Raw genomic sequence first — 179313 nt, 5'->3', positions numbered from 1 at the left:
CGGCGGCCGCCGAGGCGATCGACTCCAGGCAGCCGCGCGCCCCGCAGCCGCAGGACGGCCCGCCCGGCCGGACGATGATGTGCCCGACCTCGCCGGCCGCGCCGTGCGCGCCGGAAAACGCCCGGCCGTCGACCACGTGGGCGGCCGCGATCCCGGTGCCGATCGCGATGAACAGCACGTGCCGCTGGTCGCGGCCCGCGCCGAGCCGCGCCTCGGCCAGCCCGCCGACGCGGACGTCGTGGCCGAGCACCGCGGGCAGCCCGAGCCGGCGCGCCACCAGATCCCGCAGCGGTACGTCCCGGAAGCCGATGTTGCTGGACCACACCGCGGTGCCGGACTCCTCGTCGACCACGCCGGGAACCGCCACACCCGCGGCGACGGGGTTCAGCCCGGCCGAACGGGCCCGCTCGGCCAGCCCGGTGGCGACGTCGAGAACGGTGGCCGTGACCGCCTCCGAGCCGCGCTGGGCCAGCGTCGGATGCCGCTCGGCGTGCTGCACCGTGCCGTCCGGGCGGACCAGGGCACACTTCATGCCGGTGCCGCCGACGTCCAGCGCCACGACGACGTCGCGCCCCGCGGTCATGTCCGGGCTGTCATACGAGCACCACCGAGCGGGTGAGGTTGCGCGGATGGTCCGGGTCCAGGCCCTGGCTGGTGGCGAGCAGCACCGCCACCCGCTGCGCCACGACGAGGTCGGCCATCGGGTCGAGCCCGGTGCGCCCGCCGCCGCGCCAGCTGCCGAGCGCCGCGTACCCGCCGTTGTAACGGCTGTGCACGAACGCCGCGCCGGTGCTCTCGACCTCCTCGCAGAGGTTCGGCGGGATCTCCCCGAATGCCCAGACCACCCGGCCGGGCGCGGCGATCGAGACCGGCCCGTGCCGGTAGTCCATCGCCGGGTACGCCTCGGCCCACCAGCCGGCGGCCTCACGGCACTTGAGGGCGGCCTCCTCCGCGAGGCCGACGGTCCAGCCCCGGCCCAGGAAGGTGATCTGCTTGGCGAGCGCCGGGTGCACCGGCAGCGGCAGCCGCACGGCGACCTCGGCGTCGGCCGCCACGGGTTCGATGTCGTAGTTCAGGTGGGCGCGCAGCAGCGCCAGCGTGCTGGTGGCGAAGCGGGTCTGCACCACCGACAGCTCGTCGGCGAAGTCGAGCACGATGGCCTCGTCGGCGGCCGCGGCGGCCGGCGACCCGCCGTCGGCGGTGATCACGGTGGTCCGGCTGCGGCGCCGGAGGGCGTCGAGGAGCCGGACGACCTCGGTGGTGGTGCCGGACCGGCTGATCGTGAGCACCCGGTCGTAGCGGCGGCCGAGCGGGAACTCCGAGGCCTGGAAGGCGTCCGTGTCGCCGTGGCCCTCGGCCTCGCGCATCGCCGCGTACGCCTTCGCCATGAACCAGGAGGTGCCGCAGCCCGCGACGGCCACCCGCTCGCCCGGCAGCGGCAGCCCGTCCGAGTCCGCCATCTTGGCCGCCTGCCGCCAGCAGTCCGGTTGACTGGCGATCTCCACCTTGACGTGACTCATGGCAGTTCCCCCATCGGGCCGTTGGGCTGCGCATAAGCGCTCGGTTTCCGGGTCTTTCGAGCGCTATTCTGCGTGGACTCTTGGTGGCAACGCAACCTCCGCGATGGGATCGCGCAGGTACGCTCTTTGCTAGGCGACGTTTCGCGCACTAATGTGCACACTCTTATCACGAAACGAGCAGCAGGGAGATCGGGTGGACCGGTACGCGCGGTGGAATGCCCTGCTGGAGTTACTGGCGGAGACCGGCCGCGTCACGGTGGAGGACGCGGCGGACCGACTGGACGTCTCCCAGGCCACGATCCGCCGCGACTTCGACCAGCTCGCCCAGCAGCAGATGATCACCCGTACCCGCGGCGGCGCGGTGGCGAACGGGGTCTCCTACGACCTGCCCCTGCGCTACAAGAGCGCGAAGCACTCGGCGGAGAAGCAGCGCATCGGCGAGGCGGCGGCCAACCTCGTGGTCCCCGGTACGGTCGTCGGCCTCAACGGCGGCACCACCATGACCGAGGTGGCCCGCGCCCTGGCCGTCCGCCCCGACCTCAACACCAGCGGCGAGGGTGCCCAGCTCACGGTGGTGACGAACGCCCTCAACATCGCCAACGAGCTGCTCGTCCGCTCCCGCATGAAGATCGTCGTCGCCGGCGGCGTGGTCCGCCCGCAGTCCTTCGAGCTCGTCGGCCCCCTCGGCGGCGCCCTCCTCAAGGAGGTCACCCTCGACATCGTGCTGCTCGGCGTGGACGCCCTGGACGTCGACCTCGGGGCGGCCGCCCACCACGAGGGCGAGGCGGCCATGAACAGCCTGATGGTGGCCCGGGCCAAGCGGGTGGTGGTGATCGCGGACTCGTCCAAGCTGGGCGGGCACGCCTTCGCCCGCATCTGCCCGATCGGCCAGGTCGAAACGCTGGTCACCGACTCCGGAGCCCCGCAGTCCGTGGTCCAGTCCTTCCGCGACGCCGGCGTCCACGTCGTCTGCGCGTAGCGCCGCCGGCCGGTTGTTCAGCCGGGCGGCCGGATGGCGTTCCAGCCGGTGATCTGGCATTGCCCGTGCTCGTTGCTTCCCGCGGCGACGACCGTTCCGTCCCCGCGTAGCCCGAGGGTGTGGGCGGACCCGGCCGCCACCGCGACGATCCCGCGCCAGCTCGCCACGTCGCATTGTCCGTGCTCGTTGCCGCCCGCGGCCCTGACCCGGCCGGCCGCGGTGACCCCGACGGTGTGGTGGCTCCCCGCCGCCACCGCCACGACGTCGCGCCAGGTGCCGACGTCACAGGCTCCCGCCGACCGATCGCCCGCCGCGACGACGCGTCCGTCGCGAGTGAGACCGACCGTGTGAAGGTAACCGGCGGCGACGGCCGCGATGTCACGCCACGCGTCCACCGCGCACTGCCCACGGCGATCGTTGCCCACCGCGACCGTGCTCCCGTCGGCTCGCAGGCCCACCGAATGCCAGTCACCGCAGGCCAGCTGGACGACCTCCCGCCATCGGCCCACGTCGCATGCGCCCTCACCGGGCCGTCCCGCCGCCAGCACGGTGCCGTCACGAACCAGCCCCAGGGTGCGGCGCCAGCCCGCAGCGACCAGGGTGACGTCGCGCCAGGACGCGACGTCACACTGACCGTCACCGTTCCAGCCCGTCGCCAGCACCGTGCCGTCCGCGCGCAGGCCCACGCTGTGCGACCGTCCGGTGTTCGGCGCGGTGTGCACGTTGCCCGCCGCCACGGCGACCACGTCGACCCAGTCGCCGACGCGGCACTCACCGGATGTCCCCGTGCCGACCGCAACCACCGTGCCGTCGGCACACAGCCCCACCGAGTGCCGCCGCCCAGCCGCGAGGACAGGCCTACTCGTCTGCACGGCAGCGTCCCGCTCCGGTCCGCAGCACGCTCATGAGGGCGTCATCCGGCGGAGTGGGTGGCCGCGTACGCCTCGAGCCAGGCCACCTGAGCCGGGTCGAGGGACGCGCGGACCCGTTCGCGGGCCGTCGCGACGTGGCCGGCGGTCACCGTCGTCGCCTCGAGGGACTCGCGCATGGCCGCGAGGGCCGCCTCGCGGATCAGGGCCGCGCAGTCCGCCGCCGAGAAGCCCGCCAGCTCCGCGCCGAGCGCGTCGAGGTCCACGGCGTCGTCCAGCGGCACCGACCTCGACGAGGCCCGCAGGATCGCCGCGCGGGCTTCGCCGTCCGGCGGGGGCACGAAGACGAGCCGTTCCAGGCGGCCGGGGCGCAGCAGGGCCGGGTCGATCAGGTCGGGGCGGTTCGTGGCGCCGATGACCACGACGTTGCGCAGCGACTCGACCCCGTCCAGCTCGGTCAGCAGGGCGGCGACGACGCGGTCCGTCGTGCCGCCGTCGGTCGCCTGGCCGCGGGTGGGCGCCAGGGCGTCCACCTCGTCGAGGAACACCAGGGTGGGCGCGGCCTCGCGGGCGCGGCGGAAGAGCTCACGCACCGCGCGTTCGCTGTCGCCGACCCACTTGCTCAGCAGCTCGGCGCCCTTGACCGACAGGACGTTGGCCCTGCCCGTACCCGCGATGGCCTTGACCAGATAGGTCTTGCCGCAGCCGGGCGGGCCGTAGAGCAGCACGCCGCGCGGCGGTTGAACGCCGAGGCGGGCGAACGTGTCCGGATAGGTCAGCGGCCACAGCACCGACTCGGTGAGCACCTGCTTGACGTCGGCCAGGTCGCCCACGTCGTCCAGGGTGACCTGGGCAACCTCGAGCGTCGACTCGGCCATCGAGGTCGGCCGGACCACGTCCAGCGCGGCCTCGAAGTCGGCCATGGCCACGGTGGGCGCCTCGGCGTCCTTCTGCCGCAGGGCCGCGCGCACCCCGGCCTCGCGGGCCAGGGCGCCCAGGTCGGCCGCGACGAATCCCGGGGTACGCCCGGCGACGTCGTCCAGCCGTACGTCCTCGGCCAGCGGCATCCCGCGGGTGAGCACGCGCAGCTGCTCGCGCCGCATGGCTTCGTCCGGCAGCGGCACCGCCAGTTGCACCGCCAGCAGGTCGGGGGCGCGCAGCGACGGGTCGACGGCCTCCGGCCGGCTCGTCGTGCAGACCACCGCCGCCCCGCCGCGGACCAGCTCGGACACCACCTGCCGGAAGACCGTGGCGAGCGGGCCGGCCTCGTCGCGGGGCGCGAGGGCCTCGACGTCGGCGACCAGCAGCACCGCCGGACCGCCGGACCGCAGGTCGCGCGCCAGCGCCCGCAGCCGGGTCGCGGCGGCGTCGTTCGTCAGCGCCGCCAGCTCCGGCGCCCACACCGGCAGCACGGTGGCCCCGACGCTCGCCGCGACGGCGCGGACCAGTGCCGACTTGCCCGAACCGGCCGGGCCGGACACCAGGACGCCGAGGGAGACGGTGGTGCCGAGCCGGCCCAGCACCTCGCGGTGGTGGAAGCCGAGGTCGAGCAGCTCGGTCAGCTCGTGCGCCTGGGCCCGCAGTCCAGGCAGGTCGTCCACGCTGGGCGGCGCCGCGTCGGGGTCGGTGGACGCCGGGTCGGTCGACGCCGGCTCGGTGCGGGCCGGCTCCGGCAGGGTGCCGGCCGGCGACGACGACGGTCCCTCCCGCCAGGCCACGACCGTGTCCATGGTGACCAGGGCGGCGTCCGCGTCCGCGACCTCGACCACCTGGAGCAGGGTGCTGGTCCAGGCGTAGCCGACCCGGTTGGCCAGGCTGCGCCGGGCCGCCTCGACCAGCGACCGGTGCGACGCCTCCGGCAGCACGTCCTGCGGCAGCAGGGACACGTCGTCGCCGGCGCTGACCACCTTGCCCAGCAGCGCCAGGCGCAGCATCTCGGGTGAGACGAGGGCCACGATCTCGGCCGTGCCGGAGAGGGTCACCCGGCGCGCGGCGACGACGGGCACGGGGGTCACGGTCACCTGAGCGCCGTCCCGCAGGCCCAGGTTGCCGATGGTGAGGTCGTCGGCGTAGAGCAGCGCCCGGCTGGCGCCCGCCTCGGCCCGGGCGGCGATGCCCGCGGTGGTGCGCCGGCCGGTCAGCCGCAGCGGGTCGCCCGGGTTGACGGCGAGCGCGGCCATCACCTCGGGATGCAGCCGCACGATGCCCCGGCGTGCATCGAGAGCCGCCGGCCGCTGGGTCACGGTCAGCGTGAGATCGTCTGGCACCGCGCGGCCTTCCGTCGGGACGAGGGGACTAGGTTGACACGCTATCGCCGTCAGTCGCCCCGGGGAGGGACCGCACCATGAGGCTCCGCGCCGCGAGGCACCGCCACGCCGCATCTTTGCTGGCCGCGTTGACCCTGCTCGGCGTCGCGGCCTGCGGCGACGACCCGGACGACGAGGGCACCCCGCCCCCGGTGCCGCCCGCCGTGTCCGCCGGCGCCTCCCCGGCCGCCGCTGCCGGCGGCGCACCCGCGGCATCCGGCAGCCCCGCACCGCGGGACGCCCCGACGGAGGGGACCTCCTCGCAGCGGCCGCCGCAGAAGGACGGCGGGGCCCTCCAGGGCCCGGTGGGCAGGGGCGTGGCGCCGCGCTGACGGCCGCGGAACCCGGTTCACAGCTCCCGCTCAGCGGCCCGCGGATAGCGTGAAGCCCATGCGTGCCCTGACCAAGCTGCGTCGCGCCCTGCCCCGCCCGACGCAGCGGCGGGTCGTCGGGGCCGCCGTGCTCGTCCTCCTGGTGGCCGCCCTGATCACCTGGGCGGTCCTGCCCGAGCGCCGGTCCTGGACGGCCAGCGACCAGCGGATCACCGTGCTCTCCGGCCCCTCGGGCAGCGAGCCGGTCGCCCTGGACACCCGGCTCTACCTGCCCAGGGACCGCGACGAGAAGGTGCCGGCGGTGCTGCTGGCGCACGGCTTCGGGGGTACGAAGAACTCCGTCAGCGACGACGCGGAGTCCCTGGCCGACCGGGGATACGCCGTGCTGACCTGGACGGCCCGCGGCTTCGGCGCCAGCGGCGGCCAGATCCACCTGGACAGCCCCGACCACGAGGTGCGGGACGCCCAGCGCCTGCTCGACTGGCTCGCCGCCCGCCCCGAGATCCGCACCGACGCGAGCGGCGATCCCCGGGTCGGCGTCGTCGGCGGCTCGTACGGCGGCGCGCTCGCCCTGCTCCTCGCCGGCCAGGACCCGCGCGTCGACGCGATCGTCCCGCTGATCACCTGGCACGACCTCGGCACGGCGTTCTTCCCCCAGTCGGCCTCCGGCGTCGACGACCCGGGAGTGTTCAAGAAGGCGTGGGCCGGCCTCTTCTTCGGCAATGCGGCGCCGACGCAGACCGGCTCGTCGCCGGGTTCGTCGGGTTCCTCGGGCTCGGGCTCGTCGCGGGCCACGTCGCCCTTGCCGAGCGTGCGGCCCGCCGAGGGCGGCGATCCGGCGTGCGGCCGGTTCGCCGCGGACGTCTGCGCGGCGTACCTGAAGATGGCCACCACCGGAACGCCGGACGCGGCCACCACCGCGCTGCTGCGCCGCTCCAGCCCGGCCGCGGTGCTGGACCGGATCAAGGCGCCGACGCTGCTGATCCAGGGCGCGGTCGACACCCTCTTCCCGCTTTCCGAGGCGGACGCCAACGCCCGCGGCATCGCCCGCACCGGCACGCCCGTCCGCGTCGCCTGGTTCACCGGCGGGCACGACGGCGGCGCCGGACCCCGGACGGACCAGGACCGGACCAAGTTCCTCACCGCGCAGTGGCTGGACCACTACGTCAAGGGTGAGGGTGCGGCGCCCGCCACGAGCTTCACCTACTCGCGGGTCGCCGGGTTCAGCGCCCTCGACCGCGGGCTGGTGACGAACGGATACTCCGACCCCGCCTATCCCGGCCTCGGCGGGACCGGCCGCACCGAGGTCACCGTCGCCGGCCCGGCGCAGCCGATCGCCAACCCGCCGAACGGCAACCCGGGCGCCCTGTCCTCGCTGCCGGGCGTCGGCGGGCAGGTCAGCACCTTCCTCGGCCGGTTCGCCGGCGACCTGCCCGGCCAGCACGCCCGGTTCGACTCCGCGCCGGTCGCCGAGGCCATCGAGGTGGTCGGCGCGCCCACCGTACGGTTGCGGATCGCCTCGCCGACCGGCGCCGCGACGGTCTTCGTCAAGCTCTTCGACGTCGACCCGAACGGCTCGGCGACGCTGAGCGGCGGGCTGGTCGCCCCGGTCCGGCTCACCGGCCTGCCGGCCGACATCGCGGCGGCCCGCCCGGTCACCGTGACGCTGCCGGCCATGGTGCGGCGCATCGACGCGGGCCATACCGTACGGGTCGTCGTCGCGACCTCGGACCAGGCCTTCCTCACCCCCGCCACCCCGGCGGTCCACACGGTCGTGGTGGAGCCGGCGGTGAGCCTGCCCACGGTGGTGGGCTCGCCGATCGCCAACCCGCAGGTCGTCTGGCGCTGGGTCCTGCTCGGCGTGCTGGGCGTGATCGTGCTCGGGCTCGCCGCGGTGCTCCTGCTGCGCCGCCGCCGGGAGACGCCGCCGGTCGCCGAGTTCGCGGACACCCCGCTGGTGGTCCGCGACCTGCGCAAGGCGTACGACGACGGGTTCGTCGCGGTCGAGCGGGTCGGCTTCCGGGTGGAGCGCGGTCAGGTCGTGGGCCTGCTGGGCCCCAACGGCGCGGGAAAGACCACCACGCTGCGGGTGCTCATGGGGCTGACGATGCCCACCTCGGGCGACGCGCTGGTGTTCGGGCGGCCACTCGTGCCGGGCTCGCCGATCCTCTCCCGGGTCGGCGCGCTGGTCGAGGGGCCGGGCTTCCTGCCGCACCTCAGCGGGTACGAGAACCTGCGGGCGTACTGGCGGGCGACCGGGCGGCCGCTCGAGGACGCGCATTTCGACGAGGCGCTGGAGATCGCCGGGCTGGGCGACTCGGTGCACCGGCGTACCAAGAACTACAGCCACGGCATGCGTCAGCGCCTGGCGATCGCCCAGGCCATGCTGGGGCTGCCCGAGCTGCTGGTGCTGGACGAGCCGACGGACGGGCTCGATCCGCCGCAGATCGCCGAGATGCGCCGCGTGCTGCGCCGCTACGCCACCGACGGACGGGCCGTCCTGGTGTCCAGCCATCTGCTGGCCGAGGTCGAGCAGACCTGCACCCACGCCGTGGTGGTGAACAAGGGGCGCATCGTCGCGGCCGGTCCGGTCGACGACATCGTCGGCGAATCGCCGTCGGTGCAGCTCACCGTCTCGGACGTGGCGGCGGCGACGACGGTGCTGGCGGGCCTGGACGTGCGCTCGGTGCAGCCGGACGGCGCCTCGGACCTGATCGTGGACATGAACGGCACGCCCCGTGAGGAGGTGGTGGCCTCCCTCGTGCACGCCGGCGTCGGCGTGGACCGGGTGGTGCCGCGCCGCCGCCTCGAGGACGCGTTCCTGGCCCTGGTGGGCGACAACTCGCGGGGAAGTGGGGACCGATGAGCAGCGCGGCCACCGGCTACAAGGCGTCGGCCACCCTGCCGCTGCGGGCCGAGATCAGGCGGCAGGCGACGCGGCGGCGTACCCATCTGGCCCTGGGCTTCATGGTCCTGCTGCCCCTGATCATCCTGCTCGCCTTCGAGTTCGGCGGGGGCGACGACGACGCCAACGGCGGCGGCTCGTTCGCCTCGCTGGTCGACCTCGCCACCTCGGGCGGGCTGAACTTCGCGCTGTTCAGCATCTTCGTGTCGGCGAGCTTCCTGCTGGTCGTGGTGGTGGCCCTCTTCTGCGGCGACACCGTGGCCTCGGAGGCGAGCTGGGGAAGCCTGCGCTACCTGCTCGCCATCCCGGTGCCCCGGGCCCGACTGCTCGGCGTCAAGCTGGTGGTGGCCCTGGGCTACTCGCTGACGGCCCTGCTCACCCTGGGCGCGACGGCCCTGCTGGTGGGCACGCTCCGGTACGGCTGGCACCCGCTCGGCAGCACGGTGGCGGCGGAGATCCCGGCCGGCGAGGGCGTCCTGCGCCTGCTGGCCATCCTGGGCTACCTCGCGGTGACCCTGCTCGGCGTGGCCGGGCTGGCCTTCCTGCTCTCGGTGCTCACCGACGCGGCCCTGGGCGCGGTCGGCGGCGCGGTCCTGCTCTGGATCCTGTCGAGCATCCTCGACCAGATCACCGCGCTGGGCTCGCTCCGTGACTTCCTGCCGACCCACTTCAGCGACGCCTGGCTGGGCCTGCTCTCGACACCCATGCAGACCGACGACGTGGTGAAGGGCGCGATCTCGGCGGTGTGTTACGCGACGCTGTTCTGGTCGATCGCCTTCTACCGCTTCACCCGCAAGGACGTGACGTCCTGAGCGTCGCCCTCGGGCCCTCGGTGGTCGAGGAGCTGCGCGAACCGGCCGGTCAGCGCCTTCTGGTGCGGGCGCGGGTGGAGCGGAGGCGGCGCAGCCGGCCGACCAGGACCGGGTCGTGCGCCAGGGCGGCGGGGTTGTCCAGCAGGCCGTTGAGGATCTGGTAGTAGCGGGTCGAGGACAGCTCGAAGGTGTCGCGGATCGCCTGCTCCTTGGAGCCGGCGTGCTTCCACCACTTCTGCTCGAAGGCGAGGATCTGCTGCTCGCGTTCGGTGAGGGCGGCCGGCGGCGGGGTGTCGGTGCCCGTGCCGGCCTCCTCGGCGTCGCGGGGGGCCGGCACGTGCTGCTGCTCGTTGAGGGCGGCGTCGGGCTGCATGGGTTACCTCAGGGTGGTGGAAGGCCGCGCGGAGGGGAACGCCACCATAGTGGCAGCCGGCGATGCCCGCCGCGCGCCTTCCGCCGAAGTTACCTCAGGTGATGTCTCGATTACGCATGGTCCACATTGCCGTGCCGAGCACCAGGGCCACCACGACGGCGAACACGCCGCCGGCCGCCGGCCAGGTGATGGTCATCGTCGGCGGCTCGCAGCCGTCCGGCGAGTTGACGCAGGGCGCGTTCCAGTCCTGCAGCTCGATGGACTTGTCCATCCAGGCGATCATCCAGGACGGGATCAGGTACGCCTCCATGAACCTGACCCTGGCCAGCGACAGCACCGTGCCCAGCCCGAACTGGAACAGCACGACCACGCCGATCGCGACACCCATGGCCACGGCCGTGTGCCGGCCGATGGACGCCAGCCCGAAACCGATCGCGCCGGCGGCGAGCACGAGTGCCAACCCGCGCAGCTCCATCAGCAGGATCGACTGCCACGCCCCCGGCGTCATGCTGTCCAGCGAGCCGCGCAGGCTCGCGATCGCCGCGAAGGCGCCGGTCCACACCGCGGAGAGCAGCACGGTCAGGCCGGTCAGCGTGACGAGCAGCGCGGCCAGCTTGGTGCCCAGCACCTGGAGCCGCCGCGGCCGCCACAGCAGCAGGTTCATCATGCCGCCGCTGTTCCACTCCGCGCCCACGAACGACGCGCCGAGGACGAACGCGGTCAGCGCCAGGAGCGCGGCGAGGGCCATCTCCATCGCCGGGAAATGGTCGCGGAAGTCGAAGGTGGGCGGCATGTAGTGCTCGGCCCGGTAATCCTCCTTGACCGGCGTCCACATGTCGGTGCACGTCGCGCCCGGTTGCGCCTGGCACTCCCTGCGCATGATCTCGGCCTGCGCCACATCCTGCTGGTACTGGCGGTCGGCGTCGGCCTGGGCCGCCGCGACGACCTCGGGGCTGGCCTTCTGGTTCGTGAAGAACATGCCGACCGCGATCGCCGCGAGCACGACGAGCAGACCGAGGACGAAGAAGCGGGTGAAGCGGCGCTTGGTGAACCGCCGGGTCTCTGCCGTGTACAGGCTCAATGTCCCCACCCACCCTGCGCCGGGCCCGCCGGGGCCATGACCGTCTGATCCACCTGCCGGTGCTCGCCCTCGACCGGCGCGGTGCCGGTGAGCTGGAGGAAGACGCTCTCCAGGTCGACCGAGACCGGGCTGAGCTCGGAGACGAAGAGGCCGTTGTGGGCGAGGACCCGGGTGATCGCGCTGGGCCGTTCGAGCCCGCTCACCATGAGGTGGTCGGTCTCGACGGTGACCTGGGCGCCCAGCTGACGCAGGAATCCGGCCGAGGCCGGGAGGTCGGCGGCAGACTCCAGGCGCACGCGTACGGACGAGGAGGCGTGCTGGGCCAGCACGTCGGCGACGGCGCCGGCCGCCACCCGCCGCCCGGCCGCGATGATCGTCACCGAGTCGCAGATGAGCTGGATCTCGGCGAGGATGTGGCTGGAGAGCACCACGGTCATGCCCGACTCGGCGAGGTTGCGCATCAGCGTGCGCATCTCGCGGATGCCGCCGGGGTCGAGGCCGTTCGCGGGCTCGTCGAGAATGAGCAGCTTGGGGTTCTTGAGCAGCGCGGACGCCACGGCGAGGCGCTGCTTCATGCCGAGCGAGTACGTCTTGACCCGGTCGGTCGCCCGCTCCCGGAGCCCGACCAGCTCCAGCACCTCGAACACCCGCGCCCGGTCGACGCCGCCGGCGTCGGCCAGCAGCGACAGCGTGTCCTGCGCGCTGAAGTTGGGGAAGAACTGCGGGCTCTCGACGATCGCGCCGACCGAGCCGGCTACCTCGGGCAGCGCGGCGGGCACCTCGCGGCCGAGGATCGCCATCCGGCCCCCGTTCGGCCGGATCAGGCCGAGCAGGGTCCGCAGTGTGGTGGTCTTGCCGGAGCCGTTGGGGCCGAGGAACCCGTGCACCTGGCCCGCCTCGACGACCATGTCGAAGCCGTCCAGCGCCCGGCGTACCCCCTTGCGGCTGCGGTAGGTCTTCTGCAGACCCTGGATCTCAAGGACGGCGGTCACGCCGCACCTCCCCGCTTCGTGGGAATGACGTTCGTCACCCTATGCACCCGGCGCCACCCCGGGTGCTCACACCCTGGGACGTTCCCTCTGACGCACCGAGGCGGCCACGTAAGGTGGCGGTAGCACAACTGAATACCTCATCCAGAGGGGCTGAGGGATACGGCCCGATGACGCCCCGGCAACCACCGCGCTCGACTCGACGACGAGGCCAGCGCGCGGCAGGTGCTAATTCCGTCCCGGCGCCGGGTCCGCCCGCGCCCGGGAAAGATGAGAAGGAGCCTCGCATGACGTCGACCGTCGACGCCCCCGCCACCAGCCCCGCCCGCGCCCTCGTCTGCCGCGGCTGCGGCACGGAGTTCCCCCTCGCCGCCCAGCACGCCTGTTACGAGTGCTTCGGACCGCTGGAAGTCGCGTACGACGACGCCGCCCTCGCCGCCGTCACCCGGGAGCACATCGAGGCGGGCCCGCAGAACATCTGGCGCTACGCCGCGCTGCTGCCCGCCGGCCAGGACCCCGCCACCCGGGTCACCCTCGACCCGGGGCTGACCCCGCTGGTCGAGGCGCCCGCCCTGGCCGCGGAGATCGGGCTGCGCGCCCCGCTGTGGGTCAAGGACGACTCGGCCAACCCGACCCACTCCTTCAAGGACCGGGTCGTCTCCGTCGCCCTCACCGCCGCCCGGGAGCTCGGCTTCACCCGCTTCGCCTGCGCGTCCACGGGCAACCTGGCCAACTCCGTCGCCGCGCACGCCGCCCGCGCCGGAGTGCCGAGCATCGTCTTCATCCCGGCCGACCTCGAGCCCGGCAAGGTCATCACCTCGGCGGTGTACGGCGGCGACCTGGTGGCCATCGAGGGCTCGTACGACGACGTGAACCGGCTCTGCGGCGAGCTCGTGGAGACCGACGAGTTCGAGGACACCGCCTTCGTCAACGTCAACGTGCGCCCGTTCTACGCCGAGGGCTCCAAGACCCTCGGGTACGAGGTGGCCGAGCAGCTCGGCTGGCGCATCCCCGCCCAGGTGGTCATCCCGATGGCGTCCGGGGAGCTGCTCACCAAGGTGGACAAGGCCTTCGCCGAGCTGGTCGAGATCGGCCTGGTGGAGGCGCCCGAGGGCGGCTGGACGGTCTTCGGCGCCCAGTCCGCCGGGTGCAACCCCATCGCCGCCGCCCTGCACGGCGGCACCGACCGGATCGTCCCGGTCAAGCCGACCGGCATCGCGAAGTCGCTGAACATCGGGGACCCGGCGGCGGGCGCGTACGCGATCGAGGCGGTCCGGCGCACCGGCGGCTGGATGGACTATGCGGACGACGACGAGATCCGCGAGGGCATCCGCCTGCTCGCCCGGACCACGGGCATCTTCGCGGAGACGGCCGGCGGCACGACCGTGGCGGTGCTGAAGAAGCTCGTGGAGAGCGGCCGGCTCGACCCCGAGAAGGAGACGGTCGTCTACAACACCGGCGAGGGTCTCAAGACCATCGACGCGGTCGCCGAGCTGGTCGGTCCGACCCACCGGATCAAGCCCTCGCTGCGCGGGGCGCGCGACGCCGGGCTGCTGGGATAACACTGTGTAGCGAGCTATCTGCCGTACGTCAGGAATTCCTTCCCGCGAGGTCTTGCGCAAGGATCTCGGTGTCGGCAGGATGCTCTACGCGGGAGGACGCGACGCCGTACGTGGCCCCACCTTCGAGCTTGGCGACAATCTCTCGGGGCCCAACGACCCAGTGCCGGAGGCGCTGTGCGCGCGTCCTCCCGACCAAATCTCAGCGCCCGCGCAGCATCCTGCGGATCCAGGGGCGCAGTGCCACCTCCGGGTAACCGCCCTTGCCGAGTCCGGCGTGCCGCTCGAAGACGTTGCGGCTGCCGTAACTTCCGGTAGCCACCCAGGAATAGCCGCAGGCCACCCAGTACGCGGGCCAGAACAGCGGGCCGAGGACGGCGTACTGGCCCACGTGCCGGCTCTCGTGGGCGAGCAGGTCGGCGCGGTCGGCGTGCAGCAGCCACTCCGCGGTCCGCCTCGTGATGATCACCGAACCGACGGTGAAGCAGGTCGCGGGCGGCAGCCTGCGCCGGTATCCCTCGGCGACCAGGAGGCCGTCGGGGCCGCGGCGGATCCTCGCACCGGTGAGGACGGCGACGGCCAGGCCGGCCGCCGTGGTGCCGTTGAGCGCCGTGAGCAGGGCCCGCGCCAGCGGCCACCGGCGCGACGGCCGCCCCGGTCCGCCCGGTGGCCGCGGCGCCGGGACCCCGGTGGTCATGCCCGGCGACGCATCTGGAGCTCCTGGAGCCCCGGGACGACCGGGTGCGGCACCCGCACGCCGGTGTCCTCGAAGCCGAGTCGCTCGTACGCCCGGACCGCCCGGTCGTTGCCGATCACGACCTCGAGCATGAGCTCCCGCCGCCCCACCGACAGCGACCACTCGGCCACCGCCTCCACGAGGGAGGCGAGCACTCCCCGGCCCCGGTGCGCCGGTGTGACGTAGACCGCGAAGACCACCGTCGCGGCCGGATCCTCGGGGAGCACGGTGCCGCCGGCGTGACCGATCAGCCGGTCGCCCGGCCCGGCGCCGCCGCCGGTCCGGTCGTCCGGCCCGGCGCCGCGTCGAGGTGCCGGGTCGGCGACGAACTGGGCGAGCTGCACGCCCGACGAGGCCTGCACGATCCGGCGCCGGTAGTCGGCGTGCGGACGGGCCGCCGCCTGCGCCAGCGTCTCGAGGAACGCCAGCGGGCTGTCGGCCAGCATCTCCAGCCGCAGGGCGCGCATCCGGGCCGCGTCGCCGGGGGTCACCCGGTGCACGGTGAGTGCCGGCGCCAACGTGCTGGTCATGCTGCCTGCCTACCCGGTGACGTCGAACCAGGCAACCCGGACGCGGATTCCCGGCGGATCAGGCGACCCCGCGAGGGGCCCCGCGGGTGGTCGTTGTCCTTGCACTCGACCCACGAGAGTGCTAAACAAGTCCTTGGCACTCGCGCCACGTGAGTGCCAGCAGGTCGGGACGGTGGGGTCGCGGCCACGGCGCCGCCATCGGTGCCGGGGCACGGGACCGGTCGTCGCGGGCTATCCGGCTCGACCTGAGGACGTCGCATCGCCAGGTGGCGACGTCCGCAGCGTTTCCTCAACGTGCGGAGGGCGGGGCCGAGCAGGCCCGGCACCGCGAATGTCCAGGAGGACACAGCCGTATGGCCAAGATCATCGCATTCGACGAGGAAGCTCGTCGCGGCCTCGAGCGGGGCATGAACCAGCTCGCCGACGCCGTCAAGGTGACGCTCGGCCCCAAGGGCCGCAACGTCGTGCTCGAGAAGAAGTGGGGCGCGCCCACCATCACCAACGATGGTGTGTCGATCGCCAAGGAGATCGAGCTCGAGGACTCCTACGAGAAGATCGGCGCCGAGCTGGTCAAGGAGGTCGCGAAGAAGACCGACGACGTCGCCGGTGACGGCACGACGACGGCGACCGTCCTCGCCCAGGCGCTGGTCCGTGAGGGTCTGCGCAACGTCGCGGCCGGCGCGAACCCGATGGCCCTGAAGCGGGGCATCGAGGCCGCCGTGGCCAGCGTCTCCGAGGGTCTCTCGCAGCTCGCCAAGGACGTGGAGACCAAGGAGCAGATCGCCTCCACCGCGTCCATCTCCGCCGGTGACTCCACGGTCGGCGAGATCATCGCCGAGGCCATGGACAAGGTCGGCAAGGAAGGCGTCATCACCGTCGAGGAGAGCAACACCTTCGGGCTCGAGCTGGAGCTCACCGAGGGTATGCGCTTCGACAAGGGCTACATCTCGGCGTACTTCATGACCGACGCCGAGCGGATGGAGGCCGTCTTCGACGACCCGTACATCCTCATCGCCAACAGCAAGATCTCCGCGGTCAAGGACCTGCTGCCCGTCCTCGAGAAGGTCATGCAGGGCGGCAAGCCGCTGATCATCATCGCCGAGGACGTCGAGGGCGAGGCCCTGGCGACCCTGGTCGTCAACAAGGTCCGTGGCACCTTCAAGTCCGTCGCCGTCAAGGCCCCGGGCTTCGGTGACCGCCGCAAGGCCATGCTCGACGACATCGCCATCCTCACCGGCGGCACGGTCATCAGCGAGGAGGTCGGCCTCAAGCTCGACGCCGCCGACCTGAGCCTGCTGGGCCAGGCCCGCAAGGTCGTCATCACCAAGGACGAGACGACGATCGTCGACGGTGCCGGCAACGCCGAGCAGATCCAGGGCCGGGTCAACCAGATCCGCGCCGAGATCGAGAAGTCGGACTCCGACTACGACCGTGAGAAGCTGCAGGAGCGCCTGGCCAAGCTGGCCGGCGGCGTCGCGGTCATCAAGGTCGGCGCGGCCACCGAGGTCGAGCTCAAGGAGCGCAAGCACCGCATCGAGGACGCCGTGCGCAACGCGAAGGCGGCCGTCGAGGAGGGCATCGTCCCGGGTGGTGGCGTCGCGCTGGTGCAGGCCGGCAAGACCGCGTTCGACAAGCTGGACCTGACCGGCGACGAGGCCACCGGTGCCAACATCGTCAAGGTCGCGCTCGACGCCCCGCTGCGTCAGATCGCCGTGAACGCCGGCCTCGAGGGCGGCGTCGTGGTGGAGAAGGTCCGCAACCTCGAGTCGGGTCACGGCCTCAACGCCGCGAACGGCGAGTACGTCGACCTGCTGGCCGCGGGCATCATCGACCCGGCCAAGGTCACCCGCTCGGCGCTGCAGAACGCCGCGTCGATCGCCGCGCTGTTCCTCACGACCGAGGCGGTCGTGGCGGACAAGCCCGAGAAGGCGGCGGCCCCGGCCGGCGCTCCGGGCGGCGGAGACATGGACTTCTGAGTCCACCAGCCACACCGCAGACGGGCCGTCCCTTCGGGGGCGGCCCGTTTGTCATCGGGTCAGTTCCGGTCTGGAACGGGCTATGCTGGATGGCGTGCGACGGGTCGATCTCGCGGACGCGGACTGCGGCATCGCGCAGGCGCTCGGCGTGCTCTCGGACTGGTGGACGTTCCTGATCGTGCGCGACATCGCCGGCGGCGTGACCCGCTTCGACGCGTTGCAGCGGGAGCTGGGCATGAGCCGTCGCGCGCTCACCGAGCGGCTCGGCGGCCTGGTCGAGCACGGCGTGCTGCGGCGGGTGCCGTATTGCGAGCATCCGCCCCGATACGACTACCTGCTGACGGCCAAGGGCGAGGGGTTGCTGCCCGTACTCATCGCCCTGCAGGACTGGGGCACCCGGCACGTCATGGGTGACGGCTCGCTGACGGCGACGGCCGCACCCACCTCCGCCGAGGCGCAGCGGGTGCACCGCCTGGTCGGTCACCGCATCGCGCACCTGGCGGTCGAGGCGCCCACGGTCCTGTACTTCTTCCCCGGCGCCTACGCTCCCGGGACTCAGGGATATCCGCCCGGCTGGGCGGACATTCCGGGCGCCGGTGGCTGCACCCTGGAATCGACCACGTATGCCGCGCGGGCCGCCGACTTCGCCGCGCACGGCGTCGGGATCCGCGGCGTCAGCACCCAGCGGCCGGACCAGCTCGACGCGTTCGCGGCGTACGCGAAGCTGCCCTTCCCGCTGGTGTCGGACTCCGACGGCAAGCTGGCCGCCGGCCTGCGCCTGCCGACCTTCCGGGCCGGCGGCACCGACCGGTTCAAGCGCCTGACGCTGCTCGTCGACGCCACCACGACGATCCGCGCGGTCCAGTTCCCGGTCACCGACCCCGCCGGATCCGTCGCCGAGATGCTCGACATCGTCAAAATGCGAGCTGAGAAACATCCCTCTCCGGTGTGACCGCGGACGGCGCTACGGTAAGACCGTGCGTTCTCCCTCCGTGTCCCGGTATTCGGCCGGGCGGCTCTCGCCGGTCCGCCGCGTCGCCGACCTCAAGCGCCTGCGCGACGAGCAGTTCGACGTGCTCGTCATCGGCGGCGGTGTCACCGGTGCCGGGGCCGCCCTGGACGCCGCCTCCCGCGGCCTGAGCGTGGCCCTCGTGGAGGCGCGCGACCTGGCCTCCGGCACGTCCAGCCGGTCCAGCAAGCTGATCCACGGCGGCCTGCGCTACCTCGAGCAGCTCGAACTGCACCTCGTGCACGAGGCGCTGACCGAGCGCGGCCTGCTCACCAGCCGCCTCGCCCCGCATCTCGTGCGGCCCGTGCCGATCCTCGTCCCGCTCGAACCGGCCTCACCGCCCGCCCGGGTGTGGCACCGCCTCTACTACGGGCTCGGCGTCGCGGCGTACGACGTGTTCGCCGGCGTGTTCGGCTCGGGCCGTGGCATGCCGCTGCACCGGCACCTGACCCGCGACGGAGCTCGGCACATCTTCCCCAGCCTGCGCGCGGACCGCATCACCGGCGCGATCCGCTACTACGACGGGCAGGTCGACGACGCCCGCCTGGTGGTCAACCTGGCCCGGACCGCCGCCAGCCTGGGCGCCGCCGTGGTGACCAGCGCCCGGGTCACCGGCTTCATCCGCGAGGCCCGCGAGGTCGTCGGCGTACGGGTACGCGACCTGGAGGCGCCCGGCTCGCCCGAGATCGAGGTGCGCGCCCGCACGGTCGTGGCCGCCACCGGGGTGTGGAGCGACGACATGTCGCGCATGCTCAGCGACGTCGGCGTCCGCCCCGGGCTGCGGGTCCGCGCCTCCAAGGGCGTGCACCTCGTCGTGCCGCGCTCGGCGATCACCGGCGACGCCGGGCTGATCCTGCGCACCCCGACCTCGGTCCTGTTCGTCATCCCGTGGGGCGGACACTGGATCATCGGCACCACCGACACCGACTGGCAGCTCGACAGGTCGCACCCGGCCGCGTCCGCCCGCGACATCGCCTACCTGCTCGACCAGGTCAACACGGTGCTGGACCGCCCGCTCACCACCGACGACATCGAGGGCGTCTACGCCGGCCTGCGGCCCCTGCTCTCCGGCGAGGCCGACTCCACCTCGAAGCTGTCGCGCGAGCACGCCGTGGTCGAACCCATGCTCGGGCTGCTGCTCGTCGCCGGCGGCAAGTACACGACCTACCGGGTGATGGCCGCCGACGTCATCGACCGGGCGGTCCGCCGGCTCGGCATCGACCGGCCGTCCCGCACCGACCAGCTCCCGTTGCTCGGCGCCGACGGCTACCAGGCGGCGTGGCGCGACCGGCAGGACATCGCCCGCCGGCACGGCGTCACGGCGGGGGTGGTCGAACACCTGCTGGAGCGCTACGGCACCCTCTCGGTCCACCTGCTCGCCATGATCGCGGCCGAGCCGGCTCTCGCCACGCCGCTCACCGGCGCCCCCGAATACCTGGCGGCCGAGATCGCGTACGCGGCCACCGCCGAGGGCGCCCTGCACCTCGACGACGTGCTCACCCGCCGTACCCGGATCTCCATCGAGACCCCGCACCGCGGCGCCGAGACGGCCCGGCACGCCGCCGAGGTCATGGGTGACGCGCTGGGCTGGGACGAGGCCGTGCGGGCCCGCGAGATCGAGCACTACCTCGCGCGGGTCGAGGCGGAACGGCAGTCGCAGAAGATGCCCGACGACCTCACGGCGGACGCGGCCCGGCTCGGCGTCCCGGACGTCCGCGGGTATGCCGCGGACCGCGGGACGGATCTGCTGCACGTCGACCGGTGATCCTCGTCGACGAGCCGCGCTGGCCGGCCCGGGGACGCCTCTGGTCGCACCTGGTCAGCGACGTCTCGTTCGCCGAGCTGCACGTCTTCGCCGAGCTGCTCGGCGCGCCCCGGCGCGGGTTCGACCGCGACCACTACGACATCCCGGAATCACGCTTCGCGATGGCGTTGTGGCTCGGCGCGACCCTGGTGTCGTCCCGCGAGCTGTCCGCCCGCCTGCGCGAGGCCGGCCTGCGCCGCCCGAAGCACCTCAGCCGTCCCGGCCCGCGTCGGCCCCGGCCGGCGCCCTGAGCGCCGCCGTGCCGGCCGCTGCGGGGAGCGGCCCGGCGCTGTGCGCTGCTCAGCCGGCCAGGGCCCGGAGCTCCTTCTCCAGGTTGGCCCGGGCGCGGGCCTCCCACGCCTCGTGCAGCGGGGCGTGCCGGTAGATCGCCGGTAGCTCCAGCAGCGACACGAGGACCTGAGCCCGGGCCGCCCGGAAGGTGTCGTCCGGCACGTGCGCGTACTCGCGGCGGATGGCCTCGGTGTAGGCCGCGTACCGGTCCGGCTCGGCGGCCAGGATGGCGAGATCCGCGTCGCAGAGCAGCTCGCCGTCCGGGTCGTTCTCCGCGGTCGCGTGGCCGGCGGTCAGCCCGACCAGGCGCGCCACCTCGGCCGCGACCTCCGGCGGGGTGCCCAGCGTGGTCAGCAGCCCCTCCGCGAACTCGGCGCTGTCGCGCTCGTTGGCGTCGCCGAGGGCCCGGGGGTCGTAGATCGCGTCGTGCATCCAGGCGGCGAGGCGTACCCGGTCCGCAGCGGCGGCCAGGTGCGCGTACTCGTCGACCACGTCCAGCACCGCGGTCAGGTGGCTCACGTCGTGGTACTGCCGCTGCGGCTCCGACCAGCGGCCGAGCAGGTAGCCGCCGGCGGCCTGGAGATCCGGCTCCGCGGCGGACGCTCCGGCGCCGCGGGCCGCGGCCACCCAGCGGTCGAGAAGAGTAGTCACGGCCGCCATCCTGGCACGTGGTCTTGATCCGTTGCGCGGCCGTGGGGCCGCCGGGGGCGGGACGGGGTGGCTACGCTGGCGGCATGGCCGATGAAGCTCCCGGAGGATCGCCCGACGCGGCGCCGCACCCGGCATTCGGGGCACATCCGGGCCCGGCGCAGCCGGTGACCGGTCCCGCCGCTCCCGCCGAAACGGCCCCGCTCGCCGCCGCCCGGCCGGCCCCGTCGGACGCCGCCCAGCCGGCCCCGCTCGCCGCCGCCCGGCCGGCTGCGTCGGATGCCGCCCGGCCGGGGCCGTCGGACGCCGCCCAGCCGGCCCTGCTCGCCGCGGCCCAGCCGGCCGCGTCGGACGCCGCCCAGCCGGAGCCGGGCGACCCGGGCCACCGGCCGCCGGATCTCGCGCACCTGCCGCCCATGCCGGGCCGCCCGGCCGGGTGGCGCCGCTGGCTGCCGCTCGTGGGCATCATCGGCTTCATCGCCGTCTGCGCGGTCGCGATGCTGGTCATCCTCGGCATCAGCAACGGCCCGGTCGGCCTGGTCGTCGGCCTGACCGCCGCCATCCTGCCGGTGCCGGTGCTGGTCAGCTGCTTCCTGTGGCTGGACCGCTACGAGCCGGAGCCGATCCGCTACCTGGTCTTCTGCTTCGCCTGGGGCTCGGCCGTCGCCACCCTGGTGGCCATCGGCGTCAACAGCGGGGCCGCGTGGGCCTTCGACAAGCTGGGCCTGCCCGAGGCGCTGGTCGCGGTTCTCGTGGCACCCTTCATCGAGGAGTCGATGAAGGCGCTCGGCCCCTTCCTGCTGTTCTGGCGCCGCCGCCGGGAGTGGTCCGGCATCACCGACGGGATCGTCTACTGTGGCCTCTCCGCCCTCGGGTTCGCGATGGTGGAGAACGTGCTCTACCTGGGCGGCCACGGCTACGCGGCGGGCGCGGACCAGTACGGACCGGCCACCGGCGTCCAGAACCTCTTCTTGATCTTCATCGTCCGCATCCTGTTCACCGGCTTCGCGCACCCGCTGTTCACGGCGATGTCCGGCATCGGCCTGGGCGTCGCGGCACGCTCGGCGGACCGCCGGGTGCGCTGGCTCGCGCCGATCGCCGGCCTGCTGCTCGCGATGATCCTGCACGGGCTGTTCAACCTGCTGCCCACGCTCTCGGTGGCGACCGGCGAGACCATGATCATGCTGTACGGGTACCTCGGCTTCATGGTCCCGTTCTTCTTCGCGGCGCTGGGCTTCGCGATCGCCTTGCGCGGCTACGAGGGGCGGCTCAGCGAGCGGATCCTGCCGTACTACGTGCGGGCCGGCTGGCTGTCCCCGCCGGAGGTGGCGACGCTGGGCAGCCTGGGCCGCCGGCATTCCGCCCGGCAGTGGGCGAAGCGGGTCGCCGGCGAGCCGGGCCTGCGGGCCATGCGCGGCTTCCAGTCGGCGTCCACGCAGCTCGCCCTGCTGCGCGACGGCATGCAGCGCGGCCTCCACCGCGGTCCCGACGAGCTGCGCCGGGCGCAGGACGAGGAGCGCAAGCTGCTCACGGACATCTCGGGCTACCGGTCGGTCTTCGTGGGCCGCGACCCGCGGATGCCGCACGCCTTCTGGGACGGGGCCAGCTACCAGATCGCGTTCCCGGACGGCGTGACCCGCACGGTCAGCCCGCCGGACGAGCCGGTCGTTCCGGTCCCGGTGCGCATGACACCCCCCACGCCGGTGTACGCCGGCTACGGCGCGCCACCAGGCTTCGGCGCACCGCCGCCCGGCTACAGCGCGCCGCCCGGCTACAGCGCGCCGCCCGGTTACGGCCCGCCGCCGGGCTACGGCCCGCCGCCCGGCTACGGCCCGCCGGGTTCCGGCCCCCCGCCCGGTTATGGGCCGCCGCCGGGCTATGGGCCGCCGGGTTCCGGCCCCCCGCCCGGTTATGGGCCGCCGCCGGGTTACGGCCCGCCGCCTGGGTATGGCGCGCCGCCCGGTTACTACAGGTAGAGGCCGGTCCCGTCGGACTCCACGCGGCTGGCCGCCACCGCGTGCACGTCCCGCTCGCGGAGCAGCACGTACTCCTTGCCGTGCAGCTCCACCTCCGCGCGGTCCTCGGGGTCGAACAGGACCCGGTCGCCGACGACGATGGACCGCACGTTCGGCCCCACGCCGACCGCCTTGGCCCAGGACAGGCGGCGGCCCATCGAGGCGGTGGCGGGAATGACGATTCCGGCGCTCGAACGACGTTCCCCTTCGCCGCCGTCGAGCCGCACGAGGACGCGGTCGTGCAGCATGCGGATGGGGAGGCCGGCCTCGGTCTGGGTGTCGGTGCTCACGGCAAGGACGGTACGCCCCGTGCCTGCCCGGAACGCGTGCCGGTCTCGACTACGGTGAACCGCGTGTCGACGGGCAAGGAGGTTGAGCGGTTGAGCCGCTTGCAGCGAGTACGGGCCAACCTTCGCAAGGCGTACGAGGCGGGCCGCGAATCCGTGCGGACGGCCCGGGTCGAGGCCGAGCGTCCGGCCGACGAGCCCGAGGCCGGGTACGAACCCCCGCCGCCGGTCGTCGAACACCACTCGACGACCAGCAAGGACGACGACGAGGTGCCGCACTCGCTGCGGATCGCCGCCGCCTGGTCGTGGCGGCTGATCGTGGTCGGCGTGGTGGGCTGGGTGCTGGTGCGCTTCATCGGCACGATCAGCATCGTGGTGGTGCCGCTGGCGATCGCCCTGCTCCTGTCCGCGCTGCTGGCCCCGGCCGTGGGCTGGCTGCTGAAGCTGCGGCTGCCGCCGTCGCTGGCCACCTTCCTGGTGCTGATCTGCGGGATCGGTGCGGTCGCCGGCACGCTGACCCTGGTGGTGAACCAGTTCGTCGACGGGGTGCCGCAGCTCACCGAGAACGCCAGCCAGGGCATCCAGCAGATCCAGGAGTGGGCCCGCAACGGGCCGCTGCACCTCAACGACGACCAGGTCACCCGGGCGATCGAGTCCGGCCGCGACTGGATCGACTCGCACACCTCCCAGCTCACGGCGACCGGCTTCGCGACCGCGGCCACCCTGGCGGAGGTCCTGACCGGGGCGCTGCTGGTGATCTTCGCGACCTTCTTCTTCCTGCGCGACGGCCGCAAGATCTGGCGCTTCCTGGTGCGGCTCTTCCCGGTCGCCGCCCGCTGGAGCCTGTCGGACGCCGGCGACGCCTCGTGGGCGACGCTCGGCTCCTACGTCCGGGCGACCGTGCTCGTGGCCTTCATCGACGCGGCGGGCATCGGCCTGGCGCTGGTGATCCTGGACGTGCCGTTCCCGTTCCCGCTCGCGGCGCTGGTGTTCCTCGGCGCCTTCATCCCGATCGTCGGCGCCAGCGTCTCCGGCGCGGTGGCGGTCCTGGTGGCGCTGGTCGACCAGGGCTGGATCGTCGCCCTGATCGTGCTCGGCGCGGTGATCGTGGTCCAGCAGGTGGAGGGCCACATCCTCCAGCCACTGATCATGGGCCGGGCGGTGGCCATCCACCCGCTCGTCGTGATCATCGGCATCGCGTCGGGGGTGGTGCTGGCGGGCATCGTCGGCGCGCTGGTCGCGGTGCCCCTGATCGCGGTGCTGAACACGGGCATCCGCCGGCTGGCCCGCCGCCGCCCGGAGATCCCCCCGGACGCGGTCGTGGTCACCGCCGGCGACGTGCACCCCTGACCGGAGACGGTCACCCCGCTGACCCGCCGCACCAGGGGTGACCGGCCGTCGGCGACTAGCGGTTGAGCAGGTCGTACGTCTTCTCGGGCGCGTCCCGGATCTCACCCTGCGGCTTGGTGGTCGGCTTGGCCGCGCCGTAGTCCTTCAGCTCGACGACGCGCCGGTGTGCCGGCGCGTCCGTGGTGGCGGGCAGGTCCACGGCCAACCGGGTCAGCCGGCGCCGGCCGTCGAGGGTCGCCTCGAACGGTACGGTCCTGGCGGCGCTCCCCATGGCGGTGATGTCCGACTGCAGCCAGGGCGTGTTGTGGAGCGGTACGGCCGACAGATCGACCGTTCCCTTGATCACATCGCCGGTCCGCTGCGCGGTCACCACCGTGCTGAGCATCGCCGACGCGCCGCTGATGTCGGGCTGGTCGAGCCGCATCCCGCGGCTGCGACTGTCCGGCTTGATCTTGGTGGTGTCCACCCGCATCCAGAACTTGCCGCTGAGCGCCTCGTACACGGAGCGGAAGTCCGGTGGCAGATCCGCGAGGTCGACCCGGTCTTCCTTGGGCGTCTTGACGAGGAGCAACCGGTACTGCTTTTCGTCGACGAGGCGCACCTCCATCCGGCTGTCGCCGTCCTCCTTGTCCGGGGACGTGACGACGAGGGAGGCGCTGCGGCTCGGGAGGTGCATGGTGCCGGTCGTCTTCTCCTCGTGCCCGGTGGCGGTGAAGACGAAGTTGCCCTTCTGCAGCTCGGCCGCCGCGGCGGCCAGGTCCGCCCGGGCGCCGTCGGCCGCGGCGGCGCCGCCCGCGACGCTGCCGCTCGCGGCCGGGGCGCCGGTGGCGCCGGCCGTCGTGGAGTCGCTTCCGGCGCAGCCGGTGAGTCCCAGGCTCAGGACGGCTATCGCCGCCATGGCGTGCAGTGGCCCCCGTGCAAGATTCATGTCTGTCGTGCTCCGTGCTCGTCCGGCGAGATGGCCGGTGGATTGGTCGCCGGACGATAGCCGGTTCTCCGGCGTCGAAGCCGAACAATATTCGCGGGCGTGACCTTGGCTACTCGCGCCGCGGCGCGGGCAGGTGGGCGGGCGGCCGGCGGGTCCTCGTGGTTATCCGCCGGCGAGGCGGCGGAGGGCGCCGAGGGCCACGTCGGGCCGGGTCGTATACCAGAACGGGGGCAGGGACTTGCGGAGGAAGGCGCCGTAGCCGCGTGCCGTCTCCAGCCGGGAGTCCAGGACCGCGACGACGCCCTTGTCCGCCGTCGACCGGATCAGGCGGCCGACGCCCTGGGCCAGGCGCACCGCCGCGATCGGCACGCTCACCGAGGCGAAGCCGGAGCCGCCCGACGCGTCGACCGCGGCGGCGCGGGCGGCGGCCAGTGGCTCGTCCGGGCGCGGGAACGGCAGGCGGTCGATGACGACGAGCTGGCACGCGTCGCCGGGCACGTCCACGCCCTGCCACAGCGACATCACGCCGAAGAGGCAGCTCTCGCGCTGCTCCTTGAACTTGCGGACCAGGATCGGCAGCGTCTCCTCGCCCTGGAGCAGGACCGGGAGATCGGTCTTCGCGCGCACCAGCTCGGCGGCCTGGGTCGCCGCGCGGCGGGACGAGAACAGGCCGAGCGTGCGGCCGCCGAGGGCCTCGATCAGCTTCAGCAGCTCCTCGCCCGCGAGCTCCGGAAGGCCGGAGGCGGCAGGGCGGGGTAGGTGCGCGGCCACGTAGAGGATGCCCTGCTTCGGATAGTCGAAGGGGGAGCCCACGTCGAGGGAGCTCCAGCCGTCGCCGGACGCCGGCGGCGCGTCCGGGCTCAGGCCGGCGCCGGACCGGGCGGCCGGAACCGGCCCGGCCGGCCCCTTGTCCTGAGCGCCCGCCGCGGGCGCGGGCAGCCCGAGAGTGCGGGCCACGGTGTCGAAGCGGCCACCCAGGGTGAGGGTCGCCGAGGTGGCGACCACCGTGCGGTCGTCGTACAGGCTGGTAGCCAGCGTGCCGGCGACCGAGAGGGGCGCGACCACCAGGGCGCGGCGGCCGTTGCCGAGGTCGTTCTTCTCGACCCAGGCGACGTCGAACTCGGACTCCTCCAGGAGGCGCTGGGCGGTGGTGGAGAGCTCGTCGAGCGTGGCCTTGGCCTGCTGCTTGCGGACCGGGTCGGGGTCGTCGGACTTGATGTCGCCGATGGCCTCGAGCGCCGCGCGGGTCGCCGCGTCCACCAGCAGCACGGCCTGGTGCAGCAGCGGGGGCAGGCCGGTGGTCAGCCGGCCCGGCGGGATGTCCGCCAGGCCCACGATCAGGGAGTCGGCCGCCGCCGCCAGGGACTCGCCGGCGGCCGGGGGGATCAGCGGGCGGGCGCGTTTCGCGGCGCGTTCGACGGCCTCCGGGGTCAGCTCTGCCTGGGCGGCGGAGGAGACCCGGTCGGCCAGCTCGTGCGCCTCGTCGACGATCAGCAGCTTGTGCGGCGGCACGATGTGGCGGTCGGCCAGCATGTCGACGGCGAGCAGGCTGTGGTTGGTCACCACGATGTCCGCCTCGCGGGCCCGGGCCCGGGACGCCTCGGCGAAGCACTCGGCACCGTACGGGCAGCGGGCGGCGCCGACGCAGTCGCGGGCCGGCATGGAGACCTGCCGCCAGGCCGTGTCGTCGACGCCCGGGTCGAGCTCGTCCCGGTCGCCGGTCGCCGTCTTCTCCGCCCAGTCCCGCACCCGCTGGATCTGCTTGCCGAGCCGGCCCGCCTCGCCCAGCCACTGGGTGGCGCGGGCGGGCGCGTCGTCGAAGAGCGTGTCGGCCGGCTCCTCCTCGTCGGCGTGCTCGAGCTTCGCCACGCAGAGGTAGTGGTGGCGGCCCTTGAGAACGGCGAACGTCGGGCGGCGGCCGAGGAGCGGCTCGACGGCGTCCGCCAGCCGCGGCAGGTCGTGCTCGACGAGCTGGTTCTGCAGCGCCAGCGTCGCCGTGGAGACCACCACCGGGCCGTCGACCAGCAGTGCGGGAGTCAGGTACGCGAGGCTCTTGCCGGTGCCCGTCCCGGCCTGCACGAGCAGGTGCTCGCGCTGCCGCACGGCCCGCTCGATCGCCGTGGCCATGCGCTCCTGACCAGGGCGGGAGGCGCCTCCGGGGACCGCGCCGACCGCGGCGGCGAGGAGGTCGGAGGCGGCGGCGGTGGTACGGCGGGACCTGGCGGGGGCAGTCACGTCGAAGACCGTACCCGCCACCACCGACGAAACCGGCGCACCGCTAGGGTCTTGTCATGCCGAGCGAGATGGTCCGGGTGGTCTACACCAAGTTCGACGGATCCGCCCATCGGGACTATCCGGCACGCCGGCTCAACGAGGACGACCTCGGCGTCTGGGTCGGCGTGACGCGGGGCACGGCGTCGGTCTACCACGGACAACCCTCGGTGGAGCAGATCCCGTTCGTGCTGCTCATCCCGCACAGCGCGTGGTGGACCGGGATGTTCAACCCGCCGCCGCGCACCAGCGAGGTCTACTGCGACATCACCACCCCGGCGCGCTGGGAGGATGACACGGTCCACATCGTGGACCTGGACCTCGACGTCTCGCGCCGGCGCGACTCGGGGCTGATCGAGCTGCGGGACGAGGACGAGTTCGAGGACCACCGGGTCCGCTTCGGCTATCCCGACGACCTCGTCGCCCAGGCGCATGCCGCCGCGCGGCGCCTGGTGGTGGCCCTCGGCGACGGCACCGAGCCGTTTGCTTCGGCGTACCGTAAATGGCTGTCAACGGTTCACGACTGAGCCGAGCTTCGCGGGGTTGAGCTGGTTGTAGAGGGCCGTGATGCGGCCGTCGGCGACGGCCACCGACAGCACCGAAAGCAGGTCGCGGCCGTCGGCGTAGCGGCCGGTGACCAGCACTCCCGCGTCCCCGTTGACCAGGACCGGCTCCGCCGTGGTGCCGGAGGCCTCGCGCATCAGCCGGCCGAAGATGCCGACCCAGAAACGTGCCACCTTGTCGCGGCCGAGGATGGCGTTGCGGCCGGCGCTCACCACGCCGCCGCCGTCGCCGACGGCCACGACGTCCGGCGCGAGCACCGCGGCGAGGGCCTGCATGTCGCCGCTGGCCGCCGCGGTCAGGAACGCCTCCAGGACCTTGCGCTGCTCGGCCAGGCCGGCGGTGTGCCGGGCCTGGCCGTCGGCGACCGCCCGGCGTCCCCGGGACGCGTGCTGGCGCGCGGCCGCCGGGCTGGTGTTGAGCACGGTCGCGATCTCCTCGAACGGCACCGCGAACGCGTCGTGCAGCACGACGGCGACGCGCTGCTCCGGGCTGAGCTTCTCCAGCACCACGAGCAGGGCGAGGCTGACCTCCTGCCGCTGGGTGACCCGCTCGGCCGGGTCGTCGAGCCGGGAGACGACCGGCTCGGGCAGCCACTGGCCGGGATAGGCCTCGCGGCGTACCCGTGCCGACCGGAGCACGTCCAGGCAGATCCGCCCGGTGATCGTGGTCAGCCAGCCGCGCAGGTCCCGGATGTCGTCGCCGGAGTCGCGCGCCCGGTGGTAACGCAGCCAGGCCTCCTGCACGGCATCCTCGGCCTCCGCGCGGCTGCCGAGCATCCGGTACGCCACCGCGAGCAAGTGCGGTCGTTCGGTTTCGAACTCGTCCACTACCGCCGGATCTCGTTTCGGTTTTCCGGGTCGGTCGAATGCGGACGGCATGGAGGAATTCTGCGCGACATTGCCCGGCCGCGGGTGTCACGTGTGACACAGTGGTTGGCACTATAGGGTCATTTGACCCGATTTGCTGGCCGAGGGACGGGGGTAGGACAGTGGCGGACAACGTGGCGACCCTCCTGGGCGGCCTGGCCGGCCTCGCCGGAGCCACCGGCGTGACGACCCTCGGGATCGCGGTGGCCCGCCGGCCCCGCCCGTACCTGCCGGCCGGGCACGCGCTCGCCGACGAGCGGGTCGCCGACCCGCTTCCGGACGTGCTGCGGCGCGGGCTCTCCGGGGTGTCGGTCCGGGTACGGCCCGGTCCGCACGGCGAGCTCTACCTCGGTCCGGGCGTGCCGCGGCCCGGGCGTACGCTGCGCCGGCTCGTGCTCAGCCCGCTGTTCGCCCGCGCCAAGGCCCGGGGTGGCCGGCTCTGCCGCGACCAGCGGGTGCCGTTCCGGTTGATCGTGGAGTTCACCGGACCTACCCGGGACGCGGAGACGCTGCTGCGGGCGTACCGGATGCTCGACCAGCAGCTGCGTGACCACGCGCCGCTGCTCAGCCGCTGCGTCGACGGCAAGCTGGACGCGGGCGCCGTCACCGTGACCGTGGCGGGCATCGTCGACGCCCGGGAGCTGCTCGCGACCGAGCGCGAACGGTACGCGTTCGCCGACGGCTCGTTCGACGACATCGGCTCCGTCGCGGCCCCGCCCACCCTGGTGCCGATGGTCAGCGAACAGTGGGCCCGGCGCTTCGGCTGGGACGGCTGTGAACCCATCCCGGCCGAGGAGCGGCACCTGCTGCACGCGCTGGTGCGCTCGGCGCACGAGGACGGCCGTACGGTGCGGATCTCGGGTCTGCCGTCCGGGTCGCGGCGGGCGCGGCAGGCGGTCTGGACCGAGCTGGGCGAGGCGGGGGTGGACGTCGTCGCCGACACCGATCACGCCGGCCTGGCCCGGCATCTGCGCCGTCATCCGGTGCGCCGGCCGCTGCCGGCGGTGCGCCGGCCGACGCCGCAACCGCGCCGGGATGTGGCACAGATCGTATAAAAGATCCACGAACTAGGCGGGCAAGGTTAACGCTAGATGAACGCGTACTGAACTGCTGCTGAGCAGGGGTAGGCGGGATCCGCCACAGCGGAGGCGTTACCTAGCATTCCCCGGGAATCCGCCAGACCCGTCCACCCCGTCAAACGAGGTTCGCGCCGTGAAGTTCTCCTTCCGCCCCACCGAGGGCGCCTTCTACGAGCTGTTCAGCCGGGCTGCTCAGAACCTCGTGCGGGGCACCGAGCTGCTGAACGAGCTGGCGCTGCCCGGCGTCGACGTGCAGTCGGTCAGCGACCGGCTGACCGACGTCGAGCACGACAGCGACCAGATCACCCACGATCTCTACAAGAAGATCAACTCCACCTTCATCACGCCGTTCGACCGCGAGGACATCTACTCGCTGGGCTCGCAGCTCGACGACGTCATGGACCACCTGGAGGCGGTCGGCAACCTGCTCTACCTGTACGGGCTCACGGAGCTGCCGTCCCTGCCCCGGGAGATGCACGAGCTGGTCACGGTGCTCGACCAGCAGGCCAAGATCACGGCCGACGCGATGCCGAAGCTCAAGACGATGAAGGGTCTCGAGGAGTACTGGATCGAGATCAACCGGCTGGAGAACGACGGCGACCGGGCGTACCGGATGCTGCTCGTACGCCTGTTCTCGGGCGAGTACGACGCGCTGACCGTGCTCAAGATGAAGGAGGTCGCCGACGAGCTCGAGGCCGCCTGCGACGCCTTCGAGCACGTCGCCAACACGGTCGAGACCATCACGGTCAAGGAGTCCTAGGCCTTGACCCCCGAGCTCGTAGCGGTCCTCGCGGTGATCCTCGCCGCGATGGCCTTCGACTACACCAACGGCTTCCACGACGCGGCGAACGCCATCGCGACCAGCGTCAGCACCCGGGCCCTGACCCCGCGGGTGGCCCTGGCCATGGCCGCGGTCGGCAACTTCGTCGGCGCCCACTTCGGCGCGGGCGTCGCCAAGACGGTCGGCGACGGCCTGGTCAAGCTGCCGATCGGCATCCCCAGCCTCGGCGTGGTCTTCGCCGGCGTGGTGGGCGCGATCGCCTGGAACCTCATCACCTGGTACTTCGGCCTGCCGTCGTCCTCGTCGCACGCCCTCTTCGGCGGCCTGGTCGGCGCGACCCTCTTCGCCACCCACGGCACGGTCGAGTGGGGCACCATCGTCGAGAAGGTGCTGATCCCGATGGTGGCCTCGCCCTTCGTCGGCTTCCTGCTGGGCTTCCTCGTGATGGTCGTCATCATGTGGACGTTCCGGCGCGGCCACCCCGGCAAGCTCAACCGCGGCTTCCGCGTCGCCCAGACCATCTCGGCGGGAGCCATGTCCATCGGCCACGGCATGCAGGACGCGGCGAAGACGATGGGCATCATCGTGCTCGCCCTCTACACCGGCGGCTTCCAGAGCGACGCCAAGCACATCCCGTGGTGGGTGTTCTGGACGTCGGCGGCGGTGCTCGCGGCGGGTACGTACGCCGGCGGCTGGCGCATCATCCGTACGCTGGGCCGCAAGATCATCGACCTCGGCCCGGCGGAGGGCTTCGCGGCCGAGACGGTCGCCAGCTCGGTCCTGTTCTTCAACGCCCTGGTCCTGAAGGCGCCGATCTCGACCACCCACACGATCACCTCCGCCATCATGGGCGTCGGCGCGACCAAGCGCCTCTCCGCGGTCCGCTGGAACGTGGCAGGCAACATCGTCATCGCCTGGATCACGACCTTCCCGGCGGCGGCGGCGATCGCCTGCATCGTCTACTTCTGCGTACGCCCGCTCTTCGGCTGAGCCGTCCGCGCGACGAGCCCCGCTCTCCTCTCGCGAGGAGGGCGGGGCTTTCGTCCCTGTGGTCCTTCGGCGTCCGCGGCAATCGATTTGACAACCGGCGGCTTGATGATCGACTCTGCGCTGCGATCGCGGGCCGGGAATCGGACGGGCCGGGCGCGTCTGCCGGGAGGAAATGCATGAGGATCAATACGGGTCGGCGTTGGCGTGCGGCGGTGCGGACACGGAGCCGCCGGGTGCTCACTGCCGTGGCTGCCGTCGTGGTCGCGCTGGCGGGCGCCGGCGTACCGGCGAGCCCGGCGCTCGCCGCGGAAGCGCCGTACACCCACGCCATCTTCACCAACCCGCTGGGCGACACCGCGGCGAAGGACAAGATCTTCACCCGCCTGCTGGAGCTGATCAACGGTGCCGAGACCGGCTCGACCATCCGGCTCGCCACCTACACGATGTACTCCCTGAACATCCCGAATGCGCTGGTGGCAGCGAAGCAGCGGGGCGTCAACGTGCAGGTGATCGCCGACTCGGACACCCTGGTCAACACGGCCAGTGTCGACGTGCTCACCAACGGCCTGGGCACCGACACCGCGAAGGCGTCGTTCTTCATGACCTGCCCGCCCAACCGGGGATGCATCGCGGACGCCGGCGACTGGTCGATCATGCACAACAAGTTCTCCCTGTTCACCCGGACCCTCGGGGTGGACAACGTGGTGGTGCAGACCTCCGTGAACCTGACCGGCGCGGGCTGGCGCGACGCCGGCATGGGCTGGAACGACGCGCTGGAGGTCGCCGGCAACAAGGCGCTCTTCGACTCGCTCGCCGGCTACTTCGGTGACCTCAAGGCCAAGCGGGTCGACAACAACTACTACGACACCCGCGACCCGCTGCAGGCGAGCACCGCCAAGGTCTTCTACTACCCGCGTGCCGGGGCCAGCCTGACCGGGGACCCGTCCGAGGACACCGTGATGACGATCCTCAACAACACGGAGTGCTTCGGCAACACGAGCGTCGGCACGTCCGGCGACCACCGTACGGTCATCCGGGTCACGATGACCGAGCTCGCCCTGTCGTACATCGCCGACAAGCTGGTCGCGCTCGACGCCGCGGGCTGCTACGTCCTGGTCAACCTGCGGTACGACCCGTCGAACGCCGGCCAGGGCACCGCTCTGGCCAAGCTGCTCAAGAAGACCACCAACGCCTACAACGGCGTCATTGTCCGGTACTACTGCGTAAGCGACCCGATCTGGATCCACTCGAAGAACTTCTCCATCGAGGGCAAGTACTACGGCAGGGGCGACCGGAAGATCGTGTGGACCGGCAGCCTGAACTGGAAGGGCGGCAGCCTGCGCGGCTCCGACGAGGTGATGCTGCAGCTGGAGGACCCCACGGTGCATGCCGCCTACGCACAGCAGTACAGCGCCGCGGCTGCGGCCGCCACGCACAAGCCGGCGAACACCGACGACGCCAAGCCGACCTGCTGAGCCGTCGGCGGGCCAGGCAACGGCGGCCACTGCGTGATCATCGACGGCTCGTGGAGCCGATCGGGAATCGTGCAGTGGCCGCCGGTCACCGCGCAGGCCGGGATCGGTGGCGGGTGGCGTCGGCCGAGGCGGCCGACCGGATCGCGGGCCGGTGCCGGTACTAGGCGAGCGTCTCGCAGAGGTTCTCCATCGTGCCGAGCCGCACCGGCACCTCGCGGCTGCCGTCCGGGTGCCTGATCACGACGAAGTCGCCGTGAGTGATGTAGTCGCCGCCGGGGAAGCCCACGTTGGACGCCTTGATCGGCAGGGCGTTGTGGCCGCGTAGCTGCGAGATCCGGGTGCCGTCCTCCAGGTAGTACACCCGGACGGAGCCGGTCGCGTCGCGGACGACCGACTTGTGGTTGCCGGTGTTGGTGTACCGGATCACCAGCACTCCCTCGAAGTCCTGCACCTTCGGCGAGCCGTCCGGGTAGGTCGCCGGCGTCCGCATCCGCTCGCGGTCACGGACGATGTCGCCCTTGACCTCGAAGGGGCACACGTCCCCGGCCGGGATGACGAACGGTGGCGTGCTCGTCGGCTCCCATCCGCCGCCGCCGCCGGTGCCGGATCCGGAGGCGGCAGCCGGCACCGCGGACACCGCCACCATCGCCGCCGCCAGAACAAATACCTTCGCCACGCGCATGTGTGGCCTCCCTCATGTCCGTTGCGCTGTCCCGGACATGGTGTGCTGATGCGCCGCGGCGGCTCCACGATTCGGCGCTCACCGAATGCTCGCGCCCGCACCGGCTCCCAGGAGGTCGGTGCCGAGTGCCGTGCGCTGGTAGAGCACCTGGCGACCGGCCCGGCGCGACCGGACCAGCCCCGACCGGCGCAGCACGGACAGGTGCTCGCTGACCGCCGCCACGCTCAGCCCGAGGTCCCGCGCGACCTGCGTGGTGGACAGCGGCAGGTCGAGCCGCGCCAGCAGCGCCGCCCGGCTGCGGCCGAGCAGATCGGCGACCGGCGGCGTCGCCGACCGGGCCGAGCCGTCCCAGACCTGGCCGACACCGCGCGGGCTGTAGACGAGCGTCGGGCACTGTGGATCGGTGTCGACCAGCAGTGAGGGCCAGGCGAACACGCACGGCACCAGCAGCACCCCGGCCCCGTCGAGCCGGCTCTGCGACTGCCAGGCCGGCCAGAGGATCCGCAACGCGTCGTCGGCGTATTCCAGCTCCGAGTGCAGGTTGCCCAGCAGCCGCACGATGCCGCCGGAGGTCAGCTGGTCGGCACGGTGGCCGATCTCGGCATCGAGCAGCCCGGCCAGCCGGGACCAGACCGGATCGATCGCCACCCGCCAGTAGGCCTGCATCTCGGCGGCCAGCCGGCCCAGGTGCCGCTCCGGATCCTCGTACAGCGGCAGCAACGCCTCCGGCAGCGCGCCGTCCCCGGCGAGCAGCTCCAGCTGCGCACGGACGGTCGCCTCCGGCGTGCTGCGCACCCGGGCCAGCTCGTCGGCGAACCTGGTGTCCATCCGGCCCGGCGGCGGCGTCAGGAAGTCGGGCACGTATCGCCGGCCGGCGAGCAGCGGCCGCAGCAGGTCGAGCCGCAGGGCGGACACGGCCCCGCGCACCGATCGCACCCACGGCTGGTGCATCCGGGTCCGATCGGTGTGACCGGCGATCCGCATGCTGCTCATGAGCTCTTGCACGGGTGAGCGCGCGAAGCGGATCCGAGCCAGGTCACCCGGCTCGAACAACAGCTCGATCACCCATGCAACGATACCGATGTCCTGCCGGGACGGCGGCTAGGCTTCTCTCTGACCGGACTTACCGAACACGCCTCAGGGGCGACGAAGCCGGTACCAGCGGGGCCTGGTCATGTTCATGGGCCAGCCCAGCCCCTCGGTCTGCGCGGGATCCACCGCGACCAGCGTCCAGCCCGGGAAGGCCGACGTCACCTCGTCCGGTGAGACCCCACCCGCCAGCGACCGGAACCGGCTCGGCCCGAAGGCCAGCATCAGCAGCGTGGCCCCGGGGTTCGCGAGCGCCGAGAGGCCCCGCCCGACCGCCTGCCGCTGAGCGGCCCCGAAACCCTGGAAGCAGCCGACGTCGAGGAAGAAGTCGAACGTTCCCAGGGAAGCCGCCGCCAGATCGGTCGCGTCCGCCACGACGTAGGTGACGTCGTCGCCCTTGCTCCGGGCCGCTTCGATCGCGGCCGGCACGTAGTCGATCCCTGTGGCCTGCCAGCCCCGGCGAGCCAGCTCAGGGGTGAACTGGCCGCGACCGCAGCCGACATCGAGCGCCCGGCCCGGCGGACGCGAACGCTCCGCCTCCTCCCGGTCCAGCAGGGCCGCGATGCTGCCGGCGGCGGCCTTCCCGTAACGCTCCCAGGGGGTGACCCCCCAGCGGTACATGCGCGCGTAGTTCGTCATCCGGCCCCGCCTCCTCGCGCCATCGAAGCACATCGACGCGACCCGCCGGCCGGAGCTCAGGTGTCGAACTCGCCATCCCGGACAGCGTCGATGAATGCGGCCCACTCCGCCCCGGGGAAGACCAGAACCGGTCCGGCCAGGATGCGGATAGAGACGTTCGACAACTCGGTCGCTTGGAGGAGATGCCACACCTGTCTGCGCATCGTCACTTCGGGCTTCGGCTCCGCCATCAGCACCGCCTCGCTGATGATTGCCTCGACCGAAGGCGGGGTGGGAAAGGCGCGGGTCAGTAACTGTTGCCGGGACTGCTTCAATTCGATGCGCTTCTCGACCTCGTTCCTCGCTGGGCTGCTGACCTTCAAGGCCAAGCAGGCCTGGTGCCCCACCTGTGGCAGGACACTCGCCTGCCCCGGGTCGGTCCAGCACATGGATGCATCACCGGAACGAGAGGGACGAGGTTCGGACGATGCCGCGTAACGACCTGATCATCAAGCTCAGTGAAGAGGACAACGACTGCGTCACCGTCGACGTCGACGGCATTCTGATCGATGTCGACTCGGTGGCCCGGGACCGGGGCAACATCGTGCTCGTTCTCGATCCCGACGAGTTGCAGGCGACGCTGCGGCAGCGGAGCGGTGGGGAAGCCAGCGGTGGCGGAGGTAGTTTCCGGCGGGGCGATGAGTTCGGCGGGGCTCGGGAGTCTGAGTAGGCGTCGGTACCTTCGAGCAAAGGACGAGCGCCATGACTGCCATCGAGACCGCGACCGAGTCCGTCGGGCGGGGACTGCACCGTACGCTCTGGGGGCTTCAGGTGTTCCTCGGGTTGTTCCTCGTCGTCGCGTCGGCGGGGCCCAAGTTGGTGGGGGAGGCGACCGCCGTGCAGACGTTCGAGGACATGGGGGCCGCGACCTGGTTCCGCTACTTCATCGGGCTGGTGGAGCTGGCCGGGGGTGTGGGACTGCTCGTGCCGCGGCTTGCCGGGCCGGCGGCGGTGGGGCTGGCGCTGCTCATGGTCGGTGCCGCCGTCACTCAGGCCGTCATCCTGCACGGCGGTGCGCTGGTGCTCACGCCCGTGGTGCTGTTCGGGCTCTTCGTGTTCATCGCCTGGGGGCGCCGGGATTCGATTCGGGAACTGGCCGGCCGATGAGCCGGGCGACGAGCGGTAATCCGGTCGCCGGGGTCGGGGGCGCGGGCTAGGGTCCGCCGCATGCGGCTGGAGAAGATCACCCCGGAGAACTACGAGGCGGCGCTCGCGGTCACGGTGCGGCCCGACCAGGAGGATCTGGTGGAGCCGGTGGTCAAGTCGCTGGCGGAGGCGTACGTGTTCGCCGAGTACGCGTGGCCGCGGCTGATCCACGACGGTGACAAGGTGGTCGGCTTCCTGATGGCCTTCCTCGACATTCCCTGGGACCCCGCCCGTGATCCCGGTGACCTGCGGTCCGGCGTGTGGCGGCTGAACATCGCGGCGCAGGCGCAGGGGCGCGGATACGGGCGGTTCGCCGTCGAGGCCGTCTGCGCCGAGATCCGGGCCCGCGGCGGCGCTCGGGCGTACGTGACCTGGGAGCCGCGGCCCGGCGGGCCGGAAGACTTCTATCGGAAACTCGGCTTCCGGCCGACCGGTGAACGCAGCGGCGGGCAGACCGTCGGCGTGCTGGACCTCTAGGCGGGGTAGACGACGCCGATCTCGGCGCGGACGGTGTCCAGCAGGGTCATGACCTCCAGCGTGGCCGTGTGCGGGACGAGCGGGCTCTCGAGCAGCCCCTCGGCGAGGCAGCGCTGCACCTCGGCCGCCTCGTACTGGTAGCCGTTGCCCTCGAAGGGGAAGCCGAAGGTCTCGGTGTCCTCGCGGTGCAGGACGAAGGACCTCGGCGCGTAGAAGCCTTCCGGCAGGTCGATCCTGCCGTGGGTGCCGGTGATCGTGGCGGCGTTGCGGGAGGCTCCGGCGATGCTGCAGGTCAGGGCCGCCACCGCGGCCCGGTCGTAGCCGAGCAGGATGCCGGTGGTCTCGTCGACGCCCTCCGGGGTGCGGCGCGCCCAGCTCTGCACCGTCGACGGGGTGCCCAGCAGCAGATGCGCCAGGTGCACCGGGTAGACGCCGAGGTCGAGCAGGGCCCCGCCGCCGAGGGCGGGGTCGCGCAGGCGGTGCGTGGCCGCGAACGGGCCACGCAGGCCCAGGTCGGCGTGGATGGTGACGACGTCGCCGATGGCGCCGTCGGCGACCAGGGCCGCGACCTTGCGGACCGCCGGGTTGCAGCGCATCCACATGGCCTCCATCAGGAACAGCCCGCGGCCGCGCGCCTCCTGGACGAGCTCCGCCGACGTGGCCCGGTCCAGGGTCATCGGCTTCTCGCAGAGCACCGCCTTGCCGCCGGCCAGGCAGGTCGCCGCCGCCTCGCGGTGGTGGGCGTGCGGGGTCGCCACGTAGACGACGTCGACCTGCGGGTCCGAGGCCAGGCCGGCCCAGGAGCCGTGGGAGCGGGCGAACCCGTGCCGGGCGGCGAACGCGGCGGCCGCCTCGGGGGTGCGCGAGCCCACCGCGGCGAGCGAAGCGCCGGGGACCTGCGCGAGGTCCGCCGCGAAGGTGGCGGCGATACCGCCGGTGCCCAGGATGCCCCAGCGCGTGGTGGTCATGGTCGCCACCGTATCGCCGTGGTGGTGGCCGGCAGCCTTTGATCGGGTGGTGGATGGTGGGTGGGGCGGTTGGATGGGGAAGGATCGGGGCGTGAGCCATGTGATCCCGCTGCCTGCCGCCATGGTCCAGAAGGCCCGCGACTTCCGCGGCACTCCCGCCGAGGCGCGCGCCGCGGCCACCGTCGTGCTCGTGCACCCGGAGACCCTCCAGGTGTACATCCTCAGGCGCGCCGCCACGATGGTCTTCGGCGGGGTCCACGCGTTCCCCGGCGGCCGCGTCGATCCCGGCGACCGTCCCGACACCGTGCGGCCGGACTGGGCGGAGCGGCTCGGCGTGCCCGGCGAGCAGGCGCGGGCCGTCGTCGGCGCCGCCGCGCGGGAGCTGTTCGAGGAGGCGGGCGTGCTGCTGGCCGGCCCGGTCGGCGAACCGGACCGCACGGTCGGCGACGTGACCGGCGAGGACTGGGAGGCGGACCGCCGCGCCGTGGCGGCCCGGGAGCTCACCATGACGGACCTGCTGGCGCGGCGCGGGCTGCGGCTGCGCGACGACCTGCTGTTCCCGTGGGCGCGCTGGATCACCCCGGAGTTCGAGCCCAAGCGCTTCGACACCTGGTTCTTCGTCGCCCTGCTGCCGGAGGCCCAGACGGCGCGGGACGTGTCCGGCGAGGCCGAGGCGACCGCCTGGATCCGCCCGGCGGCCGCCGACGGCCTGGCCATGCTGCCGCCGACGCGGGTGACACTGGACCAGCTGTCCGCGTACGGGAAGGTGGAGGATCTCGTGGCAGCGACCGCGACCAGAAACGCCGCCGTGCCGGTCATGCCCCAGGTGGAGCTGACCGGCGACGGCGGCGCGGTGGTGCGGATCCCGGACTGAGGACCTAGCCGAAGCGGCCGGTGATGTAGTCCTCGGTCTTGCGCTCGGACGGGTTGCTGAAGATCTTCTGGGTGTCGTCGTACTCGATCAGGCGGCCCGGCTCGCCGGTCTTGTCGATCGAGAAGAAGCCGGTCTTGTCGCTGACCCGGGCGGCCTGCTGCATGTTGTGCGTGACGATGATGATCGTGAAGCGGTCCTTCAGCTTGAACATCAGGTCCTCGATCGCCAGCGTCGAGATCGGGTCGAGCGCCGAGCAGGGCTCGTCCATGAGCACGACCTGCGGCTCTACCGCGATGGTCCGGGCGATGCACAGCCGCTGCTGCTGACCGCCGGAGAGGCCCGCGCCCGGACGGTTCAGCCGGTCCTTGACCTCGTCCCAGAGGTTCGCCGACGTCAGCGACCGCTCGGCGGCCTCGTCCAGCACCGACTTCTTCTTGACGCCGTTGAGCTTGAGGCCCGCGACCACGTTCTCGTAGATCGACATCGTGGGGAACGGATTGGGGCGCTGGAAGACCATGCCGATCATCCGGCGTACGGCGGTGACGTCGACGTCCGGGTCGTAGATGTTCTGGTCGTCGATGGTCAGCCGGCCCTCGATGCGGGCACCCGGCAGCACCTCGTGCATGCGGTTGATGGACCGCAGGAACGTCGACTTGCCGCAGCCGGACGGGCCGATCAGGGCGGTGATCGTCTTCGGCTCGACGGTCATCGAGATGTTGTCGATCGCCTTGAACGAGCCGTAGTAGGACGAGACGTTGCTCGCCGTGATGCGCTTGGCCATGGGGGACACCTTTACCTCAGGACAGCCGGTTGCGGCGGGCGAGCAGCTTCGCTGCGATGGTCAGGACGAGGACCAGGGCGACCAGCGTCAGCGCTGCCGTCCAGGCGCGGTCCGGCGCGTACTTCGAGGCGTCGCCGGCCTGCTGGTAGACGAAGAGCGACAGCGACGACTGGTTACCGCCGAACGGGTCGAAGTTGATCGCCGCGGCGCCGCCGGCGACGAGCAGCACCGGCGCGGTCTCGCCGGCCGCGCGGGCCACGGCGAGCATGATGCCGGTGACGATGCCGGGCAGCGCGGTGGGGAGGACGACCTTCACGATCGTCTTCCACTGGGGTACGCCCAGCGCGTACGCGCCTTCGCGCAGCGGCCCGGGCACGAGCCGCAGCATCTCCTCGGTGGACCGCACGATCGTGGGCAGCATCAGCACCGTCAGCGCCAGCGAGGCGGCGAAGCCGGAGAAGCGCGGCGTGCCGTTGTTGAACCACGGGCTGACGATGAGCACCCAGAACGCCAGCACGAACAGGCCGGCGACGATGGACGGGATGCCGGTCATGACGTCGACGAAGAAGCGGACCGTCAGGGCGAACCGGCCGCGGCCGTACTCGACCAGGTAGATGGCGCCGAGCACGCCGAGCGGCACCGCCATCACAGTGGCGAGGCCGACCTGCTCCAGCGTGCCGACGATGGCGTGGTAGGCGCCGCCGTTCGGGTCGCGGGCGCCGATGTTGTTCATCGACGTGCCGAAGAAGTTGGCGTCCAGCCGGGCGGCGCCCTTGGAGACCAGCGTCCAGACCACCGAGGCCAGCGGCAGGATCGCGAGGACGCAGGCGACGTAGATCGCGGCGCGCCACATGCGGTTGCGCGCGGAACGGCGGCCCTCGACGCGGCTCGCCCCGAAGTAGAGGCCGGCCAGGTAGAAGACGACGCCGAGGACGACGACGAGCACCCAGTTGCCGATGCCCAGGCCGAGGACGACCGCCGCGGACAGCGCCAGGGCCAGGCCCGCGATGCCGAGGTCGGCGGCGACCGGCAGCTTCTTCGAGCGGATGTTGTCCGGCGTCATGGCGACGCCGGGGGTTTCCCTTTCGAGCAGACTCATGCGGCACTGTCCCGGAACTCGCGGCGGCGGTAGATGATCGCTCGCGCGGCCATGTTGACCACCAGGGTGATGGCGAAGAGGACCAGGCCGGAGGCGATCAGTGCGCCGCGGCCGGTGCCGGTGGCCTCGCCGAAGGTGTTGGCGATGTTCGCGGCGATCGAGTTGCCGCCGCTCTCGATCAGGTTGACCGAGATGGTGAAGGTGGTCCCGAGGGTCAGCGCCAGGGCGATGGTCTCGCCGAGCGCGCGGCCCAGGCCCAGCATGACCGCCGCGATGACGCCGGGCTTGCCGTACGGCAGCACCGCGGTGCGGATCATCTCCCACTTGGTGGCGCCGAGCGCGAGGGCGGCTTCCTCGTTCATCCCGGGCGTCTGCTGGAAGACCTCCCGGGACAGGGACGTGACGATCGGCAGCACCATGATCGCCAGCACCAGGCCGCCCAGCAGGATCGAGCGGCCGAACGGGCCGTCGCCACCGAAGATGGGCAGCCAGCCGAAGTACTTGTTGAGCCAGACCGAGAGGTCGTGCACCGGCTGGGAGAAGACGTCGCGGCCCCACAGACCGAACACGACGCTCGGTACGGCCGCGAGCAGGTCGATGACGAAGCCGAGCGGCGTGGCCAGCCGCCTCGGCGCGTAGTGCGACAGGAACAGCGCGATGCCCAGGGCGATCGGCACGGCGACGACCAGCGCGATGACGGACGACAGCAGGGTGCCGAAGGCGAGCGCGGCGATGCCGAACCGCGGCTCGGTCTCGTTGGGGAACCAGGCCTTGTAGGTCAGGAAGTTCTCGGTGTTGGCGCTCAGCGCGGGCACCGCCTTGCTGACCAGGAAGATCGCGATGGCCACGATGATGACCAGCACCATCGCACCGGCGGCCGTGCTCAGGCCCCGGAAGCCGGTCTCCATGGAGAACCGCGCCTTGGTGGGCAGGGCATTCCCGCCGCCCAGCGGGGGCCGGCCGTCGGGAGAGATCGGCGCAACGCCGTTGCCGGCGAACCCGGTGTGACGCTCTGTCACACCCGGTCCGCCGGCGCTGGAGTCCGCCGAGCGGGAGGGATAGTCACCCATTCGCTCGCTCGCTGTCGTCTAGAAGGGGGATCTTCGCGGCAGGTCAGGAGATCTTGGCGACCGAGGCCTCGACCTTGCTGCGGACCGACTCCGGCAGCGGGGCGTAGCCGAGCTCGGCCAGCGCCGCCTGGCCGCCGGTGCTGGCGGTGTAGCTCAGGAAGCCCTTGATGGCGGCGGCCTTCGGGCTGCCCTTGCTGCAGGCGATCTCGTAGGTGACCAGGACGATCGGGTAGGCGCCGGCCTCCTTGGTGGCGTAGTCGATGTCGAGCTTGAGGTCGTCGCCGGTGCCGGCGATCTTGGCGCCCGCGATGGTCTTGCCGGCGCTCTCGCCGGTCAGCTCGGTGTACTCGCCCGCGCCGTTCTTGATCTTCGCCTTCTTCAGGTCGCTGTTCTCGGCGAAGGACAGCTCGACGTAGGAGATCGTGCCGGGGGTGCTCTTGACGAGCGACGCGACGCCGTCGGACTTGTTGGCGCCGGTGCCGCCCGGGGCCTTCCAGGCCTTGGCGTTGCCGAACGTCCAGTCGGCCTCGGCGCTCTTGCTCAGGTACTTGGTGAAGTTGTCGGTGGTGCCCGACTCGTCCGAGCGGTGCACCGCCTGGATCGCGGTGGCCGGGAGCTTCGCGCCGGAGTTCTCGGCGGCGATGGCCGGGTCGTTCCACTTGGTGATCTTGTTGCTGAAGATCTTGGCGAGGGTCGGGGCCGAGAGCTGGAGGTTCTCGACGCCCTCGACGTTGTAGACGACCGCGATGGGGCCGGTCACCATCGGCAGGTGCAGCGCCTGGCCGCCGGGGCACTTGGCGTCGGCCTGCGGCTGCTCCTCCGGCTTCAGGGCCGAGTCCGAGCCGACGAAGTCGGCGGTGCCGGCGATGAAGGCCTGGATGCCGGCGCCGGAGCCGGTGCTCTCGTAGCCGATCTTGGTCTCGGCGCCGCACTGGCCCTGGAAGGTCTTGATCCACTCGTCCATCGCGTTCTTCTGCGCGGACGAGCCCTGGGCCGTCAGCTGGCCCGGAGCGCAGTTGCTCTTGGCCGCGGAAGCGCCGGGCGCCGCGGACGAGTCGGTGTTGTCCGAACCGCACGCGGAGAGCGCGAGGGCGGTCGTCAAGGCGATGCCGGCAACGTAGTACCGCTGGAGCTTCACGGTGTTCCCTTCGAGTGAGCTTGCTCCGGGCTGCGCAGTCCCGGCCGGCCGAGGTCTCATCGGCACACCCGGAAAGGTAGGAGGGCCAGGTGACCGGCTTCCCGGGGCTAAATGAACGAAGGGTGAACGGTTGGACCCCGAATCGTTGCCTGTGGCTGATGAGCGGTTGTCCGTTACGTGAACGACGGGGCTGGGTGACCGAAATGCCCAACCATTTCCGTTAACCTGTCCCGCTTTCGAGTGGCACGCGCCACTGTTCGTCAGGAACGGTGGTATTGCACGTCGGTGGTGTGGATCTCGAAGCCGAGGCGGCGGTAGAGCGCGACCGCGGCCGGGTTCGACTCGTCGACGTAGAGCAGGACCTCGCCCAGGCCGCGCCCCGCCAGGTGGCGCAGGCCGGCCACGCTCAGGGCCGCGCCCAGCCCGCGCCGGTGACCGCCGGGGTCCACGCCGAGGATGTAGATCTCGCCCAGCGCCGGCTCGCCGGCCGTCGCCGGATGCACCTTGGTCCAGTGGAAGCCGAGCAGCCGATCCTCGGCGTCGACCGCGAGCAGGAAGCCCGCCGGGTCGAACCACGGCTCGGCGAACCGCAGCCGCAGGTCCTCCTGCGTCCAGCGGCCCTGCTCCGGGTGGTGCGCGAAGGCCCGGGCGTTGACGCCCAGCCAGGCGGTGTCGTCGGCGCCCGGCACGAAGGCGCGCACCCGTACGTCCGCGGGGAGGGGCACCTCGGGCAGGTCGGTGAGCGGGCGGCGCATCTGCCACAGGACCCGGGAGCGGGTGAAACCGGCCTTCTCGGCGAACGCGCGGGCGGCCGGCTCGTCGCCGTGCGCCCAGAACTGCCGTTCGCCCGGCCCGGCCGCGGCGAGCAGGGCGGTGCCGGCCCCGCGGAGCCGGTGCTTCGGGTGCACGACCAGCTCGCCCGCCGTTCCGGCGAGGTACGCGTACCCGGCGAGCCCCCCGTCCTCGGCGAGGGCGAGCAGGTGCCGGTGTGCCGTCCCACGAAGCCCGAGCACGCCCTCCTCGGAGAGCGGGCTCACGCCGTCGGCTTCCTCGGCCGCGGTGGCCAGCGCGAGCACGTCGGCCACCTCGGCGGGGGTGAGCCGGTTCGTGGACCGGACATCCGTCATGGTGCGCGAGCTTAGACCGGCAGCGACACAGGCTCGTTGTCGGGCAGCTGGCGGCCGGAGGGCGGCACCACGAACTTGTAGCCGACCTGGCGCACGGTGCCGATCATCGCCTCGTACTCCGAGCCGAGCTTGGCGCGCAGCCGCCGCACGTGCACGTCCACCGTGCGGGTGCCGCCGAAGTAGTCGTAGCCCCAGACCTCACGCAGCAGCTGGTCGCGGGTGAAGACCCGGCCGGGGTGCTGCGCCAGGAACTTGAGCAGCTCGAACTCCTTGTAGGTGAGGTCGAGCGGGCGGCCCTTGAGCTTCGCGGCGTACGTGTCCGGGTCGATGGTGAGCTCGCCGGCCCGGATCGAACCGCCACCGGCGGCGGTGGCGTTGTTCAGCCGGCCGACGCCCAGGCGCAGCCGGGCCTCGACCTCGGCCGGCCCGGCACCGGCCAGGATGACGTCGTCGACGCCCCAGTCCGCGTTCAGCGCGATCAGGCCCGCCTCGGTGACCACCGCGAACAGCGGCACACCGCTGCCGGTCGCGTGCAGCATCCGGCAGGTGGCGCGGGCCTCGGAGAGCTCCGTGCGCGCATCGATCAGCACGGCGTCGGGGCTGGGGCCCGACACCAGCGTGCGCACGTCGCGAGGCGCGGTACGCACGGAGTGGGGCAGCAGGTCCAGAGCGGGGAGCACGGCGGAGGGCTCACCCGCGCGGGCCGTCACCAACAGGAGGATTTCCACACTCACCTCGATCCTCGCGGCGGATGCCGCCTCGGGTGACCCGGTCTCGCAGCGGGAGGACGCGCGCGACCGGAAGGGTCTTCCCGGCGTCACCGACGGGTGGGCTGGGATCACCTTAACCGATCCGGGGCCTCCGGCCCGCTGTCCGAGCCGGGCGAATGATGTGACGAATGCCCTCGGTGACCCGGCCCGACCGGCCGCGATGGCGACGATCGGGCCCCGGTCTGGCACCATCGCAGGCGTGTTCCCCACCACTCCGCGCGGCAGCGACCCCTGGGACGACGACGTCTCCCGGGAGATCGCGCGGTCCGCGCCCGGCCGCTCCTCGTCCGGTTTCTATGCGGGCGCCCCGGAGCGCGAGCCGGAGTTCGGCAAGCGGGAGGAGCACGAGGACGAGGAGTTCGACGAGGAGATCCCGGTCGCTCCGGTGCGGCCGAAGCTGTCGGTGGCGATCGCGGGCTTCGCGGCCCTGCTCGGCGTGGGCCTGATCCTCGGCGCGCAGTCGTCGGGCCCGGACGCCCGGCTGTCGTACGCGATCGTGGTCTTCGGGGTGCAGCTGCTCTTCGTCCTGGCCTTCACCATGGCGGTCCGCCCGCCCGCCGCCGGCGTGGTGGCCGGCGTCTGCGCGGCGGCCGGTGGGCTCGCCGACTGGCTCGCGGTCACCACCGAGCCGGCGGGCATGCTGCCCCTGCTGTACGTGACCGCGGGCGCCTTCGTGGTCGCGCTGGGCGGGCAGGCGATCCGCGCCCGGGACCGGCTGCGGCTGCGCGATGCGCTCGGCGGCACCTTCCTCATCGTCTTCGGCGTGGTGTCGTTCGCGCTGCTCGTCGTGCTGACCCGCCGGCCGGTGGGCACCCAGGCGATCCTCGTCTGCCTCACCGCGGCGGGGGTCGCGCTGCTCGTCGCGCACCTCACCGACGCCGTCTGGCCCAAGCCGCGGATCGCCGCCCAGGTGCCGCGGGGAGCGGCGGGCATCGTGCTCGGTGCCATGCTCGGCACGCTGGCCGCCGCCGGGCTCGGCAGCGTGCTGGTGCTGCCCTTCACCCCCGGCAAGGGCGCGATGCTGGGCTTCGCCGTCGCGGGCATCGCGGGACTGGTGGACCTCGCCGTGAACTACGCCGAGGCCGGCCGCAGCATGGCCGGCGACGCGCCGACGTTCTGGGTGGCGCGGCACATGCAGGGCCCGCTGGGCGCGTTCGCGCTGTCGTTGCCGGCCACGTACGCGCTGACCTTCTTCTTCCTTTCCTAACCGACCCCCAGGAGGACCGGTGGCAGACGTGCACGAGTCGACACGGCCGCGCAAGCGCTGGGGGCGGCGGCTGTTGATCACCTTCCTGGTGCTGCTGGCCGTCGTCGCCGCGGCGGCGGCGGTGGCGGACCGGGTCGCGGCGTCGTACGCCGAGCGGGAGATCGCCGACCGCGTCGCCCGGCAGGTCGCCGACCGGGGGGCCAGGGCGGAGAAGCCGGACGTGACGGTGGCCGGGGTGCCGTTCCTGACCCAGGTGCTCGCGGGCGAGTACCAGGAGATCAAGATCCTGCTGAAGAACTACTCCGGCCCGGCGGGCAACGGCAAGACCGTCAAGATGCCGGTGCTCGACATCCGGGCGAAGGACGTCACCGCGCCGCTGGACACCATCCGCTCCGGCAAGGGCGACATCGTGGCGGGCACGGTCACCGGCACCGGCACGATCGGCTACACCGACCTCGCCGCGCTGATCGACCGGCCGGGGATCACGGTCGGCGAGAAGGACGGCAAGCTGGTCGGTACGGCGCCGGTCGAGGCGCTCGGCCGGACCTTCGACGTCTCGGGCACGGCGACGCTCGACGTCCGGGACGGCGTCGTCCAGGTGCGGTTCACCGACGTCACCGCGGAGGGGCTGCCCGACCTGCCGCTGGTGCGCAACCTCATCGACAACTACGCCAAGAATCTGGCGCTCGACCTCGAGGTTCCCGCCCTGCCGATGGGGCTTCAGGTGCAGAAGGTGGAACCCCGCCCCGAGGGCCTGGTGGTCACCACGGGCGCCAGCGACGTGCCGCTCAGCTCCGGCGGGCTGTGACCGCCGACTCCTTCCCGGATGGTGGTCGGAGGTGTTCCGGCCCCTGGAACCGCTGGTAGGGTCCATCCCCATGAGCCTGTTGCTCACCAAGAGGCGCGCGGTCGACCTGTGCCGCGTGGCCGCCTGCCTGTGTCGCCCCGTCCTCTGACGGGGCCACTCGCCTTTTCCCTCGCCCGGCAGTGGCGCCGTACGCAAACCGTGATCCGTTTCGTCGGGTCGGCGCGCGTGCGACCTCTTTTTCTCGCCTCCGCGCGCTGACTCACCCCCATCTCTCACCTGACAAGGGAGTAATGCGATGAGTCGCGACACCGCACTCGTCTCTGCCGACTGGGCCGAGAAGAACCTGGACACCCCGGGGGTGGTCTTCGTCGAGGTCGACGAGGACACCACCGCCTACGACGGCGGGCACATCCCCGGCGCCGTCAAGCTCGACTGGAAGAAGGACCTGCAGGACCCGGTGCGCCGGGACTTCGTGAACCAGGAGCAGTTCTCCGCGCTGCTCTCCGAGCGCGGCATCGCCAACGACGACACCGTCGTCCTCTACGGCGGCAACAACAACTGGTTCGCCGCGTACGCGTACTGGTACTTCAAGCTCTACGGGCACGGCGACGTGAAGCTGCTGGACGGCGGCCGCAAGAAGTGGGAGCTCGACGCCCGGCCGTACACCAAGGACGTGCCCCAGCGGCCCGCCACGCAGTACCGGGCGTCGGCGCCGGATCTCTCCATCCGCGCCTTCCGGGACGAGGTCGTGCAGGCCATCGGCGCGAAGAACCTGGTGGACGTGCGCAGCCCGGACGAGTTCGCCGGCCGCCTGCTCGCCCCGGCCCACCTGCCGCAGGAGCAGTCCCAGCGCGCCGGGCACATCCCCACGGCGATCAACGTGCCGTGGAGCAAGGCCGCCAACGAGGACGGCACCTTCAAGTCGGACGAGGAGCTAGCCCGGATCTACGGCGAGGCCGGGCTGGACGGCGGCAAGGACACGATCGCGTACTGCCGCATCGGCGAGCGCTCGTCGCACACCTGGTTCGTGCTGCGCGAGCTGCTCGGCCACGAGAACGTGAAGAACTACGACGGCTCCTGGACCGAGTACGGCTCGCTCATCGGCGTGCCGATCGCGCTCGGCGACGAGCCCGGAAAGGCGTGAGCGCATGACCACCTCGAACGTCGCGGACGGCTGCGCCGCGCCCGACCAGTCGGCGCCCCTTCCCGCCAGCGTCGACCTGCAGAAGGAAACCGTCATCACGGGCGTCCTCACCGACGCCGAGGGCGAGGCGGTGGGCGGCGCGTACGTCCGCCTGCTCGACTCCACCGGCGAGTTCACCGCGGAGGTGGTGACGTCGCCGGGCGGCGTCTTCCGCTTCTTCGCCGCCCCGGGCTCCTGGACGCTGCGCGCCCTCTCCCGCGCCGGCAACGGCGACCTCACCGTGGACGCCACCCGCGGGGTGAACGAGGTCGGCCTCCGCGTCGCCGCCTGACCCACGCTCTGTTGGCGGAAAGGCGGGACCTCCGGGTCCCGCCTTTCCGGCGTGGGAAGGCGTGCGAGCATGGCTTCCGTGACCGAGCCCGCCCCTGTTCCGCCTCCCGCCGCGCAACCGCGGAAGACGCGGTGGTGGCTGGTCGCGATCGTCGCGGCGTGGGCCGTCGGGCTCACCGGGGCCGCCCTCTGGTCGGTGCGCCACGATCCCCCGACCGTTGCCGAGCAGCGCGACATCGCCGGCGCCCTGCCGGCGCTGCGGCAGGCCAGCGGCGCGGTCGTCGCGGCCGCCGACGGTCCGGACCGGGCCGTCGAGATCGGACCGCTGCGCTTCGACGCCGAGTGCGCGCTGACCCCGGTGCGATCCGGGGTCGAGGCCCGCCAGGAGATCACCGTCCGGGTCCGGTCCGACCAGGCCCCCGGCGCGCTCGAATCGATCGCCCGGGCGCTGCCGGAGGAGTACGCCCCGGCGCTGCGGCACCTCGACGACAACAGCCGGCACGTGCTGCGCGCCGATGCCGGCGACTTCGTCGCCGTGGACGCCACGGCCGCGAGCGACGCACCGGTCTTCTCCCTGTGGATCTCGACCGGCTGCCGGCCCGCCGCGTCCGGCGTGGACCTCGCCCCGGCACCGCGCCCGGCCACGACCACACCGCCCGCCTTCGCGGCCGCGACGAAGGCCGTCGGCGCGACCGGCCCGGTCACGGCCGTGGAGGTGGCCTGCCCGAACGGGAAGACGGCGGGGACGGTGACGGCCACCGGGCCGGCGCTGCCGGGCGACCTCGGCCGGGCGCTGCGCGACGTCGTGGGCGGCGGGCTCGTGGTGCAGGCCGAGCCGCACGGGTGGGCCTACCGGGCCGGCGACGTGTCGGTGTTCGTCACCGCCGCCGACGGCGCGACGCGCGTCAGCGCCACCAGCGGTTGCCGCCAGGGCCTCCGCTAGTAGACGACGGCCTGGGCGCCCTCGCCCATGATCTCCTCGACGAAGACCGCGGCGCCCGCGATGCGGATGCCGGGCAGCACGGCGTCGGGGCCGATGTTCCGCCGCGCCGCGCACTGGGTGCACAACGTGACCGAGCCGGCCTCGAGCAGCAGGCCGAGCAGGTCGGGCAGCGGAGCGGCGTGCGGGAGCTCGAACTGCTCGGCGCGGCCGGGCAGGGCGAACCACGCCGACTCGCCGGTGAGCCAGAACGAGACCGGCACGCCGGCGGACGCCGCCGTGCTCGCCACGGTGAACGCCTGGGAGCAGCGTTCCGGGGCGTCCGCGCCGGCGGTGGTCTTGACGACGAGAAGGCGGGCCATGCCGGTCAGCATAGGATGGCTCCGTCATGGTTACGGAGATCGGGTACGTGAGCCTGCTGGTCGCCGGCATGGGCGGGCTGGCCGGCGGTTTGGGCTATCTGGCGATGCGCATTGCAAGGGGACGCTGGTGAGCAGTGAGACCGAGAACCCGCTGGGCCCACCGCCCTGGCTGAACGCCCCGCCGGTCGAGGAATACCCCTACGAGGACACCCACGACCTGCGACAGGGGCCGGATCTGCACCCCGCGCTGCTCGGGCTGCTGCCGTTCATCGGGCTGTGGCGGGGCCGCGGGCAGGGCGGATTCCCCCAGCCGGAGGACTACAACTTCGCGCAGGAGATCAGGATCAGCCACGACGGGCGGCCGTTCCTCGCGTACGAGTCGCGCATCTGGCTGCTGGACGACGAGTCGCAGCCGATCGGGCAGGCCCATCGCGAGGTGGGGTTCTGGCGTCCGGTGCTCAACGCGGAGGGTCGCCCCACCGACGAGATGGAAGCCACGTTGACCACCCAGCACGGCGTGATCGAGATCTACGAGGGCGAGGCCACCGGCACCCGGCTGGAGATGGCCACGGCCGGCGTCGGGCACACCGCCTCGGGCCTCGCGGTCACCGGCGGCCACCGGCTCTTCGGCATCGTGGAGGGCGCGCTGCTCTACGCCCACGAGATGTCGGCGAACGGCGAGAAGCTCAAGCCCCACCTGTCGGCCCGGCTGATCCGGGTCGGGGGCTGACGCCCGTCATTCCCGGCGGAAGCCCAGCAGATCGAGCAGGCGCGGCGTCCACGGCGACGCCGCGCGCGGCCGTCCGTCGAGGGTTCTCGCCTCGGCGAGCCCCCGCAGCGAGCTGGCCAGCCAGATGGCGTCGGCGCCGGGCAGCTCGGCGGCGGTGATCATCCGTTGCTCGGCGCGCAGGCCCACCTCCGCCGCCCGCCCGAGCAGATGGGCGGCCGTGGTGCCGGGCAGGATGCCGGTGCGGTCCGGAGCGACGGTGCACAGCGTGTCGCCGGCGAGCCAGACCAGGCTCGCCGTCGGTCCCTCCAGGGCATGGCCGTGACTGTCGAGCCAGAGCAGGTCGTCCGCGCCCTGGGCGACCGCCCAGCGTTTCGCCGCCAGATTCTCGGCGTAGGACAGCGTCTTGGCGCCCGCCAGCGACCAGGGCGGCCGCCGGGTGAGGCCCAGGTCGTGCGTGATCAACCGGATGCCGTCGCGGCGCTCGGCGCGGATCGTCGCCGGCACCTCGGCGAGGGTGGCGAACGCGGTCGACGGCGTCACCACCAGCCGGAGGGCGCCGTCGGGGTGGGTGATCCCGCTCACCCGCCCGGCGAGGCCGCGGGGCACCTCGATCCCCAGGGCCGCCGCGGAGCGGTCCAGGCGGGCCAGGTGCTCTTCGAGCAGCCAGGGGCCCGCCGGGCGGACGTGCACGGTCTCGAAGACTCCCTCGCCGTAGAGAAGGCCGCGATCCGTGTATGTCAGCTCGCCGGAGCCGGATATCACCAGGGGAGCGCTCACGTCGCGGAGGGTATCGCCACGGGAACTATGCTCGTAGCGTGCCCGCCCCCTCCCTCGCCGAGATGCTCCGGGAACGCGGCCTGCGACTGACCCCGCAGCGCCAGCTCATCCTGGAGGCGGTCCACGAGCTCGGCCACGCCACGCCGGAGCAGATCCACCAGGCGGTGCGCGAGCGTGCCGCCGGGGTCAACATCACGACCGTCTACCGCACCCTCGAGCTGCTCGAGGAGCTGGGCCTGGTCAGCCACACCCACCTCTCGCACGGCTCGCCGACCTACCACCGGGCGGGCGAGGACCAGCACGTGCACCTCGTCTGCCGGACCTGCGGCTCGGTCGACGAGGTCGACCCCGCGATCCTGGAGCCGGTCACCGGGCGGCTGCGCGAGGAGCGGAACTTCCGGGTCGACGTCGGCCACGTGTCGCTCTTCGGCGTCTGCGGCGAGTGCAAGGAGCGCGCATGACCACGGTTCTGATCGAGGAGCTGGAGCCGGGGTCGGCCGACGCCGGCGTCGCGGCGCACTACGGTGACCCGATGCGCGAGCAGCGCACCCTGGAGACGGCCGTCGGCCTCGTCGACCGCTCCCACCGCGACGTGATCGCCGTGCCCGGGGAGGAACGGGCGGGCTGGCTGCACACGCTCACCACCCAGCACCTCAGCGGCCTGCAAGCGGGGCAGGGCACCGAGCTGCTCGTGCTCTCCCCGCACGGCCACGTCGAGCACCACGCCCTCGTCGCCGAGGACGGCACCACGGCCTGGCTGGACACCGAGCCCGGCGCCGGCGCGGGGCTGCTGAAATACCTCGAGATGATGCGCTTCTTCACGCGCGTCGAGCCGCGGGACGCCACCGCGGAGACGGCCGTGCTGTCCCTGGTGGGCCCGGAGGCCGCCGCGACGGCTGCCCGGCTGCTCGGCACCGAGCTGGCCGAGCCCCGGATCCGGGAGGTGCCCGGGCCCAAGTTCGCCGCCGGGTCCGTGCCGCCCGAGCCCACCGCGCTCTACGACGTACGGGTCTTCGAGGGCGGGCTGGCCCGGCGGGTGCCGCTCGGCGTCGACCTGCTCGTGCCCCGGTCGGGCCTCGACGCGGTGGTCGCGCGGCTGGCGGGCGTACCCAAGGCGGGATTGTGGGCCTACGAGGCGGTGCGGGTCGCGCGGCGGATCCCGCGGCTCGGGTGGGAGACCGACCACCGGACCATTCCGGCCGAGGCGCGGTTCATCGGCCCGGCGGTGCACCTCGACAAGGGCTGCTACCGCGGTCAGGAGACGGTGGCGCGGGTGCACCACCTGGGTCGGCCGCCGCGGCGGCTCGTGCTCCTGCACCTCGACGGGGTGGCGACCGACCAGCCGCCGGCCCGGGGCACCGCGGTCACGCTGGACGGGCGCGACGTCGGCTTCGTCGGCACGGCCGTCCGCCACCACGAGCTCGGCATGGTCGCGCTGGCGGTGGTGAAGCGCAACGTGCCCGACGACGCGCGGCTCGGCGTCGGCGAGTCGGCCGCCGCCATCGACGCCGGCTGATCGGCCGGGCCGCGGATGGCCGTCGCTGCTCCCTGAGCGACTCCGCATGGCAGGATCTCGGTTATGACCGGGACTTTGATCACCGTCGCGCCCACCGGCGCGGAGAGCAGCAAGGCGGCCGTACCGGCGCTGCCTGTGACGATCGACGAGCTCGTGGCCACCGCCAAGGAGTGCGAGGCGCTGGGCGCGGCGATCATCCACGTCCACATCCGGGACGACGCCGCCGAGCCCACCCTCGACCAGGGCCGGCTGCGGGACACGGTGGCCGCGCTGCGGCAGTCCACCGGCCTGATCATCCAGCTCTCCTCGGGCGGGGCCGTCACCGATCCCGAGTCGGACCGGCTGGCCGTGCTCGACGCGGGCCCCGAGATGGCGTCCTGCACGATGGGTACGGTCAACTTCGGCGACGGCGTCTTCATGAACCGCGCGGAGTTCATCGTCGACCTGCACACCCGGATGCAGGAGCGGGGCATCGTCCCGGAGTACGAGATCTTCGACCTGGGCCAGCTCACCAGCCTGCAGCGCCTGCTCGACAAGCACGGCCTGCCGTTCGGCGGGCACGTGCACGTGGACCTCGTGATGGGCGTGCCGGGTGGCATGCCGGGCACCGCCGAGGCGCTGGTCGCCTGCCACCGGGCGATCCGGGACCTGCCCGAGGGCACGACGTTCTCCGCCACCGGCATCGGGCGCAGCACGATCCCGGTCATGCTCGCGTCGCTGTCGGCCGGCGGTCACCTGCGGGTGGGCATGGAGGACACCATCACGTACGCCAAGGGCCAGCCGGTCGAGTCGAACATGCAGCTCGTCGCGCGGGCGGTCGGGTTCGCCCAGCTCGCCCAGCGCCCGCCGCTGAGCACCGCGCAGGCGCGCGAGCTGCTCGGCGTGCCGGCTCGATGATCCTCGCGGAGGTCGTGCGCTCGGGCTTCGTGGAAGGCGTGCACCACGGCTCGGTGGTCGTGCTCGACGACTCCGGCGCGGTGGTCTCCTCGGCGGGCGACGTGACCGGCCCGATGTTCCCCCGCTCCTCGAACAAGCCGATGCAGACCGTGGGCATGCTGCGGGCGGGACTGCGCACCGACGACCCCGCCGATCTCGCCCTGATCAGCGGCAGCCACTCCGGCGAGCCGTTCCACGTCGACCGGGTGCGCGCGATCCTGCGGACGGCCGGCCTCACCGAGGACGCCCTGCTCTGCCCGGAGGACCTGCCGCTCGCCGAGAGCGCCCGGCACGCCGTGATCGGTGCGGGCGGTACGGCCCGGCGCGTCTACATGAACTGCTCCGGCAAGCACGCCGGCATGCTGGCCACCTGCATGGTCAACGGCTGGCCGCTGGACGACTACCGGGACGCCAAGCACCCGCTGCAGGGCGTCCTGGCCGAGGCCGTGACCGACCTGGCCGGCGAGCCGATCGCGGCGACGGGCATCGACGGCTGCGGCGCGCCGGTCTTCGGTTTCTCCCTGACCGCGCTCGCCCGGGCCTTCCACCGGCTGGCCGCGGCGGCGGACGGGCCCGAGCGCGCGGTGGCCGACGCCGTCCGGGCGCATCCCGAGCTGGTGGCCGGGACCGGGCAGGACGACACGCGGCTGATGCGCGGGGTGCCCGGCCTGCTGGCCAAGGGCGGCGCCGAGGGCGTGGTGGCCGTGGCGCTGCCGGGCGCCGGCGCGGTGGCCATCAAGATTGCGGACGGCGGAATGCGGGCGCGGACCCCGGTGCTGGTGTCGGCGCTGCGCCGGCTCGGCGTCGCCGCACCCGTCCTGGACGAGCTGGCCACCGTGCCGCTGCTGGGCGGCGGGGTGCAGGTCGGCGAGGTACGCGCCGCCTGGTGACCCGGTTCACGCTAACTGTTGCTAGCGTTTTGCTTGCAACAGTTAGCACCGGGGGCTACCGTCGAGGGCGTGGCCACACCCAAGGATCTGCCCCAGGACATCGGCTCGTTCATCCGTGACCTGCGGCAGACCGCGAAGATCTCGCTCCGGCAGCTCGCCGACAAGGCGGGCGTCAGCAACCCGTACCTGAGCCAGATCGAGCGGGGCCTGCGCAAGCCCAGCGCCGAGGTGCTGCAGCAACTGGCCAGCGCGCTGCGGGTGTCGACGCCCGTGATGTACCTGCGCGCCGGCCTGCTCGACGGAGAGGGCCAGCAGGGAGTGCTGGCCGCCATCGCGGTCGATCCGGATCTGACGATCGCGCAGAAGCAGTCGCTGTCACAGATCTACGAGACGTTCCGCAACGAGAACGCCCGCCACGCCCCCGCGGCCGACGCGGCCGGCGACCCGACGCCGGAGCAGGGCGAGGCGGAGGTGCCCGACGAGGACGAGGCGCTCCGGGCCGTCGTGCGCGACATCGCCGTCGCCGAGGCCGGCCGGGCACCTGCACCGAAGACCGCGAAACCCCCGACCACTCAGCCCGAGGAGTAGGACATGACCGAGCAGACCAAGACCCGCATCCCCGCGCCGCTCTACGCCGCCGCCGGCGCTGGCGACCTCGCCTGGCAGGAGCTGCGCAAGCTTCCCGCGGTGGTCAGCGAGCTGAGCGACCGCGCCGTCGCCTCGCTCAAGGTGGCGAACGACGCGGCCGGCAGCACCGCCACGTCGCTGAAGGACAAGGCCGCCACCACCGACTTCGACAAGCTCCGCAGCACCGCCACGGCCAGCGCGGTGCACTTCGCCCAGCTCGCGCAGGAGCGCGCCATCGCCGTCTACACCTCGCTGGTCGCGCGCGGCGAGCGGGTCGTCGGCACCGGTGTCGTCGAGGCCGCCGAGGTGGTCAACGCCGACATCGAGACCACCGAGGAGCCGAAGGCCGTCGAGGCCGCCAAGGCCGCCGACGCCGCCTCGGCCCCGGCGCCGAAGCCCCGCAAGAAGGCCGCCGCCCGTCCGGCCGGCAACTGACGCGCACCACGACATCCGAATGATCCGCGGGCCCCGGTGAAAGCCGGGGCCCGCGGCATAGACTGGCAATCATGGCTTACAGCGCGACCCCCATCTTCTACGACGACGTCGAGTTCCTGATCGCCTTCGTGGTCATGATCTTCTCGCTCGTGGTGCAGGCCGTCGCGCTCATCCACTGCGTCACCCAGCGCGGCGACGGCTTCCAGGCGATCGGCACCCTGCCCAAGGGCGCGTGGCTGGCCATCCTCGCCGTCTGCATCGTGCTCACCCTGCTGGGCGGATACCGGGGCGCCACCGGCCTGTTCAGCCTCATCGGCGTCGCGGCCGCCCTGATCTACCTGCTCGACGTCCGGCCCGGCCTGCGCGACCTCTCGGACGGCAAGGGCTTCTGGTGAGGCTCCGCCGGCCGCCCCCTCCGCAGGGCGGCCCGCGGACGCCCGGCCCGGGCCCGACGGCACCGCGCACGGGCCGCCCCACGCTGCCCGCCCCGCGCACCGAGCTCGTCGACACGCCCCACGGCGTGCGCCTGGAACAGCTCGTCACCGGCGTCGGCGACCCGGTCACCGTGTTCGCCCACGGCATCGCCGGTGACCTGACCGGCACCCGCCCGCTGGGCAGCGCAGTGACCGGCCGCCGGGTCTTCTTCCACTTCCGCGGCCACGGCCGTTCCGGCGCACCGCCCGGGCCGTGGAGCTTCGCCGACCTCGCCGACGACCTGCGTGCCGTCGCCGACCAGGCCGGGGCTAGCCGGGCGCTCGGGGTCAGCATGGGTGCCGCCGCGCTGTGCCGGCTGCTCGCCGCCGATCCCGGCCGGTTCGAGCGCGCCGTGTTCTACCTGCCCGCGCCGCTGGACGGTGTGCGCCCGCGGGCGGCCGAGGAGCGGCTCGGGCGCCTGCTCGCCGCGGTGGAGTCGGGCGAGGCCGCCGCGGTGGCGGAGGCCGTCGAGCCGGAACTGCCCCGAGCCGTGCGGGACACCCCGGCCGGCTGGAGCTATCTGCGCCAGCGGGTGGAGCAGTTGCTTCGCGACGGGTTGGCGCCCGAGCTGGAGTCGGTGTGGCGTGAGCCCGCCGTCGCCGACGAGGAGCCGCTGCGGGCGTGGCGAGGCAGGGCGCTGGTGATCGGCTGCCTCGGCGACCCGCTGCACCCGGCGGACTGGGCGCACCGCCTGGCCGGCCTCCTGCCCGGGGCCGGGCTGCACGTGTACGACAGCCCGGCGGTGCTGTGGACCCACCGCCGGGAGCTGCGGGAGCGGATCTCCGAGTTCCTGAACGCGGAGTGACCCGCTACTTCGTGAGCTTCTGCACCCGGTACTTCGGACCGTTGGCGTTCCCGGCGCGGTCCAGGGCCGTGTAGTCGACCTCGAGGTGGTAGCCCTTCGAGAGGCCGGCGACCTTGACCTTCCACACGCCCGCCGAGCTCACCGGGACCCACTTGATGGCCGCCGCCGGGATCCGCGTGACGCCCCCGGTGTACTTGACCCACTTGGACTTCGCGAAGTTGTAGTAGTACTCCGACGTGCCCTTCCACTTCCAGAGCTGGACGCCGACCGCGTCCATCCCGGTCTGGGAGTCCTTGGCGGTGCCCTGGACGGTCCGCCAGGAGGAGGCCCGCGTCGGGTTGGCCGGCACCTTCAGGGCGACGGTGGGCTTGGCCGTGTCCGCGCGCAGCGAGTACGTGCCGGCCGGCTTGGTGATGCTGCCCTGCGCGTTCTCCAGGGTGACGCTGGCGGTGTACGTCCCGAACGCGTAGTGGTGCTTGACCGACGTCCGCGTGCGCTGCACCAGGCTGGTGTCGCCGTCGCCCCAGTTCACCCAGACCCGGGTGGTGTCGGCGGGCACGCCCGAGAGCCGCAGGGTGGCCTCGTGGCCGCCGCCCGGCCAGGTCCAGTTCCACGCCGGGTCGAACCTGAACGTGCCGCCCGCGGTGCGGACGGTCACCACGGAGGTGGCGTTGGCGATCGTGCCCGGCACCGTGACGCCGTCGTCGGCCAGCGTCACCTTGACGGTGTAACTGCCGGCCGCCGGGTAGCTGTGGGTCGCCTTGCCGCCCGCGAACTCCGAGGACGTGGAGTCGCCCCAGTCGACCGTGATCCGCGGCGCCGTCTCCGGCGTGCCGTCGGAGACGGCGGTCTGGGTGAGCGTGACCTGCTGCCCGGCCCAGATGCTCGTGCCGTCCAGGCGGTAGGTGCCCGAGAGGGTGCCCTCCGCCCGGGCCGGCGAGCCCGGCACGCCGGCGCCGGCGACCGTGCCGGCGCCGAGGGCGAGGGTCAGCATCGCGGCGAGAACGCGCGGTCGTCCGGTGGTCATCTCTCTCCCAGGGAAGGTGCCCGCAATGGAGGCGAGCCGGTGGACCGTACCGGTTTCGGGCATTGGCGATCAAGCAGGCCGGGCGGCCCGTCGAGGATGAGAGGTCTCACGCCGTAACCTTTCCCGCCTCTCCACCGGTGTTCATGGCGTGCGGCTCTCCCCTAAATCCGTCTTTTTCGGCATCGTCGCGCTCGGCCTGCCGTTCTCGGTCGCCCTCGGCTGGACGCTCGGTACGCCCGACGCCGCGCCCCCGTCCGCGACCGCACCCGGGGGAGCGGGCGGCTTCGGCACCGCACCGGTGCAAGCCGCCTCCCCGGCGTCCGGTGCGGGCACGACGTGGGTGCCACGGGCGCCCCAGCCGGTGTCCGTCGTGGAGTCCGTCGCGCCGAGTGCGCCCACGAGCGTCGCGCCGAGCTCGGCCGTACCGTCGGCGGCGGCCTCCGGTTCCCCGGGCCCGACGCTGACGCTGCCGCCCGTGCCGACGCCCACCGCGATCCTGCAGCCGCCGTCGAGCCCCGTCGCGACGAGCGCCTCGCCCAGCGCCGAGCCGAGCGCCGAGTCCTTCCGGCGGAGGTGGCTGGCCGAGAGGTCCTAAGCTGACCCACTGTGAGTGACTCTTCGCTGCGTTCCACGGCCGCCCGCGGTGCGAGCGCGACCGGCGGTGCCCTGCCTGAGTTCCTCACCGGCGCCGGCCTGCTCGGCCGCGGCCTGGGCCTGGTGCTGAGCAGCCCGAGACTGCTCGGCCTGGGGCTGGTGCCGGCCGTGATCGCCGGCCTGCTGTACGGCGCCGCCCTGATCACCCTCGTCGCCTTCGTCGGCGACCTCTCCGCGGCGGTGACCTGGTTCGCCGACGACTGGTCCCGGCTCTGGCGCGACCTGATCCGGCTCCTCGCCGGCGTGGCCCTGCTGGGCGTCGGCGGCCTGCTCGGGGTGCTCACCTTCACCGCGGTGACGCTGCTGATCGGGGACCCGTTCTACGAGAAGATCTCCAGCCTGGTCGAGAACCGTTACGGCGGCGTCCCGGACGAGGTCGAGGTGCCGCTGTGGACCTCGCTCGGCCGCAGCCTGCGGGATTCGCTGCGGCTCATCGGCCTCTCCGTCCTGTTCGGCATTCCGCTGCTCGTGGCGGGCTTCGTCCCGGTGGTGGGCCAGACCGTGGTGCCCGTGATCGGTGGCGCGGTCGCCGGCTGGCTGCTCGCCGTCGAGCTCACCGGCGTGCCGTTCCAGCGGCGGGACAAGCGCCTGCGCGAGCGCAGGGCCGCGCTGCGGGCCCGCCGTCCGCTCGCGCTCGGCTTCGGCGTCGCCGTCTTCGTCTGTTTCCTGATCCCGCTGGGCGCGGTCCTGCTCATGCCGGCGGCCGTGGCGGGCGGGACGCTGCTGTCCCGCAAGGTGCTCGGCCTGCCGGCCGACACCGTCACGACGAAGGCGCTGTGATGGACGTCGAGCTGGTCCAGGGCGACATCACCGCCGAGCGGGTCGACGCGATCGTCAACGCGGCGAACTCGTCGCTGCTCGGCGGGGGCGGCGTCGACGGCGCGATCCACCGCCAGGGCGGTCCGGAGATCCTCGCCGAGTGCCGGGCGCTGCGTGCCGCCCGGTACGGCCGGGGCCTGCCGACCGGGCAGGCGGTGGCGACGACGGCGGGCCGGCTGCCCGCCCGCTGGGTGGTGCACACGGTGGGACCGGTGTTCGACCACATCGAGGACCGTTCGGCGCTGCTGCGTGCCTGCTACGAGAACTCGCTGCGGGTCGCGGACGAGCTGGGCGCCGCGTCGGTGGCGTTCCCGCTGATCTCGGCCGGGGTCTACCGGTGGCCGGTCGAGGACGCGGTGCGCCAGGCGCTGACCGTCCTGCGGGCGGCGGAACCGGCCGCGGTGCGTACCGTGCGGCTGGTCCTGTTCGGTGCCGGGACCGCCGAGACCGCGCGCCGGGTGGCGGCGGAGTTCTGAGCGGTCAGGCCGAGGCGCGGACGACCAGTTCCGTGGGGAGGACCACGGCGGTGGGGACGTCGGCGCGGCCGTCGACCAGGCCGAGCATCTGCCGGGCCATCGTGCGGCCCATGTCGACGATCGGCTGGCGTACGGTCGTCAGCGGCGGATCGCTGAGCCGGCTGATCTCGAAGTCGTCGAAGCCCACCACCGCCACGTCCGCGGGGATGCGCCGGCCCGCGTCCTTCAGCGCCTGGAGCGCGCCGTGCGCCATCATGTCCGAGGCCACGAAGACCGCGTCCAGGGCCGGGTCGTCGGCGAGCAGGCGGCGCATCGCCTGGATGCCCGACTCGCGGGTGAAGTCGCCGACCGCCACATGCTCGCTCAGGCCCGCCTCCGCCAGCGCCGTGCGGTAGCCGGTCAGCCGGTCTATCCCGGCGACCATGTCCTGCGGGCCGGCGATGGTGGCGATCCGGCGCCGGCCGAGGGCGCGCAGGTGGTGCACGGCCGCCACCACCCCGCCGATGTGGTCCACGTCGACGTACGGCACCGGCACCGCCGCCGGGTTCATCGGCCGGCCGCTGCACACCACCGGGATGCCGAGCCGGGCGAGCGTGCCCGGCAGCGGATCCGTGCCGTGCATCGAGGCGAACATGACGCCGTCGACGTGTCCCGCCATGGCGTAGCGCTCGACCCGGCCGTGGCCCGCCGTCGACCCCGCCATCATCAGCACGAGCTGCTTGTCGGCGGCTTCCAGCTCCATGCTGACGCCGCGGATCACCGCCGGGAAGAACAGGTCGTCGGAGAAGACCCGGGTGGCGGTCTCGGGCAGGATCAGCGCGATCGACTCCGTCCGCTGCGTCACCAGGCTGCGGGCCGCCTGGTTGGGGACGTACCCGAGCTCCTCGACCGCCCGGTGCACCGCGTCACGGATCGCGACCGCGACCGTCGTCGAGCCGTTCACGACGCGGGAGACGGTCGCGCGTGACACGCCGGCCCGTCTGGCCACCGCCTCGAGGGTCGGCCGGTCCCGCGTCACCATCGGCTCACTCCCCGATCGGCGCCCGGTCGCCGAGACCGTTGCGCCGGATCACCTCCCGATACCACTTGGCACTGTCCTTCGGCACCCGCCGCTGCGTGGTGTAGTCCACGTGCACGAGCCCGAAGCGCATCCGGTAGCCCTCGGCCCATTCGAAATTGTCCATCAGCGACCAGGCGAAGTATCCCCGGAGGTCGACGCCGTGCGAAATGGCGTCCAGGCACGCGCGCAGATGCCCGTCGAGATAGTCGATGCGATCGGCGTCGTGGACCTCGCCGTCGGCCGCCGGGCCGTCCGGGTACGCGGCGCCGTTCTCGGTGATCAGCAGCGGCACGCCGTAGTCGGCGTGCAGGCGGTCCAGCAGCTTGGTGAGCGCGGCGGGCTCGATCTGCCAACCGATGTCGGTGATCGGGCCGACCGGGGCGCGGAAGGCGATGCCCTCGGTGCCCGGGTTGTCCGCGGCGGCGGGCGTGCCGGACCGCGCCGACACGTACACCGGCGTGTAGAAGTTGACGCCGAGGACGTCGATCGGGGCGTTGATGACGGCCTCGTCGCCCTCGCGGATGTGGCTGAGGTCGGTGAAGCGGGCCATGTGCTCGCGCATGTCGTCGGGGTACGCGCCGCGCAGCAGCGGGTCCAGGAAGATCCGGTTGTGCAGCCCGTCGACGATCCGGGCGGCGTGCGCGTCGGCCTCGCTCGCGGGGTCCAGCGGGAAGACCGCCGCCGGGTTGAGCGTGATGCTGACGCTGCGGGCGCCGGCCGAGCGCAGCGCGCGGGCGGCGAGGCCGTGCCCGAGCAGCAGGTGGTGCACGGCCCGGAAGGCCGCGGCCGGGTCCTGGATGCCGGGTGCGTGCCGGCCGCTGGCGTAGCCCAGGTACGCCGAGCACCACGGCTCGTTCAGCGTGGTCCAGGTGCCGACGCGGTCGCCGAGGCGGGCGTGGACGATGGCGGCGTACTCGGCGAAGGCCTCGGCGGTGTCCCGGACCGTCCAGCCGCCGCGGTCCTGCAGCGCCTGCGGCAGGTCCCAGTGGTAGAGGGTGACCACGGGGTCGATGCCCTTGCCGATCAGCTCGTCGGTGAGCCGGTCGTAGAAGTCCAGGCCGCGGGTGTTGACCGGACCGGTGCCGTCGGGCTGCACCCGCGGCCAGGCGATGGAGTACCGGTACGCCCGGAGCCCGAGCTCCGCCATGAGCGCCACGTCCTCGACGTAGCGGTGGTAGTGGTCGCAGGCCACGTCCCCGGTGTGCCCGGCGTGCACCCGGCCCGGCGTACGGCTGAAGGTGTCCCAGATGGACGGGCCGCGCCCGTCCTCGCGCGCCGCGCCCTCGATCTGGTACGACGCCGTCGCCGCGCCCCAGACGAAGCCGTCCGGGAACCTGCCCCCCGTGGCCAGTGGTTCGCCGCCCGGTTCCACCTCGACGGTTGCCGTCATGCGCCTCACCGCTCCCTGCGTGCTGGCGGCCGCCTGCCGGACCGCGGCCGTTGCATACCTGACCGGTACAGCCTACGGCCGCGGGATCAACCCGCTCGGAGGGCGCTGAACAGGCGCGGGTCGCCGGTGATGGTCAGCACGTCCGGTGCCGAGCGGCCCATGAGCGTCAGGAGCAGGTCGCTGGCGTTGCCCCGGGCCTCGGCCCGCGGGTGGTGGTCGTCGGAGTCCAGGATCGTGCCGGTGTCGAGCAGCGCGAGCCCCGCGCCGCGCAGGCGGACGAACCACTCGTAGCTCGCGTCCGTGGCCACCAGGTGTACGACGCCGTGCAGGTCGGTGGGGCCCTGGCGGCGGCCGGCGGGCAGCCAGGTGTCGAGCACCTCGCTGACGCCGTCGGCCGCGAGCTTCGTCTCGATCGGGGTCGGGCGGCCGGCGGCCGTCTCGGCGTCCCAGCGGTGCACCGAGATCTCGTGGGCCATCCGCCGGTGCCAGAATCCGGCCTTCCTGGCCTGCGCCGGCCAGGTCCAGGCCGGGAGGTCGGGGTCGAGCGCGTCGAGCGTCTCGATCGTGCCGGTCATCTCCCGGCGGAGCCCGTCCAGCGCGTCCGGCCAGTCGGGGCGGGGCTCGGGGGTCACCCGATCGGCGGGCTGGTCGGTCACGCCGCGGGGCACCGACTCGCGTACCCACCGCAAGAGCACGGTGAGGTGCTCGGTGAGATCCGCGACCGTCCAGCCCGGGCACGCGGGCACGACGGCATCGGGGCCGGTCTCGGCGACGGCGTCCTGGAGCGCCGGCCCGTCGGCGCGCAGCGCCGCCAGCCAGAAGTCCTTCGTCGCGTTGAGCCTGTTCATCAGCTTCTCCCGCTCGAGGAGGACCACCTGTACGTTCCCCGGGACCCGTCGGCCTAGGGTGAACGTCGTGCCTGACGTTAGTGCTGATCCGCCCGCCACCGCATCTGCTGCGCATGCCAGTTCGCTGGCGGCGTACACGACGCTACGCCTCGGTGGCCCCGCGGGCACGCTGACCCCGGTCTCCGAAACGGACGAAGCGGTAGCAATCATGCGCTCGGCCGCTCGCCGGGGGGACCGGGTCCTGGTTCTCGCCGGTGGCAGCAACGTCGTGATCGGCGACGAGGGCTTTCCGGGACAGGTGATGCTCTTGCGCACCCGGGGGATGCGGGCGGTCGGCCGCGATACGCGGGGCGTGCTGATGCGGGTGGCCGCCGGAGAGCCGTGGGACGGGTTCGTGGCCGCGACGCTCGCCGAGGGCCTCTCGGGCCTCGAGGCGCTGTCGGGCATTCCCGGCTCCGCGGGCGCGACGCCGATCCAGAACGTCGGCGCGTACGGTCAGGAGGTCGCACAGACCGTCGAGGCGGTGCACGTCTACGACCGGGTGGACGACCAGGTCAAGACGCTGTCGCTGCCGGAGTGCCGGTTCGCGTACCGGTCCAGCCTCTTCAAGCACAGCGACCGGTGGCTGGTGCTGGAGGTCGACTTCCGGCTCGCCGTCGCCACGGACTCGGCCCCGATCCGGTACGCCGAGCTCGCCCGCAACCTGGGCGTCGAGGCCGGTGAGCGGGTGCCGGCGAAACAGGTGCGCGACACCGTGCTGAAGCTGCGGGCCGGCAAGGGCATGGTTCTGGACCCGGAGGACGCCGACACCCGGTCGGTCGGCTCGTTCTTCACCAACCCGGTGCTCTCCGCGCAGGAGTGGGCGGGGGTGCAGGACCGACTCGCGGACGCGGGCGAGCCGCCGAGCTGGCCGGCGCCGAACGGCACGGTCAAGGTGCCGGCCGCCTGGCTGATCGAGAAGGCGGGCTTCGCCAAGGGGTACGGCGGCCGCGGCGGCGTCGCCATCTCGTCGAAGCACACGCTGGCCCTGACCCACCGCGGCGGCGGTACCACGGCCGCGCTGCTGGACCTGGCTCGGGAGATCCGCGACGGCGTCCACGACCGGTTCGGGGTCGTCCTGCACCCCGAACCGGTGCTGGTGAACTGCGCCCTCTGACGGCTCAGCGCCAGCCGAAGACCTGCGTCCAGTAGAAGGTGCCGTCCGCGGAGCTGCGTACGCCCGCCCCGAAGGACTTGGCCTCGCAGTTGAGGATGTTCTCGCGGTGGGCGGGGCTGGCCATCCAGGCGTCCATCACCTCGGCGGCGGTGGTGAAGCCCCAGGCGATGTTCTCCGCGGCCACGTCGGGGTAGCCGGCGGCGCGCGAGCGGGTCTCGAACGTCGAGCGCCGCCAGCCGATGTGCCCGAAGTCGCCGGTGGCCGCCATGTAGTGGCTCTGGCGTACGGAGGCGACCATCAGCTCGTCGTCCACGGTCAGCGGGGCGCAGCCGGCGAGCACCCGCTCCTCGTTGGTCCGCACGATCACCTCGTCCATCAGCATCTCCGAGGTGGTGGGGCGCGCGGCGGCGACCGCGGCGGGCCCGCCCGTCTCGGCATGCGCGGGTGCCGCCGTGAGGGCCAGCAGGGCGGCCGGCGTGGCCGCGGCGAGGGCGATACGTCGTACGGATTCGAACACGGACTTTCCTCCCGGTCCACGGCCGGGCTCCTGTTCGCCCGGCAGTCCTATCGGACCGGATATTTGTGGTTACGTCCTATCTTTTGTCTTTTCTGGCGATCCGGTCAACGTGCCGTGTCACTCTGTGGGGATGGTCAGGGGTAGCCGGATCTCGGCTCCCGCTCCCGTCGCCGGATCGAAGGTGAGCTCGACCGAGCCGCCGTGCCGGGCCGCGATGGCGTCCGCGAGGAGCATCCAGAGGGCCGTGCTGCGGCGCCGGTGCGGCGGATCCGGGTCGGCCAGCATGCCGGCCATGAGGTGCTCGTCGGTGAGCCTCTCGGACTGCCGCGCGGTCACCGTGATCCGCCATCCGGCGGCACCGGCCTCCGTGCTCACCACGGCGGACCGGTCGGCGGCGCCGCTCGCGACGGTACCCACCACGGCGTAGAACAGGTCGCGCAGCAGGGCGGCGTCGGCGGACAGCGGCGGCCCGTCCGAGGTCTGCACGGTCGCGGCGGTGTACGGCTCCTGGCTGGCCAGCAGCTCGGCCACCTCGCGGATCACCGCGCCCGGGTCCACCGCCGTGGGCCACAACTCGAGATCGCCGGTCTGCAGCCGGCTGACCACCATGAGGTCCTCGACCAGCGCGAGCATCCGGTCGGTGTTGCGCCGTACGGCGGCCAGCGCCACCGACCGCTCGGCCGGGGCCAGGTCGTCGGTGTCCAGGCTCTCGGTGAACGACGCGATGGTGGTCAGCGGCGTCCGCAGCTCGTGCGAGACGACCGCGAGGAAGCGTGCCTGGAGCGCGAAGACGTTCGTGGGGGTTCGCACGCTGAACTATAACTTTCCGTATATGAACAGACACGTCACGCTATCGTGGTTTTGGACATTTCATCTTCGCCGCCCGCGTCCGCGGGGGGCGTGAGCAAGACGCTGACCCGGACCGAGCGCGTGCCGCGCCCGGCGGGCAGCCGCGTCTGGCGACGCGCCGGGGCGGAGGCGGAGGGCATGGTGACGAGCGCATGAGCAGACTGCTCGTGGTCGAGGACGACCCGGACATCGCCCTGGCCCTGCGGCTGCTCTTCAGCCGGGCCGGGTACGAGGTGGCGCACGCGGGCGACGGGCGCACCGGCCTGAAGGAGGCGTACGCGGAGCACCCCGACCTGGTGGTGCTCGACGTCGGTCTCCCGGAGATGGACGGCTGGCAGGTGCTCGAGCGGCTGCGGGACGTGTCCGACGTACCCGTGCTGGTGCTGACGGCGCACGGCCAGGAGGCCGAGAAGGTCCGCGGCCTGCGCGGCGGTGCCGACGACTACCTGACCAAACCGTTCGCGAACAACGAGCTGCTGGCCCGGGTGGAGGCCTTGCTGCGCCGCTCGTCCGGCGGGCAGAACAGCTGGGCCAGCCAGATCTACGACGACGGCCTGGTGCACCTGGACCCGACCAAGCGCCGGGTCTATGTCAAGGGCGACGAGAAGCGCCTCACGCCGACGGAATTCCGGCTGCTCAACGCCCTGGTCCGGCACGCCGGCGCGGTGCTGAGCCCCAACCAGCTCCTCACCCAGGCGTGGGACGACCCCACGGGCATCGGCCAGGAGCGCGTCAAGTTCGCCGTGCTCCGGCTGCGCCGCAAGCTCGGCTGGTCGGATCCCGACGAGTCCCCGATCGAGTCCGTACGCGGATTCGGCTACCGCTACCGGCGCCCGGGCGGTGACACCTGAGCCGCAACCGGTAGCGGTCCGGGTGTCCTCAGGTGGGGCTCCGGTGGGTCGATGAGGGATTTGGGATACGAGCAGGAGGTAGGGCGTTGGAAGACCTTGGCGAGATCGTCGGCGAATTCCTCATGGAGAGCCACGAGAACCTGGACCAGATCGACCGGGATCTCGTCGCGCTCGAGCAGAACCCGGCCTCGCGTGACCTGATCGCCCGCATCTTCCGGGCGATCCACACGATCAAGGGCACCAGTGGCTTCCTGGCCTTCACCCGGCTGGAGACGCTCGCGCACGCGGGCGAATCGCTGCTGTCGCGGCTGCGCGACGGCGTCCAGCCGGTCACGCCGACCACCATCACCACCCTGCTGGCCACGATCGACGGCGTCCGCTCGCTGCTGGAGGCCATCGAGCAGAACGGCAACGAGGGTGAGGTCGACGTCGACAACATCATCACCGCCGTGCACGCGCAGATGAACGCCCCCGGCGACGCGCCGGCGGCCGCACCGGCCGCCCCCGCCGCGGAGGCTGCCGCCCCTGCCGCCGCGGAGGCGGGCGCGCCTGCCGCCCCTGCCGCCGCGGCCCCGGCGGCGGGCGAAGCCCCGGCAGCGGCGGCCGAGCCGGCCGAGAAGCCGGAGCCGCTGGAGGAGAAGCCGGCCCGGCCCGCGCCCGAGACCGTCGAGGGTCAGCGCCGCCCGCTCGGCGAGATCCTCGTCGAGACCGGCGCGGCGCAGGCCGCGGACGTCGGCTCCGCGCTGCAGGCGCAGCTCGACGGCGACGAGCGCAAGCTCGGCACGATCCTGCTGGAGGAGGGCAAGACCCAGCCCGGCGCGGTCAACGAGGCGTTGCAGGCGCAGACGCCCAAGCGCAGCGTCGCCGACAGCGCGATCCGGGTGGACGTCGACCTGCTCGACACCCTGATGAACATGGTCGGCGAGCTCGTGCTCGCCCGTAACCAGCTGGTCCGCGGCGTGATGGAGACCGGCGACTCCGGCCTGGTCCGCAGCGCCCAGCGGCTCGGCATGATCACCTCCGAACTGCAGGAGGGGATCATGAAGACCCGGATGCAGCCCATCGAGCACATCTGGTCCAAGCTGCCCCGGGTCATCCGCGACCTGTCCAACTCGCTCGGCAAGAAGGTCGAGCTGGTCATGGAGGGCAAGGAGACCGAGCTCGACCGCAGCCTGCTCGAGGCCGTCAAGGACCCGCTGACCCACCTGGTGCGCAACGCCGTCGACCACGGCATCGAGGACGCCGACCGGCGGGCGGCCGCCGGCAAGAACCCCCAGGGCACGCTGACGCTGCGGGCGTACCACGAGGGCGGGCACGTCGCCGTCGAGGTCGCCGACGACGGCGCCGGCATGGACGTCGAGCGGATCGCGGCGAAGGCCGTGGAGAAGGGCCTGCTGCGTCCCGAGCAGATCCCCAACATGGACAAGCGCGAGATCATGGCGATGGTCTTCCAGCCCGGCTTCTCCACCGCGGCGAAGGTGACGAACGTGTCCGGCCGCGGCGTCGGCATGGACGTCGTCAAGACCAACATCGAGCGGATCGGCGGCGCGGTCAGCGTCGACTCGACCCTGGGACAGGGTACGGTCTGGCGCCTCACCATCCCGCTGACGCTGGCGATCATCCAGGCCCTGACCGTCGACTGCGGCGACCAGCGCTACGTCGTGCCGCAGGTCGCCGTCCTGGAGCTGGTCTTCATCGACGGCCAGTCCACGAAGATCGAGTACGCCTCCGGCGCGCCGGTCTACCGCCTGCGCGGCAAGCTCCTCCCGCTCGTCCGCCTCGACCGGGCCCTCGGCCTGGAACCCGGCGGCGACCAGGGGGTCTACATCATGGTGCTGCAGGCCGACGGGCGCCGTTTCGGCCTCGTCGTGGACCGCGTCCTCAACACCGAGGAGGTCGTGGTCAAGGCGCTCAACACCCGGTTCAAGGACATCGGCCTGTACGCCGGCGCCACGATCCTCGGCGACGGCAAGGTCGGTCTGATCCTCGACGTCTCCTCCCTGGCGCGCCGCTCGCACCTCGCGGTGGACTCCGAGCGGGAGAACCTCACCGGCACGTCCCGCGCGACCGGAGGCGGCGGCACCGGCGAACGTCTGCTGATCACCGCGGTCGGGGAGCGCCGGGTGGCGATCCCGCTCGACACGGTCACCCGCCTCGAGGAGTTCCCGCGGGACCGCATCGAGCACGCCGGCTCCCGCGAGGTGGTGCAGTACCGCGGCCAGATCCTGCCGCTGGTGCGGCTGTCGCACCTGCTGGGGGCGTACAGCGAGATGGAGGAGAGCGACACCGTGTCGGTGGTCGTCTACAGCGAGGGAGGCCGCAGCGTGGCGCTGGTCGTGGACCGGATCGTCGACATCGCCGAGAACTCGACCACCGCCCGCCGCGACGCGGAGGAGGACGGTCTCGTCGGTACGGCGGTGATCCAGCAGCGGGTGACCGAGCTGCTCGACGTGCGCCGCGCGATCCTCGCCGCCGACCCGAACTTCTACAACGAGATGTCCGACGAGATGCTGGTGGAGGCCTGAGATGGCGAGCCGGCAGTTCGCCACCTTCGAGGTGGCAGACCAGCTGTTCGGGGTCGAGGTCGACACCGTGCAGGAGGTGCTCTCGTACAACGAGTACACCCCCGTGCCGGGCGCGCCTCCGGCGGTCGGCGGGCTGTTCAACCTGCGCGGCCAGGTGATCGCGGCGGTCGACCTGCGGGTGCAGCTCGGCCTCGCGCGCCAGGCCCTGCAGGGACCGGTGATGAACGTGATCCTGCGCGGCGACGGCGAGCCGGTCAGCCTGCTCGTCGACCGCATCGGCGAGGTCGTCGACCTGGAGGACGAGGCGTTCGAACCGCCGCCGGACACGCTCAGCGGGCCCACCCGCGAGCTGGTGACCGGCACCTTCAAGATGGACGGCCGGCTGATGCTGGCCCTCGATGTCAACCAGGCCGTCGACACGTACCGAGCCACCACCTGATGTACAGCCTCGTCAGCGCCCCCGTCCTCGGCTTCGACCTGACCCGCCTCGGAGGCGGGTCGGCAACCGCCGAGGTGCTGTTGCGCGCCCTGCGCCTCAGCCTGGGGGACCTGCCGATCCTCGCGGAGAGGCTGCCCGACGAGGGGGTCCGGGGCCCGCTCTGGGTGGAGGTGGAGAGCGCCGCGCGCAAGCTGCCGACGCTCAAGGGTATGAAGGCGGACGATCCGGCCAGCTCGCTGGCCCTGGTCGAGCGGGCGCCGATCGGCTCGGTCGACGCCCTGCTGACCTGTCTGCGGTACGACGTCATGGCCTGGACCTGGCAGGGCAGCGGCCGGGACGCCAAGCAGAGCGAGACGGCCGCCGCGGCGACCGCCCTGCTCTGCGATGCCGCCGTGGCCAGCTACCTGCGCGAGGTCCTCGACGAGACGACCCGCCGGATGCTGGGCGCGGGCTGGGTGGCGGCGCTGCGCAAGCTGCCCGCCGGCAAGCCGATCGACCTGGGTCCGCACCACTACGCGGTGTCGGCCCTGCTCGACCGGCTGCGCTCGGTCACGGCGAACGACCTGGCCCGGCTGACCCAGTCGGCGGAGGACGCGCGCCGCAACGCCGGAGGCTGGTCGCCGGCGGTGCACTCGGCCTCCTGGGCGGCGTACCTGTCGGACCGGGTCCGGACGGCCGCGGCCGCGCAGATGCTGCTCGTGCAGGCGATCGACACGGCCGCCATTCCGCTCGCGGAACGGGCCGGTGGCGTCTGGAACATGCTCAGCGGCGCGGTCCAGGCGCTCGTCGTCCGGGACCTGCTGGACACCGCCACGGCGCATCGGCTGCTCGCGCCGGTCGTCGCGGCACTCGGCCCGGCATGGCTCGGATGAGAGGCGGAGGAAAGCGATGATCAGAGTTCTCGTCGTCGACGACTCCGTGGTGGTCCGCAGGCTCATCGTGGACTCGCTCACCGGCGCGGCGGGCATCGAGGTGGTCGGCACCGCGGCCAACGGCCTGCTGGCCCAGGCGAAGATCGACCAGCTCAAGCCGGACGCGATCACGATGGACATCGAGATGCCGCAGATGGACGGCATCGCCGCGGTGCGCGAGCTGCGTAAGCGGCACAAGCACATCCCGGTGATCATGTTCAGCACGCTGTCCGCGGCCGGGGCCAGCGCCACCCTCGAGGCGCTCGCCGCGGGCGCCACCGACTACGTGACGAAGCCGAGCAACGTCGGCTCGATCGCCCAGTCCATCGCGGCCGTCCGCGAGCAGCTCGTGCCGAAGATCCACGCGCTGGCCGGGCGCCGGGCGGGCGGCGCGGCCCGGCCCGGAGCGGGCCCGGCACCGGCCCGGCCCGGTCTCGCCCCGCCTCCGGGCCTGCGCCCCGGTGCGCCGGGACGACCCGGCGTGCTCGCGGGTCGTGCTCCCGCGCCGGCGAAGGCCGCCCCGGCCCGGCCGGTGCGGCGCGGCCCGCACGGTCGCGTCGACATCATCGCGATCGGGTCGTCGACCGGCGGCCCGGACGCGCTCACCAAGGTGCTGCAGGCACTGCCGACGGACCTGCCGGTGCCGATCGTGGTGACGCAGCACATGCCGCCGGTCTTCACCCGCATGTTCGCCGAGCGCCTCGACCGCAGCACGCCGTTGCACGTGGTCGAGGCCGGCGAGGGGATGGAGCTCGTCCCCGGCACGGTCTATATCGCTCCCGGCGACAAGCACCTGGTGCTGCAACGCCGGAACACCGCGACGCTGACCCAGCTCAGCGGCGCGCCGCCGGAGAACTCGTGCCGTCCGGCGGTCGACGTGATGTTCCGCTCCGTGGCCTCGCTCTTCGGGGCGTCGGCGTACGCGGCGGTGCTCACCGGCATGGGATACGACGGACGAGGTGGTGCGAAGGTGCTGCGTGACGCAGGCGCCGAGATTCTGGCGCAGGACGAGGCGAGTTCGGTGGTCTGGGGCATGCCCGGCGCCGTGGTCGGCGCGGGATTGGCCGACGAGGTGTCGCCGCTGGACAAGATCGCTTCGGCCTTGATCCAGCGGGTTCAGGTGGGTCGCGCGCCCCGGGCGACGGCGGTGACCCGATGACCCTCTCTCAGGCCGACTTCGCCTTCGTCTCGACGCTGGTCCGGCGCGAGGCGGCGATCGTACTGGCGCCCGGCAAGGAGTACCTGGTGGAGGCCCGGCTCATTCCGGTGGCCCGGCAGGTCGGTGCCGGCAGCGTCAGCGAGTTCCTGGCCAACCTCCAGCGCAAACCCAACCCGGCCGACCAGCGCCGGATCATCGACGCGCTGACCACGAACGAGACGTCGTGGTTCCGCGACCGGGAGCCCTTCACGGCGCTGACCGACGTCGTGCTTCCCGAGCTGGTCAAGAACCGCGGCTCGGCTCGCAAGCTGCGGCTGTGGTCCGCGGCGAGCTCGAGCGGGCAGGAGGCGTACAGCCTCGCGATCACCCTGCAGGAATCGCTGCCCGCAGGCTGGGGATACGAGATCATGGGCAGTGACATCTCCACCGAGATGGTCAAGCGCGCGGAGGCGGCCGAGTACAGCCAGGTGGAGGTCAACCGGGGTCTGCCGGCCACGCAACTGGTGCAGTACTTCGAGCGGGCCGGTGCGCACTGGCGGGTCGCGCCGCACCTGCGGCGCAACGTCACCTTCAAGCACATGAACCTGACGGCGCCGCTGCCCAACATGCCGCCGTTCGACGTGATCTTCCTGCGAAACGTGCTGATCTATTTCGACGTCGCGACGAAGAAGTCAGTGCTGCGCAACGTCGCCCGGCTGCTGCGGCCGGACGGCTGGCTCTTCCTCGGTGCGGCGGAGACGACCATCGGGATCGACGACAACTACGAACGGGTGGCGGCCGGCCGGACCTCTGCCTACCGAGTGCGAAGCGCGGTGCCGGCCGGCGCCGCAAGGAAGGGGTGAGCTGCGGTGCGCGCCATGGTGATCGACGACTCGCGGGCGATGCGGATGATTCTGAAGCGCATCGTCGCGAAACTGAACTTCGAGGCGATCGAGGCGGGTGACGGCCAGGAGGCCCTCGACCTGCTCTCGACCATGACCGAGGTGCCGGAGCTGGCCCTCATCGACTGGAACATGCCCAACATGAACGGGCTCGAGTTCGTGACCAAGGTCCGCGCGGAGCCGCGGCTGCGTGAGATGACGCTGGTCATGGTCACGACCGAGAGCGAACAGAGCCAGATCGTCCGGGCGCTCGCCGCGGGCGCACACGAATACGTGATCAAGCCCTTCACCGAGGGAGCCATGATCGAAAAGTTGGCCCTGCTGGGCCTGGTACCGACCGGAGCGAACTCATGAGCGTCGAAACCGTGGTGAGCGAGGACGATCTCGCGGAGATGGTGGAACAGGTCTGGGTGTCGTACCTGGACCCGGAGGGCGTCAATCCGCTGGTCCTGACGGGTGACGACAAGCAGACGACCGAGGTGCACTCGACGGTGTCGATCACCGGCACGTGGCACGGTCACCTCGTCTACGCCTGCTCGATGCAGGCCGCCAAGAAGTCCGCCGCGGGCTTCCTGGCGATGGAGATGGACGAGGTCAGCCAGGAGGACATCTCCGACGTCCTCGGCGAGCTGGCGAACATCGTCGGCGGCAACGTCAAGGCGATGCTGCCGGCCGGCTGCTTCCTGTCGCTGCCGACCGTGGTGCTGGCGCCCGACACCGCGTCGTACTACCCGTCTGCCGAGCAGATCACCGGCCTGTACGGCGTCTGGGACGGGGAGCCGATCTCGATCACCATGTGGCAGAGCATCAAGCAGCAGGAGGGTGCGGCATGAAGATCCTGATCGCGGATGACAGCCGGGTCATGCGTCAGATCGTGACCCGCACCCTGCGCCAGGCCGGCTTCGACGGACACGAGCTCGTGGAGGCGTCGGACGGCGCCCAGGCCATGGCGATGGCCGACTCGGAGAGCCCGGACCTGATCATCTCGGACTGGAACATGCCCGAGATGACCGGCATCGATGTGCTGCGCAAGCTGCGGGCGGCGGGGAACAACGTCAAGTTCGGCTTCGTGACGTCCGAGTGCACCGACGAGATGAAGAGCGCGGCGGAGAGCGCCGGGTCCGCGTTCTTCATCGTCAAGCCCTTCACTGCTGAGCAATTCGATGAGGTCTTCTCTCCTCTTTTGGGATGATATAGCCATGTCTGACACCTCGGTCGTTCCCGCCTCGCTCGCCGTCCGCAACCTCTTCGAGGACCTCCTCGGCCGGGACGTCAACGTCTCTCCCGGCGACCCGATGACCGCCGATGACCTGGCCACCGGCGCGATCGCCGTCTATACGGACTCGATGCAGCTGTACGCGGTCTGCGGCATGACGCTGAGCCTGGCGGCCAACGCGGGCGCCGCGCTCGGCTTGCTTCCCGCGGGTGCCGCCGAGGACAGCATCGAGGAGAAGCAGCTCTTCCCGAACCTCGCCGAGAACGTCTTCGAGCTCTACAACATCTTCACCAGCCTGCTCAACCGCGAGGGCGCTACGCACGTGAAGCTTTACCAAGTCATCTACCCCGGCCAGGAGATTCCCAACGACGCCCGGGCACAACTGCTGGCGCTGGGCAAGCGGCTCGACCTGCTGGTCGAGGTGTCGCGCTACGGCAAGGGCAAGTTCTCCCTCTCGATGGTCTGACGGGCACCGGCGTTCAGCGGTGGACCGGGACAGGTTCCCCGATCCACCGCTGAACGCCGTCGGGCGTCAGGACTGGGCGGTGTCGAGCCGGCGGTCCGCCGCGGGCGGGGCGGCCTGGCGGTGCACGACCGGGGCCGGCAGGTGGGCCAGATCGTCGCGACGCAGGCGGCTGGCCGCCCGGCTCAACCTCCGGCGGGCCGGCAGGAACCGCTGCGGCGCCGCCGTCCAGCCGTAGCGCAGCAGCTCGGCGGGCGCCGGGCGGACCGCACCCGTGACGTCGTAGCCGTGGGCCGCCAGGCGGCTGCCCAGCGCCGCCTCGCAGAGCGCGATCTCCGCCGGCGTCAGCCGGCTCTGCCAGCTCTGCACCCGCTGGGTCGTCACCGGCGAACGGGTGCGCGCGTGCCACGTCTTGAACGACGGCACGGCGACCTCGGCCACCGCGGACGGTTCGGCCATGGCCGGGTGGTAGTCCTCGCCGAGGTACGCGCACAGCTCGGTGAGCCGTCCCTGCGGGTCCGCGACGAGGTCCTCGTAGCGCAGCTCGTACCACTGCGCCGGGCCGAGCCGGCGCGCGGCGCGCCGGGCGTCGTCCACGGCGCGGGCCCAGGCGGCCACCGTCGCGTAGATGTCCTTGCGGTGCCAGGACATCTCCTTGAGCGACGCCACGCAGTCCCGGCCGTCGCGGACGATGTTGACGAACTGGGCGTCCGGGAAGAGCCGCAGCAGGATGTCCACGTTGTGCAGGTACGCCGGCCGCTTGTCGCCCCACCGCGGCTTGCCGAAGCGGGCCGCGTACTGCTGGAAGATCGTGCCCAGCACCGAGCCGAGCGTGCCCGGACCCTCGGTGATGCGCTCGACGACGGCCTCGGCGTCGAGGCCGAGGTCGCAGAAGCGGGTCTCGCGCCGGTCCACGATGCGGCGGGCGAGCGCGCGCCGGTTGGCGGCGACCCGCAGGTCGCCGAACTCCCGGCGCTCGCGGTAGGCGGCCAGCACGAACCGGGTCTCGGGCGGGATCGCGATCCGTGGATGGGCGTGCAGCATGAGCTGCAGCATCGTGGTGCCCGAACGCGGGCAACCGACGACGATGATCGGCCGGTCAGTGGGCACGGTGCACCTCCGGTGGGCAGTCGCTCACCAGAGGTAACATACGGCCAAAAGGGGCGATTGTTAACGAACTGTCAAGGCGTGTCGCGGGCTTACGACTCGGGGCGCGGCTCCGCCGGCTCCGGGTCCGGGGTGGGCCTGACCCGGGTGCCCGGCTCCTCCGCCCGGCCGTAGCCCGCCGTGACGAAGCGCAGCCCGGCGAGCAGTATCGCGGCGATCGGCACGGCGATGAGGAACCGGATCAGCACCTCGGTCACGTCGATCTCGTCGAGCACGTAGCGATACACCGCCGGTGCGCTCATGAGCAGCGCGAACAGCAGGACGGAGGGCCGGATCACGGCTCATCCCCGGCGGGCGGGCCGGCGGGGCAGGGCGGCCATCGGCACCACGTCCGCGGCGATCCGGGCGCAGAGCAGGGCGGCCCACGAGTGCGGGGTGGCGGGCTTGCCGTCCAGCGACACGATCGGCACGTCGAGACCGAGCACGGTGGCCGGGTCGGACGTGATGTCCACGTTGTGCACCACCAGCGCCTCCACGTCGCCGAGCGCGCGCAGGTGCCGGGCGGTGTCCGCGGTCTTACGGGTGGCGTCGACCACCGCCCACACCGCGGTCGCCTTGAGCGCGTCGCACATGTCGCTGATCCAGATCGGGTCCGTACGCCCCACCACCGCGTCGACCACCACGATCCACGCGTGATCCGCGTGGTGCAGCTTCTCGACCTTGGTCGCCGCGGTGGCCGGGTCGCCCAGGATCCGCGAGGAATGCATGCCGGTGCCCGCCGCGGACGGCCCGCCGAGCATCAGGTGTGCCTGGTCGAGGCCGGCCTGCTCGCAGAGCTTGCGACCGATCGGCACGGCGTGGTCGAGGTCGCCGGCCAGGACCAGGATCTCGCCCGGCGCGTCCGGCACGGCCGGCGCGGACGGGCGGGCGGCCAGGACGCCGAGCACGCCCGCGTACGTGTCCCCGCCGGTGATCTCCGCGGCCATCTCCGGCGGCATGCCGACCCGCATCAGGTTCTGCTGCACCGTGTCGAAGTGCTGCTGCGGCCGGATGGGCGCCGGCATCGTCGTGGTCACGTGCGCCGTCGTCGCCGGGATCGCGGAGGTGGGCCCGAGCCCCAGTCCGCCGAGATGCTCCGCCAGGGTGGCCGGGGCGGGCGCCGGCGAGGTCGGCGCCAGGCCGTACGCCTCGGCCGGCGTGCGCGGCGGCGCCGGGTTCTGCGCGGCCCGGTCGGCCGCCGGGTTCGGCGTGAAGGGCGGGTGGTCGTTGACGCCCAGCCCACCCATCAGCTCCGCGAGCGAGGGTACGGCCGGCATCGGCTTCGGCCCCGCGTTCGCGCCGCCGTTCACCGGAGAGCCGGTCGCCTGGGCGGGCCGGAAGGGCCGTACCGTCGGGCTCTCCGGCGGCGCCGGCTCGGGCTCCCGGGCCGGGATCGACGGCCGGTTGTACGCCTCCGCCCGGTCCAGGTTCGCCATCAGCTCGGCGAAGGCCGAACCCGGGTCGGACAGGCCCCGGCTCGGCGGCGTGTCGAGGGCCGGCCCGCGGCCGCCCACCGCCGCGTCGACGTCGCCGAAGCCGGCGTCCCGTCCCGCGGTGCGGTCGCCGGCCGTGGGGGCCGGGCCGGGCGTGATCCGGTCCCGCGACTCGGCCCGCGCCAGCAGCTGCTCCAGCGTCTGCGGACCCTCGTCGACAGGCGCCGGCGCCCGCCGGGGCGGGGCGTCGGTGCGCTCGCCGGGGTCGGGGACCTCGACGGACAGCTCGTAGTGTTGCTTGGCGAAGAACCCGCCGAAGCCCCCGGTCCGGACCTTGTCCGCCGAGATGATCCGCACCGAGGAGCCGTACTCGTCGCGCACCTGCGCCAGCAACGGCTCGATGGCCGGACCCTCAAGCAGCACCCGCGTAGGCACCGTTCACCACCCCCATGGTCTCGATCTGTGCGGTGGAACCTGAAATCTCCGAGTAGGACAGCACCTGCACCCGGCGGGAGCCGGCGCGCAGGAGACGCATGAGCGGCAGCCTCAGCTGCGGTGAGCAGGCCAGGACCGGCGTGATGCCGGACTGCTCCGCGGCCTCCACGAGCCGGCCGGCCTCGCTCACGATCGCCTCGGCCCGCATGCCGTCGATCGCCATGAAGGCGCCGGTCTCGCTGGGGCGCAGCGACTCGAGGAGGCTCTGCTCGAGCATCGGCTCGAGGGTGATGACCGTGAGCCGGCCGTTGGCGGCGTACTGGGCGGCGATCGCCGGCCCGAGCGCGGCGCGGGCGGCCTCGACCAGGCCGTCGTGGTCGACGGAGACCTTGGCGCGCAGGGAAAGGGCCTCGAAGATCCGGACCAGGTCGCGGATCGGCACGCCCTCGTCGAGCAGCGCCTGCAGCACCCGCTGGATCTGGCCGAGGCTCAGCAGGGTCGGGGTCAGCTCCTCGACCACCACCGGATGGGTGCGCTTGACCATCTCGGTCAGCGACCGGACGTCCTCGCGGCCCAGCAGCCGGCTGGCGTTCTGCCGGACGATCTCGGCGAGGTGCGTGATGATCACGGAGGCCCGGTCCACCACGGTCGCGCCGGAGAGCTCCGCCTGGTAGTGCAGCTCGGCCGGCACCCACTTGCCGGCGAGGCCGAAGACCGGCTCGATGCCGGCCCGGCCGGGCAGCGCCTGCAGGCCGTCGCCGATGGCCAGCACCGTGCCGGGCGGCGCCTGCCCGCTGCCGGCGTCGACGCCGGAGATGCGGATCGCGTACGACGACAGCGGCAGGTCGAGGTCGTCGCGGGTCCGCACCGGCGGCATGATGATGCCGAGCTCCAGGGCCATCTTGCGGCGCAGCGCCCGGACCCGGTCGAGCAGGTCGCCGCCGTTGGTGTCGACCAGGTCCACCAGGTCGGGCGAGAGTGCGAGCTCCAGCGGGTCGACCCGCATCTCGCCGAGCAGCGACTCGGGGGAGTCCGGCGCCGGCCGGTCGGCCTCCCCGGCGGCGGCCGCGGCGGCCGCGGCCTCGGCCTCGGGCTCCGGGTCCTTGACGCGCTGGGCGATCAGCAGCGTGGTGGCGCCGATGATGAGGAAGGGCACCTTGGGCAGGCCCGGGATGACGCAGAGCCCGAGCGCCGCGCCGCCGGCGATCCGCAGGGCGAGCTTGTTCTGTCCGAGCTGGGCGGTGACGCTGCTGCCCATGTCGCCGGAGGTCGCCGAGCGGGTCGTGATCAGACCGGTGGCGACGGAGAGCAGCAGCGCGGGGATCTGCGAGACCAGGCCGTCGCCGACGGTCAGCAGGCTGTACTGGTTCATCGCCTCGGCGGGCGCGAGCCCGTGCTGGAGGATGCCGACGCCGAACCCGCCGACCAGGTTGATCACCGTGATGATGATGGCGGCGATGGCGTCGCCCTTGACGAACTTGGAACCACCGTCCATGGCGCCGTAGAAGTCGGCCTCGGCGGCCACGTCGGCCCGGCGCTTCTTCGCCTCCGCCTCGTCGATCAGGCCGGCGTTCAGGTCGGCGTCGATCGCCATCTGCTTGCCCGGCATCGCGTCGAGCGTGAAGCGGGCGCCGACCTCGGCGACCCGCTCGGCACCCTTGGTGACCACGACCATCTGGACGATGATCAGGATCAGGAAGATCACCAGGCCGATGACCAGCGAGCCACCGACGACGAAGTCGCCGAACGCGTGGATGACCTTGCCGGCGTCGCCGTCGCGCAGCACGAGCCGGGTGGCGCTGATGTTGAGGGCGAGCCGGAACAGCGTCATGACCAGCAGCAGGGCCGGGAAGACGGAGAAGTCGAGGGGCCGCTGCACGAACATCGCGACCAGCAGGATCAGCAGGGCGCCCGTGATGTTGGTGGCGATCAGTAGATCGAGCAGGAAGGTCGGCAGGGGCACGACCATCATGACGATGATGCCGATGACCCCGATGGGTACGGCGAACTTACTGAGGCTGCGGTTCTTCACGGCCCCCCTTTCACCTGCTGATAGTCCCGCAGCGACGGCCGTGATGTGAGGAAATCTCCCAGATCATGACTATGCTGCCGTGGCCGTAGCGTTCGGGTTGCGGTGCACTCCTGCGGCCGACCCACGGGCCTTCATGCTCATCACGAACGCCAGGACCTTCGCCACCGCCCCGTAGAACTCGGCCGGGATCTCCTGCCCCACCTCCACGCCCTTTTCCAGCGCCCGGGCCAGCGCGACGTCCTGCACCAGCGGGATGCGGTGCTCGGAGGCGATCTCCCGGATCTTCTGCGCGACGGCGCCCTGGCCCTTCGCCAGCACCCGGGGCGCGCCCTTCTCCGGGTCGTAGCGCAGCGCGACCGCCACGTGCGTGGGGTTGATCAGCACCAGGTCGGCGGTCGGCACGTCGGCCATCTGCCGGCTGCGGGCCATCGCCATCTGCTTGGCCCGGATGTGACCCTTGAGGTGCGGGTCGCCCTCGGCGTTCTTGTTCTCCTGCTTGACCTCCTCCTTGGTCATCCGCAGTTGCTTGTTGGTGCGGCGGCGCACCACGAAGTAGTCCGCGGCGGCCATCACGATGCCGGCGACGGAGGCGGCCCGGATCAGCGACAGCGCGGCGTCGTTCACCACGCCGAGCAGCGAGACGACCTGCAGCCGCCCCGCCGTCATCAGCAGTGGCACGATGTCCTTCATCGTCGCGTAGAGCACGCCGGCCAGCACGCCGGTCTTGATCAACGCCTTGGTGCCCTCCCACATCGCCTGCGGGCCCAGCATCTTCTTGAGGCCGGGCCACGGGTTCAGCCGGTTGAACTTCGGGATGAACAGCTTCGTGGCCACCCGGATGCCGCCCTGCGCGCCGGCCGCCGCGATGCCGATGGCCATCATGGTCACCGCCAGCGGCAGCACCGCCCAGGCGGCACTCATCAGGCCGTCCTTGAGGATGCCGAGCGCGACCTGCGGATCGGGGTTCGCGACGACGTCCGGGATCTTGGCCATCAGCTCCCGGGAGTGGTCCATCGCCGACTTCATCGTGCGCGGCAGCATGATGCTGGCGGCCAGCATGCCGAACCAGGCGCCGACGTCCTGGCTGCGCCCGATCTGGCCCTCCTGCTTGGCCTTCTTGAGCTTCTGTGGTGTGGGTTTCTCGGTCTTCTCACCGGACACGGCTCACCCCCCGCCGCTGAGGTGGACGACCGCGCTGACCGCCTTGTCGATCAGGCCGTCCAGGGCCCGGGGCAGGATCGCGATCGCCGTGCCGGAGAGGGTGAGCACCAACAAGATCTTGGCCGGGAAGCCGAGCTGGAACGCGTTGAGCGCGGGCGCCACCCGGTTCAGCAGGCCGAACGCGACGTCGGTGAGGAACAGCACGGCGATCAGCGGCCCGGCGATCTGCACCGCCGCGACGAACATCTCGCCGATGCCCTCGGTCAGCAGCCGGCTGAACGTCTCCATCGAGAAGCTGGAGTCGAGCGGCAGCGTCTTGTACGACTCCAGGAACCCGCGGAGGATCAGCTGATGACCCTCGCTGGCGAACAGCAGGGTGGCCGCCACCAGGTTGTAGAAGCGGCCGAAGACCGAGCTCTGGTTCATCGAGAGCGGGTCGTAGGCGGACGCCAGCGCGAAGCCGCCGAAGACGTCGATCATGTCGCCGGCGGCCTGGATCGCGGAGAACAACAGGTACGTGATGAAGCCCAGCGCCGCCCCGACGAAGACCTGGAGCAGAGTGGCGGCGAGGATCGCCGAGGTCTCGATCGACGGCAGGGTCGCCTGCAGGTGGGGCGCCATCGGCAGCGCCAGGCCGATCGAGAGCAGCACCTTGATCTGGCCCGGGATCAGGCGCGAGTTGAACGGCGGGCAGAGCATCAGCCAGGCGCCCGCGCGGGCCGCTCCCAGGAAGATGGCCATGAGCTGCGCGATGGGCACGTCCCAGTTCATTTCGGATACGAGCCCACGAGTGCGGTGATGATCAGCCCCCAGCCGTTCACGAGCACGAACAGCAGCAGCTTGAACGGCATTGCCACGGTCACCGGGGGCAGCATCATCATGCCCAGCGACATCAGTGACGCGGAGACCACCATGTCGATGATGAGGAACGGGATGAAGATGACGAAGCCGATGATGAAGGCGGCCCGCAGCTCGGACAGGACGAACGCGGGGATGAGCGTGGTCAGCTCCACGTCGTCGGCGTTGGCCGGCTTCTCCTGACCGGAGACCTTGATCAGCAGGGCGAGCTCGTCCTCGCGCGTGTTCTTGAGCATGAACTGCCGCAGCGGCTGCACGCCGTCGCGGAACGCCACCGACTGCGACTTGTCCCCGGCGAGGTAGGGCTGCACGCCCTGCTCGTTCACCTGCGACAGGACCGGGCTCATGATGAAGAGGCTGATGAACAGCGCCAGACCGGCGAGAACCTGGTTGGGCGGCATGCTGGTCAGCCCGAGGGCGTTGCGGGTGATCCCGAGGACCATGAAGACCTTGGTGAACGCCGTGCACAGCAGCAGGACGGCCGGCGCCACCGAGAGCAGGGTCAGGCCCAGCACGATGACCAGGGATGTCGCCGGTTTGCTGCCGTCCGGGTTGGTGCCGTTGATGTTGACGCCGATCGAGCCGCCGCCGGTCGGCCGCACGGTCGGCGCCGCGGGCGGGGTCGGCGGCGCGGGCGCCTGCGGCGCCCGGTACTGCGCCACCACCGAGGCGGGCGCGGCCGCGGCGGCCTGCGTCGCGGCGGTGGGCGAGAAGGCGCCCAACGCCAGGAAGAGCCCTGCCAACCACCCCACCGCCACCCACGACAGGACTGAAGACTTCAGGCTCGCCCGCCGCCACATGTCAGTGCCTCGCCGTCCGGTCGCGCAGGAAGTCGAGGGTCGACGTCCATGTCCGCGGGGAGAGGATCGAGCCGTCCAGCTTGCCGCCGTGGTGCGGCAGCACCGTGGGATGCGCCGGCGACAGGACGTCGGCCGGCCCCACCGCCACCGCGTCACGCCTGCCGTCCGTCGCGGCCACGGCGTGCGGCTCGTGCGCGAAGGCCGCGAGCTCCGTCTCGCCCAGCAGGCTGACCTGGTTGTCCGTGACGCCCAGGATCAGCGCCTTGTCCGCCACCCGGACGACCGCCACCGAGGATCCGCGGCTCAGCGACTGCCGGTTGAGGACGGAGAGATTGCCGTGCCCGCGCCTGCCGATGCCGCCCCGGCGGGCGACCCGGGCCAGCCCCCACATCAGGCCGAAGACGACCAGCAGTGAGAAGGCGATGCGCAGGACGAGCTCGAACAACGTCTACTCCCCGCTGGAGGGGGCGAGGATCTCGGTGATCCGGATGCCGAAGTTCTCGTCGACGACCACGACCTCGCCGCGCGCGATCAGCCGGCCGTTGACCAGCAGGTCCGCGGGGCTGCCGGCGGCGCGGTCGAGCTCCACGATCGCGCCCGGGACCAGCGAGAGCAGCTCCCGTACGCTCATCCGGGTCCGGCCCAGCTCGGCGGAGACCTCCATCTCGACGTCGTGCAGCATGTCCAGGCCGCCGCGCATCACCGCGGCGTCGGAGCCGCCGCGCCGGGCCACCCCGCCGGCTCCCGGGTCGCCGGGCCAGGGGCTGAGCGACAACGCCAGCACGGCCCGGATCTCGCCACCGTCGAGCAGGGGAACGGCCACCGCGTCGGTCTTCGCGGCCACCGCGCTGAGCGCGACACCCGGTTCCATGAGCTGACCGGGGTCGAGCACGACGGGACCGAACGAGCGGGCGGCGGCCTCCAGGGCCGGGCGTACGGCGGCGGTCAGGTCCAGCTCGCCGAGCGGGCTCTCCTTGAGCGCGTCGGCCAGGTCCTGGCCCACCACGACGACGACCTCGCCGGTGGCCGCACCGCTGAACTTCGCGGTGATCGCCTGCCCGGAGGTCAGCATGTCGGCGGTCGCGGCCACCGGCGCGCCGACCGACAGCTCACGGCTGGTCGGCAGCACCGCCAGGGCCGCCTGCGCGGCGGTCCGGACCAGCGCGAGCTGCGGCTCGGTGATCGTGGGCGCGGTCATCTGCGTTCTTCCTCCCTGGGCGGCGACGGCACGACGAGACACGCGAGCCGGGCACCCTGGTTACCGGGGACTGCATGCGCGAAAACGGCCTCGTTGACGGTCACCTCGAGCGGCAGGCTGGTCGGGTGCCCCAGCGGCACGACGTCTCCGGGGCGTAGATCCACGATGTCATCGGTACGCATGCGGATGGGCTGGAATCGGACAGCTACGTCAATCGGCGCCGCGGAAAGTCCGGCCGTCAGGTTGCGTTGGGCGGTCTCGCGGGCGCTCCGCTCGGCCGGCGTGAGCTCGATCGTCTCCTGCTTCTCCAGCACCGGCAGGATGGTGTTGAACGGCAGGCAGATGCTGGCCATGCACTCCTCCGTGCCGACCTTCATCTCGAACGAGGCGATCACGACCGCGTCGCCCGGCTGGTGCGCACGCAGGAACTGGGCGTTGTACTCGATCTCGCGCAGCTTGGGCTGGATGTCGACCAGGGTCTCGAAGCTGTACCGCAGCTCGCCCAGCATGCGCTCCAGCAGCCCGCGCAGCAGGGGCATCTCGACCTCGGTCAGCGGGCGCTCCGGCTGGGGGCCGCCCGGGCCGCCCAGCATGTGGTCGATGGCGGTCATCACCGCGGAGCTGGCCATCTCCATCAGGACCGTGCCGGGCAGCGGGTCGAGCGCCACGACCGCGATCAGGGTGGGGTTGGCGAGGGTGGCCACGTACTCGTCGTAGGTCAGTTGCTCGATGGAGACCAGGGCGACGCTGCTGACCGTACGGAGGCGGGTGGTCAGCAGCGTGCCGCAGCTGCGGGCGTACGTCTCGAAGGCGATCTGCAGCGTCCGGACGTGGTCGCGGGACAGCTTGATCGGCCGGCGGAAGTCGTAGGAGGTGGGCCCCGCACTCCCGCGACGGGACATCTTTCCGGGGGATCGGGTCGGCGACGTGGTCACGTCGTCCTCATCGGCTCGGTTGCGCAGCCGCTGAGCCGTGGGGCGTGCTTTGAGGCGCTATACGAGCAATGGGCGGATCCGCACGTCGCGGACCCGCCCATCGGAATAGCTGAGTTACTGCGTGACGAACGAGGTGAAGTAGAGCCCCATGACGAGGTGCTTGTCGTCGACGTTGTAGGCCTTCTCGATCTTCTCGAGCAGTTCCTTCTTCGCCGCCTCGCGACCCTTGTCCGTCTCGAGCTCGCCGATCTCCATGCCGGTGTACTGGTCGATCGCCAGGTTGATCGCCTCGGCGGTGTTGATCTCCTCCTCGCCGGCCTCCTCGGTCATCTGCAGGGCGAAGCCCATCTTGAGGTAGTGGCCCTTGGCGAGGTTGATCGTCAGCGGGTTCTCCAGCATCACGACCGCGCCCTTCACGGGCTCCTCCTTGGCCTCGGCGGCGTCACCCTTGAGGAACAGGAAGTACGTGCCCGCACCGCCCGCGCCGAGCATCACGACGGCGAGCACAATGATCATCAGCAGCTTCTTGGACTTCTTGGGCGCCGCGGCGGCGTCCTTTTCCTCGTTTGCCATCGGAACTCCTCCTGTCGTGTCAGTCGTGGGATACGGCGGGGGTCGTGGACCCGGTGCTCGATTCGGTCGTGGCAGTGGCGGCCTTAGCCTTCGCGGCGGCTGCGGCCGAGGTCTCACCGGTGTGCAACTTGCCGGCGTCGCCGGCCGCGGCCGGCAGCAGCGCCGCCTGCTCGGCGTTGAGCGCGGTCAGCACGACCACGTCGACGCGGCGGTTCATCGTGATGGACCGCGGGTCCTTGGGGTCGACGAGCGGCTTGGTGTCGGAGAACCCGACCGCGCTCATCCGGTTCTTGGCCAGCCCGTGCTCGACCAGGTAGCGCACGGTCGTCGAGGCGCGGGCCGCGGACAGCTCCCAGCCGCTGGGGTAGTACGTGACCGTCGCCTTGAGCTGGTTGGTGTTGCCGTCGACCTCGATGTTGTTGGGCAGCTTGGCGAGCGTCGGCGCGATGGCGTCGAGGATCTTCCGGCCACCCTCCTTCAGCTCCGCGCGGTTGCCCGCGAAGACGACCTCGTTGGTCACGACGGTGATCACCAGGCCGCGCCGGTCGACGGAGAACTTGACGTGCTCGAGCAGCTTCGCCGCGGCCAGCGCGTCGGCGATCTTGTGCTCGATCTCCTTGAGGTTCTCCACCTCCTGCGCCGCCGCCTTGGCGTTCTCCGAGGCCTGCCTGCGGTCCTCCGCCTGGATCGCCCGGGCCACCGCGTCGGCCTGCTCCTTGCTCATGCCGCTGGTGCCGCTGCCGCCGTCGCCCGGGTTGACGCCGGGGTCGATGGCCACCACGTTGGTGGCCTCCCCGGCGCCCTCGAGCACCTGCGGACTGCCCTGGAAGGCCGCGCTGGATGCGCCGAAGCCCTGGGACAGGCCGGCCGCCAGCTCGGCGAACTTCGCCTTGTCGACGTTGCTCATGCTGAACAGCACGACGAACAACACGAACAACAGCGTGAGCATGTCGGCGTACGACACGAGCCAGCGCTCGTGGTTGACGTGCTCCTCGTGCTCCTCGTGCCCGCCCTTCTTACGGCGGGCCCCTCCCCCGGCGCTCATGACCGTCCTCGCTTCGCTCCGACGCCCATGAGGCACGAAACACTGAGCTCGATGATGTCTCCGCTACGCTCCGACATGATCAGGCAGCCTTCTTCGTCGCGGCGGCGGCCTCGGCGGCCTTGGCGGCGTCGGGCGGCAGCAGACTGCGGAGCTTCTGCGCGACCAGACGCGGGTTCGAGCCGGCCTGGATGGCCAGCACGCCGTCGATGACCAGCTCCATCTCGTCGACCTCGATGCCGGAGAGACGGGTCAGTCGGGCGGCCAGCGGCAGGAAGATGACGTTGGCGGAGAGCACGCCCCACAGGGTCGCGACGAACGCCGCGGCGATGGAGTGGCCCAGCGTCTCCGGCTTGTCCAGGTTCTCGAGCACGTGCACGAGGCCCATGACCGTACCGATGATGCCGACGGTCGGGGCGTAGCCGCCCATGTTCTCGAGGATCTTCATGCCGGCCTTGTCGGCCTTCTTCTTCGCGGCGATCTCGGCGTGGAGGATGTCGTGCAGCTCCTCCGGGTCCGTACCGTCGATCGCGAGCTGCAGGCCGCGCTTGAGGAACGGGTGCTCGACCGTCTTGACCGCGTCCTCGAGGGCCAGCAGGCCCTCGCGGCGGGCCCGCTCGGCCAGCTTCACGACGCTGTCGACCAGCTCGTTCGGCGGGGTGACCTTGGCGAGGAACGCCTTCTTGAGCAGGTTGCCGATGCCGAGGGCGTCCTTGAGGACACCGCCCGCCATGGCCGCGAAGAACGCGCCGCCGAACACCAGCAGCATGGCCGGCAGCAGCAGGATGGAGCCCGGCGTGCCGCCTTCCAGGATCTGCACGACGAAGACGATGATCAGGGCGACGACAACACCAATAATGGCGGCGAGGTCCATCAGCGGTCCTTCCGGTGCAGCGGCAGCACGGTCGCAGTGGCCTGCGGCGCCTGCTCGTCGACGGGCTGGGTCAAGGCGGGCTCACTCTCGACTCGACTCGCCTGGGCGATCAGCGAGGCGCGGTAGTGGCGCACCGAGTCGATGAACTCGGGCACGGACTCGGCGATGACGTACTTGGTACCGTCCACCAGCGTGATGACCGTGTCGGGCGTGCAGTCGGCACGCTCGACCAGGTCGGGGTTCAGGGCGAAAACGGTTCCGTTGAGGCGGGTTACGAGAATCACGACATCCGTCCTTGGGGCGTCTTAGCGGCTGGTGGGGCCGTCCGTGGCCGTTCACTTGACCATTCGGCGGAGCGCCGGTTGCTGATGAGCGCGCTCCGGTCTCTTTACGGGTGCGAGCTAGGCCGGATATGGAGAAGCCGGGGCGGGCCGTGGGCCCGTCCCGGCTTCCGCCGGCGTTATGCGGTTGTCAGCGCTTGAGGTTGACGAGTTCCTGGAGGATCTCGTCGGAGGTCGTGATGATCCGGCTGTTCGCCTGGAAACCACGCTGGGCGATCACCAGGTTGGTGAACTCCTGCGCCAGGTCGACGTTCGACATCTCCAGCGCGCCGTTGTTGATCAGGCCGAGCCCGGCGGAGCCGGCGGCGCCGACCTGGGCGAGACCCGAGTTCACGGTGCTGCGGAACATCGAGTCACCGATCTTCTCCAGACCGTTGACGTTGTTGAAGTTCGCCAGGGCCAGCTGGCCGAGGGTCTGCTTCAGGCCGTTCGAGAACACACCCACGATCTGGCCGGTGTTCGACACGGTGTACGAGCTCAGGATGCCCGCCCCCGCACCGTCCGAGGCGCTCACCCGGGCCTCGGTGTTACCGCTGTAGTGGGTGAGGTCGCGGACGTCGACGGTGTAGGCGCCCAGGGTCACCGTGGTGGCCGGCTGGGTCGGGTCCGCCGGGTCGACGGGCCGGCCCGCGGGGAAGTCGAGGGCCTGGCTGGTGCCGCCGTTGTAGGGGTCGTTCGGGTCTGCGACGCCGTCCGGCAGCTGCAGCGTCCACTGCGTGGCGCCGGTCTTCTGCAGGCGTACGTTCAGGGTGCTGGAGGCGCCGTTGGCGTCGATGACCGGCACCGGAATGACCTTGAAGTCGTTGAGCGCGGCCTCGTAGGACAGGTTGCCGGTGAAGGTCATGCTCTCGGTCGCCACCGGCTGGAGGCTGATGCCGATCGGCAGCTTGATCGGCTCCGGCGCGCCCGCCGAGTTGACCTCGCCGTCGGCGTTGGCGGACCAGCCCTGCACCATCTGCCCGTTGGGCGTGGTCAGGTTGCCGTTCGCGTCGAAGGTGAAGGAGCCGGCGCGGGTGTACAGCGTCTCGCCGCCACCGCGGACCATGAAGAAACCGTCACCCTGGATCATCATGTCGCCGGACTTACCGGTGGTCTGCGCGGCGCCCTGGCTGAAGTTCGCGTTGACGCTCGCGGTACGCACACCGAGACCGACCTGCGCGGGGTTGGTACCACCCGAGTCGTTCTGCGGTGCACCGGCGGCGTTGACCATCTGCGACAACGTGTCCTGGAAGACGGTCTGGCTGGACTTGTAACCGGTGGTGTTGACGTTCGAGATGTTGTTGCCGGTCACGTCCATCATCTGCTGGTGCGCGCGCAGGCCGCTGATGCCGGAGAAAAGAGAACGCAGCATAGGTCAGTTGTCCTTCGTGGTAGCGGAATCGGAGGCAATGTTCTGGGTAGCGGTCTGTCCAGCGGTGCCCGTCGTACCGGCGTCCGTGCCGGTGGTGGCCGCTGCCGTGCCGGCCGGAGCGGCCGGGGCCGCCGGGGCGGCGGGAGCGGTCGTGGCGGTGCCGGTCCTGCCGGAGGCGGTGCTCGCGGCGGTGCCGGTCGTGCCGGTCGGGCTGGTGGCGGCGGCCGCGGGCGGCGCGGCCGACGTCTGCTGGACTTCCGTGACCTTGGACAGCTGCACATCCATGTTCCCGACCACAAGCGTCGGTTCGCTGTCTCCGTTGAGCTTCGTCTTCGTGACGACGCCCGTCTGCGTGGCGCCGTTGGCGTCCTGGTACGTGACCGTGCGGCCGACCAGCGCGCTGGCGCCGATCAACTGCTGGGCCTGCATCATCTCGGCGATCTGGCCGAGCTTCTCGACCTGCGTGAACTGCGCGGTCTGCGCCAGGAACTGGGTGGAGTCCGCCGGGTTCGACGGGTCCTGGTACTTCAGCTGAGCCACCAGCAGCTTCAGGAACGTGTCCTGGTCGGCGATGTTCTTGCTTTTGCCGGCGTCGGTCGTCGTCTTGTTGGTGTAGAACGACGTCGAAGAGGCCTTTTTGTCGTCGTACGTGTTGCTGACGAACCCGTTGATCGGCGAAGTCATGCGGCCGGACCTCCTGAAGTCGCTCGGTGACCCTCGCACTCAGGTTCGGCGGGCACGGCGATTCGCTTAGCCCCAATTTTCTGGTCGGGCGAGCTTAAGCCTGCACGTCGAGACGGCTGTTGCCGGTGGGACGCGAGGGCGCCGGTGTGGCGGTCTCGGTGGCTTCCGGTGCCGTGGCTTCGCGCCCGTCCCCGGTGCGACCGTTGCCGCCGTTGGCGTTGTTCATGAAGGCGAAGTGCTGCCGCGCCTGCTCCTGGTTCGGGCCCTGGCGCAGGTCCAGCGTGGCGTTGCCGAAACCGGACTGCTGCAGCTCGCGGCGCAACTCGTCCATCGCGTCCCGCAGCGACTCGTGGCCGGCGTCCGTCGAGCTGGACAGCTGGAGGTTGATCTCGCCGTTGCGGATCTCCGCCACGATCTGGACCGGTCCCAGGTCGACCGGGTGCAGGTTGACCGTGAGCCGGTGCACGCCGTCGGCGTCCAGGCGCAGCGGCGTGATCCGGGTCGCCAGCTGCATCGCCACCGGACCCGGCAGCGGGGGCGCCGCCGCGGCCGGAGCGGTGGGTGCCATCGGGGCCGCCGGTGCCGACGGGGCGGTCGGTGCCACACCGGCGACGCCGGCGGGGTTCTCCTGACCGGGCAGGCCGAAGGCGGCCTGGCTCGTCGCAGGTGCGAAGGCACCCGGGGCGCCGGTTCCGGTTCCGGTCCCGCCGCCGGCGGTTCCGCCGGCGTTCGCGCCGCCCTGCTCGCTGCCCGAGCCGCCCGCGGCGCCGCCACCGGTTCCGGAGCGGTCCGCGGGCGCCGCACCCGGGGCCGGGACGGCGTCGGTGGTGGGGGCGCCGTTCGGATCCGGCAGCGCGGCGGCGGTCTCGGCCGTCACGGCCGCGGCGCCGGCCGCGCCGCCCACGAGTCCGGCCGGGGTGGCCGTGGCGGCGGCGGGAGCAGCTTGCGCCGCTGTGGCCTGCGGTGCATTCGGTACGGCGGTGGTCTGCGGACCGGTGGGGCCGGCGGCTTGGGCGGCTGTGCCGGTCGACGGCGTCGCGGCCGCGCCCGTCGCCGACGCCGCGAGCGGGTTCGTCACCGGTCCGGTCGGTGCCTGAGGCGTGGTCGCCGAGGGAGGAGTCCCCGCCGCGGCGCTCGCCGCCTGAGCGGCCGGCGGTGCGGCCGGGGTGCCCGGCAGAGCCGGTGCGCTCTGTGCGACAGCGTCGGCCGGCGTGGTAGCTGTCTGAGCTCCCTGGGCGGCCGACGGCGTCGTAGCGGGCAAGGGAACGCCGGGCTGCGCGACCGTCCGCGCGACGGACTGCGGGCCGGCTGTGGCAGCTTGGGCCGCCTCGGCGGTCGCCGCGGCCGACTGCGCTGCCGACGTGGCGGCCTGCGCCGCCTCCGCACCCGCTCCCGCGGCCGGCGGAGCCGTGGGCGCGGCGGTGGTCGCGGTGATGGCTCCGGGCTGGGCGGCGGTTGCCGGGGCCGGTGCGCTCGGCGAGGCGGTCGGGGCGGTCGGGGCGGTTGGTGTGGCAGTGGTGCCGGCCGCCAGCGCCATCGACGCGGCCTGTGCGGCCGCGGTCGCGGAAGCCTGCGCGGTGGTGGCCTCGTCCGTGGTCGTTTCCTCCGTCGTGGCGACGGTCGCCTCGGCGGGCGCGGCCGTCTCCTCCGGGCGAGCCTCGGCGGGCCGGTGGGCCTCGGACCGGAGATCGCCGTCGGGGCGGAGGTTGTCCGGACGGCCGCGGTCCGCGCGGGCGTCGTCCAGGCGGGCGTCGTCGGGGCGGGCGTTGTCGGGGCGGGCATGCTCCGGGCGGGTGGTCCGCGGCCGGGCGTCGTCCGGGCGGCCCGTCTCGGGCCGTTGTGCCGCCGCCCGCCTCGCGGCGGCCCGGTCCTGGGCCAGCTGCTGCTGGGCGACCCGGTCCTGGGCCGCGCGGAGCTGGAAGCCCTTGGCGACGGCCGCCTCGGCGGACCGCTCCGCGATGATCCGGTCCGCGGCGACGCGGGCCAGGGCGGACCGCGTCGCGGCGGCGCGCTCGGTGGCCCGCTCGTCGGCGGCGCGGTTCTGCAGGCGGGACTCGGCCGCGCGCTCGCGATCCTGTCCGGCGCGGGCGCGCTCGCGCAGCCGACCGGGATCGTCGTCGTCCGGGGTGCGGTCGAGCTCGGCGGAGAGGGCGGATCCGAACGCCTCGCCGCCGTCGCCCGGGCGTGCACCCGTACGGCTTCCGGTGTCGACCGCGGGTCTGCGGTCCGGACCGGTGACGGAGCTCGTCACGGGGTGCCTCCTCTCGTCGGGACCGACGCTCAGCCGAGGGCGGCCAGAGCCTTCTGCACCTTCGGGACGTACTTCTGCGTCTCGGCGAACGGCGGGATGCCGCCGTACTTGTGCACGCTGCCGCCGCCGGCGTTGTACGCAGCCAGTGCCAGCTCCACCGACTTGAATTCCTTCAGGTTGTTGCGCAGCAGCTTCGCGGCGCCGTTGATGGCCTGCTCCGGGTCGAACGAGTTCTTCACCCCGAGCCCGCGGGCGGTGCCCGGCATGAGCTGCATGAGGCCCTGCGCGCCGGCGGGGCTGACCGCCGTGGGGTTGTAGCCCGACTCGACCTTGGCCACGGCCGCCAGCAGCTTGGGGGAGACGCCGTACTTGGCGCCGGCCCTGACGAACATGTCCGCGTACGGGACGCCGGACAGCGACGCGGAGTTCTGCAGGCTCGCCGGGCGGATGGCGCCGGCGCCGGTGGCCGCCGAGGCGGCGGTGGCGTCGGCGGCGCCGAGCACGCGCCGGATGTGGGTGGGCTTCTCGTACACCGACTGGATCTTGACCTGGTCGCCGGGCTTGGGCGCCGCGATCATCTTGTTGTCGCCGATGTAGATCGCGATGTGGTCGACCGGCGAGTTGAACGCCAGGAGGTCGCCCGGCTTGGCCTGGGCGAGGCTGTCCACCTTCGTGCCGACCTTGGCCTGCTGAGCCGAGGTACGCGGCAGGTCGATGCCGAGATCCTTGTACGCCCGCTGCACCAGCGCGGAGCAGTCGAGGCCCTTGCTCGGGTCGGTGCTGCCGAACACGTACGGGGTGCCGAGGTACTTCTTGGCGGCGTCGACCACGGCCTGCCCGGTGACTCCGGTGCCGGCGGTGGCCGTGGTGCCGGTGGCGCTGGCGAGCGCGCCCGCGAACGATGTGCCGGAAGCGGCAACGGTGCCAGTGGCGGCCGGAGCGATCCCGAGGTGCGACTGCAGCTCGGAGATGCGGGACAGAACACCCTGAACACCCATCATGCGCGGCTCCCGTTGTCGTCGTCGGCGTTGCCTTCGTCTTCGTCTTCGGCGGGTTCCGGGGAGCGCTTAGCGGCAAGGTGCAACTGGCTGCGGGTCCGTTCGATCGCGACGCGCGCGTCGGAGAGGTCGATGACCGGGCGCTGGGCGGCCACCCCGTACGCCGTCTCGCGGGCGATCTCCTCCCGGGCGGCGGCCGCGGCGGCCCGGTCGGCGATCGAGCCGGCGCCGGTGCGCAGCGCGTTGGCACGCTGCTCGCTCGTCGCGTCGATGCCCCGGGCGGCGTTGCGCGCCTTCGAGGTCACCGCCATCTCGTCGATGTTGTTCTGCTCGACGGTGAGGTCGTGCCGGCGGACGGTCTCGGCGTGCCGCTCGGACAGCATCTCCACGGCGCGCCGGCGCTTGGCCGCGTCCGCCAGCTCGGCGACCTTCTCCTTGGTCCGTTCCTCCGCGTCGGCGACCATCCGGTGCGCGCCGGAGAGCGTGGCGGCCAGCGACTGCCGGGCCACCATCGAGGCGACCATGGCCCGCGCGGTGCCCTCGGTCGGCGCATCGGCCCCGGCGAGGTCGAGCTGCCGCCGCTTGACCAGCGCCTGGGCGTCCCGGATCTCCTGGCGTGACTGGATCAGCGCGCCACGGGCGGCGTCCTCCTGGGCCTTGCGAGCCCGCAGCACGGGGCCGAGCCGGAACAGGCGATTCACGAGACCTCCCAGAAAGAGCCGTACATGTTCCCGGTCGGCCTTTCCCGCAGAGCGCTGAGCCACTGCACCCGACCTGCTCCCGCTCTCCGCGCTCGACCACGACGCTCCGCCCGGCGCGGCGCAACGGCCTGGACCCGGGAGGGGATCGCCGGTGTGCCACGGGACGCTTCTGTGCCCGTACTTGTAAAAGATCAGGAAGACGCGATCAGCTGGCGGAGTTGCGCCCAGGCCTGCTCCGCGGAGACCTTCTCGTCCAGCCCCTGCCGCAGGAACGCGGTGATGTGCGGCCAGATCGCCGTGGCGCGGTCCGCGTCCGGGTTCGTGCCGGGCACGTAGGCGCCGATCTCGACCAGCTCGCGGACGTCGCGATGGGCGGCCATCAGCCGGCGCAGCTCGGTGGCGTCGCTCTTCTGCTCCGGGGTGGTGATCTTGTTGGCCACCCGGGAGATCGAGTCCAAAGCCTGGATGCTCGGGAAGTGCCCGGCCGTCGCCAGCTTGCGGTCCAGCACGATGTGCCCGTCCAGGATCGAGCGGGCCGCGTCGGCGATCGGCTCGTTGTGGTCGTCGCCCTCCACCAGCACCGTGTAGAGGCCGGTGATGCTGCCCCGCGCGCCCGGACCGGCCCGCTCCAGCAGCGACGCGAGCATGGCGAAGACCGAGGGCGGATAGCCGCGGGTGGCCGGCGGCTCGCCGACCGACAGACCGACCTCGCGCTGGGCCATCGCCGCGCGGGTGACGCTGTCCATCAGCATGAGGACGTCCTGACCCTCGTCGCGGAAGTACTCGGCGATCCGGGTCGCCACGATGGGGGCGCGCAGCCGCACCAGCGGCGGCGTGTCCGAGGTCGCGATCACCACCACCGAGCGGGCCAGCCCCTCCGGTCCGAGGTCGTGCTCGATGAACTCGCGCACCTCCCGTCCGCGCTCGCCGACCAGGGCGACGACGTTGAGCTCGGCCGTGGTGCCCCGCGTGATCATCGACATCAGCGTGGACTTGCCGACGCCGGAGCCGGCGAAGATGCCGATGCGCTGGCCCCGGCCGCACGGCACGAGGGTGTCGAGCACCCGCACGCCCAGCGGCATCGGGGCGTCGACGAGCTGGCGCTCCATCGCCGACGGCGGCGCGGCCTCGATGCTGACCATCTCGCCCTGCAGCGGCGGGCCGCCGTCCATCGGCCGGCCCAGCCCGTCCAGGATGCGCCCGCGCAGGTCGGGGCCGACCGCCACGCGCAGCGGGCCGCCGGTCGAGACCACGGGGCTGCCGGTGCCGATGCCGGCGATGGGCCCGAGGGGCAGACAGGACAGGCGCTCGCCGTCCAGGGCCGCGACCTCCGCGAGGATCATCTCGTCGCCCTCGCCGATCTGCAGCAGGTCGCCGACGCGGGCCTCGAGGCCGCTCACCGTGACCCGGAGCCCCACGGCGCCGGTCACCTTGCCACGGCTCAGCGGCCGCGCGGCGGTCAGGGCGGCGTTGATCCGGTTACGGAAGACGTCGGTCACAGGCGCAGGGCTTCCTTGGCTCTGGCGACGGCGGCGGCGATGGACGCGTCCACCGTGGTGGTTCCGGTCTCGGCCACGGCGTCGCCGGGGCTCAGGGCCGGGTCCGGGCGCAGGTGCACCGGCCGGCCCTCGTAGTTGTAGTCGGCGTCGGTTGCCGTGCCGACGAGATTGCGGAAATCATCGGGATGGAGGCTGACCACGATGTCGCCCTGCTCGGGCGCCGCGTTCATGGCCCGGCGCAGGGCGGCGGCGGCCCGCCCCTCGGCGTCGTCCATCGCCCGGCCGACGATCGCCTCGGCGAGCTCGAAGGCGTGTGCCAGCACGGCTTCCTGCAACTCGTGCAGGGTGGGCATGAGCTGGGTCTCCAGGCCGGTGACGGCCCGGCCGAGGGCGTTGATCGCCTGCGCGAGCGCGGCGGCCCGGCGCTGCTCGTGCGCGTGCTCGCGGGCCCGGGCCCGCTCGGCGGCGGTCTCGGCCTCCAGCGCGGCGGCCCGCTGGCCCTGCGCCCAGCCCTCGGCGTAGCCGGTGGTCCGGGCCTCCTGCTTCGCCCGCTCCACGGCGGCGCTGTCGACGGGTACCTCGCGGCGCAGGTCCACGCCGAAGCGGACGGCGGCGGCCGACTCGGCCACCGAACCGCGCAGCACCGGCCGGTCCTCAGACGACAAGCTCATCGGCCTCGCCACCACGCTGGATCTCGATCTGGCCGGAGTCCTCGAGCGAGCGGATCACCGAGACGATCTTCTGCTGCGACTCCTCGACCATCCGCACCTTGACCGGGCCCATGAGGTCCATCTCCTCGAGGAGGTTCTCCCGGCCGCGCTCGGACAGGTTCTTGGTGACCTTGTTGCGGACCTCCTCGTTGACGCCCTTGAGGGCGGTGGCGAGGTCGGAGGGCTCGACCTGGCGCAGCACCAGCTGCACGGACCGGTCGTCGAGGTTGACGATGTCCTCGAACATGAACATCCGCCGGCGGATCTCCTCGGCGATCTCCGGGCTGCGGGCCTCCAGCGCCTCCAGGATGAGTCGCTCGGTGGTGCGGTCGGCGCGGTTGATGATGTCGACCAGAGGCCCGAGTCCGCCGACCGTGGACAGCTCGTCGGGCTGCAGCACCGTGGAGAGCTTGCGCTGCAGGGCCATCTCGACCTGGCGGATCACGTCGGGAGAGGTGCGGTCCATGACGGCGATCCGGTGGGCCACGTCCGACTGCACCTCGGGTGCGAGGCCGGACAGGATCGAGGAGGCCAGCGCCGAGGGGATGTGCGCCAGCACCAGGGCGATGGTCTGCGGGTGCTCGTGCTGGACGTACGAGAGCAGCTGCCGGGGATCGGCGTGGCTGAGGAAGTTGAACGGCATGTCGGTCATCGACGCCTGGAGCCGGTCCAGGATGAGCGCGGCCCGCTCACTGCCGAGCGACGCCTCGAGGAGCTCGCGCGCGTAGGCCATGCCGCCCGCCCCGGCGTGCTTGGTCGTGGCCATGGCGTAGAACTCGTCGATGACGTCGCCGACCACCTCGGGCTCCAGCTTGCCGAGCCGGGCGATCTCGGCCGAGAGCTCCTCGACCTCCTGCTCCCGCATGTTGGCCAGGACCTTGGAGGAGTACTCCTTGCCCATGCGCACCAGCAGGATGGCTGCCTTGCGCAGACCGGTCATCGACGCCGTGCTCAGCGTGGGTGTGGTCAATGCGGTTCCTCCTTGAACCAGGGGGTGGATCCCGTCCGGTCAGTCAGCGACCGGCGCCCAGCCATCCGCGCAGCAGCGCGGCCATCTCCTCCGGCTGTTCCTGCACCATCTGCTCGATCTCGCGCTGGCGGCCCTCGAGCTCCTCGTGGTTGATGTTCGCGGCCTCGATCGCCGGCGACGGGATCGCCGCGTTCAGCTCGGCGAGGCGCTGGGCCTCCAGGGCGGCCTGCATGTCCTCGAGGTGCTTGAGCTCGGCCGGGGTCAGCGCCTTGCGCTTCTTCTGCTTCCGGCTCCAGCGCCAGGCGAGGAAGATCAGGAAGAGTACGACCAGCGCCATCGCCGCCGTCTTGATCAGCGAGCTCTGCTTGGCGCTCTGCTCGGCGGCGGCCGAGGCGGCCAGGGCGTCCTTGGCGGCCGTCGCGGCGCTGGTGTCGAACGCCATCGCGCTGACCGCGATCGTGTCGCCCCGGGTGGGGTCGATGCCGGCCGCGGCGCTGACCAGCTGCTGCACGTCCGCCTGGTTCACCGCGCCCGCGGTGGTGGCGTCCAGCAGCACGGCGACGTTGAGCCGCTTGATGCCGCCCGGGGCGCTGTTGCGGGCCTCGGTGGTCTTGTTGACGGCGTTGTTGCGGACCTGGTTGGTGTTCTCGTACTGGCCGGCGCCGCCGGCCGCGGCGGGCCCCTGGATGTTGTCCGGGCCGAGCACGCCGCCGGTGCCGGTGCCGTTGCCGTTGTACGCCTCGCGGCTGATGCTCTCCGACAGCGCGGCCACGTTCGGATCCGAGGTGTACGTCTCCGTGGTGGTCTGGGTCTGGTCGAAGTCCAGCTCGGCGGTGGTGGTGACCACGGCGTGGCCCGGTCCGACCACGGCGTCGAGCATGTTCTGCAACGACTGGTTCAGGCGGTTCTGGAAGGCGACGGTCTGCGAGTCGGCGCCGCTGTCCCCGCCGGTGGCCACGGCCTGACCGCCGCCGGTCGAGAGGATCTTGCCGTCCGCGCCGGCCACGGTGACGTTGGTCGGGTCGAGGCCCTCCACGCTCGAGGCGACGAGGTGCACGATCGCCTGCACGGTCTGGTTGGACAGCGGCTTGTTGGGCGACGACTGCACGAGCACCGAGGCGGTGGTCTTGTTCTGGTCGTCGGCGAAGACGTCCTTCTGCGGAATCACCAGATTGACGGTCGCCGCCTCGACGCCGTCGATCGCCTTGATGGTGTTGGCCAGCTCGCCCTGCAGGGCCCGCTGGTAGTTGGTGTGCTGCATGAAGTCGCTGGTGGTGATGCCCTGCTGGTCGAGCAGCGCGTAGCCCGTCTCCGACTCTCCGGGCAGGCCCTCGCCGGAGAGCTGCAGGCGCAGGTCGTACACCTGGTCCTGCGGCACCATGATGGTGGTGCCGCCGTTGGCCAGTTCGTACGGCGTGCTGGACTTCTGCAGCGACTCGACGATCGCGCTGGCGTCCTTGCTCGACAGGTTGCTGAACAGTGCGGAGTACGACGGCTTCGAGGCCCAGGTGGCGAAGAAGTAGCCGCCGATGGCGAGGGCGAGCACCGTCGCGATCGTCACGGCCTTCTGCCCCGGGGTGAAGGACTTGAAGGTGTCGCCGACCTTGCGTACGGGCGCGGGGAGACGGTCCGTCATGTTACGCCTGCATTCTCATGATTTCCTGGAAGGCCTCGACGGCCTTGTTCCGGATCGCCATGGTCAGCTGGAGGCCGAGGGCGGCCTCGGTGGAAGCCATGGTGTACTGCGCCGGGTCCTGGAGCGTGCCGTTGGCCACCTGCACGGCCAGGTCGCCCGCCTTGGTCTGGGCCGCCTGCACGCTCTCCAGACCCTTCGACAACATGCTGGCGAAGTCGGAGTTCGGTCCGCTGACCTGCTCGGTGCCGGCGAGCCCGCCGACACCGGACACCCCGCTCACGCCGCCGACCCCGCCGACGCCGGTCACGCCGCCGACGGCGCCGAGCGCACCGATGGGGGAGGTCATGATCAGGCCTTCCCGAGGTTGATCGCGGCCTGGTACGACTCCCGTGCCCGGTCGACGACCGACAGGTTCGCCTGGTACGAGCGCTGCGCCATGATCATCTGAGCCATCTGGCTGCCGAGGTCGATGTCCGGGCGGCGCACGTAGCCCTCGGTGTCCGCCAGCGGGTTGTCGGGCTCGTAGGAGAGCCGGCCCTCGGCGCTGCCCAGGGCGATGCCGCCGACCTGGGCGCCGTTGCCGTCCTGCGCCTCCTGGGCCACGACGTAGCGGGCCTGGAAGGCGTTCTCGGACGTCCGGCTGACGTTGTCGATGTTGGCGATGTTGTCCGACACGGCGTCGAGCCACTTGCGGTACACGGTCACGCCGGTTGCGGCCACACCGATCGCGTTGAAGGTGCTCATCTAGGTCAGGCCCCCTTGATGGCGTCGCGGATCAGGCTGTACTTGCCGTCGAGAGCGCGGATGGTGAGCTGGTAGCGCATCGTGGTGTCGATGTGCGAGAGCGTCTCCTGGTCCAGGTTGACGTTGCTGCCGTTGAGGCGCGTCGGCTCGAGCGAGTCGTGCACGCTCGGCGTGACCGTCGAGGGCGACTGGCCGTGCGCGACCGCGCTGCTGAGCGCCTCCTCGAACTTGACCTTACGAGCCTTGTAGCCGGGGGTCTCGATATTGGCGATGTTGTTGGCGATGGCGTTCTGCCGGGCGGACAGGCCGGCGACTGCGACGCGGAGCGAGGACGATGCGACGTCATCGAACACGGCGAGCGTTCCTTCCGAGTGGTGCGAGGGCGCCGGTCCTTGGCTTCCTTTACAAGCAGTCCTTTGCTCGTACCTTTCGCTTCGGCCCGGACCCGGATCCGCTGAGCGCCGAACGGTTGCTGACCGGTTGCACGGAAAAACCCGGCGTCCCTGACCGGGACACCGGGCTCCGGTGACGATGGTGCCGATGGTGCTGCTGCGTCACATGGCACAGTCGATATAGGTGGGCACCTGCTTGCCGGCGGTGCCGACCTCGACCCGTGAGGCGAAAGCGTTCTGCCGGCGGTTGGCGGTGATCGCCATGGCCGCCGCCTTCGCGGCCTCCAGCTGCCGGGTCAGGATGTAGTCGGCCCGTGGCCGTAGATCGAGCGGAAGGGGGCCTAGACCGGCAGGCGGCTCCCACGGCTTGGCCAACGGCAGTTCCTGGCTGCGGTGTTCGTCCGCGATCATCCGCTCGACGGCCTCGACGTCCGCCTCGAGCTCGTCGAGGGCGCTGATCCAGGCCTGCCGCCAGTCGTCGGCCATCACCGGTCACCCCTCGGCGGCTGCCGCGGCCAGCGCCGCCTCGCGCCAGGTGTCGCGCAGCGGCTCCATGAGCTCGCGGATCGCGGTCACCTTGGCCCCTTCGCCCTGGATGTTCGCGCTGATCAGCTCGGTCTCGACGAAGGCGTAGAGCGAGGCCAGGCCCTTGGCACCCTCCCACGCGTCCAGGTTCAGCGACACGTGCAACTCGGTGACGATGTCCTGGGCGTGCTTCAGGTGGCTGTTGGCCTCGGGCCGGTTGCCGTCGAGCAACGCCTGCTCGCCGCGGCTGAGGTCCAGGATCAGCCGGTCGAAGAGCATCAGCAGCAGCTTGGACGGCGAGGCGGTGGCGATGGAGTCGGCGAGATAGCGCTCGCGCATGGCCGGTGAAGGATTGGTCATGAAGTGCGCTCCGGTCAGCCGAGGCTGGCGAGCTGACCCGCCAGCCAGGAGGATTGTTGCTGCATCTTGCCCATTGCGGTCTCGAGGTTGGCGAACTGCCGCTCCAGTGCCGACTTGCGCAGGTCCAGCCGGACGTCCCAGGCGCTGACCTGGTCGTTGAGGGACCTGATGGACGCGTTACGGCGCTTGATGAGGCCTTCGATCGTGCCTTCCACGACCTTGTCCGCCGGGTCGGTGGGCAGCTTGATGCCGTCGCCCGCCTTCATGCCCACGGTCAGCAGCTTGTTGGCGATGCCCTGCGCCTGGTCCCAGCCCGGGTCGAACTTGGTGGCATTGGCCTTCGCGTGCGGCACCTCGGTGTAGGAGTCGAAGTACGCCTGCGTCTTGGCGGGGTCGGCGGCGTACGCCTTGGTGAAGTCCTCCTTGTTGAACTTCAGCTTGCCGCCGCGGTCCACCTCGATGCCGACCGACTTGAAGCTGCCCAGCGTCCCGGCACCGGTGGCTACGGTGCTCAGGATCTCCTGGCTCAGTGCGCGCATGGCGCTGTCGCCGGCCAGCGCCCCGGCCGCGGTGGTGCTGGTCTTGCCCTTGGTCTGGGTCGCGATCTCGCTGAGCGCCGCGTTGGCGGCCTCGACCAGGGTCTGCACCTTGGTGGCGAGAGCCTCGGGGTCGCTGGCGAGGCTGATGTTGACGGGGGCGTCGGAGGCGGCCTGCACCTTCGTGGCGGTGACGGTCACGCCCGGCTGCACCTCGGCGAAGGTGTTCGTCGCGGAGGTGATGGTCACGGCGTCGACCGTCGTGCCCATCTTGAGCTTGGCGTCGGCGCCCTGGCTGGTGAGCGTCGGGGCGCCCAGGTTCAGGCCGGTCACGGCGGCGCTGAGCGGCCGGGCGGCGGCGGGGTCGAGGGCCGGGTCGATGTCGTTGGAGAACGCGGCGGTCGCACCCGAGGTCTTCGCGGTGAGCTGCAGCGTGTACTGGCCCGGCGCGACCTGCACCGCCGCGGCCTTGAACGCGGAGTTGGCCTCGCCGTTGATCGCGGCGACCACCGAGTTCAGCGACTTGCTCGCCGGGGTGAGCGTCTTCGTGGAACCGTCCGCCAGCCTGATGTCGAAGGTGCTTCCGGCCATGACGGGCGCCAGCGTGCCGTCACTCGCCGAGGAGACGGTACCCCCGGTGAAGGTCGCCGTGTGCGTCGCCGCCAGCGCCTCGACCTTGAAGCTGAACGAGCCGGCGGACGCGCCGGGCAGGGCGGTGACGACGGCGGCATCCGAGCTCGACGTCGCCTTCACCCCGGTCCAGCTGCCCGGGTCGCTGAGCGCCTTGGCCGCGGTGACCAGGGCCGACATCTTGCCGTTCAGGTTCTGGAGCGCGGTCAGCGCCTTGTTCTGGGCGGTGACCTTGTTCTTGAGGGCGGTCTGCGGGAGTGCCTCGACCTGCATGAGCTGGGCAACCGTGGCCGAGGTGCTCATGCCGGTGACAAGTCCGTCGACACTAGCCATCGTGGCGCTCCTTTTCTTCGTCGATCCTGATACCCGACGGGCGGTCGGCGAGAATCGCCGGCCGCCCGTCTATTCGGTTGTCTGTTCAGTTTGCTGAGCGTGATGCAGCTATCAGCGCAGGAGGGACAGGACGCCCTGCTGCGACTGGTTCGCCTGCGCCAGCATGGCGGTGCCCGCCTGGGACAGGATCTGCGAGCGGGTGAAGCTCATCATCTCCTGCGCCATGTCGGTGTCGCGGATCCGGCTCTCGGACGCCGACAGGTTCTCGACCGTGGTGTTGAGGTTGTTGATGGTGTGCTCGAGCCGGTTCTGGGAAGCACCCAGGTTGGCCCGCTCGGTCGAGATGGCGGTGATCTGCGTGGTGAGGCCGTCGAGGGCGGTGTCCTGCGCCGTCACCCGAGCGGCACCGGCGGCCGTGAGGTTGGCGGTCGCGGCGGCGTCGAGCGAGTCCGCCGCACCCTCGAGGTCCAGGTTCGACAGGTCCACGGTCAGCTGGTCACCGGCGTTCGCGCCCACCTGGAAGCTGAGCGTGGCACCGGTACCCGAACCGGGGGTGGTCTCGAGCAGCTTCACACCGTTGAACTCGGTGCGCTTGCCGATGGCCCGGATCTCCTCGCCGAGCGCGGTCAGCTCGGAGTTGATCGCGGCGAGCGAGTCATCGTTGTTGCTGCCGTTGGCCGCCTGCACCTGCAGGTCACGACCGCGCTGCAGGATCGAGTGCACCTCGTTGAGCGCACCCTCAGCGGTCTGGACGACGCTGACGCCGTCCTGGGCGTTGCGCGTGGCGACCTTGAGGCCACCGACCTGGCTGCGCAGGCCCTCGCTGATCGCCAGACCCGCGGCGTCGTCGGCGGCCCGGTTGATCCGGAAACCCGACGACAGCTTCTCCAGCGACTTCGACATCTGGCTGTCGGAGGTCGAGAGGCTGCGGTAGGCGTTCTGGGCAGCGATGTTCTGGTTGATGCGAAGACCCATTTGAAGTTCCTCCTTGAGTGGGGTCCCTGACCGGCCCATCCGTGAGCCGTTGTGCTTACGCCATGACTGTTCGGCGGGGGCCCACCGGTCTTGAGGAGTATTTGAGATTTCTTCAGGACAGCCTTGAGGAGAGCGGTGCCGGAAGTCCGGAAACCCTGCGGCACCGGTTCGCAACCGAAGCGTGCTCAAGTCCTCAGAGACGCAGGAGGAGTGCCGACTTGTCCGGTGAGCGGAGGAAAGCAAGCCTCCCGCGGAAGACGGAGGACCCGGTGAGCCTGACCGATCTGTCCAGTGTCCTGTGGCGCGCACGCGAGCTGTTGGAGCTTCTCCTCTTCAAGCTCGAGGAGGAGCAGTTGCTGCTCGCCTCGAACCGGTCCCGCTGGCTCGCCCACGCCACCCGCGAGGTGGAGGTGGTGCTGGACCAGATCCGGCAGACCGAGGTGGCGCGGGCGGCCTACGCCCAGGGCGTCGCGACCGAGCTGGGACTGCACCCGGAGGCGTCGCTCGGCGAACTGGCGGACGCGGCCCCGGCCCCGTGGTCCGACCTTTTGCACCAGCACCGCCGGGCGTTCCTGACCCTGACGTCGGAGATCAGCGCCATGGCGGAGAGCAACCGGGAACTGCTCACGGCCGGCCAGCGGGCGGCTCGCGAAACGATGCTCGCGTTCGCCGGAACCGTGGAAACGTATGGCCGGCAAGGCAAAACCGTCACCGGCGGCGCGCGCCGCCCCAGCCTGGTGGATGAGGCGATCTGATGGCAAGCAGCTTCGGTGGCATCAACACCGCACTGAGCTCGCTCTACGCGCAACGGCGCGGACTGGACGTGACCGGGCAGAACATCGCGAACGCCAACACCGAGGGATACAGCCGGCAGCGCGTCCACATGCAGTCACAGGTGGGCGGGACGACCGCGACCATGTACGCGCGAACCGACGGCCTCGGCACCGGCGTCGCCGTGTCCGACGTCCAGCGTATGCGCGACGAGTTCCTGGAGAACCGGGGCCGGACCGAGCACGCCGCGAACGCGCTGCTGGCGAGCCAGAAGACGGCGTACGCCGCGATCGAGGACGCGTTCGCCGAGCCGGGCGACACCGCGCTGGCGGCGCAGCTGCGCGACATGTGGGGCAGCTGGAACGACGTGGCCAACAATCCGCAGCTGGCCGCCCCCCGGTCCGCCGTGATCCAGCAGAGCGCCACGGTTGCCGACCAGTTGAACGCCGCCCACGAGTCACTCGCCCGGCAGTGGAAGCAGAACGAAGTCCAGATGTCCGCCTATGTCGAGGAGGTCAACGGCACCGCCCGCTCGATCGCCCAGCTCAACGACAGCATCGTCAAGGCGAACGCCTCCGGGATCACGGTGAACGAGCTCGAGGATCAGCGCGACCTGCTGGCCATGAAGCTCGCCGAGCTCACCGGCGCGACCATCGGGAGGCGGGACAACGGCAGCATGGACGTCTTCATCGGCGGCTCGGGACTGGTCACGGGGACCACGGTCCGCGAGATCGACTTCGCCGGCGCCGACCGGCTCGCGGACCAGGCCGCCGACCCGGTGAGCCTGATCTGGAAGAACAGCGGGAACCCACCGCAGACGGCCGAGGCCGGCGGCACGATGGGCGGCATGGTCGACACCATGACCAGGATCATCCCGGGCCTGGCGGGCGAGCTCGAATCGATCGGCAACAACATGATCAACAAGGTGAACGCCCTGCACCGCACGGGTTACAGCACCGACGGAAGCACCGGCCTCGACTTCTTCGGGCGTCGCCTGGACGGTTCCATCGAGGTTCTGGTCACCGACCCGGACCAGGTGGCGATCGCCGCGACCGCCGGCACCTTCGACAACTCGATCGCCGACGCGATCGCCGACATCGGTGACTCGCCCGGCGGCCCGGACCGAGAGTACGAGGGGATGATCGGGCGCCTCGGTGTCGCCGCGCAGGGTACCGCCCGGCGCGCCGAGATCCAGTCCGTCGTGACGGAACAGGTCGACGCGGCACGCGAGGGCGAGGCCGGGGTCAACCTCGACGAAGAGATGACCAACCTGCTCACGTACCAGCGCGGGTACGAGGCCGCATCCCGGGTCCTGACCACGATCGATTCGATGCTCGACCAGCTCATCAACCGCACCGGCCTGGTCGGAAGGTAAGGAGTAAGTCATGATCGGCGGCGGCAGAGTCACCGAAGGCAGCATCCACACCCGAGTGCTGGCCAACCTGCAGCGCAACCTCGCCAAGGGCGGGCAGATCCAGGACCAGTTGTCGAGCGGCAAGCAGCTCAACCGGCCGTCGGATTCCCCGGCCGGCACGGTGTCCGCCCTGCAGCTGCGCTCCGAGGTACGCACAAGCGAGCAGTACCTGCGCAACGCCGAGGACGGCCTGGGCTGGCTGGGCACGGTGGAGGACACGCTGAACAGCGCCTCCGGTCTGGTCAACCGGGCCCGGGACCTCACCGTGCAGGGCCTCAACACCACGACCAACGGCGCCCTGGCCAGCGAGGCACTGTCCAAAGAGATCGATCAGATCCGCGACGCGCTGATCACCCATGCGAACGCCAGGTACCTGGACCGCCCCGTCTTCGGCGGCAACACCACGGACCCGGAAGCCTACGACCGGACCACCGGCAACTTCACCGGAAATCCGTACGACCCGCTGGATCCGACGAGGACGAGCATCTCGCGAACCGTCGGATCGAACGTGAAGATCCGGGTCGACATGACCGGCCCGGAGGCTTTCGGGGACAACACCACCGGACTCTTCAAAGTGCTGGATGACATTTCGTCCGCGCTCAAGTCCGGCGACAACGCCGCCTTGTCGGCCAGCCTGGGCGACCTCGATACGGCGGGGAAGAAGCTCAATTCCGCCATCTCCGAGGTCGGATCTCGATACAATCGAATCAACCAGATGAAAGAGTCCGCACAGGACCGGTTGTTGTCCGTGTCGACGCAGTTGTCCGACATCGAGGACATCGATCTGCCGAAGACCATCATGGAAATGCAGCTTCAGCAGACCTCGTACCAGGCGGCACTGGCCGCCTCGGCAAAGGTGATTCAGCCCTCGCTCATCGACTTCCTGAGGTGACCATGAGTACTCGCACCGCGTCCCGACCGATTGGGGCAACCATGACCGACACCGAGCTGGACATGCCGATCATCGACATGGCTGTCCCCATGCCCGGTTTCCCGGCCCACCGGCAGTTCGTGCTGGTGCGGCTGCACGAGGAAGGACTGCTCTACGCGTTCACGTCGCTGCAGAACCCGGAGCTCCGTTTCCTCGTCGCCCCTCCGGAGCCGTTCTTCCCGGACTACGCGCCGGAGATCGAGAACGACGTACTCGCCGCGCTGAACACCAAGGACCCCGACCGGCTGCTGGCGATGGTCGTCATCACGGCCGGCACCGAGGAGACGACGGCGAACCTGCTCGCCCCGATCATCATCGACCGTGACTCGCACCGCGCCATGCAGGTCGTTCTCACCGGCCAGAACCTGCCCGTGCGGGCGGTCATGCGCCGCGACTACTGACCGGCGGGCGCCGGTGTCCTGTCCACGGATGGAGTGAGGGGCGACCACGATGCTCGTGCTGACCAGGAAGGCCGGCGAGAGCGTGATGATCGGCGACGACGTCGTCGTCACGGTGCTGGAGGCACGCGGCGACGTCATCCGGATCGGCATCCAAGCGCCGCGCGACGTGCAGGTGCACCGCGAGGAGGTCTATCAGGAGCTCCGGAACGCGAACCGGGAGGCGGCCTCGCCGACCGATGCCGCGGTCCGTGCCCTGACCGAGATGTTCGACCGTCCCGCCCCGGCGAACCCGCCGGACGAATGACCCGCAGAGTTCTTCTCCATGACCGCCAGGGCCGATCCTCCCTCGAGGACCGGCCCTGCGGCGTTCGGCCACCGTCCGGCGGCTAGCTGATGGTCAGGCCCCGGGCCTGCATGAAGGCGATCGGGCTGAGCGCGTTCTCGCGGGTCGCCGGCACTCCGGCGTGCACCTCGAAGTGCAGGTGCGGGCCGGAGGACGAGCCCGAGGTGCCGACGTAGCCCAGGATCGTGCCGCGGGCGACGGTCTGCCCGAGGGCCACCGACGGGCGCCGGACCATGTGGCAGTAGCGGGTGACGATGGTGCCCGCGTGCAGCACCTCGACGTACCAGCCGCAACCCTTCAGGCTCGGGTTGCCGTCCACGTCGCAGCTGCCCTGGGAGACGTTGCAGACCACCCGGATGACCGTGCCGGAACTGGCCGCGCGGATCGGGGTGTTGCGCGTCGCGCCGAGGTCGACGCCGTCGTGCGCCGGGCGCTGCTGGGTGCGGAAGTCGCTCACCAGGCCGGCGGCCACGGGCAGCATCCACGCGCCCGCCACGGCGGGCAGCGGGGTGGTCGACGTGCACTTGGGGATCTCGGCGTCGCCGCGCTGGACGTACGCGTCGGAGATGAAGCTGTTGTCGCTCAGGCGGTCCCAGAAGCCGGTGTTCTTCACCGTGCCGCTGATGAACTGGCCGGCGGCCTTGCAGACGATCGAGACCGTCGTGCCGTTCGCGATGGTGCCAATCCGGAGGCTCGCGGCGGACGGGCCGCTGCGCGTGTTGAGCGCCATGCCGCCAGTGACCACCTTGCCCGTGGTGGCGATCCGCGACGCGGTCGTCCCGGCGGCCCGGGCGGTGACCGGGCTGACGGCGGCGGCCTTCAGGGTGACCGCCTCGGCCGCGTCGGCAGGGAACCGCACGGGTGACGCGGCGGCCGGGCTGCCGGCGAGCGCGGTGCCCCCGAGCGTGCCCGCGGCGAGCAGGGCCAGGGCGGTGCGCTGATGTCGGCGCTTCATTGACTTCCTCTCGGGAGGCGGACGCGCTTACCGGCACAGGCTGCCGAGCGGGAGCTGCCACCAGCGGTGCACCGGGGGTGCGGAACGGTTGCGGGGGCGCTCTGCACCGCCGCCGCACGGCAACATGGTGACCGGCGGACGGCGGCGACGAGCCCCGTTCGCCGCAGATCGCCCGCCGCCGGCCACGCACCCGGAATGCACCTGGCACGGCCCCGGTCCACAACACCGGGGCCGGAAAGTACTTCCCAGGACGAGAGGAGCTCGTCCGTACGCCAGTCGCGGGGAGACATCGTGGGTGCAGAGCGCGAATCGGTCATGGACGGCGTCACCATCGCCGCCGCCGCACTCGATCTGCGTGCCGACGCGCACGTGCACACCGGGTTCGCCGCGGGCCGGGACAGCGTGGGCGTCGTCGTGTCGGCGGCCGACCGCGCCGGGCTCACCGGGCTGACCTTCGCCGACCAGGCGGGGCCCGACACGGCGTGGCTGCCGGCGTACGCCGATGCGGTGCGCCGGGCGCGGCAGCGTACGGAGCTCACCCTGCGCGTCGCCGCCGAGGTCGAGGTCGTCCAGCCCGACGGATGGCTCGCCCTGCCGGCCGACTTCGGGCAGCTGGAGGCCGTCTCCGTGGCCGTCTCCCGGCTGCCGCTGCCGGACGGGCCGGTCGGTGCCCGCGAGGTCCGCTCGATGCTCGCCGCCGGCCTGCTCACCGCCGACCAGGTGGCCGAGACCGTCGTGACCGCCACGATCAAGGGTGTCGAGCGCGCCTCGCGCTACGCGCCGTCGCAGCTCGCCCGCCCGTTGAACCTGCTCGCCCAGGTCGGCATCGACGACGCCGCCGTCACCCCCGAGCTGCTCGCCGCGCTCGCCTCGGCCTGCCGGTCGAGCGGCACGGTGGTCGAGATCAGCGAGGCCTGGCGCAGCCCGTCGCCGCGCGTGGTGGCCATGCTGCGTGAGGCGGATGTGACGCTTGTGCCCGCGAGTGACGCACGGTACGCCGCCGAGGTCGGCAACTGGCAGTACCTGCGCCGGGTCTGATCGGAAACCGAACGCCATATGTAATCTCATACGTACTCTCTGTAATGCCAGCACTTCAGCATGGGAGAGATGCGATGAGTATGGTTCAGCAGGCCGTCGAGATCAGCGCACCGCTGCACACCGTGTACGAGCAGCTCGCGACGTTCGAGAACTACCCGCGCTTCATGACCGGCGTCGAACGGGTCACCCCGATCGGCAACGACCAGACGCACTGGGTCATGGACGTCGACGGGCAGCGCCGCGAGTTCGACGCGCAGATCACCGAGTGCTCCCTCGACGAGCGGGTGTCGTGGGCGTCCGTCGACGGCCCACGGCTCGCCGAGACCATCACCCTGCGGCCGATGGGCGAGACGCGCACGCAGATCGTCGCCCAGCTCGAGGCCGACGTCGCCGTCCTGCTGCCCAGCGACCGGCACGGGCAGGAGACGCTCAACCGGCGGCTGAAGGCCGACCTCAACGCGTTCAAGGGTCTGATCGAGGCCGGCAAGCTGGGCGACGCCGGGCACCTGGGCGGCGCCAGCTCCAAGAACATGGCGGGCAGCGCCTTCGCCTCGCCGGCGTCGGTCGCGGCCCGCGCGCGGGGCGGCCGGGCCCGGCCGGGTGCCGGCTGGGGCACGAGCGCCGGAGAGTTCAGCAACGCCCGCCCCGAGAACCTGGGCACGCTGCGCCCGAACGCCGCCACGGCGCCGCTGGGCACCCCGACCGCGGGGCCGGCCGTGGACATCACCTCGGCGCCCGGCATCGACGACCCGCACGACCTCGACGACATCCTCGCCCCCGGCCGCCGGATCGTCGGCTCCCCGACCGTGCGGGGCGGTGCGGCGGGCACCCGTTCCACCGTCCGCGGCGTGGCGGACACATCCGGGCAGGGCTCGGCCTCCGCGCACATGGGCGGCAAGGCCATGGGCACCCGCGACGTCCGCGGCGACGGGATGGTCCACGAAGAGGAACGCGGCAGCGCTCACGACTGGTGAGCCTCACACGGCGGCGGCCTCCCAGGTCACCACCAGACGCGCGCCCCGGGGCTCGGCCCGCTCGTAGCGGACCGAGCCCCCGTTCGCTTCCACCAGGTGGCGGACGATGAACAGGCCCAGACCCGCGCCGCGCATGAAGCGGTCGAAGAGGTTCGGCACGAGCTCCTCGGGGATGCCGCCGCCGCGGTCCTGCACGATCAGGACGACCGTCTCGCCGTCGCGGGAGGCGCGGACCTCGACCGGCTTCTCGCCGTAGCTGAGAGCGTTGCTCACCAGGTTCCGCACGACGTGCCAGACGTGCTGGCGGTCGGCGAGAGCGGCGACGTCGTCCTCGACCGCCACGTCGACGTCGTCGGTGTCCTCCAGCTCGTCGAGCACCGACGTGACGACCTCGCGCATCTGCACCGGCGTGCGCCGCGCGGTGACGGCGCCGGTGTCCAGCCGGAAGAGCAGCTGCAGGTCGTTCATCATCTTGATGAGCCGGTGGGTGTTCTTGTTGATCTTCGTGGCGAGCTCGAGCCGGATGTCGTCGGGCAGGTCCGCCCAGTCGGCGTGCAGCAGCTCGGCCAGGCTGGCGATCGAGCTGATCGGCTGGGCCACGTCGTGGGTGAGCATCGAGGTCAGGTCGTTCTTGAAGGCCAGGGCCGCCCCCAGCTTCGCGTTCGCCTCCCGGAGCCGGTCGTTGCTGCTCTCCAGCTCCGCGGCGTGGCTGCTCAGCTCGTCCTCGGCCCGCTTGCGGTCGGTGATGTCCACGTACGTGGCCACGTAGCCGCGTGGCTGTCCGGCGGCGTCCGGGATGGCCGCCATCGTGGCGAGCACGGGCACCTCGGTGCCGTCGGTGCGCCGGATCAGCCAGTCCTGGGTGCCGGCCGGGGGCAGGGACGGCGCCGGCGGCATGCCGTCCGGGTCGCGGTTGCCGGTCAGCTCCCGCCAGCGCCGGTTCACGTCGATCACCCGGTGGTTGGCGTCGAGCACCATCACCGCCTCGTTCATCGACTGCAGCAGCGTGTCGGCGAAGTCGCGCCGCTCGTGCAGTTCCGCGACCAGCTTCCGCTGCCGCTGGTCCGCACCCTCCAGGGACCGCACGAGGTAGCCCACCAGGGCCACGAGTGCCAGCGTGGCGAGGATCGCCCCGGTGCTGATCGCGGCCGCGGGCCGGCTGATCCCGGTGCGCACCGCGAGCGCGCTCACCAGGGCGGCGATGACCGGTACGGCGACCACGGCGGGCAGCATCCGGCGGATCTTCGTGCCCGGTCCGGCGGTCGCGTCCGTGCGCAGCGGCCCCGCCTCGGGCCGGGCCAGCACGATGCCGACGGCCAGGATGAACAGGCCGCCCGCGTGGTACGGCGACATCACGCTGTCCGGCCCGCCGCCCTCGGGGAAGGCCGGCGCGAACATCCGGGGCACCAGGGCCACGAGGGAGATGATCGCGCTGCCCGCCACGAGCGGATCGGCCACCCGGTACCGCACCGGGTCGCCCGCGCGGCGGTGCACGTACAGGTCGAGGCAGGTCAGCGCCAGCCCGGCGAGCAGCGTGGCGACCCCCGCGGCCGGATGTGCGGGGACGGCGGCGGCGCCGAGGCCGGTGGCGAGCAGGGCCGGCACGTAGGCGGCGATGCGCAGCGGCCGGCTCACGCGTGGCAGGGCGAGCAGGAACAGCGCGAGCCCGGCGGCCAGAAGTGCGGCCGCCGGGCTCTGCGTCAGTGTGTCGTCCGCTCCCGCGGGAGGCAGGACCAGGCTGAGGCCGCCGGAGATCGCCACGGCGACACCGGTGCTCCCGGCGGCGAGCCGGGACAGCCTGCCCACGTCGTGCGCCGCGAACTGCACCGATGAACCCCTCTAAATATGGGCGTTTCTGCCCAATAGTGAGGGAGTGATCATATCGCGGCGGATGGGATCAAGGGGTCACACGCTGTGAGACCGCCCGGCCCATGCGAAGCCGTCCTCGACCGCGGCCTTGGCGGCCATCGGCACGAGCCGGTCGGCGTAGCGGTTGGCGTGGTGGCCGCAGAACGCGAGGCTTCCGCCGCCGGCGAGGCTGAGCTCCAGCTTGGCGGCGGCGCCGCAGCGGTCGCAGCGCTCGGCCAGCGAGTCGACGACGACGATCTCGGGCGACAGCACGGTGGTCATAGCGCTCTCCTTGCTCGGTGGCGGTGCAGCGGTCCTGACAGCGGGTAGTTCGGCCCCGCTGAGGAGCGACTTAGCCGATGGAGCTCCGGACGATGCGGCTGCACCTCAGCGGCAACCTCCGAGGTCCCGGGGCGGCTCTGCCCCGTCTTCAGCATTTCCCCTCAGGTGCCACCGGCATGCCTGTCCACGTCAGGTGATGTCCGCCGCCGGTGGCAGAACACGGGGGGAAATCCAGCATGATCCGTCACGACGGCCGGCGCCGTGTCGCGCGCCTCGCGCTGACCGCCGGCATCGCCACCGCCGCGGTGGTGACCGGTACGGCCGGCACCGCCATCGCCGGCACGCCCGGCGCCCTGCCGCTCGGCACGGTCCGCACGGCCGCCTCCGGCGCCATCACCGACAGCTACATCGTGGTGCTGAAGGCCGCCTCCGCCGACGCCGCGGAGGTGCCGTCGGTCTCGCGGGCGCTCGCCCGGCGCTACGGCGGCGAGGTGCTCGCCAGCTACTCGACGGCCGTCCGCGGCTTCCAGGCCGACATGACGGCGCTCGAGGCCCGCCGCCTGGCGGCCAACCCCGCCGTCGAGTACGTGGAGCAGGACGCCAAGGTGCGCCTCGCCGACCTCGGCACGCAGCCGGACCCGGTCTGGGGGCTGGACCGGATCGACCAGCCGGCGCTGCCGCTGTCGAAGAGCTACACCTACCGGCCGGCGTCGAACGTGACGGCGTACGTGCTGGACACCGGCCTGCGGGTCGGGCACGCCGAGTTCGGCGGCCGGGCCAGCAACGGCCGGGACTTCATCGACAACGACGCGGTGGCGCAGGACTGCAACGGCCACGGCACCCACGTGGCCGGCACGATCGGCGGCAAGACCTACGGTGTCGCCAAGGACGTCAAGCTCGTCGGCGTCCGGGTGCTCAACTGCTCGGGCACCGGCTCCTACTCGGCGATCATCGCGGGCGTGGACTGGGTGACCCGCAACGCCGTCAAGCCGGCCGTGGCCAACATGAGCATCGGCGGATCGGCGAGCTCGGCCCTGAACTCGGCGGTCGCGAAGTCGATCGCGGCGGGCATCACCTACTCCGTGTCGGCCGGCAACGACAACAAGAACGCGTGCAGCTACTCGCCCGCGTCCGCGCCCGAGGCGATCACGGTCGGTGCCACGGACAGCGCCGACACCCGGGCCACGTTCTCCAACTACGGCTCGTGCCTGGACATCTTCGCCCCCGGCGTGCGTATCACCTCGGCCTCGTACTCGTCCGACACGGCCACCGCGATGATGAGTGGCACCTCGATGGCCGCGCCGCACGTGGCGGGCGCGGCGGCGCTGGTCGTCGCGGCGCACCCCGACTGGTCGCCGGCGCAGGTCCGGGCGGCGCTGGTGGAGCAGGCGAGCGCGGGCCGGGTGGTGAACCCGGGCAGCGGCTCGGTCAACAAGCTGCTGTACACCGGCTTCCTCAACACCGCGCCGGTTGCCGAGCCGGTCGCCGCGGCCGAGTGCGGGCCCTTCGTCATGGGTACGGACGTCCGGATCGGCCGGCTGTCCACGGCCACCAGCAGCAAGACGGTGACGACCTGCTCCGGCACCGCCTCGTCCACCTCGACCGTGGCCGTGACGGCGCGGCACGCGTACCGCGGGTCGCTCGTCGTCTCGCTGACCAGCCCGACCGGCGTGAAGTACACCCTCAAGGCGGCCGACAAGGCGGATAAAGCGGCAGACATCGTGCAGACGTACACGATCGACCTCTCGGGCGCCCCGCGCAACGGGAAGTGGTCGCTTCAGGTCAAGGACACCCTCGGCACCACCACCGGCATCCTGGACAAGTGGAAGCTCAGTCTCTGATTGCCGGAAAGCGCCACCCGGGCCGCTGACCCGCGGTTAGCGTGAACCGCACAAGGCTGCCTGGAGGCTCGCATGTCCGAAACCACGCAGGAGCGTCCGACCGTCCTCGTCGTCGACGACGAGGAGGATCTGCGCGACATCATGCGCCGGATGCTGGAGCGACGCGGCTTCGCCACCCTGGTCGCCGCCGACGCCGACCAGGCCCTGGCGGTCTGCCGGGACCACCCGGGCGACATCGACGTGCTCGTCACCGACCTCACCCTGCCCGACGTCCCGGGCGGCGACGTGGCCCGCGACTGCACGCAGATGCGGCCGGACCTCGGCGTCGTCTTCATCTCGGGCCTGCCCAAGGACATGGCCGTCGCCAAGGGCCTGATCGACGAGGAGGCGGTGCTCGTCAAGAAGCCGTTCACCTCCGATCTGCTGCTGGGCGCGCTGAAGTCGATGCTGGCCGAGAAGGCGCCCACCACGTAACGGGCGTACCAGCGAAACAGCGCCGCCGGACCTGAAGGTCCGGCGGCGCTTTCGTCTGTCCGGCCGCCGGTTTCCACCCGGAAAGCTCTTCATTCCGACGGCCGCCTGCCGCCTGCCCCCACCCGGCCGGACAGGCACCTGGGCTGCACCCGAACGCACTCCGCGGCGGCACCCGCCCGTTCCGAACCTGGATGTCAGACAGCGATTGATTGACATACGGGGGGACTTACGTGACTGCCAGGCGGGGGATCATCGGCATCGCCGTGACGGGCGTGGTTGCCGCAGGCGCGGGCCTCGGGCTGGCCGGTACGGCGAACGCCGCGACGACCACCGAGACCGTCAGCGTGTTCACCACCGACGACTCGTACACGTCGAGCACGCGCCGGAACACCAACTTCGGCCAGGCCGACAAGCTCGTCGTCGGCAGGTCCGCGGGGGAGACCCGGCTCTCGTACCTCAAGTTCGCGCCCAAGCTCACCACCGGTGTCACGGTGACCGGCGCGGAGCTGCGGCTTCCGGTGGACAGCAAGCCGATCGCGGCCACGCTGACCGTCCACGCGGTGTCGACGTCCTGGACCGAGAACCGCATCACCGCGGCGAACGCGCCCGCCCTCGGCAAGGCGATCGCCTCGATCAAGCCGAAGGTCACCGACACGACCCTGAGCTTCGATCTGTCCAACGTGGTCACCAGGTCGGGCACGTACGCGTTCGCCCTGAAGTCGGCCGCGACGACCGGCGTCACCCGGGTGCGCGCCCTGGAGTACGGCAGCGCCACCGGCGGCGGACCGGAGCTGCGGCTGACCGTCGCGAAGAAGACGACGGCGCCGACCACGGCCCCCACCACGGCCCCGACGACGGCGCCCACCACCGCCCCGACGCAGACGGCACCCTCGACCGCGCCCACCACGGTGCCCCCGGCCACGACCGCGCCGACCACCGCGCCGACCACGGCCGCGCCGGTCACCACCGCGCCGACCACCCCGGCGCCGACCACCCCGGCGCCGACCACCGCGCCGGCGACCGGCTGCACCACCGATGCGCTGCTGGTGCCCTCGTGCGGCGTGCTCTGGGGCGCCGCCGCCGGTGGCTTCACCGACACCCCGCGCGACCAGGCGCTGAAGGACTGGGAGGCGCTGACCGGGCGGACCGCGGCGATCTTCCACCAGTACCACAAGGGTGACGAGATGTTCCCGACCAAGGCGGAGATCGCGATGACCCGCGACCCGGCCAAGCCGCGGGTGCTGCTGCTCAACTGGAAGATCGCGTACAACACCACGTGGGCCAAGGTCGCCGCGGGCGGACAGGACGCGCGGATCGACAACTGGTCGGCGTACGTGAAGCAGAACTACGGCACGCAGAAGTTCTTCCTCGCCCTGCACCACGAGCCGGAGAACGACGTCAATCCGACCGCCGGCTCGGGCATGACCGCCAAGGACTACGCGAACATGTACCGCTACGTCATCAAGCGGCTGCGCGCCAACGGTGTCACCAACGCGATCAACGTCATCGCGTACATGGGCAACGAGAAGTGGATGGCGCAGTCGTGGTGGAAGGACCTGTACCCCGGTGACGACGTCGTGGACTGGATCGGTCTCGACTCGTACGTGAGCGTCGAGAAGGGCTACTACCACTACGGCGACATGGGCGACATCCTCGACCGCAAGCCCACCGGCGGCGGCCTCGGCTGGTACGACTGGGCCGTCACCAACCACCCGGCCAAGCCCATCATGGTCGCGGAGTGGGGCATGTACCACCGCACCTCGGTCAAGGTGGACAAGGCGCCGGCGTTCAGCACGGTGATCCCCGAGCTGAAGGCGCACCCGAAGGTCAAGGCGGTCGTCTACTTCGACACCGCGAAGGACGACGAGGGCGACCGCGACATCTCGGTGAACTCGACCGCCTCCGGCCTGGCCGCGTTCAAGACCGTCGCCGCCGACCCGATGTTCGACGTCACCATCACCCAGTAGGCATTGCCCGCCCCCCGATGAAACGGGCCGGTCTCCGCACGGAGGCCGGCCCGTTCGTCATGCCCCCGGCCAGGGGACGGTCAGCTCGCCCCGGCGCCACCGGGCGGGACCGTCCAGCACCGGCCACGACGACCGGAACCGCTCGACGGTCGCGAGCCAGCGCTGGCGTGCCCCGAACGGGGTGGCGCTCGCCTCCCACGCCGCACCCAGCGTCGCGACGAGACGGTGCACCGGGTGACCCGGCACGTTGTGGTGGATCAGGGCCTTCGGCAGCCGCTCGGCGAAGGTCGCCGGATGGTCCAGGCCGGACAGCCGGGCCGACAGGGTCAGGCTGTGCGGCACCCCCGCCTCGACGACCGCCCAGGTGGCGATCCGGCCCAGCTCGTCACAGGTCCCCTCGACCAGGAGAGCCCCGGTGGCGGTCATCGTGCGCCACGCGGCGGCGACCTCGTCCTCGGCGTACTGGCGCAGCACGTTGAACGCCCGCACCACGGTCGGGCGCAGGCCGGCGAGCTCGAAGCCGCCGCGGCGGAACTCGAGCCGGGGCGGGTCGGCGAACGGCTGCGCGGCCGCCACCCGTCCGGGATCGATCTCCAGGCCGACCACCGCGACGTCCGGGCGGACCGCCGCGGCCAGCCGGGCCCGCAGCTCGATCGCCGTGATCGGCGTCGCCCCGTAGCCCAGGTCGACCACCAAGGGCGAGGCCGCGGCCGCCAGCAGATCCCCGCACCGGTACGCGATGAAGTTGTCCACCCGGCGCAGCCGGTTGGGGTTCGTGGTGCCCCGGGTGACGGCCCCGAGCGGTCTGGTCGCCACCGCTACTCGCGGACGACCTTGTGCTGGGCGGCCTGGGCGATCGGGCGGACCACCAGCCGGTCGACGTTGACGTGCTGCGGCCGGGTGGCGGCCCAGGCGATGCAGTCCGCGATGTCGTCGGCGACGAGCGGCTCGCGCACCCCGGCGTAGACGGCGTCGGCCTTGGCCCGGTCGCCGAGGCGGTTCAGGGAGAACTCCTCGGTCCGCACCATGCCCGGGTCGATCTCGACGACCCGGACCGGCTTGCCCGCCAGCTCCAGCCGCAGGGTGCCGACCAGCGCCGTCTGGGCGTGCTTGGCGGCCGTGTATCCGCCGCCGCCCTCGTACACGACGAACGCCGCCGTGGAACCCACCGTGACCACCGTGCCGGCGCCGCTCGCCTCGAGGGCGGGCAGCAGCGCCTTGGTGACCCGCAGGGTGCCGAGCACGTTGACGTCGTACATCCACTGCCAGTCGGCGACCGAGCCCTCGGCGACCGGATCCACCCCGCGGGCGCCGCCGGCGTTGTTGACGAGCAGCGTGAGGTCCCCGTCGAGCCGGCCCACCGCGGCGGCCAGGTCGGCCACCGACTCGTCCGAGGTCACGTCGCAGGTCACCGCGGTGGCGCAGCCGGGGGCCAGCGCGCCGACGAGCTCCTTCAGCCGGTCGTCCCGGCGCGCCGCGGCCACCACGTGGAAGCCCTCCGCGGCCAGGCGGCGGGCGGTCGCCGCGCCGATGCCGCTGGACGCGCCGGTGACAACCGCGATCTTCTTCTGAACCATGCCTTCGATCCTGCCTCATGACCTGGGTCACCTCCGGCCGCCGGGAGTGACGTTCGGCACGTCGGGGCCGGGAAGATGAACGCCGTCGTAACAGTTGCCCGTTACGTTTGAGCCGCCTCCGTCCGCGGGCGCGGCTGCACTCCTGCGCCTGGAAGGGACACGACGTGGCTGATCCGCGGGACGCAGGTCGCGACTGGCCGACCCCCCGACGCATCGCCACCCTCTCGGTGCACACGTCCCCGCTGGCGCAGCCGGGCACGGGCGACGCGGGCGGCATGAACGTCTACATCGTCGAGGTGTCCAAGCGGCTCGCCGCCCTCGGCGTCGAGGTCGAGATCTTCACCCGGGCCACGTCGAGCGAGCTGCCGCCGGTCGTCGAGATGGCTCCCGGCGTCACCGTGCGGCACGTCACGGCCGGGCCGTTCGAGGGCCTGTCGAAGGAGGAGCTGCCGTCGCAGCTCTGCGCGTTCACCAACGGCGTGCTCCGGGCCGAGGCCGCCAACCCGCCCGGCCACTACGACCTGATCCACTCGCACTACTGGATGTCGGGCCAGGTCGGCTGGCTCGCCCGGGAGCGTTGGGGCGTGCCGCACGTGCACACCGCGCACACCCTCGCCAAGGTCAAGAACAGGTTCATCGCGGCCGGCGACCGGCCCGAGCCCAAGGCCCGGGTGATCGGCGAGGAGCAGGTCATCGCCGAGTCCGACCGGCTGGTGGCCAACACCCGCTTCGAGGCCCAGGACCTGGTGACCTGGTACGACGCCGAGCCCACCCGGCTCAGCGTGGTGCAGCCCGGCGTCGACCTGGGCCGGTTCCGCCCCGGCGACCAGGCGGCCGACCGCCGCCGCCTCGGCCTGAGCGAGCGCGGCCACGTGGTGGCCTTCGTCGGCCGCATCCAGCCGCTCAAGGGCCCCGACGTCCTCATCCGGGCGCTGGCCCAGCAACCGCTGCGCGACGAGCAGCTCACCGTGGTCATCTGCGGCGGGCCCAGCGGCAGCGGCCTCGACCGGCCGACGTCGCTCATCGAGCTGGCCGCCAGGCTCGGCGTCTCGCACAAGGTGCGCTTCCTGGCGCCGCAGACCGGGGAGGCGCTCGCCGCGCTCTACCGGTCGGCGGATCTGGTCGCGGTGCCGTCGCACAGCGAGTCGTTCGGCCTGGTCGCCCTGGAGGCGCAGGCCTGCGGCACACCCGTGGTCGCGGCGGCCGTCGGAGGCCTGGTCACCGCGGTCACCGACGGGGTCAGCGGCGTCCTCGTGGACGGCCACGAGCCGGCCGCCTGGGCAAGCGTGCTGGGCGGTCTGCTGCGCGAGCCCGCGCGGCGCCTGCGGCTGTCGGTGGGTGCGGTCCGGCACGCATCGAACTTCTCCTGGGAACGTACGGCGACCGGGCTCCTCCGGGTCTACCGCGAGGCCGTGGCGGAGCACCGTGCGCTGATCGCGGCCCGTCTGGCGGGCTCGCTTTCGTGGTGACCGTGTCCTGTGTGGCACGCTTTCACCTGTGGTGAACGAGATCGGGGCCCTCATCGAGCGTGTCTGCGCGGAGCGTGAGCTGCCGTGCGAGCCGACCGGCGACTCGTCGTGGGTCGTCACGATGCCGGGGACGCACAAGCTCAAGACCGCCTGCAACCTGATCGTGGGGGAGCACGCCCTGCGGATCGAGGCCTTCGTCATGCGGCACCCCGACGAGAACCACGAGCAGCTGTGGGCGTGGCTGCTGCGCCGCAACGCCCGGATGTACGGTGTCGCCTTCTCCATCGACCAGGCCGGCGACGTCTATCTGACCGGCCGGACGAGCCTGCACGGCCTCGACGAGGACGAACTCGACCGGTTGCTGGGCGCGGTGCTCACCTACGCGGACGAGTCGTTCGACTCGATGCTGGAGATCGGCTTCGGCACGGCCATCCGCCGGGAATGGGAGTGGCGCGTCAAGCGCGGTGAGTCGCTGGCCAATCTGCAGGCCTTCGCCCACTTCGCCGACCCGGACGCAAAAAAGGGCTAGCCGCGCTCGGGCCCGGCTTTCCGAGGACATTCCGGTGGCGGCGTCACACCCGGTTTTCGGGGCGCCGGGTCCCGGCTTCCGAAGCGCATTTCTGTGGCGCCGTGCTCGGGCTTCCGCGGGGGAAGCGCCGTCGTGGCGCCGGCCGGGTCTCGCGCGGGCGCTTCGGGCGCGCCGCCGGGTCTCGCCTGGGCGCTTCTGGCGCGCTGACCTGGGCTGCGCGGGCGCTTATGCCGCGCTGACCTGGGCTTTCGTGAGTGTGCGCGGGTGGCGCCGGCGGCGGCGGACGACACCCATCCCCATAGGCGTCGCCCGCACTAACCGCCGGTCTCGGGTCGCGCCGTCCCCCAACGGCTGATGCCACCCGTCCCCGGACGCCGCACCGCGGTGACCCCGAAAGGTCGACCCGTTCCCCGAACTGACGGTTCGGCGTCCATCGACCACGCTAGTTGGGCTCGGCAAGGCTCACAAGCGAGTTGGCGTTCCGCCATCTGTCGGGACGGTCACAGGCGGCAACTTCGCCCTCACGGATGATGGTCGACTCGCCCGGAAGGCCAATTGCTTACCACCCGGTTCAGCCGTCGGCCGCGACCCGGACCGCCTGGGGCGGGGTCACGTCCTCCGCGTGCGGTGTCTCCGTCGCGGCCGGCGAGAGGCCGGCGGGCGCGGGGCTCGTCGGCCGGTGCTCGCAGAGCCGGAGCTCCGCGGCGCGGCGTTCCCGGGCCGGGCCGGACAGGATCTGACCGGCGGCCACCAGGACGCCGATCACCGCGCAGCTCAGCCAGAGCACCGTGTCGCCCGCATGCTGCTGGACGAAGCCGCCGACCACCGGCGCCAGCGCGGAGCCCGCCGACCACGACAGCGAGTTGACGCCCTGGTAGCGCCCGCGGAGCAGGGACGGCGACAGCTCCGCGACCAGGGCGGAGTTCGACGGGCTCTGGAGCATCTCGCCGAGCGTCCAGATGACCACCGTGAGCACGTAGAAGGCGGGCGTGCCCGCGAACGCGGTGAGGCCGAACCCGACGCCCATGATGACCGTGGCGAGGGCCAGCACCCGCGAGCGGTTGTGGCCGTCGATCAGCTTCGGCACGAAGAGCTGGCCCGCGACGATCATGATGCCGTTCGCCGCGATCACCCAGCCGAACGTGGCGGGGCTCAGCCCGTCCGCGCTCATCGCGATCGGCAGCGCCGAGATGTGCTGCATGATCACCAGCACGACGACGAAGTTGAGCCCGAGGAAGATCAGGAAGACCCGGTCGCGGAACACCGTCCCCAGCCCCGGGCCGCCCCGGGCCCGGCGGGCGGCGGTGCGCGCCGGCCTGGTCTCGGCCAGGAAGATCAGGCTGATCAGGGCGGTGATCAGGGTGGTGCCCGCGTCCACCACGAAGAGCAGCAGGTAGTCCAACTGGGCGGCGAAGCCCGCAAGGATCGCCGCGCCGGCGAAGCCCAGGTTCACCGCCCAGTAGTTCAGCGAGTACGCCCGGATGCGGTCCTTGTCGGGCAGGACGTCGACCATCATCGCCTGGAACGCCGGGCGTACCCCCTCGGCGAACAGGCCCAGCAGCCAGGCGCCGGCCATGAGCTGCCAGAAGCCCTCGGCGAAGCCGAGCGCGAGCATGAGCGCGGCGGTGCCGAACTGGGCGGTCAGCATCGTGGGGCGCCGGCCCCAGCGGTCGGTGAGCACGCCGCCGGTCATGGTGCCGATCCCGCCGCCGACGCCGTACGCCCCCAGCACGAGCCCGGCCTGGCTCTGCGTGAAGTGTTGCTCCTGGGTGAGGTAGATGGCGAGGTAGATGACGGCGAAGGAGCCCAGCCGGTTGATCAGAGTGCCGGTCCAGAGGAACCAGAACTGCCGGGGCAGCCCACCCGCCGCTTCCCGTAACCACCCGCGCACGCCACGTACCCCCACGTAAGCACCGGTAACGAATTCCAGGACTTACAACCTAGTGATCTCGCGCGGGTCCCGCAGCCCGATTTCCACGTGGTGGTCGCCACTGAGGGTGGCGTCACATCGCCGCCCGGCCTGCGGCAGGATGGAGGGCATGACTGGGACCCTTGTGCTGCTGCGCCACGGCGAGAGCGAGTGGAACGCCAAGAACCTCTTCACCGGCTGGGTCGACGTCGACCTGAACGCCAAGGGTGAGACCGAGGCCCGCCGTGGCGGCGAGTTGCTGAAGGAGCACGGGCTGCTGCCCGACGTGGTGCACACCAGCGTGCTGCGCCGCGCGATCCGCACCAGCGAGATCGCCCTGCACACGGCGGACCGGCACTGGATCCCGGTGAAGCGCCACTGGCGGCTCAACGAGCGCCACTACGGCGCGCTCCAGGGCAAGGACAAGAAGCAGACCCTGGAGGCGTACGGCGAGGAGCAGTTCATGCTCTGGCGCCGGTCGTACGACGTCCCGCCGCCGCCGATCGCCGACGACGACGAGTACTCGCAGATCGGCGACGCGCGCTACGCGGCGCTGCCGCCGGAGCTGATGCCGCGCTCCGAATGCCTGAAGGACGTGCTCCTGCGCGCCCTGCCGTACTGGTACGACGCGATCGTCCCCGACCTGCGGGCGGGCAGGACGGTGCTCGTCGCGGCGCACGGCAACTCGCTGCGCGCCATCGTGAAGCACCTCGACCAGATCTCCGACGAGGCGATCGCCAAGCTCAACATCCCGACCGGCATCCCGCTGCGCTACGACCTGGACGACACGCTGCGCCCGGTGACGGCCGGCGGCGCGTACCTCGATCCCGACCTCGCCCGGGAAGCCGCGGCCGCGGTCGCCAACCAGGGCCGCTGAGCCGCGAACGGAGCGGCCGGGGCCCGCGCCCCGGCCGCTCCGGCGACGAGGTCAGTCCTGGGCTTGTTCGCCGGTGATCAGGTAGATCATGTGCTGGCCCGAGTTGACCGCGTGGTCGGCGTAGCGCTCGTAGAAGCGGCCGAGGAGGGCGCCGTCGATCGCCGTCTCCGCGCCGTAGGGCCAGTCGTCGTCGAGCAGGACCTTGAAGAGGTCGCGTTCCAGGTCGTCCATGGCGTCGTCGTCCTTCTCCAGCTCGGCCGCGAGGTCGGCGTCCGGGCTGGCCAGGACCTTGGTGATCTTGCCGGCCATGCGGTCGGCCACCTCGGCCATCTGCCGGAAGACCGGGCGCAGCTCCGCCGGTACGGCCGGCGAGGGGTGGCGGCGCAGCGCGGTCTTGGCCACGTGCTCGGCCAGGTCGCCCATGCGCTCGAGGTCGGCGGAGATGTGCAGGGCCGTGATCACCATGCGCAGGTCGGAGGCGACCGGGGCCTGCCGGGCGATGGTGTCGGCGACCTTCGTCTCGACCTGGCGGTAGATCTCGTCCACCTCGGCGTCGCGGGCCACCACGGACTCGGCGGCTTCGCGGTCGGCGGTCAGCAGGGCGGTGGTCGCCTTCCTCAGTGCCGCGCGTACGGCCTCCGCCATCGTCACCAGCAGGCGACTGACCTCGTGGAGGTCGGCCTGAAACTCCTCGCGCATGTTCCGTCCCGATGTTCGTGGGCTGCCTCGGCCTTGCCGGGCCGGGAGCCGGGGTGTGCAGGGCTTGCAGCGGCAACGCTAGGAGTGCATGGCGGCGCGGACATGAACGGCGGTGAACGACGCCGGGCCGGATGGTGAACATTCCTCGAAGCGCGCCGGATTTGTCCGATTGTACGCTCGGTCCAGGTAAACAATGACCCTACGATCGCTGCGTGGACCCGGTGAACGGCATCGCCCTCCTCCTGGCCGCGCTTGCCGGCGGCGGGGCGGCCGGGTGGCTGCTGTCCCGCGCCCACCGGCCCGGCCCGGCCGCGCCGGGGGCGGCCGACCGTCCGGCTGTCCCGACCAAGGGGGGACGAAAGATCGACACCGACGAGGAGCCGAGCGGCAAGCACGGCCTCAAGGGTCTCGGGCGCAAGAGCCTCGACTCGCTGCGGGTGGGCGTGGTGGTGCTGGATGCGGAGGACCACCCCGCGCTCGTCAACCCGGCGGCGCGGGCGATGGGGCTGCTCCGCTCCGGCGGCGCCCCCGGCACCCTCGCGGCGCACCCCATCCTGCGGACCCTGGCCGGCCAGGTGCGGCGCACGGGCGTACGCCGGGAGGTCGAGCTCGACCTGCCCCGGGGACGCGCCGGCGGCGCCCAGGCACCCCTGGGCCTGCACCTGCGCGCGGTGGCGCTCAACTCCACGCACGTCGCGATCGAGGCCGCCGACGTCACCGAGTCGCACCGCCTCGCCCGGGTCCGCCGCGACTTCGTCGCCAACGTGAGCCACGAGCTCAAGACGCCCATCGGTGCGCTGCAACTGCTCGCCGAGGCGCTGCTCGACGCGACCGCGATGCCGGAGGCCTCGCCCGAGGCGCAGTCCGAGGACCTGATCGCCGCCCGCCGGTTCGCCGAACGCATCCACCACGAGTCCGCCCGGATGGGCCGGCTCGTCAACGAGCTGCTCGAGCTCACCCGCCTGCAGGGCGCCGAGCCGCTGCCCACGCCGCAGCCGGTCGCCGTCGACTGGGTCATCGCCGAGGTCGTCGACCGGACCCGCACCACCGCGGCGGCGAAGCACATCGAGGTCGTCTACACCGGCCCCAAGGGCGCCACCGTGTACGGCAGCGACAGCCAGATCGCCACCGCCGTGACCAACCTCGTGGAGAACGCGATCGCGTACTCGGGGGAGAACACCCGCGTCGCGCTGAGCCTGCGCCAGGACGACGAGTGGATCGAGATCGACGTCGCCGACCAGGGCATCGGGATCGCCCCGCACGACGTCGACCGGATCTTCGAGCGGTTCTACCGTGCCGACCAGGCCCGGTCCCGGTCCACCGGCGGCACCGGCCTGGGTCTGGCCATCGTCAAACACATCGCCACCAACCACGGTGGCCGCGTCGACGTGTCCAGCACGCTCGGCGGTGGTTCGACGTTCACCTTGCGCCTACCGGCGCGACCCCCGGAATCCCCGCTGCCGTTACCGGCGGCGATTGAGATCGAGTCCGGCGCGGCCGGGCTCCCCTCGGCCTGACGGCCGGCTCTGGAAAGGAACCCCATTGGCTCGCGTGCTCGTGGTCGAGGATGAGGAGTCGTTCTCCGACGCCCTGTCGTACATGCTCCGCAAGGAGGGCTTCGAGGTCTCGGTCGCCGCGACCGGCACCTCGGCGCTGACGCAGTTCGACCGGACCGGCGCCGACATCGTCCTGCTCGACCTGATGTTGCCCGAGATGTCCGGCACGGAGGTCTGCCGGCAACTGCGGCAGCGCTCCGCCGTACCGATCATCATGGTGACCGCCCGGGACAGCGAGATCGACAAGGTGGTCGGGCTGGAGATCGGCGCCGACGACTACGTCACCAAGCCGTACTCGCCGCGCGAGCTGGTCGCCCGGATCCGCGCCGTGCTGCGCCGCCAGGGTGCCGAGGCGGCCGAGGTGACGACGCCGACGCTGGCGGCCGGGCCGGTCCGGATGGACGTCGAACGGCACGTGGTGACGGTCGACGGGGCCGGGGTTCAGCTGCCGCTGAAGGAGTTCGAGCTGCTGGAGCTGCTGCTGCGCAACGCCGGCCGGGTGCTGACCCGCGGGCAGCTCATCGACCGGGTCTGGGGCGCAGATTATGTCGGCGACACCAAGACGCTGGACGTGCACGTGAAGCGGCTGCGGTCGAAGGTGGAGCCGGAGCCGAGCGCGCCGCGGTACATCGTCACTGTGCGTGGTCTGGGGTACAAGTTCGAGCCGTGATCGGCTTGGGGGGTGGTCGCTGTGGGCTTCGGGGGAGGGGATGACCCACTCCGGGCGGTCAGGCTTGATCCCTGCGTGGGCCATCCCCTCCCCCGAAGCCGTTGTGGTCGCTCTCCGCGAGCCGGTGCGGCGCCGGTGCGCCACCCTGGTGACCCCGCGACCTAGGTAGCCGTCCCGGGGAGGCCGGGCATCATGTCGAGCCGTTCCAGGCTCGCCAGTGCCGCGATCTCCGTCCGGGCGGTCCCCGCCTGTGACCTGCGGCCGTGACCGGTTACTTCGGGGCGGTGGGGGGTGTTGCGGGTTCGCGGCCGCCGCGCTTCTTGGGTGTGTTGGTGGCTTGGGTGGTGGTGGCTTGCGCGGCGGTGGTGGCGGGGTGGGGGGCTACCAGGCGGGATGCCAGGCGGGCGTCGCAGAGGCGGGCTAGTTCGGCGTAGGCGTCCTGGCCGATGAGGGCGGCGAGTTCCGGGCCGTACGAGCGGTACATGGGTTCGGTGCCCACGTGGGCGTCCGGGGAGGAGGTGCACCACCAGTCGAGGTCGTGGCCGCCTGGGCCCCAGCCGCGGCGGTCGAACTCGGTCAGCGTGGAGAGCAGGTACTTTGTGCCGTCCGGGCGTTTGGTCCAGTCCTGTTCGCGGCGGACCGGGAGCTGCCAGCAGACGTCGGGCTTGTAGGTCAACGGGTGGACGCCGTCGCGCAGCGCCTGGGCGTGCAGGGCGCAACCGCCGCCGCCCGGGAAGTCGGCGTCGTTGAGGAAGACGCAGGGGCCGTCGTCGGGCTGGGTGGCCGTACGCCGGGCCGGCTTGGCGCCGTCGATCGTGTCCATCTCCGTGTAGTTCTTGAACCCGCGCCGGTAGTGCTGCCAGTTCTCGGGCGTCAGCTTGGCGGCCGCCTGCTTGGTCCGGTGCTCGTCGTCGGCGTCGGTGAAGAACGCGCCGTGCGAGCAGCAGCCGTCCTGCGGGCGCCCGGCGATGATGCCGTGGCAGGCGGAGCCGAACACGCACGTCCACCGGGACAGCAGCCAGGTCAGGTCGGCGCGGACGACGTGCTGCTCGTCGGCGGGATCGACGAACTCGATCCATTCGCGAGGGAAGTCCAGGTCGACCTCGCGGGCGCGGGCTGCTGCCGCGTCGTCCATCAGGATGCGGAGCTGGGTGCGGCGACTCACGGCGACAGCGTACGCGCGCCCGCCGGGCACCCGCGCTCAGCGGGCCGGGTTTGTCCTCATGTATACCGACCGAGGAACTGGCAGCCGTGCCGGACGGGTCTACCCTTGACGCGTGGCTTCCCATGTCCCGGTGATCCTTTCCAGCTCTTCGGTCTTCCCCGAGCCCACCGCGGCCACGTTCGAGATGGCGGCGACGGTGGGCTACGACGGCGTCGAGGTCATGGTCTGGACGGACGCCGTCAGCCAGGACGCCGGCGCTCTGCAGGGGCTGGCGAAGCACTACGGCGTGCCGGTCCTGTCGGTGCACGCGCCGTGCCTGCTGGTGACCCAGCGGGTGTGGAGCCCCGACCCGTGGGAGCGGCTCAGCCGCGCCGCCCAGCTCGCCGAGACGCTCGGCGCGCCGACCGTGGTGGTGCACCCGCCGTTCACCTGGCAGCGCGACTACGCCCGCAACTTCGCGCAGGGGCTGGCGAAGGTGCAGGCCCGGCATCCGGACACGACCTTCGCGATCGAGAACATGTATCCGGTGCGGATGGCGGGGCGCACCTTCGTCCCGTACGTGCCGGGGTGGGATCCGACCGAGGCCGGCTACGACGCGTACACGCTGGATCTTTCGCACTGCGCGGCGGCCCGGACCGACTCGCTGGAGATGGCGGACCGGATGGGCTCCGGGCTCAAGCACGTCCACCTGGGCGACGGCACCGGGGAGGGCCGGGACGAGCACCTGGTTCCCGGCCGGGGCAACCAGCCGTGCGCCGAGCTGCTGCGGTCGCTGTCGAGCCGCGGGTTCCGGGGTTCCGTCGCGCTGGAGGTGTCGACCCGCAAGGTGACCAGCCGCGAGGCACGGGTGCAGGACCTGCGGGAGTCGCTGGAGTTCGCCCGCCGTCACCTTGCCCCGGCAGGCTCGGCGGCCCCGGCGGTCACCTCGGCGTAGGCGTCGTGGGCCCGCTGCCGACGGCCGGACCGGGGAGGCGAGCGGCGGGTCGGACCGAAGTGTGCCGGCTCAGGTGGCGAGCGGGGATCAGGCCGGCGTGAGGGTAGCGGCGCGCTTGCGGGCGCGGTGGGCCGCCACGTGCGAGCGGGTCGCGCAGCGCTCCGAGCAGAAGCGGCGGCAGTTGTTCGACGACGTGTCGAGGTAGACGTTGCCGCAGCGCTCGTCGGCGCAGATGCCGAAGCGTGCGCTGCCGTACTCGCAGAGCCAGACCGACAGGCCCCAGACCGCGCCCGCCAGGAACTCGGCGCTCACCGACGCTCCCCGGCTGGTGACGTGCATGTGCCAGTCGCTGGCGTCGTGGCCGGAGATGCGCGGCTGCACCGGATAGGCCTCCAGGAGCGCGTTCAGCTCGGCGACGGCGTCCGTGTCGCGGCCGGAGGTGCCGTACTCGAAGACCTCGCGGAGCCGCCGCTGGGCGCGGCGGAATGCCGCGAGGTCCTTGTCGGTGACCTCGTCGCCCATCCAGGCGAGCTCGCCGCCGCCGAAGAGCGCCCGCAACCCGGCGAGGTCGTCGAGGCCCGCGTTGACCAGCTCCACCGCCGTGCGTGCGTACGCATCGAAGTTCACCCGACAACGGTAACCGCCCGGGTCCCGGACCGACATGGTCGGCGTGCCGGGCTGTGCACCATCGGCGGTGGCGGCTCCGCCGTATCCTGCTGGGACCCGGGCGATACGCTCGCCTCATGCTCCGATCCGTCTTCCTCGCCGCCGCCCGGTCATCCCGGATGGAGCGGCTCATCTCGACCGCCCCCGTCACCAAGGGGATCGTCACGCGGTTCGTCGCCGGCACGGGTGTCGACGACGCTCTGCGCGTCACTAGCACGCTGGCCGGCGACGGTCTGGCGATCACTCTGGACTATCTCGGCGAGGACACGCTGACGGCGGAGCAGGCGACGGCTACCAAGGATCAGTACCTCACCCTGCTCGAGGAGCTGAAGGACGCCGGGCTGACGCCGGCGGCCGAGGTCAGCCTGAAGCTCTCGGCCATGGGTCAGAAGATCGACGATCGGATGGCGTACGAGCACGCGCGCGCGATCTGCGCCGCGGCGGTCGAGGCGGGCACCACGGTGACCCTCGACATGGAGGACCACACCACCACGGACTCGACGCTGGAGATCCTCGCCGAGCTGCGCAAGGACTACCCGAGCACCGGCGCGGTCCTGCAGGCCTACCTGCGGCGTACCGAGGGCGACTGCCGGGAGCTGGCCACCGCCGGCTCGCGGGTGCGGCTCTGCAAGGGCGCGTACGCCGAGCCGGAGTCGGTCGCCTACCAGTCCACGCTCGACGTGGACAAGGCGTACGTGCGCTGCCTCAACATCCTGATGTCCGGCGAGGGCTACCCGATGATCGCCTCGCACGACCCGCGGATCATCGCCATCGCCGAGGACCGGGCCCGCTGGTTCGACCGGCGCCCCGACGAGTTCGAGTTCCAGATGCTCTACGGGATCCGCCCGGAGGAGCAGGCCCGGCTGGCGGCGGCCGGGCACACCGTGCGCGTCTACGTCCCGTACGGCGACGAGTGGTACGGCTACCTCATGCGCCGCATCGCCGAACGCCCGGCAAACCTGGCGTTCTTCGGCAAAGCACTCACCAGCAAGAAGTAGGTCACCTTTCGGGATAAAACCCGCGTGTCACCTTGACTTTTTGTAGGCATTTCACCGAACGCATCGCCCTGGTAACAGAGGTCTCGATACCGTACTGATGACACGCGCGCCCACCGCCGCGGCGCAAGGCCTTTCCGGCCGCGGCGGAGGCGCCTGCGAAAGGATCGGTGCGAGGAGATGACGGGTCCAGCAGCCCAGACCGAGGAGCGCCTCGCGGAGGTGCGCTTCCTGACCGTGGCCGAGGTTGCCGCGCTCATGCGGGTCTCCAAGATGACCGTCTACCGGCTGGTGCACGGTGGCGAGCTGAGCGCCGTGCGGGTGGGCCGCTCGTTCCGGGTGCCCGAGCACGCCGTGCACACGTATCTGCGAGGAGCCTTCTCCCAGACCGCGTGACGGACCGGAGATTGCGGCGGACCCGGTGACGGCCGGCTGTGGGCGTCCGGGCCGGGTGCGGTCGGGCTCTCACCCGAGGGCCCGGATCGGCGTTCACGCGAGGAACCCTGGCGGCGATGTCGCGAGGGGCCGTGTTGGTCCCCCGGAGCCCGGGCCGCTACGCTGAAGCGGTTCGCCCCGGGATACCCGTGTGCGTTTGGGCGCCGCGGCCGAGGGGCAAACCGCTGTCAGTCCGGTCGGCGCGCCAGTGCGTGCGCAGCGGCCGGCCCACATGGTTCGAGAGGCATGACGTATGGGCTCCGTGGTCAAGAAGCGCCGCAAGCGTATGGCGAAGAAGAAGCACCGTAAGCTGCTGCGCAAGACCCGCGTCCAGCGTCGCCGTCTCGGCAAGTGACGCCCGGCCGGGTCCTCGACCCGGCCCGCTCACCTGCCTTCCCCCCAAGCCGCACGTGAGAGGCGCGCCTGTGGTGTCGTCCGAAGCCGCGGCCCCACCGCGGGTCGTCGTGGTCACCGGGGTGAGCCGCTTCCTCGGCGCCCGGGTGGCGTCCCGCCTCGCCTCCGATCCGCGGATCGAGCGTGTCATCGGCCTGGATCCGCACGATCCGCCGCCGGCTCTCACGGGCCTGCTGACGGACGTCGAGCTGATCCGGGCCGACGCGCGTGCGGCCACCGGCGCCATCGCCGAGCTCGGCGCCGAGGCGGTCGTCCACCTCGCGATCACCAGCGCACCGGACCCGCACCACGGCGGTCGCGCGGCGATGAAAGAGCAGAACGTCATCGGGACGATGCAGCTCCTGGCCGCCGCCCAGGGCGCCGGCCGGCTGCGCAAGCTCGTGGTGCGCTCGTCCACGGCGGCGTACGGCGCCTCGTTCCGCGACCCCGCCGTCTTCACCGAGGACACCGAGCCTCGCGCCGTGCCCCGCGGCTCCTTCGCCCGTGACATCCTCGACATCGAGGGCTACGTCCGGGGCTTCCGCCGCCGTCGCCCCGGGGTGTCGGCGACCGTGCTGCGCTTCGCGCCGTTCCTCAGCGAGACCGCCGAGACGTCGCTGACCCGCTACTTCGCCCAGCCCGTGGTGCCCACCGTGCTGGGCCGCGACGCCCGGCTCCAGTTCGTGCACGTCGACGATGCGCTGGAGATCCTGCACCGCTCGGTCGTCGAGGACCATCCCGGCACCTTCAACGTGGCCGGGGCGGGCGTGCTGATGCTCTCGCAGGCCGTGCGCAGGGCCGGCCGGGTCGCGGTGCCGCTGCCGGAGGGCACGCTCTCCGCCGTCGCCGCCCTGGCGCGCAACGTGGGTGTCGGCGAGATCGGCCTGGACCAGATCGATCTCTTCGTGCACGGCCGGGTGGTGGACACCGCCCGGCTGGTCAAGGAGTTCGGGTTCACGCCGCGGAGCACGGCGGCCGCTTTCGACGACTTCATCAAGGGCCATCACAACGGTTCCTCGCTCACCGCGGCCCGGCTGGCCGCAGCCGAGCGCGCCATCCTGGACGGGATCCGCCGGGTCCGCTCCGCCGCGTCCGCGGAGCCTGCCGACGACCCGGGGGCCGCCGGCCGGCCGGGGGCCGCGGGCGGGCCGGTCGAGGGTCGCGCCGCCGCCGACCGCGCCGGAGCCGGTGCGCCGGTCGATCATCGTGAGGCCGTCACATCATGAGCCAGGACGAGTACCACGCGTCGCTGCCGGGCCACGCCGACTTCACGCTGCCGCAGGCGCCCCCGCCCAAGCCGGTGAACGGCAAGCGGCCCATCCCGATCCCGGACCCGCCGCCGGCGGCCCGCCGCCCTCGCCGCCGCCCCGCGGCCGCCGCGGCGGCGGAGAGGGCCGAGAAGCACGAGACCGCGGACCCGGCCGGCGACGACGGACAGGACGCCGCACCGAAGCCGCCACCCCGCAAGACACGCGGCGGCCGCGGCACGCCCGCCAGCAGCGGACGGGGCACGCCCGCCAGCGCCGGACGCGGCACGCCGGCCAGCGGCACGCCGGCCAGCGGCACGCCGGCCAACGGCACGCCGGCCAGCGGCACGCCGGCCAGCGGCACGCCGGCCAGCGGCACGCCGGCCAGCGGCACGCCGGCCAGCGGCACGCCCGCCAACGGCACGCCCGCCAGCGGCACGCCCGCCGGCGGCACGCCGGCCAGCGGCACGCCCGCCGGTGGTAAGCCCATGCGCCGCCCGGCGGTCAGACCGCCCAGGTCGCCGGTTTCTCCGGAGACGGCCCCCGGGGACAGCACCGCGCCGCCTTCCCGGGCAAGCGCTGTCCCGCCCGCGCCGGTCACCGCGGCTCCCCGGACCACGCCCGACGCCGGGGGGAGCGAGTCGCGGGCCGCGGTGGACGTGTGGGACCAGCGGATCGCCCGGGGGCTCTCGTTCCTGCGGCGGCGGCTGGCGGGTGCCTACGAGGTGGACGAGTTCGGGTTCGATCCCGAGCTGACCGATGCGGTCTTCCATCCGATGCTTCGCGTGCTCTACCGCGACTGGTTCCGCACCGAGGTCTTCGGCATCGAGAACGTTCCGGAGGCCGGTGGCGGTCTCGTGGTCGGCAACCACTCCGGCACCGTGGCGCTGGACGCCCTGATGCTCACGACGGCGCTGCGGGACAAGCATCCGGTGGTGCGGCACCTGCGGCTGCTCGGGGCGGACCTCGTGTTCCGGATGCCGCTGCTGTCCGAGCTGGCCCGCAAGGCCGGTGCGACCGTCGCCTGCAACCCGGACGCCGAGCGGTTGATGAGCAGCGGCGAGCTGGTCGGCGTCTTCCCCGAGGGCTTCAAGGGGATCGGCAAGCGCTATTCCGAGCGCTACAAGCTGCAGCGGTTCGGCAGGGGCGGGTTCGTGTCGGCGGCCCTGCGCACCGGCACCCCCATCGTGCCGGTGGCGATCGTCGGCGCCGAGGAGATCTATCCGATACTGGCCGACCTCAAGCCGCTGGCCCGGCTGCTCGGCGTGCCGTACTTCCCGGTGACGCCGACCTTCCCCTGGCTGGGTCCGCTGGGCCTGGTGCCGTTGCCGAGCAAGTGGATGATCGAGTTCTGCCCGCCCATCCCGACGGCGCATCTGACCGAGTACGCGGACGATCCGATGGTGGTCTACAACCTCGCCGACCAGGTGCGCGAGACCATCCAGGTGACGCTCTACTCGCTGCTGGAGAAGCGCCCGGACCCCTTCGGCCGGTGAAGCGCAAGCCCCGGGGAGCGGCTGAAGGCCGACAGAGAAACCGGACCGGCAGCGGCTACAGTACGCAGTGAGGGGCGGCCCCGACTTTCGAGTCGGCACCGCCCCTCGCCACGTGCGGAGAGCCTCGTGGCCCGGCGCTCAGTCGCTGTCGAAGATTCCGCCGAGCAGGTCGCCGAGCAGCCCCTTGTCCCCGGTGGGCGGGTTCAGCGGGTCCTCGGAGACCACCGGCGCCGGGTCGACCAGGACGCCGTTGCCGGACGGGGCGGACGGGTCACCGGCCGGCGTGCCGGCCTGGTCGCCGGATCCCGGCTCCGCCGGTGCCTCGCCGCCGGGCCGCTGCTTCCCCGACTTCTTGTCGCCGGAGTCCGGCGTCTTCTCGCCCTGGGCCTGACCCTGCCGGCGCTCGGCGGCCGAGGAGTCCGAGGCACCCGCCCGGCAGGACCGCAGCTTGGGGCCGAGCGCGTCGCTGCCCGCCTGGGTGACCGTGTCGCAGCCCAGCCCGTCGCGCAGGTTCTCGGTGCGCTGCTGCACCAGGTCGAGCAGGGTCAGCGACCGCGCGGCACGCTCGCGGTTGGCCGGGTTGAGCCGCCCCTGGACCGAGGTGAGGACCCGGCGCTGGCGGTCGACGAACGAATCGACGGAGGCCAGCCCCGAGGCGTCGCGGCGGGTGACCGCCGCCGAGTTGAGCAGCTTGACGCCCTGCTTGGTGTCGGCGTCCATGTCGTCCAGCGCGTCGCGGAACTTGGGGTCGTCGCCGTCCATCTCGGCCGCCTCGGTGAGGCGGTTGCGGGCGAACGTCAGCGAGAGCTGCCCGCGGGTGACGTCGGATCCGGCCATGGCGAGCTGGGCGCGTTCGGTCGAGCGCTTGACCCCGTACAGGGCGTCGCCCGGTGCGGCGTTCTCGCTCGCCGCGGAGATCCCGGAGACGGCCATCGCGCCGGCGGCGACGCCGATGACGATGGCGCCGCGGGCGCGGATCCGCCGACCGGCCAGGCCGAACAGCTTGCGGGCGGGCTCGGCCACGTCCGGCTCGGGGGTGGGCGCGGTGGCCGTCTCCCCGATGCCGTCGCGCTCGGCGGTGGCGACCAGCATCGCCCGCAGTCCCACCCGGAACTCGGGGTCGACCTGAGCGCCGGTCCGTGCCGCGGAGAGGCGGTGGCCGATGGCGACCAGCTCGGCGAGTTGCTCGTCGTCGACCTGGCCCCGGGCGTGGTGGCGACGGTGGGTCTCGTCGAGGAGCTCCGCGAAGCGCTCGGCGCTCCGGCGATCGAAGAAGTCGAACTTCATCGCGGGCACCTCCCTTCGCTCGTGAGTGACTCGCCGACGGTGGTGCCGGCGAGCGCGACGGAACCGGCGGACCGTTGGTCCACCACGGGTCGCACCCGGACAAACGCTCGACGGGCGGAGCCGGTTACGGGTGCGACCTGCGCCACAGCGCGGGGAGAGATCGACATAGGGGAAATTGCGGTCACCACTGGAAGCCTTCGGGCAGGAGCCGGGCGAGGGCCCGGACGGCCCGATACTGGAGGGCCTTGATGGCGCCCTCGTTCTTGCCCATGGTCCGGGCGGTCTCGGCGACGGAGAAGCCCTGCAGGAAGCGGAGCACGATGCATTCCTGCTGCTCCGGGTTGAGCTGCTTGACCGCGGTGAGCAGCGCGACGTTGGTGATGTGGTCCACCACGGCGGCCTCGGGGCTGCCCTCGGGGCCGCGGTCCTCGCGGTCGGCGTCGAGGACGTCGCCGGTGGTGACCTCGAGCCGGTAGCGGCCCGACTTGAAGTGGTCGGCGACCAGGTTGCGGGCGATCGTCACGAGCCAGGCGCCCAGGTCGCGGCCCTGCCAGGTGAAGCTGCCGATGCGCTTGAGGGCGCGCAGGAACGTGTCGGAGGTCAGATCCTCGGCGAGCTGGCGGTTGCCGACGCGGAAGTAGACGAAGCGGAAGACGGTGTCCACGTACCGGTCGTAGATCAGGCCGAAGGCGGCCGAGTCGCCACCCTGCGCGCGCTCGACCAGGGCCCAGACCTCGGCGGCGGCGTCGCCCGGGTCGGGGCGGGCCGGATACTTGGGCGGCTCGGACTCGCTGGGCGGTCCGGTGGTGCTCTGGGTCGGCACCACCACGGCCTGGTCGCCGTCCACCGCGCCGGTCCGGCGCTCCGGGCCGGCCTGCTGCGGAGCCTGCGGCCTGCCGGGTACGGCGACCCGGCCGCCCTTGATGTTCCCGGTCGGGGGAAGGTGCCGGCTCGGTGACTCGTTGATGTGCGGCCGGTTCCGGGTCCGCTTGGGTCCGTCGCCGCGGATCGCGTTGACGACGCCGTCGCGCAGAGCGTTGGCGACGCCGTCGCGCAGAGCGTTCAGGCCCCGTGGCACCTTTGCGTATGCCGCGAGGATGTCGCGGCCGTACGGGTCGCCGGCGTACACATGACTCACTGCGCCTCCTTGACCCGGCGGGCCGTCGATGAGTGGTCCCCGAAAGGCGATCCACAAGAAAACGGGGTGAAGCGGCCACCAGCGGAGTGGCCGACCTCACCCACGGATGTGGACTCCGTTACACAGATGGGAAGTATTGCGGAGTCGGCACACAGGGAGTCGCACACTGTGTGCGCCGCGCGAAATTATCCCGAAGTGGCGCAGAGGCGACATCGGGAACTTGTGCCACGATGTAGGGCATCTTTGAATCCCGCTCGGACAGGCTGTCCGGGCCCACCCGTTCGGGTGTCCTTTGTGCCAGACTCGGGCCTCGTGGGAGATCTCACCGAGAAGCCGGCCCCCGACCCGGTGCGCGACGCCGCGCGGCGCCGTCCCGGCGCTGCCGCCCTGATCGCCGGCGACACCATGCTGACCTGGTCCGACCTGGACCGCCGGGTCGAGCGGGCGGCGCGCCGGCTCGCCGCCGGCACCCGGGCGGGCGATCGGGTGGCGATCATCCTGGGCAACACGCCGGAATTCGCCGCCGCGTACTTCGGGACGCTGCGGGCGGGGCGGGTGGCGGTGCCGCTCAATCCCGGCTACACCCCGGACGAGGTGACGTTCGCGCTCGCCGACAGCGGGGCGGTGCGGGTGGTCGCCGACGACCAGGTGCTGGGCCGGTTGCGGTCGGGGGAGGGGGTGGCCGTACCGGCGCCGTCGCTGCTGGCCGACGACGGCCCGGAGGCCGCGGCAGATCCGCCGGCCGCGACGGACCTCGCGGTCCTGCTCTACACGTCCGGCACGAGTGGGCGGCCGAAGGGCGCCATGCTCACGCACCGTGCCCTCGCGGCCAACCACGACCAGTTGCAGCGGATCGATCCGCCGGTGCTCGGGGCCGACGACGTGGTGCTGCTGGCGATACCTTTCTTCCATGCGTACGGGCTCAACACCGGCCTGGGTGCCGTCGCCCACCACGGCGCCTGCGGCGTGCTCGTCGACCGGTTCGATCCCGCCGAGTCTCTCGCCTTGATCGCGAAACACCAGGTCACCGCCGTCCTCGGGGTGCCGTCGATGTATGCCGCCTGGTCGCTCGCCCAGGGGACCGGCTTCGGCTCGGTGCGCACCGCGGTGTGCGGCGCGGCGCCGCTGGACCCGGACACCGCCGCCCGCTTCGCCGCCGCCACCGGCCGGACGATCATGGTCGGGTACGGGCTGACCGAGACCGCTCCGGTGCTCACCACGACTGCGGTGAGTGACCGCGACAAGGTCGGCTCGATCGGTCGTCCGCTGCCCGGCATCTCGCTGCTCCTGCGGTCCGCGGACGGGACCGTGCTGTGGCGCGACGGCGCCCCGGCCGCGGCGCTCGCCGACGACCTCGAGATCGATCTGGACGAGGCCGACGGCACCGATCCGGGCGAGATCGTCGTGCGCGGGGACAACCTCTTCTCCGGATACTGGCCGGACGGGCACGGCGGCCCGGACGCCGACGGCTGGTGGGGCACCGGGGACGTCGCCTACGCCGACGCCGCCGGGGACCTGGTGCTGGTCGACCGGATCGGCGAGCTGATCCTGGTCAACGGCTTCAACGTCTATCCGGCGGAGATCGAGCGGGTGCTCGGCGCGCACCCCGGGGTCGCCGACGCGGCCGTGATCGCGGTGCCGGACCCGCAGACCGGCCAGGCGCCGTACGCGTTCGTGGTCCCCGCGCTGGATCCCCCGCCCACCCCGGCCGAGCTGCAGGTGTTCTGTGCCGCGCAGCTGGCCCGCTTCAAACTGCCGGCCGGCATCGAGCTGGTCGACGAGCTGCCGTACTCCGCGATCGGCAAGGTACGCAAGGGAGACCTCCGATGACCCGCCTGACGCTGATCAGCCGCACCGGCTGCCACCTGTGCGAGGAGGCCGAGCAGGTGCTGGACCGCATCGCCGCCGGCCAGTGGACGCGGGTGGAGGTCTCCGACTCGGTCGAGCTCGAGCGCGACTACGGCGACCGGGTGCCGGTGGTCATCCTCGACGGCAAGGAGCACGGTTACTGGCGGGTCGAGGAGGAGCGCCTGCTGCGGGATATGGCTCGACCGCCGGGGGCCCCTCGGCTGTAGCCTCTCGGCCGTGGCGCGTACTCATCTTGTCTGGGACTGGAACGGCACCCTTCTCGACGACCTCTCGCTCGTCGTCTCCTCCACGAATCACACGTTCGCCGCGGTCGGCGGGCGCAGCGTGGACTCCGACGAGCACCGGCGGCGCTTCCGGCGTCCGGTGTCGGATTTCTATGCCGAGATCCTGGAGCGGGCCATCACCGAGGAGGAGTTCGAGGAGCTCGACCGGATCTTCCACGAGGCGTACCGGATGGGCCTGACCACCATCCCGCTCGTCGCCGACGCCGAGGCCGCGATCAAGTCCTGGTCCGGCACCCAGTCGCTGCTGTCCATGTGGTTCCACGACGAGCTGATCCCGGCGGTGGAGTCGCGCGGCCTGGCCGGCGTCTTCGCCCGCATCGACGGCCGGCCCACCGAGATCGACGGCGGCCTGAAGGCCGGGCACCTGGCCCGCCACCTCGCCCAGCTCGGCATCCCCGGCGACCGGGCCGTGCTGATCGGCGACTCGATCGACGACGCCGACGCGGCCGCCTCGGTCGGCGCGCGCTGCGTGCTCTACACCGGGGGCTTCACCGATCCGGCCCGGCTCCGGGCCTCCGGTACGCCGGTCGCCGACACCCTGCTCGACGCGGTGGCGATCGCCAAGACCCTGTGATGCCCGTCGGGATCGCGACGGCGGTGGCCGGGAGGGGGTCGAAGCGGTAATACTCGGACAGGGGTCGGCGTGCGGATAACACGTTGACTCGATCTTTGTCCAGTTCCGCTATCAAGATCGCGATTTGTGCACGCCTTCACAAGCGCCTACTCTGTGACTCCGACGAGCCCCGCTATCACAGCCGGTCCATCCAGGCCACAGAGGGCTCACCGCAGGTTCGCCACCTCGTCGGCACGGAGTCAGATGAGTCAGCAGCGTCAAGGAAACCCGCCCGGCAACGCCGGTGCGGTGCCCGCCTTCCCGGACCTCCCGGAAGCGACGATCGCGCGGCTACCGGAATACCTTCGCGCCCTGCACCACCTCGCCGAGTCCGGCTCGGAGACGGTCTCGAGCGAGGGCCTCGCCGCCGCGGCCGGGGTCAACTCCGCCAAGCTCCGCAAGGACCTCTCCCACCTCGGCTCCTACGGCACCCGCGGGGTCGGCTACGACGTCGCCCTGCTGATCGACCAGATCGAGTACATCCTCGGCCTCGACCAGCGCCGGGCCGTCGCGCTGGTCGGTGTCGGTAACCTCGGTCACGCCCTCGCCGGGTACGACGGATTCGCCAGCCGGGGATTCCGCATCGTCGGCCTCTTCGACGCCGACGCCGAGCGGGTCGGCAAGACGATAAACGGCCTGCCGGTGCGCCACATCGACGAGCTCGGCCGGGCCGTCGTCGAGGAGGGCATCACCATCGGGGTCATCGCCACCCCGGCCGGCGCCGCCCAGGGTGTCGCCGACGAGCTCGTGGCCGCGGGGGTCACCAGCATCCTCAACTTCGCGCCCTGCGTGCTGTCCGTGCCGGCCGGCGTCGACGTCCGCAAGGTGGACCTCGCCATCGAGCTGCAGATCCTCTCCTTCCACGAGCACCGCAAGGCCTCCCTGACCGCGTTGCCCGGCGGGCGCGCCGACGACGCAGACGGCAACCAGGAGGCGGTCGGGTCGTGAATCTGCTCAGCGTCGGCGCGTCGTACCGCACCGCCGGGGTCGGCACCCTCGAGCGCCTCACCATCGCCGGCCCCGACATCCCCGCCGTGCTCCACAAGCTCGTCGCCCAGCCGTACATCGGCGAGGCGGTCGTCCTCTCCACCTGCAACCGCGTCGAGGTGTACGCGGCGGTCTCCGGTTTCCACGGCGGCCTCGGCGACGTCTGCAACGTGCTCGCCGAGCAGTCCGGCATCGGCGCCAACGATCTGGCCGGCCACCTGTACGTGCACTACGACGAGGCGGCCGTGCGTCACTCGTTCCGGGTGTCCTCGGGCCTCGACTCGATGGTCGTCGGCGAGGCGCAGATCCTCGGGCAGCTGCGTGACGCGTACCACGCCGCGACCGAGGCCGACTCGGCCGGCCGCCTGCTGCACGAGCTCATGCAGCAGGCGCTGCGGGTCGGCAAGCGCGCCCACGCGGAGACCGGCATCGACCGCGCCGGGCAGAGCGTGGTCACCGCCGCCCTCGACGTCGCGGCCGACGCGTTCGGCGGCGACCTGAGCGGACGGCCGGGCCTGGTGATCGGCGCCGGGGCGATGGGTGCCCTGTCCGTGGCCACCCTCACCCGGACCGGCGTGGGGCCGCTGCGCATCACCAACCGCGGCGCCGAGCGGGCCGCCCGGCTCGCCGAGGCGTACGGGGCCACCGCGGTCGACTTCGCCGACCTCGACGCCGCCCTGCGCGCCGCCGACGTGGTGGTGTGCGCCACCGCCTCCACCGAGCCGGTGCTCACCGCCGCCCGGCTGGCCGGCCGCGAGCGCCCGCTGGTCGTGCTCGACCTGGCCGTGCCGCGCGACGTCGCGCCGGACGTGGCCGCCCTGCCGAACGTCACGGTCGTCGACATCGACGGGCTGGCCACCAGCCGGCGCACCATGCCGGCCGCCGCGGAGACCGCCGCCGTCGAGCAGATCGTCGCCACCGAGGTGGAGAACTTCCTGGGCTGGCTGCGCGGCGCCGACATCGCTCCGACCGTCGCCGCCCTGCGTACCCGCGCCGACGACGTGGTCTCGGCCGAGCTGCGCAAACTCTCCGCACGGCGGCCGGAATTCACCGAGGAGCAGCGGGCGGACATTTCCCGTACTCTGCACCGGGTCGTGCAGCAACTGCTGCATTCGCCCACCGTACGGGTTCGTCAACTTGCGGCGGAGCCCGGCGGCGACCAGTATGCGGCCCTGTTGCGCGAACTCTTCGACCTCGACGTTCCGCACGCCACCCAGGCCGACGCCGTGCCCGAGATCGGAGGACAAGCGTGAGGAGCCCGCTGCGCCTCGGCACCCGTGGCAGCGCGCTGGCGCTCGCCCAGTCCCAGATGGTCGCTTCCTTGGTGACCGCGTCTTCCGGTGTGCCGGTCGAGCTCGTGCGCATCGTGACCCCGGGAGACCGATCGACCGCACCGGTCGCCCAGCTCGGCGTCGGGGTGTTCGTCTCCGCGCTCCGCGACGCTCTGCTGGCGGGCGAGATCGACTTCGCCGTGCATTCGTACAAGGACCTGCCGACGGATTCTCCTCCCGGGCTGCACATCGCCGCCGTGCCGGAACGGGAGGACCCGCGCGACGCGCTCGTCGCCCGGGACGGCAAGACCCTCGCGGAGCTGCCGCCGGGCGCCACGGTCGGCACGGGAGCGGTGCGCCGAATCGCGCAACTGCATGCCTTGGGCCTACAGTTGCAGGTCACGCCGATTCGCGGCAACGTCGACAGCCGCATCGCGCGAGTGCTCGGCCCCGAGGCCGACCTCGACGCGGTCGTCCTCGCGCGGGCCGGAGTGGTGCGTCTCGGCCGGGCCGCCGAGATCACGGAGACGCTGGACCCGATGCTCATGCTGCCCGCCCCGGCCCAGGGCGCGCTGGCGGTGGAGTGCCGGTCCGGCGACGCAGACCTGGTCGAGCTGCTGGGGGCACTCGATCATGCACCGTCCCGCGCCGCCGTCACGGCGGAACGGGCGATGCTCGCCACGCTCGAGGCCGGGTGCTCCGCCCCGGTCGCGGCACATGCCGAACTCGCCGAAGGCGAGGAAGGCGATGAGATCTACCTGCGCGGTGCGGTGATCAGCCCGGACGGGGCCCGAGCTGTCCGGCTGTCGCGCACCGGTACGCCCGCCGACGCGGCGGAGATCGGCAAAGCGCTCGCCGCCGATCTCCTCGAAGCCGGCGCCGACACCCTGATGGGGAGCACAGAATGACCACCCGCACCGCCCGCAAGAGCGCCGGACGCATCGCGTTCGTCGGCGCCGGACCCGGCGACCCGGGGCTGCTGACGCGCCGGGCCCACGACACCCTCGCCGACGCCGACCAGGTCGTCTACGACCGCGGCGTCCCCGAGTCGCTGCTTGCGGCGATCAAGGCGGAGGCCAAGGACGACACCCAGTTCAGCCCGGCCGAGGGCGCGCCCGGCGACGTCGCCAAGGTGCTGCTCTCCGCCGCCAAGTCCGGCCTGTCGGCCGTGCACCTGGTGGCCGGCGACCCGTTCGGGCACGAGGCCGTGGTCCGCGAGGTGCAGGCCGTGGCGCGCACGGCGGTGCACTTCGAGGTGGTGCCGGGTCTCGGCCAGGCGGAGGGCGTCGCCACGTACGCGGGCGTCCCGCTGCCCGGCGTCCGCACGGTGGCCGACATCGACGACGTGACGGCGGTGGACTTCGACGCGCTCGCCGGCGCGGCCAAGAAGGGCTCGTTCGCCGTGGCGGTCGACGCCGGCGACCTGGCCGCGGTCCGCGACGGCCTGCTGGCCGCGGGCGTCGAGCCGGGCACGGCCGTCGGCGTGACCGGCGACGGCACCGGTGAGACGCAGTACACCACCACGTCGACCGTCGACAGCTTCGTCGCGGCGGCGCTGGGCTTCACCGGGCGCGTCGTGCTCACGGTCGGCGCGGAGGTCGCCGAGCGCGACAAGCTGAGCTGGTGGGAGAACCGCCCGCTGTACGGCTGGAAGGTCCTCGTGCCGCGGACCAAGGAGCAGGCGGGGGCGATGAGCGCCCGGCTGCGGGCGTACGGGGCCATCCCGTGCGAGGTCCCCACCATCGCGGTCGAGCCCCCGCGCACCCCGGCCCAGATGGAGCGGGCGGTCAAGGGCCTGGTCGACGGCCGGTACGCCTGGGTGGTCTTCACCTCGGTCAACGCGGTCCGCGCGGTCTGGGAGAAGTTCGCCGAGCACGGCCTCGACGCCCGCCACTTCGGCGGCGTGAAGATCGCCTGCATCGGCGAGGCGACGGCCGACGCGGTCCGCGCGTTCGGCATCCAGCCCGAGCTGATCCCCGCGGGCGACCAGTCCAGCGAGGGCCTGCTGGCCGAGTTCTCGCCGCACGACGAGATCCTCGACCCGGTCGGCCGGGTGCTGCTGCCGCGCGCCGACATCGCCACGGAGACGCTGGCCGCCGGCCTCATCGAGCGCGGTTGGGAGGTGGACGACGTCACGGCCTACCGGACCGTCCGCGCCGCCCCGCCGCCGGCCGACATCCGCGACGCGATCAAGTCGGGTGGCTTCGACGCGGTGCTGTTCACGTCCTCCTCGACGGTCCGCAACCTGGTGGGCATCGCGGGCAAGCCGCACGCCCGCACGGTCGTCGCGGTGATCGGCCCCAAGACGGCCGAGACGGCGACGGAGTTCGGTCTGCGGGTCGACGTCCAGCCGCAGCACGCCTCGGTGCCGGACCTCGTCGAGGCGCTCGCGTCCTACGCGGTCGAGCTCCGGGAGAAGCTCGCCGCGATGCCCGCGAAGCAGCGGCGCGGCTCGAAGGTGCAGGGGCCGACGGCTCTGCGGTTCCGCTAGCAGGTCTCCGGGTTCCTTTCCGGTCTCTTCCGGGCCGGGCGCCGGACGGCAACCGGCCCGGAGCGCTTCCCGGTCCGGGTGCGGCACGGCGACCGGCCCGGAGAGCTTCCCGGGGTCGGGCGCGGCACAGCCGTCCCGGCTCCGAGTGTTTCCCGGGCCAGGCGCCTTCTGCGACCGCCCGGGTCGCCTTTCGGTCCGGGCGCTTGTGCGGCCGAGCCGGATCGTTGTGGGTTACCGTTCGCCTGGTTCTCGTTCGCCGGCCCGGTCGGGCCGGCCCGGCTCAGGGAGTGAGCATGGCGTACCCGGACATCCGCCCGCGGAGGTTGCGGCGCTCGGCCGCCATGCGCCGGCTGGTCGAGGAGACCAGGCCGGCGCCCGCCGAACTGGTGCTGCCCCTGTTCGTCAAGGAGGGGCTGACCGACCCCCGGCCGATCTCGTCGCTGCCGGGCGTGGTGCAGCACTCCCGGGAGTCGTTGCGCAAGGCCGCCCACGAGGCGGTCCGTGCCGGCGTCGGCGGGCTCATGCTCTTCGGCGTACCCACGAACGAGCACAAGGACGAGACCGGCTCCTTCGGCATCGATCCCGACGGCATCCTCAACGTCGCGATCCGGGACGTCATCGCCGAGGTCGGCGACGCGACGGTCGTCATGAGCGATCTGTGCCTGGACGAGTTCACCTCCCACGGTCACTGCGGCGTGCTCGCCGCCGACGGCACGGTGGACAACGACGCGACGCTCGACCTCTACGCGCGGATGGGCGTCGCCCAGGCCGAGGCCGGAGCGCACGTCGTCGGCCCGTCCGGAATGATGGACGGCCAGGTCGGCGTCATCCGCCGCGCCCTCGACCAGGCCGGGCACGCGGACGTCGCGGTCCTCGCGTACGCGGTCAAGTACGCCGGCGCCTTCTACGGCCCGTTCCGCGAGGCCGTGGAATCCACGCTGCAGGGCGACCGCCGCACCTACCAGCAGAGCCCCGGCAACATCCGCGAGGCGCTGCGCGAGGTGGACCTGGACGTCGCCGAGGGCGCGGACATGGTCATGGTGAAGCCGGCCCTGCCCTACCTCGACGTGGTGGCCGCGGTCCGTGAGCGCGTGAACGTCCCGGTCGCCGCCTACCAGGTCTCCGGCGAGTACGCGATGGTCGAGGCCGCCGCGGCCAACGGCTGGCTCGACCGGGAGGGCGTGATGCTGGAGAGCCTGACGTCGATCAAGCGTGCGGGCGCCCAGGTCATCCTGACCTACTGGGCGACCGAGGCCGCCCAGCTGCTGCGCGACCGGTACTGAACCCCGCGGGCTGCCCTGCGGCCCGGCTGCCTGCTCAGTCCGGTGGCTCGACGTTGACCGGGCCGGGTGCCTCCCCGCCCTGCTCCGGGCGCTCGCTGTAGCGCTGCTCGTCGGGACCCCACGGCTGGTCCACCGAGCCCTTGTTCTCCCGCTCGCCCGACGTCTCGGCGGGCTCCTCGACCTCGATCGGTTCGTCTGTCATGCGGCGAACCTACCCCGACTCCCGGCTCCCAACCGGGTTATCCACAATGCGTGCTTGTCCACAGGGCGGCCGCGCCCGGCGGCGGGTTTCCGGCACCCTGGCCGTGTGCTCTCAGCCGTACCGGAAATGGAAACCGCCGGGCCTGCGAAAGGCCGACCCGGCAGGCGCCGTGGTGCCGCTGTTGCCCTCGGCCGGGTTCGCGTCGGTGAGCGTCGGCGGCGCCTTCGACGGGGTGCGGGCCACCTGCGGGTCGTGGTCGCTCGCGTCCTTCGAGCCGTCGGCCTCCTCCTCGGCGTCCCGGTCCGCGTCGATGTGCGCGCTGCGCATCTCGATCAGGTCGCCGTGCAGCGCGTCGTCGAGGAAGAGGTGGTGCAGCGTCCGGGCCCGTCCGTCGAAGACGGAGGAGCAGGCCGACGCCAGCGCGTCCGATGCTCGCGCGGTGCGGGCGAAGCCTCCACAGCGGAGCCCGGCAGGGCGATACGCCGGCCGTGGAGCTCCAGGTCAGTCCGTAGGCTCCAGTCTCTGCACCAGTTGCGCGACGTCGGCACCGTATTCGTACCAATCCCGGTCAGGCTGGAAGCCCAGTTCGGCGTTGACCTTGAGCATCGACTCGTTGTGCTGCGCGTTCCACGTCTGGACCTCGCGCAGGCCGGGTTCCGCCTGGCGCAGTTCGAACAGCATCCGGGCCTTGATCGCCCGGTCGATGCCGTAGCCGCGATGCTCGCGGACGACGATGGTGTCGTACTGGTCGGCACGCTCGGGGTGCTGGGCCGGGACAACGACCTCGGTGAGGCCGGCGACCGCGCCCGTCGCCTCATGGATGGCCAGCACGATGTAGGGCTTGAGGCCGCGCCGGTGCAGCGTGTCGAGGCTGTCCCGCAGCCGCTGCGGATCGGACGAGCTCGGGCGCAGGTCCAGGTCGTTGTCGTCGCCGTCCTGGCCCTCGAGTTTCGCCTGCGCGTACGCCTCCAGCAGCTGCTCCGGCGGACCGCCCGGGTGGTACTCGACCCGGTAGCCCGCGCTGATGCCGTTCGCCATCGTGCCGAGCGCGCTCCAATCCACGCTGGACAGGGTCAGCACACTGCGGGTCTCCACATACTCCCGCTCGAAGCCGAGCGACTCGTAGAAGGCGATGGCGGGGGTGTCTCCGATCGCTTCCACACCGAGCGACGAGAAACCCTCGAGGTAGGCGCGGCGCGCGGCGACGGCGACGAGCTGCTCACCCAGGCCGCGACGGCGCAGACGGGGGTGGACGGACACTTCGAGCACGCCGATGTCACCGAGCAGCAGCAGCGTGACGTGACCGAAGACCGTGCTCTCGCCGTCGGGAAGCCGATCGTCCTCGGCGACCCAGCTGATCCGGCGCTCACCCGGCATGGTCTCGGCCAGATACTCCCTGACCTGCGTCTCCTGCCACGGTGGATCGTTCGGGAGGTCCGCGGCCAGCACCGCGTTCAGCGTCTCCACGAGCGATCGGATCTCCCCGTCCGACGCGGACCGGGGATCCCACTCACGCACCCTCACGCGTACAGCTTGCCGGTATCTCGACCTTCAGGGAAGCCTCGGGTGCACAAATGTATGCGACTCGTCACTGTGGGTTGTTGGTCAGGTGCGGCTGCGGACGCCGTACTCGTTGGCCGCGTCGAAGACCTTCTGCGCGTACGGGCGGACGGCGTTGTACGTGAGAACCGCGTCCCACCAGGCGTCCGGCTTGGACAGGTCGCGGCCGCCCTTGCACAGGTAGACGGCGGCCGCGAGGGCGGCGTCGTCGATGTCGTTCGGGTCCGACACCCCGTTGTTGTCGGCGTCCACCGCGTTGCCGACCGAGACCTCGTTCCAGGTCTGCGGGATGAACTGCAGCGGTCCCATCGCCCGGTCGTACTGCGTGTCCTTGTCGAGCACGCCCTGGTCGGTGTCGCGGATGAGCTGCCGCCCGCCCTTGCCGTCGAGCGGCAACCCGAAGATCGCCGGCGACACCGAGCCGTCCACGCCGAGCACCGCGCCGTTCGCGCTGCCGTGCGCCGACTCGACCTTCGCGATGGCGGCGATCGTGGTCCAGCTCAGATGGCAGGTCGGGGCCGTGCGGGCGACGACCAGCTCGGCATATCCGTACGCCTGCACGGCGACCACCGGGATACCGACGCGCGTGCCGGCCTGTTGCGCCCAGCCTGCGAGCACATCGGCGGGCCGGTTGCCGGGGACGCCGACGGGTGCGGTCGCGGGCAACCCGCCACCGACCGGCGGCGCGACGCTGGTGCCGGGCAGGCTCGGCGGCAGGCTGATGCTCGGCAGCGGCGCCACCGGCGCCCCGGAGTCGACGCCGAACGCGGGCGTCGCGCTGGGTGCCGGCCTGGCTTCCAGGGCCTGGGGAACGAGGTAGGCCCCGGCCGTCCCGGCCGCGCCGAGCAGCAGCACGGCGACGATCGCCGGGAGGACGACCCGGCCGGAGGGGCGCCGGGCCCATTCGGCGGTGCTGCGCGCCATCCGGGCCGGACTGGCCCTGCGGAGGACGCGGCCGGCGCGGCCGGTGCGACCGCGGGACCCGAGCGCCTCGGCGGTCGGCGACGGGGCGGGCATGCCGTCCGAGTCACCCGCCGCGGGGCCTGCCTCACTCTTGGCAGGCTTCTCGGCCGGTGTGGGCTTCTCGGCCTGGATCGCGGCCTCGGCGGACTTGTCGGCTTCAGCAGACTTGTCGGCTTCGGCGGGTTTCTCCGCCTCGACGGGTTTCTCCGCTCGGGGAGGCCTTGCGTCGGACGGCTGTGCCCCGGTGGCCGTGGTCGCCTCCTCGGGCGCCGCACCCGAGCCTTCGGGCGGGTCACCGAGGTGCGGTGCCGCCGGACGCTTCGAAGGTGTGTCCTGCCCGTCTACCACGCGCAAGAGATTACCGGGCGGGGACCACCGCCGAACCCATGTACCCGGGCCGATGGCACGTGCCACAACCACGCACCTGCGATGCAGCGAACCCCGCCGTGCTGGCCCTACCCTGTGCGGATGCCGCGATACGACTTCCGATGCCGCGCGTGCGGTGCCACGTTCGAACTGAACCGTCCGATGGCCGAGGCCTCGGCCCCGGCGACCTGCCCTCAGGGCCATGCGGACACCGTGAAGCTCCTCTCCACGGTCGCCTTCACCGGCCGCGGGGGCGCGACGCTTCCGGTGCCGCCCAGCGGCGCCGGCGGCGGCGGGTGCTGCGGCGGAGGGTGTGGCTGCTGATCGCCTGGGAGTGACGACGGGAGGCGGGACCGGTCGTGGCCGTGACCGTGGGCGAGGCGGAGCCGTTGGCCCACGGGAGGGTCGATGGCGGCCACGGGCGACATGACAGCATCCGCGTGGGCAGCGGCGCCGATTTCGGCCGGGGATCGGTGCGCGCCGCTGAGCGGGCGATGGTCCGTCGGCTGCGGGGCTACGGCGGCCGGCGACCGTCCGAAGAGGCATGTCGGAGCGTTCACCCGGGGAGTCGCACAACATGTCGCACACCGTGACTCTTGCGGGTACGCCCGTTCGGCTCGGTGGAATTGACCATTCACCGCGTGACCCGAACGTGAACCGCCTCGTTACGTCACGCGTAGCGCCGCGCGTAGACGTCAATGACTCCTCCGGGGGTCGCCCTTCCGGGGTCGGCCGTGGCGGGTGGACGGTTACCGACCGTTCCTACGATGTGCCACGTGATCGCGGTGCGGCAGCATGGATCGCGACTTCCCAAGGGGGCGGAGGTTCTCACCGTGTCGGGACGGACCAAGCTGCCGAGTGGGCTGGTGACCTTCGTCTTCACCGACATCGAAGGCTCGACGCGGTTGGCCCGCATGCTCGGCGAGACGTACCGCAGCGTGTTGAACGATCACCGTGAGGTGCTTCGTGGTGCGTTGCGTAATCACTCCGGCATCGAGCTATTTACAGAGGGTGATTCCTTCTTCGTTGCTTTCGGCGACGCCGCGGCCGCCGTCGCGGCGTGCGTGGCGTCACAGCGGGCACTTGCCGCACATTCGTGGCCCAGCCCGGACGCGGCCCCCCGGGTCCGGATGGGACTCCACACCGGATGGGCCACGCCGGTGGGCGGCGAGTACACCAGCACGGAGGTGCACCGGGCCGCCCGGGTGGCCGCCGCCGCCCATGGCGGTCAGATCTTGTGCTCCGAGGCGACCGCCCAGGCCACGACCCTCTGGCCGGACGTGCCCGAGGCCGGGGAAGCCGGAATGTTGCGGCCGGCGCCGGGCCCGCCGGTGGGCACGACGAGGCCGGGGCGGCGCGGAGAAGACGACGTCCCGGCCACCGTGGACGACACCCTGGCGGGTATCGGCCTGGTCGACCTGGGGCTGCACCGGCTCCGGGGGTTCGACGACGCGGAGCGGCTGTTCCAGATCGACGCGCCGGGCCTGGAGCGCTCCTTTCCCCCGCCGCGCACCGCGGCCGCTCCGGTGCACAACCTTCCCGCCCCGGTGACGCCCTTCGTCGGCAGGCAGAGCGAGGTCGCCGAGCTGCGGGAGCTGGTCGGCACCCATCGGATCGTCACCGTCGCCGGCTCCGGAGGGTGCGGCAAGACGCGGATCGCCCTCGCGGTCGCGGAGCATGTGCTGCCGTCGTACCCGGACGGGGTCTGGGCCGTCGACCTCGCCGAAGGTCGGCCGGAGGCGGCGCTGGCCGCCGCGATGGGCGTGCGCACCGAGCCCGGCCGGCCGATCCTGGAATCCATCGTCGACCGGTGCCGGCACGGTCGCATGCTGCTGCTCCTCGACACCTGCGACGCCCTTCCCGGCGAGGCCAAGCATTTCGTCCGGCGGTTGCTGACCGTGTGCCCGCGGCTGGAGGTGCTCGCGACGTCGCGGGCGCCGCTGGGGTTGCCGGGCGAGCTGGTCTGGCGGCTGCCTCCGATGGCGCCCGGCGATGCCTACGCCCTGCTCGCGGATCGGGTGGTCGCGGCGCGGGGCGGGCGGCCCGTCGCGGACGGTGAGGCCGCCGACCTCGGGCGGGTGGCGTCGAAACTGGACGGTCACCCGCTGGCCGTGGAGCTCGCCGCCGACCGGCTCCGACTCGTCTCGGCCGACCAGCTCGCCGAGCGGCTCGACGACCCGGTCGCCGCCCTCGACCCCGGCCGCGAAGCCGCCGGCGTGCAGGTGCCGGCCGTTGCGGCCCGGGGAGCACGGGTCGCCGAGGCGCGGGCCGCCGAGGCCTTGATCGAGGTCGCCCTGGCCAACCAGGTCATGGTCGACGGCGCCGCGGGAGGTGCCGGCAACCGCGCCCTGAGGGGTCAGGCCTGGGCCGGCCCGGGTGACGGAGCCGCCTCCGGCGGTGGCTTCGGCCTCGGCGGCCTCGAAGCCGCCGGTGCGCCGACGACGATCGTGACCCGCGGCTTCGCCGACCTGCTCGTGGACGGCTTCTCCGGCGAACTCGGCCTGGTTGCCGCCGGCTTCACGCCGGTCGACGCCCGGGAACGGCACAACAGCCTGACCCGCAATCTCGACTGGTCCTACCGCAGCCTCAGCCCGGCGGCCGCCGCCCTGCTGCGCCGCCTCGCCGTCTTCGCCGGCCCGGTGGAGCTGGCCACCGTCGAGTGGTCCGGCGACGACGCCTTCGGCGCGCTCTCCGAGCTTGCCGACCGGTCGCTCATCGACGTCGTGTCCGGGCCGCGATACCGGATGTCCGATCAGGTCAAGGCGTACGCCGCGCGCCGGCTCGCCGCCGCTGGGGAGGAGCGGCAGGCGCGGAACGGGCACGTCGACTGGTCGCTGTACACCCTGGACGGGGTCGCCGTGGACACCGACGGGCAGCCGCGCACGGTGTCGCTGACCGAGCTCTCCCCGTACGTGAAGGAGTGGCAGTCGGCGCTGCGCTGGTCCGTGTCCGGCGGCGATCCGCGCGCCGGGCTGCGGCTGGTCACCGCGCTCGACCCGTGGTGGCGCGAGCACGGCGGTGCCCGGGAGGGCCGGGAGCTGCTGTACCGGCTCTACCGCAGCCTCCAGTCCGTCCACGTGCTGCCCGCCGACCTGGCCTCCGCCTATCTGGTGCATGCCGGGATCTCCGCCGACCGGGACGAGCGGACGCGGTTCCTCGGGCGGGCGGAGCGGATCGCCCGGCAGGCCGATGATCCGTCCCTGCTGGTGCGCGCGCTCGCCGGGCACCGGGTGTCGTTGATCGAGTCCGGCCGCAACGGGGAGGCCGAGGAGATCTGCCGGGAGGTCATCGCCCGCGCGGAGCGCGACGGGGTGCCGGCCGCGGCCCTGTCCGCGGTCGTCGCGCTCGCGGAGCTGCTCTGGCACCGCGACGCCCTGGACGAGGCGGCCGAGCTGCTCGGCGGGGCGCGGCTCATCGAGGCGGGACGCCCGGACGAGCGGGGCCGCCGTACCGTCGACTGGCTTCTCGGGATGGTCGCGCTTCGCCGCGGCGACCTGGTCGCCGCGCACGACCACCTGGTGGTGGCCCTGCGGTCCCGGCTGCGGCACGGCTTTCGGGGCGCGGCCGCCGACGCCGTCGCGGCCATCGCCGTGCGCTGCGTGCAGGGCGACGATCCGATCACCGGGGCGTTGCTGTTCGGCGGTGCGGAGTCGGTGCGGGGAGCGCGGCGCGCCACGCAGTTCGGCGGTTTCTGGGCTGCTCAGCAGGCCGTTCTGCGCCGCCGGCTGGGCGACGCGACCTTCGACGCGGCCTACGCGGACGGCGCCGAGATGGGCTTCACCCGGGCCGTCGCGGCCGCGCTGGCCGTCGAGCACCCCGACCTCGAACACGGCTCGACCCGCTTCGCCCAGACGCTGACCTGACCGCCGGAGGCCGGGAAAACCGGCCCGAGTCGAGCGGCCCCGAACGGAAAGACCGACCCGGCCGTGATGTCCTGGAAAGGGCGGTGGGACCGGGCCGCTATGGTGTGAACGTGCAGGCGGACGTCCCGTGATTCATCTACCGCTGGTCCGGCAGGGACCGCTGCGTGCCCTCGCCGTCCGGATGGTGGCCGCGGTCGTCCTCGTGCTGCTCGCCGCCTTCGTGATCTACGCGGACCGGGACGGTTACCGGGACGTCAACGAGGACGGCCTGACGATGCTCGACTGCTTCTATTACGCGGTCGTGTCGCTGTCGACCACCGGCTACGGCGACATCACCCCGGTCACGCCGGACGCGCGCCTGGTCAACATCCTGTTCATCACCCCGGCACGGGTGCTCTTCCTGATCATCCTGGTCGGCACGACCCTCGAGGTGCTGACCGACCAGTACCGGAACAGCCTGCGGGTGAGCCGGTGGAGGCGAAAGTTGAAGGACCACGTCATCGTCTGCGGGTACGGCACCAAGGGCCGCGCGGCGATCAGCGCTCTGCTCGAGACCGGCTACGACAAGTCGCGCATCGTCGTGGTGGAGAACCGTGAGGCCGCCCTGCGGCAGGCCACGGCCAACGGCCTGGTCACCATCGAGGGCAACGCCACCCGCTCGGCGGTGCTGCTGCAGGCCGACGTCAAGAACTGCAAGTCGGTCATCATCGCCACCGACAGCGACGAGGCCTCCGTCCTGATCTCCCTGACCGTACGGCAGTTGACCGCCGGCCAGGTCCGCATCATCGCCGCGGTGCGGGAGCAGGAGAACGCGGCACTGCTCAAGCAGAGCGGCGCCCACCACGTGATCGTCTCCTCCTCGACCGCCGGGCGTCTGCTCGGCCTCACCACCACGACGCCGCCACTGATCGACGTGGTCGAGGACCTGCTCACGCCGGGGCAGGGCATGGCGCTGGCGATGCGGTCGGCGGAGCGCGGCGAGGTCGGCCGCAACCCGCGCGAGCTGCACACCCTCGTGGTCGCCCTGATCCGGCGCGGCAAGGTGGTGGCGCTCGGCGGCGAGCAGGCCGAGACGATCGAAACCGGCGACATGCTCATCTACATCCGCGACGAGAGCAACACCGTCGTGGTGCCCTGAGCGCGACCGGCGGTTACATGATCGTCCAGGTGTCCCCGGCGTTGAGCAGGTCGCCGAGCATCTCCTCGGGCGTACCGTCCGCCTGGCTCCGGGCGTCCTGCAGCTGCTTCTGGATGAGCTCGTCGTAGGACGGGCGCCGGACGTCGCGGAAGACCCCGATCGGGGTCGTGCCGAGATCCGATCCGGAGAGCCGGGTCAGGGCGAACGCGTACGCCGGGTCGTCCACGGTCGCGTCGTGCACGATCGGCACACCGCCCTCCTGCACCTGCAGGCCGAAGCTGCCCTCGGGGTGCACGACCGAGTAGCGGCCGTCCGGCCCGAAGGTGATCGGCTGCCCCTGCTCGAGGCGGATGAGGTGGTCGTCCCGGGTGGACGGGTCCTTGATCAGCTCGAACGCGCCGTCGTTGAAGATGTTGCAGTTCTGGTAGATCTCCACGAAGGCGGAACCCTCGTGCTCGGCCGCCGCGCGCAGCACCGACTGCAGGTGCTTGCGGTCGGAGTCGATGGTGCGGGCCACGAAGGTCGCCTCCGCACCCAGCGCCAGCGACAGCGGGTTGAACGGCGAGTCCGCCGAGCCCGCCGGCGTCGACTTCGTGATCTTGCCCAGCTCCGAGGTGGGGCTGTACTGACCCTTGGTCAGCCCGTAGATCCGGTTGTTGAAGAGCAGGATCTTCAGGTTGACGTTGCGCCGCAGCGCGTGGATCAGGTGGTTGCCGCCGATCGAGAGCGCGTCGCCGTCGCCGGTCACCACCCAGACCGACAGGTCGGGGCGGGAGGCGGACAGACCCGAGGCGATGGCCGGGGCGCGGCCGTGGATCGAGTGCATCCCGTACGTGTTCATGTAGTACGGGAAGCGCGACGAGCAGCCGATGCCGGAGACGAAGACGATGTTCTCCCGCGGGATGCCGAGCTCGGGCATGAAGCCCTGCACGGCCGCGAGGATCGCATAGTCACCGCAGCCCGGGCACCAGCGCACCTCCTGGTCGGACTTGAAGTCCTTCGCCGTCAGCTTCAGCGGGATCGTCGGGCTAGCCATTCTTGACCACGTCCTCGAGCATGTTCTCCAGCGTGGCGGCCGTGAACGGCAGGCCGCTGATCTGGTTGAAGGGAACGGCGTCGACCAGGTACCGGGCGCGGATCACGTGGGCCAGCTGGCCCAGGTTCATCTCCGGGACGATCACCTTGTCGTACGCCTTCAGCACCTCGCCGAGATTCGCCGGCAGCGGCGCCAGGTGCCGCAGGTGCGCCTGGGCGATCGGCAGACCGCGTTGGCGCAGGGCCCGGCAGGCGGCCCCGATCGGCCCGTACGTCGAACCCCAGCCCAGCACGAGCACGCGCGCGTTCTCGTCCGGGTCCTCGACATCGATGTCGGGGACGGGGATCGCCTCGATCCGCGCCGCGCGGGTGCGGACCATGAACTCGTGGTTGGCCGGGTCGTAGGAGATGTCACCGGTCTTGTCGGCCTTCTCCAGGCCGCCGATCCGGTGCTCCAGGCCCGGCGTGCCGGGCACCGCCCACGGGCGGGCCATCGTCTGCGGATCGCGCAGGTACGGCAGGAAGCGCCCGTCCTCGCCGTTGGGCGCGGTGGCGAAGTCGACCCGCAGGTCCGGCAGCTCGGAGACCTCGGGCAGCAGCCACGGCTCGGAGCCGTTCGCCACGTAGTTGTCCGAGAGCAGGATCACCGGCGTGCGGTAGGTCAGGGCGATCCGGGCCGCCTCGATCGCCGCGTGGAAGCAGTCCGACGGCGACTTCGGCGCGATGACGGCCAGGGGTGCCTCGCCGTGGCGCCCGTACAGCGCCATGTTGAGGTCGGCCTGCTCGGTCTTGGTCGGCATGCCCGTCGACGGGCCCGCGCGCTGCACGTCGACGATGACCAGAGGCAGCTCCAGCGCGATGGCCAGGGAGATCGTCTCGCCCTTGAGCGCCACGCCCGGGCCGGAGGTGGTGGTCACGCCGAGCGCGCCACCGTACGAGGCGCCGAGGGCGGCACCGATCGCGGCGATCTCGTCCTCGGCCTGCATGGTGGTGATGCCGAACCGCTTGTGCTTGCTCAGCTCGTGCAGGATGTCCGAGGCCGGGGTGATCGGGTACGCGCCCAGGAACACCGGCAGCTTGGCGCGCACACCGGCCGCCACCAGGCCCAGGGCGAGCGCGGCGTTGCCGGTGATGTTGCGGTAGGTGCCCGGGGTCATCTTCGCGGGCTTGACCTCGTAGCGGACCGAGAAGGTCTCGGTGGTCTCGCCGAAGTTCCACCCCGCCTGGAAGGCGGCCTTGTTCGCCGCCACCAGCTCGGGCCGCTTGGCGAACTTGCGCTCCAGGAAGCGCAGCGTCGACTGGTACGGCCGCGAGTACATCCAGCTCAGCAGGCCGAGGGCGAACATGTTCTTGGCGCGCTCGGCGTCTTTCTTGGGTACGCCGGAGTCCGCGAGCGCCGCCACGGTCATCGACGTCAGGGCCACCGGGTGCACCGACCACTCGTCCAGCGAGCCGTCCTCGAGCGGGCTCACCGCGTAACCGACCTTGGCCAGGTTGCGCTTGGAGAACTCGTCGGTGTTCACGATGATGTCCGCGCCGGCGGGCAGGTCGGCGAGGTTCGCCTTGAGGGCGGCCGGGTTCATCGCGACCAGCACGTTCGGCGCGTCGCCGGGCGTCAGGATGTCGTAGTCGGCGAAGTGCACCTGGAAGCTCGACACGCCCGGTAGGGTGCCCGCGGGCGCCCGGATCTCCGCCGGGAAGTTGGGTAGCGTCGAGATGTCGTTGCCGAGCTGAGCGGTCTCCGACGTGAACCGGTCGCCGGTGAGCTGCATACCGTCACCTGAGTCGCCGGCGAACCGGATGACCACGCGGTCCAGCTGCTCGACACGCTTCGCGGGAGCGGCCACGTTCCAACCTCCTGAGGGAGCCGGCCGGCGGGTACGCACGTCGATGAGCCGGCCCGCAATCGTCACTTCCAGCCTACGTCGGCGCCCCTTACCGCCGTCGGTTAGGGTTGCTGTCCGATCACAGACCGACGACCACAGTAGCCAGGCAAGGCTGGCCTGAGCCACTCAAGTTCCGGTGGCGGTTCGCTAGGCTGCGCCCGTGGACGGCTATCTGGGTTCGTACGCCACGCTGGGCCTGGTGCTGGCCGCCGGCGTCCTCGTCTTCGTCGGTGCCTTCGGGGCGAACAAGCTGCTGCGTCCGGCGGCCCCGGCGGAGCCCCCCGGTAAGCGCATCGCGTACGAGAGCGGCATCGACCCGGTCGGCACCGACTGGGCACAGGCGCAGATCCGCTATTACGTGTACGCGTACCTGTATGTGCTCTTCGCGGTGGAGGCGGTCTTCCTCTTCCCGTGGGCCGTCATCTTCGACCGGCCGGGCTTCGGCGCGGTGACCGTCGCCGAGATGGGCATCTTCGTGGCGGTTCTCGCCCTGGGAATCGTGTACGCATGGCGTAAGAAGATACTCACCTGGACGTGATCGTCGAGGTTTGTCCACAGACGGGGTGACCGGGCGCCGTTGTCCACAGGTGGGGTGACGGGTCCCGCGGTTCGTCCACGAGTGGGGTGACCGGGCGCTGAGGTTTGTCCACAGGCGGGGTGGCGGGCTCGCCACGCCGTAGCGCTCGTGCCACGATCGTGCCCATGGGTCAGCTTCTGCTCTTCGTGGTCGTCGCGCTCGTGGTGGCGGCCATCGTCTTCGGCGTAACCGTGATGGTGAGCGGCGGAGACTCCGGTTTGACGCCGGTGGAGCCGGACGGGCGTGCGCTGCCCCTGCCGAGTGACCGGCCGCTGGTCGAGGAGGACCTCGTCCGGACCCGCTTCGACACCGCGTACCGGGGTTACCGGATGGCCCAGGTCGACCAGGCGCTGCAGCGTGCCGCGTACGACATCGGCTACAAGAGCGAACTGATCGGGGTCCTCGAGGCGGAGGTCACCGCGCTGCGCGAGGGGCGGACGGCCGACGCCGACGTGCTGAAGCGTGCCCGGGAGGCGGCCGTCGCGCCACCGCCGCCGGACCCGGTTCCCCACGAGCCGGCTTCCGACGAGCCAGCTTCCGACGAGCCGGCCTCCGGCGAACCGGCCTCCGAGGATCCTGCTTCGCCCTCGGCCACGGCTTCGACCGCGGCCCCGGCCCCGGCCTCCGCCGCCGCTCCCGGTTCGGCCCCGGCCCCGGCTTCCGGTTCGGCCCCGGCCCCGGCCCCGGCTTCCGGTTCGGCTCCGACCTCGGGCACCGCCTCGGCGTCGTCGTCGGCCCCGGCCGCCGCTTCGGGTGGGAAGGGCGGGGCTTCGTCCGCGAAGGCGTCGGATCCCGCCGGGGCGGCCGGGCCGGCCCGGCCGGAGGCGGCCGGCAACGAAGAGCCGGCGGAGCGCCGATGAGCGAGACCGGGCCTGCCGGAGGCCTCGGCGACGCCGCGAAACCCGGAACCGGAGAGGTCACCGCGACCGTCATCGTGCGCGCTCCCGCGCCCCGGGTGTTCGCCGCCTTCCTCGACTGGGAGCGGCAGAGCGACTGGATCCCGTTCACCAAGGTCCGGGTGGTCGAGGGCGACGGCGGCGAGGGGAGCCTCATCGAGGCCGTCACGTCCCTGGGCCCGGCGGTGGTCCGCGACGAGATGCGGGTGGTCCGGGTCGACGCGCCCTACGAGCTGAGGGTCGTCCACTGCGGCAAGGTCCTGCGCGGGCCGGGCTCGATGCGGTGCACGGCGATGGGCGGCGACCGTACGCAGGTGGTCATGCACGAGTGGTTCCACCTGCCCGGCGGCGCGGCCGGGAAGCTCGCCTGGCCGGTGCTGTGGCCGGGCTCGAAGATGGGCTTCAAGGGCGCGCTCAAGAAGTTCGGCCGTCTGGTGGAGGAAGGCAAGCTGCCCTGAGTTTTCTGTCGGAGGGTGTCCCTACGGTGGTCGCCATGACGGATGACATCTCGCCGTTCGGCGCTACGGTCACCACCCGGCCCGGGAAGGATCCGGTCGCCGGCGGTCCGGTCGGTGGTGGTCCGGTCGACGGCCTGGTCGTGGGGGCGGACGGTCGCGCCCGCTGTTTCTGGGGTGCCGGCGTTGCGGACTACCGGGCCTACCACGACACCGAGTGGGGGCGACCCGTCCACGGCGACGACGCCCTCTTCGAGCGCATGTGCCTGGAGGCGTTCCAGTCGGGCCTCTCCTGGATCACCATCCTGCGCAAGCGGCCGGCGTTCCGGCGCGCGTTCGCCGGCTTCGCGATCGAGGCGGTGGCCGCCTTCACCGCCGCGGACGCCGACCGCCTGATGGGCGACGCCGGCATCGTCCGCAACCGCATGAAGGTGGAGGCGGCCCTGCACAACGCCAAGGTCGCCGCCGACCTGTCCCCCGGCCTGTCCGACCTGCTGTGGTCCTACGCGCCACCCCCGCGGCCCCGCCCGCCGACGGGTGCGGACGTCCCGGCGCTGACCCCGGAGTCCACGGCGATGGCCAAGGATCTGAAGAAGCGCGGCTTCAAGTTCGTGGGCCCGACGACGGCGTACGCGCTCATGCAGGCCACCGGCATGGTCGACGACCACGTAGCGGGCTGTTTCGTGCCGCCGCGCCGCTCTTGAAAGGACCGCGTGCCGCCCCGGGGTTGCTGACGTGACCGCGCGTCGCCTCGCCGCGCCCTCGCAAGGCACGACCCGCATATGCCCCACAGTCCCGGACACGACCGCGTGCCGCCCCGCCGCCCGTGATACGACCGCGTTTCATCGCCGCCGCTGGGACGACCGTGCGGTGATCGGGCCTGGGCAACGGTCGGGGCCCGGGGCGGCCGTGATGTCATAGTGCTCATGGCTCAATGGGTGGTGACCATTCCGGCGGAACGATGGGCGACCGAGCGGCTCTTCCATCACGACACCCTGACGGTGGCGGGGTCGGCCGGCGTGCGGCCCGCCGCCGGGGACGACGTGCTCCTCGTGGCGGGTGAGGACAAACCCGCCGTGGTCGCGCGCGGTGTCGTGGCGGGGCAGGAGCCCGGACGGCGCGGCGCGCACGGGGTGCCGGAGGTCGAGGTGGCCTACACGCGCCGTTCGTTCGACCACCCGGTGCCGGCCGAGGGCCTCCAGCTCGACGAGACCGTCGCCGAGGTCGACGCCGAGGTGTTCCAGCGCCTCGCCGCTCGCCTCGCCGGTGACCGGGACCGGCAGACCTGGCTGGTCAGCCTGGACCTGCCGATCGAGGCGTCCGGTCCGGCGGAGGCGGTACGGCAGTTCTGGTCGTACGTGCTGGAGCTGGGCCCGGCCGAGCTGCCCACCTTCGTCTCGCCCTCCGGTGACGAGCTGGCCATGCAGGCATTCGTGCTCGGCGAGGAAGCGAACCTCGACCCGGAAGAGGACGAGGACGACTGAGCCCCGGCTGTGAGGCGGAAACGGTGAACCTCTGAGCGGAGCTCTGGGCTGGGAGTGCGCAAAGGGGCGAGCCCCGGAGCGGCGACTGCTCCGGGGCCCGCGTGAATCCGGTCTGTGGGACTGCCGTACGGGTCAGCCGCCGAGGCTGGCCGCCGCCGAGGCGATCGCCGGTGCGAAGTAGCTGACCTGGGTGTACACGCCCGGCTTGTTCGGACGGGCGCAGCCCTCGCCCCAGCTCACGATGCCGACCTGGATCCAGGCGTCGTTCGCGTCGCGGCGGAACATCGGGCCGCCCGAGTCGCCCTGGCAGGTGTCGACGCCGCCCTGGGTGTAGCCGGCGCAGATCTCTTCCGCCGGGATGATGTCACCGTTGTACATGCTGCTGGAGTTGCAGGTGGTGTCGTTGACGAACGGCACGGTGGCCTTCCGCATGTAGCGCTGCTGGCCGCCGCCCTCGCGGGTCGCACCCCAGCCGGCGATGGTGAACGTGCCGGAGTCGTACGTGCTCGACTGGGCGAGCGGCAGCGTCGGCAGGTTCGTGACGGGGCTGGACAGGCGGATCAGCGCCCAGTCCTTGCCGCTGCCGTTGTAGCCCGGCGCCCGGTAGACGTAGTTCGACTTGCGGGTGATCTTGCTCGTCGAGTTGAGGTCGACAACGCCGAGCGTCGCGGTGATCGACGTGTTGTTGCCGGTGCTGTTGACGCAGTGCGCCGCGGTCAGCACCAGGGTGGGGCTGTACAGCGCGCCGCCGCAGCCCATCGAGAGTCGCACCATGAACGGGAACTCGCCCTGGGTGGCCCGGGTGCCGCCGACCACCCGCTGCGGACCGTCGTCGGCCGCCGCCGCAGGCGATCCGCTCCACACGGTGCCCATCGCCGCCACCGTGAGCGCGACTGCCACCCCGCCCAGAATCCTGCGCAACTTGACCATCCCGGCCTCCCCAACGAAAGTGTTGCGGAGAGTCAAACATTTAGACAGACGAATTCGACCATCTCGAAACACTCATATCGCCGGACGGGGGTAGACAGCAAAAATCGCCTGCCGGGACGGGGTGAGCCGGAAATAAGTCTGTAACAAAGCCGCTCTGCGGGTGACCGGGCAACCCGGGCCACAGCGCCCGGAACTGGACGAACGAGCGCCGCGGCCCGGCCCGCCCGAGGCGACCGGGACCAGCTGGCGCCGCGCACTCCACCCGCCGCAGCCGGGCCCGCGGACCCGCCCCGCCCGCCCGGGAACTGACGCAAACCCGACTCGGCCGGGCCCGCGGGCCGAAGCCTGGATGAGCACGAGGGCCACGACGGGAGCCGGACCGGACGGCGCGGCCTGGACAAGCCGGCGGCCGGGCCGCGACGGCGGCCCGGCCGAACGGCCGACGGCGGCTCAGCGCCCCTCGAAGACCGGCTTCTCCTTGGCGACGAAGGACGAGACCGCGTTCTTGTGGTCGTTGGTCGCGCCGCAGATCGCCTGCGCCTGCGCCTCGGCCGCGAGCGCGTCGGACAGCGATCCCGCCGTGCCGATGGACAGCTCCCGCTTGATTGCCGCGTACGCGACCGTCGGTCCCGCGGCCAGCCGGGCGGCGAACTCCTGGGCCGCGGGCAGCACCTGCTCGTCGTCCTCCACGAGCTGGGTGAGCAGGCCGTACTCGTAGCACTGCTGCGCCTTCACCGGCTGGGCCAGCAGCAGCAGCTCCAGCGCCCGGGCCCGGCCGACGATGTGCGGCAGGGACCAGGAGATGCCGGAGTCGCCGGCCAGGCCGACGTTGGCGAACGCCATCAGGAACGTCGTCTTCGGGCCGCCGATGCGGAAGTCGGCGAGCAGCGCCAGCGACGCGCCCGCGCCTGCCGCCGTGCCGCGCACCGCGGCGATCACCGGCTTGGGGAGGCTGGCCAGGCGCTGGGCGATCGGGTTGTAGTGGGCGCGCACGGTGTCCAGGTCGGTCGACCCGCTCGCCAGGACGCCAGCGTGTTCGCGCAGGTCCTGACCCACGCAGAAGGCCTTGCCCGCCCCCGCCAGGACCACCGCGCGTACCGATTTGTCCACCTCGAGCTGCGCCAGCGTGTCGCGCAGCGCCTCCTTGAGGTCCACGTCGAAGGCGTTCATGGCCTCCGGGCGGTTGAGGGTCAGGGTGACTACCGCATCCGTGCGGTCGACGAGCAGCGAGTCGGTCATGGTTCAGAGAATCCCACACGTCCTCCACGGGAGACCGATGCCAGGCTCCGTTCCACGAAGCGGTCGGCGGCCGGGCGCAGCCGGGCGGCGTGCTTGTCGAAGAAGGTCGCCGCGCTCAGGCCAGGCCAGCGGGACGGGAGCAGCGACGAGGGCAGCTGCGGATCCCGGAACAGGAACGAGCGCCAGGCGTGCACGAGCTGGAAGCGCGCCGCGTACGCCTCCTCGTCCGAGCTGCGGGCGGTGACCGCGGTCACCACCGGCCGCTGGGTCTCGACGAACTCCTCGTACGCCCGGCCGATCTCCGCGAGGTTCCACGCGCGCCCCACCACCTCCGCGGCGCCCGGCGAGCCCGCGGCGTGGCTGGCGCTGAACCGCTCGTACTCCAGGCCGGCCTCGAGCAGCACCGTGTCGACCTCCTCCGCCGCCCGCGGTGCGACCCAGGCGCGCTCGTCCAGCATCCCGTACCCGAGGAAGGCTAGCCGTTGGGCCTCGCGGCGCGGCGCCGAGGCGCCGAGCAGGAGCAGGTCGAAGCGTCCGTCCCAGCTCGTCCGGCCGGTGCGGTAGATCCGGGCCGAGGCCTCGTCGAGCCTGCGGGCGGCCTTGGGCGTCAGCAGATATCCTGGTCCGGACACCAGGCGCAGCGGGTGCAGCCAGCCCTGCCGGACCATGCGGGAGACCGCGGTGCGCACGGCCGGCGGCGCGATGCCCAGCGGTGCGAGCAGCTTGACGAGGGCGGCGACCGGCGCGCGGCCGCCTCTCGGGCGGAGATAGTCGCCGTAGAGGTCGAAGAGTGCCGACCGCGCCTGCATGACCGCACATTGTGACAGCCCGAAAGAGGATATGCTAGACGCTGTCACATCAGCCCGGGTTGGGTTTGGGATCGCCGGTGTTCATCAGGGAAAATGTTTGATCGGCACGGTGGGCCGCGCTGCGTGACGTCGTGGCGGGGCCCGCAGCACTGCGGTCTCGGGTCGGTCCAGCGGGGGCGACTCCGGCGGTCGGAGACGAGGTACGGCGCGTCGTGGGGCTGAGCACGGGGCATCGTTGCCGAGCTGTTCGAAGAGCAAGTGGCTGTGGGGCAACCCACCGACCCTGATGTAGGTCTGAGGGGAGACAAGATGGCGGCGATGAAGCCGCGGACGGGCGATGGTCCGCTGGAGGTCACCAAGGAAGGGCGCGGCATCGTGATGCGCGTCCCGCTGGAGGGTGGTGGCCGTCTCGTCGTTGAGATGACTCCGGACGAGGCCAACGCGCTGGGTGACGCGCTGAAGGCGATCGCCGGCTGACGTTTCACGTGGCCCGCCGGTACGGTACCGCCGTACCGGCGGGCTTTCCATGTCTGACGGGAAGGGTCATCCTCCAGTGTTCGGGATTCGCCTGGTGGACGCGGTGCAGGCCGGCACGCAGGTAGTCGCGGCGGACGAGTCCGCCGTTCTCGCAGGTGGCGACGAGGAGATCGCCGAGCTGCATCGTGGGTCCGACGAGCCGGGGCGGGCCGGTGCCGTGCAGGTGCTGCCGCGCCCGCTGCGTACCCCGGCCAAGGTGGTGATCGTCGGGGTCGGCGCGGGTGACGAGGCCGGCTGGCGGGCCGCCGGCGCGGCCGCGGTCCGGGCGGTGCCGGCCGGCGAGGCACTGCACGTCGTGCTGCCCGCGGGCGTCGCGCCGGACGCGGTGCGCGGGCTCGCCGAAGGCATGTGGCTCGCCGCCTACCGGTTCCGCGAGGCCGTCGACCGCCCGCGGTCCGCCGAGGTCACGCTGCAGACCGACGACCCCGGCGCGTACGCGGAAAGCCTGGAGACCGCCCGGGTGACCGCCGCGGCGACGTGGCTGGCCCGCGACCTGACGAACATGCCGCCGTCGGTGAAGAACCCGGCCTGGTTCGCCGGCCAGATCGTCGCCGAGGCCGCCACCCGGCCGGGGCTCGACGTCACCGTGCGCGAGCCCGACCGGCTCCGGGAGGAGGGCTTCGGCGGGCTGCTCGCCGTCGGCGCGGGCTCGGTCAACCCGCCCCGCCTGGTCGAGATCGCCTGGCGGCCCGAGGGCGCGACCCGGCACGTGGTGCTGGTCGGCAAGGGCATCACCTTCGACACGGGCGGCATCTCGATCAAGCCGCGCGAGGGCATGAAGCTGATGAAGAAGGACATGGGCGGCGCGGCGGCGGTCGTGGCCGCCACGCTGGGCGCGGCGGACCTCAATCTTCCGGTACGCGTCACCGCGCTCGCGCCGCTGGCGGAGAACGCGATCAGCGGCTCGGCGTACCGGCCGGGTGACGTGATCACGCAGTGGGACGGCAGCACGACCGAGACCACCAACTCCGACGCCGAGGGACGGTTGGTGCTGGCCGACGTGCTGGCGTACGCGGTCGCGAAGCTCGACCCCGACATCGTCGTCGACCTGGCCACGCTGACCGGCGCCAACGCGGTCGCCCTCGGCAAGCGCACCGCCGCCCTCTACAGCACCGACGACTCCCTCGCCACGGACCTGGAGGTGGCCGGGCAGGCCGCGGGCGAGCGGATGTGGCGCCTGCCGCTGCCCGCGGAGTACACCGAGTATCTGCACAGCGACATCGCCGACCGGCACAGCTCGCCGTCGGAGGGCGCGGGTTCGGTGGTGGCGGCGCTGTTCCTCAGTGAGTTCCTCGGCGAGCGGGTCGACCGCTGGGCCCACCTCGACATGTCCGCGCCGGCCTGGTCGGAGGCGAACGACGCCGACCTGACCAAGGGCGCCACCGGCTGGGGCACCCGCACCCTGCTGCGCTATCTCACCAACCTCAGCACTTGACGGCGGCGAGGAGGCCGGCGCCGGCCGGGATGAGGGCCGGGATCCAGTGCTCGGCCTCCCGGATCGCCTTGACCGTCTCCCGGATGGTGATGGTGTCCGCGTCGCGGGCCGCCGGGTCGCTGATCCGGCCGCCCGCCAGCGCGCCGTTGACGATCAGGATGCCGCCGGGGCGCAGCAGCCGCAGGGCGGCCTCCGCGCACGCGCCGAACTCGGTGGCGTCGGAGTCGACGAAGACCAGGTCGTAGACGCCGTCGGCGAGCCGGGGAAGGACGTCGAGCGCACGGCCGGTGATGATCCGGGTACGGGAGGGCGCGAAGCCCGCCTCCTGGAAGATCCGCCGGGCGATCCGCTGGTGCTCGTTCTCGACGTCGATCGTGGTCAGTACGCCGTCCGGGCGCATGCCGCGGAGCAGCCAGACGCCGCTGACGCCCGTACCGGTGCCGATCTCGACCACCGCCTTGGCGTTGCCCGCCGCGGCGAGCAGGGCGAGCACGGAGCCCGCGCCGGGCGTCACCGACGAGAGCCCCACCTCGAGGGCGAGGTTCCGGGCGGTCTGCAGCACGATGTCCTCGGCGGCGTACGCCTCGGCGAACTGCATCGACTGCGCGCTGGGGGTACCGACCTGGCGGGCTGCGGTGACGATGACGACCTCCGTGAAGGATGCGCGGAAGGAGAACCGGTGCACATCGGGTATGAGCGTAGAGCGACGGTCACCCTTCGCGCACCGGGACTTCGGCGGCGGAAAGCGGCGAGTGGGCCTTCCGGGCGGCGACTGCACGGATGATCCATGCCGATCCGTGTCATCCTGGAGGGGGAGCAGACGACGAGTGGAGGGCCCGACGTGACCGACGGCTGGAACTGGCGCCAGCCTCAACCGCCGCCGGCCGCTCCGCCCCCGGCGGGTGGTTCACCCTGGTGGTCCGACGCGCTGACCGATCCGTGGCGTGATCCGTACGCTCCGTCCGCCGTCGTGATGCCCACCGCGCCCGCCGGCGCCGCTCCGCAGCCCGAGGTGGTCACCGACCCCGACGCGCCCCGGCGCTCGCTGGCTCCCGTTCTGTTGATCTGCCTGCTCACGGCGCTGCTGGCGGGTGGTCTGGGCGGCACGCTCGGTTTCGTCTTCGCGACCCGCAGCGGTCTCGGCGGCGGCACGCAGCTCGGCGGTCCCCCGCTGGCGGCGCCGGGTGCGGCCCAGCGGGCGCCCGACTCGCTCGCCGGTGTGGCGAAGCAGGTCCAGCCCAGCGTGGTGACGGTCCGGGTGTCCGGCGCCATCGGCTCGGGCTTCGTGGCGTCCCGCGACGGTTACGTCATCACGAACGATCACGTGGTGGAGGGCGCCGACGACACGCTGTCCGTGGCGTTCAGCGACGGTTCCACCGCGGCCGCGACCCTTGTCGGCCGCGACCCGGAGTCCGACATCGCAGTGATCAAAGTCTCCAAGGGCGAGCTCCCGGCGGTGCAGTTCGGCGACTCGGACTCGATCGCCGTCGGGGACCCGGTGCTGGCCTTCGGCTCGCCGCTCGCCCTGAACAACACGGTGACCCAGGGCATCGTCAGTGCCCTCGACCGCACCATCCAGGCGGGCGACCCGGGCGGCACGACGCGCTACTACGCGGCGGTGCAGACCGATGCGGCCGTCAACCAGGGCAACTCGGGCGGGCCGCTGGTCGACGCCGCCGGCCGGGTCATCGGCGTCAACTCGGTGATCCGCTCGGTGGGCGGCACCGAGACCGAGGCCGGCAACATCGGCCTCGCCTTCGCCATCCCGATCAACCAGGCGAAACGCATCGCGCAGGACATCATCGACACCGGCAAGGCCCGGCGTACGGTGATCGGCGCCGAGGTGTCCGCGGGCGGCGCCCCGGGCTCGGGCGGCGGCGCCGGGGCGCGGCTGCGCTCGGTCCAGTCGGCGGGCCCGGCGGCCACCGCGGGCCTGAAGGCCGGCGACGTCCTCACCAAGCTCGACGGGCACGTGCTGGAGGACGGCACGGACCTGATCGCCCTGGTCCGCAAGTACGCGCCGGGCTCGACCGTCTCGGTGGAGTACCGCCGGGGCACCGGCACCAAGACCGCCTCAGTAACCTTGGCAGCCGACGCCAAGTGAAAGGCCCTCACGGGCAGGGGAGGCAGCCGTGTTCGAGAACCTGAACTGGTGGGAGATCCTCGCGCTGCTCATGCTCGCCCTCCTGATCTTCGGCGAGCGCCTGCCCAAGGTGATCGGCGACGGGCTGCGCATGCTGCGCGGCCTGCGGGCGATGGCCCAGAACGCCACCAGCGACCTGAGCCGCGAACTGGGCACGGACATCCAGCTCCAGGACCTGCACCCGAAGGCCTTCATCCGCAAGCACCTGCTCAGCGAGGAGGACGAGGCGGCGATCCGCAAGCCGCTCCAGGGCCTCTTCGACGACGTCAAGAGCGACATCACCGCGGTCAAGTCCGACCTCGACGACGTTGCCCGGGCCGCCGACCTCAAATCCCACGGCACCCCCACGACCACCACCACCGAGCCCTCACCCTCAGCATCAGCCTCAGGCTCAGCAGCGGCCACCCACCGGCCCCCCGCGACGTTCGACATCGACGCCACCTGAGACCCCACCCAAAGCAGGTCCAGGTCGCCGGCAGAGCCAGCGAGCGCGCGGGAAACGGGACGGACGAAGGCCGGCCGGCCGAGCCGGCCAGAGGATGCGGACGTAGCAGAACCACGGCGAGCCGCAACCAAACCTCAGCGGCGCGTGTTGACCGTGAGCCCGAGAGGCTTCCCGACGAGGGACTCGCGCCGGACAGCGAGCCGATCGGCCACCGCGTCCAGGGCCTTGGCCGCCGCCGCCGAGGGGTCGGCGAGGACGATCGGCGTGCCGCCGTCGCCCGCCTCGCGCACCCGGGTGTCCAGCGGCACCTGACCCAGCAACGGCACCGAGGCACCCACCGTCTTCGACAGGGACGCGGCCACCGTCTCGCCACCGCCCGCGCCGAAGACCTCCATGCGGCTGCCGTCCGGCAGCTCCAGCCAGGACATGTTCTCCACCACACCGACCAGGCGCTGGTGGGTCTGCAGCGCGATCGCGCCGGCCCGCTCGGCCACCTCCGCGGCCGCGGCCTGCGGGGTCGTGACGACCAGGATCTCCGCGTTGGGCAGGAGCTGGGCCAGGGAGATGGCCACGTCGCCGGTGCCCGGGGGCAGGTCGAGCAGCAGCACGTCGAGCTCGCCCCAGAACACGTCGGCGAGGAACTGCTGCAGCGCGCGGTGCAGCATCGGGCCGCGCCACACCACGGCGGCGTTGCCCGCGGTGAACATGCCGATGGAGATGACCTTCACGCCGTGCGCCTGCGGCGGCATGATCATGTCCTCGACGCGGGTGGGCTTGCCGTCGACGCCCAGCATGCGCGGCACCGAGTGGCCGTAGATGTCGGCGTCGATGACACCCACCGACAGGCCGCGCTTGGCGAGCGCGGCGGCCAGGTTCACCGTGACGCTGGACTTGCCGACGCCACCCTTGCCGCTGGCCACCGCGTACACCCGGGTCTTGGAGCCGGGCTGCGCGAACGGGATGACCGGCTCGGCGCTCTGGCCGCCGCCGCGGAGCGTGGCCTGCAGGGCCTTGCGCTGCTCCTCGTTCATCACGCCGAAGTCGATCTCCACCGACTCGATGCCGGCGATCTTGGTCACGGCGGCGGTGATGTCGGTGGTCAGCTTGTCCCGCAGCGGACAGCCGGCGACGGTGAGCAGCAGCTCGACCGTGACCTTGCCGCCGGCGACGGTGAAGCCCTTGACCATGCCGAGCTCGGTGATCGGCCGACGGATCTCGGGGTCGTCGACCGTGGCGAGGGCGGCCTGGACGGCTTCCTCAACAGTGGGGGCGGGTGCGGACATGCCGACAAGCTTACGTCGGTGTCAGGAGTGCTCTTCTTCCCACTCCTTGCGTTCCAGCTTCTGGCGCCGATGGGCGGCTTCGTCCAGTTCATCGGCGAGCCGGGCCAGCTCGGAGCGGACGAAGTCGCGGGTCGCCACCTCGCCCAGCGCGATGCGCAGGGCGGCGATCTCGCGGGCCAGATACTCGGTGTCCGCCTTCTGCATCGCGGCCCGGCGCCGGTCCTCGTCCATCGCGAGCCGGTCCCGGTCGGCCTGCCGGTTCTGCGCGAGCAGGATCAGCGGAGCGGCATAGGACGCCTGCAAGGACAAGATCAAGGTCAGGAACGTGAAGGTGTACGGGTCGAAGCGCATCGGCTTGGGCGCCAGCGTGTTCCACGCGAACCACGCCCCGATGACCACGGTCATGTAGACGATGAACTTAGCCGTACCCATGTAGCGGGCGATGTTCTCCGACCACTGCCCGAAGGCCTCGGGGTCGAACCGCGGCAGCCGGACGCGGCCCGGCTCCACCGGCTGGTCCAGCCGGTCCCTGCGCGTCTCGCTCATGCCTCGGCCCCCGGCAGGATGCTGACGTCCCGGTCGTCGTCGGTGACGTCACGGTCCCGCCAGTCGCGCGGCAGGGAGTGGTCCAGGACGTCGTCGACCGTGACGGCGCCCACCAGCCGGTAGGCGCTGTCCACGACCGGCATCGCGACCAGGTCGTAGGTCGCCATCCGGCGGGTGATCTCGGTCAGGTTCGCCGCCGGCTGCAGCGGGTCGATGTCGGTCTCGATGAGCCCGCCCAGGAGCGCCGACGGCGGCTCCCGCAGCAGCCGCTGGAAGTGGACCATGCCCAGATACTTCCCGCTCGGCGTCGCGGACGGGGCCCGGGCCACGAAGACCTGGGCGGCGACCACCGGGGAGAGCTCCGGCTCGCGGATGCGCGCGAGTGCCTCGGCCACGGTGGCGTCCGGGGGCAGGATCACCGGTTCCGAGGTCATGACCGAGCCGGCGGTGCCCGGCGTGTAGCTCATCAGCTGCCGGACCGGGGCCGCCTCCTCGGGCTCCATCAGGTCCAGCAGGACCGCCTGCTCGGACTTCGGCAGCTCGGCGAGCAGGTCGGCGGCGTCGTCGGGGTCCATGCGCTCGAGGACGTCGGCGGCGCGCTCGCGGTCGAGCCGGACCAGGATCTCCACCTGGTCGTGTTCCGGCAGCTCCTCCAGGACGTCGGCCAGGGTGCGGTCGCTCAGCGCCGCGGCGACCTCGTTGCGCCGCGCGTCGGAGAGGTCCTGCAGGGCGTTCGCCATGTCGGCCGGGCGCATCTGCTCCAGCAGGGCGACGAGGTTGGCGCTGCCCTGCATGTCGGTCGGCCCGACCAGGCCGCGGATCCGGTCGTACTCCACCTGGTACGTGTGCCCGCGCCGGGTGAGCCGGCCGGTGTGCTGGCGTACGGCGACGCGGGTGACCAGCCACTCGTTGTTGCGGTTGAGGTCCATGCCCAGGTCGACGACGGTCCCCGACTTCGACGGCTCGGTGCCGTCCTCGGAGAGGATGCTGACCCGGCGGTCCAGCAGGTCCTCGAGCACCAGCAGCTCGTTGGGCCGCTTCTCGAACCGGCGCAGGTTGAGCGTGCCGGTGCCGAGCACGACCGCGTCGGCGTCCATCGACGTGACCCGCCCGATCGGCAGGAAGATCCGCCGCCGCAGGGCCATCTCGGCCACCAGCCCCACGACCTGCGGCGGCCGGTTGGTGGTCCGCAGCCGCACCACGGCGTCGCGCACCCGGCCCACCCGGTCGCCGTTGGGGTCGAACACGGGCAGAGCGGCGAGCCGCGCCAGATAAACCCTCGTCCCCATGGTCACAGGGTCAGCCTAGGTTAGCGTCACTGCATGTCGAGCCTCGCATACGAGATCGTGGACGTCTTCACCGACCGCCCGTTCGCGGGAAACCCGCTGGCGGTGGTGTACGGCGCCGAAGCGCTCGCCGGCGACCAGATGCAGATGCTGGCGCGCGAGTTCCACCTTTCGGAGACGGTGTTCGTGCTGCCTCCGTCCGACATCGAGGCCACCTACCGCGCGCGGATCTTCACACCGGAGGAGGAGCTGCCGTTCGCCGGTCACCCGAGCATCGGCGCGGCGGTCACCTCGGTACGCCGGGGACTCGCCGCGTCCGGGCGCGTCGTGCAGGAGTGCGGTGCGGGACTGCTGCCCATCGTGGTGTCCGGCGCGGGCTCGGCGACGCTGACCGGCGGTACGCCCACCCGGGGCGGCGAGTTCGCCCCCGAGGTGCTGCTGGAGCTCACCGGGCTGGCCGCGGACGACTACGCCGGCGGTTCGGCGACCCCGTCGGCGGCCGGCTGCGGCCTGGAGTTCGTCTACCTGCCGGTCGAGCGCCGGGCGCTGGCGCGGGCGGGGGTGGACGCGGCCCGGGCGGCGCGGGCGGGGGTCTCACAGATCAGCGTCTTCGCGTGGGACGACATGACGCGCACCGCGTACGCCCGGGTGTTCTGCCCCGGGGTGGCGGTGCCCGAGGACCCGGCGACCGGGTCGGCGGCGCTGGGGCTGGGCGTGTGGCTGGTCGCCAACGGCCGGCTGCCCGGCGACGGCACGACGGCGTACACAGTGCACCAGGGTCTGGAAATGCATCGGCCTTCGCTGCTGGAGTGCACGGTGACGGCGTCGTCCGGCGCCGCCACGTCGGCGACGGTGGCGGGCCACGTGGTGCCGATCGCCAAGGGGGAGATCGCGGTGCCGCCGTTCGTCGGCTAGCGCTTCTTGCGTACGCGATGAAGGCGGAAGGGGCGACGGACCGGGACCCGCGCCGGGGTCTCCCGTGGTGGCGCCGCCCCCGAATCCGCGGGCAGCTCCGGCGCGGCGACCGGCGGAGTGTCCGCCGGGGTGAGGCGGACGATCGCGCAGCCGGTCTCCGCCCACCTCGCCACCTGCTCCTCGGCGGTGCCGGCGGCGTTCAGGCGCTTGGCGGCGAGCTGCGGAGCGATCTCGTCCCAGGCCTGCGTGCCGGGAACGACCCGCTCCACCCGCGTGTCGGCGATGACGATCAGGCCGCCGGTGTCGCCGCGGAGGCGTACCTGTGCGGTGGTGGCCTCGGCGAGCCCGGGCGCGGCCTGCTCGCCCGGGCCGCTGAGCACCACGAGGGTGCCGTCCAGCGGCAGGACCCACAGACCGAGGGCCGGCCGGCCCTCGACGCTGATCCAGGCGATGCCGGCCTTCTTGATCGCCTCTGCCACGAGCTCGGTCGTCACGGGGTCATTCTCGCAGCCGACCACCGGTATGCGGTCCACCAGGTCTTCCTCAGTTGAGCGCGGGTACGCGGTCGAGCAGGTCGACGATCGCGGACAGCGACGACACGCTCGGCCCGGCGAAGTCCTCGTCGTGGTTGAAGACGAGGTGGTCGTGCAGGTCGGGCGCGCTCAACCGGATCGGGGTCATGCCCACCGCCGCCGCGCCGGTCAGCTCGTGGCTGCCGCCGTCACCGACGTAGAGGCAGTCCTCCGGCGCGACCTGCAGCCGCCAGCAGGCCTCCAGGTAGATCAGCGGGTCCGGCTTGCAGCGTCCGACCTCGACGGAGAAGACGCTGACGTCCAGCAGCGGGGCGATCGGCATGCTGGGCAGGAAGGCGGGCAGCTCGTGGGTGCAGTCGCTGATCAAGGCGGTCCGCAGCCCCCGGCGCTTCACCGCGGCGAGGACGCTCTCCGCGTCCGCGCGGAGCTGGGTGTCCGCCCGCAACGCGTCGACCCGGGCCGGCACCGCGGCCTGCAGCTGCGCCGCGAGCGGGCTGCCGCCCGCCTGCTCGGTGACCCACCGGAGGGTGGCCTCCGCGGATCCCAGTTGGCCCCGGGCCCGGACCTCGAAGGTACGGTCCAGGACACTCAGGATGGCGTCGGGATCGCAGCCGAGCGCCCGAGCGATATCGGCATGTTGCGGTCCGCGCTTGACGGATCGTGTCAAAGTGCCGAAGAAATCGAAGAGCACCGCTTGGTAGGCGGGCATCGAAGACCACACTCCAGGGGGATTGACCGATGGGTTTTGGCGGTGAGCGTAACGATCGCTTCACTTTCCGCTCAACAGAGGTCAACAAACTGTGACGTGTTCATATGCAACAAGCGACGGGCGGGGATGATATGCGCGAGACACCCGCATACCTCACCGTCGCCGCTTTAGTCATCGCTGTGGTGGCGGTCTCCTCCTCGGCGCCGTTGATCGCCTTCGCGGCCGCCCCCGCCCTGGCCGTGGCGTTCTGGCGCAACGCGCTCGCGTTCGCGGCGCTGACGCCGATCAGTGCCGGGCCGCGGCGGGCGGAGGTCCGCGGCCTGCTCAGCGCCGACGGCCTGTACTGCGTGCTGGCCGGCGTCGCGCTGGCGGCCCACTTCGCCACCTGGATGCCGAGCGTGCAACTCGGCTCGGTGGCCACGGCGACGGCCCTGGTGGCGACGCAGCCGGTGTGGCAGGGCCTGCTGGCCGCGGCCGTACCGTCCTGGGGCCGGGGCCGGCAGGGATCGCCGTCGCGGCTCGGCTGGGCCGGGATCGTGCTGGCCGTGGCCGGGGTGGCCTGGGCGACCGGCGTGGACGTCGGCGTCTCGGCCCAGGCGGTCGTCGCGGACCTGCTCGCGCTGGTGGGAGCCATGATGGCGGCGGTGTACACGGCCTTCGGCGAGCGTGCCCGCGCGCGGCTGAGCACGACCACGTACACCTGGGCCTGCTACGGCACCTGCGCGGCGCTGCTGCTGCCGGTGTGCCTGGTGGCGGGCGTCCGGATGACCGGCTACGACCCGCGCACCTGGGCGGCGATCCTCGCCCTGGTGATCGGCGCCCAGCTTCTCGGCCACTCGATGTTCAACTACGCGCTGCACCGGGTGACCGCCACGACGGTCAGCGTGCTCATCCTGCTGGAGGTTCCGGGAGCCGCTCTGCTGGCCTGGGCGTGGCTGGGGCAGACCCCGCGCGCCGGGGCGTTGCCCGGGCTTGCGTTGCTCGTCGTGGGCGTCGCCGTGGTGATCCTCGCGGGAGCGCGGACCCGCAGGGACACGGCGGCCGCGTCGCTGGCGGATGCTGCCGACCCGACCCCCGCCGGCGCCGGCAACTGATCCGTTTCCCGCGCCGCCGTCCGGCGCGGTCCCTCGCCCAGCCTCGTTGAACCCTTGGCGAACTGCCGCCGCGCGCGGTAGAGAGGGAAGATGCGATGCGCCGCTTTCGATGTCCGCTGGGCGGTCTGCTGCTCGGAGCGGTGCTCATGACCGGGGCCTGCGGAGAACCGCAGATCAACGAGCCCGGTCTGCTCGGCGGCTGGACCACGGCGGGCTGTGAGTTCTCGCGTACCCCGGAAACGACGACCGTCGGCGGTCACGTGGTCCCGGTGACGCCCGCCCGCCTGGCGGCGGCCATGGCCCGCATCGACGCCGGCGGCCGCGGTGAGCACGCCGGCAGCTATGCCGGCCTCGAGGTCGATCAGGAACGCGTCCGCGCGATCGTCTACCGCGTGCCGTCGGCCGAGTTCGACGACTTCATCCGCCAGGCGGCGCAGGACACCTGCATCTTCGTCCGCGACGCCGAGCACAGCCTGAGCGATCTCGCACGGTGGCAGGCCGACATCACCGCCGACCTCGACACGTGGAAGAACCGGGGGGTCCGCATCTCCACGATCTCGGCCCGCCACGACGGCGTCGGCGTCGAGATAGGCACCCAGGACGTCGAACGAGCCCGTCGCGAGATGCCGCGCCACTACGGCCGGGCCGCGCCGCTCATCTTCGTGGAGGAGGGGCCGGTGACCCCCGCCCGCAGCCGAGGCGTACCGACCGCACCCCAGACCGGCGGCTGAGCGGTCGTCCGGCGCCCCGGCTCGGTCCGGAGCGTTCGTGGCCCACTCTGCGCAGTCCGGGGCGTTCGTGGCTCTGTCGGCGGTGTCCGACGCTCAGAAGTTGCCGCTCGAAGGGTCGCTGGCGATGAGCGCGACCAGCACGACCCCGCCCAGCACGGCGATGCCGGTCACGACCCAGCCGACGATGATGCCGGCCAGCGCGAGGCTGCCCCCGTTCGCGCCCGTCCGCCGGATCCGTCTGCGTGCGACATGGCCGAGAACCGCACCGACCACTCCGAGGATGCCGCCGATCCAGAAGCCGCAGAGACCCACGAACGAGACGCAGGAGACGACCAGCGAGCCGATCGCCAGGCCGTCCGTGGGCGGGGGACCGGGCGGGTACTGGGCGTAGCCGTACGGGCTGCCGGCATAGCCGTAGTCGTACGGGACCTGCTGCCCCGCCGGGTGACCGTAGGGAGCGGGCGCGTAGGGGTCCTGTGTCGCCGGCGTCTGGTAGGGCTGCGGCTGATAGGCCGGAATCAAGGGATCCGGCGGCGGGGGCTGGCTGCCGTCCGGGGCGGGCGTCGGTGGGTAGGTCACGAGAAGCCTCCGTCCGGCGCGTACGTTCGCGCCTCGAGGATAGAAGGCCCCCGCACGGCGCAAAGCCCCGCTGCCGGTGACGTCCGGCACCCCGACGGCCGTGCCGTCACCGGGGCGTCCTGGCCGTGCTGCGTGCCGCGTACGCGGGACATGATGTGCGCCACGATTGAGTCGATGTTTGCCCCTCTGCGCGCGAGCGGGCAGGATCGCCGCATGGTCTTCGACGCCCGTTCCACCACTGGTAGCCGGTCGAGGCGGGACGCCACCCGCCCGGCGGCCGGCCGCCGGCCCCGATCCACCGCCCCCGCTCTGGAGTCCGAGCCGCTCGCCGCGGGACTTGCGCCGGTGGAGACCGAGGACATCGCGTCCGAGGCGGACGAGGCGCCCGTGACCCTCCGCCTCGACGGCAAGGTCGCGCTGGTCACCGGCGCGGGCAGCCCGGACGGCATCGGGTACGCGACCGCGCGCCGCCTGCGCGACCTCGGCGCCCGGGTGGCGATCGTCTCCACGACCCGCCGCATCCACGAGCGCGCGACGGAACTGGGCGTGACCGGCTTCGTCGCCGACCTGACCGACGAGGCGGAGGTGGGCGCGCTCGCCGACGCGATCACCGACCAGCTCGGCGACGTCGAGGTCCTGGTGAACAACGCCGGCCTGGCGAGCCGCACCAGCCCGGAGGTGCTCCGGCCGGTCGCCCAGCTCACGTACGACGAATGGCGGGCGGAGATCGACCGCAACCTGAGCACGGCCTTCCTGTGCAGCCGGGCCTTCGTCGGCGGGATGTCGGAACGAGGTTGGGGCCGCATCGTCAACCTCGCCGCCACGGCGGGCCCGATCAACGCTCTCCCGACCGAAGCCGCCTACGCCGCGGCCAAGGCCGGCGTGGTCGGCCTGACCAGGGCACTCGCCATGGAACTGGTGGCGGACGGCATCAACGTCAACTGTGTGGCCCCCGGCACCATCTACACGGCGGCCTCGACGGTGACCGAGATCAAGCAGGGCCTCGGCACGCCCATCGGCCGCCCCGGCACCCCGGACGAGGTGGCCGCGGCGATCGCCTTCCTCTGCTCCCCGGCGGCGTCGTACATCACCGGCCAGATGCTGGTGGTCGACGGCGGCAACAGCGTCCGCGAGGCGGAGTTCCGCTGACCTTGGTCCCGGTGCACGTGCCGCGCCTGCGTGACGCGTGGCGATCGCTCGAAAGCGCACCGCTCGGGACGCGCGGTGGGGTCGGTCGCGGCGCCGGGCGCAGACGCGGCTGAGCCTTGGGGGACCTGATTTCGGCGTGAGCAGTCCGTCGTCGGAACGCGCACACAGCCGGGCGACCTGCGGGGAGCGCAACCGTTCCCGACACCAGCGGTCGGCGACCGCCCCGCCCGGTGGACTGCTCGTCCACCGGGCGTCGCGTGCGCCATGGCGCCGCGGCGTGTGCCACGTGTGCCGTGGCGTGGGCGGCCTGCGCCGTAGCGTGTGCCGTGGCGTGGGCGGCCTGCGCCGTAGCGTGTGCCGTGGCGTGGGCGGGCTGCGCCGTGCCGTGCCGTGCCGTGGCGTGCCGTGCCGTGCCGTGGCGTGGCGTGGCGTGGCGGCCTGCGCCGCAGCCTGTGCCGTGGTGCCGCGGCGTGTGCCACCTGTGCCGTGGCGTGTGCCGCCTGCACCTCAGCGGCCTTGTCGCGTGGACCCGAGGCCGCTGGCGACTCAGTTGGTCGAGACGCTGGCGGTGGCCGCGAGGAGCGGCACGAGGATGGAAAACGCGCAGATCAGCACGTAGAAGATGGTGATGATGTAGCCCAGCCACAGACCCGCGGTGGCCAGCCCCTCCCCGGACTCGCCGGAGGACCGGATCTGCTTCTTCGCCACGTGACCCATGATGATGCCGGCCGGGGCGAAGACGAAGGCGAACACCAGGCTCAGGATCGCCATCGTGTTGGTGGGCGCCGGCATCTGGCCGTAGGGCTGCTGCGCGTACGGCTGGCCGTAACCCGGCGGCGGGTACTGCTGCTGACCGTAGGGCTGCCCGCTGGTGGGCGCCCCGTACGGCGGCGGCTGCCCGTACGGTTGCCCGCTCGACGGCGCCCCGCTGGACGGAGCCGCGTAGGGGTCCTGCGAGTACGGCGAGGTCGGATCGTAGGACGGCTGCTGCCCGTAGGGCTGCTGCGGCTGGTACGGGTCCGGCGTGCCACCGGGCGGCGGTGGGTAGGTCATCAGAGTTCCTCCTAGTTCACCCGGCACCGTACTAGCCTGCGAGGGCACCGGCTCACCCCGATACCGCGTGTCTAGCAGGCCGAAGTCGCCGGTTTGTCCTCGGCCGCCCTGCCGCCCCGTCCCACCCGCGGGGCCGGTGCCTCCCGGCGGCCTTACCGCAGCTTGGTGAGGTTGCCGACAGCCCGCTCGACGGCGAGGCAGAGGTCCTCGACGTAGTCCATGCCGGCCTCGGTCGCGATGCGGCGGGCCTCGGCGGAGACGATGCCGGTCTGCAGCCACACCGCGGGCGCCTTGATGGCCGCGGCCTGGCGGACGACCTCCACGGCGTCGGCGGCGGGTCGGAAGATGTCGACCAGGTCCACGGGCTCCGGCAGGTCGGCCAGGGTGGGCACGGTCTTGATGCCGAACACCTCGTCGACGAACGGGTTCACCGGGATGATCTTCCACCCGTACCGGAGCATCTGAAGCGGCACGGAATGCGACGGCTTACGAGGATCGCGAGAGGCGCCGACGACGGCGATGACATCGGCCTCCGCCAAGATCTGCTGTGCACTCCTCATGTCTCGACTCTATCGACGCCGGGCCCGATGACGCCCCGAACCGGGCAGCAACCGGGAGTTGCCGCGCGCGCGGGCGGTCCGTGGATCGCCGGAGTCGCGGCGCGGGCGGGCGTCGGTGGATCGCCGGAGTTGCCGGGTGAGCGGATGTCGGTAGATCACAAGACTCCCGCCCGAGCGGCCGCCGGTAGGTCACAGGAGCGTGAGCTGGCGCGGCTCTTCCTGCCTGATCACCTTCGCATTTGTGGTGGTGCCGTTGTCCCCGGCGACCTGCCTGGCTTCCGCCGGGGCGGCCCGGTGCAGGCCGTGACGGCGGGCCGCCAGGCGCACCCGGGCGGCGATCTCGTTCTGCAGCGGCTGGGGCAGGTAGGAGCCGCCGCGGAACAGCTCGCGGTAGCGGGGTGCCAGGTGCGGGTGTGCGCGGGTCAACCAGGCGGCATACCACTCGCGGGCGCCGGGGCGCAGGTGAAGGGGGAGCGGGGTCACGCTCGTCGCGCCGGAGGCCGCTATCGCCTGGACCGTTTCCTCGATGGACTCGTCGGTGTCGCTGAGGCCGGGCAGGATCGGTGCCATCAGGACATTGACCGGGAAGCCGGCGTCGGTCAGGCGGCGCACCGCGTCGAGGCGCCGGCGGGGGCTGGGCGTGCCGGGCTCGACCGCTCGCCACAGGGCCTCGTCGAGGAAGCCGACGGAGAACGCCAGCCCCACCGCCGTCACCGTGGCCGCTTGCCGGAGCAGCGCCAGGTCACGCAGGATCAGAGTGCCCTTCGTCAGGATGGAGAACGGGTTGGCGAAGTCGCGCAGCGCCGAGAGGATCTGCGGCATCAGGCGGTAGCGTCCCTCCGCCCGCTGGTAGACGTCCACGTTGGTCCCCATGGCGATGGGCGCGCCGGTCCATCGTGGGGCGGCCAGCTCGCGGCGCACCAGCTCCCCGGCGTTCACCTTGACGACCACCTTGGAGTCGAAGTCGTGCCCGGCGTCCAGGTCGAGATAGGTGTGGGTGTTGCGGGCGAAGCAGTTGTGGCTCACCACCCCGTCGGCGATGAAGTCTCCGGTGCCGGTCGTGATGTCGTAGAGCGGGAGCGTCAGCCCCAGCTCCTCGATGTCGGCGACGGTCAGCTGGGCGTCGCTGCGCACGCCGACCCCGGATGCGTCCAGCGGCGCCTCGCAGACTCCCGTGAGGTGCCGGAACCGCAGAGCGGCCCACAGATCGCGGACCACCTCGACCGAGTGGACCCCGCCGAGCTGGGGGTGAGGCGGGCGGCGGCTGGGGAGGCCGAGGTGCGTGAGAGCGTCGGTCACGCGGTCCAGGAAGCCCTGGTCGCGGCTGGTGAACACGATGGCCAGGCGGTCCGCCGAGCCGGTGGCGGCGAAGGCGCCGGCCAGGAAGCCTCTGCGCCAGTCGCCCGAGGTCGCTTCCGGCCAGCGCAGCGCGTGGTGCAGCGGGATGTCCTCGAGATAGGCGTCGGCGCGGATCCACGCGTCACCCTCGCGCGGGCCGGTGGCGGCGCCCGCATCGCCGCGGACCAGGCCGCAGAGATAGCCGGTCTGGTAGTCGGGCGACTCCTTGGGCGGGTCGGCGAAGCGGCCCACGCCGGACATCCGGTCGCCGACGGCGAGGGCGGGTTGGTGCGGCTCGGCGGGGCTGACGTGCCGCCATCCCCGGTCGGTGAGGAACCGGTGGTCTCCGCTGGCCACGAGGCGGGTGCCGTCCGCGAGCGTGACCCGGAACGCGGGTCGCGACGTCGGCCAGTGGTCGAGGACGGTCGTCGGCACGTACCGCCGATGCGCTCCGGCGCCCCTCGTGCCGAGCACCGCGTCGCCCACCTGGAGCTGCGACAGAGGCCGCGTCGAGCCGTCGGCCATCAGGATCGGGGTGTCGCCGCTCAGGCAGTAGGAGCAGGCATGCGAACAGCCGCGGTAGGGATTGACGGTCCACTGGAACGGTACGCGGGAGGCCCCCGGCACCCGGTTGATGATCGACTTCGCCCTGATCTCGTAGAACGTCATGCCGGAGAAGCCCGGGGTGTCGAACGTGCGGACGGTCGCCCCGGGCAGCGCCAGCGGCAGGGGTGAGGCCGCCGGCGCTGCGTCCACGAGCGAGTCGTCGCCGGTCGGTGCCGACAGGTGAGACCATCGCATGGCGAAGATTCGAACACATGTACGACTCGGTGTCCAGCCGCCTCACCCGGCCTGTGGACGAAGGGGGCGCCGCGGTGATCGTCCGCAGGGGTCGGAGCGGGGGCACGTGCTGGACGGCGGCACGGACCTGCCCGTCGCGCGCCGCCGTCCGATGGCGGCGCCGCTGCCTGCTGGCGGCGTGGCTGCCCGCTGGCGGCGCTGCCGGGCTGTGGGTGCCGGAACGCCGAAGCACCGCGGATCGATCGATCCGCGGCGCTTCGGCGCTGCTCAATGGGTCGCGGCGTGATGGCCGCGTTGCTCGACCGGGGTGCGGCCGGCCTTACTCGGTGCCGGACGTGGCGAGCTGCTTGCGTACGTCTTCCATGTCGAGCTTCTCGACCTGCTCGATCAGGGACTCGAGTGCCGACTCGGGGAGGGCGCCCGGCTGCGAGAAGACGATGACGCCGTCGCGCACTGCCATGATCGTCGGGATCGAGCGGATGTCGAACTTGGCGGCGAGCTCCTGCTGCGCCTCGGTGTCGACCTTGCCGAACGTGATGTCGGGGTGCTTCTCCGAGGAGCGCTCGTACGTCGGAGCGAAGCGCACGCACGGCCCGCACCAGCTGGCCCAGAAGTCGACCAGCACGATGCCGTCCTTGCCGGTCACCTCATCGAAGTTCTCTGCGGTCAACGTAACGGTCGCCATGATCTCTCCGTCCACGGGATTGGGGCTACGTGGCCATTCAACCGATCGTCCACCTCGGCAATTCCCGTGCCAAGGCGGCCAGGCACGTGGTCTGAGGCACGATTCTCGAACCCGCCGGCGGACGCGCCAGGCCGATCGTAACCGAAAGTAGGGAGAGAGTTTTCAGATGTTGCTAATCGGCGCCTGTCCATGTACTGGGAGTCGGAGCATCGCCCCTGTCCAGCTCGCCTGGATAACGATTCGGCCGTCACGGACAAGAATAGATAACAAACCTTAATGTGACTTGGGTCACTTTGAAAACTCTTCACATGTGCACGGACCGTGAGGCAAACTCTTTCTCAACAGAGCGTGGGCGGCGGGTGCCGGGGAGGGCCCCGCCGCTCATTGCGTCTCCTGACGGATCGACCGGGCCGTGACGTCGCCGGCCGGCATCCAAGATC

The 179313-nt window shown here is 72.0% G+C and carries 187 protein-coding genes, 2 pseudogenes and 1 riboswitch; of the genes and pseudogenes, 95 read left to right on the top strand and 94 right to left on the bottom strand.

Annotation, left to right across the window (positions count from 1 at the left end; all coding sequences use genetic code 11):
• Positions 1–583: ROK family protein (locus IEY99_RS33965; RefSeq protein WP_229798103.1), on the bottom strand; the 583-nt coding region annotated here is incomplete at its 3' end.
• Between the two features lie 10 nt (positions 584–593).
• Complete coding sequence (locus tag IEY99_RS04300) at positions 594–1520, bottom strand: SIS domain-containing protein (RefSeq protein ID WP_189199442.1); 927 nt, start codon at positions 1518–1520, stop codon at positions 594–596.
• Positions 1521–1713: 193 nt separating this feature from the next.
• On the opposite strand from IEY99_RS04300, the gene IEY99_RS04295 reads away from it, so the two are divergent.
• Positions 1714–2499, top strand: coding sequence for a DeoR/GlpR family DNA-binding transcription regulator (locus tag IEY99_RS04295; RefSeq protein ID WP_189199440.1), 786 nt, complete (start codon positions 1714–1716; stop codon positions 2497–2499).
• Between the two features lie 17 nt (positions 2500–2516).
• Here the strand turns inward: IEY99_RS04295 and IEY99_RS04290 are convergent, their stop codons facing one another.
• Both IEY99_RS04290 and IEY99_RS04285 read right to left on the bottom strand, forming a co-directional pair.
• The gene (locus IEY99_RS04290) at positions 2517–3371 is read right to left on the bottom strand and encodes an RCC1 domain-containing protein (RefSeq protein WP_189199438.1); all 855 of its coding nucleotides are present in this window, start codon (positions 3369–3371) and stop codon (positions 2517–2519) included.
• 41 nt (positions 3372–3412) lie between these two features.
• Entirely contained in the window at positions 3413–5635 is a 2223-nt protein-coding gene (locus tag IEY99_RS04285) for an AAA family ATPase (RefSeq protein WP_229798101.1), read from the bottom strand.
• A gap of 77 nt (positions 5636–5712) precedes the next feature.
• On the opposite strand from IEY99_RS04285, the gene IEY99_RS04280 reads away from it, so the two are divergent.
• The 3 genes from IEY99_RS04280 to IEY99_RS04270 are packed head-to-tail and all read left to right on the top strand — an operon-like array spanning position 5713 to position 9723.
• On the top strand, positions 5713–6006 hold the full coding sequence (locus IEY99_RS04280; protein ID WP_189200755.1) for a hypothetical protein: 294 nt from the start codon (positions 5713–5715) through the stop codon (positions 6004–6006).
• A gap of 49 nt (positions 6007–6055) precedes the next feature.
• Positions 6056–8872, top strand: a complete 2817-nt coding sequence (locus tag IEY99_RS04275; protein ID WP_373293280.1) for an alpha/beta fold hydrolase — start codon at positions 6056–6058, stop codon at positions 8870–8872.
• On the top strand, positions 8869–9723 hold the full coding sequence (locus IEY99_RS04270; protein WP_189199432.1) for an ABC transporter permease: 855 nt from the start codon (positions 8869–8871) through the stop codon (positions 9721–9723). The genes IEY99_RS04275 and IEY99_RS04270 overlap by 4 nt, the downstream gene beginning before the upstream one ends.
• A 49-nt stretch (positions 9724–9772) precedes the next feature.
• On the opposite strand, the gene IEY99_RS04265 is transcribed toward IEY99_RS04270, so the two are convergent.
• The 3 genes from IEY99_RS04265 to IEY99_RS04255 form a co-directional block, all read right to left on the bottom strand.
• Entirely contained in the window at positions 9773–10096 is a 324-nt protein-coding gene (locus IEY99_RS04265; RefSeq protein WP_189199430.1) for a DUF3263 domain-containing protein, read from the bottom strand.
• A gap of 94 nt (positions 10097–10190) precedes the next feature.
• On the bottom strand, positions 10191–11177 hold the full coding sequence (locus IEY99_RS04260) for an ABC transporter permease subunit (RefSeq protein ID WP_189199428.1): 987 nt from the start codon (positions 11175–11177) through the stop codon (positions 10191–10193).
• Positions 11174–12169: an ATP-binding cassette domain-containing protein gene (locus tag IEY99_RS04255; RefSeq protein ID WP_189199426.1), complete on the bottom strand. Its 996-nt coding sequence runs from the start codon at positions 12167–12169 to the stop codon at positions 11174–11176. Before IEY99_RS04255 ends, IEY99_RS04260 begins: the two co-directional genes overlap by 4 nt.
• A gap of 134 nt (positions 12170–12303) precedes the next feature.
• Positions 12304–12443: riboswitch (SAM riboswitch) on the top strand.
• Between the two features lie 10 nt (positions 12444–12453).
• On the opposite strand from IEY99_RS04255, the gene thrC reads away from it, so the two are divergent.
• The gene (thrC, locus tag IEY99_RS04250) at positions 12454–13728 is read left to right on the top strand and encodes a threonine synthase (RefSeq protein ID WP_189199424.1); all 1275 of its coding nucleotides are present in this window, start codon (positions 12454–12456) and stop codon (positions 13726–13728) included.
• Between the two features lie 199 nt (positions 13729–13927).
• Here thrC and IEY99_RS04245 read toward each other — a convergent pair whose 3' ends face one another.
• Complete coding sequence (locus IEY99_RS04245; protein WP_229798099.1) at positions 13928–14422, bottom strand: hypothetical protein; 495 nt, start codon at positions 14420–14422, stop codon at positions 13928–13930.
• Positions 14419–14991, bottom strand: coding sequence for a GNAT family N-acetyltransferase (locus tag IEY99_RS04240; RefSeq protein ID WP_189199422.1), 573 nt, complete (start codon positions 14989–14991; stop codon positions 14419–14421). The genes IEY99_RS04245 and IEY99_RS04240 overlap by 4 nt, the downstream gene beginning before the upstream one ends.
• Positions 14992–15344: 353 nt before the next feature.
• Here IEY99_RS04240 and groL point away from each other — a divergent pair, with 353 nt between their 5' ends.
• From groL to IEY99_RS04220, 4 genes are all read left to right on the top strand, one after another.
• Entirely contained in the window at positions 15345–16967 is a 1623-nt protein-coding gene (gene groL / locus IEY99_RS04235; protein WP_189199420.1) for a chaperonin GroEL, read from the top strand.
• A gap of 94 nt (positions 16968–17061) precedes the next feature.
• Positions 17062–17919, top strand: coding sequence for a winged helix-turn-helix transcriptional regulator (locus IEY99_RS04230; protein ID WP_189199418.1), 858 nt, complete (start codon positions 17062–17064; stop codon positions 17917–17919).
• A gap of 40 nt (positions 17920–17959) precedes the next feature.
• A complete protein-coding gene (locus IEY99_RS04225; RefSeq protein WP_189200619.1) occupies positions 17960–19741 on the top strand; it encodes a glycerol-3-phosphate dehydrogenase/oxidase in 1782 nt (593 codons plus the stop codon).
• Positions 19738–20031 (top strand): DUF4031 domain-containing protein, encoded by a 294-nt coding sequence (locus IEY99_RS04220; protein ID WP_189199416.1) that lies wholly within the window; start codon positions 19738–19740, stop codon positions 20029–20031. The genes IEY99_RS04225 and IEY99_RS04220 overlap by 4 nt, the downstream gene beginning before the upstream one ends.
• 49 nt (positions 20032–20080) lie before the next feature.
• Here the strand turns inward: IEY99_RS04220 and IEY99_RS04215 are convergent, their stop codons facing one another.
• The gene (locus IEY99_RS04215; RefSeq protein WP_373293279.1) at positions 20081–20722 is read right to left on the bottom strand and encodes an HD domain-containing protein; all 642 of its coding nucleotides are present in this window, start codon (positions 20720–20722) and stop codon (positions 20081–20083) included.
• A 331-nt stretch (positions 20723–21053) separates the two neighbouring features.
• Between IEY99_RS04215 and IEY99_RS04210 the strand changes: the two are divergent.
• Positions 21054–22695 (top strand): annotated as a pseudogene (locus tag IEY99_RS04210) (PrsW family intramembrane metalloprotease); the annotation flags it as partial.
• Here IEY99_RS04210 and IEY99_RS04205 read toward each other — a convergent pair.
• A complete protein-coding gene (locus IEY99_RS04205) occupies positions 22686–22982 on the bottom strand; it encodes a GroES family chaperonin (RefSeq protein ID WP_189200617.1) in 297 nt (98 codons plus the stop codon). The pseudogene IEY99_RS04210 and the gene IEY99_RS04205 overlap by 10 nt on opposite strands.
• 132 nt (positions 22983–23114) lie before the next feature.
• Here IEY99_RS04205 and IEY99_RS04200 point away from each other — a divergent pair, with 132 nt between their 5' ends.
• Positions 23115–24371 (top strand): AI-2E family transporter, encoded by a 1257-nt coding sequence (locus IEY99_RS04200; RefSeq protein WP_189199410.1) that lies wholly within the window; start codon positions 23115–23117, stop codon positions 24369–24371.
• Between the two features lie 55 nt (positions 24372–24426).
• On the opposite strand, the gene IEY99_RS04195 is transcribed toward IEY99_RS04200, so the two are convergent.
• Positions 24427–25299: a hypothetical protein gene (locus tag IEY99_RS04195; protein WP_189199408.1), complete on the bottom strand. Its 873-nt coding sequence runs from the start codon at positions 25297–25299 to the stop codon at positions 24427–24429.
• A gap of 162 nt (positions 25300–25461) precedes the next feature.
• Positions 25462–27534 carry an ATP-dependent DNA helicase gene (locus tag IEY99_RS04190; RefSeq protein ID WP_505661147.1) on the bottom strand — a complete coding sequence of 691 codons (2073 nt, stop codon included), beginning with the start codon at positions 27532–27534 and terminating at the stop codon, positions 25462–25464.
• Between the two features lie 56 nt (positions 27535–27590).
• Here IEY99_RS04190 and IEY99_RS04185 point away from each other — a divergent pair, with 56 nt between their 5' ends.
• Entirely contained in the window at positions 27591–28097 is a 507-nt protein-coding gene (locus IEY99_RS04185; RefSeq protein ID WP_189199404.1) for a ribonuclease FAU-1 family protein, read from the top strand.
• Here the strand turns inward: IEY99_RS04185 and sigJ are convergent.
• Positions 28080–28961: an RNA polymerase sigma factor SigJ gene (sigJ, locus tag IEY99_RS04180; protein ID WP_229798097.1), complete on the bottom strand. Its 882-nt coding sequence runs from the start codon at positions 28959–28961 to the stop codon at positions 28080–28082. The two genes, IEY99_RS04185 and sigJ, sit on opposite strands and share 18 nt — an antisense overlap.
• Positions 28962–29122: 161 nt before the next feature.
• On the opposite strand from sigJ, the gene IEY99_RS04175 reads away from it, so the two are divergent.
• The 4 genes from IEY99_RS04175 (at position 29123) to IEY99_RS04160 (ending at position 33325) form a co-directional block, all read left to right on the top strand.
• On the top strand, positions 29123–30055 hold the full coding sequence (locus IEY99_RS04175) for a PI-PLC domain-containing protein (RefSeq protein ID WP_189199400.1): 933 nt from the start codon (positions 29123–29125) through the stop codon (positions 30053–30055).
• 157 nt (positions 30056–30212) lie between these two features.
• Positions 30213–30839, top strand: coding sequence for a DUF47 domain-containing protein (locus IEY99_RS04170; protein ID WP_071809606.1), 627 nt, complete (start codon positions 30213–30215; stop codon positions 30837–30839).
• Positions 30840–30842: 3 nt separating this feature from the next.
• Positions 30843–31850: an inorganic phosphate transporter gene (locus tag IEY99_RS04165; RefSeq protein ID WP_189199398.1), complete on the top strand. Its 1008-nt coding sequence runs from the start codon at positions 30843–30845 to the stop codon at positions 31848–31850.
• 233 nt (positions 31851–32083) lie between these two features.
• Positions 32084–33325, top strand: a complete 1242-nt coding sequence (locus IEY99_RS04160; RefSeq protein WP_189199397.1) for a phospholipase D-like domain-containing protein — start codon at positions 32084–32086, stop codon at positions 33323–33325.
• Between the two features lie 160 nt (positions 33326–33485).
• Here IEY99_RS04160 and IEY99_RS04155 read toward each other — a convergent pair whose 3' ends face one another.
• The 4 genes from IEY99_RS04155 to IEY99_RS33960 all read right to left on the bottom strand — a co-directional run bounded on the left by IEY99_RS04155 (position 33486) and on the right by IEY99_RS33960 (position 36103).
• Positions 33486–34007, bottom strand: coding sequence for a hypothetical protein (locus IEY99_RS04155; RefSeq protein ID WP_189199395.1), 522 nt, complete (start codon positions 34005–34007; stop codon positions 33486–33488).
• 78 nt (positions 34008–34085) lie between these two features.
• Positions 34086–35072 carry a DUF5937 family protein gene (locus IEY99_RS04150; protein WP_189199393.1) on the bottom strand — a complete coding sequence of 329 codons (987 nt, stop codon included), beginning with the start codon at positions 35070–35072 and terminating at the stop codon, positions 34086–34088.
• Positions 35073–35144: 72 nt separating this feature from the next.
• Positions 35145–35735 (bottom strand): class I SAM-dependent methyltransferase, encoded by a 591-nt coding sequence (locus IEY99_RS04145; protein ID WP_229798095.1) that lies wholly within the window; start codon positions 35733–35735, stop codon positions 35145–35147.
• Between the two features lie 56 nt (positions 35736–35791).
• Positions 35792–36103 (bottom strand): DUF397 domain-containing protein, encoded by a 312-nt coding sequence (locus IEY99_RS33960; RefSeq protein ID WP_229798093.1) that lies wholly within the window; start codon positions 36101–36103, stop codon positions 35792–35794.
• 98 nt (positions 36104–36201) lie between these two features.
• On the opposite strand from IEY99_RS33960, the gene IEY99_RS04135 reads away from it, so the two are divergent.
• The 3 genes from IEY99_RS04135 to IEY99_RS04125 are packed head-to-tail and all read left to right on the top strand — an operon-like array spanning position 36202 to position 37397.
• Positions 36202–36444, top strand: a complete 243-nt coding sequence (locus IEY99_RS04135; RefSeq protein ID WP_189199392.1) for a hypothetical protein — start codon at positions 36202–36204, stop codon at positions 36442–36444.
• A gap of 32 nt (positions 36445–36476) precedes the next feature.
• Positions 36477–36881, top strand: a complete 405-nt coding sequence (locus tag IEY99_RS04130; RefSeq protein ID WP_189199391.1) for a DoxX family protein — start codon at positions 36477–36479, stop codon at positions 36879–36881.
• A gap of 60 nt (positions 36882–36941) precedes the next feature.
• Positions 36942–37397, top strand: coding sequence for a GNAT family N-acetyltransferase (locus IEY99_RS04125; protein ID WP_189199390.1), 456 nt, complete (start codon positions 36942–36944; stop codon positions 37395–37397).
• Here the strand turns inward: IEY99_RS04125 and IEY99_RS04120 are convergent.
• Positions 37394–38365 carry a Gfo/Idh/MocA family protein gene (locus IEY99_RS04120; protein WP_189199389.1) on the bottom strand — a complete coding sequence of 324 codons (972 nt, stop codon included), beginning with the start codon at positions 38363–38365 and terminating at the stop codon, positions 37394–37396. The genes IEY99_RS04125 and IEY99_RS04120 overlap by 4 nt on opposite strands.
• A 73-nt stretch (positions 38366–38438) precedes the next feature.
• Here IEY99_RS04120 and IEY99_RS04115 point away from each other — a divergent pair, with 73 nt between their 5' ends.
• A complete protein-coding gene (locus tag IEY99_RS04115) occupies positions 38439–39239 on the top strand; it encodes an NUDIX hydrolase (protein WP_189199388.1) in 801 nt (266 codons plus the stop codon).
• Between the two features lie 4 nt (positions 39240–39243).
• Here the strand turns inward: IEY99_RS04115 and pstB are convergent, their stop codons facing one another.
• From pstB to IEY99_RS04085, 6 genes are all read right to left on the bottom strand, one after another.
• Positions 39244–40020, bottom strand: a complete 777-nt coding sequence (pstB, locus tag IEY99_RS04110) for a phosphate ABC transporter ATP-binding protein PstB (protein ID WP_189199387.1) — start codon at positions 40018–40020, stop codon at positions 39244–39246.
• 16 nt (positions 40021–40036) lie between these two features.
• Positions 40037–41083, bottom strand: a complete 1047-nt coding sequence (pstA, locus tag IEY99_RS04105; protein WP_189200611.1) for a phosphate ABC transporter permease PstA — start codon at positions 41081–41083, stop codon at positions 40037–40039.
• Positions 41084–41115: 32 nt separating this feature from the next.
• Positions 41116–42189: a phosphate ABC transporter permease subunit PstC gene (gene pstC, locus IEY99_RS04100; RefSeq protein WP_189199386.1), complete on the bottom strand. Its 1074-nt coding sequence runs from the start codon at positions 42187–42189 to the stop codon at positions 41116–41118.
• Between the two features lie 43 nt (positions 42190–42232).
• Complete coding sequence (pstS, locus tag IEY99_RS04095; RefSeq protein WP_189199385.1) at positions 42233–43327, bottom strand: phosphate ABC transporter substrate-binding protein PstS; 1095 nt, start codon at positions 43325–43327, stop codon at positions 42233–42235.
• Between the two features lie 260 nt (positions 43328–43587).
• Positions 43588–44454 (bottom strand): mycothiol synthase, encoded by an 867-nt coding sequence (gene mshD, locus IEY99_RS04090; protein WP_189199384.1) that lies wholly within the window; start codon positions 44452–44454, stop codon positions 43588–43590.
• 11 nt (positions 44455–44465) lie between these two features.
• The gene (locus tag IEY99_RS04085) at positions 44466–45182 is read right to left on the bottom strand and encodes a winged helix-turn-helix transcriptional regulator (protein ID WP_189200609.1); all 717 of its coding nucleotides are present in this window, start codon (positions 45180–45182) and stop codon (positions 44466–44468) included.
• A 202-nt stretch (positions 45183–45384) separates the two neighbouring features.
• Here IEY99_RS04085 and IEY99_RS04080 point away from each other — a divergent pair, with 202 nt between their 5' ends.
• The 6 genes from IEY99_RS04080 (at position 45385) to IEY99_RS04060 (ending at position 49656) form a co-directional block, all read left to right on the top strand.
• The gene (locus IEY99_RS04080) at positions 45385–46431 is read left to right on the top strand and encodes a hypothetical protein (RefSeq protein ID WP_373293299.1); all 1047 of its coding nucleotides are present in this window, start codon (positions 45385–45387) and stop codon (positions 46429–46431) included.
• A gap of 19 nt (positions 46432–46450) precedes the next feature.
• The gene (locus tag IEY99_RS04075; RefSeq protein ID WP_229798089.1) at positions 46451–47239 is read left to right on the top strand and encodes an LmeA family phospholipid-binding protein; all 789 of its coding nucleotides are present in this window, start codon (positions 46451–46453) and stop codon (positions 47237–47239) included.
• A gap of 70 nt (positions 47240–47309) precedes the next feature.
• Positions 47310–47387, top strand: a complete 78-nt coding sequence (locus IEY99_RS35185) for an Ms5788A family Cys-rich leader peptide (protein ID WP_364700138.1) — start codon at positions 47310–47312, stop codon at positions 47385–47387.
• A 147-nt stretch (positions 47388–47534) separates the two neighbouring features.
• Positions 47535–48383: a sulfurtransferase gene (locus tag IEY99_RS04070; protein ID WP_189199381.1), complete on the top strand. Its 849-nt coding sequence runs from the start codon at positions 47535–47537 to the stop codon at positions 48381–48383.
• Positions 48384–48387: 4 nt separating this feature from the next.
• On the top strand, positions 48388–48714 hold the full coding sequence (locus IEY99_RS04065; protein ID WP_189199379.1) for a DUF1416 domain-containing protein: 327 nt from the start codon (positions 48388–48390) through the stop codon (positions 48712–48714).
• A gap of 78 nt (positions 48715–48792) precedes the next feature.
• Positions 48793–49656: a hypothetical protein gene (locus tag IEY99_RS04060; RefSeq protein WP_189199377.1), complete on the top strand. Its 864-nt coding sequence runs from the start codon at positions 48793–48795 to the stop codon at positions 49654–49656.
• On the opposite strand, the gene IEY99_RS04055 is transcribed toward IEY99_RS04060, so the two are convergent.
• Positions 49653–50027: a DsrE family protein gene (locus IEY99_RS04055; protein WP_189199375.1), complete on the bottom strand. Its 375-nt coding sequence runs from the start codon at positions 50025–50027 to the stop codon at positions 49653–49655. The genes IEY99_RS04060 and IEY99_RS04055 overlap by 4 nt on opposite strands.
• Positions 50028–50041: 14 nt before the next feature.
• On the opposite strand from IEY99_RS04055, the gene mtfM reads away from it, so the two are divergent.
• A complete protein-coding gene (mtfM, locus tag IEY99_RS34845; protein WP_268245086.1) occupies positions 50042–50146 on the top strand; it encodes a small membrane protein MtfM in 105 nt (34 codons plus the stop codon).
• Complete coding sequence (locus IEY99_RS04050) at positions 50143–50745, top strand: heme-binding beta-barrel domain-containing protein (protein WP_229798087.1); 603 nt, start codon at positions 50143–50145, stop codon at positions 50743–50745. The genes mtfM and IEY99_RS04050 overlap by 4 nt, the downstream gene beginning before the upstream one ends.
• Before the next feature lie 6 nt (positions 50746–50751).
• Here the strand turns inward: IEY99_RS04050 and IEY99_RS04045 are convergent, their stop codons facing one another.
• Complete coding sequence (locus IEY99_RS04045) at positions 50752–51522, bottom strand: aminotransferase class IV (RefSeq protein ID WP_229798086.1); 771 nt, start codon at positions 51520–51522, stop codon at positions 50752–50754.
• 38 nt (positions 51523–51560) lie between these two features.
• Between IEY99_RS04045 and IEY99_RS04040 the strand changes: the two genes are divergently transcribed.
• The 8 genes from IEY99_RS04040 to IEY99_RS04005 all read left to right on the top strand — a co-directional run bounded on the left by IEY99_RS04040 (position 51561) and on the right by IEY99_RS04005 (position 57205).
• On the top strand, positions 51561–51983 hold the full coding sequence (locus tag IEY99_RS04040) for a Fur family transcriptional regulator (RefSeq protein ID WP_189199372.1): 423 nt from the start codon (positions 51561–51563) through the stop codon (positions 51981–51983).
• Positions 51980–53038, top strand: coding sequence for a CAF17-like 4Fe-4S cluster assembly/insertion protein YgfZ (gene ygfZ / locus IEY99_RS04035; protein ID WP_189199371.1), 1059 nt, complete (start codon positions 51980–51982; stop codon positions 53036–53038). The genes IEY99_RS04040 and ygfZ overlap by 4 nt, the downstream gene beginning before the upstream one ends.
• A gap of 63 nt (positions 53039–53101) precedes the next feature.
• Entirely contained in the window at positions 53102–53935 is an 834-nt protein-coding gene (locus IEY99_RS04030; RefSeq protein ID WP_189199370.1) for a beta-keto acid cleavage family enzyme, read from the top strand.
• Positions 53932–54864, top strand: coding sequence for an asparaginase (locus tag IEY99_RS04025; RefSeq protein WP_189199369.1), 933 nt, complete (start codon positions 53932–53934; stop codon positions 54862–54864). Before IEY99_RS04030 ends, IEY99_RS04025 begins: the two co-directional genes overlap by 4 nt.
• Positions 54865–54933: 69 nt before the next feature.
• Entirely contained in the window at positions 54934–55452 is a 519-nt protein-coding gene (locus IEY99_RS04020) for a helix-turn-helix domain-containing protein (protein WP_189199368.1), read from the top strand.
• A 3-nt stretch (positions 55453–55455) separates the two neighbouring features.
• On the top strand, positions 55456–55926 hold the full coding sequence (locus IEY99_RS04015) for a hypothetical protein (protein WP_189199367.1): 471 nt from the start codon (positions 55456–55458) through the stop codon (positions 55924–55926).
• 71 nt (positions 55927–55997) lie between these two features.
• Positions 55998–56321, top strand: a complete 324-nt coding sequence (locus tag IEY99_RS04010; RefSeq protein ID WP_189199366.1) for a DUF2516 family protein — start codon at positions 55998–56000, stop codon at positions 56319–56321.
• Positions 56318–57205 (top strand): alpha/beta fold hydrolase, encoded by an 888-nt coding sequence (locus IEY99_RS04005; protein ID WP_373293278.1) that lies wholly within the window; start codon positions 56318–56320, stop codon positions 57203–57205. Before IEY99_RS04010 ends, IEY99_RS04005 begins: the two co-directional genes overlap by 4 nt.
• A gap of 4 nt (positions 57206–57209) precedes the next feature.
• Here IEY99_RS04005 and IEY99_RS04000 read toward each other — a convergent pair whose 3' ends face one another.
• Positions 57210–58232, bottom strand: a complete 1023-nt coding sequence (locus IEY99_RS04000; RefSeq protein WP_189199365.1) for a PKD domain-containing protein — start codon at positions 58230–58232, stop codon at positions 57210–57212.
• Positions 58233–58380: 148 nt separating this feature from the next.
• Between IEY99_RS04000 and IEY99_RS03995 the strand changes: the two genes are divergently transcribed.
• The 3 genes from IEY99_RS03995 to IEY99_RS03985 are packed head-to-tail and all read left to right on the top strand — an operon-like array spanning position 58381 to position 60181.
• Positions 58381–58827 carry a hypothetical protein gene (locus IEY99_RS03995; RefSeq protein WP_189199364.1) on the top strand — a complete coding sequence of 149 codons (447 nt, stop codon included), beginning with the start codon at positions 58381–58383 and terminating at the stop codon, positions 58825–58827.
• A gap of 11 nt (positions 58828–58838) precedes the next feature.
• On the top strand, positions 58839–59666 hold the full coding sequence (locus IEY99_RS03990) for an EI24 domain-containing protein (protein ID WP_229798084.1): 828 nt from the start codon (positions 58839–58841) through the stop codon (positions 59664–59666).
• A complete protein-coding gene (locus tag IEY99_RS03985) occupies positions 59666–60181 on the top strand; it encodes an O-acetyl-ADP-ribose deacetylase (protein ID WP_189199363.1) in 516 nt (171 codons plus the stop codon). The genes IEY99_RS03990 and IEY99_RS03985 overlap by 1 nt, the downstream gene beginning before the upstream one ends.
• Before the next feature lie 4 nt (positions 60182–60185).
• On the opposite strand, the gene IEY99_RS03980 is transcribed toward IEY99_RS03985, so the two are convergent.
• The 3 genes from IEY99_RS03980 to IEY99_RS03970 form a co-directional block, all read right to left on the bottom strand.
• On the bottom strand, positions 60186–61202 hold the full coding sequence (locus IEY99_RS03980) for a LacI family DNA-binding transcriptional regulator (protein WP_189199362.1): 1017 nt from the start codon (positions 61200–61202) through the stop codon (positions 60186–60188).
• Between the two features lie 4 nt (positions 61203–61206).
• Positions 61207–62631 carry a GH1 family beta-glucosidase gene (locus tag IEY99_RS03975; RefSeq protein ID WP_189199361.1) on the bottom strand — a complete coding sequence of 475 codons (1425 nt, stop codon included), beginning with the start codon at positions 62629–62631 and terminating at the stop codon, positions 61207–61209.
• An 86-nt stretch (positions 62632–62717) separates the two neighbouring features.
• A complete protein-coding gene (locus IEY99_RS03970; protein WP_189200599.1) occupies positions 62718–63479 on the bottom strand; it encodes a maleylpyruvate isomerase family mycothiol-dependent enzyme in 762 nt (253 codons plus the stop codon).
• A 67-nt stretch (positions 63480–63546) separates the two neighbouring features.
• On the opposite strand from IEY99_RS03970, the gene IEY99_RS03965 reads away from it, so the two are divergent.
• Positions 63547–64635: a UDP-N-acetylmuramate dehydrogenase gene (locus IEY99_RS03965; protein WP_189199360.1), complete on the top strand. Its 1089-nt coding sequence runs from the start codon at positions 63547–63549 to the stop codon at positions 64633–64635.
• 4 nt (positions 64636–64639) lie between these two features.
• On the opposite strand, the gene IEY99_RS03960 is transcribed toward IEY99_RS03965, so the two are convergent.
• Entirely contained in the window at positions 64640–65152 is a 513-nt protein-coding gene (locus IEY99_RS03960; protein WP_189199359.1) for a CAP domain-containing protein, read from the bottom strand.
• Between the two features lie 117 nt (positions 65153–65269).
• Positions 65270–65962, bottom strand: a complete 693-nt coding sequence (locus IEY99_RS03955) for a sensor histidine kinase (RefSeq protein ID WP_189199358.1) — start codon at positions 65960–65962, stop codon at positions 65270–65272.
• A 191-nt stretch (positions 65963–66153) separates the two neighbouring features.
• Between IEY99_RS03955 and IEY99_RS03950 the strand changes: the two genes are divergently transcribed.
• The 10 genes from IEY99_RS03950 (at position 66154) to IEY99_RS03905 (ending at position 74449) form a co-directional block, all read left to right on the top strand.
• Positions 66154–66852: a response regulator transcription factor gene (locus tag IEY99_RS03950; RefSeq protein WP_041832950.1), complete on the top strand. Its 699-nt coding sequence runs from the start codon at positions 66154–66156 to the stop codon at positions 66850–66852.
• Positions 66853–66938: 86 nt separating this feature from the next.
• Positions 66939–69377, top strand: a complete 2439-nt coding sequence (locus IEY99_RS03945; protein WP_189199357.1) for a chemotaxis protein CheA — start codon at positions 66939–66941, stop codon at positions 69375–69377.
• 1 nt (position 69378) lies between these two features.
• A complete protein-coding gene (locus IEY99_RS03940) occupies positions 69379–69816 on the top strand; it encodes a chemotaxis protein CheW (protein WP_189199356.1) in 438 nt (145 codons plus the stop codon).
• A complete protein-coding gene (locus IEY99_RS03935; RefSeq protein ID WP_189199355.1) occupies positions 69816–70688 on the top strand; it encodes a hypothetical protein in 873 nt (290 codons plus the stop codon). Before IEY99_RS03940 ends, IEY99_RS03935 begins: the two co-directional genes overlap by 1 nt.
• Positions 70689–70704: 16 nt before the next feature.
• Complete coding sequence (locus IEY99_RS03930) at positions 70705–71886, top strand: protein-glutamate methylesterase/protein-glutamine glutaminase (RefSeq protein ID WP_189199354.1); 1182 nt, start codon at positions 70705–70707, stop codon at positions 71884–71886.
• A complete protein-coding gene (locus tag IEY99_RS03925; protein WP_189199352.1) occupies positions 71883–72728 on the top strand; it encodes a CheR family methyltransferase in 846 nt (281 codons plus the stop codon). The genes IEY99_RS03930 and IEY99_RS03925 overlap by 4 nt, the downstream gene beginning before the upstream one ends.
• A 15-nt stretch (positions 72729–72743) precedes the next feature.
• Positions 72744–73121, top strand: coding sequence for a response regulator (locus IEY99_RS03920; RefSeq protein WP_229798083.1), 378 nt, complete (start codon positions 72744–72746; stop codon positions 73119–73121).
• Complete coding sequence (locus IEY99_RS03915; protein ID WP_189199350.1) at positions 73118–73600, top strand: chemotaxis protein CheX; 483 nt, start codon at positions 73118–73120, stop codon at positions 73598–73600. Before IEY99_RS03920 ends, IEY99_RS03915 begins: the two co-directional genes overlap by 4 nt.
• On the top strand, positions 73597–73959 hold the full coding sequence (locus tag IEY99_RS03910; protein WP_189199348.1) for a response regulator: 363 nt from the start codon (positions 73597–73599) through the stop codon (positions 73957–73959). The genes IEY99_RS03915 and IEY99_RS03910 overlap by 4 nt, the downstream gene beginning before the upstream one ends.
• 7 nt (positions 73960–73966) lie before the next feature.
• Positions 73967–74449, top strand: a complete 483-nt coding sequence (locus IEY99_RS03905; RefSeq protein WP_189199346.1) for a hypothetical protein — start codon at positions 73967–73969, stop codon at positions 74447–74449.
• A 66-nt stretch (positions 74450–74515) separates the two neighbouring features.
• On the opposite strand, the gene IEY99_RS03900 is transcribed toward IEY99_RS03905, so the two are convergent.
• The 30 genes from IEY99_RS03900 to IEY99_RS03755 all read right to left on the bottom strand — a co-directional run bounded on the left by IEY99_RS03900 (position 74516) and on the right by IEY99_RS03755 (position 102569).
• Positions 74516–75556 (bottom strand): sulfotransferase family protein, encoded by a 1041-nt coding sequence (locus IEY99_RS03900; protein ID WP_189199344.1) that lies wholly within the window; start codon positions 75554–75556, stop codon positions 74516–74518.
• Between the two features lie 89 nt (positions 75557–75645).
• The gene (locus IEY99_RS03895; RefSeq protein ID WP_189199342.1) at positions 75646–75891 is read right to left on the bottom strand and encodes a hypothetical protein; all 246 of its coding nucleotides are present in this window, start codon (positions 75889–75891) and stop codon (positions 75646–75648) included.
• 3 nt (positions 75892–75894) lie between these two features.
• Positions 75895–77448: a hypothetical protein gene (locus tag IEY99_RS03890; protein ID WP_229798082.1), complete on the bottom strand. Its 1554-nt coding sequence runs from the start codon at positions 77446–77448 to the stop codon at positions 75895–75897.
• Positions 77438–79492, bottom strand: a complete 2055-nt coding sequence (gene flhA, locus IEY99_RS03885) for a flagellar biosynthesis protein FlhA (RefSeq protein ID WP_189199338.1) — start codon at positions 79490–79492, stop codon at positions 77438–77440. Before flhA ends, IEY99_RS03890 begins: the two co-directional genes overlap by 11 nt.
• A 69-nt stretch (positions 79493–79561) precedes the next feature.
• Positions 79562–80653: an EscU/YscU/HrcU family type III secretion system export apparatus switch protein gene (locus IEY99_RS03880; protein ID WP_189199336.1), complete on the bottom strand. Its 1092-nt coding sequence runs from the start codon at positions 80651–80653 to the stop codon at positions 79562–79564.
• Positions 80654–80656: 3 nt separating this feature from the next.
• On the bottom strand, positions 80657–81412 hold the full coding sequence (gene fliR, locus IEY99_RS03875) for a flagellar biosynthetic protein FliR (protein WP_229798080.1): 756 nt from the start codon (positions 81410–81412) through the stop codon (positions 80657–80659).
• A gap of 8 nt (positions 81413–81420) precedes the next feature.
• Positions 81421–82263, bottom strand: coding sequence for a flagellar type III secretion system pore protein FliP (gene fliP, locus IEY99_RS03870; protein WP_373293277.1), 843 nt, complete (start codon positions 82261–82263; stop codon positions 81421–81423).
• Positions 82264–82312: 49 nt separating this feature from the next.
• Positions 82313–82756, bottom strand: a complete 444-nt coding sequence (gene fliO, locus IEY99_RS03865; RefSeq protein ID WP_189199330.1) for a flagellar biosynthetic protein FliO — start codon at positions 82754–82756, stop codon at positions 82313–82315.
• A gap of 3 nt (positions 82757–82759) precedes the next feature.
• The gene (fliN, locus tag IEY99_RS03860) at positions 82760–83509 is read right to left on the bottom strand and encodes a flagellar motor switch protein FliN (protein ID WP_189199328.1); all 750 of its coding nucleotides are present in this window, start codon (positions 83507–83509) and stop codon (positions 82760–82762) included.
• A complete protein-coding gene (locus tag IEY99_RS03855; RefSeq protein WP_229798076.1) occupies positions 83506–84444 on the bottom strand; it encodes a flagellar motor switch protein FliM in 939 nt (312 codons plus the stop codon). Before IEY99_RS03855 ends, fliN begins: the two co-directional genes overlap by 4 nt.
• 114 nt (positions 84445–84558) lie before the next feature.
• Positions 84559–85017, bottom strand: coding sequence for a flagellar basal body-associated FliL family protein (locus IEY99_RS03850; RefSeq protein WP_189199326.1), 459 nt, complete (start codon positions 85015–85017; stop codon positions 84559–84561).
• A gap of 19 nt (positions 85018–85036) precedes the next feature.
• Positions 85037–86062 carry a flagellar motor protein MotB gene (locus IEY99_RS03845; RefSeq protein WP_189199324.1) on the bottom strand — a complete coding sequence of 342 codons (1026 nt, stop codon included), beginning with the start codon at positions 86060–86062 and terminating at the stop codon, positions 85037–85039.
• 79 nt (positions 86063–86141) lie between these two features.
• Positions 86142–86933 (bottom strand): motility protein A, encoded by a 792-nt coding sequence (locus tag IEY99_RS03840; RefSeq protein WP_189199322.1) that lies wholly within the window; start codon positions 86931–86933, stop codon positions 86142–86144.
• Positions 86933–87217, bottom strand: a complete 285-nt coding sequence (locus IEY99_RS03835; protein WP_189199320.1) for a flagellar FlbD family protein — start codon at positions 87215–87217, stop codon at positions 86933–86935. The genes IEY99_RS03840 and IEY99_RS03835 overlap by 1 nt, the downstream gene beginning before the upstream one ends.
• 187 nt (positions 87218–87404) lie before the next feature.
• Entirely contained in the window at positions 87405–88625 is a 1221-nt protein-coding gene (locus tag IEY99_RS03830; protein ID WP_189199318.1) for a flagellar hook protein FlgE, read from the bottom strand.
• A gap of 3 nt (positions 88626–88628) precedes the next feature.
• Positions 88629–89309, bottom strand: a complete 681-nt coding sequence (locus IEY99_RS03825; RefSeq protein ID WP_189199316.1) for a flagellar hook assembly protein FlgD — start codon at positions 89307–89309, stop codon at positions 88629–88631.
• A 94-nt stretch (positions 89310–89403) separates the two neighbouring features.
• Positions 89404–91560: a flagellar hook-length control protein FliK gene (locus tag IEY99_RS03820; RefSeq protein WP_189199313.1), complete on the bottom strand. Its 2157-nt coding sequence runs from the start codon at positions 91558–91560 to the stop codon at positions 89404–89406.
• Between the two features lie 29 nt (positions 91561–91589).
• Positions 91590–92561, bottom strand: a complete 972-nt coding sequence (locus IEY99_RS03815; protein ID WP_189199311.1) for a transglycosylase SLT domain-containing protein — start codon at positions 92559–92561, stop codon at positions 91590–91592.
• Positions 92558–93259, bottom strand: a complete 702-nt coding sequence (locus IEY99_RS33955; protein WP_229798074.1) for a flagellar export protein FliJ — start codon at positions 93257–93259, stop codon at positions 92558–92560. Before IEY99_RS33955 ends, IEY99_RS03815 begins: the two co-directional genes overlap by 4 nt.
• 191 nt (positions 93260–93450) lie before the next feature.
• Positions 93451–94758, bottom strand: coding sequence for a FliI/YscN family ATPase (locus IEY99_RS03805; RefSeq protein ID WP_189199309.1), 1308 nt, complete (start codon positions 94756–94758; stop codon positions 93451–93453).
• Positions 94755–95429: a FliH/SctL family protein gene (locus tag IEY99_RS03800; protein WP_229798072.1), complete on the bottom strand. Its 675-nt coding sequence runs from the start codon at positions 95427–95429 to the stop codon at positions 94755–94757. The genes IEY99_RS03805 and IEY99_RS03800 overlap by 4 nt, the downstream gene beginning before the upstream one ends.
• Positions 95413–96438, bottom strand: a complete 1026-nt coding sequence (gene fliG, locus IEY99_RS03795) for a flagellar motor switch protein FliG (RefSeq protein WP_189199306.1) — start codon at positions 96436–96438, stop codon at positions 95413–95415. Before fliG ends, IEY99_RS03800 begins: the two co-directional genes overlap by 17 nt.
• A 43-nt stretch (positions 96439–96481) precedes the next feature.
• Positions 96482–98074, bottom strand: a complete 1593-nt coding sequence (gene fliF / locus IEY99_RS03790) for a flagellar basal-body MS-ring/collar protein FliF (RefSeq protein ID WP_189199304.1) — start codon at positions 98072–98074, stop codon at positions 96482–96484.
• A gap of 1 nt (position 98075) precedes the next feature.
• Positions 98076–98420, bottom strand: a complete 345-nt coding sequence (fliE, locus tag IEY99_RS03785) for a flagellar hook-basal body complex protein FliE (RefSeq protein ID WP_189199303.1) — start codon at positions 98418–98420, stop codon at positions 98076–98078.
• A 2-nt stretch (positions 98421–98422) separates the two neighbouring features.
• A complete protein-coding gene (locus IEY99_RS03780) occupies positions 98423–98818 on the bottom strand; it encodes a flagellar basal body rod protein FlgC (RefSeq protein ID WP_189199301.1) in 396 nt (131 codons plus the stop codon).
• 5 nt (positions 98819–98823) lie between these two features.
• A complete protein-coding gene (locus tag IEY99_RS03775) occupies positions 98824–99171 on the bottom strand; it encodes a flagellar basal body rod protein FlgB (RefSeq protein WP_189199299.1) in 348 nt (115 codons plus the stop codon).
• A 201-nt stretch (positions 99172–99372) separates the two neighbouring features.
• Positions 99373–99696, bottom strand: coding sequence for a hypothetical protein (locus IEY99_RS03770; protein WP_189199297.1), 324 nt, complete (start codon positions 99694–99696; stop codon positions 99373–99375).
• A 6-nt stretch (positions 99697–99702) separates the two neighbouring features.
• Positions 99703–100095, bottom strand: a complete 393-nt coding sequence (gene fliS, locus IEY99_RS03765) for a flagellar export chaperone FliS (RefSeq protein ID WP_189199295.1) — start codon at positions 100093–100095, stop codon at positions 99703–99705.
• 14 nt (positions 100096–100109) lie between these two features.
• On the bottom strand, positions 100110–101594 hold the full coding sequence (gene fliD / locus IEY99_RS03760; protein ID WP_189199292.1) for a flagellar filament capping protein FliD: 1485 nt from the start codon (positions 101592–101594) through the stop codon (positions 100110–100112).
• 111 nt (positions 101595–101705) lie between these two features.
• The gene (locus tag IEY99_RS03755; protein ID WP_189199290.1) at positions 101706–102569 is read right to left on the bottom strand and encodes a flagellin N-terminal helical domain-containing protein; all 864 of its coding nucleotides are present in this window, start codon (positions 102567–102569) and stop codon (positions 101706–101708) included.
• A gap of 269 nt (positions 102570–102838) precedes the next feature.
• Between IEY99_RS03755 and flgN the strand changes: the two genes are divergently transcribed.
• Genes flgN through csrA form a run of 5 tightly spaced genes read left to right on the top strand, consistent with a single transcriptional unit; the run spans position 102839 to position 106390 of the window.
• Positions 102839–103324 (top strand): flagellar export chaperone FlgN, encoded by a 486-nt coding sequence (gene flgN / locus IEY99_RS03750; protein WP_189199288.1) that lies wholly within the window; start codon positions 102839–102841, stop codon positions 103322–103324.
• Positions 103324–104715, top strand: coding sequence for a flagellar hook-associated protein FlgK (flgK, locus tag IEY99_RS03745; protein WP_189199286.1), 1392 nt, complete (start codon positions 103324–103326; stop codon positions 104713–104715). Before flgN ends, flgK begins: the two co-directional genes overlap by 1 nt.
• A gap of 10 nt (positions 104716–104725) precedes the next feature.
• Positions 104726–105646 (top strand): flagellin N-terminal helical domain-containing protein, encoded by a 921-nt coding sequence (locus IEY99_RS03740; RefSeq protein WP_189199284.1) that lies wholly within the window; start codon positions 104726–104728, stop codon positions 105644–105646.
• 41 nt (positions 105647–105687) lie between these two features.
• On the top strand, positions 105688–106086 hold the full coding sequence (gene fliW / locus IEY99_RS03735; protein ID WP_189199282.1) for a flagellar assembly protein FliW: 399 nt from the start codon (positions 105688–105690) through the stop codon (positions 106084–106086).
• Between the two features lie 49 nt (positions 106087–106135).
• Positions 106136–106390, top strand: coding sequence for a carbon storage regulator CsrA (gene csrA / locus IEY99_RS34840; protein ID WP_189199280.1), 255 nt, complete (start codon positions 106136–106138; stop codon positions 106388–106390).
• 82 nt (positions 106391–106472) lie between these two features.
• Here the strand turns inward: csrA and IEY99_RS03725 are convergent, their stop codons facing one another.
• A complete protein-coding gene (locus tag IEY99_RS03725) occupies positions 106473–107384 on the bottom strand; it encodes a M23 family metallopeptidase (RefSeq protein ID WP_189199278.1) in 912 nt (303 codons plus the stop codon).
• 291 nt (positions 107385–107675) lie between these two features.
• On the opposite strand from IEY99_RS03725, the gene IEY99_RS03720 reads away from it, so the two are divergent.
• Both IEY99_RS03720 and IEY99_RS03715 read left to right on the top strand, forming a co-directional pair.
• The gene (locus IEY99_RS03720; RefSeq protein WP_189199276.1) at positions 107676–108422 is read left to right on the top strand and encodes a hydrolase; all 747 of its coding nucleotides are present in this window, start codon (positions 107676–107678) and stop codon (positions 108420–108422) included.
• Between the two features lie 74 nt (positions 108423–108496).
• Positions 108497–109396 carry an SRPBCC family protein gene (locus tag IEY99_RS03715; RefSeq protein ID WP_229798070.1) on the top strand — a complete coding sequence of 300 codons (900 nt, stop codon included), beginning with the start codon at positions 108497–108499 and terminating at the stop codon, positions 109394–109396.
• 3 nt (positions 109397–109399) lie between these two features.
• Here IEY99_RS03715 and IEY99_RS03710 read toward each other — a convergent pair whose 3' ends face one another.
• Positions 109400–111223 carry a PAS domain-containing sensor histidine kinase gene (locus IEY99_RS03710; protein WP_189199274.1) on the bottom strand — a complete coding sequence of 608 codons (1824 nt, stop codon included), beginning with the start codon at positions 111221–111223 and terminating at the stop codon, positions 109400–109402.
• Positions 111224–111301: 78 nt separating this feature from the next.
• Positions 111302–111526, bottom strand: coding sequence for a DUF7455 domain-containing protein (locus IEY99_RS03705; RefSeq protein WP_189199272.1), 225 nt, complete (start codon positions 111524–111526; stop codon positions 111302–111304).
• Positions 111527–111762: 236 nt separating this feature from the next.
• Between IEY99_RS03705 and IEY99_RS03700 the strand changes: the two genes are divergently transcribed.
• From IEY99_RS03700 to IEY99_RS03690, 3 genes are all read left to right on the top strand, one after another.
• The gene (locus IEY99_RS03700; RefSeq protein WP_189199270.1) at positions 111763–113367 is read left to right on the top strand and encodes a S8 family peptidase; all 1605 of its coding nucleotides are present in this window, start codon (positions 111763–111765) and stop codon (positions 113365–113367) included.
• Positions 113368–113439: 72 nt separating this feature from the next.
• Positions 113440–113841, top strand: coding sequence for a response regulator (locus tag IEY99_RS03695; RefSeq protein WP_189199268.1), 402 nt, complete (start codon positions 113440–113442; stop codon positions 113839–113841).
• A gap of 230 nt (positions 113842–114071) precedes the next feature.
• A complete protein-coding gene (locus tag IEY99_RS03690) occupies positions 114072–115808 on the top strand; it encodes a CBM96 family carbohydrate-binding protein (RefSeq protein WP_229798068.1) in 1737 nt (578 codons plus the stop codon).
• 57 nt (positions 115809–115865) lie between these two features.
• Here the strand turns inward: IEY99_RS03690 and IEY99_RS03685 are convergent, their stop codons facing one another.
• Complete coding sequence (locus IEY99_RS03685; RefSeq protein ID WP_189199266.1) at positions 115866–116624, bottom strand: class I SAM-dependent methyltransferase; 759 nt, start codon at positions 116622–116624, stop codon at positions 115866–115868.
• A 2-nt stretch (positions 116625–116626) separates the two neighbouring features.
• Positions 116627–117385, bottom strand: coding sequence for an SDR family oxidoreductase (locus IEY99_RS03680; protein WP_189199264.1), 759 nt, complete (start codon positions 117383–117385; stop codon positions 116627–116629).
• Positions 117386–117549: 164 nt separating this feature from the next.
• Between IEY99_RS03680 and mshA the strand changes: the two genes are divergently transcribed.
• Positions 117550–118854 carry a D-inositol-3-phosphate glycosyltransferase gene (mshA, locus tag IEY99_RS03675; RefSeq protein WP_229798066.1) on the top strand — a complete coding sequence of 435 codons (1305 nt, stop codon included), beginning with the start codon at positions 117550–117552 and terminating at the stop codon, positions 118852–118854.
• A gap of 31 nt (positions 118855–118885) precedes the next feature.
• Entirely contained in the window at positions 118886–119383 is a 498-nt protein-coding gene (locus tag IEY99_RS03670; RefSeq protein ID WP_189200589.1) for a type III secretion system chaperone family protein, read from the top strand.
• 571 nt (positions 119384–119954) lie between these two features.
• On the opposite strand, the gene IEY99_RS03665 is transcribed toward IEY99_RS03670, so the two are convergent.
• Positions 119955–121274, bottom strand: a complete 1320-nt coding sequence (locus tag IEY99_RS03665) for an MDR family MFS transporter (protein WP_189199260.1) — start codon at positions 121272–121274, stop codon at positions 119955–119957.
• A gap of 139 nt (positions 121275–121413) precedes the next feature.
• On the opposite strand from IEY99_RS03665, the gene IEY99_RS03660 reads away from it, so the two are divergent.
• Positions 121414–122169: a phosphoglyceromutase gene (locus tag IEY99_RS03660; protein ID WP_189199258.1), complete on the top strand. Its 756-nt coding sequence runs from the start codon at positions 121414–121416 to the stop codon at positions 122167–122169.
• 51 nt (positions 122170–122220) lie between these two features.
• Here IEY99_RS03660 and phoU read toward each other — a convergent pair whose 3' ends face one another.
• Complete coding sequence (gene phoU / locus IEY99_RS03655; RefSeq protein WP_189199256.1) at positions 122221–122868, bottom strand: phosphate signaling complex protein PhoU; 648 nt, start codon at positions 122866–122868, stop codon at positions 122221–122223.
• Positions 122869–123089: 221 nt separating this feature from the next.
• Here phoU and IEY99_RS03650 point away from each other — a divergent pair, with 221 nt between their 5' ends.
• Positions 123090–124385: a sensor histidine kinase gene (locus IEY99_RS03650; protein WP_229798224.1), complete on the top strand. Its 1296-nt coding sequence runs from the start codon at positions 123090–123092 to the stop codon at positions 124383–124385.
• Positions 124386–124410: 25 nt separating this feature from the next.
• On the top strand, positions 124411–125094 hold the full coding sequence (locus tag IEY99_RS03645; RefSeq protein ID WP_189199254.1) for a response regulator: 684 nt from the start codon (positions 124411–124413) through the stop codon (positions 125092–125094).
• Positions 125095–125365: 271 nt separating this feature from the next.
• Here the strand turns inward: IEY99_RS03645 and IEY99_RS03640 are convergent, their stop codons facing one another.
• Positions 125366–126229 carry a DUF3109 family protein gene (locus IEY99_RS03640; protein WP_189200585.1) on the bottom strand — a complete coding sequence of 288 codons (864 nt, stop codon included), beginning with the start codon at positions 126227–126229 and terminating at the stop codon, positions 125366–125368.
• A 142-nt stretch (positions 126230–126371) separates the two neighbouring features.
• Here IEY99_RS03640 and IEY99_RS03635 point away from each other — a divergent pair, with 142 nt between their 5' ends.
• A complete protein-coding gene (locus tag IEY99_RS03635) occupies positions 126372–127193 on the top strand; it encodes a sugar phosphate isomerase/epimerase family protein (protein ID WP_189199252.1) in 822 nt (273 codons plus the stop codon).
• Positions 127194–127280: 87 nt separating this feature from the next.
• On the opposite strand, the gene IEY99_RS03630 is transcribed toward IEY99_RS03635, so the two are convergent.
• Entirely contained in the window at positions 127281–127820 is a 540-nt protein-coding gene (locus IEY99_RS03630) for a CGNR zinc finger domain-containing protein (protein WP_189199250.1), read from the bottom strand.
• A 116-nt stretch (positions 127821–127936) separates the two neighbouring features.
• Here IEY99_RS03630 and IEY99_RS03625 point away from each other — a divergent pair, with 116 nt between their 5' ends.
• The 5 genes and pseudogenes from IEY99_RS03625 to IEY99_RS03605 all read left to right on the top strand — a co-directional run bounded on the left by IEY99_RS03625 (position 127937) and on the right by IEY99_RS03605 (position 132425).
• Positions 127937–128857 (top strand): proline dehydrogenase family protein, encoded by a 921-nt coding sequence (locus IEY99_RS03625; RefSeq protein ID WP_189199248.1) that lies wholly within the window; start codon positions 127937–127939, stop codon positions 128855–128857.
• Between the two features lie 177 nt (positions 128858–129034).
• The gene (locus IEY99_RS03620) at positions 129035–129250 is read left to right on the top strand and encodes a helix-turn-helix domain-containing protein (protein ID WP_071810037.1); all 216 of its coding nucleotides are present in this window, start codon (positions 129035–129037) and stop codon (positions 129248–129250) included.
• A gap of 292 nt (positions 129251–129542) precedes the next feature.
• Entirely contained in the window at positions 129543–129644 is a 102-nt protein-coding gene (locus IEY99_RS03615; protein WP_007465623.1) for a 30S ribosomal protein bS22, read from the top strand.
• A 70-nt stretch (positions 129645–129714) separates the two neighbouring features.
• A pseudogene (locus IEY99_RS03610) lies at positions 129715–130782 on the top strand (NAD-dependent epimerase/dehydratase family protein); the annotation flags it as partial.
• Positions 130783–131417: 635 nt separating this feature from the next.
• Entirely contained in the window at positions 131418–132425 is a 1008-nt protein-coding gene (locus tag IEY99_RS03605; protein ID WP_373293297.1) for a lysophospholipid acyltransferase family protein, read from the top strand.
• A 138-nt stretch (positions 132426–132563) separates the two neighbouring features.
• On the opposite strand, the gene IEY99_RS03600 is transcribed toward IEY99_RS03605, so the two are convergent.
• Positions 132564–133712 carry a DUF5667 domain-containing protein gene (locus IEY99_RS03600; protein ID WP_189199243.1) on the bottom strand — a complete coding sequence of 383 codons (1149 nt, stop codon included), beginning with the start codon at positions 133710–133712 and terminating at the stop codon, positions 132564–132566.
• Between the two features lie 181 nt (positions 133713–133893).
• Positions 133894–134850 carry an ECF subfamily RNA polymerase sigma factor, BldN family gene (locus IEY99_RS03595; RefSeq protein WP_189199242.1) on the bottom strand — a complete coding sequence of 319 codons (957 nt, stop codon included), beginning with the start codon at positions 134848–134850 and terminating at the stop codon, positions 133894–133896.
• Positions 134851–135162: 312 nt separating this feature from the next.
• Here IEY99_RS03595 and IEY99_RS03590 point away from each other — a divergent pair, with 312 nt between their 5' ends.
• The 8 genes from IEY99_RS03590 to hemB all read left to right on the top strand — a co-directional run bounded on the left by IEY99_RS03590 (position 135163) and on the right by hemB (position 143648).
• On the top strand, positions 135163–136680 hold the full coding sequence (locus IEY99_RS03590; protein WP_229798060.1) for an AMP-binding protein: 1518 nt from the start codon (positions 135163–135165) through the stop codon (positions 136678–136680).
• Positions 136677–136925: a glutaredoxin family protein gene (locus IEY99_RS03585; protein WP_071809860.1), complete on the top strand. Its 249-nt coding sequence runs from the start codon at positions 136677–136679 to the stop codon at positions 136923–136925. Before IEY99_RS03590 ends, IEY99_RS03585 begins: the two co-directional genes overlap by 4 nt.
• 10 nt (positions 136926–136935) lie before the next feature.
• A complete protein-coding gene (locus IEY99_RS03580; protein ID WP_189199238.1) occupies positions 136936–137577 on the top strand; it encodes an HAD family hydrolase in 642 nt (213 codons plus the stop codon).
• Positions 137578–137820: 243 nt separating this feature from the next.
• Complete coding sequence (locus IEY99_RS03575; RefSeq protein WP_189199236.1) at positions 137821–138564, top strand: redox-sensing transcriptional repressor Rex; 744 nt, start codon at positions 137821–137823, stop codon at positions 138562–138564.
• Positions 138561–139856 carry a glutamyl-tRNA reductase gene (locus tag IEY99_RS03570; RefSeq protein WP_189199234.1) on the top strand — a complete coding sequence of 432 codons (1296 nt, stop codon included), beginning with the start codon at positions 138561–138563 and terminating at the stop codon, positions 139854–139856. Before IEY99_RS03575 ends, IEY99_RS03570 begins: the two co-directional genes overlap by 4 nt.
• Positions 139853–140782 carry a hydroxymethylbilane synthase gene (gene hemC / locus IEY99_RS03565; protein ID WP_189199232.1) on the top strand — a complete coding sequence of 310 codons (930 nt, stop codon included), beginning with the start codon at positions 139853–139855 and terminating at the stop codon, positions 140780–140782. Before IEY99_RS03570 ends, hemC begins: the two co-directional genes overlap by 4 nt.
• On the top strand, positions 140779–142365 hold the full coding sequence (locus IEY99_RS03560) for a bifunctional uroporphyrinogen-III C-methyltransferase/uroporphyrinogen-III synthase (RefSeq protein ID WP_189199230.1): 1587 nt from the start codon (positions 140779–140781) through the stop codon (positions 142363–142365). The genes hemC and IEY99_RS03560 overlap by 4 nt, the downstream gene beginning before the upstream one ends.
• A gap of 293 nt (positions 142366–142658) precedes the next feature.
• Positions 142659–143648, top strand: coding sequence for a porphobilinogen synthase (hemB, locus tag IEY99_RS03555; protein WP_189199228.1), 990 nt, complete (start codon positions 142659–142661; stop codon positions 143646–143648).
• A 34-nt stretch (positions 143649–143682) separates the two neighbouring features.
• Here hemB and IEY99_RS03550 read toward each other — a convergent pair whose 3' ends face one another.
• From IEY99_RS03550 to IEY99_RS03535, 4 genes are all read right to left on the bottom strand, one after another.
• Positions 143683–143850, bottom strand: a complete 168-nt coding sequence (locus tag IEY99_RS03550) for a hypothetical protein (RefSeq protein WP_189199226.1) — start codon at positions 143848–143850, stop codon at positions 143683–143685.
• A 111-nt stretch (positions 143851–143961) separates the two neighbouring features.
• Entirely contained in the window at positions 143962–144177 is a 216-nt protein-coding gene (locus IEY99_RS03545) for a hypothetical protein (RefSeq protein ID WP_189199225.1), read from the bottom strand.
• Between the two features lie 174 nt (positions 144178–144351).
• A complete protein-coding gene (locus IEY99_RS03540) occupies positions 144352–145374 on the bottom strand; it encodes a GNAT family N-acetyltransferase (protein WP_189199223.1) in 1023 nt (340 codons plus the stop codon).
• Positions 145375–145455: 81 nt separating this feature from the next.
• Positions 145456–146721, bottom strand: coding sequence for a lysozyme family protein (locus IEY99_RS03535; protein ID WP_189199221.1), 1266 nt, complete (start codon positions 146719–146721; stop codon positions 145456–145458).
• A 120-nt stretch (positions 146722–146841) separates the two neighbouring features.
• Between IEY99_RS03535 and IEY99_RS03530 the strand changes: the two genes are divergently transcribed.
• The 3 genes from IEY99_RS03530 (at position 146842) to IEY99_RS03515 (ending at position 151740) form a co-directional block, all read left to right on the top strand.
• On the top strand, positions 146842–147063 hold the full coding sequence (locus IEY99_RS03530) for an FmdB family zinc ribbon protein (protein WP_189199219.1): 222 nt from the start codon (positions 146842–146844) through the stop codon (positions 147061–147063).
• A gap of 509 nt (positions 147064–147572) precedes the next feature.
• Complete coding sequence (locus IEY99_RS33945) at positions 147573–150602, top strand: winged helix-turn-helix domain-containing protein (RefSeq protein WP_229798058.1); 3030 nt, start codon at positions 147573–147575, stop codon at positions 150600–150602.
• Positions 150603–150729: 127 nt separating this feature from the next.
• The gene (locus IEY99_RS03515) at positions 150730–151740 is read left to right on the top strand and encodes a potassium channel family protein (RefSeq protein WP_189199217.1); all 1011 of its coding nucleotides are present in this window, start codon (positions 150730–150732) and stop codon (positions 151738–151740) included.
• A 13-nt stretch (positions 151741–151753) separates the two neighbouring features.
• On the opposite strand, the gene IEY99_RS03510 is transcribed toward IEY99_RS03515, so the two are convergent.
• Positions 151754–152776: a 2-oxoacid:ferredoxin oxidoreductase subunit beta gene (locus IEY99_RS03510; protein WP_189199215.1), complete on the bottom strand. Its 1023-nt coding sequence runs from the start codon at positions 152774–152776 to the stop codon at positions 151754–151756.
• Positions 152769–154622 (bottom strand): 2-oxoacid:acceptor oxidoreductase subunit alpha, encoded by a 1854-nt coding sequence (locus IEY99_RS03505; protein WP_189199213.1) that lies wholly within the window; start codon positions 154620–154622, stop codon positions 152769–152771. The genes IEY99_RS03510 and IEY99_RS03505 overlap by 8 nt, the downstream gene beginning before the upstream one ends.
• Positions 154623–154821: 199 nt before the next feature.
• Here IEY99_RS03505 and ndhC point away from each other — a divergent pair, with 199 nt between their 5' ends.
• The 5 genes from ndhC to IEY99_RS03480 all read left to right on the top strand — a co-directional run bounded on the left by ndhC (position 154822) and on the right by IEY99_RS03480 (position 158073).
• A complete protein-coding gene (gene ndhC / locus IEY99_RS03500) occupies positions 154822–155199 on the top strand; it encodes an NADH-quinone oxidoreductase subunit A (protein WP_189199211.1) in 378 nt (125 codons plus the stop codon).
• A 164-nt stretch (positions 155200–155363) separates the two neighbouring features.
• Positions 155364–156098 carry a DivIVA domain-containing protein gene (locus tag IEY99_RS03495; protein WP_189199209.1) on the top strand — a complete coding sequence of 245 codons (735 nt, stop codon included), beginning with the start codon at positions 155364–155366 and terminating at the stop codon, positions 156096–156098.
• Positions 156095–156592, top strand: coding sequence for an SRPBCC family protein (locus tag IEY99_RS03490; protein WP_189199207.1), 498 nt, complete (start codon positions 156095–156097; stop codon positions 156590–156592). The genes IEY99_RS03495 and IEY99_RS03490 overlap by 4 nt, the downstream gene beginning before the upstream one ends.
• A gap of 35 nt (positions 156593–156627) precedes the next feature.
• Positions 156628–157293, top strand: coding sequence for a DNA-3-methyladenine glycosylase I (locus IEY99_RS03485; protein ID WP_189199205.1), 666 nt, complete (start codon positions 156628–156630; stop codon positions 157291–157293).
• Between the two features lie 222 nt (positions 157294–157515).
• A complete protein-coding gene (locus IEY99_RS03480) occupies positions 157516–158073 on the top strand; it encodes a hypothetical protein (protein ID WP_189199203.1) in 558 nt (185 codons plus the stop codon).
• 132 nt (positions 158074–158205) lie between these two features.
• Here IEY99_RS03480 and IEY99_RS03475 read toward each other — a convergent pair whose 3' ends face one another.
• From IEY99_RS03475 to IEY99_RS03465, 3 genes are all read right to left on the bottom strand, one after another.
• A complete protein-coding gene (locus tag IEY99_RS03475) occupies positions 158206–159003 on the bottom strand; it encodes a S1 family peptidase (protein WP_189199201.1) in 798 nt (265 codons plus the stop codon).
• 450 nt (positions 159004–159453) lie between these two features.
• Positions 159454–160242 carry an enoyl-CoA hydratase-related protein gene (locus tag IEY99_RS03470; protein ID WP_189199199.1) on the bottom strand — a complete coding sequence of 263 codons (789 nt, stop codon included), beginning with the start codon at positions 160240–160242 and terminating at the stop codon, positions 159454–159456.
• Positions 160239–161051 carry a PaaX family transcriptional regulator gene (locus IEY99_RS03465; protein WP_189199197.1) on the bottom strand — a complete coding sequence of 271 codons (813 nt, stop codon included), beginning with the start codon at positions 161049–161051 and terminating at the stop codon, positions 160239–160241. The genes IEY99_RS03470 and IEY99_RS03465 overlap by 4 nt, the downstream gene beginning before the upstream one ends.
• 309 nt (positions 161052–161360) lie before the next feature.
• On the opposite strand from IEY99_RS03465, the gene IEY99_RS03460 reads away from it, so the two are divergent.
• A complete protein-coding gene (locus tag IEY99_RS03460) occupies positions 161361–161528 on the top strand; it encodes a DUF3117 domain-containing protein (RefSeq protein WP_015625691.1) in 168 nt (55 codons plus the stop codon).
• Between the two features lie 49 nt (positions 161529–161577).
• Positions 161578–163023, top strand: coding sequence for a leucyl aminopeptidase family protein (locus tag IEY99_RS03455; RefSeq protein WP_189199195.1), 1446 nt, complete (start codon positions 161578–161580; stop codon positions 163021–163023).
• Here the strand turns inward: IEY99_RS03455 and IEY99_RS03450 are convergent.
• Positions 163013–163621: an O-methyltransferase gene (locus IEY99_RS03450; RefSeq protein WP_189200580.1), complete on the bottom strand. Its 609-nt coding sequence runs from the start codon at positions 163619–163621 to the stop codon at positions 163013–163015. The two genes, IEY99_RS03455 and IEY99_RS03450, sit on opposite strands and share 11 nt — an antisense overlap.
• A 189-nt stretch (positions 163622–163810) precedes the next feature.
• Here IEY99_RS03450 and IEY99_RS03445 point away from each other — a divergent pair, with 189 nt between their 5' ends.
• Complete coding sequence (locus IEY99_RS03445; protein WP_189199193.1) at positions 163811–165127, top strand: S1C family serine protease; 1317 nt, start codon at positions 163811–163813, stop codon at positions 165125–165127.
• Between the two features lie 28 nt (positions 165128–165155).
• On the top strand, positions 165156–165611 hold the full coding sequence (locus IEY99_RS03440; protein ID WP_189199191.1) for a twin-arginine translocase TatA/TatE family subunit: 456 nt from the start codon (positions 165156–165158) through the stop codon (positions 165609–165611).
• Positions 165612–165745: 134 nt separating this feature from the next.
• On the opposite strand, the gene IEY99_RS03435 is transcribed toward IEY99_RS03440, so the two are convergent.
• Genes IEY99_RS03435 through IEY99_RS03425 form a run of 3 tightly spaced genes read right to left on the bottom strand, consistent with a single transcriptional unit; the run spans position 165746 to position 168735 of the window.
• Entirely contained in the window at positions 165746–166894 is a 1149-nt protein-coding gene (locus IEY99_RS03435; RefSeq protein ID WP_189199189.1) for an Mrp/NBP35 family ATP-binding protein, read from the bottom strand.
• Positions 166895–166915: 21 nt separating this feature from the next.
• Entirely contained in the window at positions 166916–167440 is a 525-nt protein-coding gene (locus IEY99_RS03430; RefSeq protein ID WP_189199188.1) for a DUF1003 domain-containing protein, read from the bottom strand.
• Positions 167437–168735, bottom strand: a complete 1299-nt coding sequence (locus IEY99_RS03425; protein ID WP_189199186.1) for a magnesium transporter MgtE N-terminal domain-containing protein — start codon at positions 168733–168735, stop codon at positions 167437–167439. Before IEY99_RS03425 ends, IEY99_RS03430 begins: the two co-directional genes overlap by 4 nt.
• A gap of 27 nt (positions 168736–168762) precedes the next feature.
• Between IEY99_RS03425 and IEY99_RS03420 the strand changes: the two genes are divergently transcribed.
• Positions 168763–169641: a PhzF family phenazine biosynthesis protein gene (locus IEY99_RS03420; protein WP_189199184.1), complete on the top strand. Its 879-nt coding sequence runs from the start codon at positions 168763–168765 to the stop codon at positions 169639–169641.
• Here the strand turns inward: IEY99_RS03420 and IEY99_RS03415 are convergent.
• Both IEY99_RS03415 and IEY99_RS03410 read right to left on the bottom strand, forming a co-directional pair.
• Positions 169638–170135, bottom strand: a complete 498-nt coding sequence (locus tag IEY99_RS03415; protein WP_189199182.1) for a hypothetical protein — start codon at positions 170133–170135, stop codon at positions 169638–169640. The two genes, IEY99_RS03420 and IEY99_RS03415, sit on opposite strands and share 4 nt — an antisense overlap.
• Positions 170136–170184: 49 nt before the next feature.
• A complete protein-coding gene (locus IEY99_RS03410; protein WP_189199180.1) occupies positions 170185–170883 on the bottom strand; it encodes an HAD family hydrolase in 699 nt (232 codons plus the stop codon).
• A 131-nt stretch (positions 170884–171014) separates the two neighbouring features.
• Between IEY99_RS03410 and IEY99_RS03405 the strand changes: the two genes are divergently transcribed.
• Complete coding sequence (locus IEY99_RS03405) at positions 171015–171977, top strand: DMT family transporter (protein ID WP_189199178.1); 963 nt, start codon at positions 171015–171017, stop codon at positions 171975–171977.
• Positions 171978–172072: 95 nt separating this feature from the next.
• Positions 172073–172708, top strand: a complete 636-nt coding sequence (locus tag IEY99_RS03400) for a hypothetical protein (protein WP_189199176.1) — start codon at positions 172073–172075, stop codon at positions 172706–172708.
• A 93-nt stretch (positions 172709–172801) separates the two neighbouring features.
• Here IEY99_RS03400 and IEY99_RS03395 read toward each other — a convergent pair whose 3' ends face one another.
• Positions 172802–173287, bottom strand: a complete 486-nt coding sequence (locus tag IEY99_RS03395) for a DUF4190 domain-containing protein (protein WP_189199174.1) — start codon at positions 173285–173287, stop codon at positions 172802–172804.
• A gap of 213 nt (positions 173288–173500) precedes the next feature.
• Here IEY99_RS03395 and IEY99_RS03390 point away from each other — a divergent pair, with 213 nt between their 5' ends.
• Positions 173501–174436, top strand: a complete 936-nt coding sequence (locus IEY99_RS03390) for an SDR family NAD(P)-dependent oxidoreductase (protein ID WP_189200579.1) — start codon at positions 173501–173503, stop codon at positions 174434–174436.
• A gap of 546 nt (positions 174437–174982) precedes the next feature.
• Here the strand turns inward: IEY99_RS03390 and IEY99_RS03385 are convergent.
• From IEY99_RS03385 to trxA, 4 genes are all read right to left on the bottom strand, one after another.
• A complete protein-coding gene (locus tag IEY99_RS03385; protein ID WP_189199172.1) occupies positions 174983–175489 on the bottom strand; it encodes a DUF4190 domain-containing protein in 507 nt (168 codons plus the stop codon).
• 152 nt (positions 175490–175641) lie between these two features.
• The gene (locus tag IEY99_RS03380; RefSeq protein ID WP_189199170.1) at positions 175642–176049 is read right to left on the bottom strand and encodes a CoA-binding protein; all 408 of its coding nucleotides are present in this window, start codon (positions 176047–176049) and stop codon (positions 175642–175644) included.
• Positions 176050–176238: 189 nt separating this feature from the next.
• On the bottom strand, positions 176239–178188 hold the full coding sequence (locus IEY99_RS03375) for an intein-containing Rv2578c family radical SAM protein (RefSeq protein ID WP_189199168.1): 1950 nt from the start codon (positions 178186–178188) through the stop codon (positions 176239–176241).
• Between the two features lie 319 nt (positions 178189–178507).
• A complete protein-coding gene (trxA, locus tag IEY99_RS03370) occupies positions 178508–178873 on the bottom strand; it encodes a thioredoxin (RefSeq protein WP_189199166.1) in 366 nt (121 codons plus the stop codon).
• Positions 178874–179313 lie beyond the last annotated feature (440 nt).

The sequence above is a fragment of the Couchioplanes azureus genome (assembly GCF_014648355.1).
In the GTDB taxonomy this organism is placed as follows: Bacteria; Actinomycetota; Actinomycetes; order Mycobacteriales; family Micromonosporaceae; genus Actinoplanes; species Actinoplanes azureus.
Note: the sequence above shows the minus strand (reverse complement) of the source record. Positions and strands in the feature narration are given on the sequence as shown.

Excerpts from the sequence above, each read along its gene's own strand:
- IEY99_RS03585 (WP_071809860.1), top strand. The coding sequence starts at position 136,677 with ATGACCCGCCTGACGCTGATCAGCCGCACCGGCTGCCACCTGTGCGAG.
- trxA (WP_189199166.1), bottom strand. The coding sequence starts at position 178,873 with ATGGCGACCGTTACGTTGACCGCAGAGAACTTCGATGAGGTGACCGGC.
- IEY99_RS04185 (WP_189199404.1), top strand. The coding sequence starts at position 27,591 with ATGCCGAGCGAGATGGTCCGGGTGGTCTACACCAAGTTCGACGGATCC.
- IEY99_RS04135 (WP_189199392.1), top strand. The coding sequence starts at position 36,202 with ATGCCGCGTAACGACCTGATCATCAAGCTCAGTGAAGAGGACAACGAC.
- IEY99_RS03640 (WP_189200585.1), bottom strand. The coding sequence starts at position 126,229 with ATGGACGACGCGGCAGCAGCCCGCGCCCGCGAGGTCGACCTGGACTTC.
- IEY99_RS03545 (WP_189199225.1), bottom strand. The coding sequence starts at position 144,177 with ATGCGCAGCGCGCACATCGACGCGGACCGGGACGCCGAGGAGGAGGCC.
- IEY99_RS03375 (WP_189199168.1), bottom strand. The coding sequence starts at position 178,188 with ATGCGATGGTCTCACCTGTCGGCACCGACCGGCGACGACTCGCTCGTG.
- mtfM (WP_268245086.1), top strand. The coding sequence starts at position 50,042 with ATGGTTACGGAGATCGGGTACGTGAGCCTGCTGGTCGCCGGCATGGGC.
- IEY99_RS03480 (WP_189199203.1), top strand. The coding sequence starts at position 157,516 with ATGGCTCAATGGGTGGTGACCATTCCGGCGGAACGATGGGCGACCGAG.
- IEY99_RS03420 (WP_189199184.1), top strand. The coding sequence starts at position 168,763 with ATGTCGAGCCTCGCATACGAGATCGTGGACGTCTTCACCGACCGCCCG.
- IEY99_RS04130 (WP_189199391.1), top strand. The coding sequence starts at position 36,477 with ATGACTGCCATCGAGACCGCGACCGAGTCCGTCGGGCGGGGACTGCAC.
- IEY99_RS03915 (WP_189199350.1), top strand. The coding sequence starts at position 73,118 with ATGAGCGTCGAAACCGTGGTGAGCGAGGACGATCTCGCGGAGATGGTG.
- IEY99_RS04125 (WP_189199390.1), top strand. The coding sequence starts at position 36,942 with ATGCGGCTGGAGAAGATCACCCCGGAGAACTACGAGGCGGCGCTCGCG.
- IEY99_RS03405 (WP_189199178.1), top strand. The coding sequence starts at position 171,015 with ATGCGCGAGACACCCGCATACCTCACCGTCGCCGCTTTAGTCATCGCT.
- IEY99_RS03940 (WP_189199356.1), top strand. The coding sequence starts at position 69,379 with ATGGCGAGCCGGCAGTTCGCCACCTTCGAGGTGGCAGACCAGCTGTTC.
- IEY99_RS04145 (WP_229798095.1), bottom strand. The coding sequence starts at position 35,735 with ATGACGAACTACGCGCGCATGTACCGCTGGGGGGTCACCCCCTGGGAG.
- IEY99_RS35185 (WP_364700138.1), top strand. The coding sequence starts at position 47,310 with ATGAGCCTGTTGCTCACCAAGAGGCGCGCGGTCGACCTGTGCCGCGTG.
- fliS (WP_189199295.1), bottom strand. The coding sequence starts at position 100,095 with ATGACCAATCCTTCACCGGCCATGCGCGAGCGCTATCTCGCCGACTCC.
- fliF (WP_189199304.1), bottom strand. The coding sequence starts at position 98,074 with ATGACGGACCGTCTCCCCGCGCCCGTACGCAAGGTCGGCGACACCTTC.
- ygfZ (WP_189199371.1), top strand. The coding sequence starts at position 51,980 with ATGACCACGGTTCTGATCGAGGAGCTGGAGCCGGGGTCGGCCGACGCC.
- IEY99_RS04270 (WP_189199432.1), top strand. The coding sequence starts at position 8,869 with ATGAGCAGCGCGGCCACCGGCTACAAGGCGTCGGCCACCCTGCCGCTG.
- IEY99_RS03400 (WP_189199176.1), top strand. The coding sequence starts at position 172,073 with ATGCGCCGCTTTCGATGTCCGCTGGGCGGTCTGCTGCTCGGAGCGGTG.
- IEY99_RS03830 (WP_189199318.1), bottom strand. The coding sequence starts at position 88,625 with ATGCTGCGTTCTCTTTTCTCCGGCATCAGCGGCCTGCGCGCGCACCAG.
- IEY99_RS03460 (WP_015625691.1), top strand. The coding sequence starts at position 161,361 with ATGGCGGCGATGAAGCCGCGGACGGGCGATGGTCCGCTGGAGGTCACC.
- IEY99_RS04195 (WP_189199408.1), bottom strand. The coding sequence starts at position 25,299 with ATGAATCTTGCACGGGGGCCACTGCACGCCATGGCGGCGATAGCCGTC.
- IEY99_RS04010 (WP_189199366.1), top strand. The coding sequence starts at position 55,998 with ATGGCTTACAGCGCGACCCCCATCTTCTACGACGACGTCGAGTTCCTG.
- IEY99_RS03530 (WP_189199219.1), top strand. The coding sequence starts at position 146,842 with ATGCCGCGATACGACTTCCGATGCCGCGCGTGCGGTGCCACGTTCGAA.
- phoU (WP_189199256.1), bottom strand. The coding sequence starts at position 122,868 with ATGCGCGAGGAGTTTCAGGCCGACCTCCACGAGGTCAGTCGCCTGCTG.
- IEY99_RS03410 (WP_189199180.1), bottom strand. The coding sequence starts at position 170,883 with ATGCCCGCCTACCAAGCGGTGCTCTTCGATTTCTTCGGCACTTTGACA.
- IEY99_RS03725 (WP_189199278.1), bottom strand. The coding sequence starts at position 107,384 with ATGAAGCGCCGACATCAGCGCACCGCCCTGGCCCTGCTCGCCGCGGGC.
- IEY99_RS03825 (WP_189199316.1), bottom strand. The coding sequence starts at position 89,309 with ATGACTTCGCCGATCAACGGGTTCGTCAGCAACACGTACGACGACAAA.
- IEY99_RS03615 (WP_007465623.1), top strand. The coding sequence starts at position 129,543 with ATGGGCTCCGTGGTCAAGAAGCGCCGCAAGCGTATGGCGAAGAAGAAG.
- IEY99_RS03380 (WP_189199170.1), bottom strand. The coding sequence starts at position 176,049 with ATGAGGAGTGCACAGCAGATCTTGGCGGAGGCCGATGTCATCGCCGTC.
- IEY99_RS03705 (WP_189199272.1), bottom strand. The coding sequence starts at position 111,526 with ATGACCACCGTGCTGTCGCCCGAGATCGTCGTCGTCGACTCGCTGGCC.
- fliN (WP_189199328.1), bottom strand. The coding sequence starts at position 83,509 with ATGACCGCGCCCACGATCACCGAGCCGCAGCTCGCGCTGGTCCGGACC.
- IEY99_RS04265 (WP_189199430.1), bottom strand. The coding sequence starts at position 10,096 with ATGCAGCCCGACGCCGCCCTCAACGAGCAGCAGCACGTGCCGGCCCCC.
- IEY99_RS04205 (WP_189200617.1), bottom strand. The coding sequence starts at position 22,982 with ATGCTGCACGACCGCGTCCTCGTGCGGCTCGACGGCGGCGAAGGGGAA.
- IEY99_RS03470 (WP_189199199.1), bottom strand. The coding sequence starts at position 160,242 with ATGACCGACTCGCTGCTCGTCGACCGCACGGATGCGGTAGTCACCCTG.
- IEY99_RS03845 (WP_189199324.1), bottom strand. The coding sequence starts at position 86,062 with ATGAGCGCCGGGGGAGGGGCCCGCCGTAAGAAGGGCGGGCACGAGGAG.
- IEY99_RS03510 (WP_189199215.1), bottom strand. The coding sequence starts at position 152,776 with ATGGCTAGCCCGACGATCCCGCTGAAGCTGACGGCGAAGGACTTCAAG.
- IEY99_RS04055 (WP_189199375.1), bottom strand. The coding sequence starts at position 50,027 with ATGCTGACCGGCATGGCCCGCCTTCTCGTCGTCAAGACCACCGCCGGC.
- IEY99_RS03950 (WP_041832950.1), top strand. The coding sequence starts at position 66,154 with ATGAGCAGACTGCTCGTGGTCGAGGACGACCCGGACATCGCCCTGGCC.
- IEY99_RS04030 (WP_189199370.1), top strand. The coding sequence starts at position 53,102 with ATGACCGGGACTTTGATCACCGTCGCGCCCACCGGCGCGGAGAGCAGC.
- IEY99_RS04080 (WP_373293299.1), top strand. The coding sequence starts at position 45,385 with ATGGCGACGATCGGGCCCCGGTCTGGCACCATCGCAGGCGTGTTCCCC.
- IEY99_RS03385 (WP_189199172.1), bottom strand. The coding sequence starts at position 175,489 with ATGACCTACCCACCGCCGCCCGGTGGCACGCCGGACCCGTACCAGCCG.
- IEY99_RS03560 (WP_189199230.1), top strand. The coding sequence starts at position 140,779 with ATGACCACCCGCACCGCCCGCAAGAGCGCCGGACGCATCGCGTTCGTC.
- IEY99_RS03625 (WP_189199248.1), top strand. The coding sequence starts at position 127,937 with ATGCTCCGATCCGTCTTCCTCGCCGCCGCCCGGTCATCCCGGATGGAG.
- IEY99_RS03475 (WP_189199201.1), bottom strand. The coding sequence starts at position 159,003 with ATGGTCAAGTTGCGCAGGATTCTGGGCGGGGTGGCAGTCGCGCTCACG.
- IEY99_RS03390 (WP_189200579.1), top strand. The coding sequence starts at position 173,501 with ATGGTCTTCGACGCCCGTTCCACCACTGGTAGCCGGTCGAGGCGGGAC.
- IEY99_RS03695 (WP_189199268.1), top strand. The coding sequence starts at position 113,440 with ATGTCCGAAACCACGCAGGAGCGTCCGACCGTCCTCGTCGTCGACGAC.
- pstB (WP_189199387.1), bottom strand. The coding sequence starts at position 40,020 with ATGGCCAAGCGCATCACGGCGAGCAACGTCTCGTCCTACTACGGCTCG.
- IEY99_RS04025 (WP_189199369.1), top strand. The coding sequence starts at position 53,932 with ATGATCCTCGCGGAGGTCGTGCGCTCGGGCTTCGTGGAAGGCGTGCAC.
- hemB (WP_189199228.1), top strand. The coding sequence starts at position 142,659 with ATGGCGTACCCGGACATCCGCCCGCGGAGGTTGCGGCGCTCGGCCGCC.
- IEY99_RS03920 (WP_229798083.1), top strand. The coding sequence starts at position 72,744 with ATGGTGATCGACGACTCGCGGGCGATGCGGATGATTCTGAAGCGCATC.
- IEY99_RS04120 (WP_189199389.1), bottom strand. The coding sequence starts at position 38,365 with ATGACCACCACGCGCTGGGGCATCCTGGGCACCGGCGGTATCGCCGCC.
- IEY99_RS03435 (WP_189199189.1), bottom strand. The coding sequence starts at position 166,894 with ATGTCCGCACCCGCCCCCACTGTTGAGGAAGCCGTCCAGGCCGCCCTC.
- IEY99_RS03445 (WP_189199193.1), top strand. The coding sequence starts at position 163,811 with ATGCCGATCCGTGTCATCCTGGAGGGGGAGCAGACGACGAGTGGAGGG.
- IEY99_RS03740 (WP_189199284.1), top strand. The coding sequence starts at position 104,726 with ATGATCGGCGGCGGCAGAGTCACCGAAGGCAGCATCCACACCCGAGTG.
- IEY99_RS03620 (WP_071810037.1), top strand. The coding sequence starts at position 129,035 with ATGACGGGTCCAGCAGCCCAGACCGAGGAGCGCCTCGCGGAGGTGCGC.
- IEY99_RS04065 (WP_189199379.1), top strand. The coding sequence starts at position 48,388 with ATGACCACCTCGAACGTCGCGGACGGCTGCGCCGCGCCCGACCAGTCG.
- pstC (WP_189199386.1), bottom strand. The coding sequence starts at position 42,189 with ATGGGTGACTATCCCTCCCGCTCGGCGGACTCCAGCGCCGGCGGACCG.
- flgK (WP_189199286.1), top strand. The coding sequence starts at position 103,324 with ATGGCAAGCAGCTTCGGTGGCATCAACACCGCACTGAGCTCGCTCTAC.
- IEY99_RS03800 (WP_229798072.1), bottom strand. The coding sequence starts at position 95,429 with ATGAGCTTGTCGTCTGAGGACCGGCCGGTGCTGCGCGGTTCGGTGGCC.
- IEY99_RS03935 (WP_189199355.1), top strand. The coding sequence starts at position 69,816 with ATGTACAGCCTCGTCAGCGCCCCCGTCCTCGGCTTCGACCTGACCCGC.
- fliE (WP_189199303.1), bottom strand. The coding sequence starts at position 98,420 with ATGACCTCCCCCATCGGTGCGCTCGGCGCCGTCGGCGGCGTGACCGGC.
- IEY99_RS03930 (WP_189199354.1), top strand. The coding sequence starts at position 70,705 with ATGATCAGAGTTCTCGTCGTCGACGACTCCGTGGTGGTCCGCAGGCTC.
- IEY99_RS03850 (WP_189199326.1), bottom strand. The coding sequence starts at position 85,017 with ATGGCAAACGAGGAAAAGGACGCCGCCGCGGCGCCCAAGAAGTCCAAG.
- IEY99_RS03465 (WP_189199197.1), bottom strand. The coding sequence starts at position 161,051 with ATGCAGGCGCGGTCGGCACTCTTCGACCTCTACGGCGACTATCTCCGC.
- IEY99_RS03980 (WP_189199362.1), bottom strand. The coding sequence starts at position 61,202 with ATGGTGACGCGGGACCGGCCGACCCTCGAGGCGGTGGCCAGACGGGCC.
- IEY99_RS03970 (WP_189200599.1), bottom strand. The coding sequence starts at position 63,479 with ATGAACAGGCTCAACGCGACGAAGGACTTCTGGCTGGCGGCGCTGCGC.
- IEY99_RS03925 (WP_189199352.1), top strand. The coding sequence starts at position 71,883 with ATGACCCTCTCTCAGGCCGACTTCGCCTTCGTCTCGACGCTGGTCCGG.
- IEY99_RS03660 (WP_189199258.1), top strand. The coding sequence starts at position 121,414 with ATGGAGGGCATGACTGGGACCCTTGTGCTGCTGCGCCACGGCGAGAGC.
- IEY99_RS03715 (WP_229798070.1), top strand. The coding sequence starts at position 108,497 with ATGAGTATGGTTCAGCAGGCCGTCGAGATCAGCGCACCGCTGCACACC.
- fliD (WP_189199292.1), bottom strand. The coding sequence starts at position 101,594 with ATGGCTAGTGTCGACGGACTTGTCACCGGCATGAGCACCTCGGCCACG.
- IEY99_RS03780 (WP_189199301.1), bottom strand. The coding sequence starts at position 98,818 with ATGAGCACCTTCAACGCGATCGGTGTGGCCGCAACCGGCGTGACCGTG.
- IEY99_RS03700 (WP_189199270.1), top strand. The coding sequence starts at position 111,763 with ATGATCCGTCACGACGGCCGGCGCCGTGTCGCGCGCCTCGCGCTGACC.
- IEY99_RS03605 (WP_373293297.1), top strand. The coding sequence starts at position 131,418 with ATGCGCCGCCCGGCGGTCAGACCGCCCAGGTCGCCGGTTTCTCCGGAG.
- IEY99_RS03600 (WP_189199243.1), bottom strand. The coding sequence starts at position 133,712 with ATGAAGTTCGACTTCTTCGATCGCCGGAGCGCCGAGCGCTTCGCGGAG.
- IEY99_RS03485 (WP_189199205.1), top strand. The coding sequence starts at position 156,628 with ATGACGGATGACATCTCGCCGTTCGGCGCTACGGTCACCACCCGGCCC.
- IEY99_RS03680 (WP_189199264.1), bottom strand. The coding sequence starts at position 117,385 with ATGGTTCAGAAGAAGATCGCGGTTGTCACCGGCGCGTCCAGCGGCATC.
- IEY99_RS04115 (WP_189199388.1), top strand. The coding sequence starts at position 38,439 with ATGGGGAAGGATCGGGGCGTGAGCCATGTGATCCCGCTGCCTGCCGCC.
- IEY99_RS03575 (WP_189199236.1), top strand. The coding sequence starts at position 137,821 with ATGAGTCAGCAGCGTCAAGGAAACCCGCCCGGCAACGCCGGTGCGGTG.
- IEY99_RS03975 (WP_189199361.1), bottom strand. The coding sequence starts at position 62,631 with ATGACGGCAACCGTCGAGGTGGAACCGGGCGGCGAACCACTGGCCACG.
- IEY99_RS03495 (WP_189199209.1), top strand. The coding sequence starts at position 155,364 with ATGGGTCAGCTTCTGCTCTTCGTGGTCGTCGCGCTCGTGGTGGCGGCC.
- thrC (WP_189199424.1), top strand. The coding sequence starts at position 12,454 with ATGACGTCGACCGTCGACGCCCCCGCCACCAGCCCCGCCCGCGCCCTC.
- IEY99_RS03430 (WP_189199188.1), bottom strand. The coding sequence starts at position 167,440 with ATGAGCGAGACGCGCAGGGACCGGCTGGACCAGCCGGTGGAGCCGGGC.
- IEY99_RS04155 (WP_189199395.1), bottom strand. The coding sequence starts at position 34,007 with ATGCGCGTGGCGAAGGTATTTGTTCTGGCGGCGGCGATGGTGGCGGTG.
- IEY99_RS03840 (WP_189199322.1), bottom strand. The coding sequence starts at position 86,933 with ATGGACCTCGCCGCCATTATTGGTGTTGTCGTCGCCCTGATCATCGTC.
- IEY99_RS03770 (WP_189199297.1), bottom strand. The coding sequence starts at position 99,696 with ATGGCCGACGACTGGCGGCAGGCCTGGATCAGCGCCCTCGACGAGCTC.
- IEY99_RS03905 (WP_189199346.1), top strand. The coding sequence starts at position 73,967 with ATGTCTGACACCTCGGTCGTTCCCGCCTCGCTCGCCGTCCGCAACCTC.
- IEY99_RS04300 (WP_189199442.1), bottom strand. The coding sequence starts at position 1,520 with ATGAGTCACGTCAAGGTGGAGATCGCCAGTCAACCGGACTGCTGGCGG.
- IEY99_RS03815 (WP_189199311.1), bottom strand. The coding sequence starts at position 92,561 with ATGATGGGTGTTCAGGGTGTTCTGTCCCGCATCTCCGAGCTGCAGTCG.
- IEY99_RS03550 (WP_189199226.1), bottom strand. The coding sequence starts at position 143,850 with ATGACAGACGAACCGATCGAGGTCGAGGAGCCCGCCGAGACGTCGGGC.
- IEY99_RS03455 (WP_189199195.1), top strand. The coding sequence starts at position 161,578 with ATGTCTGACGGGAAGGGTCATCCTCCAGTGTTCGGGATTCGCCTGGTG.
- IEY99_RS04000 (WP_189199365.1), bottom strand. The coding sequence starts at position 58,232 with ATGACCACCGGACGACCGCGCGTTCTCGCCGCGATGCTGACCCTCGCC.
- IEY99_RS04280 (WP_189200755.1), top strand. The coding sequence starts at position 5,713 with ATGAGGCTCCGCGCCGCGAGGCACCGCCACGCCGCATCTTTGCTGGCC.
- csrA (WP_189199280.1), top strand. The coding sequence starts at position 106,136 with ATGCTCGTGCTGACCAGGAAGGCCGGCGAGAGCGTGATGATCGGCGAC.
- IEY99_RS03490 (WP_189199207.1), top strand. The coding sequence starts at position 156,095 with ATGAGCGAGACCGGGCCTGCCGGAGGCCTCGGCGACGCCGCGAAACCC.
- pstA (WP_189200611.1), bottom strand. The coding sequence starts at position 41,083 with ATGACGCCGGACAACATCCGCTCGAAGAAGCTGCCGGTCGCCGCCGAC.
- mshD (WP_189199384.1), bottom strand. The coding sequence starts at position 44,454 with ATGACGGATGTCCGGTCCACGAACCGGCTCACCCCCGCCGAGGTGGCC.
- groL (WP_189199420.1), top strand. The coding sequence starts at position 15,345 with ATGGCCAAGATCATCGCATTCGACGAGGAAGCTCGTCGCGGCCTCGAG.
- IEY99_RS04070 (WP_189199381.1), top strand. The coding sequence starts at position 47,535 with ATGAGTCGCGACACCGCACTCGTCTCTGCCGACTGGGCCGAGAAGAAC.
- IEY99_RS04240 (WP_189199422.1), bottom strand. The coding sequence starts at position 14,991 with ATGACCAGCACGTTGGCGCCGGCACTCACCGTGCACCGGGTGACCCCC.
- IEY99_RS03450 (WP_189200580.1), bottom strand. The coding sequence starts at position 163,621 with ATGCAGTTCGCCGAGGCGTACGCCGCCGAGGACATCGTGCTGCAGACC.
- IEY99_RS04015 (WP_189199367.1), top strand. The coding sequence starts at position 55,456 with ATGACCGAGCAGACCAAGACCCGCATCCCCGCGCCGCTCTACGCCGCC.
- IEY99_RS04245 (WP_229798099.1), bottom strand. The coding sequence starts at position 14,422 with ATGACCACCGGGGTCCCGGCGCCGCGGCCACCGGGCGGACCGGGGCGG.
- fliW (WP_189199282.1), top strand. The coding sequence starts at position 105,688 with ATGACCGACACCGAGCTGGACATGCCGATCATCGACATGGCTGTCCCC.
- IEY99_RS03985 (WP_189199363.1), top strand. The coding sequence starts at position 59,666 with ATGGACGTCGAGCTGGTCCAGGGCGACATCACCGCCGAGCGGGTCGAC.
- IEY99_RS03755 (WP_189199290.1), bottom strand. The coding sequence starts at position 102,569 with ATGGGTCTTCGCATCAACCAGAACATCGCTGCCCAGAACGCCTACCGC.
- IEY99_RS03910 (WP_189199348.1), top strand. The coding sequence starts at position 73,597 with ATGAAGATCCTGATCGCGGATGACAGCCGGGTCATGCGTCAGATCGTG.